Here is a 230,686-nt window from a genome sequence, read left to right as displayed (position 1 = left end):
CATCAAGGCACAAGAGTTATATAATAGGCATGTTTCAGAACATGCTGCCAGAGAACAAATGCGACAAAAAAAGTTGGCTGAGATGAGAAATGCCTTTGAACAACATTATAATGATGAGCTACAAAAAATAAAAAATCAACATACAGAAATAGATAATTTCCGACGCGATTTTGATGCACGTGTACCATCTGCAATAGTCAATTATTTTACAATGGTTTTGGCTACCAGTAATTATCCAGATAAATTTCCTCAACATGCAAAGGTAGCCTATGTCCCTGAGTCAACTCAATTAGTAGTTGAGTACGATTTCCCCAATTTTGAGATAATTCCTGAAGCTGGAATTTTTAAGTATGTAAAAACAAAGGACGAAATTACAAACACCATACGTCCTTTACCGCAAAGGAAAACTTTATACAATTCAATTATCGCTCAAACCACCCTTCGTACGCTCTATGAGTTATTTAAAGCCGATCGCGGGCATTGCGTTGATACTATTGTATTTAATGGTTACGTAGAGAGTATTAATAAAGGAACAGGGCTGCCTGTAAGAACATGCCTGACTACAGTCCGTACAAGCCATGATATATTTGACAGGTTAGATTTAAGCAAGGTAGATCCACAAGCATGTCTTCAAGTATTAAATGCGTCTATATCGAAGAGCCCTACAGAACTGGCTCCAGTGCGGCCAGTATTGGAATTCGATATGGTAGATCCCCGCTACATTGAAGAAATTGATGTACTATCAGGATTAGATCAAAGACCAAATCTCATGGAGTTGACTCCTAATGAGTTTGAATCATTGATCACAAATCTCTTCCAAAAAATGGGTTTGGAGACTCGCCAGACGCAGGCTTCGCGTGATGGAGGAGTAGATTGCGTTGCCTACGATCCTCGCCCAATTTTCGGCGGGAAAGTAGTTATTCAAGCGAAACGCTATAAAAACACAGTAGGTGTAAGTGCCGTTCGAGATCTTTACGGGACACTCCAGAATGAAGGAGCCTCGAAAGGAATTCTTGTAACAACCAGTGGTTATGGGAAAGCCTCTTTTGAGTTTGCAGAAGGAAAACCTATCGAATTATTAAGTGGTAGCAATTTGCTCTTCCTACTAGCAGAACATGCAAATGTCGAGGCAAAAATAGATATACCAGAGAACTGGAAAGATCCACAATACGATTAAGCAATATATCTTTCTCGGGGGTCAGGCTTTTCCATGCATTTGGGAAAGCCAATTTTATTGAGAAAGTTTCTATCCAGTATTAACATATTAATCCCTCTATTCTAAGTATCGTTTTACAGCTTTGCAACTTGTAGCCCGGGTTAGTTATAATATTGGGAAACGTCAGGCTTTATACATTATGCGATGGCGCATTTGCATTGCCTGACATATACCACCAATATATTTTTCTCCACCACCACCAAACGCTACGATGCGCACAGAACGAAGGGAGTTGTCTTATGCATGCGAAGGTAGAAGACCTGCTCGGTAAAATGACACTGGAAGAAAAAGTCTCATTGCTAGCTGGTGCCTCGATGTGGAATACCATCCCGATTGAGCGCCTGGGTATTCCCTCACTCAAAGTATCCGATGGGCCAAATGGGGCTCGCGGTGAGAGCAATCCCATCCAGAGAGACGATGCCGGCGTCACCTCAGCCTGTTTTCCAGCTGGCATCTCGCTGGCAGCCACCTGGAATCCTGCATTGATTGAACGCATTGGGCAGGCACTGGGCCAGGAGGCTAAATCCAAAGGGGCTCGCGTTTTACTGGCTCCTACGGTGAATATCCATCGTTCTCCGCTAAATGGCCGTAACTTTGAATGCTACTCAGAAGATCCCTATCTATCGGCCAGGATGGCGGTGGGCTATATTAAGGGCGTGCAGAGCGAGGATGTGGGCGCAACCGTCAAACATTTTGTGTGCAACGACTCCGAATTCCAGCGCAACAGTATTAGCTCAGAGGTTGGCGAGCGTGCCTTGCGTGAGATTTACCTGCCTCCATTTAAGGCCGCCATTCAAGAAGCTGGTAGCTGGCTGGCAATGGCCTCATACAACAAGATCAATGGAACTTATGCCAGTGAGAATCCCTATACCCTGACTGATATTTTGAAAAAGGAATGGGGCTTCGATGGTGTAGTGATGTCCGATTGGTTCGGCACCCAGAGTACAGTTCCATCGATCAACGCTGGCCTGGACCTGGAGATGCCCGGGCCCGCTATCTGGCGCGGTGAAAAGCTGCTCCAGGCGGTTAAAAACGGTGAGGTGGCCGAGAGCACCATCGATGATAGCGTTTCGCGTCTATTGCACCTGTTCATTAAAGTGGGTCTGTTTGAGGTTCATGAAGATGGTCCAGAGCAAGCTCTCGATCTACCAGAACATCGCGCCTTGATCCGTGAGGCCGGGGCCGAGGGTTGTGTGCTGCTCAAGAATGAGCGGGACATTTTACCTTTACAACCCGAAAAGCTACAGTCAATCGCGATCATTGGACCCAATGCCAGGACGGCACGAATGATGGGCGGCGGTAGCGCCCTCGTCAATGCTCATTATTCAATCTCACCATATGATGCTATCGTGGAGCGCGTGGGTGATCAACTCTCAATTAATGATGAGACGAACTTCGCCAGCCACAACTTACTCCCTCTAATCGACCAGCAACTGTTTAGCTCGCACGATGGAGATACTACGCCGGGTTTCGCTATCGAATATTTTCAGGGGCATAACTTCACCGCTAAAGCAAACGAGACGGATCACAGCGCAAGCTCCGAGAAGGTCTGGTTTGGCGTGGTTGCCGATAACATTGATCCACTCAACTTTTCAGCGCGCTTCACAGCTCATATCCGGCCTCAAAAATCAGGGACACATCAGTTTAGCCTGGCCAGTGCAGGCTTGAGCAAACTATATATCGACAGCAAAGAATTAATCAATAACTGGGATCACCAACTCCCGGGCCAAACCTACTTCGGTATGGGTAGCCAGGAAGTAATCGCCTCAATCGAGCTTACAGCCGGGCAAGACTATCAGTTGGCGATTGAATATACGAAAGGCGTTGCCGCAATCTCTCTTGCGGCTGTGCGTGTGGGTCTGATGGCTCCGGTGTCGACTAATGCGCTGGAACGCGCGGTGGCACTGGCAGCCAATTCAGATGTTGCGCTGGTCTTCGCTGGTCTAAATGGAGAGTGGGAGAGTGAAGGCTTTGATCGGCCCAATATGGATCTAATGGCCGAACAGGTAGAGTTGATCGAGAAGGTCGCCGAGGCCAATAAAAATACCATTGTCGTGCTAAATACCGGCTCGCCGATCACCATGCCCTGGCTCGACAAAGTCCCGGGCGTCCTGCAGTGCTGGTATCCTGGCCAGGAATGTGGCAATGCCATCGCGGATGTGCTCTTTGGCACGGTTAATCCGTCAGGGAAGCTCCCCCAGACCTTCCCGCAGCGGATTGAGGATAATCCTGCCTACATCAACTATCCAGGTGAGAATGGGCGCGTACATTATGGCGAAGGCCTGTTCGTTGGGTATCGCTATTATGATAAGAAGAAGGTTGCACCCCTCTTCCCCTTTGGCTTTGGACTCTCCTATACCACTTTTAGTTATAATCCCTCTATCCAGCTCAACACGCAGAGTTTAAAGCCCAATGATACCCTGCAAGCTGCCATTCGGATTACAAATACAGGCCAGCGCGCGGGCAAGGAGGTGGTGCAGCTCTATGTTCGGGATCTCAAATCAACCCTGCAGCGACCGGAAAAAGAACTTAAAGCTTTTGCCAAGCTACACCTGGAACCTGGTGAGAGCCAGACCGTCACTTTTGAACTGGAACGCGCAGCTCTGGCCTATTATGATGACCTGGCCCACCAATGGGTCGCCGAAGCCGGTGAGTTTGAAGTTCTGATCGGCTCATCAGCACAGGACATTCATGCGCGCGCCACTTTTACCCTGACGGAGACCAGCCATTTTGGAGAACGCATAGAAACCAGGCAGAACAGCACAACAGGAGCTTGATGCCAGGCTGATCACGCCAATAGATCTTATAGAGTGATGGGCTACTGTTGACAAGAAGCAGTAGCCCATCACTCTATAAAGCGGCTTATATATAGTTGCCATGGTAAGTAACAGCGCTACTTTACGATCACAAAATTGGTGATAACCGTCAATTGGTCAGCATGCAATATTTTTGCCGCATCCACATGTCCATTGGCCTGCACCACCGCACCTTGTTGTATATCTTGATTGCGCCCCAGAGTTACTTTTTGGTTGGCAGCCCAAACAATATGCACAATATTGCTGGTGCGCTGATAGGAACCATCATTGGCTTGCTCGAGCACATAGCCTTCCAATGAGGTATTGCCTGAAGTCGAAATAACCTCGCAGATTACGCTGGTCTGGCTGCCAGCCGCAGCCGACGCGAACTGTGGTCCGGTCGATATCTGTATCGACCCTGGAATAGTTATCAGATGATTGGCATATAAATAGAGCAATACAATCGCAATCACCCCAATAATCAATGCTATCGGTCCCTCACGACGAGGGGACTTACGCGGCCCTCCCTGTCTGGAATCTCTCATAGACCCTGACTCCTCTCCAAGAGAAATAAAATATATCTATTGCATATGCATCTAACAAAGTAGAAAACGCATTGGAGTATGCTCTTCCAACCACCCCTCTCTGGATCAAATATATACTTGCCATAGCGCAGAAACCATATCGGAAATATAGCATATGCCTATAATAGAAGCAATGCAAACATCATGATTGCCCGTATTTACCTATGATTGAAGTCCCAATGTGGCAAAAAAGATTCACATACGAGAGAAGAAATATATAATATTATAAATACTTAACAATACGACCAGAAACTCAAAGGACAGAAAATGGCTCAAAAGATCTTTGAACAAGATATCTACATTGCTGCTCCACCAGAAAAGGTAAAGACATTTCTAACTTCATTGCATAACCATCGGCAAATACATCCACTGATTGTTGATATCCAACTTGTGGAGACCCCCATCACGCACGCCGATGGGAGTTTAGTTAGCCACTACCGCGTGCGCGATCGTATTCCATTGGGACCATTCACCATTTCGGTTACCTATAGCGTTACTATGCAGATAACGGCGAATGGAGATCTTAATTCTACCGCGGCGCAATTTCCAGCCGTCTATCTCTTTAATACCACCAAATGCTCAGTTGAGGGGGATGGTACGCGGGTCAGTGAGTATATCAAAATACAGGCGCCAGCATTGCTCATGGGCACAACATATAAGCAAGCCAGTCAATCACATGTGCAGATGTTTCAGCGGCTCAAACAATTACTTGAGAACGCATCAAATGATGATTGAACAGGCAAACAAACAACAAGTTTCGTTTATTTTCATTATTGTATTATTCCGCAATAGAAAGAGGTCGCTACGATGCTAGATCTTAATAGTGAAGCTTTTCGTAATAAGGTGTATGGTTGTTGGCTGGGCAAAAATTGTGGTGGCACGCTGGGGGCGCCCTCGAAAAGGCTTATGGAGAACCGGAGCCATTCGATGTCTGGTGGTATCCCGAGCTGAAAGAGGGTGGCATTCCTAATGATGATCTGGAGATGCAGCTTATCTGGCTCAAAGCGTTAGAGGAGATCGGGCCTCAATTGCGGGCCGCTGACCTGGCACAATACTGGCTGGATCACATCGGGTACAACTGGGATGAATATGGCTTGAACAAGACTAATTTGCGCCTGGGCCTTTTGCCACCGGTTTCCGGCTATTATAATAACTGGTTTAAAGACTGCATGGGTAGCCCGATCCGCTCCGAAATCTGGGCCTGCATCGCTCCAGGTATGCCTAAAATCGCGGCTAAATATGCTTATGAAGATTCGATTGTGGATCATGCAGGGGGTGAGAGCGTTTTCGGTGAGCTATTTAATGCCGCCATTGAGTCGGCGGCCTTTGTGGTCTCTAATCCGATACAATTATTGGATATCGGCGCCTCGTATGTTCCACCCTGGAGCCAGACGGCGAAAGCTATCACTGCGGCTCGCCAGGCCTATACAGATGATGTGGATTGGAAGTCGGCGCGCAGACGTGTGCTTGAGGCTACCCCACATTATAATGCCCAGTATTCACCTATCAATATAGGTTTCCAGGTCATTGGTTGGCTATATGGTACTGATTTTGGCGATGCCATATGTAAAGCGGTCAATTGTGGGTATGATACCGACTGTACCGGAGCTACCCTTGGCAGTTATCTGGGTATTGTCGCCGGTGGGGCAGCGTTACCTCAAAAATGGACCGAGCCGCTGGGCGAAAATATTTCAACCAATGAATCCTGGGGAGGACTCAACTACACATTGGTCGGCCGCAATCCGATTCCCGCCAATCTGGCTGAACTGACCGAGCGTGTCTGTATTCAAGCTAAACGTGTATTGACTGCCCATGGAGTGCTCAACGGTGACTCTATATTAAATGTGGAGATAGAAGATCTCTATGCTGATGAGAGTATCCATGCTTTATGGAATGCCAGTGCAACCCACATCGAATATCCTAATAGCGCCCTGGGCGTCATAGTAGACTATATCAATACACCGGCGGTGATCCCTGGAGAAAACAAAGAACTGCTGGTTCAGCTTACAAATCCACATCCAAAAGAACAGGTTGTCCGCTATGAACTCTATGGCCACCACGGCTGGGAAACCGCGACACAGTCTGGTGATGTAGCAATCCCGGCCAGCTCAAAAGCGGACGTTAAGCTAACCATTCCAGTTCCAACCACCGCAGCAGTCGAGAACACCAATCCACTGTTCCTGGTTATCATCCCTCAGGAGCGCCCGATCCAACCAGCCATTCCAGTCGTCTTACTTGGGTCCTATCGTTACCTGCATTCAGAACTCTATCCTGCCAATGGGCTATCGGATCGTGAGCTATTTGACCAGGTGCTTGAGCCAGAAAAGATCAGCAACACAGATCTGATTCTGACCCGTGAGGGCCGTCCCGGTCAATGGCGCGATTTATACGCGCGGGACAATGAATTGCCATTGCAGGATATCTTTTCCAATGCGGGTGTGCTCTACACACGTACCTATATCTGGAATCCTGGAAATACGATTGAAGCCTGGATTGGAGCGGCTACCAATTGTCCATCTAAACTGTGGGTTAATAGCCAGTGGGCCCTGGAGTCATTCCGCTATCCACTGGTAAGGCCTAACTATGGAGGCAACAACGAAACCTATGCCAAAATGCCATTGCGCTCGGGCTGGAATGAGATCGTACTCAAGTCAGTACGTGGAGAAAATACACCGACCTTTGTAGGATACTTAATGCTGAGTGACGCCAATAACTTGCATGCGGGCCTGTCCTCAATCGGTCGCACTCACACACCCTGGGATAAATAATCATTCCTCATTGAGAATGCTTTAAAAACATGTCGCTCGTGCCTGCGACGCTCAAAAAATTGTATATAGTGGTGCAGAAAAAGTCTGCAAGTCATGCTCATAGCAGCTCTCCCTGATGATGGGAGAGCTACTTTATATACCTTAAACTGCAAGTGAGCAATGACTATCTAAATACCAAAACAGGATTGTATACTTTCATTGAGAAAGATAGCTGCATAGTTATAACGATTTCACTTTTTATAGTAAAGCAGGAGAATTGTATGGGTACAATGTTGACCAAATTATCAGAGCCAGATAAGCATCCTTCGCGTGTAGCCTGGACAATGCTGGAGCCCTATCATGCTATGATCTATTTTGCGCCTGAAGCGCGTGCGGCCTATAGTGCTGCAGGCTTGAAGGGCTATTGGATGGGCTATTTCGCGTCGCGGGCGGCGGCAATGGGACCTGTGCCAGCCTCGGTTGTCACGGCTACATTTTATAATTTCCATCCTGCCATGGTTGCGCGAGCGATACCTGACGCATGGCGCCTCTCAACACCAGAACAGATCCTGTCTGCGCGCCTGGGTGCTGCGGATGCTGCCCTGCGCCGCTTATTGGGTGAGACTATTACCTCATTTGAGCTGACAGAGGCGGCGGAAATTGCCAGGACTGCGGCAGAAGCCTGTACAGTTGCTGGCCGTCCTCTCTTTGCGGGCCACGCCGCGTTGCCGTGGCCCGACCAGCCGCACCTGGTCCTCTGGCATGCTACTACCCTGCTACGCGAATTTCGGGCGATGGCCATGTGGCCGCCTTGCTTACAGAAAAGATCGATGGCTGCGAGGCTCATCTAACACTTACAGCAACCGGACGCGTGGCCAGAGAGACCATCCAGCCCAATCGTGGTTGGAGCGATGACGAGTGGAGCGCTGCACAAGAGCGACTGACACAGCGTGGCTGGTTAGACGACTCTGGAGCTCTGACAAATGAAGGCCAGCATGGTCGTAGCCGCATTGAGCAGCTCACAGATGATCTGGCGCTAACACCCTGGCAATCTTTGGGAGAAAACAACTTTGCGCGCTTACTTTCATTGATGCGCACAATCAGCACAAAAATTGTCGAGCAAAAAGGAGTCCCGTCACCAAATCCTATCGGGTCCCCGACCCGGGTCGCTAATCCTGGGCTAACTACCGATTAGACAAAGATCCCGGCGTAGTAGTGTTTAAGCTTTGTATCTATGCTGTCGTGCAATTTATGCTATTGCTACGCCGGATCGCTATTTTGTACACTTAGATCCTGATTAATTGTTGAGGCAGGTTTAAGAAAGAACGAATTTCGGGATGGCTGATCTGCCCACCCAGGTAACCTACATATATAAATACAATTACACTCACGACCAGGATAGCCATAACTGTAATCTGGAGATAACGAGGTAAGGTTGGCTTATGACTGTAGAAAACTACTCCAAATAATGAAATAGCACCAGCAAAAAACATCAAGATCAGACCGATACGCGCCATCGATTCGTGATCGTGCACCATAGAATCCGGTACATGGGTAACACTTTCTAAAACATTTCTCGCACCATCTCCGGATAGATAAGCCACGGCAGTGAAAAGAGCCACGACTACCAGAAACCAGAGAGAAACCTTTTGCAGGAAGACATTTTTGAACACCAGGGCGATGAGAAACATAATACTGATAAAGATTGAACCAATGATGGGGAAATGATTCACCAGGAGATGTATATGGGCCATGTTCATACAGAAAAACTCTTTCTATGCATTGTAAGCTAAATTGGATGGATAATGTCCATTACACTGTCCGCTTCTAGTATGAAAGAATATGATTAAGTGTAGATGAAAATTTGTGAGTCATAAGCCAAAGGTCCTGGCCACCAGAATAAAAAACGAGCATAGATATTTTCGTAATATCTATGCTCGAAAGCTTGTATTTCCACAAACAAATTAAGAAACAGCCAGATTTAAGATTGTATTTACCTGCTCCTGTAGACGTTGAGTATTAGCGAAGCCGTAGTTGACAGCATGTGCATTGCCCTGGGCGTCAAGTACGACAGTGGTGGGCACGGTCAGAACTTTGTAGCGCTCGGTTAAATCATGCTGAGTAGTGGCGTCAACATTGATTACAGCAACATGTTCACCGTGTTGTTTGAGCAAGCGATCTAGAGCCGGTTGCTGCAATGTATGGCATTGGCGACAATCTTCACTACTAAACGCTAAAATACGCACCTGATGCTGGTCTTCAGACTGTGAGGAGGGTACAGTTAATGGTGCTGCCGCCAGTGCTTGCTGGCGGCGTCGTGCAACCAGCATGCGACCAGCCCAAACAGCGATGCTTACAAGAAGGCAGACCAACAATAATATAACCAGCCGGAGTGAGAAATCAGACATAACTTAGATGCCCCTCCAGCGGAAACCACCCTCATAGCGCACGCGTGGCATTAGTCCCCAGCGTCCAAGATAATAATAGACAAAACAGCCAGCGCAGAAGCCAACAAAGACATTTATCGCGGCCAGTATAAATACAATAATAGTTAAAACCCAGCCCAGCGTCGTAGCAGAGGTTAAAAACAAGACAATACTGGCAGCCAGCAAGAAAGTAGCGCCCACTCCCTGAGCGAAGCGGTGAGGTGCAGGATCATCTTCTACCATGCGTGGCTTAAGCCAACCAGCACGAACCACTAGCTGACGATAAATAAATCTGAAAGGGCTGGCAGCAGGTGCGATAGCACTAAGCGCCAGAGCCAGACCGGTAATAAGGACCAGGATTGGTAGATTTAAAAGAAAGCTGAGTGCAGACAATATAAGTACACACGACTGCGAAAATTTAAGCATGTGTGCATCCACGCGGGAATAGATAGCATAATAAAAATAACCTCCCTATGACGCATTCCTTAGATTGGGGACCGCCTTGTATAAAAGAAAACCACGTCACGGCTTAAAATATTCCGAGCCGACATAATAAAAAATAGAGCTGAATGTAGCCTGTAAAACTACACTCAGCTCTATTCGGGTGGTGGAGACAAGGAGATTCGAACTCCTGACCTTCGCCGTGCAAAGGCGACGCTCTACCAACTAAGCTATGTCCCCATAAAACAACTAGAAAATAGTATTCCCTCAATTTTGCCGAGCGCCAGATCAGCCTGTGCGGAAGCAGCGGACTCGCATCCTCAGAATGCCACGATGAAGATACCAACGAGTAGGTGAAACAAGCCGTACGATCATTAGGGCGACTTCGCTGCACCTGTTACCAGGCGTCCACGTGTCGTCTATCTACCAGGTCGTCTTCCTGGGATCTTGATCCTACGAATAGGATGGGAGAACTTGTCTTGGGTGCGGCTTCGCGCTTAGATGCCTTCAGCGCTTATCCCTTCTCAACATAGCTATCCAGCTCTGGCCCGGGCAGGCCAACTGGCACACCAGCGGTTGAGCCATCTCGGTCCTCTCGTACTGGAGATGACGCCCCTCAATTCTCCTACGCCCACGACGGATAGAGACCGAACTGTCTCGCGACGTTCTGAACCCAGCTCGCGTGCCGCTTTCATGGGCGAACAGCCCAACCCTTGGGACCTACTCCAGCCCCAGGATGCGACGAGCCGACATCGAGGTGCCAAACCTTGCCGTCGATGTGAACTCTTGGGCAAGATAAGCCTGTTATCCCCGGGGTAGCTTTTATCCGTTGAGCCACACTCCTTCCACTCGGGAATGTGGGATCACTAAGCCCGACTTTCGTCCCTGCTCGACCTGTCCGTCTTGCAGTCAAGCTCCCTTCTGCCTTTGCACTCTTACGGGTGATGTCCATCCACCCTGAGGGAACCTTTGGGCGCCTCCGTTACTCTTTGGGAGGCGACCGCCCCAGTCAAACTACCCGCCTGATCCTGTCCACGTCCCGGCTCACGGTGACGTGTGAGAAACAAAACACAACGAGAGTGGTATTTCACTGCTGTCTCCCCTACCCCCACAAGGATAGGTTCTCCAACTCCCACCTATGCTACGCACGCTCTGCCTCGTTTCGAGGTCAAGGTGTAGTAAAGCTCCACGGGGTCTTTTTGTCCTGTCGTGGGTAACCCGTATCTTCACGGGTACTTCAATTTCGCCGAGTCCTCTGTCGAGACAGTGCTCAACTCGTTACTCCTTTCGTGCGGGTCGGAACTTACCCGACAAGGAATTTCGCTACCTTAGGACCGTTATAGTTACGGCCGCCGTTCACCGGGCTTAGATTCGCAGCTACGATCACCGCTCCTCGTAACCTTCCGGCACTGGGCAGGAGTCAGCCCCTATACTTCCGCTTTCGCGTTCGCAGAGACCTGTGTTTTTGGTAAACAGTCGGTTGAGCCAATTTCTTGCAACCCCCTCACGCCATCCCGAAGGACATCGCTACTAGGGTACCCCTTCTTCCGAAGGTACGGGGTCAATTTGCCGAGTTCCTTAACAGAGGGTCGCTCGATCACCTGGGGAGAGTTCCCCCTGCCTACCTGTGTCGGTTTGCGGTACGGGCGGAGTATACTCTGGCGAGAGGCTTTTCTTGGCGGCTTAGGGCCGATGACTTCCGCGGACTGACGTCCGCTCGCTGCACGTGTCATGCACAGGAAACCGGGATTTGCCTCGGCTTCGCACTTCACCGCACAGACCCATCCTGTCCATTCGATGGGCTCACCTTCCTTACCGCGTCCCCCCATTGCTCATAACGAGCTACTCCGGTGCAGGAATCTCTGACCTGCTTGCCATCGCCTACGACTATGACGTCCTCGGCTTAGGACCCGACTTACCCTGGGACGATTGACGGTGCCCAGGAACCCTCAGGCATTCGGTGTGTCTGGTTATCACAGACATGACGCTACTCATTCCGGCATTCTCACTTCTGCGCGCTCCACCAGTCCTTACGGTCTGGCTTCTCTGCCCGCAGAACGCTCCCCTACCAATCCATCTTGCGACGGATTCCATGGCTTCGGTACCTCGCTTGAGCCTCGATACGTTGTCGGTGCCACTACACTCGACCAGTGAGCTATTACGCACTCTTTAAATGGTGGCTGCTTCTAAGCCAACATCCTGGCTGTTTGGGCGTACTGACTCCCTTTGACACTAAGCGCGGATTTAGAGACCTTAGCCGATGGTCTGGGCTGTTTCCCTTTTGACGACGAAGCTTAGCCCCCGCCGTCTCACTTGCATGCATGCTGTCCTGGCATTCGAAGTTTGGTTGGGTTTGGTAACCTGCACGAGGCCCCTAGCCCATTCAGTGCTCTACCTCCAGGATAGTGTTTCATACAGCTGTACCTCAATACATTTCGGGGAGAACCAGCTATCTCCGTGTTCGATTGGAATTTCTCCCCTATCCACAAGTCATCCCCCAGTTTTGCAACACTGGTGGGTTCGAGCCTCGACGGACTGTCACATCCGCTTCACTCTGCTCATGGATAGCTCACACGGTTTCGGGTCGCATCGCCGCAACGTTCGCCCTCTTCAGACTCGGTTGCCCTGGGGCTCCCCAACTTTAGCGTTGGTTAACCAGGCTACGACGATGCACTCGCCGGATCATTCTACAAAAGGCACGCCATCAGCCCTTGGTTCCTCCTGGAACAGTGGCCTCTGACTGCTGGTGAGTACGTGGTTTCAGGGTCTCTTTCATCCCCCTCTCGGGTGCTTTTCACCTTTCCCTCACGGTACTTGTTCGCTATCGGTCGCTGAAGATGTGTAGCCTTGGAGGGTGGTCCCCCCAGCTTCCCACAAGGTTTCACGTGCCTCGTGGTACTCAGGATACCGATCCACTCCTCTCGCTCGTCCTTTACGGGACTCTCACCCGCTCTGGTCACGCTTTCCAACGTGTTCAAGTAAGCAAAAGTTGTTTGTTATCGGTCCTACAACCCCAACCGTCCCAAGGGATGGTTGGTTTGGGCTGGTCCCGGTTCGCTCGCCACTACTACGGGAATCTCGGTTGATTTCTTTTCGTCGGGTTACTGAGATGTTTCAGTTCACCCACTGCCCCCCGTCACTGCCTATGTGTTCAGCAGGCGGTCTCCAGACATCACTCTGGAGGAGTTGCCTCATTCGGAATCTCGGGGTTCATCGCTTGTATGCAGCTCCCCCCGAACGTTTCGCCGGTCTCCGCGTCCTTCTTCGGTCTTCAGCGCCAAGGCATCCACCTCGTACTCTGTGTAGCTTGTTCTCTTCGTTCAGATCTACATCATGTCTCTGGAATGCTTTGACTTTTTCTTAATCGAAAAAATCGATCCTCTGCTTCAACTCTGGCTGACCTATAAATCGCTCAGCAAAATTGAAGGAATACTATCTTCAGTTGTTCAGGTGCACTGTTGGTCGTCATCCTTCCGTAGAAGGGGACGCTGTACCCCAACAGCTCAAGAGTGGAAACCAGTCCAACCATCTGGCGTGAACACGTACCGATTCCTGGTCGACCTGGAAGTGGGATGAGTATAAAACGTCTTTCGTTGAAAGACCTCATCCAAGCTCCCTAGAAAGGAGGTGATCCAGCCGCACCTTCCGGTACGGCTACCTTGTTACGACTTCACCCCAATCACTGACCCCACCCTCGACGCTTGCCCCTCTTGCGAGTTAGCCCAGCGGCTTCAAGTGTTGCCAACTTTCGTGGTGTGACGGGCGGTGTGTACAAGACCCGGGAACGTATTCACCGTAGTGTGCTGACCTACGGTTACTAGCAACTCCAACTTCATGGAGGCGGGTTGCAGCCTCCAATCTGAACTGAGGCCAGGTTTGACGAGATTGGCTCCCCCTCGCGGGTTCGCAACTCTTTGTCCTGACCATTGTAGCGTGTGTGTCGCCCAAAGCGTAAGGGCCGTGCTGACTTGACGTCATCCCCGCCTTCCTCCGTTTTAAAACGGCAGTTTCGCTAGAAAAATTCAACTAACGACAGGGGTTGCGCTCGTTGCGGGACTTAACCCAACATCTCACGACACGAGCTGACGACAGCCATGCAGCACCTGTGGATCCGCCCCGAAGGGACAGCCCGTTACGGCTGGTGCAAATCCATGTCAAGCCTTGGTAAGGTTCTTCGCGTTGCATCGAATTAAACCACACGCTCCGCTGCTTGTGCGGGTCCCCGTCAATTCCTTTGAGTTTTAATCTTGCGTCCGACTTATGTCTAGCTGTGTACACGTAATCGGTACTCCAGCGGACATACTGTGTAACTACGACACTGAAGGGGTCGATACCCCAACGTCTAGTGGTCATCGTTTACGGCTAGGACTACCAGGGTATCTAATCCTGTTCGCTCCCCTAGCTTTCGCACCTGAGCGTCAGGTACTTCCCAGGACACTGCCTTCGCCATCGGTGTTCCTCCGGATATCTACGCATTTCACCACTCCACCCGGAATTCCGTGTCCCTCTGAAGCCCTCAAGTCAGACAGTTTCCGCAGTACTTCGTCGGTTGAGCCGACGACTGTCACCACAAACTTACCTGACCGCCTGCGTGCGCTTTACGCCCAATAAATCCGGACAACGCTTGCCCCCTACGTATTACCGCGGCTGCTGGCACGTAGTTAGCCGGGGCTGATTCCTCTGGTACCGTCCGTTCTCGTCCCAGAGAAAAGCAGTTTACGATCCGAAAACCTTCTTCCTGCACGCGGCGTTGCTCGTTCAGGGTTGCCCCCATTGACGAAAATTCCTCACTGCTGCCCCCCGTAGGAGTCTGGGCCGTTCTCAATCCCAGTGTGGCTGATCGTCCTCTCAGACCAGCTATCGATCGCAGTCTTGGTAGGCCATTACCCCACCAACCAACTAATCGAGCGCAGGCTCGTCCTCAGGCGCCCTTGCGGGCTTTGCTCGTTGCCGAGCCTATGCGGTATTGTCGGCGATTTCTCGCCGGTATTCCTCACCTGGGGGTAGATAACCCACGTGTTCCTCACCCGTCCGCCACTCCCTTATTGCTAAGGGCGTTCGACTTGCATGTGTTAGGCACGCCGCCAGCGTTTATCCTGAGCCAGGATCAAACTCGCCATCCAATTTTTATATCATAGTCACTCAGCGAGCAACTATTTATTGCATGTGAAGTGCGATCATGGCCAAGTCATGATAACATTGGCTTTATTTCGCAGATTATTGTGGTCACCATGGACACGTCCATGGGACCGAATTGACAGGAACTGGTTTGTGTATTCACTGAGTTCCAGTTGCTGTTCTGCTTTCCACTCTTCAGTTGTCAAGGTACCGTGCGAAACGATTGTTTCGTGTTTCGACAAGCATCAATTGTTTTTACGCTTGCTTGTCTCGTGTGCTGTAGTATCGCATATCCATTGTGACTTGTCAAGCCTTTTCCAGAGGAATTTTGCTTGCTTCCGAAATCTCGTTATCCAGTTGATCAGGATATCATTATTGCAGCCAGCCTAAAGAGCCCTGTGGTTTTTTAAAGAATAAAAAATCAAACTACTCAATTTAGGAGGTGCTCTGATTTCAGAGGAACCACTTTAACGTGGCACAATGGTTACGAAGGGACAGGAGCACTTGTTCTTTAAGTATAGACCAGGTGATTGTCTCATTTCGACAGCTCAATGATTATGCCACAGGGTATAGGATTTTGTCAAGCATTATTTAGCGCTGATTTGCTAAACGAAAATTTCGCTAATCGGTTCCTCCAAATTTAAAATTCATAGACGTACATCCTACACATGAATATTAAAGAGGAGAAGCAAAGAGATTAAAAATAGCGCCTTTAAGGGGTTGACAAAGACTTTGAGCTGTAGTATTATTCCTCAAGTCGAGAACACCTGTATGTGCAGGCGAGCTGGTGACTGTAGAGAAGAGGGCACACCCGTTCCCATCCCGAACACGGAAGTTAAGCTCTTCATCCCCGATGATACTGCGTGGGCAACTGCGTGGGAAAATAGGAAGTCGCCGTCTCACCCGCCCACACGGGTGTTTTTTGTTGCCCACTTTTTATATTGCCTGTAGATTTGGGCATCTCTATACGATGGACATTCTTTCCTGTGTGGAGTGTGTGCTGAGCGGCCGCGGCCGCTCAGCACACACTCCACACTCCACACTCCCACCCCGGCGCCGCAGGCGCCAAAGAGGAATACTGGACAGCCCTGAATTTGTACATTTAGATCTTGAACAACGAAGCGAGACGTGTTATTCTATACAGACAATGAAACGATGGGGATACAACCTTGAGTCGCCCCCATACGTACTACCAATATGTTGGGTACAATAAACCAACGTCGAACAATCAACGAAGAATAAAAGACATTCACTCACAAAGTGCCAGGCAGCAAAGTAGTTTTTGGCCACACCACTTCGGCATAGGTGCCTCTTCTATCGAGAAGCAAGATGTGATAAAGCAGCCCACAGACGGGAAGCTTTCGCGATTTTTCTTTCAGCCTTTTTGTACATAGAATGAGGTTTATAGCAACAATACCTTGCCGAGGGGAATACAGATCTGGTTATGGCCACTATTTGTACGCATAAGCGCCTGGACTCAGTTACTAGCAAGACCATCATCTGCTTATCTCTCCTCCTTAATTATCTATTCGCCCACGTTATCACGATGGCGCTGAATAGGACCTTGCTGGTTGCTATCTGCAACATCCCTGAGTAGTAAATTCCACCCAACGGTGAGCAGACTACTCCACTCTATCTACAGACATCACACAGCTTGTAATCTACCCGGCCACTACGCTGGAGGAGAGCTTAAAACCATGACACACTATCAGATGCAGTTGATTGTACCTATTGACGACTCTAACTGCAAAATCCACAAGGAAATCGAATATTTAGAGCAGTGCTTCAAGGATATTATTGGTAGTTTTACTTCTTACACAGACCAGCTTTATCGTGTTTATAGCTTGATCTGCACCGAAGAGCAGTCAGACAAACTGTCAACCAAGATGCGGGGACGTTGCGCGCTCTTAGAAGTTGTGCCTGTAACATCCGTGGCTCCGGTGGCATAAATATCTTTCGGAATCACCATCCCCTGTGGCTAACTTATCTTTATACAGGCGCTCTATCTATGTCATGCATACTATAGAGCGTCTGTATAGATATCTACTTACAGTCAATCAATCAACAAACCTCTAGCATTCAATCCTCTTCCTCTTCCCCTATCAATAACCATCTTTATCTCTGCGGGTGCAAATCTGTGCTATAGTACGTCTATATATATGTTGGCCATAATTCTTTATTTTCCTCTTGTAAATGGCTGTTTAGCTGGTATTTATCATTAACAAGGACGTTGGTATGGATTCCTCATTGCTCTACTGCCTGCACTGCGGAGCCGCAAATGATGTCGCGGCCACTCATTGCTTCGCGTGCGATCATCAATTAGATCAGCAGGAGCTTGATGCTGAGCCGGAGGCGTTACTCCATGATCGCTACCAGCTGCTCTACAAAGCTGGCATTGGTGGTTTCGGTGCGGTCTATAAAGCCCTGGATACGCACAAAAAAAATCAGAGCGTCGCGCTCAAACAGATTATGCTTCGTGGCTTGACTGCGCAGGAAGTCATTGAGGCTACCGATGGTTTCAATCGCGAGGTGCAAATCCTGTCGCGCCTCTCTCATCCCCATCTACCAGCTATCCTGGACCACTTTACAGACGCGGAAAATTGGTACCTGGTAATGAGTTTTATCGCGGGCGAAACGCTGGAGACCTATATACTCCATCCAACTGTTCCAGAGCAAACCCGCACCCTGCCATTCCATGAGGTACTTGATATTGCTATGCAGCTCTGCTCGATATTAGATTACCTCCATACACATCAGCCACCAGTTATTTTTCGGGATCTCAAACCTGGTAATATTATGCGTACGCCAGAAGGTAAACTCTATGTGATTGACTTTGGTATTGCCCGCCATTTTAAACCTGGCCAGGCCAAACATGATCTTTGGTTCTCCCGGCTATGCCGCACCTGAGCAATATGGTAAAGCGCAAACAACGCCGGCCGCCGATATTTATAGTCTGGGCGCCTTGCTGCATCAACTACTCACAGGTATCGATCCCGCTGAAAATCCTTTTCGTTTTGCACCGTTACGCCTCTATGGCACAGATGGATTGGGCCAGCTGGATGCGCTAATTCAAAGTATGGTCTCACTACATGTAGCGCAACGCCCCACCAGCATAAAAGAGGTTCGTGCTGAACTACAAGATATTCTGAGCCAACAACAACCCACCAGGCGGTACAGCAAACCTATTACACCACCTGTCAGCAATACCGGGACCGGCAGCAGGCAGCAACAAATTCAACGCCCCGCACCACCTGTTGCAAAAACAACGGGCCGGCGCAAAGTTTTACAAGGCATGCTGGCGCTAGGTGTATTAAGCCTCTCACTTCGTGGCATAGGAGGCTACCTGTTCAATCACTATCCCAGCGCAGTCGTCTATAATGATCAACATGCAGGTCCAGGACCTCAACAACTTGAGGAACGGTTTATTGCGGCAGGTCATTACCAGGACCCGGGAGAAATAAATGTTGTTCGCTATGCTCCCAATCACAATGCTGGTCTCGTTGCTGCAGGTAATATCCATGGGGTGGTTCGACTTCTAGATTCTGTCACCACTTCCGTCCTGGCCAGTATATCTATCGCAACTGATTCGATTATGGATCTTTCATGGTCCTATGATGGAAAATACCTTGCCTGCAGTACTAGAAAAGCAGTTTATATTGTGGAAATCACAGACAGCAGGACCTCAACTAATCATAGTGTGCAGTTTTCCAGTCCGAAGTTGGTTTTTAGTGGTGAACCACAATGGATTGACACAGATACAACTATTTATACTATAGCCTGGTCGCCTCAAGAGTATCGCCTTGCAGTGAGCGATTACACCTTCACAACGCGTTTGCTTCAGTTTGATCCCAATAAGATGAGTGTTATGGACATAGGCCATTATCCGGATAAACAACCAACCAATCCATCTGGCATAAATTATGCCACCAATCAATTGGCCTGGTCCCCCGATGGAGCACAGCTTGTTTCACCTATTGCATCAGCCCGGTACAACATCTGGCAGACAAAAGATCAAACAGTACTTCCAGGTTGGTCAGCAGACAACAGTATTTCAGGGAATATGGTTGGTTGGCAAACAAATAGCCCTTACCCAATCACGCTAATTTCAAACAATAGTGTGTATCTGGAGGATACACATAGGGCTATAAGCTATACCCATATATTCCCTGAAAATATTGCTGATTTCGCCTATAGATCATCAGTATCCGCTATCTTTATCGCCCTGGCGAATGGGGATATTTATTATTGGAAACCGCAGGAGGCAGGTCCTCGATTGATCAAAAATGGAGATGATACCCTGGCAGCTTTAAATTCTATTACGGCCTCACCTGAGCATTCATTGGCTGTAGCCTTTTCAGATGGCAACATAATATTCTACGATTACTACGACGGAACCGGGCCTCAAAATTATTGATCATAACCTTTTATGTTAACGCAAGAATAGCCTATAAAGATGGCTCAGCATAGAGTGTTTTTTGCTTGAGGCGGCCGCGAGCATAACTGATGCCTATAATTAAAAATGGAATTCCCCATACCCATAGGCTGGTTAAGTAAGTTGGTTGCAGATTTGGCAGCAGATTGTAAAAAATCCATAGCGCATATAAACCAACCATACTGACGGAGAGGCATCTGCTGAACAGGGTTACATCCCATGCTCCAAAGACTAAGCGAACCGGTGTGCGACCAGATGGCGCTTCTTCTTGCGTCACTTCAAGCAGCGCGAAGAGGCCAAAGAGGATGATGGCATACCATGGCCAGTACCAGGGGGAACCGATCACACAATAGAGTAACCACGTAAAGGCTAACCATGCTACCAGCGCTGGCCAGGTGTTGATATATTGTGGTCGCAAAAATGAGCGCACGCAGGTTGCGACATAGACAAATACAAAGAGCCCTGTACTCAATATATGGGATAAAATTTCAAGCTGAGAACCACGATCAATACCATGTGCTAGTGGAATTCCCCTTATCTGGGCATAGGCATGCACAAGCAACTCATAAACACTATTAATGTTGCGGGAAGCCGAGGGCGTCATCGCGAAAACCTTAAGTAAGGCACCGTGATCCCAGAAAGGCGCATGAATCGCGACAATTAGTCCGATGTATAGTAACAACGCCACTCCAACATCGAATAGACGTCTACCCAGACTTCTTACCTCTGGAGCTTGCAGCAAGAGGAACAATAAAATACCCGGCATCAGTACGATATAGGATATCTTGAGGCAGGCGATCAAGGCCAATAGCGTGATGGCAACTAGAAATGGTACTCTGCTACTTTCTGTCCGAGGAAAGAGAAACCAGAGTGCGAATAAGAGTAAAAAGAGAATCGTTGCATCGTTATGCGCATTAACACAAGCCTCTAATAGTAGAAAGGGATTCCAGGCAAAGGCTAGCGTACTACACACCCTCCGTTTCTGCCAGGTGGAGTTATCCACACCGGACTTCAGCTTCTGCAGACGTCCGGTCAAAAGCCAGACGAGTTGGGTAGAGCCCAGGTGCATCAACAACCCAAATATGCGTAACAGTAACTCCATCGAGAGCACATATTTAAAACCGATGGCGGTTGCCAGTAACTGCAAACCTGCGGTTATAGCTAACCAGGTTGGCCCATAGACTGAGGGCTGATGTATCCAGTAGAGAAAGCCATAGACAAAATCGGGCTTTATAGCAGTTGGCGGCACAACCATGGGATTGAGATGATAGAATACTGCCATTCGTGCGTAGGCGATATAAGAAAAAACATCCTGTGAGGTCACTATAGGTAGCAAGATATAGCCAATACCCAGCACAATGGTTGAGCCGATGATAAAGCGGTGCCCGACTTTCGCTGGCAACAGGCGTAGAGAAAAAAAATAAAGTATAAAAATGATGGTAAAGAGTCCTGTAAATGCCTGGGCGAGCGGTAAGGACTTGATCAGGTTGAGCGGCATGGCTTCGCCAACAGCGCCCGGAATAATTGAGTGCTTGACAGGATGTAGATGGTTATAAATAACTGTATATAACCAGAAGTGACGACTGCTAAAAGTTAGATCAGCAATTACAATTACGACCAGAGTGGCTAATAATAGCAGAAAAGGGAAAGTATCTGGTCGCCGTACTATAGATCGCTGTTGCATGTACTTATATTCGGGAGTATCAAGTTTGTTTTGAGCCATACGCAGCAGCTCCTCTATTGATTGTCTTAGCCTTACGCTCTACATTGCAATTACTGTTAAGCTCATAAACTGGTTGAGCCTGTCGTCGGCACGCACATAACATTGCTATCACGTCAAGAATTTATAATCAGTAACAAGAACTTTTGTCGCGAAACTGCTAACAATTAAGCTTCCCATTATAAATGGGATACGGTGAATAACAAACAGGGAGACCGCAAGCTACACATATACGAGCTTGCGGTCTCCCTGTTTGTTATTATGCTCGCTATTATTTAGTCTGACTGGATGCGACGTCAACCCATTGTCGGCTCTCGGTGGCAGCTAATACTGCATCTATAACTGCCTGGCAACGCATACCATCATAAAAAGTAGGGATATCTGCGGTATTGTTTTGCAGGATCGCTTGGACAAAGGCAAAATCTTGATCATAGCGAAAGGTCGTGGTAGGATCTCCGGCGAAAGGTTGGCGGGGCGAACCCGGATAGGTCAAAAATTCACCCGGGACCTGTACGGTCTCTAACTTGCCGCCAGGACGACCATATAAGATCTCATGGGGATGATGGAGATGATAAACAAGGGTGCCTTCGGTGCCATAAACCTCGAATTCATCGAGTCCCTGGCCACCAATACCGCGTCCTTTAGCTACTTTACTTAGATCAAATGAAGCAATAGTTCCTTGCTCACCGCTAAACTCTGCCAGAAAAACTGCACAGTCCTCTACATCTGCTGAAATGAGTTGTCCATCTGCACCGACGCGCTGAGGCACAAAAGTACGTTTTAAACCCGTCACACGCTCGATTGGACCAATCAGGTCCAGGCAGAAATCGATGCGATGAGCTCCCATGTCTCCTATTTCTCCTGATCCGGCCAGTGCGCGTTGCTGGCGCCAGCCAAGACTGGTGTCTCGGAACTCCTGTAAGCGTGCCACGCGTACATGACGTGGAGTACCGATTTCACCATTGAGCAAAAGGTGCTTTAGATAACGCATGCCTGGTACAAAGCGATAGGTAAAGGCGGTCATGGTATGTACACCAGCCTCCTTTGCTGCCTGGTACATCTGTACAGCTTCGGTATAGTTCATGGCTAGCTGCTTTTCAACCAGCACATGCTTGCCAGCTGCGATGGCGGCCAATGCAATAGGCGCATGCATAACAGTCGGCGTGGCGATCACCACTGCATCAATATCAGCTCTAGCGAGCAAATTCTGGTATTGAGTATAGAGATGTTCAACCCCATATTCAGTTGCCCGCTGTTTGAGCAATAATTCATTCGTATCACATAATGCCACTATGCGGGCCTGGGGACACGCTTTTAGTCCCGGTAGATGAACATAACCACTGATGCCCCCCACTCCAATTACCCCAATACCAACTGTTGACTTCTGCATAGCCAGCTGCCTTTCTCGAGAAACAAACGCCTGGGCGACGTTGTTATCATTCTCTAGCTAAGCCATCTAACCCACGGATATGTGTCATACATACCCCAAAATTGGATAGATAAGCATTTATCGCACCATTCTTTTGTATCATACCCTATATTCAGACCTTGCTTGCATAGTCAAAAGAACCACAGATTTGCGCATAACTATTATTTTTCTTCTGCTGGAGCGCGAAATGTCCCTCATTAAGCTTCTATTAAATCTTATGTGACTTGAAAATACGTCCAATTGTATTTAAGCATAATTTATTGACATCTCCTATATCACATATTAAACTTTATAAATTATGAGCTTAAAAACTCATGATCCGGTGTGAAGAACATATGCTTTTACTGCATATGTTTGTAGAGACAGGAAGGCTGAGAAGGCAGAAAGGCTTCATTGTTATGTGGTCCGCAGATACTACTCAGAATACGTATCTCATCGATATTGAAGAAGGGGCTGAGACGGCACGTCTCATAGAACAAGATATTTTATTTAATCGCGCCCAGGGCGGCCTCTTTCCCGAAGGTTTGGATTTATCACAGATGGAAAACGTCCTGGATCTAGGTTGTGGTCCGGGAGGATGGGCCCTTGAAGTAGCCTACACCTATAAACATCTCGGCGTAATAGGTGTCGACGTTAATCCCAATATGATGCGTTACGCATTCGCAGAAGCGAGAACCAGGGGCCTTGAAAATATTTCTTTTGAAGTCATGGATGTACGCCAGCCTTTGGAGTTTCAGGAGGCATCGTTCGATCTAATTAATGCACGCTTCATCGCAGGCTTTATGGATCGCGCCAGCTGGCCTCTGCTCTTACTTGAATGCCTGCGCTTACTTAAACCGGGAGGAATCATTCGCCTGACAGAAATGGAAACCAGCTCTTCTAGTAGTGCTTCTCTGGATCGTTTGAATGGCTATCTCTATCAGGCGTTACAGCAGCAAAAACGCTCCTTCTCGGTCAATGGACGCAGCATTGGGGTTGCGTACATGCTCGGCAAACTTTTACAGGATGCTGGCTTTCAAAAGATTCGCAGGTTCCCATTCATTAATGATTCATCCCATGGAGCCGAATTGCATTACAGCACGACTAAAGATATTGAGGTCTTGTATCCCTTGATCAAACCTTATTTAATCAATTCAGGTATTGTGGATGAGCCCACCTTCGATGCCGAGTATAAGACCATGCTGATAGATATGCTTGGTACCGATTATGTGTCCCTGGGATTTGGACTTATAGTTGTAGCTCAAAAAGGCGCTTAATCGCTTCGCTAACACCTCTATCAAAGATCAAGTCATAGCAACCAGCGCAATGATATGGTGGAATCTTTTGCGAAAAGATTCCACCATATCATTGCGCTCATTTGAGCCGCACTTTCTTCAATCGTTGCCGTTCTTAAGCGGCTACGACCTGGGCTGAATCGGGCTTGCTATTAATCCCATAGATGACCATTCCTACGGCGGCTACGATAGCCAGGGCTGTCAGCTCTTCAGGCACTTCAATATCCAGCTCATTGTCCATTGACCAATTTCCAGGTCCAGCTATTGCCAGGGCCAGAGCAATCACAAGATCCGTGGCGGGTAACTCTGCACCACCTGCTGTGGCCCAGATAGGTTTGCCCCAATGTCCTTTGGCGATGGCCATACACATGGATGAAATGATCGCGATGGGACCCAGAGGATTGGCCAATCCAAGCATGGTGAGGGCTCCGCCGCCCAACTCGCCAATACCAGCGCTAAAAGCCCATAGCTTGCCTGGCTTTAAACCAAGAGACTCTAGCCAGCCAGCGGTTCCTTCCAGTCCGTAGCCTCCAAAGGATCCAAACAGTTTCTGCGCGCCATGGCCAACAAATAATCCGCCCACAAACAGGCGCAAAATAAGGGCCGCCAGATCATAGCTATGCTCTTCAACTTCATCGAAACTGTCAAGAAAGTCAGATTTAATATCGTGTACCTTGCGCTCAACCGGTTTTTCTAGAAATCCCATCGTGTACCTTGCCTCCTCAAGAAGTGCTATAAAAACAGCAAGCGATCTACGATAAGCACGCTCTACTAACCGGCGAAGAGACATCTATTTTCATCTACGCTGAAATCAGTTGCTCGCTTCACTGCCCAGGGCCAGGATCATACCACCTCCCAGGATGATGATGCCACCAATTATTTGCAACCAGCTAATGGAGTCATGTAATAAAATCATGGCAGCGGCAGTTGAAAAAATTGGTATTGTCTGCATCATTGCTGCGGCTTCCCAGGCTTTCAAAAACCGTAATCCTTCTTGCAGTGTTATATAGCCAATACAGAAGTTGGTGATGATGTAGACAGGCAGAACCCACAGTAATGTAGGGGTAATCGCAAAAGTGAAGGTATGTGGCTGTATAAATAGAAAAGGTAACAACACAATTGCACCTAGCAGGAGTCGCCAGAAATTCAATGGTAGGCTATGTGTTTTAACTGAAAGTTTTTTGGCAGGAATCATACCATAGCCAAGCCCTGCGGCACCCAGTACAATCAGCAGATCTCCCCAATTAAAGGCTTCCCATTGTGCGGCATCCAAATGTTTTAGAATTACGAATAAACTTCCAATTAGCAGCAACAATATGCCGCCAAAATGTTTCCAGACCAGTCGCTCATGTAGAAAGATAATGGCGCAGATGACGGTGACCAGTCCCTGCATCTGCAGCAAGAAACCACCTTTGATCGCGCTCGTCTGGGCTAACCCTGTCACAATGCATACCAGGGGTAGTGCGGTACCGATGGCTGAGAAAAGCAGTAGCTGGAGCCAGTCCGCCTTTCCTAACTGTAACCGGAGCGGTATTCTGGCCGCCATCAGAATCATACCTAACAATAGACCGCCGACAGCTAGATCCAAAAAAGAAACGAGTAACGGATGCATAGCGGTGGCTGCCATCTTCCCCAATACGGCACCTAAGCCAAACATACAAGAGGTCAATAACGTTAAAATAAAACCGCGCGCCTTCACATTGTCACCTTTCGATATCCTGAATATGAACACGTTTATGGCCACTAAATTTATAACAGATCAGATTATAACATGCGCCTTGTAAGCTGGATTGAACTATCAGATAGGATAAAAGGCACTTATCCACTGCCCAAATGACCAGTCGACATGCTTCTCTATAATAGGCATAGGAATAAATTAGTTTGCATAGCCGTAAATAAAGGAACGTGTTTGTACATGTAATGCCGCTTAGATAAGACTTATGTCGCTTAAAGCCTGGAACAATTGAAAGGATGAGTGCATATAATGAATATGTATCTGGTAATGGAAAAAGAATTGCTGGTGCTGCGGGAAAAACATGGAGAGTGGCAGGCTGAAACAACGCTGGTTGGCATGCAGCCAACATGTCTGGCCTTTGATCCGTTTCAACCAGAGCGGCTTTATTGCGGTACCTTTGGTCGTGGTCTTTGGAGAAGCCTGGATGCTGGCACTTCCTGGCAACCTATTGGTGATGTCGGTGGAGCGCTGGATGTATTCCATGATAATGGTATTCCTCATGCACAAATTACGTCTGTGGCGGTCAGTTCAACCGAACAGGCGGGACCTTACGGAGTGGTCTATGCGGGCACTGAACCGGCTTCCCTTTATCGCTCTGAGGATGGTGGGAAGAGTTGGCAGGATTTAAAAAAGCTGCGTGATTTGCCTTCCGCGCCGGATTGGAGCTTTCCACCTCGTCCATACACTAACCATGTGCGATGGATTACTCCTGATCCATTGGTTGCCGGTCGCCTCTTCGTTGCGGTTGAGGCTGGCGCGCTGATCCGTAGTTTTGATGGCGGTCAGACATGGGAGGATCGTCAGCCAGGGGGTCCATTGGACACACATACGCTGGTGATGCATCGCCAGGCACCCGATCGCCTTTATTCGGCCGCCGGCGATGGCTTTGGCAGGATGCATGGCCGCGCGACCCATGGCTATAACGAGAGCCTGGATGCTGGCACCACCTGGAGATATCCCGATGCAGGATTAGAGCACCTTATCTCTGGAGTGTGGCAGTAGATGCTGCTGATCCTGATACGATTCTCATCTCCGCCGCACCAGGACCTGGCGAAGCCCATCATGGACGCTCACAGGCGCTCTCGTTCATTTATCGCAAACAGGGTGATGCTCCCTGGCAGCCTGTCGGTACAGGATTACCTGAGCCACGCGGTACGGTGATCCCGGTTCTGGTCAGCCATCCTGACCACGCTGGCCATTTCTATACTTTAACCAATCAGGGACTTTACGCCTCAACGGATACAGGACTACACTGGCAAAAGCTCGCTATCCCGTGGCAACCAATATACCAGCAACAACATCAGCAAGCCCTGGTCATTAGCGAGCTTTAATTTATTCAATCACTAAGTAGAGCACCAAAGGCGCTCAAGAAGTTTTCTTATGTAGTGTAAAAAAGCTCGGGCGCTCCCGCACCCTACACTTGTTTGTGATATGATGTGAAAAATGTGATATTTATATTTTTCACATCATATCACAAACAAATTATAATTTTTCATGCTTAAGAAGCTCGTGCAGAATTTCTCATGTTGGTGTAAAAAGCGCGCAATGCGCGCTTTTTACACCAACATGAGAAAACAAGTGCGGACGCGTAGCGCACGCCCACACAGGAGCGATATACTCCCCATAAACATGAGAAGCTGACACTCTGTCACAAATACAGGCGTGGCCGAATATTAACCACTATATCGCCAGATCCAAAGCCTTTGCTGATGGCAGTATCCAACGAAGCATACATGCCCCGTACTATATCAGCCGCATCCACTTCGACCCTGGCCATATACTTGGTGCGGCCAAATAAAATTGGGGACCCGGCATTGCTATATGTCACAACTTTAATGTCTTCTCCCACCTGGATACCTAACTCTTCCAGAGCAACCAGGGCTCCAGAAGTCATCATATCATCAGAAATATATAGTCCATCAGGCCTGTGCTCATTAAAAGTTGCGAACATTTCTCGCGCCAGCAAATAGCCTTGCTCCTGATAAATCATAGTTCGAATAGTGGTAGGCGGTAAATTAGCGGTACGGAAAAACTCGGGATAGAGCGGTAATTGTTGCTCGGTAACTACCTCCTTGAACTGAGTCAGGAGCGATTGCGCGAAGTCTGAGGGTGGACCATTGGGAACAGCAGCCCAACAGGCGATCTTCCTACAGCCTTGCTGGGCCAACGCCTGAATAGCCAGGCGTGCCCCCTCTTTGTAGTCAACCTGCACCATCACATCCCCACCACCAGCAAAAACAACATGTGGAATCGATATCAGCGGCTGATAATCTTCAGTGCGCGTATTTAGTCCTACGAGCAGACAGCCATCGGCCTGCGATGAGTTTAACAGGGCAATATATTCATCTGGTAAAGATTGGCCAGGCTGGAGGCACAAAAAATGAAATTGATACTGCTCACTCTTGAAGGCCGCGTTTTGCTCCGCCTCTTGTAGAAGTTGGACCCACAATAATGACCAGAAAGGCGATTGACCAACATTTGTCATCATTGAGACATTAAAGATGATATGGATGGTACGTCGATCAATACTGTCAGTGACAAAGATACCCTGGCGTTCCTTACGGCTTAACATCCTTTCGCTCTCTAATAAATCTAGTGCGGCAGTCAAGGTTGCACTAGATGTTTGAAACAATATGCAGAGCTCACGAATGGTCGGTAACTGGCTTCCAGCCCCTATCTCTAAAGCCAGAGCATGCAATTTCTGGCGCACCAGTTCAACTTTGGCATTCGCCCTTTTCGTTGTAGCCTGGCGCAGCTGCTTCGGTGTGACCACCTGGATCGAATCAGCATTTTTAATAATTTTTTCTAGCTCCATACTGTTTTCTCTTTTTCTCGCTCAAATCCTTCTCTGTTCTAAAACAATAATAATTATAATACTCAGGCATGTCAAGCTTCGCGCCCATATTATACGCACCATGAACAGTCATCGAGCTTACCTATAATAAAACTATTTGCCGAAAACACTGCTTTTATGCTGCATTTATGAAAAAAGCTTGACAAAATCAGGGTTTCACATTACGCTCTGTTTTAGAACAGAAAAACATGAGTCTATTGATGCCCTGCCATTATAAACTATTTTTTTCTTGATATGAATAGGAGATTTTAATGCTGGATCGCAAAGGAATACATCTGATCACACGAGGTGACGATATGGGAGCTTTTCAGGCAGGCAATCAGGCTATTATAAATGCCTATAAACATGGAATTTTACGCAATGCTTCTATTATGATGCCCGCACCTTATTTACATGAGGCTATAGAGCTGGCTAAGGGAGAGCCGGGCCTCTGCCTGGGCTTACATATCACGTTAACCTCTGAGTGGGATGTGCCGCGCTGGGGCCCTCTCTCTCCCCAGAAAAGGTTCCATCTCTGCTGGATCGGCATGGCTGTTTCTTACGTACAACCCATGAAATTTTTGAGCGCGGGGTGGTGATGGATGAATTGATGTATGAAGCGCGGACCCAGTTGCGTTATGCTCGTAAGTTGGGCCTGGATATCCGCTATATCGACGAACATATGGGCATAGGCTGGCTATTTAACGAGACTGAGCAGCGAAATTTTTCCGAGGCCTTGCGCGTATGGGCGATGCAAGAAGGCCTGGTCTGGCATGAAAGCATACCACTCAAACCCCTTTTCTGCAGCTCAGCCACTGAATTGCAGATCCGTTTACAAACCCTGACCACAGGCAATTATTTATTAATCACACATCCAGCTTACGATAATGAAGAGATGCGCCAGGTTGGCAGTAGAGATAATCCGCTGGGTGTGGTCGCCCGGGCAAGAGAGATGGATCTCCGTATGCTCTGTGATCCTGGAGTGCGGCAAATTATTCGTGAGCGTAATATCTTGCTCTCCCGCTATGACGATTAAACATCAAACAGACAGCATACAGGCTTTGCCGGCAGCATGCTGTCTGTTTGATGTTTAATGTCATGCCATTCAATCGTATGAGCGTAGCTGCCTGACAGGCGCTCTTGTTTGCTCGCTGCTGCTCAAGTTGAATGGCTGAGCCAGTGGCAGCGGAGCTAGCCGCGTCCAAGCGGCGTTTACGATTGCTATTGAAATAGTATGCCATTAGTCCTCTGGCTGACCACCGAGGTAAGTATTAAACCATTCGATTGTTTTTTCCCAGGCTAGAGGATACTGGCTGGGCTTTTCAGATCCACCATGCCAGCTGGCTGGCATGCGTATAAATTCGACTGGCGCTTTACCAATCGTCTTCAGGGCCACGTAAAATTGTTCGGATTGCTCGATGGGACAACGCAAATCGTCCTCACCGTGGATAATCAAGGTTGGGGTTGTGACATTGGTGACGGAAGAGATCGGTGAGCGCTCTCGATAGTAATCCTGTCTCTCAATGTCCCATGGATAACCCTTAGATTGCCAGCTTAGCCAGAAACCTAGATCTGATGTACCCACAAAGCTCTGTAAGTTGGAGACGCTGGCCGTTGGCACGGCTGCCTTGAAACGATCGCTATGACCAACAATAAACATGGTCATGTAGCCGCCATAACTGCTTCCCATTACCCCCAGCCGCTCGGGATCAACACTACCACGCCGGATACATTCATCAACCCCCAGCATGATATCCTGAAAATCCATTCCGCCCCAATCTCCTAATCCTGACTGCAAGAATTTCTCTCCATAACTAGTGCTTCCATGCGGATTACAGAAGAAGATAGCGTATCCCTGTGCTGCCAGAGATTGACTCAAAGGATCCAGAATATTGCCAATGCCATAAGCGCTGTTCGGTCCACCATGGATGCGTACGATTAATGGATAGCGCACACCTGGACGTGCCCCTACGGGTTGTATCAACCACCCTTCAATCTCGTCGCCCTGCGCTCCCGTATAAGTCACGCGTTCAGCCTGTCCCCAGTGTCTCTCAGCGACCCATTGATCGTAGAGATGGGTTAAACGTTTGGCTTCCCCACTGCCTTGTTCAGCTGGGAGTGACACGCAATAAAGTTCCCATGGGTGCTCTGCCGTCTCTTGCGCGTACAAGAGCCTCTGTCCATCGGGGAGGAGCGCCAGGTAGCGGATAATTTCTGTCCCACTGCTGATTTGTGCAATTGAGCGCCAGACCACATCTAGCCGGTAGATATGTGCACATCCAGACTGTGAGGCCAGGAAATAAATGCTTTGTCCATCATTACTCCATTGAGGACGGTAAGGACCAGGAACGCCATAGGTGCTGGATACTGTAATATTGGCATCGTAGGCAAAATCTGGACTGATACATAGGGTGCGATCGCCTACATTGCCCTGGCGTGTCACCAGATAGAGGCGGGCCAGCTTCAGGTCGCTGAATGGCCGTGTTTCCGCTGCTACCACAACAGCAGCCCGGCTGTCGGGAGCCCAGGCATAGGTTGAGATTTCCAGGTTGCCTTCGGTCAAACGGCGCGCTTCAGTACTCTCTACATTGATTATCCAGAGGTCTGGAGTAAAGGCTTCCTCTTGCTCCCCTAACTGGCGTAAAATACTAATTTCCTGGCTATCGGGGGTCCACTGCGGCTGGAAATATGTATGATCACCTGAAGTCAGGCGGCGAATATGGGCCGCATCCACGTTGGAAACGCTCGTTTCAGGGGCGGGCATCACAAATAAGTGGCTGACACGATCAAATAGTCCAACCCCATCCAACCGATACCAGAGCTTATTGATGGTACGTAGACGTAAACGTTGTTGCTCGGCCTGCTTTTTTTTACTTTCCTCGTCCAGCGACTTACGGCCCAATAATATATCATCCTCAACATCAGAAACAGTGGGAGCCGTAAACGCAATCTGCTTCCCATCTGGCGACCAGGCGGCTTCCCCTACACCATACAGCAGGTTGGTCAGCTTGCGAGCCTCTCCACCGTCAGTATCAATCAACCACAGTTGACTTCCATCCTCACGATTAGATTTGAAGAGAAGCTTTCTGCTATCCGGAGACCAGATGGGATGGCTGTCGCTTTTGAGTCCGCTGGTCAATTGCCGTGGTTCGGCTAACGCTTCGCCGTTTTCGTCCAACAGCAGCAGAAAAATGGTATTGAAGGTGTCGTTTTTCTCTTTATCCTGCCTGCTTATTACAAAGGCCACGCGTCTACCATCAGGTGAGAGCGTAACCTCACCCAGACTTTTCGTGGACCACCAATCCTCCAGCCTCCATTTATGTGGCGTCGTCATTAGCATTGCCTTTCATCAATAGAGCAACATATACATAACTACATAAAAGAAATCAGACTTTTCTCTCGCTTATAACTTTGCATACACTCTATTAAGTGCATGCGCAGCAAAATATTGTCAAGCAATAGTAAATGGTCGAAAAATCTGGACGCTCGCGGGTAAGTGTCCAGATTTTTCGACCATTTACACGTTTAAAGCGTTAACCTACGCGGCTCCTGTCATCAGCGCCGGTCGCTACATTGACTTTTTCTACCAGGTTCTCAGGTTCGGGAATCTGTTCGATCCGTCCCAGCAAAAACAGGAAGGAGATGATACCAAGGATAAGGATGGCACCAGCCACCAGGAAATTGGCGGCAAAGGATTTGGTGGCTTGAAGGATATAGCCGGCAACGATGGGTGCGGCGATACCGGCTAGATTTCCCAGCAGATTCATAATACTACCCACAGAGCCAACCGTTCCTTTGGGCGCGATCAGGGATGGGATACTCCAGGCGACAGGGGCCGCAAAGGCCAGGCCACCCAGCGCGATGCTGATCCAGATCGTGGCAACAGTAGCATCAGTGGTGAATGCAGCCCCGATAACGGCCAGGCCTAGCAACATGCCGATAGTAACAACGGTACGCCTCACCCTGGTATTATCGTGCCCCTGCGCAATCAGTCTATCTACCAGGACACCACCAATAAAGATATCGGTCAAAGTGGCGATAAACCAGGGAATTACCGTATACCATCCACTGGTCAGGACCGACATATGAAGCGTTTTCTGGAGATAGCCGGGCAGCCAGGTCAGGAATAGATAGAAGGAATAATTATAGGCCGCAAAACCCAGGGCTAATCCCCAGACCTTCTTCTGTTTAAAGAGATACCAGAAAGTGGCCCAACCACCTGCTGCTGGTACGATCTTCTCTTCTTGCGCTCCACCCTCTTTGATATAGCCGGCTTCTTCGGCCGATAATTGCCTGGAATCGCTGGGGTCTCGATAGAGCAGCCAGAAGATAATACCATAGACTAAACTGATCAAGGCTGTTACATAAAAAGCTGCTCGCCAGCCATAAGCGGTGACGACAAAGGCAATCAAAGGAGCGCCAATTACGGATGAGAATTTGGCCGCGGCATCAAATGCCGAGGTGGCCAGGCCGCGTTCTTTGACCGGGAACCAGTATCCAGTGGCTTTAGATGATCCGGGGAAGGCCGGGGCTTCACCAATACCGAGCAATAGACGACAAAGTAGAATCAGTCCAAATCCACTCACCACGGCAGTTAAAAATGTAGCAATCGTCCAGATAATTGAGCCAATACGGATCAGCCATTTGACGCCAAAACGATCCAGCCAGGCGCCAACAGGTAGCTGTAACACAGCATAGGAGATCAAAAAGGATGATAGAACATAACCAATCTGTGCGTCACTGAGGTGAAACTCTTTTTGCAAACTTACGGTGGTTACTGAGAGGTTAACGCGATCTAAATAGTTAATCACTACTCCAACACCGAGTAGGATCGCCATCCACCAGCGCACATTGCCAACGCGCTTCTGCATGCTAGACCTCCATTGGGCTATCTTATCTATATCAGGTATACAAAATCAGGTATACAAATTACACGTTTTTGGCAGCATAATTCGATGTGGAGATGAAGGCATTTTCTAGTGTAATAAACAATTTCGCTCTTTTGCTGTAATTATCATACTGGCGGGCTCGAAAGCTTCATTTGCACCTGTCAGGTTAATCATGTGCTATACTATACTTACATAGCCTCATTACTTTGCTTTTTGTCAATAAAAACCACAGATCCTTGTATATTCCTCTTGTAGCTTTCACACCTGCAACAGTCATTTTTTGACTAAGATAGCATCTCCGCATATTGAACTGCTAGCATAGATAGAGAAGGAGCAAATTTAATGCAAGACTTGCCAATTCTGGTGAATATTACGGTTGCTTTGATCGCTGCGTTCGCTGGTGGGATGATTGCTCGCTACTTAAAAATGCCAACCATGGTTGGTTATTTGTTGGGTGGTGTGGTGATCGGCCCTTTTACCCCGGGTTATACCGGGGACACAAAAACAATTCACCAATTGGCAGAACTGGGGATCGTCTTTCTCATGTTTGGCGTTGGCTTGCATTTCTCGCTCCGTGATTTATGGGCGGTGCGCCGTATCGCGTTTCCCGGTGCCTTGCTCCAACTGGTTATCCTGGCACCACTGGTGACGCTGGTAATCTCACGCTGGGGCTGGTCGTTCCCGAGTGCCCTCTTGATTGGCCTGGCGGTCCCGATCGCTACCAGTACGGTGGTGATGTTGCGCAATTTAATGGACCAGGGACTACTCAATACCTCGGAGGGCAAGGCCGTTATCGGTTGGCTGGTACTGGAAGATTTGATTACGGTGCTGATTCTGGTGCTCATTCCTACCCTATCATCCCATGCCTCGGGACCTGTCTGGCAGACAATTGGACTCGCCCTTTTGAAGGCGGCAGCTTTTGCTACCATTATGCTGATCGCTGGTACGCGCTTGATTCCTGCCGTTCTACGCCGACTCTCTTTTACTGGTTCACGCGAACTATTTATTGTCGCCACTATGCTGGTCACCCTGGGAACGGCACTGGGGCCTCGGCCTTCTTTGGCGTCTCTCTTGCGCTGGGCGCGTTCCTGGCTGGTGCGGTGATCAATGAATCCACTTTAAGTCAGCAGGTAGAGAATGAGATTCTGCCTTTCCGCGAGACCTTTACGGTGCTTTTCTTTGTCTCAATTGGGATGCTGGTCAATCCGCTCCACTTGCTCGGACATTTATGGGAGATCGCAGTCCTGGCGCTGATTATTATTGTGGGTAAATCTGTGCTGACCTTGCTGCTGGGTATTGGTTTAAAGTGGCCGGCACGTACTACGCTGGTAATGGCGGCGGGACGCGGTCAGATCGGTGAATTCGCCTTTATTCTGGGCGAGACAGGGATGGCTTTAGAGTTGCTAACCAGCGAGCAGTATTCGGTCCTTCTGGCCAGCGCGATTGTCTCGATCATCGTCAATCCTTTCGTGTTTCAGACCTTACCTCTGACGGAGAAACTACTGCGTAAGGCTCCCACACTCTGGTCACGCATGGAGCAGCAACCAGAGCTTATCTCTAGCGATGCTACCTATGGCGATCATGTAGTGATTGTCGGATTTGGACGGGTCGGCGAACACATTATCCGTGTGCTTGGTCTGCTCCATATCCCGCGCCTGGTGGTTGAGCTCAATGTGCAACGCATCAATGCACTGGACAAGAAGCATATCCCCACTCTCTATGGCGATGTGGCCAATTCTAATATCCTGGCCCATGCTCAGGTTGATAAAGCACGCGCGGTCGTGGTGACGATCCCGGATGAGACGGCGGCCGAGATCGCCGTTACCCATATTCGCCGCCTATCGCCTGGGGTACCAATTATTGTGAGGGCGACCACCCAGCAAGGCCTACATCGCCTTGTGGCCCGGGGAGCCACCTTCGTGATTCAACCAGAATTGGAGGGCGGCCTGGAAATTGTGCAGCAAACGCTGTCGGTATTGGATTTTCCGAAGGCGGAGATCCGTGAATATACTGATAGTGTGCGCAGCGATCATTACGATACACTTAATCTCACAGAGGCAGAACAGCACGCCCTGGAACAGATACAGGCGAGTCGGAAAAGCGGTACATAATCATTCCGGCATTTAGTCCGCCAGCCACCCTTACATAATTGTCAGACAGGCTACCCATTTTCCGATCATAGCACCTCTTATCAATTAAAGATGCTATGATCGGTTGAATATGCTATGCCTTGACAATAACTGAACCACAATCATAATATAAAGTATTGCACCTTCTTTCATATCATCAATTACCCACATAGTAGCCCATTTTTCAATGTAAAGGACGACAAGATAGATGGTTATGAAAATTTATAACACCCTGACCAGACAAATTGAAGAGATCGTTCCTCTTGAACCCGGTATTATAAAGATGTACTCCTGCGGTCCAACTGTCTATCGCAATATCCATATTGGCAATCTTCGTACCTTTACTATGGCCGACTGGCTGCGCCGCGCATTTGAGTATCGTGGCTACCAGGTGCTGCATGTGAAAAATATTACCGATGTCGGGCATATGCGCCAGGAAATGTTGGATCGAGGCGAGGATAAGATCATTGCCCAGGCTCGTAAAGAGGGGAAGACATCGGCCCAGATCGCGCACTTCTATACCGAGTCCTTTTTAGATGATGAGGCCAGCCTGCATATTTTGCCCGCCCATATCTTTCCACGGGCCACGCAGCATGTTTCTGAAATGATTATGATCATTCAGCGTCTGCTGGAAAAAGGAATGGCTTACGCGGCCGGGGGCAATGTTTACTACGATACGCAGAAGTTTGCGGATTATGGGAAGCTCTCGGGCAATGAGGTGGAGAATATGGTGGCGGTCAATAATGAGGCCATCGATCCTAATCGTCGCCATCAGGAGGATTTCGCGCTCTGGAAGTTGGCTGAAGAGGGGCGCGAAATGGCCTGGGATAGCCCCTGGGGACGTGGTTTTCCGGGCTGGCATATCGAGTGTAGCGCGATGTCGATGAAATATCTGGGTGAACATTTTGATATCCATACCGGCGGTGTGGATAACATTTTCCCGCACCATGAGGATGAGATTGCGCAGAGTGAGGGCTACTCGGGCGGTCCTTTCGTCAATTATTGGATTCATGCTCAACATCTGCTGGCCGATGGCCAGAAAATGGCGAAGTCGACCGGCAATGCCTATATTCGTACAGAGATTGAGCAGCGGGGATTTGATCCACTGGCACTGCGTATGTTCTATACTACGGCGCTCTATCGGAGCCGTTTGAACTTTACTTTCCGTGCGCTACAGTCCTCTCAGGTCGCCTTGCTACGCTTGCGCAATCTGGCCTATCAATTATTTTTGCGGGCCGATCAGGGCCAGCTGCGCGATCATGTGCGTCCTACGCATACCCATTGGGATGATGAGTTTTTGCAGGCAGTTGAGGATGATTTGAATATGCCGCGGGCAATGGCGATTATCTGGCAGCTGCTACGTTCAACGCAGGATGATCCTACAGCGAAAATTGGCCTGTTGCTGGATTTTGATCGCATCCTGGGTTTTGATCTCTATAACTATTTATTTAGTGCTGCTCCTCGCCAGGCCTGCGATCCACAATTCTCCCTCTCAACCGTGCCTGACAAGGTGAAAGCTACGGTCTTGCAGCGCGAGCAGTTGCGCCAGCACAATGATTATACCCGGGCTGATCAACTACGCCAGCAAATCAATCAGTCCGGCTATGCTACACGCGATAGCCGCGCTGGTACCCTGGTCGTGCCGCGCCGCCTGGAAGATGAGTTTCATGTTCTCTCCAGTGCCCGCGATGTAGCTGATGACAGCCTCAAAGCTGATCTCTACGATTTTTCGATCAACCTGCTGGCCCATAATAATCGCGCGGATCTGGAGCGCTGTATTCAGAGTATCTGTTGCCATGCAGGCGATCAGAAACTGGAGATTCTGGTAGTTGAGAATGGCTCAACCGATGATACCCTGACCTATCTGCAGCAACTGGCACGCCAGCAGCACTCGCCAGGGGATCAGGATAACGCTGTGTCGATCAAGGTGCTTTTTGTGGATCATAATATGGGCTTTGGCGCGGGCAGAAATGCTACGTTACGGGCCAGTCGTGGCAAGTATATCGTCTTGTTGGACACCTCTATCGAGCTCAAAGACCAGGAGATCTGGTCGCTCCTGCGTAATACACTGGATGATCCCAATGTAGGTCTGGCCGGCCCTTATGGGTTAGTAACCACGGACCTCAAAGAATTTGCCGAGGCCGCCGGTCCCGATGTGGATGCTATTGAAGGCTACTGCATGGCTTTCCGCCGCGCGTTGCTGCATGAGGTAGGCTGGCTTAACGAGAAATTCCGCTTCTATCGCCTGGCCGATGTCTATTATAGCTTTATGTTTAAAACATCAGGCTACCGCGTAGTAACTATCCCACAATTGCAGGATCTTGTCATTAAACATCCCCATCGCGAATGGTACAGCCTGAGCGAGGAAGAGCAACGCACAAAAAGTAAAAAGAATTACGATATCTTCCGTACGCGCTGGCATCATGGCCAGAGCTTGCTGACCGCTAATTATCAACCAGCGCAACGTTGGCTCGGCCACGATCACCCCCACCATCTAGAGGGCTCCCACACCCATCCAGTTGAGGAGCTACCCGCCCCGGGAGTGATGCACAGCCATAAACACCAGCACTGGCCCGATCATGATCATGAGCACCCTCACTACCATACCAAAAGCTAGCAATTTATATCGCACCGATAACGGCAGGGCTACTAATCAGCGCGCTGGTTAGTAGCCCTGCTGCTCGTCAGTAGCTGTACTTTACTCTGCCTGTTTGCCTTGCTAGTAACCGCGCGCCCTCATGGTCGTTAACTTATAAGCGCAAGGCGAAGCCAGCTTCATCTCTGGCCTGGCTAAAAAGCGCATCATCTAGAGTCAGGCCAAAACCTGGCGTGTGGGGGACATGTACCAGGCCTTCCTGGAGACTATACCCGGGTGCGTCCAGACCAGGGGTGGTGGCTTCATCCCATTCGAGATAGAGAAAGTTCTGCAAGGCTCCAGCCAGGTGGGCCCCTACATAGTTTCCATAATGCGTTCCATAGTGATGGGGTGCTACGCGCGCTCCCCAGCGATCTAGCTGGCTGGCAGTGGCCAACCAGGAGGTGAAACCATGGCTGAACAGGTCATACTGGATTACGTCGATCAAGCCGATACGCGCCCATTCCAGCAAATGTGGATCGGCGCTTCCCTCTCCATCACTGATCAAGGTTGGCAGTTGGCGAGCTTCAAACCATTCCCGCAAGTCCTCATATAAAATGGCGTCTTCGTGGAAGGGTTCTTCGATCCAGAAGATATTATCCTGCGCCGTCTCCTGTAAAATGTGCTTGATAATATTTAAATTGTAGCCGTTGTTGGCATCCAACATAATTGGTAGATCAGGTCCAATCTCTTTACGCACCGCGTGCACAATAGCGATATCGCGCTGGATACCTTGTTCCAGCGGCATATGCCGTGCGCCACGTCCAATCTTGATTTTAAACGCACGGTGGCCGCGCTCGTAACCTTCACGCGCCTCGCGGGCAATCAATTGGGCTCCTTCGACATTATCAGCAGCGTGCAGGTCGTCCATATAGAGCGAGGTATCATAGCAGGGAACGCGTAAGGGCTCGGTAACCTTTACACCTGTCAGTCCTGCTGCCATTATATACACTGGCTGCTTTCGGCGCTGTCCGGCCAGATCCCACAGTGCATAATCAAAGCTTTGCCAGGGAATGGCTGTTCCATGCTTTGCGTCAAATACATCATTAAAGCGGCGGCCAAGTAAGCCTGCCGCCTTCTCTTCATCGGTATGGGCGAGCCCAAAACCACTTGTGCCATCTTCAGTGGTCAGGCGTACCAATGGTACACGTACATTGCTCCCATGAGCATCCAGGCGTGCATTACTCCCCACCATTCTGGGACGCTTTCCCTCCAATGGACCCCATTCAATCGCGACAATGCGTGGATTTTCCATGATTGTGTCCCTCTCAAACTTTAACATAGCTCTGTACAGCATCAGTCATAGTATAAATGTAGCTATAACCACAGCTTACCATATCCGACTGTGCACTCTCATTACTATCATACAAGCAACAATTTTTATTGAGCATGCTTGCATTTTTATGCCTTTCTCGATCCCTGTACCTACGTTTTCGCACCTTCGGTGCTCGAATATTTTTTATAAGGAGATGTCACCAGTGCGCGGGCGCACTGGTGACATCTCCTTATAAAAACAGCTCGGGCGCGCATGCGCACGTCCGCAAAGGCGTGTGCCACAATAAGGTTGCACCATTCAATTATAATAGAATAGCTCTGAACAACGTTCTTGTTTTTCACTGCCTGTGTCGATAATAGGTAGGTAAGATTTTAGTTTTGGCAAAGCACACATAGTTCATTTTCAACTTGCATCTCCCATATATCATATGTCGTCAGGCTATTTCCTTGGAGTTCAGATGCTATGCAAAAGATGGTACACTACCTGGTCCTCTCTACATTGTGGGTATGCGCCTTTTCCGTTGATCTTACAGCTTGCGGAACACCTTCCACCCACCATGTCTCAAATAAAGCGCAAACGACCTTGACGCGGTCCATTTCGATTACGGATGGCTTTATGCCACATACCGGGGATGGCTATACGATTATTTACCCGGATAGCTGGAAATTCAGTGCCAATACCACCAATACAGGTGGCTATGTAGGAGATTCTTTTATTGAGCCCACTAATGGCTACATCTTTCATGTTTATCCCAGCCAGGATCAAACATCGGCCGCGACCATCCTGAATCATCTATTAACCAGCGATATGCATAGCCATCTGCTGCCGGTCGCCGCGACGATTACGATCAATGGCGTCGTCTGGCAGCAGGGGAAGGCATTGACCACAAATCTGGTGACAGGCAAGCCGATGGAAATAATGGGGTGGGTGGCAAAAAATGCGGTCGCACCCCAGCGTATTCCTTACTTTGTGCTGCATGCCGATGGGGACCCGGGCTTATTCGAGCAGTATAGTAGTAAGTATTTCATGCCTATGCTGCGCTCTTTTCAGTTCACCGGATAGCCAGGCAGCTCTTTCTCTCAGCCAGGAAATCCACCCTCATATTCCATCCTTTGGGGGAAGTTAAGTGACGCCTTCGTTCATGATACTGTCTAAGGCACTTCTCTGGTTAGTAACCCATGCATAATACGGAGAAAGAGAATTATGACAACCACAACGAAGACGAACATCGATCAATTGTGCATCAATACGATCCGTACCCTTTCAATGGATGCGGTGCAGGCCGCCAAATCTGGACATCCAGGTACACCAATGGCCTTAGCTCCTGTCGCTTATTGCCTGTGGCAAAAATATTTACGCTACTCACCAGAGGACCCGATCTGGCCCAATCGAGATCGTTTTGTGCTGTCAAATGGTCATGCTTCGATGCTGCTCTATAGTTTGCTGCACCTGGTGGGCGTGAAGGCGGTGAATCCACGCTATGAGCGGCTCGGTGTGCCCGCGGTGACACTCGATGATATCAAACATTTCCGTGAATTGAATAGTAAGTGTCCGGGCCATCCTGAATACCGTTGGACCTCAGGTGTCGAGACTACCACGGGTCCTCTGGGACAAGGCGTCTCAAATAGTGTAGGGATGGCGATTGCCAGTAAGTGGCAGGCCCAATACTTTAATCGCCCCAACTTTGAACTGTTTAATTTTGATGTCTATGCCATTTGTGGAGATGGCTGCTTGATGGAGGGTATTAGTAGTGAGGCGGCCTCCCTGGCCGGGCATTTGAAACTTTCAAACCTGTGCTGGATTTATGATAATAACCATATTACGATTGAAGGTAACACCTCACTGACTTTTAGCGATGATGTGGCCACGCGCTTCCTCTCATATGGCTGGAATGTGACGCGTGTGGGGGATGCCAATGATCTGGAGATGCTTTCACGGGCCTTCGATGTCTTTAAAGCAACCGATGATCGTCCAACGATGATTATTGTGGATAGCCACATTGGCTATGGGGCTCCCCATAAACAGGATACCAGCGCTGCCCATGGCGAACCGCTTGGCGAGGAAGAGATCAGGTTGACCAAGATGCGCTATGGTTGGCCACCAGATGCTAAGTTTCTGGTGCCCGAGGGTGTCTATGAGCATTTTAAGGAAGAGATAGGGAAACGTGGCAATCAGTTGGAGCAGGATTGGTATCATCTCTTTGATGAATATAAGAAGAGCTATCCTGAACTGGCAGATAATCTAGATAAGATGCAGCATCGCCAGTTACCGGCTGGCTGGGATAAGGATCTACCTACGTTTCCACCTGATCCGGTGGGTATTGCGTCTCGTAAGTCTTCAGGACAGGTGTTGAATGCGATCGCGAAAAATGTTCCCTGGTTGCTTGGCGGGGCCGCTGACCTGGCGCCTTCCACCAATACGCGCTTAACTTTTGAAGGTGCGGGCGATTTCGAGGCGGATAATTATGGGGGCCGCAACTTCCATTTTGGGGTGCGCGAACATGCGATGTGCGCCATCGTTAATGGTATGTCACTCTCTAAGTTACGTCCCTATGCCGCTGGCTTCTTCATCTTTACCGATTATTGTCGTGCCGCCATTCGCTTGAGCGCGATCATGGAGATTCCAGTCATCTACATCTTTACCCATGACTCGATCAGCGTGGGTCAGGATGGGCCCACGCACCAGCCAATCGAACAACTGGCTTCGCTACGGGCCATGCCTGGCATGATTACTATCCGTCCCGCCGATGCCAACGAAGTGGTTGAGGCCTGGAAGGTTATTATGCCTCTGCACCACGAGCCGGTCGTGCTGGTGCTCTCACGACAGGAATTGCCCACCTTTGATCGCACCAAATATGGATCTGCGGCTGGCGTAGCAAAGGGAGCCTATGTGCTGGCTGATGCGCCTGGGGGTAAACCAGATGTACTCTTACTGGCAACTGGTAGCGAGGTCCAACTCTGCGTCAAAGCCTACGAGCAATTGATCGCTGAAGGCATCAAAGCTCGTGTTGTCAGCATGCCATCCTGGGAACTCTACGAAGCCCAGAGCCAGGAATATAAAGACAGTGTTTTGCCTCCTAACGTAACCGCGCGCGTCTCAGTAGAAGCAGGCTCCACAATTGGCTGGGCCCACTATGTAGGCATGAATGGAACCGTCATGGGCATGAAATCCTTTGGCACCTCAGCACCTCTGGATATGGTACTACAACACTTTGAATTTACCCCAGAAAATATCATCAAGTCCGCCAAAGCGCAGCTTGCCCGTGTCCAAAATCCAACCCCAGGAGCACAAAAAGAATAGCACAAACACCCTTCCCCTAACATAAAGGGCTGCCGAGGCCGGGTCACCTCGACAGCCCTTTTTATCATCCTCTTTTTACGCACCTACGATCCTTTTTATCACACTTATTTCCTTTTGTATCGTGTTGTGCAGAAATTGTGCATTGCACAATTTCTGCACAACACGATACAAAGATGTGGGCGCGTCAGCGCCCGCACACAAAAAATCACTTAAGGTATTATCAGCAAACACCCCAACTAGATTAGAAAACTTAAAGCAAATTTAGGAAATGATTAATATCCCCTTATACGCCAAAAATGTGTATCCCTTTCCATTTCTGTAACCGTATAATACTCAGAACGGAGAAACGAAATAAAGTTCTCCAAACCTGAATAATCTTTAAATAACGCTAAATTAGTTTCCGGAATTAAAGAAGGAGATACGAAACATGTTTGCTGCTACAACACTTGCAATTGCTGCTATTGACCTTGGTGGACTCGTCTGGTGGCTGCTGGTCGGTCTAATCGCTGGTGCACTGGCTGGTCTGGTCATGCGTGGCGGTGGCTACGGTATCGTTGGCGACATCATCGTTGGTCTCGTAGGCGCTCTGGTTGGTGGTTTCCTGGCTAGCCTGGTTGGTCTGGGTTCATACGGTTTCATTGGCACAACCATCATCGCTTTCATCGGCGCTTGTGTCTTCATCGCTATCCTGCGCGCTGTTACTGGTAGCACACGCCGCCGCGTATAACTTCTATACGCAGACAGCTCAACGGACATAAGATTAATGTCTAGTCACCCTTAATGGGTTTACATAAATGGAGGGCCCTCTTAATGAGGATGGCCCTCTATTTATGTTTTTGTGTCCCCCATATTATGGCTATCCATCCCTCTGCTCCCCCATCCAAACGTCGGTTGCATTACGAAAATATTTGTTATTTTAACCGGATTATTTCGCTATAAAAACAGATCTAAGCATATTTCCGCTGTACCTATCTACAACTACCCTCTCACGATAAAAATTTGCCCCTTATATGCTATAAAAATCATATACAAACAAAAAAACCTTGACAATTGAAATATTTGACTTTAATCTTTAAAGCAGTAGCCATAATAACCGGATATTCACTAATTATTTTTCATAAAAATACTGGTGTTTACCGGATATTCACTATCCGCAGCACTGCTGCTCGCAACCCTATTTGTAATGGATTAAGTATCGTCATTGAGGATGAATTGAACGATGAGAAAAACTCTTTTTCGCGGGACCTTTCTCTTATTGTGCACACTGCTGTTCAGTGCACTGCCAGGGTTAAGTAATGTTGCTCAGGCAAAGTCAATTACCCCCACCAGTACTGTACGCGATATTTTTAATTTGCATGTACAGGGCAATCAACTCGTCAATGCTCAGGGACAATCCTTGCGGCTGCTGGGTGTTAACCGTTCGGGAACCGAGTATAAGTGCATCAATAATGCTGGGATCTTCGATGGGCCGTCCGATGCTGCTTCGGTTGATGCCATCGCCAGCTGGCATGTTAATGCGGTCCGCGTTCCGCTGAATGAAGATTGTTGGCTGGGTATTAATGGTGTACAGCCTGCTTATGGTGGTATCAATTACCAGATAGCTATTGTTAAGTACGTGCTCTTGCTCAATTCGCGCGGCATCATCCCTATTCTGGATCTGCATTGGACGGCTCCAGGCACCACGATCGCGATTGGACAGAAAGCGATGACCGACGCGGATCATTCTGTGGCTTTCTGGAAGTCGGTTGCCAGTATCTTTAAGTACGACAGATCTGTCATCTTCGATCTTTTTAATGAGCCTTATGTGAGTAATTGGGACTGTTGGACACATGGGAGTACCGCTCCTTCAACCGCTCCATGTAGCGATGTCGATTTTGTGGTAGCTGGTATGCAGAGCCTGGTCGATGCGGTCCGCTCTACGGGTGCGCAAAATGTCATTATGCTATCAGGCATTGGCTATGCCAACTGGGTCGGTGGCTGGCTGGATGCTATGCCTGCTGATCCACAGCATAATCTGATGGCTTCAGCCCACATCTATAACTTCTCTGGCTGTAAAGATCCCACCTGCTACGATCAGATTATTGGCCCGGTAGCCGCTAAGGTTCCGGTGGTCTTCGGTGAACTTGGTGAAAATGATTGTCAGCATGGTTTTGTCGATACTGCTATGAACTGGGCTGATCAAAATGGTGTCGGCTACCTGGGTTGGGCCTGGGATACTTACGATTGTAGCTCATTCCCATCCTTGATTAGCGATTACAATGGAACCCCAACTGCCTTTGGAGTAGGCTTTAAAGATCATCTTCAAGCTGAAAATCAATAGCATAGCATAACCAAAAACAGGAGCTGGTGATTGAATTGCAATCACCAGCTCCTGTTTTTGGTTACTTATTTTTCCCAGCGCAGGGAGCGCTCAACCGCGCGTTTCCAATTCGTATAGTTGTGGTCGCGCTGATCTTCGCTCATCTGGGGCTCAAAGGTGCGATCAATAGCCCAGTATTCAGCTACTTCCTGCATGCTGGCCCAGAAGCCAACGGCCAGACCTGCTAGATAGGCGGCGCCGAGCGCAGTGGTTTCAGCCACCTGTGGTCTCTGGACCGGTACGCCCAGGATATCTGCCTGGAACTGCATGAGCAGATTGTTGGCGACTGCGCCACCGTCTACACGCAGGGCTTTAAGATGGGTGCCGCTGTCGGCGACCATAGCTTCCAGTACATCGCGTGTCTGATAGCACATGGATTCCAGGGTTGCGCGTGCGATATGACCAATCGATGAACCACGTGTCAGGCCAACAATTGTGCCACGGGCATACGGGTCCCAATGAGGTGCGCCCAGACCAACAAAAGCTGGTACGAGATAGACTCCGCCATTATCTTTTTCGGTTGCAGCCAGAGCTTCAACTTCAACACTGCTTTGTATGGCTCTTAAACCGTCGCGTAGCCATTGTACAGCCGCCCCGGTGATAAAGATGCTACCTTCCAGAGCATAGGTGATTTCTGCATGCGCTGGATCTCCCAGTCCCCAGGCGATGGTGGTTAGCAGACCATTTTTCGAAGGCACAGCTTTGGAACCGGTATTCATTAGCATAAAGCTACCAGTGCCATAGGTGTTCTTGGCCATACCAACTTCGTAACAGGCCTGACCAAAGGTCGCGGCCTGCTGATCTCCAGCAATGCCGGCCATTTTGATCGGACCACCAAAGAACTCGGGATCGGTCTCCCCATAGACAGCGCTGGATGGCATGACGGTTGGTAACATGGAGCGTGGCACGCCTAACTCATTGAGCAGCACATCATCCCATTCGCCAGTGTGAATATTAAAGAGCAGTGTGCGCGATGCGTTGGTATAGTCGGTCACATGGATGCGACCCTTGGAGAGACGCCACAGTAAGAAGGTATCGACTGTACCAAATAGCAGTTCGCCGCGCTCGGCCTTCTCGCGGGCTCCTGCGACATTGTCGAGAATCCATTTAACTTTAGTGCCTGAGAAATAAGCATCGGTTACCAGGCCTGTCCGTTCGCGGATCTCTTTGTCGAAGCCTTTAGCCGTAAGTTCGTCACAGATCTGAGCGGTTAAGCGGCTCTGCCATACAATAGCATTAAATACTGGCTTTCCAGTGGCTTTCTCCCACACCAGAGCGGTTTCGCGCTGATTAGTGATACCTAAAGCTGCGATATCAGCAGCCGAGGCGTTGGCTTTTTGCATGACTTCTTGTGCCACGGCCAACTGGCTGGACCAGATCGCTTCGGGATCGTGTTCTACCAATCCAGGAGCCGGGTAGATCTGGGGAAATTCTTGCTGCGCCACACTGACAATTGATCCACCATGATCAAAAAGAATTGCGCGTGAACTGGTTGTGCCCTGGTCCAATGCTAAAATGTATCTGGCCATTATAACCCTCTTTCTAAAGAGCGTATCTTTCTACGCCCTTCTCAACAACAGTGTACTGGTAAATGCAGGCAACAACGTCTTCACCTACCTACTAAAAAGACTGTTCTTATGCTCGTTTGATAAAAAATAACCAGGCCATCCATTCAGGCTTTAGTTATTATCAAACTCAGCACCTACTATAGTATATCAACATTGCTCGTTATATACCAAATAAAAATGTTACCAATCAGGGCTTTTTTAGGTTTCTCTTTGGCGCCGGGTTGGGTGTGTGGGGTGGTGGGCGGCTGCGGCCGCCCACCACCCCACTCCACAATATGTGTACCATTAGCTTGAAATGCTTGAAATTATATTTCCGTTTTTTTGTTATAAGGCGAGAATATAGAAAGCGGATAGCATGTTATCTCAATAACATGCTCACACTGCCTTACATATAGCGTGACGTGGGTAAGTTATTACAACAACTATTTTAGGAGAAGAGAAACATGATTGAACATGTCAGTGTCATTACCCTGATCGTACATGACCAGTATGAGGCGCTCCGCTTCTATACGGAGAAACTGGGCCTGGAAAAACGCATGGATATTCCCTACGGAGAGCATGGGCGCTGGATCACGATTGCACCTCGCGGCGATCAGTCTCTACAAATTGTTTTGCAAGGAATTGATTGGTTCGAAGGCGAAGAACGCGCTCGCAAAGAGGCCCAGGTAGGCCAGAATCCAACGCTAGTCTTTGCCGTAGATAATTGTCAGCAAACCTATGAGGAACTATTGGGTCGTGGCCTGGAGTTCACCCAACCACCGACCAATAGTGGCTGGGGCATTCAAGCCACTACCAAAGATTTATATGGCAATACACTGGTACTGGCCGAATATCCTAAACACCAACAATAGGCGTTAATAATAAAAAAAGAGCTATCTTATATTTCTAAAAAATGAAAATTCATTTTTTAGAAATATAAGATAGCCAAAAGCCCTACTTCAAACATTGCCTCATCCAAAGAACAACAGAATATGATAAAGTTTATATAAAGCAGAGAACATCCCAAAGCAAATCATAAACCGGTTTACAGATCATAGAACAGCTAAGTCCGTAATCAGGACGCACATTCTTTTGTAGAGATGAGTATATATGTTTGAGTTATTTCAGATGTGGGCACTGGTAGAAGTTCTTGGCATTATCTTTCTACCACTCACGGTAACGGTTTTTCGCAATATCCCCGATCGGGGTTGGGCCTGGAGCAAAGCCCTGGCGGTCTTCGTGACCTCCTTTTGCGTCTGGTGGCCCTTGATGGTGATACAGGTTCTACCTTTCGATAGAATCTTTATTCTAGCGGTGGTTTTATTACTACTGGCATTGAATATTATTGGCTTCCTGCGTACACGCCAGACCATCTTACGTATGATGCGCTCCAATCTCACATATATTATTGCAACCGAGGTGGTTTTCCTGGTTATGGTTGCAGTGTTAGGCTGGCTGCGTTCCTATGGGCCTGATATCCACTCTTATGAGATGTTTATGGATGAAGGTTTTCTGGCTTCAATTATGCGCAGTCAGCATTTTCCACCCTCCGATATGTGGTATGCCGGTTATTCGATCAACTACTATTACTATGCTCACTACAATATTGCCATGCTTGCTAAACTACTGGGCCAGATTCCCTCGGTGGCCTTTAACACAGGCATCAGCATGTTGTATGGTCTGACCGCCGTTAGCCTGTTTGGCGTGACGAGCAATCTAATCTCCTGGTCGCATCAACTGCGGCGGCAAAAACATATGGAGAGTGAGCCTTCGCTTGAGCAGCCAGAGAAGCCCATTTATGCCACCTCGAATGCTTTACGCGTTGGTATCCCCTTTGGCTTGATCACGGTTTTCATGGCTTTGATGATGGGCAATCTTGCCTCGGCCTTTCAGTGGCTTCACGATCGCACCGGCCCAAATGGCTATGACTGGTTTAATCCCTCACGTATCATTCCACGTACGATTAATGAGTTTCCTGCCTTTAGCTTCTTGCTCTCCGATTTTCATGCCCATGTGCTTTCACTGGCCTTTACCATTATGGCGATTGGCCTGGCCTTAAATCTGCTGCTGGAACAGAAGGGCGAGGGCATCTTCATCTATGGCCGGGGCTGGCGTCTACCGTTAACCCTGGGGGTCAGTGCCCTATCCCTGGGCGGGCTCTTCGTGATGAATGGTTGGGATCTGCCAACATATATGGGCCTGGCTATTGTGTGTATTGGCATTCAGCAATGGCTCCAACATGGACGGCGTTGGAGTTGGAAGCTGGCCCTCGATATTATTGTGGCCTCGTTAGCATTGGCGGCTCTGGCCATTCTACTATTCTTGCCCTTTCACCTCAGCTTCATTTCCCCATCCCAGGGCATCGGTATTGCCTCTTTACAAGAACGCTCATCTCTGCGTGATGAATTGCTGATCTATGCGCTGTTTGCCTTTGTCTTCCTCTCTTTGCTCTTTAGTGATATCGTCACTCGTAATTTTAAATTCACGCCTCCCGCTTCGGAAGCAGAAACAAACGCGGCAGGTGATGAAGAGGGCCAGGCAGGTAGCTATCTTTCCTGGACCTTTATTGGTACGATGACGGGCCTGGGGTTTATCGCCATTGGCCTGGCCTGCCAGTTTATTAGTCCTCCCAATGTGACGCTATTCATTACGTTGGGTATTACCATTACGGCCTGTGTCATAATCCTACAAAAGATAGATGATCGCGCGCATGCCTTTGCGCTTTTACTGGGTGCTGTGGCCTTCGCCTTGATCGCGGGTTGTGAAGTCGTTTTCTTGCGCGATGTCTTTGTGGATAGCAATCCACGTATGAATAGTGTCTTCAAATTCTACTTCCAGGCCTGGATCTTACTCTCCATCGCCTGTGGGGCTGGCTTCTACTATCTACAGGAGAATTTCCATATTAACGAGCGCATCAAAAGTTCAGTGCGCTACGTTTTGACAGGCGGTAAGATCGTCTGGAGCGCGGTCTTGCTGGTACTGGTGCTGGCGGGTTCCATCTATCCCATTGTCGCTCCCTACTATCGCTTTGTGCGCTTCGATCCCACCACGCGCCAGACTGGTATGTTCCGTACTAATAGTCTGGATGGCTTGAACTATCTGCAAAACGATCCCGCCTTCTCCGGCGACTATGATGCGATTCGCTGGCTAAACTCGCATATCTCAGGCACGCCGGTTATCGTGGAGGCCGTGGGCGATGATTATACTGGCTATGCTCGTGTCTCAGCTTTAACTGGACTTCCCACTATTATGGGCTGGGTTGGACACGAATATCAGTGGCGGGTACAATGGTTTAATCGTAGTGATGCTAATGCAGCCGACTTTAATAGTCGCAAGGATGAGGTAAGCCAGATCTATTCTGATCCTAATCAGCAAAATGTGCTGAGCACGATGGCTCGCTATCATGTTCAGTACATCTATGTTGGAGCATTGGAGCGTAGTACCTACCCCAAAGCGAATCTGACACGCTTTGCCTCGTTTATGCAGATTGTTTATCAGACCAACGATGTAACAATCTATAAAGTCAAATCCTAGCTAGCGCTATGGGCTGTGACCTTCGCTTGCCCATTTCTCATATATGGAGTGGAGAGACAGTCTCAACTGCCTCTCCACTCCATATACATTAGACACGTTTGTGCTTGTTTTTAAAATGCCGTTAGTGGTAGAAGTCTGTTTGGACTGATATGGCCTGCTCGCTGTTTTCCTCTGTAGAGTCTATGACGAGGTATATAATAGTATATACACAGAGGAGCATTTTTTGTGTGGAGGTTCAGCCAATGGAATCTGACCATCGTTCGTCAAAAACCCAGGATCTCACGCCATCGGAACAATCAGTGTATACACCCAATAATAATACCGATCTCTTTCTAGCCCTGGCTCACGATAGCGCTGATATTTACTGGCTATTAACTCCAGCTGGCGATTTTCACGCGACAGATTGCTCTAACTGGAAGACGTTTGTCGGCGATAAGTTTTCAGCACAGTATCAGGGTTGGTTGGATTGCGTCCATCCAGCGGACCGTGCGGGCGCGCAATCTGCATTTGAGCAAGCGATCCAGTCCCATCAGGCCACGGAAATTGAAGCCCGGATGCGCAGGTACGATGGGATGTATCGATTGATTCGGCTCCATTTTGTGCCGGTGCGGGATGCTCAAGGGAATAAGCTGGATCAGATTATTTCTTATGGTAAAGATATTACTGAGCAAAAGCATTATCAACATATGAGTGAGGAGCAGATGCGCCTGGCGGTAGGCGCCGCTAACATCGGTTTATGGGATTGGGATATCCGCACTAACCATCTGACCCTCAATGATCAGTGCAAAATCCTGTTTGGCTTTCCTTCTCAGAATACGGTTAGTTATGAGCAGTTGATGGGGCTATTCTTCCAGAGGATTTAAGCCAGCGTGATCATGCTATTCAGGAGGCGTTGGCGGCGAAAACTGAGTATAGCGTGGAGTATCGCCATCTCTATCCAGACCATTCAATTCATTGGCTGACACTCCGAGGCCGCTGGCTCTATGATGATCAGGGCTTCCCGCTGCGTATGATTGCGGCGGTGATGGATATTACGGCCTTGAAACAGGCGGAAGCCCAGCAGTTGGCCGCGGCCAGTAAGATGACCTCTATCCTGGAAAGTATCAGTGACGCCTTTTTCACCATTGATAACGATTGGCGCTACACTTATGTTAATCCTCATGCCGAAAAACTTCTTGGTAAAAAGCTAGATGAGTTGCTCGGTCAACCTATCTCCGCTGTCACTCCGGCCTTCGCTGATCCTTTCTTTACTCGTAAGTTCCGTGAGGCTCTCACAACTCAGCAGGCTAACCACTTTGAGGCCTTTTCACTGCCACAGAAAAAATGGTTTGAAGTCCATGCCTATCCTACACCTGAGGGCCTTTCAGTCTACTACCAGGATATCACTGAGCGTAAACGCATTGATCGTGCCCTGCGTGAGAGTGAGCTCAAGTTCCGCCGCTTTGTGGAATCAAATATTATTGGCGTGCTGGTCGCCGATATCTATGGCAATATTTATGAGGCCAATCAAGCTTACCTGGCGATCACAGGCTATACGGCGGAAGAGATTGAGCGTCAACATCTGCAATGGACTGCCATCACAACCCAGGAATATCTTCCTCGCCAGGCTCAGGCTATTGAGGAGTTTCTTTCTACTGGCATCAGTAAACCTTTTGAGATCGCGATTCGCAATAAGAAGGGGAAGCAGATCCCGGTTATGATGGCGATTGCGCAGCTAAAAAGTTCCTCTACGCTCGGTGTGGCGATTGTGCTGGACATCAGTGCCCGTAAGGAAGTGGAGAAGCAGAAGGATGTCTTCTTGAGTATTGCTAGCCATGAGTTGCGTACCCCACTTACTATCGTTAAGGGCTCTTTACAACTTATTCAACGGCGTATGAAGCGTGTTGAGGCCTTGCCCGAGGCGCATAATCCTGAGATAGCAGAAATACAACGTAAAAATGGCGAGGACCTGGCCCACGCTTTACGTCAGATTGATATACAGACCCGCCTGGTGAGCGATCTGCTTGATATTTCGCGTATCGCTGTCGATAAACTAGAATTAAACTTGCAGCGTTGCGATCTGGTCAAGATTATTCAGGAAACTATCGCGGATCTACAGGCGACTACCCCCGGCGTTCTCTCCAATTGTTGATCCCACCTGAAGAAAGTGTCTATGTGCAGGCGGACCCCGATCGTATCAGTCAGGTTATAAGTAATTATGTCACTAATGCTCTTAAATATTCTGATGCTGGCCGCCCGATCCGTATTGGCCTGGAACATACCAATCAGTATGTAAAAGTCTGGGTCCAGGATGAAGGGCCGGGACTAAGCAAAGAAGCACAGAAACAGATCTGGCGCCGCTTCTATCAATTAAAGGCATCCGCTACAACTGTGGATAGTAAACAAGGACTTGGCCTGGGACTCTATATTTGTCAGACTATAATTCAGCGCCATCAGGGGAGGTTGGGGTAGAGAGTACGCTGGGAAAAGGTTCAACCTTCTGGTTTACTCTGCCATTGAATCCAATCAATTCAGCGCAAGAGTCATAAAATCTCTTAGCTAGCGGCCAGGTACAGGCTGCTTATTCAGTTCGCCTGCACATGGCATAGCCAGAAAATCCATATTCATCTATACAACACTTTACTCATCTCTCTCATTCTCCTCCTCCTCTGCAACACTGATACCCTCGCGGCGCAATTCTATCAGGATATCTATCACTCCTTTAGCACTCTCAATCGCCTCGGGCGCGGAGGGCGAATATTCATAGGCAGGATCGGTTTTGATGATGCGCCCATTCCATCTGAAGACGCCATCGTATTCTACTTCAGATATTTTTTCTACCCAGATGGTAATTCCTTTGTAGCGTGCTGTAATCTCTTCTCTGTACACCATCACAAACTCTCGCTAACTCGGCACCTCGTGCACAATACATTCCCATTTTTCGTATTACAATACATCCAGTATACACCTGCATCGCTTGTAACCAAAACCATAGCCATCTGTTCAGCAGGGCTATTTCATGTTCGTCTGTGGCGCCGGGTTGGGGGTATGGAGTGGGGCGGCCGCAGCCGCCCACTCCACACACTCCATACCTGAAAGATGTACATTCTCCGGACGAACATTAAATACCCTGTCTATTCAGAGTCTCGCCGCAATAAAGTGCCCTCCTATTATAGTAAAACAAACTAGCAGGCCCAGGAATTGCTTGTTCTCCCCCCAATCAGCAGGGCTTTGTATTGTTCGTCCCAGGGATTGCAGGGAGATCACGAGCAAGCGATACGATGGACCTTCTTTCCTGTGTGGAGTGTGTGATGGGTGGCCGCGACCGCCCACCACACACTCCACACCCCCAACCCGGCGCCGCAGGCGCCACAGACGAACATGAAATAGCCCTGACCAATCAGCGAAACTCTTGCATAAATACCCATACTTTGATACAGTTCTATATGTAAGAGTACCAGACGACCTCAAGCAGAAAACCAATCCTTCCAAGCAATTTTACATACATATACAATGGAAAACCTTATTATGCCGTACACACTTTGCATTGATGCCGATGATACGTTATGGGAAAATAACATATACTTCGAACAAGCAACCAGCGATTTTATTCACTTCTTGAACCATTCATCTCTCCAACCTGCGGAAATAGAGGCTGTCCTGAATGAAGTGCAACTCAACATAGGCTATGGCTTCGCCAATTTCACCCGTAGCTTGATCGCTGTCTATCAACAATTGGCCGAACGGGAGGTGAATATAGAAGATATTGCGCAAATTCGTCGTTTTGGCCAGCAGCTCGCCAGCCACCCGATGGAGATTATGCCCGGCGTGGAAAAGACATTGATTGATCTGACTCATCGCCATCAGCTTATTCTACTGACGAAGGGTCATGCAGAGGAGCAGCAACTGAAAATTGAGCGTTCAGGGCTGGCCGGTTACTTTGAACATACGATTGTTGTGCCAGAGAAACATCCATTAGCCTATAGGAAACTGGTGCAGGAGCTACAATTGCAGCCTGCCAGTACCTGGATGATTGGGAATTCGCCACGTTCAGATATTAATTCGGCCCGCGCAGCCAATCTGAATACGGTCTACATTCCTCATCCTCATACCTGGACAATTGAACTGCAAGAGATCGAGACTGTCGGACCAGGTAAACATCTTACCTTACAGACATTCTCAGAGTTATCGCACTATTTCTAATGGAGGCGGGCCTCGTTGACCGCTTCCCTGCTATAGGCTGGTGACAATCTCGCCCGGCTGAAAGACCTGTTCGCTACCATCACGATTGAAGAGGGTAACGGTACGAATACCCATGACTTTCCAGCTGGCGGCACTTCCGCTCTGCTCAAGCGGCATTCTTACAAGCGCGGTATCTTCGTCAATACCCAGACCTCGGTGGCCTTCTGGCAGCGTTGCCAGCATGCGTTTAAAACCCTGGGCCCAGATCTCGTTGCCATGCATACGATCAAAATGTGGAAAAACAGCCACGCCCGGTACGATTCCAAGCGCGGGCAACCAGTTGGGGGCCTGGCCTGCATAGACGTCACGTGGCGAGATTAATACCGAGCCAAGCGCCATGGCTCCGGCGCTGCAACCCGCCAGAATAGCACCGCGCTGGTAGGCAGCAAAAATCACTTCCCAGGCGGCTGTATCATGAATACTTTCCAAAATATGACGTGGATTGCCACCCGAAAAATAATAAAAATTTGCGCCTTCCAATAAAGCTACTTGCTCAGGATCATCACTGCCCGCATGATCAATAATTGAAGATAGCCGGATATCGTTGACACCCAGTTGCTTAAAATGCTCAAGACCCAGCGCATTCCAGTACTCGGGTCGACCAACTTCAAGTCCACTGGCAGTGGGCAGGAGTGCGATATGTGTCTGCTGCGCACCGCCTAGAGTGCTAAGTAAGTAGGTATCAGTATCGTTCATCACGGGTAGATATTCACCAGATCCCAGCAGAGCAATTGCGCCAGGCGCAGAAGATAGAGTATGCTTTTGTGCCATAGTTATCCTTGTCGTTCAGAGTAGAATTTGATTTGCAATATCCATACTATATCATGCACATAGCATGCATGCTATGAAAAGCAAAACGGAAACGCCGCTCGAACGCGCAAATACTCCCTTGAAAAACAATCCTACTACGAAGGCTGAGATATGGCACCGTGACATACGTTATGATGGACTTCGACCAATCCATCTTTTGGAGGAGTACAAACAATCTTCTACACGCTATAGTTGGTGTCGTGGATTTGTCGTTAATCTTGTGCTTCCCATCCAGTCATGATGGAGGAGGATTCTTAAATGTCACATCCCGATCAGAAACCAGATCCTTCGGAATCATCTAATAAACCGCAACACACACCTGATCCATCTTCGGAGCAGCTTGCCGAGCGTACTGAAACGCAGAAAGCCCGGAAGTCTTATACGCCACCCTTCCTGGCTGGCTCGGCTGCTGGTCGTACACCTGGCGATACATCAGCTCCACAGCCGCCTTCTTATCAAGGGTCAACGGAACAACCGGCTGGCTATGTACCGCTCGACGAAAAATCCGATATCTATCATTCGAATACGACTCCTGAGCGCACACCGACCTTTTACTCATCCACCGATAGGCCAACACCTTATTCAACTGATGGTGTGCCACCTGAGGTGAATCCAACTGGCACGTCATCAGCATATTCAGCCGACAAGCCGAGAGCATCTTATCCATCCACAGATGCCTCAAACGGGGAGAAACCATCCCCCTACAATGAACCACCAAATCGCACATACTATCCGCCAGATATACCTCCGGATAACCAGCCACGAACAGGCTATGCAACCGGCAATGCGTCTTCCAATATGTCACCCGACTATACGCCAGGCAATGCACCTTCCACCAGGCCGCCCGGCTATACTCCTAACTATCCTGGTGCTTCGGTACCTCACGCGACAAATATGCCGCCTGGTACCCCTCCACCACCTGATCAATATGCATATCAGGCACAAACGCAAGGACAGTTCCCGGGTGGTCCGCGTTATCCGCAGCGTACACAGCCAAACAACAGACTGCTGTATATTGGTCTTCCGTTGCTAGCATTGTTGATGGGCGCGATTGGTGGCTGGCTGGCAACCAGTGCCATCACCCATCCAGCCGGGGCGATTTTCAATCCAGCCGCCGGCCAATCAATTACCCAGGTGGCATCTGGTTTCCGTAGCTCGGTAGTGCAGATTAATGTTGAAACTGAGCGCGGAGGTAGCCTGGGATCGGGCGTCATCATTGATCCACGTGGCTATATTGTAACCAATAATCATGTTGTATCGGGTGGCCAGAACTATCAGGTTGTGCTCTATGATAATACCAGGTTACCTGCAACCGTGGCTGGCACTGATCCAAATGATGATCTGGCCGTCATAAAGATTGATCCGCCCAAACATATGTCTGTGGCGAAAATCGGGGATTCGTCCCGCTTGCAGGTAGGACAACCTGTGCTGGCCATCGGTAATCCTTTGGGCATTACCCAGACCGTGACCAGCGGTATTGTGAGCGCGACAGGTCGCAATGTGTCCGAAGGTCCGAACAATCTGATTATCAATGCTATTCAGACTGATGCGGCCATTAATCCTGGTAATAGTGGCGGCGCTCTGGTAAATATGCAGAAAGAGTTGGTGGGTATTCCAACTCTGGCGCCAATTGATCCAGAGTTTAAAACACCCGCCAGTGGCGTAGGTTTTGCGATTCCATCCAATCGCGTTAAATTTATTGCTCCACAATTAATCAACTCAGGTCACGTCGTTCAATCTGGCCGCGCGGATATGGGTGTAAATGTGATCACGGTCGATTCCGATATTGCGGATCAGGCCCAATTGCCGGTTAATCATGGTGCACTCATTGTTAATGTGAGACCCGATAGTGCCGCCGCTCAGGCTGGACTAAGAAGGGGCGATATCATCGTGGAGGCCGATAATCAGCCTATCCAGGATACAGCGATGCTGCAGGATATCCTGATCAATAAACAACCTGGCCAGACTTTGTCGTTGCGCATTTACCGGGGAGATCAGCAAATGGCGGTTAAGGTGCAACTGGGTGAACAGCAATTTAGCTAATCTTCTATCAGGTGAGCTTTGGAGTTTTAGTGTATGGGCTTAAATGATACACACCGATATACGCTGAAACTCCTGCTCTCAACAAAACGTGTGTTTGATAGGATTTGTTCACATCATTGTCTTCTGGCTACTCGTGTATACATGTTTGTATAGAAAGGCGAGCACAATATGGGCAAGTTTCTTCAGGGTATGTTGATCGGAGCAGCGGCCGGGCTGCTGATTGCCCCTATGCGTGGCGAAGAGTTACGCAATAAAGTTAAGGTGCGCATTAAACAATTGCAAGATAAAGCATCGAGTTCTAATCTGCCTTTGAATGCGACTGGAACATATAGTAGTAGCTATAGCCGCATGGCTGGAAAATCCGGCGTGGCAGATAATGAACCTATCACGCTGCCAACTGGTGCTTTTGAAAAGCCCAGGGATACGAGTGCTCCATCTTTTGCAGTGGGAACAACACCACCGCCGCCACGTACGACTTCACCGTCACCTGATATCACTCAGCCTCGTACTCCATCATCACCACCTAGTTCCACCTCTATACCAGGTACACAGTCTTCTAACAGCGGGAGCAGCGCCATGCCGGAGCGCCCAAGACCCTTTAGTACGTCTTCTTCATCAACAACGAACAGTGCGAGCTCTAATATAGCGTCTGGCAACAAAGCTAATCTTGGTGCTCAAGGCCCATCATCCTCATCTATGCAGAAACCCTCTACCAGTATGCCTCCAACCGAAAAAAATCTTTCGGCCAGTGGTACTACTCGGACCAGGAGGTATAAGTATGAGAGCACGCTAGAGGAGATGGACTATGAGCCTCTAATCTTACCAGTCGAAACTTTTGAGGAGCCACGATCAACCAGGTCTGCCGGTGCCAAGCATTCATCTTCAAGTGCAACCAATTCAAATTTAAACAGGTATCCAGGCGATAAACCACGTCATTAGTAATCCAGGAGAACTAAAACATGCGCCCTTTCCCTGAATACAGGTGATAGGGTGCATGTTTTCCTGGCTTGGATTGCGTTTAGGGCTTCTCGGATGCGCATTATGATCCCTGGATGCTTATAGGTGCCTTTTTTATACTCTTTATATGCCTCAAGTTTGTTCGTTCTAATGGGAAACTGCTCCAGGATACAGCCTGGCAGAGAGCTTCTAACCGACCAAGATGGCAGGCGCTCTTCTCTACGGCTGTCAGGAGGCAGGTATGAACTGTTGGGCGACGCTTACCATGGACCTTCTCTTGTAAGGATTGTGCTTCCACCAGCAGGTCCAGAAAAGAGTTGGGAATAGTATCTAAAATAGTATGCACACTCTTGATCCACTGACTGTAACATGTCGCAAGTGCGATAAATGACTCAATTGGCCTGGCCTCAAGTGATTGATCCAGTAAAGGCAATCTCCCACCAACAGGGATAAGCACCCAGTTCTCAATATCTCTAGCCAGATCAATGGCGATTAGCAGGGGTGAGTTGTCATTGGAAAAAGGAGGAGACCAAAGCAAAACATCGTCAGGCAAAGCTTCGCAACTATGCAGCGCACGACGTCCAATTCTTTCTAATGTCAGGGCAAATTGTGCCGCTTTATTGTCATTACTCATACTTCAACCTCTCTTTCGTTCTGTACCAGCCATCTACATAGATGTAGCTAATGGGAACATCCTGCAAGGTTGTTTATCTCACATCGTTCACCGGGCAAGTAAATTTTCATATAATTTTCTAACCACATCTCAACACGCCCTCAGAACGACAAATGTAACACTTTTTCTAAAATAAAAGGCCTCTTTATGGAACGCTGAGAGACGCAGCACGCTATGCACATATATTTCCGCTAAACATTGATTTCAACGCCCAGAAAAACAAAAAAACGCCGCTATCATGCGCTATCATGTATAATGAAGCATGCCGCGATGCATACCAAAGCAATCATAGCACTATAAATATGTGCAAGGTCGAATATAATAGATTAGACAACGAATACAGAATCCATATAGTGGACACCATCAAAACAATCACACAGCTATTTTTAGAAAGAAGGATGACAGTATGAAACTGGTAATCTTTGGAGCCTCAGGACGAACTGGTAGGGCTCTGGTAGAGCAGGCGCTCGAAGCGGGACATGATGTCACTGCCGCGGTGCGCAACCCGGCTAATTTCCCCATCCAACATGAACGTTTACAGGTTGTCAAAGCTGATATTCTCGATCCGGCTTCGGTAGAGGCAGCGGTACAGGGCAAAAACGCCGTGCTCTCTACAGTAGGGCCACGCAAGCGCACCCTGTTCGGTGCTTATAAGCCCGAGGGATTATATTCACAGGGCATTAAAAATATTTTACAGGCAATGCAAAAAAATGGCATTCGGCGCCTGGTATGCGTTACCGCTGCTGCCGCTGACGATAACTATACTCCTCCAGGGCTTTATGGCTCGGTTATTATTCCGCTCTTCATGAGAAAACTGCTGGCCGATATGAAATTAATGCAGCGCGAAATCAGTAAGACCAACCTGGATTGGATCGTGGTGCGACCAGCCCGACTATCAGATTATCCTCGTACCGATGAGTATCGTATCTCTCTGCGCCCCACCCCTAAAGATCTAGCCACTCGCCGCACCGATCTGGCAGCATTCATGCTCAAAGAATTGACCGATACCCAATATCTACGTAAGTTGCCGGTTATCGCTGACTAGTACTTCTATTTTCCAGATCCCACAATTGGCGACATCTCAATTGATTAAGGTGTCGCCTGCTTCTGGCCTTCTCATCCTCCCCTGATCACTCGTATTCCTTGTGTAAATATCAATAAAAGTATTTCTTCTTTTTATTTTTATTGTATTATCTATGAATTTCTAGTATATTAAACATCACTAATTTATCATCCATAAGGGGCCTGTTGCGAAAGCATGACAGCGTGCTTTTTTATAGCTAGGTATAGCAAAAGAAAGTATCAAAATTATGAATGAGGACAGCAATTCGACTATAAAATCACCCCTTAATCAGCCCAGGACCTTGTTGCCGCCGGAACACTTATCACCCATGGTTGGACCAATGTCTGAAGATGATTTTACATCTATTGTGCATGAGAGTTTGTCAATGCTGCAAAGCTCTCATCAACAGATATACCAGTTCTGTGAGTACATATATTTTGCAGGTCAATATGAGCTCGCTATCCCTGAGTCACTGCTGGCACAGTTGAGTCCAAACAACACAATCGATGCTGCTCTCAATAATCCGGTCAATCGCAACCTGGTCTTTCGCGACATCAATTTCCCTACCCTCATTCGCACTATCAGCCCCCTGGTGGCCCGGACCGCCATCCGCTTTTATCATTCAGATCTTTATCAACTAATCAGAACTTATATCGATGCCACTAGCATTGACAGACGTGAACAGCGTACATTTCTTCAGCGCTTACTGGAATATGTGGCCCGCGAAACGTCTCTTCCTTTTATTCACCAGATGCTGTTCGAACATGAACAAAAACTGCAGGCGCTAATCACTACATGCGGCAATGCAGAGTTAATGAATTGGGCCCAACTTTATACTATGGTGGGCGATATTAATAAGGCAGAGCAGATAATGCAGCAAGGACTCTATCGATTTCCCGAGACCGAGTTAGATTGGGTAGCCGCCATCAAGCAGACTGAGCAAAAAGGTAGCGCTGAGCAGAAATCAGCCCTGCCGGGTAAGGTGACGGCCTGGCTGGCCGCCAATCCACAAGATACAAATGTGCGCCATGCTTATATCGGCTTTATTGAACGCCAGGGCACCTTGACCGATATCTCGCATCTTATTCAAGAGACGGCCCAATGGTTAAATGCTAATCCGCAAAATGTCAATGTACGGCAGATTTATCTTAAGTTTATTGAACACTGGGGTACGGCGGAACAGTTGGCGGATCTATTGCAAGCAACCGGACAATGGTTGCTGGATAATCCTGACGATACCCAGGTGCGCCAGACATATCTGGGATTGGTAGAGCGTGCAGGTACGGCTGCCGATATTGCGCATTTAATTGAGCAGACCTTTGATTGGCTCTCATCCCATCCCGAAGATGTACATGTGCGCCAGGCGTATCTGTCCTTGGTCGAACGTTGTGGTACAGCGGAACAGATTAGCCGCTTGATTGAGGCAACAGCTGACTGGCTGCTAGAACATCCCTTAAATCCGAATATTCGCCAGGCGTATTTTAAATTTGTAGAGCATTGTGGCACCCATGAACAAACGACTGCCCTGCTTACAGATACAGCGCATTGGCTAACGCTCAACCCCAGGATTGCTATGTGCGCCAGGTATATTTGAAATCGCTAGAGCGGCGTGGTAACAAAGAGTTGATCAGTGCTGCCTTCAATGTTACCGAGTTTCAAGCTATTATGAATATCCCTGACTCCAATGTTCTACGCACATATCTGGATCTTATGCGCCGGTATGCAACGGAAGAACAAATTATGGCCGCTATCGAGCTGACACAAGACAGTCTGGCAGCTAATCCTCAAAACCACTCGGTCCGTACTATCTATCTAGAACTGATCAGTCATTATGCCCATTCAGCACAGGTCGCGCAGGCCATCGATGAAACCGCTGTCTGGCTCACTGCCAATCCTCAGACCAGTTCTATCCGCGCTACTTATCTGAAAATAGTTGAGCAATATGGGACCGCAGAACAGGTACAAACAGCTATGTGCTCAACCAGAGCCTGGCTGCAAATGAATCCACAAAGTATTAATACACGCGCGCTCTATTTAAACCTGATTGGACAATGGGGTCACCAGAAGATATCGTTGAAACACTTGAACAGACTAAAAACTGGCTGGTCGCCCATCCACAGGATCCCTATGTGCGCAATGCCTATCTCAAATTGCTCTATCGCTATGGGCAGCGCCATACTATTCTGGAGGAGATCAATACGACTATTGGTTGGCTGGCCATTCATCCCGATGAGTCTCGGCTCAGGGCTACCTATTTGAAATTAGTTGAGCGCTATGGCAGCGTACAACAGGTGGATACGGCGCTTGTGGCGACTACCACTCTACCGGCTGTCCATCTGCAGGATTCAGGAGTGCGCATGGCTTATATGGGATTGGTACAACGTCGAGGTACTACACAGCATACGACGCTGGCAATCGAGCAGGCCATTAACTGGCTGACCCCTAAACGCCAAAGTGTAGAAGTCAAAACATATCTTGAGCTGGCTGAACAATATGCGTCCCTACCACAACTCAGGTCGCTGATCAATGTGCTGGCAGAGTGGCTGGCTGGCCATAAAAAAAATGCCCATATTCTTACTACCTATATCAAACTACTGGATCGTGCCGGTACCCCAGAACAAATCATCACCTTTTTACACACTTTGTCTGACTGGCTCCCTTTATTGCAGCAAAGTCATGGCGCCCTCACGTACTTAATTGATATGATCGGACATACAGGCACGAAGGAACAGATTGATGAGATTGCAGTGCTGCTAAGAGGTTGGCTACAAGATAATAAACCTGATGATAATCTACTGGTTCATTATCTGAATTTTGTAGGCAAGCAGGGAGATCCAGAGCTTATTCAGTGGGCCCTCAACTATACTTCTCAGATGATTAAAGGTGCTGATATCAGTGCTTATCTGCTCTCGGCTTACCTGAATTTGCTCGGCCGCCATGGCTCTTCAGCACAACTTCAGCAGGCGCTCGATTTCGTCAATGGCTGGCTTATGCATCATAGCGCCAATCCTTATCTCCTCACCATTTATTTACAACAGATCAAATATCATGGCCATCCTGAACAGATCCAGCAGGCGTTGCGCTTTACTACTGACTGGCTGGCAAATGAGACACCGGATGCCTATCTGCTCACCATGTATCTGAGTCTGACTAAACGCTATGGCGCTCGTGAGCAGATGCTGACCGCACTCGATCTAACGACCTCCTGGCTGGACAATAAACGTCTGGATGCCTTTGTGCTGGAAACCTATCTGGATCTGGTGGAGTATTGCGGCTCTACGCCGCAGATCTTGCGTGCCTTGAGCATTATTACCAATTATCTGCTGTCAGAATCTACTAACGAGCCTTCCAATATTCCGGCCGTCTATTTAAAACTCCTTAAATATTAAGGCAATGAACACCAGATCTCGCTGGCCCTCGATTTTACGGCACGCTGGCTGGAAACCCATAAAGATGATATCTTTGTGCGCGCAGCCTATCTGCGCCTGGTTGAACATTATGGCACAACTGAAACCATTGAGTCTCAGATCATCCAGACCGCCCATTGGTTGACATTGCACCTGGATTGTATTCATGTCTGGACCGCTTATCTTAAGTTGCTTGAACAACATGGCACTGAAGAGCAGCGTAATAACGCTTTAAACTCTTTATCTGATTGGCTTGAACAGCATCCAGAGCAAAATACCGTCTGGATTACTTACCTGACTATTGTGAAGCAATATGGTAATCGTGAGCAGATCGCGCACGCTCTACAGACTACTTCGGCCTGGTTGAGGCAGCAGCCAGATATAGATAGTCTACGTTTCAGCTATCTTGCCTTATTAGAGGAACATGGAGAGGTGCTGCACGAACTTAAACAGTATGAGGCGGCCCTTACCATCTATGCACAGGCTATCCAATGGGATCAGGAAAACGTGCTTTTTTATTATCATCAGGGTATTACGTTGCGTAAACTCTATCGTTACGATGAGGCGCTGGCTGTCTTTGAGCAGGTGATTCGAATGGCTCCAGGCGATGCCACAGCTTATATCAATAAAGGCAAAATTCTCTATAGTCTGAAGAGATATGCCGAGGCCCTGGAAACCTATGAGCAGGCGATCCAGTACAATCCCTCTCTGGCTCAGGCCCATGGAGATCGAGGCACCATTCTGCGTCGCCTTGGTCGTCATGAAGAAGCGCTTGAGGCTTATCAACAGGCGCTAGACCTCGATCCCCAGAACCCGGTAATACGCAGTAAATACGATGAGCAATTAAAGCGCTCGGCCAAACAAAAACATCGTTAACGCTCCCTTCTCTCTCTCCACTGGCGAGCGATACGATGGACATTCTTTCCTGTGTGGAGTGTATGGTGGGCGGCCGCAGCCGCCCATCACACACTCCACACTTCCAACCCGGCGCCGCAGGCGCCAAAGAGGAACATGAAAAAGCCTTGGAGCTCAAACATGTCACATAGCAAAGCTATACCACAGGTGATATGATGAGATCAGTTGTGATAGCCAGAATATGTTAGACCAACCTGCCTGGAAAAGGATGTAAGAGACGGACGATGCAGCCAACGCGAAAGATTATCCATGTCGATATGGATGCTTTCTATGCTTCCATTGAACAGCGGGATCGTCCCGAGCTACGTGGCAAACCGATTGTGGTCGGAGGTGATCCCCAGCGCCGTGGGGTGGTGGCCACTTGCTCTTATGAGGCCCGCAAATATGGTATCCACTCTGCTATGTCAGCCCAAAAAGCTTATCAGCGCTGCCCGCACGCTATCTTTATTCCGCCGCGCTTCGATGTCTATCGCGCGGTCTCTGCCCAGATTATGCATATCTTCCGCAGCTATACAGAGCTGGTCGAGCCACTCTCTCTGGATGAGGCATTCCTGGATGTCACCACTAATCGTCAGGCTATTGCCTCAGCAACGCTGATTGCACGCTCCATTAAACAACAGATCTATGCTGAAACCCGGCTCACTGCCTCGGCTGGTGTCTCTTTCAATAAATTTATTGCGAAGCTGGCCTCTGATTATCGTAAACCCGATGGTCTGACGGTGGTTCCTCCTGAACGGGCTGCTGATTTTTTGGAACACATTCCAATCGATAAATTCTTTGGAGTAGGCAAAGTTACGGCCGCTCGCCTGCATGAATTAGACATTGAAACCGGGGCCGATCTGAAGCGTCTCACGGAAGAAGAGCTGCAACGACTTCTGCACAAGCAAGGCAGTATCTTATACCATTATGTGCGCGGAGAAGATGATCGTCCGGTTCAGCCGTCGCGTATCCGTAAATCAGTAGGAAAAGAGACCACGCTGGTCGAGGATATCAGTGATCCTGAGCGCGTGATCCAGATTATGCGCCAGATGGCGGAACAGGTTGAGCGCCGCCTGAAAGAGCTGGATCTATGCGGCAAGACGGTCGTTCTCAAACTACGCTGGAATAATTTTCAGCTGCTCACCCGCCGCGTTACCGTCCCTCAGGCTGTCCAGGATGCCAATACGATGGTCTCGCTCCTCACCCCTATTGTGCACGAACAACTAAAAGGAGAGCCCAAACGTGTGCGCCTGGTCGGCGTCACCATTTCGCATCTACTCAGCAGCCATGCCGCCAATCAGCCTGGACAAATCATTCCGCTTCCACTCTGGGATGAAAGCGCCTGGCTGGCCTGATCTCATCCACCAGTTGAATACACAGCGACCGGAAACGCTTTATCCCATCGCGCTGAGATTTTTACATTCTTATATATAGTAGAGCTTTTCCAGCTCACAGATGATTGCTCACATGCTCAGAATTGCTACTTCTTTGAACTATTCTTAGTAACCCTCGAACACTATAAGCATAACTTATTACTATTACCTTAAAGTGCTCAAAAATGCTCTCAACCATATTGACATTATGTTATTTTTAGTATATATTTTTCTTAGGGAAAAGCGACTATTAATACTTTGTATTGTATCAAACCTCTACTACAAGCATCTATTTTGCGATAGAGCGGTAAGCATTGATGGTAGATACGATTGGGTATGAGGTCAATTTTACCGTTATCTTCAAGGATGAAAGATATCTATCTATTTTACGAGGTCAGGACATATGGTTGAGCTGTCATAAGCATGCTATATGGGACTTTTGGGAGAAGTACCTGTAGCATGGACATTCACCACGTTTTGCCTCGTCACTCTGTATCTGGCCAGGTGAGGAAAAAGGCTTAAGCGCTCTCTGAGTTTTCTACATGGATGTAGTGACTGCACGATAGTGTGAGGGTCCCTTACATGGTTATAAGTGCAGAACAATAAGATTGTGCATTTCTATGGATGGATTTTGCAATCTTGAGGATTGTGCATTTCTATGGATGGATGGCGCAGTCCTTTTTTGTGTCTTCCAATCAGTAGTACTAACTCCGCTAGCTAGCGGCATCAATAGTGTGAAGATTGCATTGCACCCTGAATGTAATATCAATAACTTCCTCTGGTATATAAATATTAAGTAACTTTAGTAGCCGCCTGGCGACAACCTTCCCCAGTGCCAATCCATCAAAGGCAAGACTGCTCAAGCCAGCCATTTGTGCAATCGGAGTCGCTCCAAGCCCCTGGACGGGCCAATCTAATTGCCGTTCTTTTAAAAAGCTTTGTACCGAAAGCGCGGTCTCATCATCGGTACAGAAGAAAGCGGTAGCGGAATAATCAGTCGCCTGCAACAATTCAAGCCAACCAGTCTTATCGTTGCCGGGGTCGGGGAGATCAATATTTCTGGCCGCCAGCTGACGCCACATGCGCGCGCTTAGGGTTGGCTCTAATAAAGAGTTGGTACCCGTCACTAATATCAGGCGTTGATACCCTTGTTGTCGCAACCAGTTATAAGCAAAACGTAGACCAGACCCTAATAAATCCTGTTCTAGCAATGCATAAGGGCGCCGACTACGTACTAGCAGGTCCATCGCCTCTGGATCAAGGGCGCTCCATTGGGTCAACAACATACCTTCAAAACGACTATTTGATAACATCTCAAAATATGCATGCTGCCTTACCGCTCCCGTGGCTTTCTCTTTTCCGACCGGGCAAATCAGTAGCTGCATCTGTGCCTGCGCCAGCGTGGCCTGGATACCTGCAATAATGTCATCGAGGGCTGGATAGTTTAAAGAGGGCAAGATGAGGCCGATTAGATCTCCGTTTGGTTTATGTAGACTGCGAGCGTTGGCATTGGGACGATAACCTAATTCTTCTACCAGCTGCAAGATGCGGGCGGTAGTGGCTGGAGCAATGCGGTCTCGACCATTGATCGCCCGTGAAACGGTAGCATAACTGACGCCTGCCAGTTCGGCTATCCTTTTCAGGGTATGCTCACGCTGTACGGCGGCCACAAAACGCTGCTCCTCCATTTTAATCAGTTTACTCCCTCGGCAACATCGCTATGATGCAGATTTTCCAGGGCATTGAGGAGATTACGTTCCAGGTGTGGTGGTAGACCAGGGCGCATGGCCAGTGGTCCACGGGATAACAGAGGTGAGGTGGCCAGCAGTCGGATAGGAGGCAGGCCATGCTCTTTTTTGTAATGAAGAAACTCTTCTTCTGCGATTGCTCCTGCTATGACTTCACCTTTGCCGACCGATTCTGCGACCGCTTGGTGGCTGAATAAAAACGTTGCGTTGAGATCAGCTTTGACATCCAATCCGGCCTGCTGCAGGAGGAATGTAGCAACCAGGTAGCCCGAGGCTGAGCGTGGATCAACAAAGCCGAATGCCTGACCTTTCAGCTGCATCAGGTGGGTGATCCCGCTATCCGCACGCGTAAAAATCAGGCTGCGGTAGGGAATCGATGGCATATTCTCCGCGGAGGCAATATCAATCGAATTGACCAGTGCGCGTGCGCCAAAACGGGCCTGCGCCAGGGCAAAGGCATAAGGTCCCAGCCGGGCAACATCGATTGTTCCCGCTTCCATACCTGCTAATATATCTTCATAATTTTCGCTCAACATCACGCTGACAGGGATACCCACAGACTCACTGAAATAGTGCTCCAATTGGGCCACTGCCTGCTCTGGCTGCTTCACATTCAGTGCTGCACCTGGTTCGGTCGCCAATACCAGATGTTGTTGCTTCTCTTTCTCATTCCTCGAAGTCATGGGAGGGATTATAACACATCTTTAATTGTTGAGTGTAGTACCCATTGAGCCTATTTCCTTATGTTAAAAAATTATAACCTTGCTTAACATTTCTTTTGCTAAGATTTAACATAAATGCCGTTGACTCGCCCACTATAAATACGGTACAAATAGTGCGTAAAGCTTTACGCAAATTAAAAGATAATGGAGATACTGATGGGACCAATTCAACTGGTGGTTTTTGATATGGCTGGGACTACGGTGGACGATAGCGGTAATCGGGTGCTCACCTGCCTGGTAGAGGCGGCGCGTATCCATGATCTACCAGGTACACCAGAAGAACTCAATGAGCTGATGGGCATGAATAAACTTGAGGTTTTTGAGTTGCTGGCGGCTCGTCGCCTGTCTGGCCCTTCTGAGGCTTCACATACTTTGGCCCGGGCGGCGTTGGATACCTTCGTTACCCACATGAAAGAAGCTTATTCTCAACATGTGGCGCCTATTCCTGGTGCCGAAGCAACGTTTGCTTTCCTGAGGGAGCGTGGTATCAAAGTTGCGCTGGATACTGGCTTTGACTCGGTGATTGGTGGCATCATTCTGGATCGCCTCAACTGGCTGGGACGCTATGTGGATTATGCGGTCTTCTCCAGCGATGTGTCGCGTGGTCGACCAGCTCCTTTCATGATTTTCCGCGCTATGGAACAGCTGGATGTACAGGATGTGCGCCAGGTTATGAAGCTGGGCGATTCACCTGCTGACCTGGATGAGGGTTCAAATGCTGGCTGTGGCGAGGTTATCGGGGTGCTGAGTGGAGCTCATACCGCCGCCACCCTGGGACGCTATCGTCATACACGACTCATTGCCAGTGTTGCCGATCTGCCTTCATTGTTTTAAGTAGGAAGAGATTAAAGTAGACATGGGTTTATCAACACATATACGGCAGGCGGATATCATTGTTATTGGTGCTGGTGTTCTGGGTACCTTTCACGCTTATTTCGCGGCCCAGAAAGGCTATAAGGTATTGCTGCTCGAACGCAATCCAGTTCCCAGCGATGCATCTACGCGCAATTTTGGTATGCAGATGCAGACAATCGTTGAGACTGATAGCCAATGGGCACAATTCACGCTGGATAGCCGCGCTATCTATCAGACTATTCAACAGGAACACGATATCAGCGTTGAGCAAAAAGGTAGCTTATACCTGGCTTCAACGGAGACTGAGCGCATTGTGCTCAAAGAGTTCGCGGAAAAGTTCGCCGAAACATATCATTGTATATTTATCGAACCTGAAGAAGTGCAGCGCCGCTATCCGTTTGTGCAGCATAGTTATTGCACGGGTGCCCTCTACTCCTGGGAAGATTGTACGCTTGAGCCGCTGGTCCTGGTTCAAAGGGTCATTGATTATGCGACGCGAGCTACCAATATTGAATATCTACCCCAGACACAGGTAGTTGAGGTCACCTCTTCTCCACAAGGCTGCCTGGTTAAAGACGCACAGGGCAACCGCTTTAGTGCCGATCAGGTCTTTGTGTGTAGCGGTACGCAGTACCAGACGCTCTTCCCTGAGGTCTTTAGTGCCAGTGGGCTGAAGCTCTGTAAGTTACAGATGATGAGTACTGTCCCTCAGCCACAGGTGGTCTTGCCACATTCGATTCTCTCAGGACACTCTATTAAGCGCTATCCAGCTTTTGCTTCTTGCCCCTCTTATCGTTTGCTGGAGCAGCAGGAAGTTGATGCCGAGCTACAAAAATATGGTATTCATATGCTGGCCAAGCAGGCACAGGATGGCTCTGTAATTCTGGGCGATTCTCATGAGTATCTGGCCATTGAGGACGTGGGCCGGGATACCTATGAATATACCAGCTGGCATATTAATGAGCTGCTCCTGCAATATGCCCAGAATATGCTTTCCTTACCTGACTGGCGTATCCAGCGCATGTGGAATGGCTACTATATGATCCATCCAGAGCTGCCGGTATATACCCATACTATTGATAACACCATCCATATCGTCACTGGCATTGGCGGCAAAGGTATGTCAACCGGTCCGGGTTTTTCGCGCCACAACATTGAGCGCATATTACAGTGATTTAACAGAATTTTATTCTTGTGTTTATTGACTTGAGTCCTTTTCTGCGCTATAAATGAAGTGCGTAAAGCTTTACGCAGCGAAACACAAAAAAGGATACTTAGAGATCAACACATTGATAAGTATGGTAGATATTCCTTTATAGTATTTTGACTAGTAAGACAGGTGGATACTTTGAGTGAGCAGGCTTTATTGGCAGTACAGGACCTCTCTAAAGTGTACCCGAATGGTTACGAGGCGCTCTCCAATGTGAGCTTTTCAGTGCAGGCAGGAGAGTTTATCTGTATTATCGGGCGCAGTGGTGCTGGCAAATCTACCCTCTTACGCTGTATCAATGGCCTCGTTCCCATTTCGCAGGGCAGTATCAGGGTGCAGGGTACAAATGTTGCCAGTCTGAGCGATAACCAGAAAATGCTCCTGCGGCGTAAAATTGGTTTTATTTTTCAGGAATTCAACCTGGTAGGTCGGCTGAGTGTCTTTCAGAATGTGTTAACCGGTCGCCTCGGCTATGTCAATGATCTACAGGCACTCTTTGGTTACTTTGGACGTGAACACCGCGAAAAAGCCCTTTCGTGTTTACAACGTGTCAATATGTCGCATCGAGCTAATTATCGCGCCGATAATCTTTCGGGCGGCGAAAAGCAACGGGTGGCCATTGCTCGTGCCCTGGCGCAGGAACCATTAATCTTGCTGGCCGATGAGCCAGTTGCCAGTCTGGACCCGGAACTTTCCTGGAGCGTAATGGGAGATCTGCGTAAAGTCGCTAAAGAGGAGGGTGTGCCCACCCTGGTTAATATCCATGATATGGAGACAGCCAGGCATTTCGCAGATCGCATCATTGGTATCGCCGGAGGCCAGATTCTCTTCGACGGTACACCTGATCAACTTGACTCCGCAACGCTGCGCGAGATCTACCGCAATGAGCTTGTGGAAACCACATCTCGCTATGCTTGAGCCCTCATAGTCGATGACTAGCTATCTCAATACATACCATCTAAGGCTAATTCGTGCTGTCATACTTACATAAGTATGTCCACATGTCCGTATAAAAAGGAGAGAGTAGTGTCTATTAGAGAAGCAGAGACAACCGCTCCGGTTGGTACGCCTCCTCACAAAGGCACGCGTAAACATATCTTTCAGCCGTCCGAACCTGATTTGCGTCGGCCATTGGGAGCCATACACTGGCCGCTTGCGCTTCCAGGCATTGTCCTGTTGCTGGCATCCGGACTGCTCTTTACGCGTGTGATAGATTTTGGAAGTTTGCCATTTCAATGGACACTCACTTTTGATGTCAATATTCTGCTTTCAGTTGTGATTATCCTTGCAGGTGCGGTGGCGATTGTGCCTGGAGCACTCAAGCATAAACAGGCCTGGCGCAATCGAACCACCTGGGTCTCGCTCGTGGTGCTGGTCCTGGTCGCGGCCTTCTTCGCCTTCAAAATCATCGATCTTGGCACCTTCAAGTACGCTTTTGATGGCCTGGATATCAATGGACTGCTGTTAATCGTATTGATTGCGCTGCTAGTATGCCTGGCATTCGTGGGTAGCAAGATTGCAGGCATTGGACTGTTGATCCTCTTCCTCTGGTGGGGATTGAGCATTGATGGCTTTGGCCTGGGCACCTTCCATGACATCTTTACCAGTGATAATGGAAGCCGCCTCTTTAAAGAGATGGTTCCTCCTAATTGGTCTTATTTCGCCAATGTGACGGAGCCACTCTTGCTGACGGTGCAGACAGCGGTGCTGGCAACCATTATCGGTGTGGTCGGCGCTTTGCCTTTAAGTATCCTGGCGGCGCGCAACACCACGCCCCATCCCGTTATTTACAATATCGTGCGCCTGGTGGTCAATACTATCCGCGCCGTGCCGGCCCTGGTGCTGGCCATGATCTTCGTGACGATCCTGGGCCTGGGACCTGTGGCAGGAGCTTTTGGTCTGGGCATCCATTCGATCTCGGTGCTTACCAAGCTCTATGCTGAGGCGATTGAGTCGGTAAAACAGCAGCCGATTGAAGCACTCAGTGCGGTCGGTGCTAATGGCCTGAAGCGTTTTCGCTGGGGCGTCTTTCCCCAGGCCTTCCCGCTGCTGGCCAGTAACTCAATCTACTACTGGGAATCCAATACCCGCGATTCGACTGTCGTCGCATTTGTGGTGGTGGAGGCCTGGGTTTCATTCTAAACTCGAACCTTTCCCTGTTTCAATACTCCAACGTTTCGGTGATATTGATCTCGCTGGTCCTGACAGTGATGCTACTGGACCGTATCAGTGATTTCGTCCGCGCGAAAATTATGTAGTGCTGTAAACAGCCATATATAACGTCCATTTCTTTTTATTGTATGGATTTAAAAGGAGTTTTTATGTCTCTTTCGAAGAATGGTAAGAAGGTTTTTCGTTTCTTGCCACTGATGTTGATGGTTATGTTTGTGATGGCAGCCTGCGGTGGTAATGCGAATTCGACCGCGAATACCTCTGCCAATACCAGGTGCGCCCACCCGATTAGCTTAGATCAGATCAACTTTGGTCTTATTCCTGCTGAGAATGCTACCCAGGTAATGGATCAGACCAAGCCTTTCGCTGATGCCCTCTCAAAAGAGGTCTGTAAGCCGGTCAAATTGTTTGTTGGCACAAGCTATAATGCCACCATCGAAGCTATGAGCAGCAAAAAAGTAGATGTCGCCCTGTATGGTCCATTGAGCTACATCCTGGCCGCTGACAAGTACAATGCTCAGGTTATCCTGCGCCAGTTGACCACCGGTGGGGCCGATCACTACTATAGCTATATTATCACCACCAAAAAGACGGGAATCAAAACCCTGAGCGACTTGAAGGGCAAGCGCTTCTCCTTTGTTGATCCCGGTTCGACCAGCGGTAACCTTGTACCACGTTATATTTTCGCACAGAACCATATCGATCCCGACAAAGACATGAAGAGCTTCTATGCCGGTTCCCATGATGTCTCGGTAATGAGTGTGATCAGCGGCAAAGCCGATGCCGGCGCCGTTGCCAGTGACACGTTCGACGACCTGGTCTCTAAAGGCAAATTCAAACGCGATGATGTCGTTATCATCAAACAGAGTGATCCTCTGCCTGAGGGCCCATTGCGGTACGTAAAGAATTGAGCCAGAGCGACAAAGATGCTATCCGCGCCGCACTGCTCGACATCAAAGATAAAAATGCCTTGAATGCCCTGATCGCTGGTGGCTTTATCAATGATACCGATAGCAGCTACAACGGACTGCGTGACATGGCCCGTACACTTGGCATCGACCTGAAAAAACTGGCCAGCTAACTCCTGGCCCAGCCTCTCTTAATAGCAACCCGATCTCTCTTGCAATTGTATTGCTGCAAGAGAGATCGGGTTGTTTTTGTTTTAGTAACTGTTGTAGAAAATGCGTGATGCACATTTTCTACAACAGTTACTAAAACAGATTCAGACGCGCCAACGCACGTCCGCATAGGAATGACAAGCTTCCTAATAGATAACACAAAATTTACGATTTAACTTTTTATAATGTTTAACGTATATTCATATATAAATAGCTATCAAAATTCCGAAAGGCATTTACATGAAGAAGGCCACTCCAATATTACTATTGGTTATAGGGTGCATCCTGCTTTGCGCAAGTGCTGGCGCTACCAGCAGAAGCCCGCTTCCACTTATAGCCTTGTTTCTGGCCCTGGGCTGTATAGCCAGTAGCATCGTTTTGATAGTCGCAAACAAAAAATATCCATAACTTTGTAGCCAGGCAGTGCTTGCCTCCTACATAAAATTCTCTCTATAGAAAGAAGTTACTTTTATGATCCAGAAATCAAAGTACTTTGCTCATAAACATGCGGAGTCATTTAAAGATCAGAGTATCGCCGAGACGTACCGCTTTCGACCTCCCTATCCCGCTGAAACCTTTGAAATCCTGGCTGGATTGAGCAAAGGAGAGCCTAAACGAGTCCTGGATGTGGGCTGCGGTATCGGCAACATTGCGCGCAACCTGGTAGCTTATGTGGACCAGGTGGATGCCGTTGATTTTTCACAGCCGATGTTGACTGAAGGGCGGAACCAACCAAATGGAGATCATCCACAACTACACTGGCTGCATGGACGCATTGAAGATGTCGCCCTGGAACCACCTTATAGCCTGATTACGGCAGGCGAGAGCCTGCATTGGATGGAATGGGAGACTGTGCTGCCGCGCTTTCAGCAATTATTGGTTGCAGGTGGCTACCTCGCCGTCGTTGAACATGTCACACAGCCCGACCACTGGTCGCTGTTAAGCAAGATTATTCCGCGTTATACTACCAATAACGATTATGAGCCTTATGATATGATGGCCGTCCTGGAAAAACATGGGCTCTTCAAAACAGTCGGTACCCGGCAAACGCAGTTTGTGCCTTTCCCTCAATCCATCGACGACTATATCGCCTCATATCATTCCCGTAGCGGCTTCTCAAAAGAGCGCATGGGCTTAGAGCAAGCAACCGCCTTTGATCAAGAGGCCAGAGAAATTTTATTCGCCACCTACAATGATGGCATTGTGCCACTACAGATTGCCAGCAACATCATCTGGGGGCTTCCTCAGGGAGCTTAAACAACAATGGCAGGCGCTTCCGGACAGCATTCAGGTTATGATAAACTGGGTGCAACCCATTTTGTCCAGTAACCGGTGTTTTCAGGGAGGAAAACCGTGCAGAAAAAAAACCAGAAGCGCTCTATTTTCTTAGGGCTGATATTTGTCTTGCTGATCGCGATCATTGCGATCCCACTCTATCTCTGGAAGAATGCTAATCCTAAACCTCCTACTACTACATCCTCCGCACCAATCCCATTAGCCCAAACGCAATCAGAATTTGTGACCCGTTCTGGTTCGCAATTGCTATTGCATGGTCAACCTTTCCGCTTTGCGGGACCCAATATTTATTGGCTGGGCTTAGATACCGATGAGCATGGAGTTATCTATCCAAGCCATTTTCGCGTAGATGATGCACTCACAACAGCCCGGACAATGGGAGCTACAGTTGTGCGTGCCCATAGTCTGGGTATCTCGGTGGGCTGTGCGCTTTGTGTGGAACCAACACCGGGCACATTTAATGACACAGCCTTACAACACATCGATTATGCAATCCAGGCCGCGCACACCCATCATCTGCGCTTGATCATTCCGTTAGTGGATAACTGGCGCTACTATCATGGTGGTAAACATACCTTCACCGAATGGCGCAATGTCGGCGCGGAAACGCTGTTCTTCAGCGATAAAACTGTCATTGCCGATTTTGAGCAATATGTGGCCCACCTGCTCAACCACGTCAACAGCTACACAGGGATTGCTTATAAGGATGATCCAACCATCCTGGCCTGGGAGACCGGTAATGAAATCTCTCCTCCCGCCAGTTGGACCAAAACTATTGCCGATTTTATTAAAAGTACTGATAAACATCACCTGGTCATGGATGGTTCGCAGACCGTTAATGCGGCAGCGATGAAGTTGAGCAGCGTAGATATGTTCACCCAACACTTCTATCCTCTCTCAACCAGCCTGCTTGAAGCGGATGCCCAGGTCGCGGCCTATCAGAAGAAAGTATTTGTTGTTGGGGAGTATGATTGGACCGGGACCAGGGGTGGCGATGAGCTGAGTAGCTTTCTACCAATTATTGAGCAGAATCCTAATATCTCTGGTGATCTCTACTGGTCGCTCTTCTCGCATACCGATACCTACGGCTATACGCAACACAGTGATGGCTATACCCTCCACTATCCAGGTGATACTGCTGATCAACGTACGCGGGTCCAGGCCTTACAGGCTCATGCTTATAAACTGAGCAAGCAGACAACTCAACCGCTGCCTGCACCTGGTGCACCCCAGATTACCGCGCTTACTGACCATAAAATTAGCTGGCGTGGCGCTGCTATTAGCTATAAATATACAGTGGAGCGTTCAACCACTGGTACCAATGGTCCATGGAAAGTGATCTGTGATCAGTGTGCGACCGATAATGATACTCCGTGGACAGACACGACAACGCCCAAAGGAACTGTCTGGTACCGCATTAAAGGTTATAATCTGGCAGGAGTTGCTGGTCCATACTCAGCAGTAGCCTCCAGCCAACCAACCAGACCATAATCACATTTTTGCCTGAACGTGATAGTTCGTTCGCTTAATTTTAAGTCTTGCTTATGCCTGACTACCTGCTTAAACGTTGGCTGGACTTGATCCAGATGACCTCTTCGGATGGTTCTTGTCCGATCAGTAACGTATCAAGCAGGTAGTACATCGCGTGGACAATATCGTTAGCGTCGTAATCGAAGATCGTCATATTCCTGGCCCGTCCATACAGGACTGGTGAGCCTACGTTACCATGGGTTACGATATGCACATCGCTTCCAACCTTTACGCCAAGCTCTTCAAAAGCAATCAGGGCACCATCAGTCATCATATCGTCCGCGATAAATATGCCATCGGGTTTCATGCGATTAAGTGGACCGTATGCGTTCAGTGCCAGTAAGTAACCCTGTTCTTGCAAGCTCGGCACAGCCGGTGAGATGAGATGGGGCTGCTGCACCAGCTCTGGATAGAAAGTTGCGTTATGCTCGGCCAGCGCCTGGCGAAAGCCGTTGAACTCGTTCGAGGATTCTAATGGCGTATTATAAGTCCAGAAACCAATCTGTTTACAACCCTGTTTTACCAATACGTGCGCGGCTTTCTGGCCTACATCTGATCCATCCAGTTGCACAATCCAACGCCCCGGCCCGGCAAAGGTTACATATGGTACCGGCAGTTGTTCGATCCATGGGCGAGCCAGGGTGTTAAGGCCAATCGCCAGAATGCCGTGCGCCTCGCCACGTTGAATGAGCTTGAGAATAGAATCCTCTACTGAACTTTGCGCATTCTGTAGCGAGGAGACAACATGGATAGCATACGTTTCATCCCTTAGTGCGGCACGATGCTGGGCCTCTTGTTCAAGTCGCACCCACAATAAAGACCAGAAAGGGGAGATGGTAGGGCCATTGAGGTTGGAGGAGTCGAACAAAATACATAGGTGTTTGGAATGAATTTTAGGAGAGACGAAAATTCCCTGGCGATCTTTGCGATAGAGGATGTTTTCAGCTTCCAGTAAATCTAGCACTTCTCCTACAGTAACCCGGGTTGTCCCCAACATATCACATAAGCTGCGTACAGTAGGCAGTTTCGCGCCGGGACCTTTTTCATACGCGAGCTGACGCAATTTTTTGCTTAGTTCTTCTGTCTTAGTATCCTCACGCAATGCTCGTTTGAGTTCCACTTTCACTGGCCTTTCACATTCTCTACGCGTTCTTTAACGAATATATATTTTTCAAGCTTCACTGTGCTAGCACAATTATAGAAAACATATATCTTATTGTCAAGCTTAACACCCTTTTCCAACCGCTCTTATTTTCCCCTGACCACCACCGCGCCAACTTCAATAAAGGCTTATATCACAATTCTCTCCCATCATTATACAATTTGTCATCTATAGACACACAATAGATTACAAAAGTCCGCTGCCTTGACAATTTCTTAAATTGCCCTTTATACTTGTACTAGCACAGAGAGAGGTGCACGAAAATCATCCTTTAGTTCAGACATGAGTACGAGGCAACTCCGACATATCTTTCGACAGGCATAAATCCTTGAAAGATGTCATCATGTTGACCTATCGTCCTTATGCAACACAATACACAAGGAGGTAAATACCAGACACTAAAACTCAGGATCACGTAAAACTTAATAATCAATATCTGTCTCGGATCAGATATTGATTAACATTCAGCCTTTTCACAGCGGAAAAGAGCATTCTTCTTTTACTAAGGAGCAAGCTATGTTTTTCAAGCAGGCTTTGAAGGACTCACAGAATACGGCTAAGGCTAGCCGTTTTGTGCGCATCGGTTCACTGCTAGCCATCGTTGGCTTACTGATGACGCTTCTTGGTGTATTGCGCATCGCAGGAGTCGCGCACGCAGATGCCCATCTATTACAGTCAACAAAAACATCCAATTTCAACAGATCGAGGGCTTCGGCACCTTCGGTAATAAGTATCCTGATTACTTTGGCACACCTGAACAAGATCGTTGGGACGACAATTTCTTGACCTATTATCTGCGCGATCTCGGCGCTACGATGAATCGTGAGGCTATCAACAACACCTACGAGCCCACTAAGGGACAATATGACTCTAGTGTGATGAAGACCGAAACAGATTATGTCAAAGCGCTGGAATCCAAGGCCAACGCCTTAGGCTTGCCACCAGTCAAGATTATTCTGTCTTTGTGGAGTCCGCCAGCCTGGATGAAGCAGAATAATAGCACTTCTGGCACTGACTCCTCGACTAACCGTTTGATCGATAGCGATCAGAACCGGCAAGATTTTACGGATTTCATTGTACATTATGTGAATGATTTCCAAACATTGTCTGGTGTCTATCCTTACGCGATTAGTTTACAGAATGAACCTGAGCTGGCACTGAGCTATGACTCCTGTTACTATACGGGTCCAGACCTGGCTAAATTGATGGCCGTGGTTGGACCCGGCTTAAAGCAGGCTGGCATCCCTTCAAAGATTTTCTATCCTGAGGATGTCTCTAATCCTGGTATGCTCTCCTCTTATCTTTCGAGTGCCGAACAAAATACTGCCGCTCGCCCATACTTCAATACTTTTGCGGTGCACGGCTACTCATCCAATGGTGTCGATCCCAATGCCGATACCGACACTTTCTGGAAAAACCTTTATAACACATCCGCGCCTTACAACCTGTCAAACTGGATGACTGAGACTTCTGGCTACGATACGACTACCTGGAGTGCCGCCTTGCAATTGGGTCGCGATATGTATAGCGCCCTGAAGTATGGACACCTCAGTGCCTGGGTCTGGTGGTTGAATAGTGACTCGGACGATGAAAAAGAGGGTCTGCTAAACAAAGATAATCAGTCGCCGACCATGCGTTCAGCGGTTTCCGAGCAGTACTATCACTTTATACGCCCCGGTGCCGTGATGGTAGATTCTTCGTCCAATGATCCAAATGTTCTTTCTGTAGCCTTTAATGACTCTGCCAACCATACTATGACCACGGTATTGCTCAATACCAGTACATCGGATAAGACCCTTAATTTAAATTTCCAGGGGACGAATATCCCGACCCAGTTTACAGCTTACCGCACTTCTGCTACTGAGCAGGTAGTTAGTGCTGGTACGGTGACCAATAGTGTGACCTTGCCTGCTAATAGCATTACTACCCTTTCGGGTACTTTCAGTGGTGATGATGCGCAGGCCGCGCCTACTATTGCTACCCAGCCTCAGAGTCAGACGGTGAGTGCGGGCCAGCAGGTTAATTTAAGCGTTCAGGCCGCTGGCAGTGCTCCGTTTACCTATCAGTGGCAGCGCAATGGCACCAACATCGATAATGCGGTGGGGCCAATTTATAACTTTGTATCGTCCAGTGGAGATGATGGGGCTACCTATACGGTGACAGTCAAAAATGCCTATGGACAGGTTACCAGTCAGGCAGCAAAGATTACGCTGGGTAGCTTTACCGGCGCGCTAGCGACCCAGACCACGTCGCCGGTTACTATCGATGGGCAGGGTAGCGATGCGGTTTGGGGTAGTGCGCCCAGCTATACGTTGACCAAAACTGAGGGATCACCTCAGAACGGTTTCGCGGGCAGTTTCCAGACTGCCTGGGATACAAATAATCTCTATGTGCTGGTGAAGGTCAACGATAGCAACTATACGAATAACAGCGACGGCGTGGAGATCTATGTCGATGGCAAGAACGATAAGGCGACCACTTATGATGCCAATGATTGGCAGATCGCGCTCGATCAAGGCTCATATAAGATGAGCATTTATCAGAATGGTAAACAGGTTAATCCAGCCACGTTCCCATCCTATGCACAAGGGGATGGTACAGGTAACTATACCCAGGAAGTGGCGATTCCCTGGTCGATCCTCGGTCAATCTGCGGCAAAAGGTAATCTGGTAGGTCTGGACGTTGCGATTGTCCAGGGTTCCACAAATAGCAAGATCTTCTGGAATGCCGATAGCAATAACGATTGGGACAATCCAAGTCTGTTTGGTACTGCCCAGCTCAGCGATAGTGGTAGTGGTAGTGGCGGCACACCTACACCGACTCCTACTCCGGCGACAACGCCAACACCCACACCTACGCCGGGCAATACGCCAACTCTAGCTACGGGAAACCTACCTCTGCGCTCTTTACTTCACCTGGCAATGCAGGAATATCGGCCTCGACAAGCGGCAGGTAGTGCGTCCTATGCGAACAATGTGTTCTCAGTAAGCGGCTCCGGGAGCGATATTGGTGGGAATGCTGACGACTTCCAGTTTGTATACCAGAGTTTGAATGGGGATGGTACGATTGTGGCGCGGGTGCCAGTGAAGATTCGCCTAATGGTTATGCCAGGCGGCGTCATGATCCGTGAAAAACTACAGACTGACTCCGCTTTTGACCTGGTTGCCTTAACTGCTTGCTGTGGTTCAGTTACTGAAGCGCGTAGCAGCACTGGTGGTTCAAGTAGCTGGAATCCTATTAATTCCGGTAATGTCCCTTCATGGGTTAAACTTGTACGTTCAGGTAATACATTCACAACCTACACATCCAGCGATGGATCAAACTGGTCCCAGGTAGATACGCAAACCATTACGATGGCCAACAATGTGTATATCGGCCTGGCCGTTACCTCACACAGTGATGGCCTGTTAGAGAACAGCACCTTCGATAATGTCAGTGTAACCCACTGATCCTGTTTTATGGCCAGCTATCTGTAAGTACAACTTTAGTGCAAGACGCCCGTATTCACTGCTTGAGTACGGGCGCCTTGTTTATAAGCTTTGCTACTCTATTCTGCTTGCTTGACAGCTGCTGGCTGGGCTAGATCCAGCTTCATACCTATATGGGAGCTCACAAAACCAAGCCGTTCATAGAACCGGTGCGCATCGGCACGGCTGGCATTAGTAGTCAATTGTACCAGGCGGCAACCCTGCTGGCGCGCACGCTCAATTGCCCATTCAAATAAATAGCGACCAATGCCATGACTTCGATAACGCTGATCAACACGGACAGCTTCAATCTGGGCACGTGTGCTTCCCTGAAAGCTGAGCGAAGGAATAATGGTAAATTGAAGTGTGCCAATGACCTCTCCAGCGATCTCCACAACAATCAATTCATTGTTTGAATCGCTGTCAATCTGCTCAAATGCAGCATAATACGCCTGGGTAATGGATCTTGATCAAGTTCTCGTTGCTGTCCCAACATATCATCGGCTAGCATATGCACAATCGCTGCTACATCCTCACGCCTGGCCAGGCGAATAGTCAGCTGTTCAATTCCTATCGTTTTCTGCATAGATGATTTTCTCCATTTATCGTTCTTCGAGTAGCGGTAAACCCAACAGCTCAGCCCCAGCACGGGCTCGCTCTTTATCGCTGTCTGGTAGCAGTGCCTGTCCATCTCTTACTATATGAAATATCTTGTCAGCAATTTGAAAGCCAGCCCGAGCGATTGCCCATTTCTAGACACCTTATTGAGATAACGCCGTCTCATCGCACATAAGCAGAAGTGGGCTGATTACCATTCATCCCCCGTAGACGTGTAGTATCACTTGCTCTCAAACGCCCAGCAGGTCACAGGCTACATTCTCACGCAAGACCAACTATATTGTTAAAAGTCAGTTCTAAATAATGTGGGTGTTCTCTCTACTGAGTATGAGATATAGTGCATGGATTAGGTCTCTGCCAATTTCGAACCAGCTCCACCTCGTCCTTCGTAGAGAGAGTGCACCTGCCTACAGGATATGTGCGTTACTCACAGGAACGCGATTATATCATACCAAATTAGTTATGAATTAGAGTGAAAAGCCCGATATCGGTATCTTCATTGCCTACGAAGTCGTAGTTCTCGTGCAAATTTACTTGTGTCGTTCAATCAATTTATTCTGTGAGATCTTTGCGGTGTATGCGAGTGCCACATTCCGACAAGCAGGAATCTTCTGACCTTCCGATGTCCAGCGCCCAGCTAACTCACTGAATAGTCTAGCGTACTATCTTGTCACACCTTCTGGTCCACCCATTACATCATAGTACCACAGGAACATGTTCCTAAGTAGTGAAGATTCCTCGTGGTATCGACAATACTTATATGCTCATATCACGTATTCGCCTGTACCTCACTATATACCGAACCTCGAGCATCTGAACTATGCTGTGTCTGCTCTTATAACCATCATCTTCAAGTACTTCGTCAGAAGGTGAGAAGATATTGCTCATATCGTACTCTCTAGATAAATTTATTGTATCGCGAATCGCAACAAGATGTACCCAATCGTCTCGCTATTGTTCCTATATGAGCCATATCAGTCACTCCACTACGACCATAACATCCAGAAATCTCTGCCGACATTCTCCAGAACGCTTTATTACACAGGAACTGGAAATAACTACTTCAAAAAAATGGATCGAGAATTTCGAGCCTGCACTACAACGAAGCTTACAACCACTCGCACACCACAACTCTCGCCCTAACAAATTCTTTAGCGTGACAGCCCGAGTTTTGCTCAGAGTCAGAGGATGAAAGACAAGATTGTGTCCAGCGTGTCCCCAGTTGAGACTTGATTCTATAAGACGAGAGGCGTAACACATGCCGATATTCTACGCGCTGTTCTAAAGTTCCCGTCCACCCTAAAACTATCATGCCGCTACATAACGATCTATCAACACAAGTATTTTACTACTCGCCTCTTGTAGCGTAGTTGTCTTATCGACTGCAAGTTAGCCTGGTTCTCTATATCGATCATGCGCAGAAGCCTTCCAGGCCAATATTTGTGACGACGCACCAGGAACGACGAACACACCCCGGCCACGACTAAACTTTGCTGGAAAAAGACTGAAAACTGAAACCCAGCGATGATGTCATATCCGAGCAGCCAACTACCTGTAGCCGTAAGCGTTCATTGCACCCGTGACCGGGTGGCCCAGAGTGCACGATGCGCCACTCGGAGAAACGTAGGACTAATTCTCGCAATACGTCATACACCTCTCACCTCTAGCCCGTTAATCTATTCCAACCACTTAATGTCCCGCCGATACATTGGGAAAGCACTCTCAGGGTTGCGCTTAATGGAGAGTCTCTGTCGCAGGCGCCCGAACCTTTTGGGCCGCAAACTCGCACTGTAACTGAGAATGCAGACTGCGCTTTGATTACTAAGCCTGTAGAAGCACAGGAGACTAGTGAGTGCGTCTCTTCTGATTCAAAATCAGATTGTATAGATATCTAAAGGCCAGTCGAATCGCTCTATAGCATAAATGAACATCCACGCACCATTAGTACCCCCGTCGGAGACCCAATAGATCAGCGTGTCGCCGCTCAAAAAGCCTTCGAGTTAATAACGAGCAGCTACAGTCTATCCGACCGCATAATGTTATCGTTGTCACTCGCGGCTTGCTCAATCACCCGTGGTTACCATTGCCCCGCAGGGTCAACCAAGTCGCATCTTGACATGATCGACCTGGCATACATTGACCCAGCACATGCCTCGAGCCGGGGCCAGTGATGTCAGAAGCTCACACGCATAGACGACTCCCTTCTATTACCATCCACACCATCTCTGTGCTCATTTCTGTCCACCGTATCCGAAGCACTTCCGAGTTCCCAGGGGCCGCCTTCTCATCGATCCATCGGCAGTCAGGGAATGCTCCAGGACCCCGCGATACTCTCACGGCAGAGTTGAAGAAATAATAGCAAGCCATATTTCCGTTTCTCCCAGGGAAGTTTTTCCATATGGCGCTGCACCGCTTTTCCACGTTCTGCGACACCAGCCTTCTGCCAGCTACCACTACAACGCGTGACCTAACCATGCGTGCCACAGCCAGTCACAAGTTGTTATGGCGAGCAATATGTAGCCAGCCCATTCAAAGCATGGCCAAATATATCAGGCAGATAGCCGCCAGACTGCCAGTCTTCGATGGGCGCGAAAAGATGAGAATCATTGGTCATATCGAATTCACGTGCGTACTGCAACCGCCAGCTCTGCTCTGTTTGCTCCCCTAACAGTACTCCGTGCGCGTATACCTTCTCCAAGATCGCCAGATCCTGGTGGCTTTGCAGCTCAATAATGGTCTGTGAAGCTGGACTAAATGTGGCGATTTGCTGGCGTGGTAGCGACAATAGTGGTTGGCCATCTTCTAAGGCTGATAGTTTTTCTTGATTAAAGGCTAGCTCTAGTTGTTCTGTGCGGCTTCCTTTTTCCAATACTAGTACGGCGAATTTAAAGGAGCGATGAATAGCAAAGATGTGGCGTCGGTTTATAAATCCAAACAAGAGTCGCCAGTCACACTGCTCTAAAAAAAGCCTTCTCAGTGCGACGGTCCCTTGATCGGTATAAATGGCGGCGGGGACCAGCACGCCCAGCTGGCCGTGGCGTTTCAGTAGAAAATGGGCCAGTTCTAAAAACAGCTTGTAATTATTTAAATCCGCCGTACCTTGATAACTAAATAGCGGTTGTGTGTTATCTTCTGCCCCCTGGTTTTGTGTTGGTTCGCTGTACTTGTTCGTCTGTAATGGCTCCTCTAAGAGGCCGGAACTCAGTACAAAAGTATCCGGCTGGACCGCCGTTGGATCGCCAGTTGGGGATGCTATGTGCTTGATCCAGTTGGCGATGTTTTTGAAATATGCCTGGTAGGCAAGCCAGCCGTATTCTATCGTTTTGTCTTGCTCAAATAGCCGCCTCTGTACAGCCAGTGCTTCTTGCTTGCCATAGTTTATGTAGTTAGGCTCATAGTGCTGAAAAAACTCGCGCGAACAGGGCTTCAACATCTCCCAGGGAGGATTGGTCAGGATGGCGTCAAAACCCCATTGCTGGGACCCAAATACTTCTGGAAACGCCAGTTCCCAATGGAAAAAGCCTATTTCTTCAGCCAGTCTGGCGCTGAGTTGCTCTGTAGCTGGGGTCACTTGAGAAAATGTAGCGGGAGTAGGAATAGACTGTAATTGATCATATGGCCAGAACCAGATTGCACACCAGCGATCGAATAGACGTTTTCGTTCCTCATTCGTTGTATGCCCTGAAATTGAAGAATCAGTATGCTCAAGTGGATGGGCTAAAAGTTGCTTGAACTGAGGTTTGATGACAGCGGTGCGCATCTTTAGCAGGTCCGCAGACCATTTACGCGCAGGATGATAGACGCCGTTAGTGTGGTTATCATCTGCACTCTCACGCGACCAGGCCATCAAAGGATATTCTTTATAGAGATGGGACCAGGTACCTACCAGGGCATTGCCGGCTTTGATATGCTGATCCAGCAAAGTTAATGGCACCTGCACGCCAGTTTCAATCCATAGGCTGATGCGAGCCAGTTCCACGGTTAGTGGGCAGAGATCTACCCCATAAAGACAATGTTCGGCCACCAGTTTGCGGATGTTTTCCTTCTGTTCTGCTGTAACCAGAGGTGTACAGCGATGGACAAGATAGGCGTGACACATTGCAGTTGTCAGATAGCGTAATGTCGCCAGTAAGAAAAAGCCTGAACCACAGGCTGGATCACAAATTTTTAAGGCCAGAATCTCTTCTGGTGCTCGGGGTATCTTTATTCCTTCTCTGTTGCGGATATATGCGAGTGGTTCCAGGGTACGCTGTGTCATTATCCTGACCAGTTCAGAAGGTGTATAAAAGGTGCCAGAGCCTTTGCGCGCCCTTTCTCGTTGCACCAGGGAGAGGCCCTGTTCATCCCAGCAAAGTTGGAAATCCAACAGACTTTGATACAGCAAACCGATGGCCTCGGTCTCTAAACTCTCAAAATCGATGTAGACTTGAGCTGAGCCAACCTGGTGGGTTTTTAATGCTGTAAGTATATGCTTGAGGCAGTGATCGGAAAGGGTCAGCTTCTCATATACATCAAAAATAGCCATAGCGCGTGACAGTGCGTGGGAGCTTTGTTTGTCACCCGGCTTGAAGAGCTGTCCACTATATGCTGGTGTTAAAGCGCATGTGCTCTTATAAAGGAGAGTGCAGAGATTTTTTATACGTGTCCAGGCTCCATAACATCCTGGTGGTGCGCAGTTGTGTAATTCTTGATAGAGTATTTCGAGGCTATCGTATTGGGGATTATCTAACATAGTATGAGGCTGCAGGTGGCGTGCCTCCATATATAAAAGTATGATCAGCCGGATGATAAGTGTCATCATCGCCTGGTAGAGTACATCCAGGATCTGGCGCGCAGACATGCAGATCTCGTTGGAGCCATACCCTATTATTTCAAATATATCCCTCCTGTCTACGGCTGCCCCATTTATTTCATGCAGGAGAATTTCTAGTGCTCGCTGTGCCTGCGTTGCTAATTCACAGCACGGCCCGTCCGAACCCGCCTCTACCCTCGCCATCCCATCAACCCCACGACCCGCTAATAACATCCCAACGTCAATTATATCTGCGCCATCAGTATAACGGGCCGCAGCAAATCAGGCAAGTATAATTAGATTAGCATGCTACAAGCGCAAAAAGAGGAACGTAGCCACTACGTTCCTCTTTTTGCGCTTGTACAATAGATATGTAACAGAGTTATCAGACTTCCAGTGCTATGAGGACCTGGTCGCACCCACACGGACGGGTGCATGCCCACCCGCGCTGGTTTTTATGTGTTGGTGCATCGGATGCGCGGTGCGCACCCGATGCACCAACACATAAAAACACCTTTGAGCTCCCGTACTTCGAGAACTCATACCGTAAGAAGGCGTGTATGATGGGAGTCTGACGCTTTCTAAGCATCTACAGCCATATCGATGCTCTGCTTCTTCCAATTAGTAAGATCACCGGTATGCTTGGGAATACGTCCATGACAGTGAAGCTGCAAAACGCGTTTACCCTGTGTGTATTCGCCTAAATAGATGTTACTCTCGTGCGCATCAATGACCATATATGCCATTGCTTGTAACAAATGAGGATCGTGGTTCTGCAAAATTTCAATCACTTCTTCAGCGGTCCAGTATTGCTCACAAAAATCTTGCTGCTCAAATATGCTGGCATCAAACTCCACAATGTGTCCTGGATAGCGGTTATGCAGGGACAAAAGACATATCTGAAGCCTATCGTAAAGATACATAACAACATCCCTCCTCATCGCAGTTCATGGATGCAGCTTTGCATGCATGATATTACGCCACCAAACCTTGTGGCCAGGTTGCTCAGGAGAACAGTACACATACTTAATAGCTAATACAAATTCTTCTTTCCCGAAGCAGGATATCAAGCCCTTGTACATTTTAAATTATATCATATTGTACCAATATGATATCAATCTGGATATCACAATTCTGGTACATTTCCTTATATCCTCATGTTTATTGCCTTTTCAGTATCTTTGATGAGAAGTTCATCAGTTCCATATCGTATATAGTGGGAGCCTTCTGCAATATTTTTGTGCTGTGCAATGTATCTGGTTTTTCGAACAATTCAGTCTGTCTCTGAGCAGACAATCACAGGAAAGTAGGTCTTCATGCGCTATATTGCAAAATACCTCACGCTGCTAATTAGCATATCTCTGCTTACCTTACTGCCTTTACTATTTACTGCGTGTGAGTCTACGGGAAGTACAAGTGTCATCAAACCAGATCAGCTGTCTCTCACACCCGCTACTACGCCTGAACCTTCAAATACACTGCTTTATGCGTCTAACTGGTCGCTTGGCCTGGACCATTGGCAAGCATCTCCTGGTTGGAAATTATTGGGTAAAAATCTACAGACCGAGCCGCTAAATAATTTGTCTCTAACGATCCCCTATCAACCAGCTATCTCCAATTATGCCATTGAGGTGCCGCTACAAATTGTACATGTGGCGGCCGATGGTGGAAATGTAATCATTGGTGCCGACAGACAACCCGGCAAAGATGGCTATCGGGCTGGTATCCTTGAGCTATTGTCAACAAGTATGCGCCCCCACGGTAGCCATCCACACGTTCAGGCCTATATTGACCCATTTGGCTCCATGGAACGGGGTAGTTTTGATCCCTCGGATTATGAGCCAGGTACCCAGTGGCATACCTTTCGCATTGAGATAATGGGGGCTGAGGTGAGCCTTTTTATTGATGGCCAATCTATTAGTAACGCTATCAGCACAAAAACTAATACACTTTCAAACGGTCCCATCCATCTAACCTGCAGTGAGGTCATTTTACGCCTCGGAACCATTCGCATCACCACTCTTTAAGCTCAGGAGGGCTGCTTGCCCTCCTGCTTTCCTTTTCTTTTGCCTCCTCATTACTTGACAATAAGTTTTTCTCGTGGTAAGTTTTGGACAAGTCATCTTACCAATTTTAGCCGTTCTGATGGATAGGATACGCGATGTCATCATTTCAAGTTATTCCAAAGTCTGCTGTAGCAGAAGATATTGTTAGTCATCTTTTAGCGATGATTCAAGAAAAGAAGCTGCGACCAGGCGATAAACTGCCGCCCGAGAGGGAATTGGCTATGATGATGCAGGTAAGCCGCCCTTCACTCCGCGAGGCATTACGTACACTATCAATTATGCATGTTATTGAGTTACGTCATGGATCGGGCGCTTACGTTACTTCTCTGGAGCCTGCTACTCTGGTTGAGCATCTCGATTTCGTCTTTTCTTTAGATGACTCTACCTATTTACAGCTCTTTGAGACCAGAAAAATTCTGGAGCCTGGTATCTGCGCTCTGGCGGCACAAAATATTACTGAGGATGAAATTACGCAGCTTGAGGCCTGCATTGAGCGCTCAAAGGTCGGCCCTGGCGATCCAGAAACATATCTTCAGGCCGACCTGGATCTGCATGAGATTATCGTGCAGGCAGCGCGCAATCCTCTGCTAAAGCGCTTTATGGTCAGTATCCGTAGCCTTGGGCGGGCCAGCCGTCAGCGTACTTCGACCTTGCCGGGTGTCTTTGCTCAGACTATTCAGGATCACCAGGCGATCATTTCCGCCTTAAAAGCTCATGATCCTCTGGCGGCCCAGAGCGCGATGCTTACTCACCTCGAACATATTGAGCAGCGCCTCATTGAGGAACAACATTGAGCTGACATGTTCGGCCAATGTTGTTACCCTGGCTCACTGTGTAACTCTTAGTCGTTAAAAAGGAGATGTTATTCATGCGTCTGTTAACCTTTCATTCACCTGCAGGTTTAAAGCTGGGTATCAGGACCGACCGGGGCATTATCGATGTGGAGGCGGCCCGGGCGGCATTGGGTACTTCCCTGGATAATCAGCAAATTCCCGTTACTTTTGAGGAACTTTGTAGCGGGGAAGCAGTCGATTTACAGGGTTTACGCCAGTTGGAAGCAGCGGCTCAGGGAAAAAATGGTGATTGGCTGCTGGCTGAAGAGCATATTCAATATGGTCCTAGCGCTTCGCGTTATGGCAAGATCATCTGTGTGGGCTTAAACTATCGGCGCCATGCTGCTGAGTCAAATATGCCTGTGCCTGAGTCTCCTGTGTTATTTCCTAAATATGCCAATACATTGGCTGGTTCTGGGGAGGAGATTCCACTCCCTTCTAACGCTACTCAATATGATTATGAGGCTGAACTGGCGCTGGTGATTGGACGGCGCGCCCACGCCGTTTCAGAGCAGCAAGCCCTGGATTATGTGCTTGGCTATTGCAATGGACACGATTTGAGTGCGCGTGATCTACAGTTTCGTACCTCTCAGTGGATGCTGGGGAAAACTGTCGATAAGTTTTTGCCTATTGGCCCTTACCTGGTAACCGCGGATGAAGTGGGTGATCCGCAAAAACTCAGTATCCAGCTCTGGCTGAATGGGGAGAAACGCCAGGATTCTAGTACTGCGGATATGATTTTCTCGGTTCCTTATATCATTAGCTATCTTAGCCAATACATTACTTTAGAACCTGGAGATACGATTGTCACTGGTACGCCAGAAGGTGTGATTTCGGGCCATCCTGAATATTCGTGGCTGAAAGCTGGTGATGAGGTAACTATTGAGGTGGGTAATCTGGGTAGATTGACTAATGTTTTGCGTTAACATCTGCATGTTTTAGACACATATATAGCAGTATCGACTGAAAGGATGAGCTTGATGAGCAATACGCAATATATGGAAACGTTGACCTGGCTTGGACCACGGATGATGGAGATGCGCTCAGCCCAGATACCTGAACCCCAGGCTGGTGAGGTGTTGATCAAGGTGGCTGCGGCTGGTATCTGTGGTTCAGAGTTAAGCGGTTATCTGGGTGAAAATAGTCTGCGTAAACCACCTCTGGTTATGGGACATGAGGCCGCCGGGCAGGTGGTACAGGTGAATGAAGGTGCCTTCCACAATGGTGCTTCGGCACAGGTAGGGACACGCGTTACCTTTAATCCTTTGATTACCTGTGGCCATTGTGATCGTTGCCGGGCCAATCGGCCCAATCTCTGTCGCAGCAGGCAGATTATTGGTATTCATCGACCTGGTGCTTTCGCTGGTTATGTAGCTGTCCCTGCTCATCTCTGTTATCCTTTGCCAGATACTATGTCCACCTCAATGGCCGCCCTGACCGAGCCATTGGCCTGTTCTGTCCGCGCGGTTTCCCTGGCCCATGTTCAACCTGAGCAGAGTTTATTAATTCTGGGCGCTGGCCCTATTGGTCTTTTCTGTTTGGCTGCCGCTAAAGCGCAAGGTATTCAACAGGTTGTGATCAGTGATATGTCTCCTTCACGTCTGGAAATTGCCAGGCGTTGGGGTGCTCAGGCAACCATCAATGTCGGTGAGCAAGATGTGGTCGCTACTATCCAGCAACTCTTCCCTGGCGGTGTGGATACCGTAATTGACGCCGTGGGCTTGAATATTACCCGTTCCCAGGCGGTCCAGGCGGTGGTCCCTGGTGGCCAGGTGGTCTTTATTGGGCTCCATCATGAGTCTTCTCCTTTGGAAGCCAATTACCTTGTCCGGCAAGAGATAACGATCAGTGGCAGCTTTAGCTATACACCTGTTGATTTTGATCGTGCTTTTGATTATCTGCGGCAGGGACTGCTCCAGGCGGAAGAGGAGTGGTTGGAGGAACGCCCTTTGTCAGAGGGTGCCAATGCATTTGCCGAATTGGTCGCGGGTAGTGTGGCGGCTACCAAGATTATCCTCAAGGTAGGATAAACATACACTAGAAAGGAAGCTGTGATGAAGATTAGTGCAGTGCGCCCGCTTGTCCTTGGTACACCATGGCGTAATCTGACCTATGTGGTTGTTGAGACGGATGAGGGACTGAGCGGTGTCGGTGAGGTCCGGATGGTTAATCATACAGAGTCGCTGCTGGGCTACCTTAAAGAGGCGACCCAACACCATATTTTAGGCTCGGACCCATTCAAGATCGAGGATCTCACCCAACGTATGTTTCGGCGCGATTTTGCGCGGGCCAGCGAAATTATGATGTCAGCGATCGCTACGATTGAGATTGCGTGTTGGGATATTATGGGCCAGGCGCTCAATGTTCCAATCTATCAATTGCTGGGCGGAGAAGTACGCGAACGTATTCCGGCCTATGCCAACGGATGGTATACGGTGGAGCGCTCTCCTGAGGAATTTCATGCTGCGGCAAAAAGGGTGGTGGCACGCGGCTATCGTGCACTTAAGGTAGATCCGTTTGGGGCTGGTTTTTATGAATTAAGTCGTGCTGAAAAACAGCAGGCCATCTCGCTGATTGAAGCGGTGCGTGCGGCGGTTGGAGATGAGGTGGATATTTTTGTAGAGATGCATGGGCGCTTTAGTGCTTCAACGGCAACGGCGCTGATCCGTGAATTAGCTCCTTTTAATCCAGGCTGGTTTGAAGAACCTGTCCCTCCTGAGAATCTGGCGGTTCTAAAGAAGGTTAGCGATGCGGTGAGTCCGCTTGGTATCCCTATTGCTACTGGTGAGCGCTTGCATACGCCTTATGAGTTCCGTGAATTGTTTGAATTGCAGGCGGCAGACATTATTCAGGCCGATATTACCCATTCGGGCGGACTTCTCGCTACGAAGAAAATTGCGGCCTGGGCCGATGCTTATTATATGCTTATCGCTCCCCATAATGTGTGCGGACCTGTCGGGACGGCTGCCGCTTTACATTTAGCTGCCAGCACTCCCAATTTTAAAATTCAGGAGCACTTTAATGATTTTGCTGATGCCTGGGTCAAAGATGTTGTGACAGGAATGCCTGAGGTTGATCCTGTTGATGGTTGTTTCCCTCTTCCTCAGGGTCCGGGACTGGGCATCAAGCTGAATGAGGATTTCATTGTTGAACATCCGCGTAAGGATGTCTTCTTTGATCTTTTCAAACATGATTGGCAGTATCGTCAGGCTGAGCAAAACATAACACAGAAAAATGGCTGATTGTAGACCATTCACATCGCTTCCAGGGTGGATGCTCACTCTAGAAAGCGATGTGAATGGTCTTTTCAGACTATAGGCAATACAGCTTTTACCTCGCTTGTCCTGCGCTCAATACATCTTATCTTGTTATTCACCTACCAATCAAAGCTTACTGCAAGGAGGGCATCGATGCAGGAAGATACCAATGTGGCTCTGGATATTGAACAGCCAGCTATGCTCAAAAACTATTTGCAGCAGCATAATCGCATTGGACCCGATGAGGATCCTATAATCCAGGTGCTGGCTGGCGGTATTTCTAATCGGACGGTGCTTGTACAACGTTCTGCTGGAGAGAGCTGGGTCGTCAAGCAGGCTCTCTCGAAATTGCGTGTGGCTACTGATTGGTTTAGTAGTCCTGAGCGTATTCATCGTGAAGCCCTCGGCATTCGCTGGCTTTCACGGCTGGCTCCCGCTGGTACGATCACGCCTTTTATTTTTGAGGATCATACCCAACATTTACTGGCTATGCAGGCTGTTCCCCAACCTCATATTAATTGGAAAACTCTTTTATTAGCTGGCCAGGTACAAGACCGGCATGTTGCCCAGTTTGGTCATTTGCTGGGCAGTATCCATCGTAATGCCTATGAGCAGCGCGAGGAAGTGGCACGTGTGTTCGCTGATACTTCCTTTTTCGAATCTTTGCGCATTGAACCTTATTATCTTTATACCGCCTCACAGGTACCAGAGGCTGCCACCTTCATTGATACGTTGGTCCAGGCAACTCGTGCCAATCAACTGACCCTGGTCCATGGTGATTACAGTCCCAAAAATGTTTTGATTTATGCCGATCAACTTATTTTATTGGATCATGAAGTCATTCATTATGGTGATCCTGCCTTCGATATTGGCTTTTCACTCACCCACCTGTTGAGCAAAGCTCATCATCTTACAGAACAGCGTCAGGAGTTTGCGCAGGCCGCCTCTATTTATTGGCAAAACTATAAGAACTCCTTAGGAGATGTTCCCTGGTTTGCGCGTATGGAAGAGCGAGCAGTGCGCCATACATTGGCCTGTATGCTGGCTCGTGTGGCGGGGCGTTCTTTGTTGGAATATTTTTCTTCAGCGGAGCGGCAACATCAATGTCAGGTTATTTTGAGTTTTATTGATACTTACCCGGCTACTATTCCCGAACTTATTTCTCAATTTATAGAGAGGATTAATCACAATGACGATAATTAAACAGCTTAGTGCCTGGGAAATTCTCGATAGCCGAGGGCGTCCAACGGTGAAGGCGCGCTGTACTTTAAATAGTGGCGCGGTTGGCGTTGTTTCGGTTCCATCAGGTGCTTCAACCGGGGCTGCTGAGGCTCATGAATTACGCGATAATGATCCTGCGCGCTATCGAGGATTTGGTTGCCGTAAGGCTGTGGCTAATATCAATAGTGAAATCAATGCCGCGCTGGTAGATCGCTCGATCGATGATCAGCATGAACTTGATGCGCTTTTGCTTGCTCTGGATGCGACTACGAATAAATCTCGGCTGGGAGCAAATGCAATTCTGGCTGTTTCGCTGGCTTTTTCGCGCGCGGTGGCTTTGGAACAGGGTCGACCACTTTATCAACATTTCGCCACTATGCAGGGATTAGAGCTGAGTACGCTACCCAGGCCGACGATCAATCTTTTCAGTGGTGGTAAACATGCTGGCGGACAGGTGGATATTCAAGATGTTCTGCTTGTGCCAGCTTCTGCTCAAACTATGGATGAGGCGCTGGCTGTAACTTTTGCTGTTTATCAGTCTGCGGCTGAACTTACCTTGAAAAAGTACGGTACTCGTAGCCTGACGGCTGATGAGGGTGGGCTGGCTCCGCCATTTCCGAATACAGAGACGATGCTGGCGGATGCAGTGGAAGCGATAGAGTTGGCGGGTTATCGAGCGGGACATGATGTGGCGCTAGCGATTGATGTGGCGTCGAGTCATTTTTATCAGGATGGTGTGTATAATTTGGATCATGAGCAGCTTACAAGTTCTGCGCTGATAGAGCGTCTGGCCAGCTGGTTAAGGCGGTATCCGTTGGTGAGTATAGAGGATGGGCTGGCGGAAGATGATTGGGATAATTGGCCGGCTTTATATACACGTATTTCGCCGCAGGCTCTTGTGCTCGGGGATGATTTTTTATGTACAAATCCGGCTCGTATCCAGCGCGCTATTGCTAATCAGGCGGCGAATGCTCTATTGCTAAAAGTTAATCAGATCGGCACCCTTAGTGAGGCTGCCCGGGCTTGCCAGTTGGCTCGCTTAGCTCAATGGAGGGTTACAATTAGTGCCAGAAGTGGCGAGACTGAAGATGATTGGCTGGCGGATCTGGCGGTAGGTTGGGCTGGCGATCAGATAAAAATTGGTTCGATTACTCATGGCGAGCGTCTGGCCAAGTATAATCGGTTATTGGAGATCGAAAATGAGACCCATCTGCCATTAGCTGCGTGGCCCGGAACATCATTGCGTGGAATATAAATAACTCACATGCTGCATCTTTACGCGAGCTGACTATGATGTATTATCGTCTATTCAGTTTGCGTAAGGATCTTATCTCCTAACAAAGCTACCTGCTTATACAAATCTTCTGTGCTGGCGATTGAGTCCTGTAGTTGCTGACTGGTGACACCAGTTGAACCTAATAGAGTATTGATGCGCTCTAAAAAGTTGGCTGGCTTAATAGAAAAGGCTTTGACACTCCCCGGCATAAATGCGCGGGGATTCTTCTTTCACCCATCCGACGCGCTCAGAGGTATTGCTACCAGAGAGTGGAGGTCCGATGTCCAGAAGCGTTTCATGCACTCTGTGGTGCATCAGTTCCCGTCTGCCCGACGGTACTGAGAGCCTTGTTCAAAATGTTGCGGGCGGCATTATGGTCGCGGTCCATCACCAACCCGCAGGTAGGACAGATGTGTGTGCGCACGCTCAGGCTTTTCTTGACGAGCGTGCCACATCCACTACAGTTCTGACTCGTGAAGTGGGGCGCAACCTTGATGACGGGGATCGCGTGCAAAGCTCCGTAGTAGTTGACCCAGGAAAGGAATTGCCCCCATCCGGCATCACTGATACTCTTGGCAAGGTGGCGATTGCGCACCATATTGGCAATCTTCAAGTCTTCGTAGGCAATGAGATCGTGAGATGTCACAAGCGTGTTCGCCTCTTTGCGGGCGAAATCTTCACGCTGCCTCTGGACTTTCAAATGCGCTCTGGCGACCTGTTGGCGTGCCTTCAGGCGGTTCTTTGACCCCTTCTTCTTGCGCGATAAGCGGCGTTGCAAACGTTTCAAGCGAGCTTCTGCCTTACGATAATGCCGTGGGTTCTCCACCGTATTGCTATCGGAGTCGGTATAGTAGGCTTTCAACCCCACATCAATGCCCACGATAGCCCCGGTCATCTCATGTTCAATCACGCGGTCCGTCTGCACCCCAAACTGGACATAGTAGCCATCGGCACAACGAATGAGACGCACGCGCTTGATCTGCTTGACCGGAAAGGTTTCAATATCGCGCGTCCCCACTAAGCGGAGACGACCGATCCCACAGCCATCGGTGAAGGTGATGTGCCTGCCATCCGGTTCCAACTTCCATCCCGTTTGTTTGTACTCAACAGAGCGGTTATCGTGCTGAAACCTGGGGTAGCCCTTCTTCCCTGGTTTCTTGGCTTTGCAGTTGTCATAGAAACGTTGAATGGCATTCCAGGCCCGATCAGCACTGGCCTGTCTGGCTTGTGAGTTGAGGGTGTTGGCAAAGGGGAATTCTTTGGCAAGGACGGCGCAATATTTCTGCAAGTCATTCTTGCTCGCATGGTCATCCATCCACAGACGGAGGCATTTGTTACGAATGAATTGCACGACACGAATAGCTTCATCAATGGCAACATATTGGGTTTTGTTGCCATCGAGCTTGTATTCGTAGATCAGCATGGCGCCCTTGTCCTTTCCTTATTTCTGTGCTATATTATACACCCTAATAGGGTAGTATGTCAAACAAGAAGAGGAAGCATAATGAGGAAAGAACGAACAAATATCTACATCACAGAACGGCAGAAGAAACAACTGGAGAAGAGAAGCATAGAGGAAGATTTACCCATGGCGGAAATCATCAGACGAGCGTTAGACACCTATCTGGCATGGGATGATCCAACGTACCAACCCATGCCGCCCAAGCCCCAAATAAGGAACAGCGATTCATCCCCGCCATGAATGGACGGGGGCTTTCTCGCTCGTTTCCTGTAAATCTGGCCTGCCAGAGAAAATTTCTAATAATTGCTTTCTTGAGTTGTGGCGGATATTGAGTCAGGCGAGCCTTTAAAGATGCAATCAATTGGTCTGGATCATAGAGGGGTAATAACTAATTTCTTATTTTATGGGGAGATATAGACACTTCATGGTAAAATACAGCCATGAAATTGAGCCAGAGGAAGCACGTGCTGGCGAACGAAGGCCCACAAGGTTAAACACTGGGCGGCACAGATGAAAGCCTGTAGTGAGAAGCAGATGGAGGAAGAGGACGTATGGCGCTCATCGTCCGTGGCTATAAAACTGAACTCAAGCTGAATAATGCGCAACGTACCGCCTGCCTGAAGCATGCGGGTGCTGCCCGCTATGCATACAATTGGGGCCTGCGCCGCTATCAAGAAGAGCGGGAGGCCGGTCGGAAAGCGCCCAACGCGATGAGCCTGCATAAAGAACTCAATGCCCTCAAACAAACAGAACTCCACTGGATGTATGAGGTCAGCAAAGCCGCGCCTCAAGAAAGTTTGCGTGATCTGGAGAAAGCGTTTCGCAACTTCTGGAAGCGCTGCCAAAAGAAGAAGCAGGGGACGTTTCGTGGCAAGCTCGGCTTTCCGCGCTTCAAGTCGAAAAAACGCGGCATTGGCAGTTTCCGCTTGACTGGCACCATTCATATCGGCAAAGACTGGGTGCAATTGCCACGCTTAGGCAAGCTCCGTCTCAAAGAACAGGGCTATCTTCCCACCAAAGGGGTGCACATTCTCTCGGCCACCGTGTCGGAACGGGCCGGACGCTGGTATGTGTCGGTGCAGGTGGAGGAGGAACATGCCGAGCCTGGGATTGCGCTCGGAGAGACGATCGGGATCGACGTAGGGATCAAAGCGATGGCGACGCTCTCGGATGGTCGGGTGTTTCGGAATCCGAAAGCGCTCGGCTCGCATCTCAAACACCTCAAACGGCTCTGCCGTCAACATGCGCGTAAACAGCCGGGCAGCAAACATCGACAGAAAGCGGCGCGCAAACTCGCCCGGTTGCATGCCCATATTGCCAACCTGCGCAAAGACACGTTGCATCAGGTGACCTCGCTGATTGTCGCGAAAACCAAGCCAGATCAGGAGCGCCCGACGTGTATCGTACTGGAGGATTTGCAGGTGAGCGGCATGGTAAAAAATCGGAAACTGAGCAGAGCTATAGTGGATGTGGGATTTGCCGAGTTTCGCCAGCAACTGGACTATAAAGCGAAGCAGGCGGGCTCACTGATCTACACGGTGTCTCGATGGGAGCCGTCGAGCAAAACCTGTTCGTGGTGTGGGTGGATCGATGAAGACCTGACGCTGTCCGACCGCCTCTTCCAATGTAAGGAGTGCGGCTACGTGATCGATCGCGACTTGAATGCTGCAATAAATCTCGCCCTCAAGGCGGCAGGATAACGAAGAAGAGTACGGCAAGTTCTGCCGGAAGTGAAGCCTGTGGACAGGGCAGCGCTGGCTTGCTCGTGAGAGCAAGTGAAACTGCCCTGGATGAAGCAGGAAGTGAACGCTAAATATGGCTTGTCCATATTTGGGTAAGTTTCATAGAACGGTTGGCAGATAAATGTTTCTGCGCAATACATAAAACTATGAAAACCATAGGCAGGTTGTTGCCAATAATCGGATAAGATCTTGCCATTCAGGCAATCTTCAATGGTCTTAGTTACAAAGTCCAGGTTGCGATATAGAAAATCAACGCGTTGTCCTTGTACAGTTAGCCAGGCTCCCCATTGACCCAGGTGCCCCATCCTCCTGGTTTGGTTACGGTAGGATCAGCAAAATCATTAAGAGTCTGTGCCACTAAACGTATAGTTCTTATGTCGAGAGGATTCGCTTCAGAATAGTATATGCCGATATCAATGTCAGAGTCAGGTCGCTGTGAATTACTCGCGTATGATCCTCCCAGTACAATGGCATTTATACCTTTAATGTCCTTGATTTGATCAATAATATATCGAAGCAAAACTTCGTCCTGCATTTTATTATCGCTCCTCTTTGAGATACCTTTATTCTAGCACATCTCCTTCTAATTATAAACGACTGGGCCTTTGTTCATTCTTGCGAGAAGCGTCAATACCTTAATACCTTTACCATGAATATAAGAATAAAATTGAGTTTAGTATAACGTATACGTATACGTATACGTTATGCTAAACTCAAGGGAATCGATTATTTTTTGCTGCTTTAAGTACCATCAAACTACTCAAATACTCACATGTTTTTGAATATTGCAAGCAGTGCTAATCCCCTTTTATCACAATAATTGTGCCCAATTATTTCCATCGCAATGCCACTTTCAAGTCTGATGTCGATACTAATCAGCATATTGTAAAAAGCAATCATAAATTCGAAATTCAATGCTTCAGCTAAAAACGCATAAGACAGATGAGAAAGCCCCCTTTGCGATAAAAAGGTATCAATAACTATCTTCAGGAACCCATAGCCCTTCTACGCCCTTAAAAACGCAAATAAAGGCATCTCTACTCTTCGTACACTCTGCATTTTCGTACTTCCATCAAAAAATCGTTTTTCTTTTCACGTATACGTATACGTATACGTGAAAAGAAAAACCAGATTGTTCACCAGATAGTAAAATATCATCCCGTGTACGTCTACGTGTACGTGTACGTCTACGTGTACGTGTACGTGTACGTGTACGTGTACGTGTACGTGTACGTGTACGTGTACGTGTACGTGTACGTGTACGTGTACGTGTACGTGTACGTGTACGTGTACGTGTACGTGTACGTGTACGTGTACGTGTACGTGTACGTGTACGTGTACGTGTACGTGTACGTGTACGTGTACGTGTACGTGTACGTGTACGTCTACGTCTACGTCTACGTCTACGTGTACGTGTACGTGTACGTGTACGTGTACGTGTACGTGTACGTGTACGTGTACGTGTACGTGTACGTGTACGTCTACGTGTACGTGTACGTCTACGTGTACGTCTACGTGTACGTCTACGTGTACGTCTACGTGTACGTCTACGTCTACGTCTACGTGTACGTCTACGTGTACGTCTACGTCTACGTGTACGTGTACGTGTACGTGTACGTGTACGTGTACGTCTACGTGTACGTGTACGTGTACGTGTACGTGTACGTGTACGTGTACGTGTACGTCTACGTCTACGTGTACGTGTACGTGTACGTGTACGTGTACGTGTACGTCTACGTGTACGTGTACGTGTACGTGTACGTGTACGTCTACGTCTACGTCTACGTGTACGTCTACGTGTACGTCTACGTCTACGTGTACGTCTACGTGTACGTCTACGTGTACGTGTACGTGTACGTGTACGTCTACGTGTACGTCTACGTGTACGTCTACGTGTACGTGTACGTGTACGTGTACGTGTACGTCTACGTCTACGTCTACGTCTACGTGTACGTGTACGTCTACGTGTACGTCTACGTCTACGTGTACGTGTACGTCTACGTGTACGTCTACGTCTACGTGTACGTCTACGTCTACGTGTACGTGTACGTCTACGTGTACGTCTACGTCTACGTGTACGTGTACGTCTACGTGTACGTCTACGTGTACGTGTACGTCTACGTGTACGTGTACGTGTACGTGTACGTGTACGTGTACGTCTACGTGTAAAGGGAATCGAGAATATAAAATCTATTATATCGATAAATCTCTAGGCAATTTGAAGGTTTGCATTACTCAATATAATTAACTCCAACAAGAAGTATATTTAATAAGCCTGAACAACCTTCTTCAATATACTTCTTATAGTTTTTATCAGCAAAATTTTTATAAATGAGATCGATCACCATTAGACGATTGCTCAAGAATTGCCATAACTGAATATGCTTGCGCAACTTAAAGAGCATCCTGGCCATCTCTCGCCAGGATGCTCTTTAAGTAAGATCCATATATGGATAATTTGTGCTCTTATTTTGATAGGATTAGCGTGCACCATATTTATCAAGTAATGCGGCTACTGCTTCGTTAATCAGGGCTGTTTTGGGGAGCTCACGTTGTAGCGCGAGCTCTTCAAATTGCTGCTTAAGTTGTTTATCCATCCACAGGGTAATTCGTTCGTGGGTACTTTCAAAGGGCTGCAAGCTACGGCGGCGTTTAGCTGCCCCACGCCCATCCTCTGAAGATGTGGAGGGATCATAAGTAGCATAGTCTTCATCAAGAAGAAAATTATTCTCTGGAAAATCTGTCAGCTTTAGACCAGAGCTATCATGATTCTTCACATATGGTGCTGCCTCACTACGTGTCGCTGATTGACGAGAGCGAGGTGGCGTCACATCTCGGGCTTTCGGATCACTTCTGGCTGGCAGAGAAGTTGTAGAAGCTTCACGGCGTGCATTGATCCTGGTCTCTTCCGCAGCGAAAGCTTTTTCACTATCATTTTCAGCCGTTGGGCGCGCCTTTTTAGTTGGAGTCTCTTTGGCTATTGGAGCTGATTGGATTGATTCAGCCTGGGCTGGAACCTCAGTGGCGGCTTCAAGCGGAGCCGGCTCGACCTGGGCTACCGGCTTCTCTTCCTTTACTTCTTGCGCGACTTCCTCTACTGGCTCGTCTACCACCTCAGCTGGCGGTGACACAGTTCTACTTTCTGCGGCCTGGCTGGGCCGCAGTAGAGGATTGATAAATTTCTTAGTTTCCTTCGGCACGCTCGAGTACCTCCTTTACCAGTTTTGAGTAGGCTATAGCGCCTGTGCTGGTTGGTGCGTAATCGAAAAGGCAGGCGATCTGATTATGCGCCTCTTCTACTTTGATGTTGCGGGGGATTACAGCATCAAATACTAAGTCACCAAAATGTTCGCGTACAGCGCTTAAAACATCTGTGCTCAGACGGGTGTGATCGTCCAGATTTGCTACAACACCAAAGATTGGTAGGGAGACGTCTAAATTCTCTCGCAATTCTTGCATGGTTGTTTCAAGAATGCTAATACCAATCAATGCATAGGTTGTTAAAGCAATTGGAATTATAACATCGGTGCAGGCAATAAATGAGTTTACGGTTAGGACTCCCAGATTGGGGGGGTATCAATTAAAATATAGTCAAAATTCTCTTTGACTTGACTGAGCGAACGCGCAAGTTTATGTTCACGACCGGGCGCGGATGCCATTAATAGATCAGCGGCGCTCAGGTTAATTGAGCTTGGAGCAACAAATAATCCTTTTTGCCCCACAGACTCAACAAGGATATCGGTCATTTTAGCACCCTGGGTTAATACATCAAATAATGTTTGCTCCTGGTCCAGGGTTCCTAACAAACTGTATGTACTATTGCTCTGAGCATCAGTATCCACCAGGAGTACTCGTTTACCAGCACGGGCCAGGCCATAGCCAAGATTAACGGCGGTGGTCGTCTTGGTGACCCCGCCTTTGTTATTGCAGAGTGCAAAAATTCTTGTCATAACTTCTTGTTTATTCCTTTCAGATAACGTGATCCCTCATCTCTGATCACTTTAAAAGCCTTCAAACTCTGCGTTTCCTACAGACTTTTGCTGGCTTAATATGTCCAGGCTTAGCATTTGTCTGCAGAAACCGTTCCTTATATAAGGAATAGTTTTGTGTCTTTGCAAGATTGCTCTCAGAATGTGCCCGCGTAGTATCTCTTTCCTGCCTTAATTCAGAGTCAAAGCGTTCCTTATATATAAGGAACGCTTTGACTCTGAATTAAGCAATAATTATCTCTCTTTTGCATATCTACGTACACGTATACGTATACGTGTACATCTACGTATACGTAATTCCTCTACAATAAAAGACGCATAGCCTCTTGCATTGTAACACATCTCCATAGGTCTAAAAAAGGCTTTTTGGTGTATTAGAAACGTATTTTTGTATAAATTTGAGCTCAATTTACGTGTACGTGTACGTGTACGTGTACGTACACATCTACGTACACGTACACGTACACGTAAATTGAATAATAGTAACAAAATAAAATGAATGCGCTAATTACGCGCTACACCTTTGGGCCAGCCACGTTTTCGGCGTCCGACAGCCGCAGCTACGGCAAGCTGGGGAATAAGTCGAATACCCGATCCAGGTACTCCCTTAATCCGTTGGCTCGATAGAAGTTGCGCGGTTTCTTCTACCGTAGCTAAGCGGGAAGGTAAGGTTCCATCTTCAATCATTGCGTGAATGCGGTTTGTTTTTACGCCTAGTAAAGTGGCGGCCTCCTGAACAACACATACATCACTTAGCGATTCTGGTTGTTCAAATTCTGAAAATTTGGTCATTTGTTCTACTCTCCTATTTTCATTCATTTCTCACAATAAAATGGATCTTGACCCATTTTATTGTGGTCAAAAAAGTAGCAAAAACAAGGACGATCTATCTCAGTGGGCAATTCTTGCTTATCTGGCAATAAATTTTTGCGTTAACAAAATGCTTTAGGGATGGGACGATCCGTTCTTAGGTTATATTTGGCTCTGAGAGGCTCAATAAACGGCTTGTGATATCTTTCAGCACTCACTACTAGTTTTTTATTTTTACAGCCTCTTGTTGGGCCTCTTATGAGATCTTGTATTACGGCTTCAATTTCGGTAGGAGTGGATTGTTATGACAGGCCTCGCTGGCAAAACGAAGAGAAAACAGTAGAAGAGATAAAGCCTCAAAAAGAAGCCTGGATTACGTTTGTGAACGACCCCGATAGGGCTTTGTTCGTAATTTCTTTTCACAGTTAAGCACTATTTTCATTTCAGCGACTAGCTCATCATAGTTCATGCTGGAATATATTTTTACCAGGCTTTCAGTCTCGTCATCAGCTGCGTTGTTTTGATAATGTTTGCAACGCGAGGTGAAGTAGGCTCCCGGATTTTGCAGTGAGTCATTGCCAGGTTCATGCATAGACAATACAGTATCAATAAAAGCTGTTGTAATAACTTCTGGTTTATATTTCTTCAAGAGATTTTCATTCTGTTTTTGAACTTTTGCATTGTCATTATTGTCAAATAGGCGTGTTAAGAATTTTGCAGCGTCACTACGTAACGTAACGTTATTATTTATTTTATTAAATAATATATTTATATTACGTTTACGTATTACGTTATAGAAGTCTTCTCCATAGCTTTCTGAGTCTAACTGGGTAGGTATACGCAGGTGTTTTGCGTCGTCGCTATTTAGCTGCGCTGGCGAAAAGTCTACCTTGCCAGTAGACTTTTCGCTTAAATAGTCTTCCGCTTTTTGTGCTTGGGGAGACTTAGTCTCACGATTGTCTGAAAAAGTCTTCCGTGCAGAAGACTTTTTCTTAAACGAGTCTTCTTCAATGTTTTCAAAGTCTACCTTTTGATCACAACGATCGGTTGGCGGCTGATACCAATCCTCGGGTAGTTGATCACGGGATAGCTTTTTCTTGGTCTCTGGCATGGGGGCAGGGTAGACTTTTGTTGGTTGTACTACTGGTGGCTGATACTCACGCCCGGTGCATAGGAAAACATATGTACAGGCATTTGTCTGGTCTACCCCGTAGTTCATAGCCAGCTTCTTGATAATACTTATCTCCACAGATTTCCAAATATGTCCCTTTGTATGTGCGAGTAGCCCTCTGTTATGTAAGCGTGTGTAATAAGCATGAATCTGGGCATAAAGCTCTTCAAAAAAATCTTTTGGTAGACCCATTTTTTCCCAGTCTACCTGGGGATCTTCTAAAAGATCATTGTAAACATAGAGTAACTCTGTAATGGAGTCTACCGTTAACGGCTGCAAGGTAGACTCCATTTGTTGCGCAGGGTAGACTTTTTGCTCTGGCAGGGTAGACTTTTCTGTTTCGGTAGACTTTTCGCTGAATTTCTCAGCTACTTTTTCTACTTCGGGAAAAAGTCTACCCTCAGGGTAGACTTTTTTCGGCTCAAGTCTACCTTTTGTTTGGCTATTGGTAGACTCGGGTAGACTGGAGATCTGGTTTCTGATATTTTGTGTGATTTGATAGTAATCCGAGTCTACTTTGGACTTGACGATTTCTACCCTGGGTCTACTTGCTTCTGCTGGTGATGTAAATAACTTGGGAAAAAGGATTTTGCTTAGAACTTCGCTTACCATACGAAATACAATACGCTGTCCCTTTTCAGCATCTATTCCCTCCGACTTGATGATTTCTAACATCGGATTGAAGAATACTTGCTGTAACCGTGGATCGCATTCTGAGAGCTCTAGCGCCTCGTTGATGTCTACCTGAGGGGCAAATAACAGATTGAATTGTAGAATGCGTTCTTTGACCTTCCTGGTGAATTGTTGGACCTTTGGACGGCTATGTATAATCAGGCTATCGAGTGCGTGTAAATTTTGTGGTGGTTGATATTTGCCGAGTGGGAAAATAATTTGTAGCTCTTTGTTGTGTTTGCTTTTGCGTAGCAGGTTCAAGGCACAGAAAACAACGACATATTTGTGCGTAGTATCATATCCCCATTTAATGGTGTTGGCCAGTGTGCGCAGGGTGCGGGTGCTGATGACTGCGACATTTTCTCCGAGCTTTCCCAGTCCGGGCAATACCTCTTGTTTGATGGTAGCATGGCGTAATACCAGCGCGAGGAACTCAAGGCCACCGCTTGGAAATAATTTAGCGATAATATCCAGTGTGTATGGATCTACTTGCTCATAACCTTTTAGCTGAGCAGTATCTACAGACAGCTCGCCCTGAGGATGGTTTCTCCTCTGACCTGGCTGCCCTTGATTTTCCATTATACTTTGCTGCATATACATTTCCGCATCCTCGCTAACAAATTTTGGTGCCATGAAACTGATATATTGGTTTGTGATACTACCCATATTTCCCACTTCCTCCACATGTTTTCGTTCATAAATGTCTTTATTGTTTGCCTGCTGGGTATCTTCGAATTAGAAAAAAAACTGCTAAAAAATATTGTTGTTCTCTCAGTCAGTACAGTGGATGAATTTTTAGCTAAACCTATTGTGTATTCTCCACTGTGCACGTGCTTCAAGTTGTGATGTACATAGTACCTCGCAAAATCGCATTTTACTAGTGGGAGTGTCATCTGATAATTACTTATTACTCTGATGGTTTTACGCTCAGAAATGCACCTAACAATGGTGGGGTTTTCTCCTAACCCTGGTGGGGTTTTCTCCTAACCCTGGTGGGGATTGCATTCTTGAGCACAGTACTTCTGGTATAAGCGTCGATCCCTAGTGTATTTGCTCCCTTGTTTTTAACTGGGGTGCTCAGATTTGACCTCGGTATTCCCTCTTTTTAGGTTTCTATGTATGCATATGGGCATTTTTTATTCTCTTTAAATATCGATTATCTTAAATATTTTTGGCGCTGATGTTATACAAATCATTAATAAATTTTTAGATTGCACATCATAATCAGTAGAATTTGCACCGAACCCTGGTGGGGTTTTGATAGAAAGTTGTGAGGTTTTGTGTATAAGAATGGGTAACGTATTGGCTCGCTATTATTGCAAAAATGCACCGAACCCTGGTGGGGTTTTTTATGCGAACCTTTGATGGAAATGCACCGAACCCTGGTGGGGTTTGATAAGCTAGATTTGCGCGTAAATGCACCGAACCCTGGTGGGGTTTTTGTAAGAGCTGTCAATAAAAACGCACCGAACCCTGGTGGGGTTCTAGATTCTTATCTTTGCTAAAAATGCACCGAACCCTGGTGGGTTTTTGTAGGGGCTAGCAATAAAAATGCACCGGACCCTGGTGGGGTTATGCCAGTGGCCTGGTGACTGACCTGATATTATTTTCTTCTGTCTTGGCTTAAAAATGCACCGAACCCTGGTGGGGCTATTCGCGGGGAGATGTTTAGTCATTTTTCTACCTATATATAGGTAGAAATAAAACTGCTGCATTTATTGACCTGACTCTGGTAGAGGATGAAGCTGGGAATGAGCGGATTCTAGGAGCCTGCTGCTTTTTAAAATGCGCCGGACTCCGGTGGGTATTATTGATATGTCACAATGTGATTGTGTTCCTATATATATGTAGCTGCTGGTCTGTTTATTGGGCACATATGAAAACTTTGTATGTATATGTTCCGATTTATATTTTGCTGGAAATACACCGAACCCTGGTGGGGTTTTTATAGGGACTAGCAATAAAAATGCACCGGACCCTGGTGGGGTTATCTGGCTGGATAGCTATTAGAAATGCACCGAACCCTGGTGGGGTTTTTGTCTCACGGTGATTAAAAAATGCACCGAACCCTGGTGGGGTTATCTGGACCAGATTTCTGAAAAATGCGCCGCACCATGGTGGGGTTATCTGGCTGGATAGCTATTAGAAATGCACCGAACCCTGGTGGGGATAAATGTAGTTAAGAAACCAAAAAATGCACCGGACTCTGGTGGGGATCAAACCTACTATAATAGATAGGAATTCTCCCAACCCTGGTGGGGTATTTATTTTAAGTCTGATTTTGTTTTGCGCCTAACTATGGTGGGGTTGTTTCTTGCACTATTCAGGGTGTGGCACCGGCCAGAGATGAGGTATCTAACTGCCTCAACATAAAAAATGCGCCACACCCTGGTGGGGTATAGCGCTGATGTTATTTATTGGCGGGAGATAGGGCCACATCTGAGCTCATTATGAGGTACCATGCAGTCAGATAATGCTCCATACCCCGGTGGGGAACTACTGTGTCTGCTCACGTTCGCGAGTGCGTGTCTTGTTGCGCACGCGTTTGCGCAATGGGTTATTCATCGCTTGGTATTCTTGAATAAGCTTGAGTGGGGGCAAAATTTCCCAACGGGATGCGAGCCAGTCTTTACTCCAGCGTGTCTGGTTCCTGTCTACATCAGTCATGCAGAGTTGCTTTCCAATAATTCCCATGGCTTCTAGTTTTTCCAGTGAGGCCTCTATGCGCGGTACGAAGCGTGAGGTCATGTGCCGCTCATCTACTTCAATCATACTGGCAGCCAACAACTCTGACATCATGATAGGCGTGCTAAAATCACCCTGTTTGGCTTGCTCACGCCAGCGTTCGGTCAGATAGAGTGCTACACGCAGCGCGTAGCGATCATTTTGTGGATTGAGTTTGAAGATCTGGCTATCTACTTCGGCCAGATAGTAGTTCTGATGCTGCTCATAGGTGCTGATCCAGTCACCAGGTGATACCAGAAAGCCAACTATGATTCTTTCGTTGAGTAAGGTTTTGCGGCTAACAACTGAATAGCGCATATATGGACCATCTACTTGAATCGAGACTGATTTGCCTTTGACGGTGATGGTACAATTCCCTCGCACATTGCAGGAGGCTAATAATGCTAGATCTTGTAGCACCCGCTGTTTTTGCTCGGTACGATAGCCGTCTGTGTAACGCTTGTTGGTGCCTGGATGTGCTACCCTGCTATGCTTTTGGACTCCTTGCCATTGAAGGATCTCTTCTAATAAGATAGCGACGCTTCCATTCTTAGAGACGCGGTCATTATGGCGACGAATATTCCAGAGTCCTAACACGATACGTGCAGTCAGAACCGTGCTTTCACTGAGTTGACGAATCTGTTTGAGCGCCTGCGGGATTTCTAGTGGCCTTTCAGGTGTACCTAAGTATACTTCGAGGGTGTTAGAGGCTAAATATGATATTTCTCCATCCCCGGCTTCCACATGTTTTTCTGTGCTAGCGATGCTTCTCGTACAGCCTGATCTGGTCGGTAATTTGTAACCTTAATATTTTCTGGAATATATGGAGTGACGTTTTCAAAGAGTGTGTTTTCACTCTCGATTTCAACCCCATCCAGGATACGCGCAATGTACTCTGTGGCCTCTTCCTCGGTCATGTAATCAGTAATACCTGCAAGGGTCTGATCAAGGAGAGTTGAGAGTTCGTTATCACTTTCAAAATCTTCTGTAAGGAACGCTTCGGTTTCTTCAGTCGGAACGAGATTAAGCTCCTGCTGTTGATGTTTTTCCATCAAAAATCCCCTTCAGGATACTTGGTGTAATGCTACACAAATTTTTACATGATTGCGCAAGGGCTTGCCCTTATTCTTATTGTACCGGTTAATTTCGCTTTCTTTGCGTGCTCTTTTGATATAGTAGCGCACAGGCGATAATAAATATTTCTATTACCTTTTTGTATCTATTTGTGCTTTGTGGGTAGGGTAGCATATTGTATGGCTCTTGTGAAGAGGCTGATCACTGCGTGACAAACTTTTTTTCAAGCGAGAGTCTGTTTTAGAAAGGTGAGTAACGCTTGCCAGGCATGCTCTGTTGCATAAGCATTTCCTTCAGGTGTTCCTCCATAGGCATTTCCTCTTGCATGGGCAATAGTTGTTGGTAGATATGGGTAGCCAATTTTGTGTCCTGCGTCAGCATAGCTTATATGCTGGTGCGGGTAGGGATGATAGTGATTGTTCAGGCGTTCTTCAATCATATCTCCAAACAGGGTGGATGGCCACATTAAGTCTTCTTGCCCTGAAATTATTAGGATTGGCCCACGGATTTTTTCTACCGGTATGCGCGCCTGCTCAAGATATATTTGATTCTGGAGGCTCTCCATATACGCTCGTCGAAAGGCAACAGGCGCCTGTGCCTGGCGCTGGTGTTGAATATATTCTACGAAGGCTGCTGAGGGGTGATAGGGGAGGAACGGTAGTTGTTGACCCCGATAGGTCCAGGATGAGCGTTCTCGGGGATCTTCGTTCGTTGCTCCCAATCCCTGATGTATCAGTGCACTGGGCGCATATGCGATGACGGCATTGATTTCCGGGTATGTGGCTGCTACTAGCAGGGCAGCTTCAGCACCTTTAGATAAACCAATGATAGCAATTTTTTTTGGCTGTACCTCTGGCTGTGTTCGTAACCAGTTGATCGCTTTCTTGAAATATTCTAATGGAATTTCTTGTAGGCGTGCCGGCAATGGTGCCGTACCAAAATAGGTCAGGGCGAGCGTACAGTATCCATGGTCCGCCAGGAGTGCGCTTCTTGATCTCTGCTGACTGACCGCTGGAACCACTTAAGAGTATGAGGCCTGGATGTGGTCCTCTTGTTTTGGGGGTATAGAAGGTTCCCAGTAATCCTTGTGCATTGACGGGCTCTACCCTGGTATCAGGTGCTAAAAAGCTGCGTCTATGTATAATTTCAATATTAGAATATCCTTCGATCTCTGCGTTAATGTAAATGTCCAGCGGTTGTAATGTCGTTTTGGCAAAATAGGTTTTTTTCGGCTCTTCAATTTTTGGATACATGGACATATGAGCCCATCGGATCACATTGGTTGGTAGGTGCCTTTTAATGGACGCTGAGAGCCTACCTGGATGGTCCCTCTTTCATTTGCTTGGAAGGTTGCTGTGGCTTGCCAGGTGATGCCATTGTCGTCTTGTGTTTTTGCGCTGAGTGTTATTTCTTGCCAGGGTGGTAAATGGCTTAGTTGTATGTCTATTTTGCGGTCGATCTGTGCCTGCGGCGGTTCAATGCTTATTTGAATATTGTGATGTTCCGTTGCTTTATCCATTTTAAAATTTGCCTTTTCTGTGCTGCAGATGATAGGTGCCGTCTTACTATAAATCTCTGTCTGCTCTCTCTGTATCTGACCTCTACTTCAATGGAAGCATCTAATTTTTCTGGCTGCTATTGAATTGTGCTACTTTAGTTATACATCTTATGGTCATGTATATGGAAACTAAACGCTAAAAATGTCCGTTATCTCTTTGAATGGTCATCTCTAGATTTTTCTTATAGTTCAAAAAGCCTTTTGATGGTCCTTTTTGAAGTACATATATTGGTCAATTACAGTTGTGGTTAACAGGGTATGCTTATCGTTATAACAGATGTTGATTTGTGGAGACAATTTTGCGACAAATTTATGATCATATTATGACTTGCGCATTCTATCATTGTTTGCAGAATCATCATGATGATTATAATACGTGGGCTGTTATTGATGAGCAAATTGGATGGATGAATCTATGAAGCAAGATGTGATCAATAATAACAATACAATCGAGCAAAAAGCATCTTCTCTCTCCCAATCTCAGACTCTAGTGGGTAAGTTAGCTGTTGCTGAGTCACATGCTCGTATCCCTTACCTGTCTATTAGTTCAAATATTTTATCGACTCTGCTGTTGCGCGTGGCTAGTCGCATCAGCTTTGTGTTGCTTGGTTTCTATCTGGGTGAGCATTTCGCTTCGGCGACGATGGTTGCTTTGGTATTGGAGTCATTCTATATTAGCGAGCTGGCATTGGCTCCAATCGCTGGTAGCCTGTCTGATCGTTTAGGTCGCAAACCATTTCTGTTTCTGGCTCCTGTGCTGGGCGCTTTAGCGGCTCTTTGCCTCATGATGGCCGCCTGGTTCTATCCTCGTCCCGATGCTTCACATCTAGATGGGCATCTGCTGTTGCTGCTTTTGTTGATCCTTTGTGGTCGCTTATTAGAAGGGGCTACAACCGCTCTGAATGCTCCTGCCTGTCTGGGATACATCACGGACACAACTGTAGGGGCTGCTCGTTTGCGTGCTCGCGTTATGACGGCTTTTGAAGTTGCTACTGTTGGGGGACTGGCTCTGGCAATCCCGTTCGGGGGCCAGGTGAGTAAATGGTTGGGCAATGCGGGCTTTTTAATTGTCATTGGTTTACATGTGCTGAATGTTCTGCTTGTTGTTTTCTTTGTAAAGGAGAGCCACCAGCGGGTGCCCCAGTCTGTTCGGCATGGTTCGTTGATGGAAAGTTTGAAGTTGTTGCGTGATAAGTATATTTTCACGTTTTTACCTGCCTGGCTGTCTATAAATACTCTGGTGGGTGCCTGGATTACGTTGATTGTGATTATGCTGACCTATCCTAATCCTGCTGCGGACTTGCGCCATCCTCATCAGTTGTTGTATGGGGGGTTTAGTAAAGATATTGCGACTTTGATTTTCGGAGGCTTTGGCCTGTTTTTTCTGGCTGGTATGGGCGTCTGGATGTTGGTCTTGCCGCGTTTGCGGCGTACAACTATTATGATGATTGGCTTGATCGGTCTGGGCCTGTGTGTGATTTCCCTTACGGCTATTAATGGATTAGGCGAAAACCTTTCAATGCTATCTGATAGTGCTCGGACTACTCTTTGGGTTTTGTTGTCGGTGGTGGTTTTTGGCATTGTCTTGCTGAGTGGGTTTACTCCTGCCTCTTTGACTCAGATGGCTTCAATTTCGGAACGTATGAGAGGGAAGCGCGGCGCTGTAATGGGACTCTACTCGGTCGTCCTGGGGTTGGGCCAATTAATTGGTGCCTCGATTGGTGGCCTGGCTGTAGATCTGGCTGGTTTCTATGGGTTGATGGGGTTCTCAGCTATCCTGGGCGTGCTCTCGTTGATCAGTGTCATCTATATGCGTGTGCATCGCCATGATCTAGTTTGAGGTGCAATCACGCTGCTTCCGTAGTACTGTATGGCTGTTTATTCTGTTTTGAAGAGCTTGCTTGTTGAAAATCCGTTGTGTAGGTGTATAATCAGGTCTAGTGCACCATTTACCTTTTGGTTTGCTGTTGCCCGAATGGTTGAGGAGCGGTTCACAGTTTGTTACTTCTTAATGCTTTCTCACGTGGCTCTTATGGCAGTTGTTTTATCCATTTGGGATAGCAAGATTTAATATGTGAGTCTTGTTGCGGTTGTGAACCGTTACAACAAGAGAAGCGCATGTGGCCTCTTTACATCAGGCTCATGCAGACCTAGAACCTTGAAATTATTAGTGAGGAGATATAGCTAATGGCAGATATCGCATATTGCGTTAAGTGTAAAGAAAAACGCGACATGAAAGAGGCCCACCAGATTACGATGAAGAACGGCAAGCCTGCACTGCAGGGAACATGCGCAGTCTGCGGCACTAAGCTTACTCGTATTCTTTCTAGCCAGAAGGCGTAAAGCTTATCAGACTCAGAAGTCCCATTACTCTTTTAGAGTGTGGGACTTATTTTTTTGCTTAAAATTGAGCTCTAGTGTTGATTGTGAGGGATATGGGATATATTTTTCGTGGCTTCTTTTTGCGTGTGGGTGATGAAGCGACTGCCCTGTCTCTAATGCCATCTATTACACAACAATGGGAAGAGGTGGTTATACGGCTGGTCGATGAGCCTTTTGTGGGCTTGGGGTATGCTTGCCAGAGCAGGCTCGCAGTATTTTTTCCGGGTCGGCAACTGGCAATGTGATGCATATCGAGTCAGGATCTGATCTGCTTGCCTGGAGTAAGTCTGTGCCGGACTTTGTGCTGGTTTATATAGAGGCTGAATGTTATGGAGGCCGATGTGATTATGGTGGCTATGTATGTTGTGATGGTCAATTGCTTGACTCTGTAATGCTCTCAGAGGACAAGGAGGGCCTTTAGAGTATCTACAGCAGTATCTGGCCGTTTCTGATCCGACGCTCTATTTTAAGCCCTTTGTGCGTGGTTTTTTTGCTTGATAAACCTTTGCTTAATAAAAAAGATTCCTTTGCCTTTTCAATGCATCTCCAAGACAAAGGAATCTTTGATGGCTGGCTGACTAGTTCATTTTTGTGATTTGTTTGTGACTACTTGTTGTGGTACCAGTGCTCTGAGTTAAAGAGGTATCTGTGGTATCTTGTTGGGTTTGACCTTGTGAGCTCTGGCCTGGTTGTGTTGGTTGGGTTTGTTGCCCCTGGTACGACTGCGGGGGCTGAGTCGGCTGAGGGCTGGCTGCCCCTGGTTTGACTGTGCCGGCTGGGTTGGCTGTGCCGGCTGGGTTGGCTGTCCTGGTTGACCCTGGGTAGGTGGATTCTGAGCTCCGTTGCAGTTGAAATTAATCTGGTTATTGGCTTTATCAAAAGTTACCTGGCAGGTCTGGTTATTGATTGTTGTTGTGCCTGTGCAACCATTGATGACGGTACCGTTAACTGAGCAGTTAGGTGCTGCTGTGTTTCCTGTTCCTCCTCCATTTCCTCCGCCGTTATTTCCGTTTCCTGCATTTATGGTGGCGTTAATGGCTACTCCGTTTCCATCTGTCGTAACCTGGATCGGATTTTGTACATTGAGTAGGCCTGTGCAATTCAATCCATTTTGTCCGAATGCGGTGTTGAAGCGCTGTGCCAGGAATGTGAATAGTGAATTGGCGGCGGCTGGATCAGGTGATGGTCGGTTCTTGGTAAATTGTGCGTCCAGCTGAATGCGGGCTGGTGCTATGTTGAGATAGTTTTTACAATAGGTTGTTGTATTGCCGTTGTTGGTGTTGTTGATGACTGGTTGGTCGACTCCTCGGCGATACAGGTTGGTTTTATTGTTATCGGCATTGTTGTTGTTCAGGGTCATTGGATCTCCCAGTGGCACGAGAGCCATGGGGGCTCCCTGGTGGGCAGCCGCTTGTATTTCGTTGAGGGGTAAGGCTGGCACCATTTTGCCGTTGTCAGCGAGGTCTGGTGCCGTCCAGGGCTGGCAGTTGAGGGCTCCATCTAATGCAACGTCTAGCAGGCGGTTGTCGCTAGCGTTAACCTGGGTCTGGGCGTTTTGTAGGGCTGCTACGTTGGCGGCTGTGTTTTGGGCTATTGTGCCATTGCCGGTGATCAGATACGTGGTGGTGACGTTGTCGCTCTGGTCCATGTCGATGACACTGAAATCACGTACCGTGGGACATGCCATGCCGTCAGCGGCTGTTCCTAGCGCCGGTGGGGTGAGTTGTCCGCGGCGAATAGCGTTGTTGGCGGCTGCGAAGAATGCTCGGGCGTTACAGTAGGCAAATTGACCAAAGATCGAGTTGTTGGCTCCGTTGGTACAACGTCCCATCGCCAGGCTGTTGTTTTGGCCTTGTAGTGTCAGGTTGTTGCCGTTAAAGCCAAACCAGAGTCCAACAATGGCATTAACTGGTAGGTTTGGTACGACCGGTTGGGCTGCGGGCTGTGTACCTTGATCGATGATCAATGGGTTGTAGACAGATATTTGTCCTGTAGCGGGGTCAATGACGGCTCCTTGCACAAAGGCTGCTTGTCCTGCGTTGGCTTCATTACAGGGGCCCATATTAGGATCGGTAGCAACCAGTTGATAAGGTGTGGCCAGTCCTTTGGCGCTCAGTGGATTGGGTGGAACTATAAGGGAGCAGTTCATATTGGCGTTGGCCGCATGCGAATTTATACGTGGCACGATGACCACAATGCCTGCAATCAAAATGATGATCAGTGGCACGCTGATGCCGATTAACATCAGTGGTGAAAAACGTTTTGGACGTCGAGGTTTGAGTGACTCTGGTCCCACGTTGCGCTTTGGTCTGATCTGTGTTTGCACGGTTTTAAAAACCCCTTTCAACTTCTGTGCGAGCATTTTTCTTCTACTGTAGCTTCTCAATCTTTCAGTCAGCTGCTAATAGACAACCGCTTGTCCGCTTTTGTAGTTGTACTATTGCATGATCACTTGCCTTAAAATATTGTTGGCCCATTGGCAAGCTGTTGCTGGTCTCTCTTTGCCCTTTGCTGATTTTCCTCATCCGGACTTTTTGCCATTCTCCAATGCTAGAGAATAGAAGAATGTATATGATTGCGTTTCCTCTTCTCTCAATTTTTGTATGCCTTTTTTTGAGCTTTCCCTTCCGTCCATCTGCATCTGCTAGAAATATATATCTGCATACTTTTATGTTTTGAGATGGCTTGAATTATTCTGGTGCCTTTTGATGAGGAACTGTTTAGGATAGTATCATGTTTTATGGGATATTTGTGCTTAGTGGTGGAGAAAGTGATATAAAAGTACCAATTTGGGTGGAGATATCTTAACCTGGATCGGCTCGCTATAGGGAATTAGTACTGATAAGTTGAGCTTTTTCTTTCTGTGTGAGCTATTCAGGATTTACATAATCCTGGCACTTTATAGGTTGTGCAATTGCTCTGCGGGACCTTCTTCACTTTTTCTTTAAAGCCAGTAGTTAGCTAAAAACTGACTACTGGCTTTGAATAGTATCTTTGGAGCTAGGTGGTTGTTTTTGTTTGACTCTGCCAGAAAGATGGAATGGATATATTTAATTATTGAAGGTGAAAGGCGATTTGAATTGTTTTTTTGTCGGGATTGAGGATTGGGCGGTATCTGGTGCCTCCGTGGCTATGGGTGCGCAGCTCAAGCCTTTGGCCTGGGCAATTTTTTGCGCCCAGATTAGCTCTTCGGAAAAGCGCTTTATACTGGGGAAGCGTTTGCCTGGATCTTTTTCGAGTGTGCGTCGGATAACTTGCTCGATGTTGGCGGGACAGTCCATGCCTCGTTCTTTGAGGGCTGGTGGTACGACAAATAAGTGTTGATGGGTGATCTCATAGAAGGTGCCGTTGAAGGGCCAATCTCCGCTGAGCCATTCGTATACCATGATCCCCAATGCATATTGATCGCTGTTTCGACAAGGTTTACCTTGTAGCTGTTCGGGGGCGGCGTATGGTGCAGTGCCTTCAAATTCACGTAAAGATGCATGAATGGGGCTCAGACTGTGGGAGATAATAGTGGTGCCAAAATCACTGAGCATTATCTCGTTGTTCTTGCCTAGCAAGAGGTTGTGCGGTTTGATGTCCCGGTGTACCAGTCCAAGGCTGTGTATATATTGAATGGCGAGCGTGATTTGTTGCACATATTCAATAATTGTTTCTAGCTCCACCCGTGTGCCACGAGGATGCCGCTGACGCAAGTTCCCATTCGGGGCATATTTCATGACTAGAAATGCTACCTCGTCTTCTATGCCAAAGTCCAGGATCGGGACTATATTGGGGTGATCGAGGTGTGTCAGGGCTGCGGTCTGGGTGAGAAATTTTTCCGCGTTTTCGCCGGTCCAGCGCCCATAGAGAAGCTTGATTGCCACGTGAGTCTGATCTTGAATGTTTTCGGCAAGATAAACTTCTGATAGGTCGCTTTTACCTAACAGTTGCTTGATGTGATAGTGACTAATATATTGATATGTATACTGGCATTCATTCATGAAATACCAAATTTCATTGTAGCTGGTTCAAAAATAAAGTCTGGTGTCTGTCTATTGCTGTTTTTCGTTTGCTTCATTTCTCTCAGCCATACAATTTTGCTGTTGTTGTTTGAGATAAGTGATGTAAATTTTCTTCAGTTTTGCTGGTTATGCTTTATCGTTTACATGCAACAGAAACATTACTGCGATTGTACTTGCTGTTTGGAAAGCTTGTCAACTAACAAAGGACGACTATCCTATCAGGATGAGTTTACCCTCTGGTTGCTTTTTAAAATTGCTTTTTTGTAGCATCCTCTCTTTGCTCTGGCGGATGCGGATGCGGCTATCGAGAAAAATATTTTTGTGGCCTTTCACTTTCTTTTTGCGGCAAGCTAAATCTGCTATTCTTATCGCAGCCTTGCTGGCTGGCGTTGAGGTGGTTGGTGCTGCGCTTTGCTAGTACCCGCTATGCCGCAAAGGCTGAACTTACTCTTGATTCTTGACATTTTTTGACTGAATAGTTAAAATGTTGACCGGAGAGTCATAAATTAAAAGTAATAGTCACAGCAATTACCAGGTTCAGCCGATTAAGCAAGGAGGCAGTCATATGAAGACGCCGGAGCATCGTTCTCTTAAGGAAAAGCAGCGCCAGGAGCGTGAAGATCTTATTTTGCAGGTTGCGCAAGATGTTGTTTTGGAAAAGGGTTATCGTGATACTTCCATGGATGAGATTGCTGCTCGTGTTGGCATTGCCAAGGGCACGCTCTATCTCCATTTTGCAAAAAAAGAGGATTTGATGTTCGCTTTTTTTGAACGTGAGATGCAGAAATTTCTTCAAGCAGTCGAGCAGCCTGTCTCTACTGAGTTGAGTGCTCAGGCAAAATTAGAATCTATTGTCAGTATCATGCATAAGGATCATACGGGGAAACGGGGAAATCTTTTATATATTCTTTTTAATAGCGAAGATTTTAAAATTACTTTGCAGCAGAAATCGTTGGATACGCTGCAGCGTATTTCGGCTAAGGTCAGGTCCTATTTAGAGGAGGGGAAGGCGCGCGGCGAGTTTGATCCTGCTATTCCTACCAGTATTATGCTCAGTAGTTTCTTTAGTGTGCTCTCTCCACGTGCTCATCGCCAGTTGTTCCAGCTTGAAGAGTTTTCGCATGATGAAGTTATGTTCTTTGTGCAAAAAATATATTTTCGTGGTATTGCTAAACCTGCAATTGTTTCTTAAGTCAGCCTCGATGTTCAGCAATACACTTGTCTGGTCGGGAATTGTGTGACTCGTTATATCCATAATTATGCATATTATTTGTCTGAGATAGAGTCTCTATTGATGTATATATGCATCAATAGAGACTCTATTGTTTTATTTGTGGTTACCGTATTGTTTGAGCCAGCTTGAGATTAAAATATAAGCCAGGCTGGAGGGTGGTGGTAACTCTGGTAGTGCATCGGGACTAAACCAGTGTACATCGTCGAGCTCGTTGTCCTGGGGCTCTACGGCGCCACTTTTGTAGCGTGCCATGAAGCCTACCATTAATTGACTGGGAAATGGCCAGGGCTGGCTGTTCATATATTGCAGTTCTTCAATTTCGATGCCCGCTTCTTCTTTGACTTCGCGGTGTACACATTCTTCGAGCGTCTCTCCTGGTTCTACGAAGCCTGCAATGAGTCCATAACGTTTGCCCCAGCCGGGTTTATGGGCCATTAGCATGCGTTTTCCATCATGAATCAGTACGATAATCGCTGGGATAACAGGTGGGTAGCCGGTGTAATCTCCTCGGGTGCAAGTTCTGCCCCAACCGCCTTCAACTGATACCATTGGGGAACCGCAGACTGGGCAGTAACGGCTGGTTTGATGCCAATTTATTAGTTGAGACGCATACGTTGCAATATTATATTCGATACCAGATAGCTGACTATAGAGTTCTCGCAATCCAATGGCTTTCCAGCCTGCAGGCAATGTTTCATCGGGGTCTATAGCGCAGGCTATGCATGGCTGCCCTTTGAAGCGCCCAAAATAGAGCAGTTCTTCGTGTTTTATATTGGCTAAAAGGTTTTTTTCTCCTTGCAATAAAGTAATATTTTGACCCTGGGCTTTTACCAGGAATCTTTGTTTTTGAAAAGGAAACCATAAGGCTGGACCAGGTGGAATAGGTTGTGGTGGATAGACGCGCTCAAAATCATTATTTATATGCGTATTGTCTGCTATGTTTTCTGTGTTCGCCATTGTATACCCCTATACATTCTCTTGTAGGTAGTCTGGTAACCGGGAGACGAGATAGTGCTGGTGGTTAGCCTGGCTTGCTCTACTTTTTATATATGCCATCTCTATAGCTGCCAATGCGGCTTCATTAACTGAGTTCATAGTATCACAAGTCTGCTCTAGCATACAGTACGTTCCAGTTGTCGCAGGGCTTTTTCATGTTCCTCTTTGGCGCCTGCGGCTGCCCACCACACATACTCCACCGATGAAAGAAGGTCCATCGTATCGCTTGTTCGTGATCTCTCTACGAGCTCTGGACGAAGCTAAAAAAGCCCTGCAATTGTGGAACACCGCCCCCACTCCCAGCGCCACCGCAGACGGCAGAGCGGTAGAGCCAGTTGTGAAGCAGGGGGAATAACAAAAGACAGAGAAACCGCTTGACATATTAATCAAACTTGAATTATCATACCCCATATAAATCATTTAGAGTACAAATTTTATGTTGTACTTTGAAGATTATTGATTCATATAAAACATATATATTAATATAAAGACATGCAATTTCCAGGTTTATGTGATTGAGGGGTTGGAGGTGTCTTTTGGAGCAATATGCATTGTATACACACCCATTATCTAACAGGGATGATACTCTCGCTCTACGTATAGTTTCTTTATCATCCCAGAATCCTGCTTTTTATCCTTCTATATCTGCAGCCTTACAGGCTTCTATCAGTGGCGATACCATTCTGGTTGAGCCTGGTACCTATCGCGAGTCTCTGGTTATTGATAAAGCTGTATCTCTGGTGGGTAATGGTGGCTCTACTAAGGTCGTTATCGAAAGTATTGATCTCCCCTGTCTTTCTCTCCAGGCAAATGCTATTCGTGTTGAAGGTTTCACTTTACGTAATCACCTGGCTGTACAGCCCAATCAATATGGGGTTGTGGATGTCTCTTCTGGACAGGTAGAAATTGTGGATTGTGATCTCTCTTCAGCTTCTTATGCCTGTCTGGTTGTCTCTGGATCATCTGCGGCTGCCAATCTTCGACATTGCCATATTCATGATAGTGATGGCTATGGGGTGCTTGTATGCATGGTGGGAAGCTGTAAGCTTGAGCAGTGTACTATTCAGGGAAATGCCCAGGCTGAGGTGGCGGCGCTTCAGAATAGTGATCTGTCACTGCAGGATTGTACTTTGTGTCATGGTAGGGGTTATGGCGTTCTGATTGATGGCTGTAGCCAGGGGCGGCTCTTGCGTTGTGATATCTATGATAATGCCCAGCCCGGAGTTGCGGTATATCAAGAGAGTGTCGCGGATCTCCTGGCCTGTAAGTTGCATCATGGGCGGGCGAGCGGGGTGACGTTCTGTCAGCAGGCTCGTGGCTTGGTACAGGATTGTGAGGCGTATGCGAATATTGGTTCCGCTATTGAGGTGAAGCAGCAGAGTACTCCTACCATTCGCTCGTGCAAGATTTATAAGGGGAAGTGGTCCGGTATTTTTGTGGGCGATGCCAGCCAGGGGATCATCGAGGATTGTGAGATCTTTGATAATGTGATGGCGGGTATTGAGGTGGCGTGGGAGAGTAATCCTATCATTCGCCATTGCCAGATTCATCGTCATTCTTATCAGGGCATCGCTGTTTTTCAGGGTGGCCGAGGCATTGTTGCTGATTGTGATCTTAGTCAGAATGTGCTTGGCTCTATCTCGGTTGAACCTGGCTCTCTGGTTTATCAAGAACGTAATAGTGGGTAAACTGGAGGCCCATTTGATTTCCCCGCTAAGCATTGATTGCTCCTTTTCCACATTAATCTGGTGTTTATCCCCTTGTATTTTCCTTTTTTGCTTCCTATAATATATATGACATAGATATCTATGTCATATATTGGATTGATGAATAGGTCTGTCCTGCGGAATAGGAGGTTTGCTGGATGCAGAAAGGGATTTTCAGATGTCCGCTACTTTTAATCAACCAGAGATAAATAGGAAAGAGGCTCTAAGGGATCTGGTGATTAGTTTGTTGATAAATGTTGCTGTTCCTCTTCTTCTGGTCTATCTTATGACGACCTACCTGCGGTTTAGTGAACTGGTGGCGTTGAGTGTTGGTTCGATCGTTCCCATTATCCATAGTGTCCTTGAACTGGCCCGTAAGCGTCGCCTGGACCTGGTTGCGGTTTTCTTTTTATTAGGGGTGCTGACGAATGTTGTGGCTATCTTCCTCGGCGGTAATCCTCAGCTGTTGGTAATTCGGGAATCCTTTTTTACAGGAGCCCTTGGCCTGTTTTGTTTGCTTTCTCTGTTGGTGATGCCTCGACCGTTGATGTTTTATGTCGGTCGACAGATGATGGTGGGCAATGATCCTGTGCGCATTCAACGCTTCAATGCTAGCTGGCAGGATCGTTATGTGCGTTCTGTTCATCGCATTATTACGATTGTCTGGGGCGTGGCGATGGTGGGTGAGTTCCTTTCACGTGTGCTTATCGCCTATACCTTACCTGTGACGCTAGCTTATGCTATTGGTGTTACGATCCTTACGTGTACCCTGGCCGGGACCTTTGCCTGGACGCTGGCTTATATTCGTTATGCCACTCGTGAGGGGCAGGAACGTAGGGAGCTGGCTCTTCAGGGAGAAGGAGACACTACTAGCTCTTGATAAAGTACGCAAAGGTGTGTAAAATACGTGTCTGTATACACCAAGCGAATTTGGCGAGAGAATTCATGTTTCTGTGAAGACGCTGCAACGATGGGATCGGCAAGGGGTGCTCAAAGCCCACCGCACCGCGACGAACCGGTGATACTACACGCAAGAAGACCTCCTCTTGATCCTCCCCCAGGAAGCGGGGCGAGACAGCGCATCATTGCCTATTGCCGCGTCTCAGTGTGGCGCAAAAGCCGGACCTGGAAAACCAGCGAAGGATACTGGCCGAGTTTTGTGAAGCGAACAGCACAAGTTTACCACCGAATTGGCACGGACCGCTGGAGGGATTGGCATCGAAGATCTCCACATCTTGGGGATGATGGCGAACCGCAAGCTTTCCCGTGCCGTTGCTGATGCGGCGATGGGACAACTCTTGCAGTTTTTGAAAACCAAAGTGACGGCCTCTGGTGGAAATCTCTTCATCGCCTCGCGCTGGTTTCCTTCCACCAAACGCTGTTCGTGTTGTGGACACGTCAAAAAGCGTATGCCGCTCAAACATCGTACCTATCAATGCCTGGTTTGTAAACTCGTCTTGGACCGCGATCTGAGTGCCGCGTTAAATCTTGCGTGGTTCGCTACCGACATGCTTCGCCAACTTTCTGCCTAAAGTTGGCCGTCCTGGGCAGTGGCTACGACCGGACGTAAAATGCCTGTGGAGCCAATGTGAGACCGAAACGGGAGGGCTGATCCAAAGGTTCCCGTGCTCTGGCAACTGGCTGTGAAGCAGGAAAAACTGACCGTTCAGACATGTCTTGCACATGTTTGAGTATGAGAAAGGTAGCAGAGTAGGGTTTATGGTAGAGAGTTGATCATTATGGGGAAAGAAAATAAAAGCAGGTATGCATTGCTGGGGATTTTAAGTCTGGCTCCTATGTCTGGTTATGACTTAAAAAAAATGACTTCTTATAGTATCGGCCATTTTTGGAATGAGAGTTATCCGCAGATTTATCCAATGCTGAAGCAGTTGGAGTCCGAGGGCTTGACTACCAGTATTGTGGAGCGGCAGGAGGGTAAGCCTGACCGGCGTGTGTATACCTTGACTGATACGGGCTGGGAGGCTTTGCGGCTCTGGCTGGGTGAGCCTTTTGAATATCAGGTTGAGCGTAATGAACTGTTGCTTAAACTGTTCTTTGGTGGTCTGGTGCCTTCGACTATTAGTGTTGAACATGTGGAACGCCATCGTAGATTACAATTGGAGGCTCTGCACCACTATGAACAGGTTGAGTTTGAATTGCAGCGCGACTGGCCTACACATCCACAACTTCCTTACTGGCTTATGACATTGAGTGCGGGAAAATATATATCCCAGGCTATTGTCTCCTGGTGTGAGGAGACCCTGCTTAAATTGGAAAAGCTTTAATTCTCTCTCTTTGATTTTTTTGCTGCGATGCGTCTATCTTAGATAGAAGCACATCATATACTATTCACTAAACTGATTTATTATGTGAATATATTGTAATATGCTGGCAGGAGGCTTTTTATGCCTAGAAAACTTCTGATTGTTAGCGGTATTGCTCTTCTCTTTTGTGTTGGTGGTATCGCTCTTCGCTCTATTCCTGCTCTGGCGTATTCACAGCATTATATCCATGTCCTTTCTTCTCCACCTCCAACTATTCAATCCGTGGATGATAAGGCTCAGGCTGCCCTGGACCGAGCTCAGGATGGGTTAAATACTTTGAATCTTTTGTCCACTGTCTTTAGTCTGGTTTTTACTGTGTTGGGTATTGTGGCTGGTATCTTTACCTTCCTGGGTTTTCGTTCTTATCGTGAGGTGGCCTCACATGCGGCTGAGATCAAGCAGAGTGTGGGTGAGATACGGGCTGAGGCTGATCGGGCCCGCAAAACTCTGGTCTATATGGGAGTGGGCGATCGCTTGATGGATCAGAAGAATAAGCGTGAGGCGCTGGAGAATTATCGTAAGGCTGGTAGTTTGATGCCCGATGATGCTCAGATTCAATATGTGCTGGGTCGCATCTATAGTGGGCTGGGAGAATTTGAGATGGCTATCGCGGCCTTTGAGACTTCTCTTGCTTCTCAACCAGATAATCGGGCTCGCGTGATGAAGGAATTAGGTCTGGCCTATCGTCGCCGTGGTGATGTCTTGCTGCAAGATGATGATTATACGCGCGCCTTGAGTTACCTTAAGCGCTCTTTTATTTTGGATCCAAATGATGCTGATACATTGGGGATTATGGGGGGCTTGTACCGACGTCAGAAGAAGCATACTCTGGCTATCGATGCCTATAAAAGGGCTGCTGATTTGGACCCCAATTCGTCGTATGCGTTGGGTAATGTGGCTAGCCTGGCCTGGTATGAGGGCAATGTTACTGAGGCAAAGTCTTTCTTTCAGGATACTGAGCGTGCAGCTTTGCGGCGCATTCGTAAAGGCCAATCCGAAGTATTCTGGGATTTTTATGATCTGGCCCTGGCTCAATTGGCGCTGGGTCAATTGAATAGTGCTCTCACATCCTATAAAGAAGCTATCAAGCTGACACCTGGAGTGGTGCAGTTCAATGCTGTCTTGAACAATCTTGCTTTTATCAAGGATGCTCCTCAGCCCATGCCAGACCTGGATGAGGTAATCCGTCTGCTGGAGAATGCCAGGGATATGGCTTAAATCTTTCTGCATTGAAGTCTATCCCTGGCTTTGTTCAATTGGCGAGATTGGTGTGCCTGGTGTTTTTCGTATATTCATAGCGTGCCGGTGTTATGTATGGCTTCGTAGCTTTGTTGGAAGATGTCATTTTCGACGACCCAGATGGCTCGTCCGGTGTTGATCAGGTAGTCGCCTGCCTGGCCGATAAAGGTCTTTCCGTCTTTTAATTCGACTGTGAAAGGCTGGTGTATCTGACAGGCATGGCGCACATTTTTTGGGCTATACCAGGCAAAGCCTTCGCTACATTGGTCTGCATCGCGTGTATAATTGGCCTCGAAATAGCTTTGGGAAATTGGCCATTCTTCGTTCTGTATGCCTCGTGCCAGATAGTCACCGATGACAAAGTCCATTATACCTTCAAGGGTTTGGATTTTTCCTTGCTTTTGCTGGTAATCTTTGTATGTTAAAGGCCGGGCATGCAATCTTGCTTTCTTGCGATATGGCTGAAATGGGAAGCTATGGATTGTCTCTTCAGTGATTTTCATTGAGCTCGCTCTTTTCTGTGCATTGCTACGTGCTATCTCTATAAACATAGTATATAACTCCGTATTTTTCTATGGGTTTTTACTGTATAGTTTTATATTATTGTGCTTCTCATCAGATAGAACGTAAGAGAAGAGAGATTATAAAAATGGTTTATTTTTGTTAATCCCATAATTGAAGCTGTCTTAGCACGTCTTTGGCTGGTGGCCAGCTGCTGGTTGTGCCGGTGGTCAGGGTACTTAACATGGGGTCGGCGATGTGGCGCATCTTGAGTAGCCGTCGATTTAGTTGAATTTTTTCCCAGCCCTCCAGCACTTTTTTTTCTAGTGCCTGACTTAATCTGCCGCTGGCGGCTAACTCTTCTAACTGTAATCCGTTGGCTAATAAACGAGCCGCTGTACGTGGTCCGATTCCGGCGATCCCTTCGATGTTGTCTGAGGCATCTCCTGTGAGTGCCCTGAAATCACACCATTGTGCCGGCACTACCCCAAATTGGGTCAGGATATCTTCGTGTTGAACAATCCATTGCTCTCTTTTGCGGGCGGTATTGAGAATTCTGGTTGTCTGGCTGACCAATTGATAGAAATCTTTATCGGTAGACATGATATAGATCTCTCTCTCATTTTTTGCTTCGTGGGTTATCAGGGTTGAAATCAGGTCATCGGCCTCGCATGTCTCCAGTTCTAGCCAGCGAATCTGTAGTGCATCCAGGCCTGCTTTGATGTCTGGCATCGCTGTGAAGATGGTTGGATCTTTCAGTATGCGCTGGGCTTTATATTGCTCGTTTTCTGCTAAGCGACTGGCGGTACCCTGTATGCCGTCAAAAAATACTACCCATTCGGCATCCCCGATCTCTAAGGCTGCTTTACGCGCAATCGCGAAAAAGCCAAAGACGGCCGTCCGATCTACCCCGGAACGGCTCTTGATCGGGGCTGGAAAGCCGAAGGCGGCCCGAAATAATAAATTATGACCATCTACAACCACAAGTGGTACCATAATGCTCTTTACCCTCCCAATTTTGTTTATTCCTCTTAGTGTAACTCATCTTGTCCATGCTCAAGTTGCTGGCTTCCATGTTGCCCCTTCCTCATACCGCTTTCATGGGCGCGGTCGACAGCCTGGAGCTTGCTGAAGATATTGGAGACGTAGTTGCGGACCATGTTGTGTCCCAGGATGAGTTGGTTAGCGATCTCCTGGTTGTTTTTGCCCCGGGCTATCAGTTCAAGGATTTCGCGTTCGCGTTCGGTCAGGTCGGGAAAGAGTTCTTTTTGGGCTGATATTGTGGGTGTGGATTAGGTTCTTATTGTTTGGTGCAGAATGTGTACGTAGCACACATTCTGCACCAAACAATAAGCAAATTCGGGCGCGTCAGCGCACGTAAGCAAGAGAGTAACAGAATTGCGATGAAAGAAAGAAGTAAGATCAACACATTGTATATCGCTATACTGCAAGCATTGACCTATCCAAGTAAGAGGATGCATACTATAAAGTATCAGCATTTAAAAATGGATCTAATTACATTTCGATCTAATATCTATTTTGTCCCTGAGTTAAGAAGAGGATTTCATGGCAAGATCAACGCGATCCCAACGAGGCAATCGTAGGCTTTCCCCTTTTTCATCGGTAGTGACACTCGCATTGTGGCGTTGGAGACAAACAGGATTTTTAATGGGCGTGATTGCCCTTGGTATGATTGCTGCGGTATTGATTGCCGGTTCAATTCCGTTATTTTCTGATGTGATGTCTACGGCTGGTCTGCGCAATACGTTGCGTTCGACTCCAGATGATTCTACTTTATCGGCTACTGCCAATGTGGCTGCCCTGTCTGCTAGCTCGATTGCAGCGGTCCATGATCAGTTTGAATCGTTGATTAAGCCGAGTCTGGGGTCGTTTGTGCAGACCCCTGAGTTCTTTTTTGTGAGTGGCGATCTTTCGTTCGCGGCGCCGTCGAAGGAAAATCGTTCACTGGTGGTGAGTGCTGTGAATGCGGCTCATGCGCAGTCTCACCTGGCTCATTTAAAAGGGCAAGTTGCTGCTACAACTAATGCGCAGGCTAATACCATCGATGTGATGATGACTCCTTTGACGGCCCAGCGCCTGGGTGTGAAGATTGGTTCGACGATTCCACTTTATTTGAATTACTATGCTAAACCTCTACCAGGCCCCTATTCTGGTACTCCTTCACCTCCTCAGAAGGAGTTGTTGTTGACTGGTCGCGTTGCGGCCCTCTTTGATATTGATCCCGCCAATAGCGCGTATTGGAATGGCAATAATTTCCAGCCTACCAGTGTCTCTGTGCAGGGTCATTCTCTTTATACCTATAATTTAATGGTTTCAGAGGATCGCCTGGTTTCTGTGATTGAGCAGTTGCGGGCCCAGAATAAGGCTGATGCTATCTTTTCGACCGTTGGCGCTTATACTTTTTCGTGGTCCTATCATTTGAATCCTACCCTGGCCACGGTTGGTAATCTGGATAATTTGATTAATCAATTAGCTTCTCTACAGGATCAATATCAGGCTAATTATGGGGATAGTACCTTTGTTCAGGATGCTGCTAATAATTTTCCCTATGTGTCTAAGTTGGATTTGTCGAGTACGCTTTTTAGCTATTCGGATACCCCCAGTAATCTTGAGCGTTTTCGTAGCCGTATCTCTGTGGCGCAGATTCCGGCGGCTGTTCTGACGATTATGATTATGGTGCTTATCCTCTTTTTTGTGAGCTTGATGACGAATCTGCTGGTGGATCGCCAGTCTGAGGCTATTGCGATTTTACGCTCGCGCGGTGCCAGTAGTGGCCAGGTCTTTTGGGCTTTGATGACGCAGTGTATTGGGTTGGGGGTCGTGGCGCTGGTGATCGGGTTACCTTTGTCTGTGTACTTGATTTTTACTATCGCGGCGCGCATCTTGCCTGTGAGTTCACGCGATGCCTTGAATGTGATTACCAATAGTCCGCTCGCTGCCCTTGAGCGGGGTGTCTGGTATGGTCTGGCTGTAATTCTGGTAGTCTGGTTGACGATGAGCCTTTCTATCCTGGGTGCTTCGCGCTCGGATGTGCTGGCGATTCGTCGGCAGTCGGCGCGTAGCAATAAGCGTCCCCTCTGGCAGCGTTTGAATCTGGATATTATCGCGGCCGTTATCGCGTTGGCTGGCTATGGAGTCTCTTACTATCTGACCAGTCTGAGTAATGTTATTCAGGGTGATGCGAAAACCTTGATCGTTACACCTTTGTCGATTATTGCTCCTTTCTTTTTGATCATTGGTTTGATGTTCTTGTTTCTGCGTATCTTTCCATTGGTGCTGCGTCTAATGGCTTCGCTGGTTAGCCGTGGTCGAGGGGCTGTCTCTATGCTGGCATTGGCGCAGATTGGGCGTACACCGCGCCAGTCGATCAGGATGACTTTGTTGCTGGCATTGGCTACGGCTTTTGCTCTCTTTACCCTGGTTTATACTGCGACCCAGGCGCAACATATTCAGGATATCTCTATCTATCAGGTTGGCGCGGATATGAGTGGCGAAAATTATGCCACGACTAATCAGCATACTGTGACGAAACTGACTAGCCTTTATAAGGGTGTTCCTGGTGTTATCTCGGCCAGTGCGGGCTATCAGACGCAGGCGGTTGGTGGTCGCGGTGGTGGTATTACCCTTGAGGTGCGCGCTGTTGATGCTGCAAGCTTTAGTTCGGCGGTAATCTGGCCTTCTCAGCAGGAGTCACAAAAAGGGAGCGCTCTCTTGTCTCAGATGGCTTCTAAAAGCAAGGTGGCTGTGAAGTTGGGTGTGCTGCCAGTCATTATCGATTCTAATACTGCCAATAGCCTTTTACTGCATGTCAATTCTCCTTTGACTGTGCGTATCAGTGGTTTGAATATCACTGATATGTCGTGTGTGGTGATTGGCATTGTGCCTCATATTCCGACCGTTAATGATCGTATTGCTGTGGGCGGTAAAGGAAGTATTATTCCCGGTGGTTTGTTGATGGACTATACAACCTATGAAACAGTCTATACCAACAAGTTGAATCAGTTGAAGAAAAACTTCATTGTGTCTGATGTGCCGGCCATCAATCATGTCTGGCTGCATACTAAGTCTGATGATGCTTCTTTAAGTAGTATTCGTACCGCTTTAAAGAAGCCCCAGTATGGACTGCAAAATCTGCAAGATCGCTGGCAGATCCTGGCTTCTCTTAATACTGATCCACTTTACCTGATTCTCTCGGGCCTGATGATTGTGGGTACAATTACTGCTCTCTTGCTGGCCCTGATTGGGGATCTCCTGGCTTCCTGGTTGAGTGCTCGTATGCGCCTGACGAACTTTGCTATCTTGCGGGCCATTGGTACGACTCCGCGCGAGGTTGCGAGCATGCTCACCTGGGAGCAGGCGATCGTTTACACCATTGGGCTGTTATTAGGGATTGGTTTTGGCCTTGTTCTGGCTAATACTATGATACCTGCCCTCTCTTTTACTGATCTGAATAGTACATTGGCCAATAATGATCAGCTTTACTCGCTACAAACGGCTTTCCCGACACGAGTGATCTTTCCGTCTACCCTGATCTGGGGTTTGATTGCCATCATTGGCCTTTATGCTATTGCTTTGATTACTATGGTAAGCGTGGTCTCTCGCCCAACACTCGGGCAGGCGCTACGCCTTAATGAAGATTAATTCGCGGCTCTACAACCATCATTAAGGGTTACAATCTGTGGGTCTCGGTGGCGCAAGGTTGTAACCCTTGTAATTGAGGCCGGAGGGCCTCTTTTCTTCTCCTTTGACTATTGGAGGCAAGCGGGAGTTTTCCGGCATTTTTATGGTGGAAGAAAGATATGAGTGATGTTACTGAGCCTGTACATCCGTTGCAGGAGGGTCCATTATATCCGGCTGGCCATGATCGCGATGCGTGGTTAGCTTATTGGAAGGCCCGGGGCCAACATTGGCGTAGCGAACCTGAAATTGATGCTGGCCGTCAGCATTATCTGTCTCAGTGTATGGCTGTTGTGCCTGATATTGCTCAGGGCATCTATCCTTTTAAGGGGATATCCTTGAGTCGGGCTGACCTTGAGTGGTTGCTGGCTGGACATGAGGATGGCCGTGGCCCGGTCGATTGGGACGATGAGCAGCAACGTGGACGCGAAGGATTGGATATGCGGGGTGTTAATCTGAGCCGCTTGAATCTGCGTGCTTTGCCGCTGGCTCGCTTGCGAGCTGCACTTACCTGGGATGAATGGACAGGGGCGACAACTGCGCAGCGGATCGAGGCTCAGGCTCATCTGGAGTATTGTGATCTCTCGCATGCTCACCTGGAGGGTGCGGTCCTTAATCGGGTACAGTTGCAGCATGCCAGGCTGACTAATGCTAGTCTGGTGAAGGCTGATTTGAGTGAGGCGCAGTTGCAGAATGCTCAGCTTAGTCGTGCGCAGCTCCAGGGGGCTGATCTGCGTAAGGCGCGCTTGACTGGCGCGGTTTTGCGTGAGGTGCAGGCTCGCCAGGCCGATCTGAGCGAAGCTGTTCTGCAGGGCTGTGATCTGAGTAAGGCTGATTTACAACAGGCGAATCTGCGCAAAATTTTGGCTCAGCAGGCTGATTTTAGCCTGGCCCACCTTGAACAGGCGTATCTGCACGATGCTCATTTGCAGGAAGCTAATCTGCGCGGTACCCATCTTGAAGATGTTGATATGACCCTTGCCTTTCTTACCGGATCAAGTTTGCGTCAGGCCTACTTGCAACGTGCTTATATTCGTGGTGCCCATTTAGAGCGGGCTGATCTTTATCGCGTTCACCTGGAAGCAGCTGATTTAAGTCGCGCTCATCTGGAAGGCGCGTTTTTGCAAGGGGCTTTTTTTGATCGTTTTACCTGCCTGGATGATGTTCAGTTGGGTAGTGCACAGATTGGTTGTGCTTCGCTGGCTGATATTCATTGGGACTATGTCAATCTGGCTGGCATTCATTGGGATGCGATTAGCCGGATTGGTGAGGAGCGCCATGGCGGTGAGGTGATCTCTTCTCGGCGTGCCGCTAAATCTCTGTCTCGTCCTGGCCAGTCGCGGGTGCGTAAGGCGGTTCGTACGTATCGTCAGCTGGCAGCTGTTCTGCGCTCCCAGGGACTTTATGAAGAAGCGGGACGTTTTAGTTATCGTGCTTTGGTTTTGCAGCGTGTGGTTTTTCGTCTGCAGGCGCGCCAGCGTCAGGTCCGTTTTGATGTGCGGCTGCAATGCTGGGGAGCGTGGTTCGGTTCCTGGTTCCTCGATCTACTGGCTGGTTATGGTTATCGCCTCGGTCGAAGTATTCTTTTCTATCTTGTTTGTATCATCTTTTTTGCTTTGCTCTATCTTCTTCCTGCTTTGCCGCTAGCTGCCATCCATCCTGCCACCTGGTTGGATGCCCTGCTTACTAGCCTCAGTTCATTCCATGGTCGTACGCTCTTTAGCGTCCATCTGCCAGCGGGCCATCTCTTTGCCTTTATCAGCGCCCTCGAAACCATCCTCGGTTTCTTTTACACCATTATCCTGGTTGCTCTCCTCACGCGCCGCTTGCTGCATCGTTAGCCATTACATTGCACTCATTGAGCTTTGTTTGGTGTGATTCTTATGGCCGCGATAGAGCGGAAAGGCTGCTGGTTGCTGTTGCCGTTTCCGCCCTGTCAGGGGTTGCCTGTTTTGCTTTGACTTATTCTCCGTGGAACATGGGTATGTACATAGGTAATTTGCGCGTGGCGATGGCGAAGTGGAGTGGATAATTGATGACCAGGGAGTGAAAGGCGCCATCGCGTTCTTCTGTGAAGTGATAGGCGACATCGTGATCGGTCTCGGCGATGAAGATATTTTCACTGACCGGGAAGAGCGGTACCTCCTTGGTGCCTTTGCGTAATAGGATGCGTTGTTCGTGTTCGATGACTTCTATGCGTGATCCTGGCATGTCGTAGTGGCCGACGACTTTTTTTAAGGCGACCAGCTCTTGCGAGAGGGTCTGGTGGGTCGTGCGTGGGAAGTCGATATATTGAGCGGCGATCTCCAATGCGACACGTTCTGTGGAAAATTCTCTGTGATTGGTTAGGATCAGGATGGTCAGGTTGTCCTCAATGAATCTGGCTATGAGGGAGCGGAAGCCGTTGGCCCAGCCGCCATGGCAGGCTAGCGTTTTGCCCCGGTATTTTGAGAAGGACCAACCGAAGCCGTATTCTACACAGCGTCCATCAGCCAGGCGCACTGGTGTGAACATCAGTTGTTGTGTGGTAGCGTCTACCAGGATGTGCTTGTGCAGGGCCTGCTCCCAGATTAACAGGTCTTCCAGCGTGGATTCCATGGCGCCCGATGAATGGGTGCTGATGCTGCTGGTGAGCGGGGCCGGGATAATGCTTTCTCCTTGCGTAATATAGCCACTGGCGCGATTAGGGATGATCGGTGTGGTGCATTGGAAGTAAGAATGTTTCATACCCAGTGGCTCAAAGATGGCTTGCTGGATGAACTTTTCATAGTCGGTCTTGGTAATGCGTTCTATGATCAGTCCTAGCAGGTGGTAGCTTGAGTTGCCATAGTAGAAGTTGGTGCCAGGCTCAAATAGTAGTGGATGTGAGCGGAACATGGCGATCACTTCTTCAATGCTGAGATGCCTGGCCGCCTGCTCCTGGAAGGTGGGCAGCTCGGCGACATTGACCAGTCCTGAGGTATGGTTCAGTAAGTGTTTTAAGGTAATATTGTGCCAGGCCTGAGGGCAGTCAGGCAAATGATCGGACAAGCGGTCTTCAATGTGAAGCTTGCCCTGTGTTTGTAGTATCAGGATCGCCATTGCTGTGAATTGTTTGGTCAATGAGGCAATGCGGAAGACGGTATCTGGTCGAACGGGGGTGTTCCATTCGAGCGAAGCGAGCCCGTAGCCCTGGCAATGGAGCAGGTTCCCCGCCTGCAAAATTCCAATTGCTGCTCCAGGACCGTTGCTTGCCAAACGTGCCTGTACTAAAGAGTCGATAGTCTGTCTCATCGGTTACCCCTTATAAGAAAGAGAATAAAGGCAGGCTATATGTGTCCTTGGGTTCGTTTCGTCGTGTGAGTTGTTCTGTTAGATGGCGACATGGTATGGCCGTGAACGAACTGGACGAAACATGGGCGCTTCGATATCTATGCTCGTTCATCAACACCGCCATGGTGGAGCATGGGAAAATCAAAGGGGGAAAGTACGCAACTGCGCGTCTGACTTTTTTCGGACACTGATCTATATCCTATGGTATAAGCATACAGAATTCCTGGCTGAAAAACAATCGTTCGTGCTCATAATTGCTTTTTGCCCTACGATTCTATCCCCCTTTTCGGCTATCTTTTCCTATGCGAATAGTTTGCGTAGGCCATCCCCCCAAAATGGCAGGCAAAATTACTTGGGTTCTTATTCAGAGGGGTTATACCGGGGTTGCAGGTTGCTTTAAGCCAATTATAAGACAGGTGGTATAAGACGTATAAGACATGAGATGTTTTTTGTGAAAAGATGTTGTTGCTCTTATTCCATACATGTTACAGGTTTGTACTGATCTATGTCTCTTTGTGTTTTCCTTAGCCCTTAGAAACTGTGTAAATCCGGGCCTACTCTAAAAGTATTTGTACCTTAACAAATCTCTTTACAGTCTTTTTTATCTTTGTCATATTTTCTTACTAACTACGTTTTTATTATTGATTAATGTACTATTTGCTGTCAATGGCTATAGTACCAATATCTTTTGGACGCCCTGGTATGGCGTAACCCTTTGCTGTTTTTTTTCCTCGTTGCGTGGTTTTCTACTTGAGAAGTGGTCTAGGAGATGTTGGAAATGCGCGCCACTTATACTCTGAACATGTGCATTGCATTGTTAGCTAAATTTTGCTGTAGTATGTGATTTATTTATCTGTAAATGTTCATTGTTTGTTTTGTTTGCCTGTACTTTGTGTTGAAACAGTTTGTGAGAGGATGTCTTTGCGATGAGTGAGATTGCTCAACTTCGTCAGCAAATTGAGTTAGAGCTGGTTGCGATGCGCCGTGGTCTGTCCGGGTTGTCCTGTGGGTCTGCCCGTCATGCTTTTATCCATGCACGCATGGATCGCATTGGGGAGTGGCAGGATAGCCTGGCCCATCATCTGGGTGAGAATGATGCGACGATGGTGGTGTGTGAGTTGTATATCCAGGCGATGGAAGAGCGTGATTGTCTGGTCGGGGCTATCTAGTGGAAATGTTACTCTGTAGTGCTTACTTGTATGCTGCTGTTTTTACGTCTCTTTGAAGTGTCTGTGGATTTTGACGTTTTGAGCATACCAGAGGAATGAGGCATGTTTGCAGAGTTTTTAACAATGTATGATATCCATCGTTGGTTGCGTTATGTGACATGGTTTGGACTTGCTTGTCTGGTCGGATTTTTTCTGGTTGCTGAAGGCGGCCTGCCTCCACAGTCCTGGTTATTTTTGATCCAGAGCTTGCTGGCTTTGCCCGTTCTCTGGCGCTTTCATGGCTTTTCGGCCTTTGTGCATATCTTGAGTCCACTTGTCTGGTCGGTAATCTGGGGCTGCCTGTGGTATGTGCTGCTACGGATATGTATGACGCTTTATCAGCATCATAAGCAGCTGGCGCTGTGCATGACTCAGTCGCTGGGTAGGTCCTGGTTGCCATCTCAGCAGCTCTCATTGGCTGTCTCTTCTTCTCCAGTGCGTGGTGTGGATACTCTGAGTGTGATGGTGCCGCGTTTGCGCCTTCCTCAACGTGCACCTCTCTCCGGCCAATCAGGATCTCTGGTGTTACCTCAACGACATGAGGATGTGGCGGATGTGCCGACTCGGCCGGCTGAGCCTGCTCGCCCCACTGTTCCTCTGGATTCGTTGTCTGCCGAGCATCCTGGGGGGTTGCCTTTTCGGATTGGGGTTGGCTGGCATACGGGGCTGGCGCGCCGCCATGCTCCTAATGAGGATAGTGTGGTGACGTTTCAAGGATCTTATACGTATCAGGGGCGTCTGTTGCCTTTTAGCCTGTTTGTGATCGCCGATGGGATGGGTGGCCATGAGGATGGTCTGGTGGCCAGTCAGATTGCTATGCAGAGTATGTCGCATACTGTTTTGCAGAATATTATTATGGGCCGCGAGTTGAGCGATGAGTTTTTCACCGATATGCTGGTGGGGGCGCTGAATGGGCCAATATGGCGATTTATCAGCGCGCGCAGGCCGATGGTACTGAGATGGGGACAACGCTGACGGCTGCTTTGGTGATTAATATGCGGGCCTATATTGTGAATGTGGGAGATAGCCGGACCTATCTGTTCCGCGATAGCGCTGGTTTGATTCAGATTACGCGTGATCATTCTCTGGTGGCTTCTCTGGTGGCTTTTGGGCAGATTACGCCCGATGAGATTTATACCCATCCTGATCGTAGTAAGATTTATCGTAGCCTTGGGCAGGGAGATGAGTTGCATGTGGATTCATTTGCGATTGATCTTCAGCCTCATGATCGTTTGTTGCTGTGCTCGGATGGTCTGTGGGAGATGGTCCGTGATCCGGCTATTGAGCGTGTGGTGCGGGCTAATGATAATCCATCTGTGCTGTGCGATCGTCTCGTTCAAATGGCTTTGCGTGGCGGCGGTTGCGATAATATTAGTGTGGTGGTCGCTGAGGTTTGAGCTACATTGTGAGTGGAATCGAGAGGACGTGCTGAGTAGTAAATCTGCTCGGCACGTCCATTTTTTATGATATTAGCCTTTGACCAGGTATTTTCTGAGCCAGGCCAGTGTGTGTTGCCAGGCGTCATCTGCATCCTCGGCCCGATAGCTGTCCTGGGTTGTGTTGAAAAAAGAGCGCGTGGCCTGGGGATAAACGATGATCTGGTGCTCTTTTCCATATGCGGTGAGCTTGTCTTCGAGCCAGCGAATGTACTCTGGGGAGATCGTTTCGTCTTCTCCTCCGTAAATACCCAGTAATGGGGCATTGGTTGTTTGAATGGCCTCCTGGTGGCTGGGATTATTAGGATCCCCGCTGCCACCATAAAAGATCACCAGGGCTCCTGGTTGGTGCCCGGTTGAGGCGAGCATGGCTGCCAGGCTTCCTCCCATGCCGAAGCCGAGTAGTCCCACTTTGTTGGGTGTGACGAGGGTGGAGTTCTCTAAATAAGCTATGGCTTGCTGTATTTCTTGCAGCGCGCTCTGGCGGTCAAGCTGTTGGGCAAGCCGTTGGGCCTCTTCCACTGTTGTGGCAACCTGACCACGATAGAGATCAGGAGCCAGGGCGGCGAAGCCTTCCTGGGCCAGGCGTTCTGTCACCTGTTGAATATGTGTGTCAATTCCCCACCACTCTTGCAGTACGACAACACCTGGGAAGGTTCCTTCGCCTTTAGGATGAGCCAGGTAACCAAATGTTGACGCTTCCTCCGCTTTGAATTCAACAATCTGTGAATGAATAAGCATTTGCTATACCTTTATCTTCATTTTTTTTGATTGTATTGTCTGCACCATAGGGCATACATAGCTGACCTTTGCGTTGTACACCTTATTCTCTTATACGAACAATTGTACTGTCTCGTTTGCTTGAAGAATCTATTTATCTCCAAATGGGCTATTCCTTCTCTCTATCTGAGGTGAATGGGCTCCTTTTGCCAGTCATGGTGGGTTGGGGTTATTTGGAATCAGGCACTCTTTTGTTGTACAACATCTTACAACTGTTAATATAAGTGCCCTTTAGCGTGTCCTGTTTATTCATCAGTTTTCTATCCGGCTGTTAGGGATGTCGATCCTGCCTTATTTGTGTAAAGGAAGAATGATGGAACAAGTACGCTCTGCTGATTATCAGCCTATCGAGGATTATGCGATCATTGGTGATCTACATACGGTGGCGCTTGTCGGTAAAAATGGCTCTATCGATTGGTGCTGCATTCCTCGTTTTGATTCTCCCAGTGTGTTTGGAGCTCTCCTGGATGCGCAAAAAGGGGGCTTTTTTCGCATCTCTCCCGATTTGTCTGCAAATAGTGATATTCGCTCACGACAACTATACTTTCCAGAGACCAATATTCTGGTGACACGCTTTTTGACCAATGATGGTATTGGTGAGATCACCGATTTTATGCCTATTCGACAGTCATGGGATGTCGGTCATTCTCACCATATTATTCGCTCTGTGTCCGTGGTGAAAGGATCGCTGCCTTTTGAAATGGTGTGTCGTCCTGGTTTTAATTATGCCAGGGATGAGCATACCGTGCATCTCTCTGAGCATGGAGCCACTTTTTATACTAAGGATTTGTGCCTTGGCCTGGCTACTACTGTCCCTTGAAAGAAGATGGTCTGGGGGGCGTGAGTGCCCATTTTACTCTGCATGCCCGTCACAAGCTCTACTTTTTGTTAGAGTGTACGTGTGATGGCGATGCGGGTATTCGTCCGATGACGGAGCGCCATTATCAAAAGGATTTTGAAGAGACGATGGATTTCTGGCAGGGGTGGATGTCCAGGTGTACCTACCAGGGGCGCTGGCGTGAGATGGTGCAGCGTTCGGCGCTGGTGCTTAAACTGTTGACGTATGCTCCAACGGGCGCGATTGTGGCGGCCCCTACTACCAGTTTGCCTGAGAGTATTGGAGGGCCGCGTAACTGGGATTATCGTTTTACGTGGCTGCGGGATGCGGCTTTTACTCTCTATGGCTTGTTGACCCTGGGCTTCTATGATGAGGCTGAATCTTTTATGGGTTGGCTGGATGATCGTTGTCATGAACTGGAACCGAATGGCTCGTTACAGCCCATGTATGGGATCGATGGACGTCGCGATCTGGAAGAATTTACCCTGGATCATCTGGAGGGCTATCGCAAGAGTCGTCCGGTGCGTATTGGCAATGGTGCCTATAAACAGAAGCAGTTGGATATCTATGGTGAATTGATCGATTCCATTTATATCTTTAATCGCCATCAAGATATCTCGTATGATTTGTGGAAGCATTTGCGCCATTTGTTGGTGTGGTTGGAGGATCATTGGCGTGAGCCAGATGAAGGTATCTGGGAGGTGCGTGGAGGCCAAAAACCGTTTCTACATTCGCGCGTTATGAGTTGGGTTGCTTTTGATCGTGCCCTGCGTATTGCTCGCCATCGGGGCCTGCCCGCGCCTATCTCTGATTGGACTGCTGTGAGCGCTGAAATTTATGATGATATCATGGAAAATGGGTGGCATGAGCAGAAGAAGAGCTTTGTGCAGTATTATGGTAGTGACGAGGTCGATGCAAGTGCGCTACTGATGGTTTTGACCAAGTTTTGTGGACCAACCGATCCGCAGATGCTCAGTACCCTTAGCCGTATCCAGCGTGAATTGACGACTGATTCCCATGTCTATCGCTACGTTCCATCACGGGCCGCCAGTGATGGGTTGAAGGGGACAGAGGGTACTTTTAGCCCTTGTAGTTTCTGGCTGGTCGAGACACTGGCTCGTGCTGGTCGCCTGCTTGAGGCGCGCATGGTACTGGAGAAGATGTTAAGCTATGCCAATCATGTTGGCCTCTATGCTGAAGAGGTTAGCCCGACGGGCGAGGCTCTGGGCAATTTTCCTCAGGCTTTTACCCACCTGGCCTTGATCAGTTCTTGCTACAATCTTGATCGTGCACTCAATGGTAAGTTGCTCGGATAACTATTATAGGATAACTATTATATAAGAGGCCTTCCCACTCAAAAACCTTTGCAGTGGGAAGGCCTCTTGCTGTCAGTTCTTTTGGCGTTACTCGATCTCGATCAATCACCAACTGCTTTGACATCTGGCATGACGGTTGGCGTTACCGTTGGTGTTGCTGTGTTGTTCGCTCCGTCGTTGTAGTGGTCCAGCAATTGCTGCATGGGGACAATCGTATAGCCGCGCTGTTCTAGTGCTTGAATAATCAAGGGTAGAGCTGCTACTGTCTGGGTGCGATTGCCTCCACCATCGTGCATCAAAATAATGGAGCCATTTCTGGTTTCCCTCAAGGTTGTCTGGACGATGCTACTAACACCCTGGAGTTTCCAATCTTCGCTATCGACATTCCACATGATTGGTAGGAGGCCGGCGTTTTCAATCTGTATATGCGCCATGTGATTGATGGCGCCATATGGAGGTCTCATCAGCGTTGGTCTAATACCAATGGTTTGCTGGATAATCTGGTTGGTATATTCCATCTGCCACAATACTTGCGCTGGTCCGAGGGCTGTTAGCTGGGGATGGTTCCAGCTATGGTTGCCAATCGTGTGGCCGGCTGCGTATACCGCTTTCGTAATTTGGGGATAGGCCAGGACGTGTTGGCCGATATTGAAAAAAGTGGCGCGCAGATTGTATTGACTCAGGATAGCTAGAATCTCTGGTGTGTAGGTAATGTCTGGTCCATCATCAAAGGTCAGTGCAACCTCTTTGTGGCTCTCGGAGCCATGATAAAAGAGCGCGTCTATCAGTCCAGCTGGTACCCGGGTGCTGGGGGCTGGCGTTGCCTGCGTTTTTGGTGGCGGCAACGCTGTTGGTGTCGCTTTAAGTGCGTCGGGGGCAAAGGACATGGGCTGGCTTGCCAGTAGGTGCGCCGAAGGGATGTCTGCGCATGCTACCGTGATCAACAGTAACCCGACGAGCATAAGCATCAGTGAAAACTGATGTCGCATGTGTTTTCCCTCTTTCGAGAAAAAGTAAAGAGTACAGACAGACTCAAAATATGTTTAGCCAGGGCTGGTAGTCGATCTGAAATAGATCTTTCTGTATGAATAAACGCAACAATACATCCGAATATTGCGATTCAATTCTTTACTAGTACTGATGTGTATAAATTACCGCTCTAGCAGCATTTATAATATGCGCATTGTGCTGTTTGTAAATGATTGAATGATGTGGCAAGGGGATGAAAAGAATGGTACTACGAGTTGCTAGCATTGCTGGCTGGAAAGAAAACATGGCAGATGTACAAAAAAAGGAGCCACTTTTGTGGCCCCTTCAAACTTACCTTCTAAGGATACCTGATTTATGCCGAAAAAGCAAGCTTTTTTGAAGTTCGCCCAGAGATCTCAGGGTACATTATTTCAGGTATGAAGTGTGTGTGGTGAGCGGCCGCAGCCACTCACCACACACACTCGCAAACTGGCGCCGCTGGCGCCAAAGAGGAACAGTAAAAAGTCCTGGCTTGTAAAAGCGATTAGTGCAGCATGACTGGACTAACACTTTCAACTTCGTGCGAGATCCCTTCGAGATTCTGCGCTTTATCCTTAACGGCGACGCTACCGCGCAACGGGAGCTCTTTCAAGAAGAAGGCGGCTACCAGGGCAACTACCATCAGTACGAGGCTGAGGATAAAGACGTTGTGAATGCCCTGCGTCAAGCCAATTTTTACTGCCTCAATCAGTTGGTTGTAGATGCTCGCGCCCTGAGGCCCAAAGTGCCTGAACTGCTGCTGAATCTGTTTCTGCATATCAGCTGAAAGCAGAATGTTTGGGTTGTCAAAGACATTGAGCAATTTCGCTGGTAACACTTGTTTCAGGCTGGCTGGGAGCGCGCTATGGAAGCCTGGTACATAGGCCGATGACATCAGTGAACCCATTGCCGCCAGTGCGACTGTGCCGCCGATTGAGCGGAAGAAGGTTAGAGCCGAGGTCGCTTCACCAATCTTGTCTGGCAAGGCATTTTGTACTGCGATTGTATAGGTAGACATCCCAAAGCCGAGTCCGAGTCCGACGATGACCATGGCAATCGAGAGGTCAATATTGGCCGAGTTGACGTTTAAGCGATACAAGAAGTACATGCCGACGATGGTGATGAGCAGGCCCACTATTGCGACCCATTTGTATTTGCCGAAGCGGGAGATCAGTTGACCTGAGATGATGCTGCTGATCATCAAGGCGATCATCATCGGTGAGAGGAGCAGTCCACTATTGGTGGCCGATACTCCGAGCACACCCTGGGCGAAGAGGGGCAGGAAGAAGATGCTGCCGAACATACCCATGTTAATGATCATGGTTACCAGGATGGAGATGCTGAAAATGCTGTTTTTGAAGAGCCGTGGATCGATGATCGGTTGCTCCCCGCGATGGGCCAGCCTGATTTCATAGCCAAAGAAAGCGATGAAGGCCACGATTGATAGCGTAAAAAGCCCGATGATGGGTGCTGATGTCCAGGCCAGGTCTCCTCCTGCCCATGTGAAGCCGAGCAATAGAGGTACCGTTCCCAGTACGAGCAGGAAGGCGCCAATATAGTCGATCTTCGCTTGCTGGACTTTTTGATGTAGCGTTGGCATCAGGAAGATGAGCACAAACAGTGCTACCATGCCTATCGGTAGATTGACGTAGAAGACCCAGCGCCATGTTGTGTTCTCTGTAATCCAACCGCCGACCGCCGGCCCTAAAATCGATGAGAGGCCGAAGATGGCGGTGGTGACCCCCTGCCACTTGCCGCGTTCGCGAGGGGTGAAGAGATCTCCGACCACCGCGATGGCAATGGGTAGTAGTGCCGCCGCACCAAGACCCTGAAGGGCGCGAAAGGCGATCAACTGGTTCATGGATTGCGCAGCACCTGAGAGGGCTGAGCCAAACAAGAAAATGCTGACACCAATTAAGAAGATCGACTTTCGTCCGTAGAGGTCGGAAAGTTTTCCATAAATTGGTACCATCACGGTTGAAGTGAGCATATAAGCCGTTGTGACCCAGGTATAGCGGTCAAAACCCTGGAGATCAGAAATGATATGGGGCATGGCCGTCGACACGATGGTCTGGTCCAGCGATGCCAGGAGCATGACCAGCAGAACACCGAGCATTGTTAAGAGTGTCTCTTTTTTGGTGTAGCGTGGCTGCTCATCATTGTGTTGTATTACATCTGCCAATGGAGGCGTCGCATCTCGCTCGATGATTATCCCATCCATGGTCTCTTCTTGTGTCAAACTCTTCATAAACAGTATTTCCGATCCTCTTAATACTTATTTTTTATTTGTAATACCTTCGAAGAAAATTTTTCCTATTTGTTGGATTGTTTCATCAGAATTCATTGATGTATGGTATTTTTGTTGCAGCAGTGCATCGTAACTTCTGGGAGTGATCAACGCCAAAAACGTGCGCGCTATGACCGGCGTCGCGATCGTGGTCGTAATCTCTCCCGCTTTTTTGCCCTCTTCTACAATCCTGGTGATATGTACAAAAAGAAATTCAATCACTTCCCTGACGAAGCTCGACTGCTCTTTTAACTTACGTTGAATATCCACACCATTGTAGATTGAAGATAATAATTGTGAATTTTTGCAGAGAAGACCATTATTGAGAAATGTAAGTAATGCTTCGAATTTAGTTCTTGCAGTTGTATATTGAGCAATGACTGTATCTAGATTATCGAGGATGAGCCGCAAATCACGTTGCAGGATAGCGGCAATTAATTCGTCTTTTCCTCGAAAGTGTAGATAGATTGTGCCTTTGCTGATACCGACACGAACGGCAATCTCCTCCATCGAAGTTTCATAATACCCTTTCTCAAGCAGGACCTCCTCCGCTACCTGCAGAATAAGCTGTTCACGCTGCTCACGCTGCCGTTCTTTGAGTGAAGTATGTATATGAACCGATGGCATTTAATTAATGGTTTCCTTTACTGCCTGACTGCATGTTGCTTTCATGACTTCCTTGTCTCTTTTTTGACCAACATGCCTATATTTGGATGATTGTCTTTATTTTGACTTTGCAGTCATTATTTTATCTCACTGGTCACAAAATGTCAATACCGTCTAACCATATTCGGCAAGGGCTCCTTCCTCGCTTTTCTCATCTTAAATACCAGCTAACTGCAGGCAGCCAATATTAATACTTTTTTCATTCACCTGGATAGGGAAGCTATGGTAGACTAGAATCACTCATCATCGAGTGATGCTTGGTGAGAGAGTAGGTATTCCCTGGCAAGGAATATGGGTGGTGGTTAGCAAGGTGGAAGCTCTGACCAGGCATCTTATCGCTAGCATTGTAGCTGGCCACAATAAAAAAAGGTTAAGCCTGGTGCGCTTGGCGGGCGCAGAAGCGGCTCAACCTTGTCTCATCCAGGAAACTTAATCTCGTTCCTGTTCCTCATCATCGAAATGACTCAATCGTTTCACCCCAAAAAGTCCTGAAGCATCCTGCTGCGGCTGGGTGGATCTAACTTACGTAACGCGCGAAACTCCACCTGTCTCACCGCCTCGTGGCTCAGGCCTAACTTTTTTCCCGTTTCCGATAAACTATGTTCACCCTGGCCATCCAGGCCGTATCTGAGCTGTAATACTCTCCTTTCGCGCTGTGATAACGCATCAAGCAGATCGTGGATGTGTTCTCTTAATGTTTCAGTGATAACGATACGCTCAGGCGAATAAATAGGATCATCTTCCAGAATATCGCTCAAGGAAATCTCGTCGTCGCCCCCTTGCGAGGCATATCCAGGCTGATCGTCTCCTGATTGGTCGAGAGCAGTGAAATAACCTGTTGGACACTGACCTCCATCTGGTGTGCCAGTTGTTCCAGTGTCGGCTCACCCTCTAACCCATGTTCCTGCTGAATACGGCGGCGTATACGGCCCAGGCGCTTAATCTCCTCTACTTTATAGAGAGGGACACGAATCATATGGGCCTGCTCAACCAGAGCACGCGTAATATACTGGCGAATCCACCAGGTTGCATAAGTACTGAAACGATAGCCTTTCCTATAATCAAACTTCTCCACGGCATGCATCAGTCCAATATTGCCCTCCTGGACGAGGTCCATCAGGTCAACACCGAAGCCCTTATATTTGCGGGCGATATGCATGACCAGGCGTAGGTTCGCCTCGATCAACTGCCGCTTAGCATCAGATGCTTCACGAGCTGCCTCGACCTCCTTTGGCTCCTTTGGGATACGCTGTAGACCGCGCTGCCGCTTACTTGTTAGCGCGCGAGCTTTTTCGATGCGCTGGGCCAGATTTTTCACTTCATCCGAAGAAAGTAGATCGACCTGGCCAATCTCATAGCGATAGAAACGTGACGAATCATTCAGGCTAAGTGCTTCCGGATCTGCCTCAATGCGAATTGTTTCTGTCGTTGTTGTCTGTGCTGCGTCGGTTACCATCGTGTTTTTCATCTGGACATCCTCCACTGTATTTGGGTGTACTGGCCTCTGATGAAATTGAGTATACGTGGAGGAGCTTTCTACTATCTCCTAGATAACTTCCAGAATGTCGTGCCCATTTTTCCGCTTTTTTAATGGCGCTAGAATCGCCTATCCAACCAACATAAAGATGTGATCATTTTTTAGCAGCACAGAATGAGGTTGTCACACTCTTTTTTGCCTGGAAATTAAAAAATATGTACCTGTCTTATACCAGTCTTACCAATTCCGCTTTATCGTGAGGAGCGCAGAGGATGTCTTTTCTGAAGATTTGAGCTCAAAAGTGCATTCGTACCGAACCGTTATCAACCGGCGTAAACCGCCTCGTTTTTGTAAATTGGCTGTCAAATTGGCTGTCAAAATTTGGTGTCCAGCCGCATTGAACAAACCCTGTTTCTACCTGCCCTTATGGCTAAACCGATCCAGCCATAATCTCTCCTTTTTTTGCAATTTGATAGTGGTGATCGAGTGCTCTCATGGCATCCCGCTGCATGGCAGGAGTGACATGCGAGTAAATGTTGAGCGTAATGCTGACATTGGCATGGACCAGCAGTTCCTGGATCACCTTGACGTTGACGCCCATGGACAACAGGATGGTGGCCGCTGAGTGGCGCAGATCGTGGAAGCGGATATCTGGCAGGTTCGCCTTCTGCAAGGCCTCCTTAAATTGTGCCCGCAAGGACGATGGTTTGACGTGTTTTCCCAGCGTACTACAGAAAACCAGGTTATGTTGTTCCCATCCCTTTCCCGCCTTCAATCGCTCCTGGAGTTGTTGGGCGCGATGCGCTTTCAACGCTTCCTGAATAAAGGTCGGCAGTATAATGGTGCGCTTACTTGTCGCCGTCTTGGGATCCGTTTCCAGGTACATGTGCAGTGCTCCATCGTGCGGTGGAATGTAGGAAACGGTTCTTCTGACGGTCAGGATTCCCTGATTAAAATCAATGTCGTCCCAACGCAAACCGAGGATCTCTCCTTTGCGCAGCCCAAGGGAGACGGCCAGCAGGATGATCTGTTCAATGCGATATCCCTTCGCTGCTTCTACCAACTGTATCGCCTGCTCATGCGTCAGGTACTTCATCTCCGTTCGTTGTGCCCGAGGTGCCGTCAGATGCTTACAAGGATTCAGAGCTATTCGGTGCCACCTTACGGCATCATTGAGGGCGGCGCTTAAAATGGTATGAATGAGATGAATAGTATTTGGCGAAATGCCATCATTGCGCAGCGCCGTGTAGAGCCTTTGGATCTGCGTACCAGTCAATTGCTGCAATGGAATGTTCCCAAGCACCGGAATGACATTGCGATGCATGTAACTGCTGTACGAAACATAGGTCGTTGTTTTGATCGCCAGGGAGTCGCGGCGCATCTTCAGCCAGTCGTTGAGATACTCGCCTACCTTCTGATTGCGCTCCGTGACCAGCGAACCCTGCTCATTTTCGCGAATAAGCTGCTTTAGTTTCTCCTTTGCATCTTTTCTCGTTTTGGCGTAACGCTCGATACGTTTGCCAGTAACTAATCTCAGACTTGCGACGAAGCGTCCGTCTTGACGTTCATAGATGGTGCCATCCCCATAATCATTTTTCCGTTTTGAATTTCGTACTGGTGCGCTAGAATTGGATGCCATTTTGACCATTGAATGCACTTTTCTTTCTTATTATGGGCAAGACTGGATATATCTATTTTACAGTATTTGCCGACGATTTTGAAGCCATTGCCATACTTCGTTCCGATCAAACCTATAGGTGTTGCCAAATTTATGGACGGGCAGCCCTTCCTGATTGATAAGCTCAGAAATCTTTGTTTTGCCAAGCTTCAGGAACTGAAGTAATTCTTGCGTATCAATTAAGGCCTCAGGTGGAGGTGAAAGAGGTTCTGGAAGCTCTTTTTTGTTTGTCCCTCGTGTCGCAAAACGTTTCTGAGAGCTTACAACTCGTGATGTTGTATATGGCATGGTGCGATCTCCTCTGAGGCTTATTGATTCACGCCAGTTGCTATGAACACCTGTTGATTAATAAGCACATACCCTTGCTCAAATGACTTGATATGTAAATGATGAGGAGCAAGCTTAGAGTTCGCATTGCTGATATGCTTGCGTAACAACTGCTTATTTGGAATCCCAGCCCACTTTTGTAGATCCGATCGCAGGATGTAAGGGAAAACAAACGTATCTGTCTGAAAAGATATCTGATGCTCTCGTTTTTTGAGAAAGAGACTACAGAGCCGATACTCAGTCGGAGTGAGCGGAACAATATGTTCGTTGCAGAGTAATTTGCCATACGTATCACGACATACAATCGAAAGATCATTCCGCAAAATATATTTTGTCATCGTGGCCATTGTCATTACCATTTCTATGTAATAAATGTCTGCTTGCTTCTATGCAGCAAGAATAGCACCCCTGATACCATAAATGATGAGAAGGTTTTCTTTTGTCTTCCCCAAAATCTTCTCTCTACACGAAGAGAGTTGTACGTACAAATGTATGAAGAGTGCTCTCTGTGAGGTTATTGCCCATGAATTCGGTAATCTTGTGCGTGATCCATTTTGATCAGGTGGACAAGGTGTTTGTCATTAAAACGTGAATGAAGACGAGCTTCCACCTGTTCCCAACTAGCGGCGTTCATCGTAATCACCGTTGGAGCCTGGGCATTGTAGCGATGATTGAGCAACTGGAATAATTTGTCCGCTGCCCATGGCGTATTATTCTGGGTGCCAAAGTCATCTAGAATAAGTAGATCGGTATTACACAGTTGTTGAAAACGCTCATCATAGTCTTGTTCAGCGTTTGGAGAAAATGCTGCACGTAAATAATCGAGCAAGCGAGGAACGACTTGAAATAATACCAGGTTTCCTGCTTCGATTTGTTTCTTGGCAATGGAAACTGCCAGATGCGTTTTCCCACATCCATATTCACCAACCAGTATCAACCATCCCTTTGGCTGACAGGCAAACTCAAATGCTTGCATATACGCTTGGCGAACACCCTGAATAAAAGGATTGTAGGTCTCAAATGAGGCGGCACGAAAACACTCTAAGGTATCTATGCCCGATAGCTTGATGAGCTTTTGTTGCTTATGCTGTTGTATCTGCTCAATACTGCATTGACAGGGAAATGGTTTGCCAAATTGGGGATGCCCAACAGGAACCTCTACACGGAGATAGCCAGCACCTTTGCAAACGGGACATGGTTGTGAGTTACTGCATTCTTTTGTCATCGTTGGCTGTTTGGCGTGAGCCTTTCTCTGATGCTCCATCTCTCTCTGCGTTATCTGTATCCAGTTTGTGATGCGATCCATTAAATCGTATCCTTTCCGATGGGATTTAACTTTTTCTTCAGTTGCAGAATCTCATGTACCTCTGCAAGTTTTTTAGACCATTCCGCCTGGCTGTGGATTGTAAAAATATGTTGGTCAAGTTGCGCTTCTACGAGCCACCTGTCATGTGTCCAGGAGCTACGAGCCTGCAGTTTGTATTCATGTTTCTGGCCATCTTGTTTTATTTGTGCCGCGAGCTGGATCGCCTCTTGCTCAGTCATTATTGATTTAGGATTTGCTTGCTCTGACATGGATGTAGATTTGCTATGTTGTCCATCAACCTCTAGCCTCGAAGGTAGGGTTGGACGCGATACTTGCTTTTGTATGAGTTCCTGATGCCGTTTATGCTCCAGGGTGGCAATGATACGGCGTTTCCCATGGCTGTTATGGTGAGCCAGATCAGTAACCTTCATTCCTAATGGATCATGATTTTTCTTCCAATACTCATCTGAACCATGGAGCCAGGCTTTTTCAATATCCTTGAGGCTTAATGCTGGCCGCAATTTCATAATGATCGCCGCCGCACGTGCTTGTTGGTGACGTTCCAATTCCTGAAAACATCGACCTCGCAGGTGTTCAACCATTTGAATGATTGTTGTGATGGTTTCAGATGCATCCATATCAGGAGTGTTTATAGTGCGCTGAGGTGATTTGTTCTGGCTATCATTGAGTGAAGCTTCCGGAGATACTATGGGGATGGTGGGTGTAATGGCCATCTCAATTTGATTTTTATCAGTGTCTGTAGCAGCTACTGTTACTCTCTTTTTAGTATCTTTAAAACTCTTTCTATTCTTGTCTGTTGAACTATAAGGTTTTCGATTGGCTCTAGAGGCTCTACGGTTGTTGTTTTTATCATCGGCACTATTTCCGTCATTTGTCAGAAGCATTTCCGACAAACGCCGGAAGTATTTCCTATATTTATCAGAAATATTTCCCCTTTCAATCAAGTGCTGTAGTATCGGAAGAATTTCCTGTTTTGTTGGAGGATTATTAATGCCCGCTTGAATTTTTGCAGGATACAGTGTATAGCGATTCGTTTTTTCGGACTCATCGACATCGATATAACCCAATGCCACAAGTAGAGGAATAGCTGTATCGCGTAACGTACGATCACTGATTTCATTATCCATTTGAGCCACTATTTCGCTCTGTGTTTTGTAAAGGGTAAAATCTTCTTCCTGACCCTTTGGCCCTTCATAGGTCGTAAATGGACGAAGGCTCTCTTCCATATGCTTTTTAAACTCCTGATTGATGCTTACCTGATAAAGCAAAAAACTCAGTAATGTCGAGGCTGCTTTGTTACCAACGCATGCTTTCCGTAAACAAGGCCGTTTAATCAAAATATCTTCTACTGGAAATTGCACACACCACTTCATGATTGTTGCCCTCCTAAATCCATAAGAAGATGGCAGGTTTCATTTTTATCTGAAGCAACTGTTGTGCGGACATATGGATGAGCATATAAATAGATTGGATGCGTCTGTTTTACCATTGGCTTCTTTCCTTAGTCTGTAAATAACGGCAGTGATTATTTCAGCGAGCTAAGCAACTGCTTGTATGTACTATGCCGATTTTGAGCTTGTTTGTACAGATACAGAACCTATACAGTACCTACACAATACCTATACAGTTCACTGTAATTGCGTTTTTGGGGAGGCAAAGTGGGAACTTTGGGAAACCATAAGAAGAAGATTATGGGAGTTACTTATGTTAATGTATTATCAGGTGTAATGTTTACTGTGTGTCTCTATCTGGCGTAAGCAGAAGTAGAAAACAAGAAAAACGCCCTTGTCAAACTGAAGGTGATACATTCCAAGGGAGAGTGAGGAAGCGGCCTTTCACAGCCACACCTATCGCTCCCGGTAGATAAACTTGCTCAAATATTTCGGGAATAGGCTGAAAACGACTCACCAACTCCACCGAGAGAAGTGCAGCATCGAACAGAGGATAAATGGAATTGGGATCAGCGGAGCACCAAAAACTCTCCTTGTTTTCCATTACCATCTCTGCTCCTAGACCGTCTTGAAGCTCATCAGTAAAATATATACCGTTTTCAAGAAAAGCTAGTGAAAATGCTTTGAGAATATTCCATATGAACTGTCCTGCATGCACTTTATACGGTTCAGCAGGTATCGTAACTTCTTGTAAGGATTCGGCTTCAAAAAGAATTGCTAATTCCACCCAACCGGCCCACTTCTCTTCTTCATCGGATTGAGGGAAGTATACATAGGGGCGTGCGAGAAACACGCCTGCTTGTGATTGGAGCATGATAGTTGGAGCATTGTTTGCGTAACCCTGTTCCCAGGATGGCCAGTTCAGGTGTGAGAGCCAGTCAAGAATTCCTGGAGAAATACAATGTACGTGTTCTAAGACTTGCCGGAACTGATGGACAACTTCTGGAAACGTATTCTTGTCACATCTAACATATGTTTGAACTTGCGCATATTCTGGCACGTGTGTGACTCCTTCTGTCTCTCATGTATGGATGCATGATTTAATAAGCGCGCGTGATAATCTCTCCTAAGCCTCTCCTGGCTCAGCCATATAATCATTTGATTATACATCCCCTCCAAGAAAGAACATTATTGGTTTCAATAGATCTGAGAACTTCGTCTGACATTATCTTTACTTTATTGAGATAATCCATCGATTATTTTTGAGCTCACCTATACAGCCATATACGGAAATGTCATGGTTCTGTATGGGCGTTGTATAGGCGCTGTATCTGTTCAAGAGAACCTCAAACTGGCATAGTTCATACATATGAAGAACGTCTTAGCTGGAGAAAAACAGCGTAGTACGAAAAGTGGGTGAAGAAAAAATGTCCATGGTTCATAACAGCGTCTGTACATTTCATAATCTGACAGTACATCTTCTACATGAAGTCCGAGTGATCATTTTTAATGGGAGGCAAATCCGTTTTACCCCCATTGAATATCACCTGATGAGGTATCTATTAACCGAGCGTCCAGTCTCTGATAAAGAATTAGTCGAAGATATTTTTCATAGTGAGCTTGATATGTGGAACAGAGAAGCGTTGAATAAACATATAGGAAACGTGCGCAGAAAATTAAAAAAATCGGGCTCCCATCTTTCAATTCTCCGCGTCGCACAAAACAAAGAAAAAAAAAAAAAAAAATATAAAAAAAAAAAAAAAAAAAAAAAAAAATAAAAAAAAAAAAAATTCTCAAAAAAAAAAAAAGATAAAAAAAAGAATAAAAAAAAAAACAAAAAAAAAAAAAAACAAAAAAAAAACCTTGGTTATATTTAATGCTCAAAGGAGAAGTTACCTGAACTTACGGGCTTAACGCCAGTCCACCCTCCCCGCGCGGAAATGGTTATTTAATTTTCTTCGCTTAAGGGGTTGTAGATATGTAATTACCGTCGGTAAGGGTAAAAGTGTAGTACTTTTTTCTGAGTTCATTTTATTGTTTGTCAGTGTCTGGGGTAATCTTCCTGGATAGAAACGTTCGCGTACGGTTGAGGTATTGTTGGACCTTCATAAGGAGGCGACTTTTTGGAAATATTTTTACGTGTAACGCTTCGATGCGTTTGTTTCTGCATAGGATTCGACGAATTCAGGACGTTGGGCACGAGATAGGTAATCGCTGCAAGTGATAATTACTGATCCAGGTTTTCTTGATGTCTAATTGGTCAGCTAGCACGTTTCCATGCAGATGGCGTGTGATTGCGCTTACCAGATTGAAAATGGTTGCTGGAGGAAGCTTAAGGCTGGGTTGAAGGATGCCAGTAATGGCTTCAAGCATAGCTTGTACCAGGACCTTTGAATCCTGGCTTGCCCCTTCTGTTGTGCTATCAATAAGCTCTAGTATTTCCTGGGCGCTCTTTTGGTCTATTACTTCGCGATAGAGACGCTCATCAATACCGAGCAGGTAGGCGATATATTGCCAGAAGTGATAGAGATCTGAGAGCTCATGATCGGTGAATGTAATCCAAATTTGTGCAGTGCGCTGAAGGGAACATAGGTGAAGTCGAGCCAGGTGCGGGTCATTTCAACTTGATTGATTGGCGTTCCCATAGCGTTTTGATCCCAGTGGCGTTGGAGGAGTGTCTTGCGCACGCGGGCATGGAGTAAGCGGACCTGGACATTGTGAATGTATCCATCCGCACCTCTTAGCAAGCCACCTGGTAGTATGGATGCGATATTCCAGGTTCCAGTTTCGAGGAGGCGACGTTGTGCCATTTTCGTCAGGTTTCCAGTCTTTACCAGGACACTGGCAATAGAAGGAGAACTGTAGGTGTGGGTTAGGGATCCTGGACCAAGTGATAGGGTGAGCCAGGTACTTCCAATAGATAAAAATGCTTCCGAGCCGCGCTGCAAACGTTCCATCTCGACCCAGTTGGGATAACGCTCTATGTCTTCAAGAAATGCCTGGATAGCAGGTGAGGGATGATCTACCGTCTTAAGGCCATGACTGATCCCACGATTGAGTTTCTCTCGTGCTTCAGTACCGAGTTCTTCCATTTCCTTGATCACAGCATCAGCACGAGCGTCACCAGTATACATTAACTCAACGAGGAGTTGTATTTTTGATTCCCAAACCGTTGTTGGGCCTGTTGTAAATTGATGAGACTGGAGGGAGGAATAAAATCCTGGTTTGAAAATAATGGTTGCTGCGTATCCATGTAACTATCCTTGAGATATGGCCATATGACTGCTCATATTTTGCCCATATCAATCGTATGTTTTCTGTTTTTTATGATATGGATAATTGAGATAAATATATCGTATGCAATTAGAATGATGGATTTCTTTGATCCATCTCAATAAATTATAGCATGGAATTGCTCGGCTTGATTATTCATTGTGACTGGGCTTTGGCTGATACATGAAGGAGGTGGGACAAGCCGGATGGGCTTGCGTAGAAATAGCTGTGAGAGTGAGCACTCCCTCTGTCATCTCGATAGTTGTTAGCCCTCATTCCTTTGAGTGAGCATTATATGCTTTACTTCCAACTTCACAAGATCCTTCTACGAAATAGGTTTATTCGTGTAGAACGATCTACCGCCGGGCAAAAAACAAGCGGGCAGATTTGGCCCTCCCACGTAAGCGCTTACCCTCCAATGTGAGCACTGGTATTAACTTACGTGAGCAAACCGCTTCACATCTGGGGCATCAGCAAAGAAGAGTGTCAATAACAATGAGATCTACATGTTTTGGCAGAAGAGATTCGGCATGTCTTAGCGCGATTTCAATTGCTCATCATAGAATTGGAAATAGAGACCCCCTTGCTGGAGGAGTTCAGCGTGCGTTCCGCGCTCGACGATACGTCCAGCGTTCATGACCAAGATCTGGTCGGCGGAGAGAATCGTCGAGAGGCGGTGAGCAATCGCCAGCGTTGTGCGCCCCATCTGGAGTTCCGCGAGCGCTGCTTGAATCAGGCGCTCGGAGCGCGTATCGAGGGAGCTCGTCGCCTCATCCAGAATCAAGATGCGCGGATTTTTCAGCAAGACACGGGCAATTGCTACGCGCTGCTTCTCGCCGCCAGAGAGAACGTAACCGCGTGGCCTACCACTGTCTCGTAGCCGTTGGGCAGTTGCAGAATGCGTTCGTGGATCTGAGCGGCCTGCGCGGCGGCAAACACCTCCTCGTCAGTAGCGTCGGGTTGTCCGTAGGCGATATTCTCGCGGATTGTCGTGTTCAACAGGTAAGTTTCCTGTGTCACTAGACCGATATGCTGGAGCAGGCTCTCCTGCGTCACGGAGCGTACATCATGACCATCGATCTCTACAGCGCCTTGCTCCACATCGTAGAACCTGGGCAACAAGGAGGCCGCAGTGGTCTTGCCTGCGCCGCTCGGACCAACCAGGGCGACGAGTTGTCCTGGTTGAATTGCGAAATCGACGTCAATCAACGTTGGTCGCTCGGGGTGATACTGGAAACTCACATGATGGAAGCGAACATGCCCGGTGACATGCTCAAGCGCTCTGGCATCGGAACGGTCTGCGATCTCGATTGGGAGATCAAGGTACGCAAAAAGGCGCTCGAAGAGGCGAGTGCTGATTGGATGTCGAGAGGAATGCCGAGCAATTGGCGCAATGTAGGAAAGAACTGGCTTTGCAGAGCGATAAAGGCGACCAGTGAACCAAGGCTGAGGCGGCCACCAATAACCTGAAGTCCTCCAGCATAGTAGACCAGGGCTGGAGCAATATTGAAAAAGATGTGGAAGCTCAAGAGGAACCAGCGCCCGATCATCGTCTGGCGGACCTGTACGGTTACAAGTCTTTCACTTGTCGCTCTCAAACGTGTTGTCTCGGCTCGTTGCCTGCCGAAACTCTTCACAAGAAGTGTGCCGCTGACATTGAGTGTCTCCTCAAACACAGACAAGACATCGGCCAACGTCTGCTGCGTCTCTTTGCTTGCGCCTCGCACGACCGAACCCACATGCAAAGCCAGATAGACAAAGAGCGGTGTCAGGCCGAGAGAAAGGAGCGTCAGTGGCACATTGAAACTCAACATCACAACCAGCGTCGTCAGCATCGCGATGGAGTTGGAGAGCGTCTCGCTCAGAGCATTGCTGAGCACATCACTCACTCCGTTGACATCGTTGGTCAGGCGCGAGATGATCTCACCGGTGCGCTCGGTCGTGTAGAAGCGCAGGGCAACGGCTTGAAGATGAGCATACAGACCAATGCGCAAGTTGTGCATGACATACTGAGCCAGGGTGACTTTCAAGTAATCCAGAGCAATGCTGACGAGGCCAGTACATATTGGCAGGGCGATCAGCGCAAGCACTAGCCAAGCCAGCAATGTAAGATCTTTGCGCGGCAAAGCCTGGTCAATGATCATTTTCGTGACTTCGGGGACAACAGCGGTGCCAAGAGTGGAATTCATCAGGATTATGACAGTGATCAGAAGCACACGCCACCAGTACGGACGAAAGGCCTGGAGAATACGAATGAAGTTCCCAGTTGCAGGAAGTTCGTTTGATGAGATGATACGCGGCACGAGTTTCCTCCTTCAAGCATACAAACAGAGAGTGCCACACCGCCCAAACCCGTAATAGTAGACAAGCCTTGTAAAACATCTATTGGGAGAGTAAAGAGCACACGATGATGCTACATTGAGCGTATGAGCGGAAAATATCGTTTGGGGGTTGGAGTTTGGGTAGCGAGGCATCTATTATACACCCAAAACCGGGATTTCCTGGCTTTGGGAGAGGAGATTTTTCAAAGATATTCACAAAATCCTTTTAGAAGGAGCATTTTGTTTCGAGCTATGTGTAAATCTCATTGTTATTGACACTCTTCTTTGCTGATGCCCCAGATGTGAAGCAGATTGCTCACGTAATAATTATGAATAGGGAGTTGGCCATTGAGCGTTTATATGCTACTGGTTTAATTGGAGAAATGTTAGTATGACCATCGACTTGAGTAAACTATCTAGCTGTAAAAGCTACATCGAAGAGTGATCTCACCTGTTTGCTGAGGCACCGTAAGTAAGTGTGCTTGAGCAATTGTGAACAGGAAGATGTTTAGAGCTGGTCCTTAGAGGAATGACCAGGAGCATCTTCTACTAAATCTTTTACAGACACTTCTAACGCTTCAGCTAATCGTCCAAGTGTAACTGTCGTAATCTCAGCAAACGGATCGTGTACGATGCGATACACAGTCCGATTATCTAAATCGGCCTTTCTTGCCAGCTTAGCTATGTTTATCCCCTTTTCTTCCGCCACCTCTTTTACTCTGAGACGCAACATTATAACGCTCCTATGTGTTCATTCAAAGTCAGTGTATCAGAGCGAACGGATTAGCAGAATATGGTAATAACGATAAGGTTTAAGGGATAGCATTGTAATGTTATGCATTGTAATGCTATCATTGTAATGTTGAAAATGCTTATTCATTGTATCGACTAGAAAGGAGCTTCTCTTGAGTGAAGTCGCATTTTTGAGGAAGCGGATAGAAATGGAATGTGAGGCCATGAAGCATGCAATGAACAGTTTTAGAGCCACTGCCTCACACGACATTATCAATAATCAGTACAACTCGATTGGAAACATACAGGAGCAATTAGCAGTTATTGTAGGCGAGCAAGAGGCAGCAAAAATCGCTGTTGAGGTATATATTCAAGCGATCGGATAGTGATCATGGAAGAGAGAAAAACGAAACCTACTTTAGAGCAGGTTAGGGCATATCATTTTTTTGATATCTCTACTCTTGCGATACTTGCAGGACTAGAGACCAAAACCGTGTATCATGCACTCTTACGCCGGCCTATTTACCGTAGTGAAGCAGTGACGATTGTCGCTACTTTGGCGCAGTATATCGGTTTAGAACTATCGTTAGAATATATAGATATTGTGGTGTGGGAAGAATATCAAATCCTCTGGATTATACGTGCCAGTTTGGATATACATGAATCTCTAAGCGACTCATACCACTTTGTCTATGCACGTGACCAGCAACATGCCAAAGATTTGGCCAGGAAGTGGCTTGAACAGCTTCCACATCTACCACATCACTTCTACACTGCCTGCCCAGACGGTTTTATGATAGGAGATATCTCTATTCCTGGACATATCCAAAAAGAAGAAAGTCTGGTACCTGTAGAATAGATGATATACAACTGAAAATAAGGGTGCTGAAAAGACCGCAATTTATAACCTCTACAGTCTTTCTTTAGCACCCCACTTCCTCCTTGCGCTTTAGCAACACTCCCTCAAAGCAATCTTCATCAGTTTCCTGGCTATGTTTCACATCATCTTACTAATTACCTCACTAATATTCTATGGATAACATAGCTTGTGTTTTGGTCTTTTATTAATGGTCAGATGCTGTGCAGATATGTCGATATGAATAACTATGCTATGCTTAGACCATTTTTTAATGATCCCTTCATGGAATTTTTCAAGAAAGAGTTCCTCCAAATACACTACATCCATGACTGATGAAATTCCTGATCTCCCCGGCTATGTCTCCACAAGGGAGGCTGCTAAGATGCTAGGCATCTCTGAGCGCCGTGTTCGCCTATATATTGAAATGAAACGACTCCCAGCAGTTCGGGCAGCCGATGTTCTCATGATCCCTTTGGAGAAGGTGAAAACTTTTGAGAGGAAGATCGTTGGACGCCCCCGTAAAAACGTGCTCTCCTGGCGAATATCCTCCCTTGAGAATACCCAGTTTATGACATTTATTTCCGTTCAGATACACCTTCATCGGGAGAAGCAGTTAGCGCAACGACTAGAAGAGATAAGGCATAGCGGTCAACATGTCTTTCCTGGTACGGTTGTGCGCTATATTGTGAGAAGTAAAACCATTCCAGGGCAGGTAGAGATTATGCTAATATGGAGAAACACAGTCATGCCGAATGAGGTGGAGCGTGAACAGGCACTGGATGTATTTCGACAATCGCTGGCTGATGTGTTGGATTGGGATACTGCTCAGTATAACCATGGCGAAGTAATGATGCATACATAAGGCATCAGGTTATTGGATAGAAAAGCGCTCATATTATGTATTGGTCAGAAGTTTATTTCCAGTATCTTTTTGATACAAATTATTTTTTGTATTTTGTCCTTGTGCAAAAGTGAAATTTGTGCTCTCTATGCCATCTAAGACACACATGCCTATCCCAAGTCTCCCTGGATTACCTCTCTTAGGGAACGTTTTCGCTCTACGTAAAGAGCGCGTCGAACTTTTAATGCGTATTAGCCAGGAGTTTGGGGATATTGGGGCATTCCACTTTGGGCCACGTATGGTTCCTGTCTTAAACTCACCCGAACTTATTCACCAGGCTCTGGTGGATCAGGCGGCAGCCTTCGCGAGAACAAAAACGGTTCGCGCTCTGGGAACTCCTGTTCTGGGCAATGGTGTATTCTTGAGTGATGGAGAAGAGCACCTTCGTCAACGGAGAATCCTTGCTCCTCATTTCCAGCATAGCCGAGTTTTGCACTATGCTGAGATTATGACTGACTGTACTTCACGCTTGCAAGAAACATGGAAAGCAGGAGAAACGATCAACCTTGCCGATGAGATGATGCGTCTCACCTTATGGATTATTAGCAAAGTTCTTTTTGATGCAGATGTGCTTGGCGAAGAGCGTGAATTAGGCGAGGTTTTGACGTACACATTTCGTCATTTTGCGGATGCAGTGACTAATCCTCTACGTTTACCCCAATCCTGGCCGACTCCTCAGAATCGACGTGCTCATCAAGCCATTAATCGAGTGAATGCAACTATCTACCGCATGATCGAAGAACGACGACAAAGCGGAGTGAATCGTGGCGATTTTCTCTCTAATCTGCTTCATGCACAGGATGAAGCAGATTCTACCATGCTAAGTAATCAGCAGGCACGTAATGAGATACTCTCTTTATTCGTTGCCGGTCACGAGACAACGGCGACCGCGCTGACCTGGTGTTGGTATCTTCTTTCTCAACATCCTGAGATCTATGCACGGATGAGAGAAGAGGGTGATCGTGTCCTTGCTGGTCGCTTGCCAACGATGGCAGACTTACCCAATCTGCCATATTCGTTACAGGTCTTTAAAGAAACCTTGCGTCTTTATCCACCAGTATATGCATTTACCAGAGGGGCTGTTGTTCCTGTCCGGCTTGGAAATTATTACATTCCCAAAGGGACATCAGTCGTTATCAGTCCCTATACCTTACACAGACGCTCAAAATACTTTCTTGATCCCGAGCGTTTTGACCCCGAGCGCTTTGATCCCCTGCAAGAAAAGAAGCTTGTGCGATACTCCTATATCCCTTTCGGTACAGGTTCTCATATATGCCTTGGCATGCACTTTGCCCTGCTCGAAGGCCACTTACTACTTGCAACAATGGCACAGCGCCTGACCTTTGAGTTCGTTGGCTCTGGACCAATTGAGCCAGAGCCATTATTAACTCTTAGACCAAAAGGACAAATTCTTATGCGCGTACGGCAACGATAAATAGGTTTTTTGCATCAATAGTTCTGTGTTTTGTACTTATCAAATCCCCTAGTAAAACAGACAGAGTATCTACTCTATCAAATTATTAGGAATGAGGCACTCAAGTTACAAGGAAGAAAAGTATAGCATGCACACTATAGCATGAATCTAAGTAATAGATATGCTAGTATAAGAAGCGACGGAGGCGTAATTAATGTAAGAAATAAGCATCCCAACCCAGGCGCTTTTCCATATTGTGCTTTAGTGCCTAGTGCTGCAACCAATACAACGAGATTAATAATCAGCCCAGGAAAGTAACCCAACATATAGAGAAATAAAATCAAAAAAGCTTTCCACGTGTAATCCGGGGGAGGATTCAAATAATACTGATTTATTACATTTGGTTGATTTTGCCAATATTGCTGTTGTGGAGGCTGAGCATAGGGTTGGGGATTTTGCCAATATTGCTGTTGTTGAGGAAACGGAATATAAGGTTGAGAATTTTGCTCATTCCAATTTGGCGGCTGCATACAATATAACCTCCTAATAGAGCCTGTTCTAAAAGAATTACTATTGTTATTTTTAGTATAAATGATGATATGAATATTAAGCGCTTAATAAAGTGCAAAGTATTACTTTTGGATATCAATATTAATTAAAGCTCTATTTTGTAATAATATGGCAGTAATGCAATATGATAGTAAGAAGGTGAATTTGAATTTGGTGTAGTGATTGTCTATCATGGCGATTAAAATGAATTGGATGTGTAATGAACAATTTATGCGATCACATTTCATTTTTCTGAGTAGCTAGGACGTCACGTAATAGGCGATGGACGAAGATATAACTTCCTCCTACTTTGCGTAAAAGGAGGCGCGCTGTTGCCTCATCGAGAAAAGCAATAAGATTCCATGGAAGTAGATTGAGCCGCCACAGAAAGAAGCGTAAAACGAAGTGCTGTATAAAGGCAGCGAATCCTGTTCGACCACCGATCAGGCCAAAAGCGAGTCCGAAAATTAGGCCTCCAACTGATCCAAGGACAAGTCCTAAGATCAATCCATATGTCAGGGTTACAATAGAGGCACCAAATAGACCGAAAATAACACCGCCAGCTAGCCCAAAGAGCAGGATTGCGAGCAGGACAAAGAGGAACCCACGTTTCCCAGAACGCCAGATGCCTTCGTTAGGAGAGAGTGAGAATTTTTCTGGGAGTTGCATAGGTGGTAATCCTCCGATTAAACCACCAACCAAACTCACTACTATAACTGCGGCCAATCCTACTGCAATGCCTCCAGTTGGCCCAACCAGGAATCCTCCAGCTATTCCTGCAGCGATACCGACAGCAAGCCCTCCTAGAGCCCATATGCGAACACCTTCCCTGGCAGATACCCATGACCAGACTGTGATCTCTGCGGGTTGAATCGTCTGATGGTATTTGAATGTCACTCCGAAGACGAGCCCACCAATTAGGCCTCCAATAATACCGACAATGAGTCCAAAGATAACTCCAAATAATAATTTAGTGGTGCTTCCTGAGATGAGTCCATAGACTAATCCGAATGAGAGGCCAAAAACCGGGCCGAGGATGAGGCCAAAAGTTAGCGCATACACAAAAGGCATGCTCCAACGATACCAGAAGCGAGAGCGCTGTGGGAGCCAGAAAGGTTGAAGTTCTTCGACGGCAAACATAGTTTGTTGTTGATGATACAGTTGGGTCGCAAAGTAGGTCAGCCAGCGATACATCTGTTCCTCTGTTGCTTGTTGTACTCGCGCTCTCCGTGTAAGCATATGTTTTACATAATGTTTAAAGAGGGCATATGGATAATCTTGTTTGGGTACTGGCAGGTCAATCGAGGTATCGTCATAATATGCCTGGGTGAAGATAGAGAGCATGAGGGGGCGGCGTGCCAACTCTAATAGCTCTTGATCTTCGCGTAGTGCTTGCCGAAGAGCATCGATAGGACCAGAAACACTGGAAAGATAGGCTTCCATTTGCTCGTCGGTAAATGGAAGCAACATAATAGCATAGTAAATAGGAGGAGGAATGGAGAGCGCCTGATACTCATCAGTACGACAACACAGGATCAAGGGAGTGTGATCGAGATCTCGTTGTGTATAGTCTGTAATTGCTTGAACACAAGCTATGCGAGCAGACTCTGCAACTTCATCAAGACCATCGAGCAGGGGAAAAATCTGGTTCCTTTCGACCCATGCTTGCCCGATGTGTTGTGGTACCTGATAGCGGATCTTTAATTCCTCAACCAGCCACTTATCCAGTGGAAGCTGTTGCTGTGACCAGGATGAAAGGTTAAAAATGACAGGCATTCTGCGATTTTCATCAGCGTCAGCGTGATCCAGTAGCGTGCGTGCAAGATACAAGAGCAGCGTGGTCTTTCCTGAGCCTGGTTCGCCAAGGATGAGTAGTTCTTCATCGGCTTCATCAAATACTTGTATGATACTGGTTCCTGGAGGTAGAGGGCGAGGACCACGATCAAGTTCTTGTACCATCAAGCCCCAGGAACGCTCTAAAGCGTCTGGTTGCTTCTGCAAATGTAAATCAATCCAGACTGCATGATGCAACGACTGCTCCAGTAAACCTTCAATCCAGATCGTGCGTACGCGTTTGAGAAGGCGTTGGCGATTGGTTCTCTGAACAGGGGTAAGAGGGATGCTAGAAGATTGCCGAGTAGTAATAAAGTGGCGAAGTTCTTGGACAATAGAGAGGAGCGCTTCATCGCGATTATCCCATAGGGTTACAGGTTTCTCATTGCGCGGCAAACATTGTAGATGAGCCACATCAGTTGATTGCCAATCACAAGGACGGATGAGGATGGGAATGATGAGTGTTTGACCCAATCTATGTCGTTCTAACGCCTGCTGTATTTCCAGATCTTCATAGTTTGTGGAAAGAAAATAATCAGCACTGAGCAAGAGGAGAATAATATCGGCCGAATGCCAGGCCTTATGGCGTTCCTGATCTATTAATGCACCCGGAGGAATGAGTTGTTCATACCACTCAGCTAGTACTCCTTGTTGAACAAGCGGATGGAGCTGCGCCGAAAGCTGTTCACGAAAAGTATCATCAATAGATGCTGAAGAATAGACCAGCTTAATAGCCTCAACCATTTTTTCCTCCTATTGAGAAAGTGACGAAATTATTTATTTCCATAGGCTTGGGGCAGGGAGCATATCTTTAAGATCTCGTTCATTTATTTCTTATTAAATTGACAAGAGCTTGAAATTTTTAATAAAAGCCAATCCATCATGTGGCATAGCTAGTCCCCATATTTTTAAGCTTTACTTGCCTTAGCAGAAGTTAATGTATTGTGCTCCTGGGATAGTTAATTATAAATATAAAGTTCGCATCTATTGGGCGCTAGATATATGGCATAAGGACAAAGATTATAATTCAGTTTAAAGAACACTCTTATATAAATCAAATTATGAAAGCTAATTATATGTGTATATAGTGTATTTGAAGTTTTTGGTTCTTGAAAAATACCTTGTTAGGACTGTTAATTAATGATCCTGGCAATACTTATGCTTAAGTAGCCCTAAAAAGGTATAATTTAGCTATATGGAGATAATGATCGCCAATTTATTAGCACATCTCTTGGTGGATTTAGCCTTTTTGCAAAAGTATTTTGGCGATGATTCTTGGGTGTGCCAATGCAAGTGGTGTTTTTACCATGTGCAGTACCTTTAAAAAAGCACGTAAAGCATAGGGATCACGTGGTAAAAGCATGATTAAGCGGTCCAAATACCATTGTGATAATTTTGCTATAACTCCCTGTTTTTCGGAAGCGGGTACATCGGCAACGGTTGCAAGGAGCCAGGGTGAGACTAATAAACGGGCTATTTTTCGTTGAAATTGATGGGCAAATCCTTTGCGTTTGCGTTGCCATGAAGGCAGGCTAGTATCAAGCGCTTGTGCTTCCAGGGCCGCTACGGTCATGCCTTGACCATAGATGGGGTTAAAGCTGCACACTCCATCTCCGATTACGATGAAGTTTTCCGGCTGGCGCTTCAGACGTTCGAAGTGCCGCATACGATTGGCTGTACGGCGGTATCCATAGATAGGAGAGATAGGGCGAGCATTTTTGATGCTTTCGTATAGTACCTGGTCGGGTAAGCTGTGTGCAAATTCCAGGTATTCTGTATCTTGTGTCGGTGGATAATCTTTTTGGGAACCAGCCAGGATGACTAACCATTTTCCGCCTTCAACATCCATTAAAACACCACCACGTTTACTTTGGGTGCTTTGAATGGCGATGAATTTCCACCAGTCTTCCTGGTGTGTCCCAGGTGGTTCATATAAGCGCGTTGCATAGCCGAGATGCGTATTGATTTCGGTCTCTTGCGGGGTTTCATATCCTAAGTCTTTCAGCCACTCTGGAGCATGTGATGTAGAGCCGCTGGCATCGACAACTAAATCTGCTTTGAGTTCCTGGAGTATATTGTCTTCGGGCTTATTATGGTTCCGTTCTCGGAACTGCACACCGCAGACCGTTTCTTTGCTTTGATCGAAGAGCAGATGAACGACTTCAAACCCTTCCATGATGTGCAAGTGATCATATATCATCAATTCCTGATGGATCTGCCATTCCAGGAGTAGGCGGGTGCTATTCCAGCCCTGTCCCCATATTGTAGGCGCAAGCCGTGGACATCGTTCGCCATAGTAATATAAGGTGCCGCTGCCATAATTATGGTCGATTGCCCCGTGCGCAATCAATTTCTCCTGGATCCCAGGAAATAATGCTTCAATAATGTGTTGTCCTTGCAGGAGCAATGTATGTCCCTGTCGTCCCTGCGGTACACCAGGCCGAAAAACAGGTTCTTGAGGATAATGGTCTCTCTCAATAAGTGTTACCTGATCAAAGTGCTTTAGTAGAACGCGGGTTGTTAGTAATCCAGCAATACCGCCTCCGATAACGATAGCATGTGTTTCTTGTCTGTTATGCATATTTTCTTCTCTATTTTTCACCTGTAGTACTTTGATGAGTGTGATCAGATAGCCGTGCAAAATATTCTAATAGCAAGCGATGTGAAAACATATAGCCTCCTCCAACTTTACGTAATAGCGCTCGCTCTGCCGCATAGTTCAAGAAGAGAGTATATTTCTTTGGTATCACACCAGTTCTGCGAAGGTACCAACGTAAGATGATGTGCTCAATAAAGGCTCGTCCTCCATAAGCGATCCAGAAGCGGAAGCCAAAGAGCACACTATAGACCAATATGAATCCGAGCAGTAATGTGCGCCAGCCAGGAACTCCCGCCAGCCAGAAAAAGAGACCACAACACACACCACCTAGAATCCCACCCACTGGACCCATAGAGCCTGCGGCGAGAAGTCCATGTTTGATCGAATTGCGAATGCCAATATTGGGTTGCGTAATTGATTGGCGTTGGTCATCTGAGAGCCGTTCTGACGACCAGCCACTATTTAAAATGCCTACCAATATACTCGCAAGGCCATTGACGGCACCAACAATAGCGCCATATATTATTCCGTACCTCCATCCGTAAGAGACCCCATTAAAAAATGAGCTGACTGCTCCCAGGGTTATGATGATTGGCAATGCAATGGCAAGAGCTAGTAAAATACCTTTTTTGAGAATGGCGCCGCTATTTTTGATCATCGTAGACCAACTCCATACCACACTCTCGGTAGGCTCAATTATCCTGCCCAGTCCTGGGAGCAAATCAGTGCCGGTACCCAATCCAAAAATGAGACCTGAACCAACGCCAACGACGAATGCATCTGTGAGAATATGTTGAGTGATGGCTCCTGCCTGGAGAGAGTAAATGGTTGCCATGCCAATCGTTTCACAGACGGTAAAGAGTGCAAAATTGATGATGCGATCCATAGGAGACCGCTTCTCTTTCAGGATACGCTGTTTCCAGCGTGTCCATCGTGATTGATCTTTTTGGTGTTGCTCATATATATCCTCTTGCTCTGATCTTAGTGCAGCCAGAAGTCCAACGACCGATCCAACCAGGATGCCCTCAAACAAGCCAATAGCCAATCCATGATAGATGCCAAAATACCAGCCATTTGCGAGGCCAAAGACCAAGGCAGCAAATACCGCAACCACGCTCCCGAAAATGAGTGCACTGCGCAGTCCACTCATCAATCCCTGGCGTAGGGAAGTGAGTGAAAGAGAGGAGACCGCTTTTTTCCCTGCAATTAACACCACAATTGCCTCGACAACATATAAAATTAGCCCCATACTGGTGCCCCCATGTAATCCTCCACCGATACCTTGAGCCATCCAGCCCAGAATAGTGTTGCCGAGGCCTTTGCCACCTAGCCAGTAAAATAATCCCAGTTGACCTGGCTCAGAGTCTCCACGGAAACAGGCAAAGAGACCTCCATCGAGAGCTAAATTTACTCCAAAGATGACGCGTATTACAGCGTTGCGATACTTGATAGAGGTTGGTTCCTTTAACCAGTCAGGTTGTATGTGTTCGAGATAAAATTCAGTTTGATTGCGTGTGGCCATCTGTTGCGCGAGCCAGGATAGCCAGCGTTGTATCTGTTCCTGTGTATACAGTGGTGAGGCCTGGCGTTGAAGTAAGCGTTTCACATATGTCTCGAATATTTTGTTGCGACGTTCCTCCATATTTGCCATCGTTTGCACTTCTTCATCTGTCAGATCCTGATGGACTGTTGCTAGCACATTGAGCATGAAAGGAGTTGAAGCCATTTCCTGCAATGCTGGATCCGTTTGAAGTGCCTGGCGCATCGCTGCCAGGGAGGGACCTCCTCTTGCAACATAATCATCAATCTTCTGGATTGTTAGTGGCTGAACTTCTACCGCAGTATTTAATACAAGTTGAGAAGGCAGGCTGGCATAGACTGTAGAGCGGCAGCAGACTACCATTGAGACAAACCCATGATCCTCCCGATAAGCATTGATGGCTGCAATACAGTTTGCGCGCACTTCTTCATTGACCTCATCCAATCCGTCGAGCAACGTAACTACTTTATCTCCCGAAATCCATTTCTTTGCCAATCGGATGGGTACTAGATATTTCGTATTTAATTCTTCCTCCAACCATTGGTCTAATGGAAGTTGCTTATTTGCCCAGGATGACAAATGAAAAATGACTGGAATTGGTTGCTTTTCGTCAACTTGAGCACATTTGATGAGATCGCTTGTTAGTTCTAGCAGTAGCGTTGTTTTTCCGGAGCCCGGTTCACCCAGGATAAGTAATTCTCTATCCGCTTCATCATAGACTTCAGCGATGCATTTACTTGTCACTTCAGGTGGCGCTGGGTGATCCTCCAGGATATCTGTGTTCCATAGCTTTGCGACTGCATCTGATCGTATTTGTAGGTCAAGTGAGATTAATGAATGACTTGCAATATGATCCAGTACACCTGTAATCCAGCGTGTTTGCACACGCTTCAGCATGCGGTAACGATTTTCATCTGTGTCGCTATGCTGAAACACCATGAATGGGGCTCTATGTATGAATGGATGATGTTCTGCTTCTGTTACAATCTCAATGTCTGAGAATGATGATGTGTCATCATCGTTTGGCGATGTATCTATCTCTGCGGTTGTTTGTGGGAAAGGATATAATCCTAGCTCCTCCGGAGATTTTTTTAACACACGGCTCAAACGAACAAGCAAATCAGGCCCGGGTGAGCGTTTTCGATGTTCCCAACTTCGTACCGTTGCCTCTGCAACTCCAAGTGCATCCGCCAGATCTTTTTGTGTCCAGCCATGTTCCACCCGCGAGCGTCGTAATGCCTCATTTATGTTCTTTCCATCATTCATTTTATAATTCCACAACCACCTACAAAAGCATTTCTGCACAATTTATTCAATAAAAATTTATATTTACCAATACCATAAATATAAATTTCATCAATAATTCTATCTATTTTTGTTGATTGTGGCAATTGTGTAGGTAGTGTGTCTAGTACTCACAGTTCAAAAGTAGGCATAATATGGCTTGTTTATCGGGCCTTCACTCATAGGCACTGTCTTTCTGTGTTTATCAAATTCGATAAATACTTTATCTACTTCATCAGATGGCCATACTCTTGATCTCATTTATTCCTGTGTCTTACAAAACTGAGGCTTATTCATCATCAGCCAAAGATGTTTTTCACAAAATCTTTGCCAATACTATTTGATGGTTCAATGTTGCTCACTTTCTGGATTTGAATGGTCTTTCTCATTGTTTCGATGATAAACGAAGGTAGCGCACAATATCTCCCAGATCAAAGAGGTGGCGTTGAGCAGGAGCGGGCAAGAGCGTGAGGTTTTGCTGAAAAATATTGATCGGTCTGGGATACAAACAAATAATTTCTACCTGACTATTTTGAGCATCTTGTAAAAAGTGGAGGACCTGGCCAATATGCGAGCAGTGAACTTGTAACAGCGAAGGTATACACAGGATCTGAAATGCTCTGTTTTTCATTGCCTGTTTCATCTCGCGAAAAATAGGTTTGCTCATGCCTGTATCTTTATAAATAGATTGAAAAGTGTATTGGTTTTCTTTACAGTAGTTATATGTTCTTCGGATAACAACCGGTTCATCTTCTCTGAGCCCAAGCGTATGAAAATACAGGGCGACTTGCGGTGTGATACTTTGCATGGTTTCTGCCTTTGCCTGTTCTTGTATGGAAGGAAAGAGGCATCACTGTCGAAAAGTTGATGCCTCCTGGTTAATTACTATCTGTATCGTAAACAGCGAACAACGTCATCTAAATTGGTTGTTTGCTCCATCGATTGCGGAACGATGGCTAATCCCTGTGTATAGAGATTGGTAGGCGTTGGTGCCAGACAAACAATGTCCACATGGGCTTCTTGAGCATCTATCAAGAAATTGAGCAATTGTCCCAATTGATTTTCATAGATATGCTCAACCGATGGGATCAGAAGCAGATGGAAAGCCCGCTCTTCCATCATTTCTCTTACTGACTGAAGGACTGGCTGTGAACTTCCGGTATCCTGGTAAATGTATTCAAGTGAATAATCATGACCCTGACAATAGTCGAGCGCAACTTGCCGAATTTCTGTAAAATCCCCCTGATATCCAACATAGAGGGCTGCTTTAGCCGTCACAAAGTTCATTGTCTACTTCCTTTTCTTTATTCATAATAGAGAAACTGTTTATTTTGTAGTGGTTCTATGTTACAGGCTATGAAGGCAGTAAAGAATAGACAATTTTTGGCAATTTTGCTTGAATTACAGGAGAATAATACGGAGACATTTTTGGTTGAAAGAGCACTAGTTGTTCGTACAAGTATATTGAAGATCATTTTTGGCCAGGTCAATGTGAAGAGAAGGTGGTTAACTTCTTCTCTTCATAACACAATACGCAAAGATTACTGTGCAGCATGAAACCGCAAACGTTCCGGTCGTCATTGCTATGATCTGGATGGATGGGGTGTTGGTGAACAGGTCTTTCTTGAGCCCAAAGGCAAAAAAACCAACGACCAAAAGGAAGAGGTAAAGTATGACGATGTACCCCAGTGGATAGACAATATGAGATATGATCCAATCAGTCAAGCTTCCTTCTGTGGTTATGGTTTGTGTTGCAGCGATCCTGACATATGGTGGGTTATAACTTGCAGTTGTTGCTGTCGGTGTGGAGATAGTTTTTTGTGCGTGCTCAGTCTGGGTGATAGGTGAGGCCCATACCTGTTTAGTTGAATTGTGCATAGCATCCCTGAACGCATCAACAAAGCCTTGAATAGTGGGGAAGCGTTCTTTTGGTTCTTTCGCGAGCGCTTTGAAGATTACCTGTTCAACTTCTGCTGATAGTGTCGGAATTTGTCCTTTCAAAGATGAAGGTGGTGTAAACATATGCTGTGTGCAAACTTCTGTGGGTGAACCTTGAAACGGTGTTGTACCGCTGATCCATTCATAAATCATAATACCTAGAGCATATTGATCGCTGGCAAAGCACGGTTTTCCTTGTAACTGCTCTGGTGCCATATAAGCAACAGTCCCAATAGCCTCTTTTGTGCTTTGCTGGGTAGTCGCTTGAATAAGCGCGATACCAAAATCGCTCAAGAGTAGATCGTTGTTTGCAGTAAGTAAGATATTATCAGGTTTGATATCACGATGAACCAGTTTGTGATCGTGCGCATACTGAATTGCCGCGCCAAGTTGCGTAACGTAAGCGAGAATAGTTTCTAGTGTTAATTGTGATCCTCTAGGATGAAGTTGCCGAAGCGTACCATTTGAAGCGTATTCCATCGCTAAATAGGGGATATTTTCAGCTACTCCAAATTCTAGCACGCGCACAATATGTGGATGATTGAGCTGAGAAATAAGTTGCGCTTCATGATGGAAATTTTGTATTGCAAGTGTATCTGCCAACTGTGCATGTAATAATTTAATGGCCGCCTGTTTCCGAAGGAAAAGATGCTCTCCTAGATGAACCTCCGCATAACCACCACGCCCAATCATCTGATGGATTTTGTAGTTGCCTATCTGTTGACCAATACTATTTTGCATTCTCTCAAATCCTCTCCTTGTTTTTCTTATAGTAATCATATTTGGAGTGAATATGCAAGACCTAGCGATCTTTTCATACATTTTTATTTGAGAAAAGAATGAACTTTCTATGAGAGAGTACGCTGTTTGTTGAGGATCGCTGATTGAACATGCTAGAGGACATGGCTGATCGCGTTGATAGTTGATGCCTATATCCCTAATTATGGGTTTCTTGGATTAAAAGCCAGGCACGTAGTGAGATGACATTAACACGAACACAACGCCCGAGGTGAATGGTCGGGAGACCTTGTTTGATTAGCGTATAGACATGTGCACGAGAAATATGTAGTTGTTGTGCTACATCGGGAATAGTGAGGAGCATAGCCGCTTCTGGACGTTTCTCAGAACTTTTTTTCGTCGATGCCTGATAAGAATAAAAATGTGACATAAAGGCAGTGTCCGCTTTCATCTGGCGCAACCATTTATTCTGGTGCTTAATCAATGCTATAAGACTAACATGATTCTGTTGAGGAAACGTTCACCATGATGAAGTTAACAGTGTTTTATTTTTCAATCATCAATTTGCCAATCGAATAGAGTTGATGTGAAGTGTTTGTGTTGTGGGCATTATTTTGAAAGAATGTGAGCCTGATTTTGCCGCATACTGCAGCAAAATTTGGCGCAGCCTCTGATCGACAGGGTAATGACCAGAAAATCAACAGCTTAGAGAGATACAGGAAGGATTTATTATACTTTTATGGTATGGTAGTTATGTTTGATATCTACATTGACTAAGAATGGATTCTGCTTATGACATTTGGTATGCCATCCTATGAGGGATTCATCCCTTTCCGGGGATACCGTATCTGGTATTGCATTGTTGGAGATTTGTCATTAACCTCAGTAGATAGTTTTCCGGTGCTTGCTTTGCATGGCGGACCAGGTATTCCACATGAAAGCCTTCAACCCCTTGAACAATTAGCGCTCTCTGGCCGCGCGGTCATTTTTTATGATCAACTTGGCTGTGGAAACTCTGATCGCCCTGATGATCTCTCATTATGGGACGTACCCTGCTTCCTGGAAGAAATCGCTATGCTACGAAAAACGTTATACCTTGAACGTGTCCATTTGTTTGGACACTCGTGGGGAGGAATGTTAGCTCTGGAACACGCTTTGAAGGAGCAAAAAAGCCTGGCAAGCCTGATGCTGGCCAGCGTACCTGCTCATGTTCCTGCTATGTTTGCTGAGCAGCAACGCATCTGGGAGCAGTTACCCTCTGATATTCTGGCGCTCTTGAGCGTAGAGGGAGAGAAAAAAGCCGCTACACATCAACAAGCGTTAGCTTATTTTGAGACACATTTCTATTGTCGTTGTGATCCATGGCCAGACTATCTGCTGCAAGCCCGCACTCCTGAGAAAAGGAATACACAATTAAATCAACATATGTGGAATAATGTGCTATACGATTGGGATATCATTCCCCGTTTACATATGATTACGTTGCCCACATTGATTACAGCGGGATATCATGATGGGATTGCTGGTGGACAAGATGCACTTCTGAGTGAGCATATCAAATCATCTCAACATATTATTTTTTCTGAATGCTCACACTATGCTCATGCCGAGCAAACAGAACTCTATCTTGAAGCGCTTCAAAAATTCATGCGACAGAGCGAGATGAATTGATATCCATGAGCCTGCGCCCAGATGTTGATCCCTTGCCAGGGACGCTCACATGCTGCTTGCAACTGTTGCGTATCATGTCAGTCTCCTGTGAGAATCACCGGGCCCAGTTCGCGAAACCCATCGATCATTAACGCGTGCGGTATGTTCAAGGATGGTCTATTTACCATAGAAATCCACTTCTGCCGTACGCCATTCATCGTGATGCTTATTGCTGTTTTTGATGGATTGCTGGAATAATGAAATTCGCAATAATATCACGTTGCTTTTTTTCATTGAGATGTGCTTCATTCGTTGATGCAATTACAACGACTATATCGAGATCGGGAATAACTGCAATTATTTGCCCACCTATGCCACTGGCAAAAAAGAGATCGTGTTCGTCATGCTGGGTAGTCCACCAGAGATATCCATACGGCTCGTTCACGGGTGGCCCACCCATCGTATGTTGTTGAGTTGAGCGCTTGATAAATTTTGTTGGAAGTAGTTGGTTTTGCTCCCATAATCCGTTTTTGAGGTAGAGATAGCCAAACTTTGCCATATCACGAGGACGTAAGCGCATGCCGCCGCCGCCTCGGTAGTATCCTTCCGGGTCTTGCATCCAGAAAAAACCAGATTTTTCATCTGTTGAGATGCCTAACGGCTGAAAGAGCATCTGGCGTGCAAACTCCAAAGTACTTCTTCCCGTTACCTTTGTAAGAATGATTGATATGAGATGGATACCGAGAGCGTTATATTGGAAGTGTTGCCCGGGTTCAAAGGCCATCGGCAATGAGAAGGCAAAGGCTGCCCAGTCTCCTTCCCCTTGTTCCCATCTCACCACATTATGTTGCCATTCCTCATAGGAAAAACCACTGGTCATGGTCATTAGGTGGTGTAATGTTACCTGTTTCATACGAGCATCCATCTCTGGTGTAACGAATTCCGGAAAAAAATCGATAAGAGGTTGCTCTAGACTGTGAAGGTAACCCTCTTGTAGCGCCACTCCGACAAGAGCCGAAATGATACTTTTTGTTGCTGACGCAATACGGTGATAGTCTGATAATTGCTGACCGCGATAATATTTCTCAAAAGCGAGGTGTCCATGACGGACAATAAGGATTGCCCGAAATCGTGTTTCCTCCCGTTCTGCGTAGCGATCCAAGGCTGCTAAGATATGTTGATTCATTCCAAGTTCTTGTGGTGGTAATGCAGGAAAGCCGTGTGTTGGCCAAATCGTCTTCCAATGATTTATGCTCATGAATGTTCCTTTTCATAGATATTATTCTCAGATAGTTATGACGAATGGCATTTTTTTGGATGAAGATTCCTCTGATTCCTTTCTCGATATAGTATAGTGCCTGACAAATCATTATTTTGGGGCTGTACCTTTTAAAGTCAATTGATACTTTTCTTAGGGGAGGGTCAGCTTGATCATATGATTGATGATAGGTAAAGCTTTGTAAAAGAAATTTCATACATGTGGTGGATCTTCTTCTACAAGATGTGCTTCAAAGCTTTTACTATAAAATGAGAGGCCTCCTCTTCACGGTCGATGACACGGTATCGAAGCGTTTCCCATTGGTCATTGTGAAGTGAGCGAATAGCAAGTGGAAGCGTAAGATAACCTCCTGCCTCAAGTCGGAGTTGCTGAACACCATCGAATACCAGACGGAGGCGGCGATGATCATCACTGACTCCAGTGCTAAGCCAGAGTTCTAATGACAACACATATTCACTGCTGTAGGTATCAGTCCATCTTTCCTGTTGTCGGAGATTAAATCGATCCAACACGTCAAAAAATGTAGGATGAAGAGACAGGTAGTGATCAAGTGCTTTATCGCCGTGTTCCATTGTCGATTGTCCTTTATGGTGCTTTTCTTTTGCCTGCTAGCGTATCAATTATAGCCAATGAATAGCTCATTCTCTATAACATAAGCCATGGTATGGGGAGCGATAATGCTCATAAGTCCTTGTGGAATAGCAGGAAGTTTTACTTCAAAGGTTATATGCCCCTGAGGAGCGTAACACTGGTATCCTTCTTGATTCCGGACAAAAATGAAACCATCACGATCGACGATTGGTTGCTCTACAAATGTGAGATTACCACTCCGGTGGATGTCACATCCCCATATTTCCCTTCCGTCTTTCGTTAATCGCGCAAGGCGTTGCTTTGAGAGTGCTATCCAGCCACCATCAATGTACTCTGCAAATGTGGCCCATTGTTTGTATTCGCCGATCTGTTCTCCATCTGACCTAAAAAATGCTGAAAATCCATCAGCTGATCCTATGGCAGCGATGTGTTCATTGTTAATTGTGGGCAGTTTATCGGCCCTTTTGATCTGAGTCGTCCATTGTGTTTTGCCATCCAGGCTCACACGACAGAATCCAGTGCCAGCGTACCCTGCAATAGCTAGCGAATTGTCAGGATAGACTGCCGGTGTGACGACATCTAAGCCGTAGACGCCAATCTCATGCCATAGGTTCTGTTTAAACACATAAACATCACCCGCGACAGCAGAGAGTACTGGCAGGCCGTTATACGTCAGATTCGGCGAAAACCCCGAATCATCAGGAGCAGCGATTGTGGCTAGAACATCTCCCGTTTTATCAGAGGCAAGCCAATTTTCTTTCCTATGAATGTCTCCAAATTTGTCAACGATGAGCAGAGCATCAGGAAGAACCATCAGCGTTTCTCCTGTTTGCAATGCGGTCGGGAGCGAATAATGGAATCTATAATCTTCTGGAACAAGGCCAGCAAGATCCAATTGCCACAAGATTGTGCCGTCCAGACTGACTGCTGAAAGCATGCCCATATGGCATACGCGAAGTGTCTCATCTGGCATCACAATAACGCCGCTGATAGATTCTTTATCACGGGAATGATGTGAGTGATGTGAAGACAATAAGATTTTCTGCCATGTTGGAGTTGTATGTGGGCCGAGAATAGGTAGTAACGAACTATTCGCTTGATCGCCTCCGAAACGAGGCCAAATCGTTTGTGCTAAATTAAACACAGTCTTTTTTGCTTTCTCAGAGGGGAGAAAGTACCATTTTATTCATGAACGAAGGTAGATAAAGAAGGTAGGTCCGCGGGAGAATATACCATACACTATTATAATAGTCAAATAGAGAGTTGTATCATGAGTATGTAATTTTCAGATAATTTTTAACCATAAAAGGTATCTTGATCTGATGGGAATCGTGATTGCAGATTGCTCTCAGACGTCATATAGCTTCCAATAACATATTATTATTGAGAAAACTTAATAATACGATTTTTTTATAACTTCAACGAGATTGCAGGCATATTGTCTTCCGATTGCTAGCGTTATCTATAGTCGCTATATGCTCTCGACAAGGACGGGAGCGGCATTTATACTCATAGTGTTGTTGTGTGGTTTGGGTTCTTGTTGCAAGAACCGCCATGGTAATTCTGTCCTGTTTATCAGGAGTGGGTGAGACCATGTTTCGCATTCTTTGGTGTGTAAAGGATGGTAGGTTGGTCTCTATGGCTGTGAGTTGCTCCAGCAATCGACCAAAACAGTAATGGCCCTGTAGCGCGTCTGGGTTATGTGATTCTTTTCCCTTTGAAGTGAAAGATGGCGCTGTTTTTTCGCAGAACGTGGGGATATAAACAGCAATGGCAAGAAAATGAGCGTCTCGGAGTGCCTCATCACTTGTAGCACAAGCAAAAGCTTCGCAACGTAAGTCTTAACATGGATATTCTCTTCCTATAGTTTGTTTGAATTAAAGGACAGTTTACTTATGGGCAATCGCCGTGGCATTATCTTTGAGGCGATCACGCGTCTGGATGGGATGATGATGGCTGGCGAGAGTCGTTTTCTAGCCAAATCGGCGGCTCGCCAGGCTGGAGAGACGTTTTGGACGTTCTCGACCCAGACTATTCACTCGCATCGTACCCGGCAGGCGTATCAGCAACATGTGCTCCATTTTATTAACTGGGCACGTGATAGCCATGCGATCAATCGCTTGCCGTACCTGGATGAGCAGGCTGAAGCACTGGTTGCTCAGTATTTGATGGAACGAATCGCGGCCCAGAAGAGTCCATATACAATCCAGGCGGAACGAGCGGCTTTACGTCTCTTTTTCCAGCAGCGTGATCTGGCTGAAACGGTACACATCCCTCCAAGGCGGCGGGAGGATATCCAGCGATCTCGTGTGGAAACCAGACAAGATCGGCATTTTCAACCTGCACATTGGCAGGACACGATCGCTTTTCTCCGCGCCTGTGGACTTCGCCGCGAGGAAGCCACGGCACTCTTTGTGCGCGAAGTGTATTGGCGAAACCAGGAGCGCCTGGTTGTCTATGTGCGTAACGGAAAAGGAGGCCAATCCCGTGAAGTATGGGTGCTTCCAGGCCATGAGCAGGCCGTCTGGTCATTGGTTGCTGGACGCCGACAAGACGACCATGTTTTTTCGCATCTCCCCAAGAATATGGATATCCACAGCTATCGACGTGAATATGCCCAGTCCCTCTACCTCTATCTTGCTCCCGGCTATCAACTGCCACCATCAACAGGTCGGCTGAAGCGCGACGCATATGATCGCCATGCCGCCATGACCGTCTCTGAACAATTGGGCCATCACCGTATCGATGTCGTGCTACGTCATTACTTACGGTAAGGTTTATCCATGATTTATTTGATTATTTGCCCAATTGGAAGACGAGTTTGGCCTCACAAGTACAGGCCCATTCAATCTGAGTTTGGATCTGTCCAACATAGGTTAGTCATATTAGTAGTCAGGTGTCGCAATGAGCGTTACGCTTCTATTTTTTTCTGCCCACATATTGACGTTTCTTCAACCTCTTCAAAAATGGTTGCATGCAGAAAATGATGAGGATGAAAATTTCTAGCATAGTGAATTATATACTCTTCATTCGCATACCGATTTTTCGTTCCATATGCGTTGGCCTGAAGATATTGATGTTCTTTGTCAGTTACTATTGGCAGAAGGATTAAATGTTCCTCATACCTGTTCAAGTTTACTTACTAAGGAGGTATGGTCGGATGAGGAATCAGTTTGGGTGGATCTTATCTCCCCGATGTTTCCGTTAGCCATAGCAACTCTCAGTGATGATGTGATGCATCATATTATTGAGCATTGGACCCAACATTTGACTTCGGAGGATTCTACGAACCATCTCTATTACCAGGATGTGCACAAAAATGTTTCAAGAGCTCTTTGGGATCTTAGGACAGTATCTCAAGACATACTTCGATATGGTAAGAATATGCTTTTACTGAGAATATGGTAATTTCTTGAAGAGATTTTTTCACTTTTGTGATTGACAATATGAAAAAATCTCTCTCGCCTTTTACTGGCTCTATGTGCTTCCTACCTGGCTGAAGCCAGTTTATATATATGTGTAAATGATGCTATTTGCCTATGACGTTTTGCATTGTGCTTCTGGTTTTTGCATGCAACAAGCAGACAGTATCTTGTTTTCTTCAGTTGATGATGATATATCAGTAGTAATAGCTTTTTCTTTTATTCCTTATCCAGCTTCTACCATAGGTTTGGTGTTTGGGGAATAGTAGGATGGTCTCTACGCCAGTGAGTTCCTCCTGGGATCGACCGAGCCGGATCTGCTCTCTTGCTATCGCTTCTAGAAGGTGATGCAAGGCATGATTAAAGGATGACCCACTTTGCCTGTGAGTTGCTCCAGGGACGGGTGTTGTGTGTATTGTCTGTATATGATTTCCAGATGACAATGCTGGATGATGAGTAATGATAGAAAGGAGGATTTCGTCCGCAGGAAGAGCCTATTGGGTTTCTTCTGCCTTTCTATTGTTGTGTTTACAAGAAGGAAGGTGAACCCAATGACTCTGCAACGATTTCCTACTCTTCATGATTATGCTGAACGCGCGGCGTCCTTTGAGCGCCAATTGCAGTCTTTGGAGCGGCGGCGCGATACTATTCTGGCTCAGATTGAGCAGTGTAAAAGTCCTGCTCATCAGCTCGTATCTCTGTTGGCTCCGTTGTATCGTCGGAGCATGATCTTTGAGGTGCGGCAGTTGCGGAAGGAATGTGAGCGTGTCGAGTTCCAGATGCAGGATCTCAAAGCTGAATATGAAGCCTGGAAGGCGGAACAAAAGCAGCGTGCTTCGGAACTTGAAGAAAATACACGGCTCTATGAGCTGGAGACGCTGATTCAGCGTGAATATCGCTGGTTGGCAGTGCATGATGATCAGGCTGAGTTACGAAAGAAGCAGGCTGTGCTCGAAAAGGTGCGTGAACAGAAGCGCCTGCAAGAAGAAGCGCAAACGCTTCAACGTGAACAGAAAGCACTGCAACAACAGCTCAGCGAGGTACGTGAAAAGCTCGGCACAAATCGTCAGCAGCGGGATGCTCTTGATGATAGCCACCATACCACGCGTTTCCACGCGACTGATACACAGACGGCAGACATAGACGAAGCCATCTTAAAGGTGTCGATGTTCTCCAAATAAATAGTATTTTTCAAACAGCAGGTTCCCAACAGGATCTGCTGTTTCTCTTTACCCTCCTCTATCCCACAAACATCGTCTTTTCTTACTTCCCCTGGAGGTTGTATGCGACCTTTATGCCTGATCCGGGGACCACCTTGCTGGCCTCTGGACATTCAGATATGCCCTTGATTTTCCCCAAAAAAAAGAAAGCCACTTCTAGTTTGGAATCTGGTGTGGCTTCCGTAGCAAGGAGTTATCTCCTTATGGCTTGTAGCGTAACATATCCTGCTCGCTTTGTCGAGCTTTTATTCTGTCATGCCATGGCCTCAGGAGATCATTCTTGTCCCTTTTCTCATGTGTGTTTGTGAGGAGATATCACGCTGATGGATATCTCTCCTGAATAGAAATGGTAATCTCATGACTACATTGACTCTTGCCTCTATCGAAGGCGGTTTACAGCAACCTTTTGCTCCTCACGATGTGAAGTATCTGCCCAAATCGCCGAAGAAAAAAGAATCTGGCGAATGGGTGTGCCTGGCGTTGCCTTATGCGGATAAACGCGCCTATGAGGATCGTTTGAATGATCTGGCCTTTGGTTTCTGGAGCACGCCGTATAATCCGCCTTACGCTATCGGCAATAAGCTCGTGATACCCGTCACGGTCACGGTTTGCGATATCGAGCATACCGACTATGGCGAATCGTTTTTGAGTAGTTTGTCGCGCAAAGGCGAACTACATGATTCTGAAAATAGTGCGACGGTCGCTTATTCACAAGGATTCCGCCGCGCATGCGCACAGTTCCGCCTGGGGCGCTACTTGTATACCTTGCCAAAGGTCTGGGTTCCTTACGATCCAACAAGCCGCACGATTGCTTTGACGGCGGAGCAGACATATCAATTGACCATGCGGTTGTATCGAAAGGCTGGCATCTCTCTGCCGGATCCTCAACAAGATCAGCCAGGCCAGGGACATCGTCCATCACGGCAACTGGTTTTGCCGGAACGTGCCACGTCACAAGTGGCTCCCGCATCCATGAACGCTACAATCCTGGAATCGGCTCCGAATTCTGTGGCTCCCACACCATCATCACCGCAAACATCCGGGTCCACCTCTCTGGATCCTCAAGAAGCGGTGGCTCCGGTTCCCATGACATCAGAGCCCGTGGCTCCCAGTGGGGGTGTGAGTCTCACGGAGCACAAAGTCCACTGGCTAGAGCAGCAATTGAAGCACAATGGAGAGCGTATTCAACGCATTTGTGAGCAATACAGCGTGTCCACGTTCGCCGAACTCTCTGACGCTCAATTTGAGCATCTGGCCAACCGGATTTTCGCTGCCCAGAAGCGGGCGGAACAGAAAAAGAGCGAGCTGGCTCCCAGTAGACATGTCGCGACTGCATCTATATCTGATGCCGTTCAACAATCTTAGCCGAGAAAGGATTCCTTCCCATGTTTGCACCAGCTATTTCCCAACGCTCTAAACCTTCATTCACGCCCTTACTGATTGGTACTGTTCCGGTGCGTCCTTTTAGTCCTGATGGTTTCGTTGGCACGATCGAACAAGATGGTCAGGTGGTGAATGTAACGGCGATCGCGTTTGATGCAGGACAGGTTGTGCTTATGAGTCTGGTCGGACGTGATACCAGTGTGAGTGCGGTTCTGGCACAGATTTGGAAAAAGAAAGAGGCGGTGTTCCGCCATGCCGAGACGGTTCCCTGGCCACAGGAGGAGCAGTCATTTACGCGACTGGAGACGGAACGCTACAAAGAAATCGCGACCCGGCTTCCTGGTCTGAAACTGGCTCATGCGCTAACCATCCCGTTGAGCGCCCATATCGCTCAGGGTATTCTCCAGGCTCCTCCAATGGACAAGCATCCTCAGCGTCAGAAGCAGTCGATCCCGGTGGTGACGCCGCGCTATGTGCTAGGGAATTTACAGGAAGAGACGCCTCATGCCTTGAGTTTTCTCGGACATTTACGGGCGATGCGGGTGGTGTTGCTCTATCGAGATGATACCCATCCCGAACGGATCCAGTTGTGGGCTAGTGCCTTATGGCACCATGGGCTTAAACATCAACTGATAGAAGTAATGCCAGCATTGGGGGTACGCGTCTGGAAGATCCATCCGGATGTTCACCAATGGAATACGCTGATTGCCCAGGGGTCCTCGAAGGCTGGCTCCCCTGGTCCCGTGACTGATCCCTGGCTGATGTATTGTAACGTTCCTTTATCCACCCCGCTTGCTTTTCTAGCAAGCGGGGTTTTCTTTTGGCGCGCGAGCGTCTAGGAGATCTCTACTATGGCTCACGGAACCCTGGAAAACCTTTCGCATTCTTCATTTGTACGCACACCTGCGAGTATCAGTGAACGTATCTATCGTCATCTTTTATCCTTCCCTGCTGCTCCATCGGGAGCCACCCCTGCTGGTTCCCTGGTGACCGTGCTGGATCCAGCAGCAGGTGAAGGTGATCTTTTATTACCGTTGTTGGATCTGGATCTGAACTGCCGTATTGGCTGTACTGGCATCGAGATTAGTGCTGAACGTGCCGCGACGGCTCGCGCACGCTTGGCTCCTCTCCTCCCAACACTGCTTCCCAGCGCGATTGAAGGAGTAAAGCTTCCAGCCAGGAGTATCAGTCTGGCGGTCCTGAATCCTCCGTACTTTTTCGTGAACGGACGCCGTGCTGAGTATCGCTTTGTGACTCGAACGACCGAGGCTCTTGTGGATAATGGTATTCTGGTCGCTATTTTACCCGCGCGCTCTGCCTGGGATCACAAGATGGTGACGTATTGGAACCGCTGGTTTGATGCGGTACGCGTCTGGAAGGTACCGTCGCTGGAGGAAGGCGAAACAGAGAGTCCTTTTGAGAAATATACCCAGCTTGTGGTGGTTGGTCGGAAACGGGCAGCCGAGTGTGACCTGGATGATGCACGCATTCAGGATTTGCTCGCTTACCGCTGGCGCAAAGATCCCAAACACAACGATGAAGAATATTGGGCGGGTCAGGTAGCTCCGCCAACCCTTCCTGCGATCCCGATCGATGATCCCTATATGGTTCCCACCGTTTCGTCGGCTCCCTATTTTGAGATCCAGAATGCTGATGAGGCGTTGATCCTGGAAACATTGATGGGAACCACCGAGCAGCCCGGATCCGGAGCCTATCTCTCGGCAGAATGGGCCCAGGCTACCACCTGGCAAGAGGAGACGTTGTTGGAGCGTCCCGCGATGCCCTATACTGGTGTCGCCCATGTCGCTGCCGAGATTATGACCGGGATGCTTGGAGGCGAGGTGATTGATCTGGATGGCACTCCGTATCTCTTAACGGCATTTGTCGGATCTGAATGGTCAAAGATGACGCTGGATGCGGATACCAGGGAGAATTTACGCAATAAAGGTGTCATCAAAGCGTCGGCCCGGCAGTTGCAGGATTATCCAGTGCTGGGTGTGCTGGATCTCTCAAAAGGGCAGACGCGCTATTATGAGGGCAACGCCGTCTTTGATTTCCTCTCACCCTGGATTTCCACGCTGGCATCTTACGCCCAGCAGAAGCGGCCACCTCTATATCAATTGGATCCCGAAGATTGGGAACTGCGCGTGCTGACCCAGTTCGGAATCGATAAACAACTTCCCCAGGCTCCCTTTCCTGGACTGGCTCCCGCGCAGATGCATCGTGTCTGTGCCATGGGCGCACCCTTGATGAGCGCGGACTGGTGGCCATTCAAGGTGAACCTGGAACCGGCAAGACCAGACTTTCGGTCGCAACAGCAGCCAGACAGGCGTATGCGTGGCAGCAGCATCGGACCATGAATGGTTATACACAGCCGCAATGGATGCGCCAGCTTCGCCGCACCTGGCTCAAGAATCCCCGGACCCGCGCCATGTTACATCTGGAGCCAGTCTATGGGGAACGCTTGCCACAGAATGCTCACGGGGAAGCGCAGATTCGTGAGGATAAGAGCACCAGGCAGATTGTGGCGTATCGCCGGATTGATTCAGGCGAGTTGGTGCTTCCAGAACAGGCGGGTCCACTCTCGCTGCCCGTGCTGGTGACGACGCCCAAAAAAGTGACGAAGGAATTTGCCCGGGAGATCAATGCAGCCTGGCCACAAGCGGAGACCATTATGGTGCAGCGGTATGATGATATCACGTACTGGCTCCAGCGTTGCGCGGTCAGTGAGGCTCCCGCCGTCATTGCCATCTGTTCCCACTCGCAATCGCAGCCACGTGGATCCGGCCGGAGTTGGGAGCCAGCGATGCTAGAAAAGCACAGCACGGAACATCATCTGGTGACGGAGCCAGCGGCCGAACTTCTACCTGAACTAGAGGGAATCCTGGATCCACATGACCAGTTGATTGGGTACCGCTCACGTGCCACCGGGGAGCCATTGATGGAAGCGCGCACAAAAACGCACTATCGGTGTCCGGACTGTTTTGGCCTGATCCTTGGCATTCCCGATCGTCTGCAACCAGCAAAAACGGATCAGCGTGATGATGGTTCTGAGCTGTTACAGCAGGAAGATGAGGAGGAGAATGAGAGTCTGAAGAGCGTGGTGACGAGTCGAGGCTGGTTTGAGAAAAAGCCTCGGTGGTGTACCTGCGTTCATACACGGAATGCAGAACGAACGCGCCAGCATCAAAAAAGTCTGCGCACACCCCTCTGGACCCAAGCGCGTGTGCAGACAACGCAGCAGAAATATCCATCGATCTCTTATCGAGAATGGACACAGGTCATCGATACCGTGATCCAGCCACCACTGCGCAAACGCGTGTCTGTGGATCATGTGGAAACTGCGCAAAAAGATCCTTGTCAGGTGCTGTCCGCTCGGCAAGCCACTCGTATCACCCGCACCTCGGAAGGGATGGCAACCATCCAGGTGCATCATGCTGCCGATCCATTATCTGTTGATTACTATGATCAGATTGCGCCACCGCCAGACAGCTTTGGGGTCTATGAATATCTGATCCGTTTCTTCGAGGGATGTGTGGCCCTGTCTATTGTCGATGAGAGCCATAATGGGCGTGCGCAAAACTCGGATATCGCTCGGGCCTTACATCGGGTGATGCGTGCGGCACAATCGCACATGCTTACCAGTGGAACTCATTATGGAGGCGATGTAGCCAGCTTCTACTTCTACTGGTATCGCTTCAATCCCCGCTTCTGGAAACGTCTGGGCCTGACCTGGTGTCAAGGCCGGTGTAATCACGAGCCGATTGAGAATTGGCCGCCCTAGTGAAACGAACTCCAAAGAACAACATTCCATGAGCGCCGGCGAACAAATGCCGACCAAACTGCGCCAGAATCAAGTGATCCCAACGCCGGCGCACAAACGCCGCTTACCGAACGCCGGTAGATTTGCCGCCGGTGGCGCTGAGAGCCACTTCCGGTGAGGCTGAGAGGCTCGTACGCTCGGTCTGACGCTCCTTCATGCGATAACTGCGCCCATTAATGGGGATAACCTCAGCATGGTGAAGCAGCCTGTCGAGCAGTGCTGTGGCAAGCACTTCATCCCCCAGGAGAGCGCCCCATTGAGCAAAGCTCGTGTTGGAGGTCAGGATGATCGAGCCATGCTCATAGCGTGCCGTCACCAACTCAAAGAAGTGGTGCGCCTGCTCCTGTGACAGCTTGGTGTAGCCGACTTCGTCGATGACCAGCAGACTGGGCGCGATATAGCGCCGCAGACGCTGCCGCATGAGGCCAGGATGCGATGCACTTTCCAGGGCCTGTGCGAGCTCAGCCAGGGTCGTAAACAACACGGAATGCCCTGCTGCGAGCGCTCGATCCGCCAACGCCAAGCTCAAGTGTGTTTTGCCTGTCCCCGGAGGGCCGAGGAAGACTACATTGGTACAGGTTCGCACAAACGAGAGATCCGCCAGTTCCCGCAGTCGCCGTTCGGAAAGGGTCGGCTGAAAGGAGAAATCGAACCCATCCAAGGTCTTTTTTCCAGGAATGCGCGCCGCTTTGAGCCGCCGAGCGATGGCCTTCTGCTCACGTCCATCTAACTCCGCAGCCAGAGCTCGTTCCAGCAACATCTCATAGGTCCACTGCTCGTGCCGGGCCGCATTTAGGACGTGTGGCAGTGCTGCTTCCAAGTGCGTTAAGTTCAGTTGTTTGTATACTCCTTTCTTCATGCGACCACCTCCTGCATGGTCACGACTCCACAATACTGATCATACTCCTGGAGGGGACGGCTTTCGACGTCCGGGGCAGGCTGCAAATGGCCTAAGGGCGTGGGCGCACGGCGGGTAGCTGAGACGGAGGCGACGGTCTTCCACTGGTCCGCGTGCGGCACGCTCTCTTGCGAGCGCGGTCGCTTCTCGATAGCAAACACCTGAGTGCCAGCCGACCAGACGGTGAGCAAGCCCTTGCGCTCACGTACCTGGACCTGTTTGCCTGCCAGTTGCAGCGTCCCTGGCAGCCCATACAGCACGCCATCGTAGGAGACGTAGCCATCCCAGGTGACTTTGCGCTCTTCGGTGGCGAAGCGTTCCCAAGCAAAGTCTTGGGGCAAGGGCAGCAGCTTCTCTTCGGCAAGGCGATCCACGGGCCGTGCATGGGTCGTGCGATGCACACGGGAGTTGATACGCTCGCACCACGCATGCGCCTGGCGATTGAGATCATCCAGATCGGTAAAGGTGACCCCACCCCATAAACTCTTCTTGACATGGCTGACTGTACGCTCGACTTTGCCCTTCGTTTGTGGTGTGTACGGCTTGCAGACGCGTGCGCCAACTCCAATGGAAACCATGAAATCGGCAAAGCGGGGATTCCACCGCGGCTTGTTCTCCTCCATTTCTAAGAGGACGCTCTTCATGCGATCCGTCAGCGCAACCTTCGTTAAGCCACCAAAGTACTCAAATGCCTCCATTAAGCAGCGGATGAGCGTGGGTGTGTCGCAACGCTTCACAAAGGTCACAAAGCGCATGCGTGAATAGCCAAGGATAGCCGTAAATCCATAAAATTTACGCATCTGACCCTCATGCTCGTATACAAACTCGCCCCAATCGAATTGAACCTGCTCTCCTGGATTGGTTTCGTATCGTTGTACGGGCGCGTGGCCAGCCACTGCAGCCCGCAGCGGCTGCACGTATTCCTTGAGGATACTGATCCTGCCGGTGTAGCCCATCTTCTGTAACCGCTCGAAGATCACCTCGCAATTGGTGCAATGGTCTTCCATGACCCACTTCTTGATCTGTTCTTTAAATGGATCAAGCTTGGAGGGACGCACCGGACGCGGTTTCGGGATCACCGCCTCGGGATGTTTCAAGTATTTGCGTACCGTTGTGCGTGAGATCTCCAACTCCTGAGCAATTTCCTGTACATTCTTCCCCTGTGTGTAAAGATCGTGTATTGTTAGCACTGTCTGACTCCTAAGCATGGTCGGTCTCCTGAGAATATTGTTGTGTTTATATCCTCAGTCTACCGCCTTCTTGGGGGTCGGTCAATTCTTCACCGGCTCGAGTATACACCGTCCTTAATACTGGAAGCAGGTGTCGGAGGCACTCCACCGTTACGGGGTGATACAGATGTGGGTTAAGGAATATGAAGCGGACGCCAGGCGTGGCAGCGGTAAATCCAATGTCCAGGTCTCTACCGTACCTGCTCCAGGCCTTTCCGCCAAATTACTCCCCTCTTTGCTGGAAGATCTCTGTTTTCTGACTGTGCTGGATGTCGGAGCATTTATGCCTGCGAAAGTAGAGATCCCAGAGATTGTCTCGATGCAAGATCCGCAGGTGGATGAAAAGGCGCGGCAAGCAGAAGAGATCCTGGTTGCACCGCGCAAGGCTCTGGCCGCTCTACAGCAAGAAAAACAGCGACTTTTCGATGCCGTACGTGATGGCGTGACCGATCGTGAGGCTTTGCAGGAGTGGAGTCGACAAGAGGAGCAGGCCCAACTGGCCCTGGTCCAAGCACAAGAAGAGAGCGCGCAACTGAAAGCCTGGGTACACGAGCATGATTTGCTTGGAGCCTATCTGGGCGTGGTGAAGTCGCTGGCCGATCGAGCCCAAAAAGGCAATCCAGCAGCCCGTATGGCTCAGGGCACAATTCCGCGCTGGTTTGCAGTTTTACCCTGCGAGAAACCATATGAACTCTGGCAAACCAAACGGTCCATCTGGGGGATGCCCAGGAAAAACAATACCTGCTCAAAACGCCCCAATTAGCCTGGGAGTATGTCTATCCTCTGGAAAAGCGCCTGCTTGAAGTCGTCCAGAAAGAACGTGCGGAGGGCCGCCGTCTGATGTTATACATCGACCAGAATCAGGAACGCTCCACCGCTCGTCGCCTGGAATGGGTATTACAACAAGCTGGCGTCAAAAGTTGGACCTTACCCAACACCGTCAAACCGGAAGATCGGCAACAGCGTATCATCGAGGCCATGAGTATGGCTTCTGAAGGTGGCGCACCTGTGAGTGTAGCCATTGTTCCATATTCTCGGGTCAACGAAGGCATCAACCTCCAGAGTGTGGTCGACACCATCATCTGGGTGGAAATGGCCTTGAACCTGTTCATGCTTGAGCAGGCATCCAGGAGAGCCTGGCGATTAGGCAAACGCGAAGAAGTGCGTATCTACTATCTGGCCTATGCCGGGACCGTCGGACATCAAAAGATGCGCAAACTTGGAGCTCAAAGTGGGGCCGCTGCTGCATTCGCCGGAGAACCAGCCCGAGGAGCCCTCATTGAAGAAGCCGGCGCTGACGAGACCACGCTTGCCCGCTTCTCCGCAACTGTTGAGGCAGAACTCCTCATTGACGAGGATGCATCCTCCTCATCGCTCTTCTCCCTACTCAGCAACGATGATGCCAGCGAACTGACCCAGGCCTTTGCGCGTCGCGCTAACGAAGAATCCCAGGCACTCAAGCACGGCCGCACCTGGTTTGGAGCCAGCGATATGCTCCCTGACCGCTTGCCTGTTTTCTATAGTTCAACGCATCCAGATGTCTGGGCCAAGTCACCAACTAAAACACCTGTCCAGCGTCTCGAGCGTCACTCCATCTTGCCACCACGCAGAGATACCAGACTTAGTACCTCGGAGCCATCGCAAGAACGGCCACCTCTAGCAGAGGGGATCTTACCTTCTAGCGAGTTGCCCGCTCACGATGATCACATCCACCAGCCTGAAACATCACAGGAAGAGATCGTTTCGCCCATGGCATTAATACCTGTAGCTTCATCTAATAAAGCGCCCGTGGTGAATTCGATAGCGCCTACCTTGCTCTTTGGCAATATTGACCACATCGCGCTGGCGCGTCAATGTTCTACTAGCAAAAAGAAAAAAGCTACCACCCGGAATCCGAAAAGCAAAATCCAGGTTCACGTTCGCGACATTCCCGTCATCACACCATCAGAGGAGGTCCAGCCAACCATGAAGCCACCCCATAGTCATGCATCTCAGAAAAAGAGCAAGCAGGTTTCAACCGCGCCGTCACTCTGGGATTATGTCGATACGCAGGTCCCAGAACACATATCAGACCACCAAAACCCAGAGCATACAAACCCTGCAGTATCTTCAAAACCCACCATACGCTATGCCATCTGGCAAATAGATCTACTAGGAACCCTGGCCATACGCTACTTTGTCGACGACCACACTCCCATCGAGAAACGCCACACAGGCTTCCATCGACAAGAAGAAGCCCTTGCTTTCCTACAGCAAGCCAGACCCGATCGAAACTATCAGGCCATCACCTTCCAACTGTTCAGCCATGAACTGGCCGAACGAGCAAAGAACGAGTGCCTGGTTTAAGATTGTACAATGAATCACGCAGGGACTCTTCAAAAGAAGGGTCTCTGTGCAAGAAACCAGGGTTATTAAGAATCTTTAATGAGTAATATATCTAATCATCACTTCTCTATAAGACTCTATGTTACTTAACTTCTAGTACATAGAGAGGTGAGCAAATTTGAATATCTCGAGCATTTGCCATTAATTTTATTATAGATATTTTGTCGCTTTCCTTGACTGTATGGTTGATAAAAAGCTGTTGTATTTGTTCGTTCGTGGGTGGGATGAGCTTTTTATGGCTTCGGGCAACAAATCTCATTCGTTGTTTTTGAAAATCTGTCGATAGATTGTGGATACGTAGATTGTCAAGTTGTTTATCTTGCATAAAGCTAAGCGCAAATAAGTAGTCATAAGCATTTCCACTGATCGCATTAGCCCAAGTTTGGTTTTGTGAAATGGCAAATTTAATTGCTTGAAACATAGATGGAATGCTGCTGGGTGACATGCTATAGTTGTATGCTCTCTGGGGATTTTTGTCGTAAAGATGATACATAGATCCAGCCATTAATAGCATGGGATCGGTGTCGATAGAAAAGAAGAAACAGGCTGAAGGAACATTGTCATTTATTTGCCATTCTACTACACCCCATCGTAATTCACATTCCCCTTCAATAAAGCCCTTATCACTTTGAATAGTTCCAATGCGTTTGTTTTTTTGTAAATGGGCCAGAACTGTATCTAGATCGCGAATACGATGTGGAATTGTTGGTATATGTTCTTCTTGCCATATTAATTGCTGTTGTTTGGCAATTTTAGCATCTGAAACATAAATGAAATCCAGGGCATCAATCTGGTCAAAGTACCTATTTTTATGTTGGATGGGTTTAAGTTCAATGTGATATTCATCACTTGGTTTTAGTAAAATGTTTAATTTTTTTTCCTCAAACCCGTTTGCACGTATTGTTAACCATTTTTTTTTATCCATATCTTGTGGGTTGAATTTAATTAATGTACGGCCATTTCGATCTGTTTTCTCCTGCCTTCTATCTGTTGTGCTCAAAATAACCTCGGCATCAGGTATGACGTCAGCTGGGGATTTTTCTTTTGCGACAACAATCTCAATGGTATGCCCCGTATATTTAGCTTCTCTGTCTTTGCGCCTTTCTTCTATTTTTGTGTTGTTTTTGTCTTTATGATACATTTTTGCGATAACGTATATAGAAGTACCAATGAAAAGAAGAAGAATTAATATGACGACTGTTATCGTTAAAGGGTTTGAGGATTTCCAGAAAAATAGCAGGGCTATAATAACGAGGAGGCATATAAGTAACACGAGTATTGAACCATGATCTGCTCCTGTAAGCTTTTGGGCAGAACTGGCAATAGTATTGATGGCACTGAAAATTGAAGAATCTTTTGACTCTTCCTCTGTTTTCTTATTCATGATACAAATAAGCTCCTCTTAAGTATGCTGATCGTAGTGATTTTGTATAGCTAATAGCTCGATCAATAGTAACTTTGTTGATCTCTATAATTAGGTGGAATCCAATTGAATCGATTTCCACATGTGCTAGCCATTGTGTAACGTTCACGACGACTATGAGGACAAAAAATGCAAGCTTGCCAATTGCGTGCAGGAGGAGGGAAAAGCACACCTATATTACAAATAGTTTTGCGCGCTTGGATCAAACTATCATGAAATGCTTTTTTAGATGATGGATTATAAGGAACTGTCACACAGCTATATGTTCCTTTTTCTAATACAAGCCCAAATGGGCTTTTACCATGCTCGCACTTCTCTAATAAATGACAATATGCCGCCATACGAACAAAATGTTGTTTGAATAATCGATTGCCTTTATCATTGCGGTTTGGTCGACGGCGGAAAACTGGAATACGTACATCCCCTCGAACCAAAATGCGCCAGGGTCTCCCGGCGAGATGCCATTTTGGATCGCGATATTGTTCAATTGGCCTTACAAGTTGGAAGCCAGCATTCATCAAATTCCACCAGGATAATTGAATGGGTTGCGAATGATCAAAAAGAGGAATATAAGCATGTACGCTTATGGCATAATTGTATTGTTTTTTTAGTTCATGTCTATAAAAATACTTTGATGTTAGTGAGCTTATAGATATGATAATAGCAATAAAAATAGCAAGATATAAAAATCCTAGTAAATTCATAACTATAGTCCCAATAGAACTAGCATTAAGTGCATTTGCTATAATAGCTACTACGTTAGCAGCCAAAAGAGAGATGAATATGCTAGCAACTAACCAAAGAAAAATCTTCCAGCTATGACGTATAGTTTTATTCAGTTGGTCAATCGTTTGTTTTAATCTGGCAAGTTCATAAAACAACTCCGTTTGTTTCTGTCCGCTGCCGATAAACATATCTTCTTCACCGACATCTTCTAAATTCTCTTCAAATTGAATGATTCCAGCACGAGGACAATAAGTGTTCTCGGCAAGTAAGCTAACAGAAATCCAGGGATCATTATGGTCAGCCACCATGCGGCTTCGATTTTTTTGTAATGGTTGCACATTTATGATCTGTGGTGGAGGATCCTCACTCGGGATAACTGGCTGTGAGAATAGTGTCTGGGCAAGTCTGTAAAAAAAATTTCGTTTCATGCGTTGCACCTTACAGAGCAAGTAATGTTAACAATCAATTGTAAATCGAGTCGATATTTAAGTGATTACTTAAAATATCGACATGAATTTTTGCCATGGTGTTAATACTGGTGTTAATGGTGATTGGTGATTTTGAGCTTTAAATTTTTCTTCAATAGAAAGATAAGCTTGGAGCCAGGCCTGACTAGTATCATAACGTTGATTTTTGTCTAGACTTAGTCCTTTCATGACTATGTGGCTAAGTTCTGTACCAACATTTTTGTTTATGCGTTCTGGAGGTATCACAGGAACACGAGGATTTACATTCGGATATTGGCTATACGGGAATTCTCCTGTGAGCATTTGGTAAAGAATGACAGAGACTGCAAACTGATCCGTGCGGCAGTCAACAAATTTTTCACGGCGATATTGCTCTGGTGAAGCATAAGGAATAGTCATTTCTTGATTGCGGTAATCAGTTCTTGCTCCTGTCCAAGCTGCTCCAAAATCAATGAGAACAAGACGAATTTTTGGTGTGACAATAATATTGTCAGGTTTAATGTCGCCATGTATGACCCCTAATTGGTGAAAGCGGTTTAACCCGGTAATCAACCCCTTCATTAAATAATATGTTCTATCAACCTGAAAATAGGGGTGCTTTTTTGTGTTTCGATCTAAATACAGTCTTAAAGTGAGCCCTTCAAACCAGTCGTGTACTAGATATTCATTATGTTCATCTTTAAAAAAATCGTAAATGTGAGGGAGACTGTAGTTATGTATCATGGAGAGTTGAATTAACTTCATCTCGTATTTCACGCCTGATGTACGAACACGAATAGATCGTATAGATTGCATGTGAGGATCAAATGCTTTATATCTTTCTTGCCATTTTTGTAGTATAAGATATTTTTTATTGCCATGGCGCAAAATATCTATCGGATGATACAACTTGCCATCGTGTCTGAATGTTGCTGGCATTTGCCCCTGGCCTTCTTTCGCCATAACTGATGCCAATCCCTCCACTCTATGTAAGATGACACATGCATTTAAGATACTAGAAACATGAAAAATTATCTAATTTATCACTCGCTGCCCTAATAGATAATAACTATCATGTCACATAAATAATATTACATGATTTGCTGGTATATTTTCAAGAAACTAAGGAATTAGTAGTATTTTTGTGCCCCTTTTTCCGTTTGAGCATTTTTCTCTTAACTTATGATTGACAACTATTATCTATCCTATCTTTAATAGTGCGTCCATATCTTGCGTACGGGGCATTCCAAAATAGGCTCAAAAAGAGATATCTGCTGTTCCGTTAGATCTCTTCCTGGTGAGCGGGCCTCCAAGCAAAAACGAGCGAATCCTGCTGGCCACTGGTAACGCAAATCGTTGAGAGAGGAACGCATCTTGCAGCAAGGCATGATAACAGTCAAATTTCGAAATTGATTGTCACTATACGCCCAATCCATCGCCAGACTCCACCACTCTATTGAAACAATGGTGTCGCAAAGAGAGCAATGGATGTGTTCTAAATTACTTCCTGGATCGATAAAAGAGACATTCTCAGTCACTATAGACTGAATCTCACTTCCTTGCAGAAGCGAGGTAAGTAGGTTGAGTGCTTGATGTTGTGCGGTGAGAGTAGGTACATAGAGCGGATCAACTGGAATCAATCGCAGGAAATTTTCTGATATCTTAGAGGTTCCTCACAGCCGTGTTTTTTTAGTGTATCATTTCAGATAAGCAGAGGAAGCACTATTCATGCATAAATAGTGCTTCCTCGACGCATGTAAAGATGTAGTTGACCTACACCGATAATTCCAGGGTTTGTATGGTCAGTCTGGCTGCATTATCTGTGACTACTAGCTTATACTCGGACGCGTGTGGTTTGCCTAAACGTTCGAAGATGTCATATGTGTTCATGAGTTCGTTCCAGAGATTATCAATGCCATAGGTGGTTATTTGCCACTCGGTTCCGCCTGAAAATTGTACCATCGATTGCCTTTGTTCATCTGGATTGATGATGGTGATGATGTCCATTGTAGTCGTTGCGTCATGGGGCTGCACTTTTTTTCTGAGTATCTGGCAGCCAGGAATATACCATTGTAGGAACCAGCGAAATGGATGGTCATTCAGGGCGCCAGGGAAGTGGTGATTGGGTGGGAGGGGAAATGCAGCTTTTCGCCAGGCCCGATAGTCTCCATATACCTCAAGCTTAACATCTGAGAGAGGGTGATTACCATCGTCGAAGTTGTGCTATCATCATCTTCGATGAATCTCCGTCCTCTTACATAATACTCGGGGTGATATTATTACATACACTTGCAGCAAACTGGATAGCTCTACTAGAATTATCTTTCTGGATAAACTGTTTGCTTGTGTTTTTTGCTCGTCTCATTGCTTAATTGCGCTATACTGACATTGCCCCTGATTAGAAGGGGTTGTTTTTATAGGTTTATACATCTCATTATATGGAGAAGAAATTGGTTCTCGAATATAAATCGTCTATATAGGAGGCGCAAGTAATTCATTTCTCGAAGGTGAGTATGAACCTATTTATGTTTGCGAAGCTTCACCCTTTCGTGTTAATGAATGACAGAATAAGCCTGCTGCTAAAAGGAGGTTTTTATGGATAAAGAGGCTTTTCTCAATCAGGAGAACTGGTTAGGTTCTTACTACGAATTAGCAATAGAATATGCTCCTCCACATAATGATGAGCGACTCTTGAAAGCTATTTACACCCTTTGGAATCACCACACGATGGAAGGTCCTGTGAAAAGATCCTACCAAGAAGAGGATGTAGATCATTTTAGTCTGATGCCTTTGCCTCTCTCTTTAGAGCCCGATGAAAACCATCGACTTCACGGGAAGATCAAACTAACCAATGGTAAGGATGTAGGTTGTCTTAGCCTGATTATACGAGAAGAAAATGGTTCTGATTGGCTAGACTTATCTATTCCCACAGGAATGCTAGAACTTGCTTATCATGTGGAGTATCCCTTACTCTTACCTACAAACCCTTGGCTCAGTGATATCGAGCACATCTTTATAACAATTGCAGAGAAAATTTATGAGGTAGCCCCTTTCGATCTGGCAATTATCGGAGAGGAAGTATCTGGGATTACATACTCACATACAATTACTGTCGATGATTTAGTATGTGGAGGCTATCTTGTTCCTTCCGAACTTTTTCAACAATTCAGGCTGCATATACCTTCTGTGAATTTGTCAACGGGCTTGTGCTGGTTTCCTTATTATGAATAGGAAAAAAAGCCTTTGCTCTTCTCTTTTTGTTTCTCTTTAAGGCAATTGTTGGGACAATGTGGTGATTCGGAACGCTCAAGCGGGAATGCACCTCACGGGCACGTTTCTGTCCCATGAGGAGGCCCGCACAGCCCTCTTTGAGTACATTTCGGTGTACTATAACCGGGTGCGTAAGCACTCTACTCTGGGCTATCTCAGCCCAGTTCAATTTGAAGTCGTGAAGAATCGACTTTTCACTTCGTAGAGTCGTTCAAAGTGGGACAACAACATTTATGGGCTCCCTCTTCTAGTTGCTCCTCTAGTGCTTCATCGTTTGGCATCGGAGAAATCTCCTGGAGTTCAGCCAGTAAACTAGATAACTGCTGCATATCTCTTGAATCCTTCCAAAGAGTAGATGTGTCGTCTTTTTTTGTAAAAGAGCCTGACGCTACTCATTAAACTGGCTCTCTAGGTGGAAGCCTAACATGTGCGTCAAGCAATCTTTGGAATACAAGTAAACAGAGTTCAATAAAGCTGTGTATGAATCCACACGTCGTGCATAAGTGATGACGGTTTCGATAGATTATCTTTTCTACATAAACCTTCGATACTCTTCTTTCTCCTAAATTAGCATAGTTTACTAGCTCTATGAGTTCTTCATGCCTTGAAAACTTCACAATGGTTCCCATCCTCATGAGCCTTTCCAGCTTATGCTTATGCATAGACAGAGTGACTTGTGACTATGTGGAAAGGACCCTGTAATGTGATCAAACTTCAACCTCCCTATCGACACGTTCAGCATATGTGTTTCTCTGTGTCCCGAATGCTCGCTGATCCTGTCTTTTTGCTGTCAGTGTTTTCTGGAAATCGTTTCAGGCCATCATCTAGCCGATGGCCTCTCGCCATCACGAGCCTGTTCTTTGTGAGTAGTTTGCTCTTTGGCATCTGGTTGCTTCCCATTTCTGCTGTATCTTCTCTCTCCCAGCCTGTTCGTGGCTATGGTGGAGGACGGAGTGTTCAGAGCAATACGCCAATTGTGAATCAAAAAGTGTGTGGCTCACCGGCAACGGTGTTCCAGACGTTTGGCTTTTCGATCAAGGATGTGCCAGGGGTTACAGCATTAAAGAAACTGCTGACGCCACAGCAGCAGCCAGTACAGAAGGCGGGTGATGTCAGTTATGATCCGGTGAAAGGTGAGTTATGCACGATTGGTTGGATGGGCATCTACACCCGCTATGTGCAGTCTCATTCAATGGATACCAATGTTTTGCCTTCAACGGTACCGTCTGGTGATGTGGGGGCCAATTGGGTCCAGGATATCCTGAATGGACTCTTTTCCTCGTTTGCTCATGGTTTGAATGATTTCTTTCAGGGTGTTCTGACCTGGGCCAAAACGTTTGGCTTTCTCTTTTTTACGCCTGATGGATTGACCTACCATCAACCTGTGGTGGCTCATCTTCATGCCTGGATGGTCGGGGTGATGGATAGCATTTTGGTGCTGGTGCTTGTCATCAGTGGCTATCATACCGTGCTGGGTCAATCGCATCTGCTGCGCGAACTGGCTCCCCGCCTTTTGTTTGCGGGCATTGCGGGCACTGGCAGTCTCTTTTTTATCACGCAGTTCATTGAGGTTCAGAATGCCTTATGCACTGGCTTTCTTGGAGCGCTGGCAACGGCTGGTGTAGGGAATCTCTCTCTGCCTCTGGGAATTATCAATTGGGCCACTGCGCCTGAGTATGAGGTCTTCACCTATTTGATCGATGTCGTGATGTCTGTGCTGTTGTGCATTCAGATGTTGGTGCGCATTGGCCTGCTGGATTTCCTGATTGTGGTGGCTCCGTTTGGTCTGTTGTGTTTTGCTTTACCACACACGCTGGCCTGGGGGCGCCTCTGGGTGCAGGCGTTTGTTTCGACGTTACTCCTGCAATTTTTCCAGACAGTCTGTATTGGTTTAGGTACGGTGCTGATCACCAGTTTTGGTCATGCCACCTACAGCGTGATCTCCATTCTGGTTGGCATTGCGACGTTGTATATCGCCTTTAAGTTGCCAGGAATGTTGTTGTCCAATGTGCTCCGAGCCAGTGTCGGTGATGTGCATCGCGATATTGGGCGGGCCGCGCAAGCAGTGGCGGAACAAGCCATCTTGCACAAAGCCTAGAAAGCGAGAATGAATATGCTTCGCTTCTTGGGCCTGGCTGTCTCTGCCGTGATTGGCGGTGTCTGCGTGGTTGTGCTCTTTGTTGTGGTCCTGCTGGCGTCTTTTGGCGCTGTTTTGACGGGCTCGGGAGGGCCTGCTGGAGGCGGCAGTGTCATCACCGGGGCATCCGCGAGTGATACGCAGATTGCGACGTCTGCGCAGGTATTGGAAGAGCGAGTCTATGGATTGATGTCCAATGAATACAGTATCTCTCATGATCCGATTATGCAATCGGTGTATCAATTTTGGGTGGACTCGTGTGGTTTCAATGGTGTGATTTGTGATGTGGCGGTCAGCGGGAATCTGCAATGTGTCGAATTTGTCACCGGCGCTTTTTATTTGAGTGGCATGCGCCTCCCGTATGTAGGCGACGCGATCACGTTCTGGCCTAACTATGCGCATCAACCTGGATGGGTGCGTATCGCGACGACGAATGGTTATCCCCAGCCTGGCGATATGGTGATCTGGCAGGGGGGACACTTTGGTCATATTGCCATTGTTATGGAGGTTGAGAAACCTACATCGGGGCATGCTGGTTTTGTCACCGTCGCGCAAGGGAATGGCCAGGGAAACCGCTGGGATGCCGCCCACCTGCAAAATCCCGGCAACTGGTACACCATGCCTCTGCACCAGGATGGGACGCTTGAGACCTGGCCTGGCTATCAGGTGTTGGGCTATATCCGCCATCAAGGCGCGTAATCTTATGTTGTTTTTCTTATAGCTATCGAAAGGATGTCTTCTATGTGGTCTTCATATATTCTGGCTTCTTTGCTCTCTCTCACTTTACTGCATGGCTTCGTGGTGGCTGATATTGGATCGGCGATCAGCGGTGTGGCGAATCTCCTGGCTGGCTATCTAGGTGATGTGCTTATTTTTGTGCTGGTGATTGCTGGCTATTTATATATGACCTCCATTGGTGACGCGCAAAATGGGGTCCATGCGAAACGCGCGATTGGTGCTGCCGTTGCCGGTGGCATTCTTGTCGCAGTCGCGGTCAATTTTGGACCAACCCTGGCACGGTTGTTTCAAAAATAAGGAGAAGGAGATCTTTATGTCAACACCGTCAGCGGGGACGTCGACCCGCTATCAGATCCCGACGCATTTGAACGTGCCGGATAAGATTGCGCTTCCATTATTTGGGATTACCTTTCATATCACAATCCGCCAGGGGCTGATCTTTTTATTGGGTTGGAGTACGGCTTTTAATCTCTGGAACCATCTGGAGGGATTGGACGTTTTTGGTCCGCTGGGATTGGTTCTGCGCGTCTCTTTTCCCGTGCTCCTCGCCGTGGCGACATTAGTGACTGCGACCATGCAGTTTGGCGGTTGCTATGTGGAAGAATGGGCGGCCCTGTTCTTACGCTATCGCCTAAAACCGCCCGTTTCGTTATGGCGGCCAATTTCTATAGCTGAGCGTACATCAGGACCAGTTGATCTGTCGACATCCGTTCAGGAGGAAGAAGAGGAGATGACTGCATGGCTCTAACGAAATTGCCACCGCCGACACAGGTCGAGCGGCGTGAGGCTGCGTTGATGCGCAAGCCGAAGAAAGGAAGCGTCCAGGAGCGGTTTGTGGATGTCCGGATCATTCATGATGATGTGCTTGCGCTGTCCACGTCTACGCCGGGCTGCTATGAGTATGCCACTGTTTTGCAGATTGAGGGGATCAGCTATGATTTGAAGAGCGAGGAGGAACAACGCCTCATCAATGATCTGTATCAAGCATTTCTGAGTGCGTTATCCTATCCAGTGCAAATCTTGTGGCGTGTCTTGCCCTTGAATCTCTCGGCCTACCTGGCTCAGTTTTCGAGGGAGGACGCTGCGCTTGAACACGGCATCTGGGAACCGCTCATGGATTCGCATCGGCGTTTTTTGGAACAACTGGCCTCTCAGCGCACGTTGCTGGACCGTAAAATCTATCTCGTGGTGCGTGTCCAGCAAACGTCACCTCATATCTCATCAACATGGCAGAGGGTATTGCCACATGGCAAGCGTCAGCACCAGCAGCATGTGGCTATGTCATTAGCGCGCGCACGGCAGGAACTAGATGTCCGCGTCAGTGATATTCTGCGTGTACTTGCCAATATGCATGTCAGCGTCCGTCGTCTTGCCGGTGAGCAGGAGTTAGCTCCATTGTATTACTCATGCCTGCTGCCGAAGCGCGCGGACAGCTATCCGCTTGCGCCAGAATTGGTGGATGGCCTTGAACGTCCGGTGGTCGTGCAACCACGCTTGAACATGGTTCAATTATCTGGTCGTACCCGGAAGAAGAATGATATTCCTCCAGAGCGTGTTCCTGACGCTTCACAGGTTGCCCATTTCTCCCAACTGGCTGATTTGATCGCTCCTGCGGCGGTCATCGTGTCGCCCGATATGCTCAAGATTGAGGAGGAGTATGGGCGCACGCTGGTTGTGTCTCATTTGCCACGTATGGTCGCACCGGGTTGGCTCCGGCCGTTGGCCGAACTCGATGAGCCGATGGAGGTGAGCTTTCATGTCCAGCCGCTGAACTCCTCGTTGATGGTCCAGCAGTTCCGTCGACGGCAAATGGAGTATCAGTCCTCGCGCATGATCGCGCACCGCAAGGGCAATGAGGTGGATCCTGATCTGAAGATTGCCGAGTCGGATGTAAATGATTTGATTGATCGACTGGCGAGTGGTGAAGAGCGTATGTTGGATGTCTCTATGCTGGTCCTGCTGCGCGGAGCGAGCCGTCGAGAGGTACAGGAACGGACTGAACGCGTGCAATCGGTGTTGCAGAATATGCTGCTCAAGGTCCGCAGTGCGCTCTTTGAGCAAGAACAAGCTTTCCGTTCGTGCCTGCCCTATGCCCGCAATCAATTGGGGCGAGGTATCCTGCTGGATAGCCGCAGTGCGTCGACCATGTTTCCGTTTTTATCCAACTCGTTATTTCATTTCGAGGGCATCCTCGAAGGGATTACGCCTCAGGGCGATCCGGTCATTGTGGATGCCTGGAGTGCGGAGATGGCCAATGCCAACCGCATCATTCTTGGGCCTCCTGGATGGGGCAAGTCACATCAGGTCAAAGCGTCAATTATGCGTATGGCTCTGAAGTATGCCTCCAATCCATCGCAACCAAAAGGAGGAAAGACCCCTTCCCAGGCCTTTCAAGTCATTATTATTGATCCGGAACGTGAATATGGTCGTTTGACCGCTGCGCTCGGCGGCCAGGTCATTCGCCTGGCACCAGGATCGATCCACCATATTAATCCCTTTGATCTTCCTCGTCGAGCGACGGATCGACCTGCCAGACATGAGGCTGACCACGGCGATCGGTTGGCGGATCATGTGCAGAGGTTGCATTCGTTGCTGGAAATTATGCTGGCTGATCGGGCTCCTGACCACGTCGGGAAACTGACTGCCAATGAGAAAGGCTTACTGGATCGTGCCCTGTATGAATGTTATCGGAAGGTCGGCATTACCACGGAGAGCAAGACCCATGATCGTCCGGCGCCCTTGATGCGCGATCTGTATGATGTGCTCGAGAGTGGCATCTGTGGCCCTGATCCCACCAGCCTGACCCAGCGTCTGCGTCGCTATGTCCATGGTTCGCTGGCTGGCCTCTTTTCCGGCCCATCTAATATCGCCCTTGATAGCGCGGTGATTGTCTTTGATATCCATGATATGGAGAGTGAACTTCGTCCGATCGGGTTGTTCCTGGTCTCCAATTTTGTCTGGACGCAGTCGTTTCAGTCCTCGATTCCCAGACAATTGATCGTCGATGAGGCGGCGACCCTCTATCAGTTTGAAAGTGGCGCGCTCTTTCTCGAGGATCTGGTGCGTCGGGCTCGCAAACACTATCTGGGTGTGACGATTATCTCGCAGCATCCCGTGATCTTTCGTGATAGTGCGATCCCGGCCAACTGTGCGACCCATGTCCTGATGCGGCAAGATGCTACTTCATTAGATCTGGTAGGTTCGATGTTCAAACTCTCGGATCGTGAAATCCAATTGCTGCGTCGGCTCAGTATCGGAGAAGCCTTGCTGACCACCAGTGAGAAGCGCCTGCACGTTCGCTTTGAAACCAGCGAGCTTGAGCACATTCTGGCGACCACCGATCCGCGCGAGATCGCTCGTTGGAAGCAGGATCCCAAGTATGCTCACGTTGAGCATATTGTGCAGAAACTTCTGGCCTTCGATCGCGTCCTTGGGAGGCAGCAGAAGGACGAGGGCTATGCTGTTTCAGCCGAATTGGGCCCGTTGCCTCGAGAAGAGGTTCGGTGATGATGGATCCCAAACAAAGGCGTGATGAAAATTCAGGGTTCGCCGGATCTTCGTTTCAGGATAACCGCTATGTTGTGTGCGTGATTCCTTCCGCTCGAGAGCATGAGATGGAAGGAATCAGCCTCACGTCGGCTATGCATAGTCTGGTCCTGGATCGACATGCTCCGATCACCCTTGAACTGACCGGCACAGCTACGCAGCGTCGTTTATTGATCCGCTCCAAGACCCAGGAAGGCCTGGATCATGCGGTAACCCAGTTGCGAGCGCGGTATCCACAAGCCGATTTTCGCAGGATGGCAGTCACTGACGATCCTTTTGTGCTGCGTCCGGGCGAGACGGTTTCGGCCGTTGAGTTGAAGGCCGGGGCGGCTTCATACCTGCCATTGCGTTCCTGGCAGGAGAACGATGTTGCTTCTACCAGCGCTCAGGATCCCCTTGTGGGGGTTCTGGGCGCGCTCGATCAACTTCCGAATGGGGTGCGTGTGATTTCTCAATTGGCACTCATTCCTGCTCCAGTGAACTGGTCCCGACGTGATCAACGTAAAGCCCTGGAACATGCTCTGGAGCCTGAGCGCCAGCAAGAACGACAGACGCAGATTGCCCGGCAACGTCAGGCTGGTGAACAGGCGCCAGGTTTTCCTCTGCTCTTGTTGGGCGTGGTTCTTCTTCTCTTGATCATCAGTTATCGACAAGGGCAAACCTTTCTGCCAGCCTTGTTTCTCACGCAAGCGACCGCATTTATACAGGGATTGATATCCCCTCACCATGGTCAAGCATCTCTGCCTGGAGCATTGCCACTCCCTCTGTTTCTGCTGCTGGGTGTTCTCTGTCTTCTCTTTATAGGAATAGATCAACTTCGCAGGCGTGCTCGGAAGTTACCGTTATATGATCAGGCACTTGTTGGTCACAAAACCTCGCAAATGGCCTATCGGGTGCGCTTTCGCCTCTATATTATCTGTGATGCGCACTGTGTGGAGACAAAGCGTAATCTTTCTCGATCAGGGCTGTTTACTCCCTTGTTTTCGTTCTTGTATCAGCGTCGAAAAGATCAGTACATGCTGGCGCGATTGATTGCGGCCTATCGCCAATATCATCTGGCCTCTGGGAACTATTTTGTGCCGAAGCGACTTTCTTTGCGCCGGGCTGTGCGCTCTGTCCAGGGCTATCACGGTTATTTAGGAACAGCAGAAGGCTGGTGGAGTGGCCTTACCTCTTCGCGCCATATCATGAGTGTTGATACGCTGGCGTCCCTCTGGCATCTACCTACATCGTCGTTGCTCTCTACCCTTGCCTTTTTCGAGCACACATCGGTGCGCACCCTTCCACTTCCGTTGCCATTGGCTCAGCGATCCATACAAGGAGAGCCTATTGGCATTTCTCAGCACGCTGGACATCACGTACCGGTGATGATCCCCCATGAAGCCTTAGCAACCCATCTGTTTATCGGCGGTAAGTCAGGCGAAGGGAAGAGCACCTGTCTAGAGTATCTGGCCTGCGAAGCCATGCAGCAAGGAGGCTTAGTGGTGATTGATCCGCATGGCGATCTGGTCGAGCATATTCTTGCCCTGGTGCCAGAACAGCGGATCGATGACGTGGTCTTGCTCGATCTTTCCGATGGAGAGCATGTGATTGGCTTTAATCCCCTGGATGCCAGCCTTGGTCGTGGACGTGATAAAGCCATTTCTGATCTCTTGAAAACGCTGGCGCATATCTGGGCCTCATCCTGGGGATCGCGTATGGAAAATGCCTTTGAATATGCACTTCGGACCTTATTTGAAGCCAATCGAGCCCTAGTCGCACAAGGAGAACCACAGCGCCAATATACCTTATTGGACGTGATGATGGTGCTGACCAACGAGCACTTTTGCCAGGCGCTTCTTTGTCAGATCGAGGATCCCTTTATCCTGCGCTGGTGGAATCTCTACTACAATCCCTTGAATCCACTCATGCAGCGTGAGCGGAGTGACCCAGTCCTGTCCAAAGTCGCAAAATTCGAGAGCCAACTGGCTCGCCGCATCGTGGGACAATCGCTCTCCACCGTCAATTTCACTGACTGTATCCAGCAGGAAAAGATTGTCCTGGTCAAGCTTGCGAAGGGCGTCGTTGGTGAAGATGTTGCACGTCTGCTTGGCGCGACCCTCCTGGGTCTCTTACAGATTACGCTGGAAGAACAAGGCAACCTGGTCGAGCAGCAGCGCAAACGCCTTGGCATCCTCATTGATGAATTTCAGGTTCTCAAAGGCGTCGACTGGGGAGCGCTGGCCGAACTACGCAAATATGGTGCCGCCTTCTACTTGGCGACACAATCCTTGGAATATTTGGCTGACATGGATGCCTCGCTTCTGCACGTTGTTCTGGCCAACGTCAAACAATACATCGTCTTTCACATGTCTGCCAGTGATGCAGAAGGGATCCATGCCGAGCTTGGTGTTGAATCCGATGATATTGTGAATCTTGATACCTACATGTGTTATGTCAAGCTCCTCTATCAGCAACATCGGCAACCAACCTTCTCTATGAAGTTGTCTCCTCCGCTCCATGGTGATCAACAGCGTGCCGAGCAAATACGTCAGGCCAGCCAGAATCACTATACCGTTTCAGCGCCACTCGTTGATGAACAATTACGCAATGCAATGGCCGCTTCTCTGATGCTCATGCCACCCTGGGATGACGATGCGGGCCAACCTACTTCGCCACAACTCAAGGATGAAAAGCCATCAGCCTCTCTCGCCCGGCAACACCATGGCTACCGTGGACGCAAGAGTGAGGAGAAGCGCGAGAAAGCACACTCGGCCAAGCAGCAAGAAGGAAGAGTATAATCCATGTCTACAGCAACCAGGCTTTATGCTACAGAGGTGCAGCACTATAACAAAATAGTCTATGCCGAAGAAATCGATAGCGATGCCAGTCCTCAACGACGGCTATTATACTGGTTACTCCAGCATCCTTTTCAAGATTGCGAAGACATAGCACTCGCCCTGCAATGGCATCCTTCCTCAGCATATCGCCGCATACAACAAGCGATAGAGCAAGGTCTGGTCGAAGTTATTGCCTACCAATGCCATCGTACCAAAGCGACATCCTTCTACCATCTTTCCCCTACAGGGATGCATACTATAGCTCGCCAATCAGGCGTATCACCACATGAAGTCGCAATACGCTGGAAGCAACGCGATAGCGACCTCTTAACATGGCTACCACGTCTGCAATCCGAGCGCGCCTTGCAACAAATAATAAACCGCACTATTAAATACTGGGAAACATCCACCCCACCACAAACACAGGCATCATGGGAATGGCTGCATGAATACCACAATCCCTTTACTCATACTCCTCATAAAAGGGCGCCAGTAGCTGATGCTGTGCTCACATTTACCAGATCAGACACATATTTTCATCTATTCTATTTGCTTGATTCTGGCTATGCTGCCAGGCACAGCAAACCTATCATCCAACAAAGAATCCAAGCACTACTCCACTTCCAAAAAGCGTTTACACACCATTATCCAGGACAACCATTTTCCCCAATGATCATCGTGACACCATCAAAGCAGGATCGAACACCCTGGATTGAAACCATCAATGAAACTCTCTCCGCCTGTCCAGATACGCAACTTGATATATTTGTGACCACCTACGCTTATGACGAACCTTTATCAACATTTCCAGAACTAACGGTTGTATCTTCTCACCAATCTTCAGGTTCACTCTACGAAAAAACACCCGGGACGAAAATAGGGCTCCCCTATTGCCCGGTAGAGGATGATGGCAGCCAGCCAAAAGCTGTCATCAAAGGCCATTTCATGCAACGAGCCGCCCAACTTACCCCTGACAAAGAGAGAAAAATCCCGGAGAAAGAAATAATCGCACTACTAGGATTGCGTCTATATCGTCGCCATCTGGACGTTCTTACTATTCTCTACCACCACTCCCAACTTTCACGCAAAGATATTGCCGCTCTACTATACATAGATGAGCCAACAGTAAGGCGTTCCCTCTCCGAGCTTATCCAATGGAAATGCGTGACTGCCCGCAACACACAGCGAGGCACCTTTTTCTGTTTAACCAACCGCGGCCAACGGTTTATAGCGGCTCAAAAAGAGCGCAAACCTCATTGAGGAAGTTCCAAATTCTATGAAAGTCCACTTTTCAGCACAGTGCTGAAAAGTGGACTTTGTTTTGCATTTTAAATGTATGAGTTATTAAGCACATAAATTTACGTTTTATATATACGTGTACATTAAGTATTGTAAAAATTTTATAGAGTGCTTACCATCATCTATTGTGTTAGAAATTATTTCACGGATGCTTGTTGTAAATAAGGAGAAAGCAAAAAATGGCAAAACTGGGTGATCTCATTTCGGATATCCGTAATCAGCATCTAGTACTACCTGAGTTTCAGCGCGAATATGTGTGGACACAAGAGCAAGCAAAGCAGCTTATAATATCTTTGTTTCGTGGATATCCAACGGGCAGTTTGCTGTTTTGGAAAACTCCTAATCCCCCTGAGTTAAAGAATATATCATTTCCAGTTGATAAGTTGGGAGCCACGCAGGTTATGTTGGATGGGCAGCAACGGCTTACTACTCTCTATTTGTTACTGACAAATCGTATTCCCCCATATTATCGTGCTGAAGATATTAAGAATGATCCACGAGATTTGTATTTTGATCTCGAATCTGGCGATTTTCAATATTATCAAGCAACACGTATGAGGACGAACCCGACCTGGGTTCCTGTGACAGCTTGCTTTGATTCCACGTATGGTGTGAAGGTCTTTGATATCGTTCATAAAAAATTCTCTTCTGAAAATACCGTTGAGGAGCAATTCAAATTAGCACAGCATTATCAAGAGAATCTTACCAAGCTTTGTAATATTGTAAGCAAAGAATATCCTGTTCAGATTGTACCTGATTCAGCAGATATCGACGCTGCTATTGATGTATTCGATCGTGTGAATAGCCTTGGCACAAAGCTCACTGATGCGGAACTTGCACTTACTCATATCACTGGTAAATGGCCTGTAGCTCGTCGAGCCATGAAGAAAAAGCTAGAAGATTTAGGTAGTAAGCGTTTTTCATTTGATCTTACTTTTATGGTGCGTAGCCTGATAGGTATTATCCATGGACGTGCTTTGTATGAGGTTATTCATAGAACCGAGCGTGAGCCATTACTTGAAGGATGGGAAAAACTACAAAAGATTCTTGACTATCTGGTGACTGTTCTCCCAGGCGCAGCCTTTATTCATTCTACTGCTGATCTGAGCTCTACCAATGTGTTGGTTCCTTTAATTGTGTATCTTGCCCGGCATGAGGGAAAATTTTCTGACGACAAAGAATTGCGACATTGTATTCATTGGCTGTATGCTGCAATTATGTGGAGCCGTTATAGCAGCCAGACTGATCAAAAATTAGATCATGATATATCTATTGTGCAGCGTAGTGATAGTCCTTGGAAAGAGCTGGTTGATGCGATTATTGAGCAACGCGGTCGTATTGAAGTGAAGCCAAGTGATCTGGAAGGACGTGGTATCCAGCATCCTCTCTATCGTATGATGTACATCATAGCTAAATCCCATAATGCAGTTGATTGGTTTAATGGTATTCCTCTTAGTGCTCCTGCTGAAAAGGCCTATGCTATCAATAATTGCTATGTTTTTCCTTATAACTTGTTGTACAAGTATGGCAAGTATAATCCAGAAAATCGTTTACATAAAGAATTAGTTAACGAGATTGCTAATCGTGCATTTCTCACTGCTGATTCTGAGGTTACCTTGAGTGACACTGATCCTTCCCATTACCTTGGCTCTATAGAGCAAAAATATGCTGGTGCTTTGTCAAAACAGTTTGTACCACTAGACAAAGCTACATGGAGCATTGAAAATTTTGAAGGTTTCTTAGTTGCACGCCGCAAGTTAATCGCCGATGCTATTAATAGCACTATGGCAGGATTGATAACTGAGCCAGAGATAGATGTAAAGCCAACGCTAGTTGATTATTTGGCAATAGGAGAGAGTGCCGTTCTAGAGTATAAGTCTAGCCTGAGATGGGATCTCAAGCAGCAAAAATACAATTCTGATCTGCAAAAAGTGATTTGCAAAACGATTGCGGGTTTTATGAATGTAGAAGGTGGAACACTGCTTATTGGTGTTGCTGATAATGGAACCGTTTTAGGCATCGAGTATGATCTTAATCATAAGCCCATGGATATGAGCCTCAATGATCGTGATAAGTATGATCTTCTGTTTCGTGATACGTTTATGAATTACTTGGATGTCGGATTTGGTCCTCTGGTTCATCTTACCTTTGAGCGTTATGAAGGGCATACGGTTGCCATTGTGGAAGTGGAGCGTGGTCCAAAGCCTATTTATTTGAAAGGTAAAGAAAATGGCAAAGACATCACAGAGTTTTATATTCGTAATGGTAATACTACTAAATTGCTGAATGTAGAGGAATCACACAACTATATTGGCATGCATTGGGAGCCATAATCTTTGATCATTGGCATTTTGGCCTTGCTTTTGCAGAATCAAGAGCAAGGTCAAGTGATTTCACTGTATAAAGTTTAAATTCAATCTGAATGTACTATCGTTATTCTCCTCTCTATTGGATATATGATTAGTTTGATATAAGGCAGGTTCAAGTATGCAGTAGACGGAGGATCAGGCAAGGAAAATTGGTAAGTCAGTACGGGAGGAATTAGCCCCAATGAGCAACTTTATGATAAATGGGAGAGATATCAGGATGATGGATTTGGTGTATTTGCTGGCACATGGCATCTAAAGTCTAATCTAGCAGTAACTCTGATTATTGATATAAAAGAATGAGTAGCACTCTCTGTCAAATCGTCTCAAGCGCGCGAAAAAATTGGTAACGCCTGGACTGCTTTTATCCTCTTCAAGAATTGATATGTCCTGTCTTGGATGGATACCCTCTTGCAACGACACGCATATGCTGTTTTGGTAGCACTATTAGATTGGCGGTAACTCGTACTGGTACGTCCACGACCTGGGCACAGTCATGCGCAATCTTTAAAAGCATACCTTCCATATCGCGTACTAACAGTTGCCCCTCGTCATTTCTGAGTCCCCCGACAAAGGTACGAATATATGCATATAGGGGCGTAATATCTAGCACGAGTTCTTTTGCTCGATAAGATATCGTAATAGTAGAACCAGGTCGAGGATTTTTGCTAACTGGGCAGCACGGAGGAATATCTATAATATGCTGTTCGAGCATCCTTTGTCCTGTAGGATTATTCGGCAAAGCTACTAATTCAATCACGGAAAAATCTCCTCTAGCAATTCTACGCCTAAGAGGTTCAATATGCCTGGTCTTTATAGATTAGCTCATGATCCCTATGGTGTATAGGTTAATAGCCCTTTCTGCTTTATTCTTTGAGCTCCATAATGCTCTCACTCAATGCCGATGGGATGTGGAGTATCTTGTTGATGATGAACGGATTGATATAGATTGCTTTCGATTTTTTTGACCTCGTTCTCTTCTGTCCATCCTGCAATCATCTTCTTTACATGGTAGTAGTTATGGATTGCTCGTAAAAGCAAGTACTTCCTCACTTTAAGCTTCAGTATATTGTTATTAATGTTATTGTTGCATACGGGGCAGGGGCATGGTCGAGATAGCTGTTCTAACAACTTGTGATCACTGAATTTTTTTTCGCCATTGCGAAAGATACTCCCCGCGATACCAAAACGCTGAAATGGCTCGCTATACAAAATGGCGTTATAGATCGCTGATTTGATCGGGCGCGCTGAGTCAACAGAGGCGACCTGGAGCTCTTCTAAAATTTTCATCGTCTCGATAGCGCTGACGCCGAAGATATGAATGGGCTTACCTACCACTGATTGAACTGCTTCGACGCGCCGTACAATCTCCTTCATATTGTAGAGATGTGCCATAGAGCCCAGCCCAAAGCGAGTATGTCCCATCGCCTGTAGTTGGCGTGCACAGTATTTTAGCGAAGCTGTATCGTAGCCCTGAACTATTGCCAAAGGTTCTATCAGCGGGAGATTTTGCTTGTCAATTCCAACGCTCCTATAGTATTCTGCTACCAGTGTCTTTAATTCCCAGGAATTGGCGATAGTCTTATCAATTGCGCGATTTTTATCAGTTAGTGAAAGACTTTTGCCAAATATGGGATGGTCGACAGAGCAGACTATTGCAGGAGTTGTTGTGCCCATCAGTATGGCCAGTTGCCGCTGGAAGACCGCCTTTGGCGTTGGTAGTGATAAGCCATTTGAGATATAGCTGTAACTCCCGCTATCAAGCATAACGTGATAAGGTAACTTCGGAAAGCGAGATAGCCGCCAGATATGGCTCACCGCAGTGATACTGATAAGCATGCTGCAACGCTCATCGTAAAGTTGATAGAGCGGATCGCTGTGCGACCAGCTTACGTAAAATTCCATTGTATATTCCTCGGTGTTGAAAATAACATAACACTATGTTACACTAAAAGAAACGGTGACGCAAGTGGACAGAGATGACTTAGGGAAGTATTTGCGAGAGAAGCGAGAAAGCAAAGGAATAAGCTTGCGACAATTGGCAAACTTATCGAAAAAGCAGCTTATAAAAGGCGAAAAGCCGCTGACGTATACTCATATCGGTACCATTGAAAAGGGTCAGGCTAGTCCCACTTTAATGACGTTGCAAAAGATTGCCAGAGCATTGAAATTGCCTCTTGTATTTGTGTTTAATGGGGAGCACGCTGATCCAAACTCAGTAATACTGGTATCGACTCCTGAGTTTTCTCAAGAGCTTTTATCCGCTCTTCACCGTGAAGATATGATTCAATTGGTTCAGCTAGGTCAGCAATTGAGTCCTGCGCAAATGAAAATTGTTCTGAACGTGGCTGCATCGCTAGCTGAGAGTTCCTCTCATCATGAAGAAAAACCTCCATCTTGAGAGAACCATTACTTGTTGTAAAGGTTACGTGTATTTATGTTATTTGTCACTGTATATGGGCCGGAGTTGGAGTCCCTCTATTCGTTCATACGAAAACATACGCATAGCCATGGCGGCGTTGATCGCGCATTTGTGTATGCTTCTTTTGTACCCCATGCCAATATCAGTTCAAAAGGCCAGACCAAAAATATCGATGACGGCTTAACTTATTTACGATCCGCAGAGTTAATAGAGGGGGACGATTGCTATGCCACCACCCCCTTTGAAGATGATATAGAGGAAAAGCTCGCCTTCTCTGCGTTGCTCCTTCGTCGTTTCCGCAAAATGGAACAGCTTTTTCCCAGGGGCATTATGACCGATCATCTCTACATAACGTTGTTAGAGCAACTCTATGTATTACCCAATAGAGTTTGGGTTGGCGATGTACACGGGGCGGCTAACCAACTAGAGTTAGCCCAGCAGATAGGTGGCATCAGCATTGAAAAGGTAAATGCGTGGAAACGGGTTATGGAATTTTTGGGCGTAGGATATCGTATGGGAAGCGGTTTTCTCTGCCAGTATAATCCCAATTTAGTGCATCATATTATGCAATACTGGCCTCAAAGAGAAGGGACGCTGCAAGAATTCCTGGAAGATTATTTACAATGCTATTTACCCTGCCTTACTTCCCGCGATGAAGTATCCCTCCCTATTCTCGCCACATTAGAGCATTTAGAACAGCAAGATTGTATCAAACTTTCAACGAAGCAGGACTCTCCCTCGCGCCCATACTTTGGAACACGTCGTTTAAGAGGAATAAAAATGTTATGAAAAAAATATCAGGTATACAAGTTCACCAACCCAATGGTTTGCCCGTATCAAAATTACCCTGCCTTTCCTCTCGAGGTATCAATGTGTTTGCCTTAACTGCAGACCAGCGCTATCTGTCAAACGGGGCCAGCGACTTTCTACGCACGCATTTTCCAATGACTCTTCAGTCACATCATTTCGGCAGGACTACGGCCCTTTCTGAAAACGAACTGCTGACCGAATTATTGCAGCCGAACAAGACCGTGGGAAACCGTGTCATGATCCTCTACGGGGCGGCAGGATCTGGCAAGTCGGAGCTACTTCGTTGGTTGCAAACTCAGGTAGAGCAATGCGATCAGGTGAGAGCAGGAGTCATGATACGCATTTCGCGAACTGACCTCGATATCTTCCATATCTTTCAGCGGTTTCAACATTTATTGCCTGAGCCCATTTTTCAGGAAGCTACTCAACGCCGTTGGGAGGAGTGCCGGCAGAAGCCCCGTACATTTGCGAAAATCCTGGTTTTAACAGCGCTTGAGCAATTGCTTACTTCAGATGATCATATTAATGCCTTATATTATCATCTCATTGATGTTGTTCAATCCAACTTGGAACGCTACTTTTCGGCTATGAATGTGGTTGATAGCAATATTGAGCAGTTCATCGAGTTGTTCAGTCGTGAGGACCTCAATCAAATGCTCCGCGATAGCGCCATTCCCATTCCACTTGAATATGAAGCTTTGCGTCATGCAATATTGAAAGTCTTTCGAGAACAATTATTCGAAGGCCTTAACTTCGCAGTGCTCCTTAAGCGCGTCGCTTTTTATATTCAAGAGACCTATCATCAGCGGCCAATTTTGTTGATTGATGACTTGGTGCAATCCATTAATCTGTTCGCTACAGATTTATTGGACTACTTTATGACCTTAGAAGAGGGTTGCTGGGATGTGCTCGTCGGGGTAACCCCCAACTCACTGGATTCCACTTTGCGGGGTAAAGAGCTACTCGATCGTATCCAATATTTAGATACGATCGATGATCGAGTGCGAAAGCTCTGGCTTTCAGATGAGTATGGGTTATCATCTTCCTTTTTAAATGAGAAGAACTGCACTGATTATGCTCGTCTCTATCTCGGGGAATATAAACGGTTCAATGGCGTTCCATGCAATAAATCCTGCCCTTCATTCAAGCATTGTGTTCTCCTTGACCTTGGGTATGACGAAGATATCCTGGCACCGTTTAACGAAAACATTTTGCGACGCCTATTCAGGGCGTTGCCGGAGGGAAAGGGGAAAGTTCGCTATTTTACCCTTTATTTGCGTGAAATTGTCGAACGTCTTTCTCGAGATGAGGAACTTCTGGCAGTGCTTCAAGATTACATTAAACCTGAGCAGGCAGTTTTCCATAGCGACGCACGTTTGGCCCATATTTATGAGTACTATAGCCCCCTGTCCGAAGGGCAAATTGGTCAGACATGCGGGGAAGACTTGTCCGCAATCTATACTTTTTTTGGAGTACCAGAAGATGTACAGCAAGAACCTCCTATCATTATGACGCTCGTTAAGCATGCCGTGGGCAAGGATGAGACTCAATCTTCGAACAAGAAACAAGAGGTTGAGGTCGATCCGGGGAAAGAGGCTGTGAAAGCATGGCTACAAAACGAAGAGTTGAACAAACAACTGCTGAGGAATATGCGCCGTGGTACTGCGAAAGTCATTAAGGACGGTTATGCCGTAGATTGCATGACGCGATTGAATACCGCGAAGTCAAGTCATAGTTTGCGTTGGATGCAAGCGCGTTTCGATACTTTGCCTCCCATTCAGTTGGAGGGCGTTGACGATTACTCTGGGCTTGCACTGGAACGGGAAATAGGGCCGCTCGCGTATTTGTTATACGATTATGCGGATACCGCCGGCAGAATGGAGCAGGATGTGCGAGGAATGATCGCGACCAGTGGGAAACTTTCTCGCATTATGTTCCGATCGATCATATATAGGGATGACAATAAAAATAGACTCGAGGCACAGTTGGGAATGTCCATCCCTCAATTTGCCTTTTCCCTTTTCCTCTGGGCGCGCAACCTGGGGTTTCTCGTAGTTGAGCTTCCACCCGCTATCGAAGCGAGTATACAAGTGGAATTGTTTTTGCCTCAGCATTATCCCCCTCGCTGGAGCGCGCTAGGCCGCGTTTATCTGTTAGCGCTATTAGCCTGATTCGGCGCCTATTCGATGACTGTTTTAAATTGCGTGAGAACATTTACGATGGGGTGATGCTTGGAGATATAGCGGCTGATATTCCGTTAGATCACGCGCTGTATTTGCTTTCTTCTATTCGTTCTCAGGATATTGAGTTCGATTTCCGTTTAAATGAACGCCCGCTCGCAGAGTTCATTGATGAGGTACAGGTATCTCTAAATGTGTTGACACAGTTGAAGGATCACGAGGATGTCAGCTCTATGTTCATCAAGCTTTGTGAGTTGGGACTGCTGCAAGATGATGCGTCGCGAAAGCTGTCTACGTTGCTTAGATTATCGGAAGATCTACAAAATTCTGTTCGCATGTTTATTCAAACATGTACATTGTCGCAATTGCATACGGCATTGGTGTTAGCTTCAATGGTTGATCAGATGCAGTATGAGAGAAGTCAGGAGCAGTTACGGGTTGCGCTCAATGATGCCTCAATTTCTACTGAGGATCAGGTGCAGTCTATTCGAACTACTCCCATTTTAAAGCAAAATTTTACGCGAAAAGAGGTTGCCGTTCTGGTTGATTTTAGTCGCCGTGGCTTCCGCCTTTCGGTAGATCAATTCAATGCGCCATTTCTGGCTAAAATTGCAGAACACTTGCCTGACCTCTATAAACAGCTCGAAGTGCGCCTCCAAAGAGGCTAGGTGTCTATTATTTCTAGGCTAGAAGAGTTATAATTTGTCTCTAATCAATTGAGCAATTTTGTTGATATAGAAGAGGACGTAGGGTAAAACATTGAGGCTGTTATCAGATGCATCAACAGATGAACAAGCTATTAGAAAAGAACCGCTGCCGGGAAAGATATTGGTCGTTACTTCCTGTACAAAAGATAAGGATTTTACAGGTGTTTCCCAAAAGCAGCAACTAAAGCCCGAGCACCTCTGGGATGAGGGCAGTGACGATCGTGTTGCCCGCGATTTCGGAGAATTGGAGGCATATCGTAAGCCAGCCGGTGATCTTTATCGCGGACTACAGCATAAATTGCTCATGCAGGGGGTCATGGAACTGCGCAAGGCTTTTGGTCCGGAAGTGGTGGATGTGAAAATTGTCTCGGCTGGGTTCGGTTTAGTTGATGAAAAACAACCTCTCCCTCCATATAACGCTACCTTTGCCGACTTACCGGCATCAAAAATTCTACCAATTGCCAAGAGGTTGAATATTCCCCAGGCTGCTAATCGCTTAATGACCGGCGATTATGCCTGTGCCTTCTTCTTACTGGGGGAGAATTATCTATTCTCCCTGGGTTTACCTTTTGAGCCCAAGCCAAAGTTCCCGTGCTTTTTCTTATCTGGCCCATCTAGTCGTAAGTGCGTTCCGCGTGGATACCCATATAAATTTGTACGGGTGGGACAGGATGATTCTATTTCATTCAGTTGTAACCTGATTGGACTTAAAGGGCACCTTTTCAAACTCTTTGCTGATCAAATTGTTCAACCCGTACCCGGCACAGCTGATACAGTCCTGGATATGCAGCCAACAAGCACTGAGCGTCTAAAGAGCTTCTTCGATGTCCCTACGCCACAGCATTTTCTCGATATTGTCAGTCCCTTTCGCCAGGCTGGGCGCGTTTCTACTGCGCAAGCTAAAGCCCAGATACTGGCAACTCAACCATCTTTATTCCAGATCATGGAAGCATCGGACGAGCCAGTAGCCAAGAATTATGGCCGTCCTATGCGCTATTTTATTCCAGACTGGGATGATCTGGTTGATCCGGGATACGATTTTGAAAATGATAGGGGCACTCCTGGAAGGCGTAAATACATTGATGAGGTTCACGCGCATCAGATTTACCCTAAGCCTAACTATGATGGCCTCCTGTTCTCGAAGAGTACCGTTGAGGACGGGCCGAATAAAACGGCTTTAGTTCGCGAGATGGGTATTCATGCCTTTGGCCGCTTTGAAGGGCCGATCCTGGGCGACTGTGGCGCTTTTAGCTATGTTGCTGAAAAGAATCCTCCCTATGAGACACGGGAGATCCTAGACTACTATCAAAATCTCGGTTTTGATTATGGCGTTTCAATTGATCACTTAATTATTCCTGCTTTTTACCCTGTGAAAGAACATCGCTACGAACTCACCCGCAAGAATGCGCGGGAATTTATAGAGCTGCACCGTACTGGCAATTATACGTTTACCCCGGTTGGCGTCGCCCAGGGATGGTCACCCGAAACCTATCGCGATGCGGTTGTAGAATTGCTGGAGTGTGGCTACAAGTTTGTGGCGCTGGGTGGTCTGGCTCGCGCCAAGACAGAAGAGGTGTACAAAATCATGAAGGAGGTATCTCCCTTCTTAAAGGAAGATACCGATCTGCACCTCTTTGGCGTAGCTCGCGATCGTGAGGGCGATGAGATGCGCATGTTCCGCAAGCTTGGTGTGACTAGTTTCGATTCGGCGACCTATTTAAGGCGCGCGTGGATGAGCGCCACAACGAACTACTTCACTGAGGATGGCGGGCGTTATGCCGCTCTAAGAATTTCGCCTGTTTATGAGTCAAGCCCCCGTGTGAGAACGCTAATTAGCGAGGGCCTGGCTACCGTGGAGGAGTTGAAGAAGTTAGAGCAAGAGGCCTTAAAGGCTGTGCGCGCCTATGATAAGGGAGAGCTTGATTTAGAAACAACCCTGGAGACTGTGCTCGAGATCGATAAGCTCGAGGAATACAACTATGATCAGCACAAGGTTCTGTACCGCCGTGTGCTGGAAGACCAGCCATGGAAGAAATGCAATTGCGAAATATGCAAAGCGATCGGAGTAGAAGTAATTATTTTTAGGAGCAACGACCGCAATCGCCGCCGCGGCTTCCACAACACATATGTGTTTTACAAGCGCTTCCGCGAACTGATTGAACGGAGCTAGCCTGTTAGGTAGGATCTTACTGATCGGTGCATGCACATTTGAGTTTGCGTAGAAGCACATAGTTGATGGAGACAGTGTTTAGCTCATATCCATGTTGGTTCAAAAAATTGATACCGATGTATTGTGCAGATTCGTTGTGCAGTCTGAGTTTTACTGTAGAAAAAGTCGCAATACCCATTTCCTACAACCAAACTGGGATGATTCTTGCATTCTTCCTATATCAACCCTTATGCGTACTGACACGGTGCGATATGTCTTTTACATAATTTCTAAGCTATCTCATTGGGGATAGCTTGGCCTATACCTGCGAGAATCTGGCTTATAAATATCATGATAGGTGTTGTCTCTCATACCGGCGGCCAATGACCAGAGGATGAACCATATCTTAGACGTCTATCCTTTTGACCGTTGCTCAATAGCGGCCAAAATACTACTGGAACCACTTGAAATTGGATAAACTAGATCCCCTTTTAAGTATGGAGCGATGCCGTAGGTAATAGCGTGTTTGAGACAAGTTGTCACAACAACCACCATATCTGATTTTTGTGCAATGGCCTTGACTTGCTCGCTAAAATCCTTCTCGATGCAAATGCGAATATCGAGGCCTTTATTGCGTTCTAACAGCATCTCTTTGACGCGTTGAGCGGAAGACTCACGTAGAGTTAAAATACCAATGCGATATCCTGCTGGTAGCTCTGCAATGGTGTCGCGCGTGTCTTCCTCAACGACTTTTATAATAGCCTGGTCCAGGCGTGAAATGAGGTCCTGACCAGGTTGAATCCAGCGACCAAATTGTTGCCACGTTTGTAATTTGTTTCTCTCTTGGTTGCGGGGTGTGTTGAGTATTGTTGAAAGCCAATCCCGATACCAGTTGATGAGTAGCCCCGGGGGAAGACCGTACTCAGCAAAGAGATCAAAAGTTTCAAGCACCCAATCTTCTAATGCGGGAATGGGTTGTTCACACCACTCGTATAATTCATGAAATACCTCTTCGCATTTTTGGGGATCTTGCATAAGTATAGCTTCCGCAAGGCGAAGAATTGCGAGGCCATATGTTTGATTGATATGTAGGTTCTCGATGATGCCAATATAAAGAATCAAATAAATATCAGTGTAGTATCCTTCTATACGTGGAAAGTCATTATCTGCCAGGAAGGCTTCAACGAAATATAGTAGAACGTCTCTGAGGTGTTGAGATGCGTTGCTGGTGCTACTGTCCAGATATGTAAAGAGTTTTTCTCCGACTTGTGTGATGGTTTCTTTTGTCCAGGAACTCGTGTCTTTATTGGCTAAGAGGCGGTTAAGAGAGGTTGAAATTGTTATTTGATCAGAGGAGAAACTTTCAACATAGTCAAACCATTCCACCCACGAATTGATATGGTCAGGCTGCAGATGTGTGGCGTTCGTCTCTTCAGGTGTCGTTTCGTATTGCGTTAAGACTTTTAGGTGTTGAATATAAGAGTGTAAGAAAAGATAGCGGCTTTCTAACTGTTGCTGTACGCTTGATGGTAGGTCCCAGTAGGTAATCAGGGCTTCATTTGCCAGGGATATATCGCTACTATAAAACGCGATCTGCATTAGGATGAGGGACTTTTCCGGCCCTTCATCCAGCTGCCTCACCAATTGTTCAGCCTCGTCATAATTTTGTTGAAATAGTGCCTTTTGTATTTTGTATTGCAAGCTAAAAGCACTATCCTCTTGTTCCTGTGATTGCTGGCTTGTTTGCGTTTCCACCTGAATAGCTGGGGCTACAATTTGTTGGAGTCGTTGAATAAAGTCATGTACGATAGTGGAATCGGTTACAGTAGCGAGTTGTCTTAGGTTATCAAGGTCTTTATCCAGGGCTGCTTGATAGGCAAAAACATGGATGATTGGTGGTTGGGTTAAACCGAATCGGCCGGTGAGCAGCAAACCAAGTTTCGCGCGGTTTTGTTGGAACGTTGCGAGCGCTTGATCCCACCCCCCTTCTCGTTCTAATGGTAGGAGTGTACTTGTGTAAAAAGCGGTCAGCAAGGCTGCGCGAACCGCTTTGGGCATACGGATGCGGGCCAGTGAGGCGAAATCTGGTCGCTGCCAGATTTCGGGCCAGCGTTGTTGTTGGGCAAGGAGCTGGATTTGTAAGAATGCGACGTTATCCGCTGTAATCATATGCATGCGTTGCAGTTCATGAATTATCTTTTCTGCTTCTTGCCAGTCCGTGGCTGCAATGGCTGTTTGAAAGCGTTCTTGTAGGGAGTAGTAGGTAGGAGTGGAGTTCGTGACGAGTGTTGGTTGTTCCTTTTCCAGATCCATCCATAAATCGAGTTGACTGAGAATAATATCCAAATGGCGCGATGGCGCTTGCATACTATAATAGCCTGCCGGGTAGAGAAGCGCACCTAAGCGCTGCAATTCATTTTTTGTGGCATCAAAGTATTTGAATTGTGGCTGGTTATTTTCGCTATTAAAAGTAGCATAGCTTGGCACCAGAAAGCGGCCGAGACGCGTGATTGTGAGTTCCAATTCATGTTGCGTGGGACCTGCGATCAACCATAAATGCTGGTTTTTTGTCGCGTATGGAAAAATGACCGCGCGATTATCACATATGCGCTGCAATAGACGCCCTATAACCTGATTTTGTACCTCAATTTCTAATGTATGGGGGTAGGCCTTCAGCCCCAATTGGGGATACTTCAGATATGATACGAATTGCATCGCGAAATCGTAGTGGTTGCTTTCACGAAAAGAAATACGAGTCATTGCGCAAGTCCTTCCCAGCGTTGTTGCGCTTCTATCAAAGCATAGGAGACATCTGTGAGGTTGGTTGTAAGTTCAATTTCCTCATCATTCAGATTTACTCCCGAATAGGTAAAGTTCATGGAGCCGCGTAAATAGCAATGCTTCGTTATTAATCCCTTCGCGTGTAACGTCATGCTTTTGCGGTATTCGATTGTGGAGGGGAGGACGCTTAGAAACTCTTCCGTTTGTGGGTGGGGGCGATAAATAATCCGCACTTTACTGCCTCTATCAGCAAGGATAGAAAGTACCGTAGCCAGGCGCAATTCACCTTCTTCAGTATCGCCTACGAGGATGCGGAATTGCCCAAAACGATTGTTCATCAAGGGTACGTTGCTAATCCACGGCGATATCAGATATATCTCGGGGCTTGGCGATAACAACTCAAGTGCAAAGAGCGAGTGCAGGCAGTTGGTAAGTTGCACTGATCCACCGCGTGCGTGGGACGTAATTCTGCGATTAGACATAGAGAAGCTCCCGAATATGTAAGTCGATAATCCATCGGTTGTCTGTGAGCGCAAGCCGTTCAACTGTGGGAAAGTGGAACTGGTAGCCAATTTCAATCGGCTCAGTTAGCAATGTCAAGAGTTCTTGTTTGCACTCCTCAAGGAGTGCCTGCTCACAGGTAATGCGTACTTGATACTGCGATGTAAGTTGTTGCAGCAGATTTTCTCTCCACAGTGGAGAGCTGTATGTGATCGTTTCACTCTGAGGCTGTAGAAGCATCAAGAGGAGCGAGCGTGATGGTTGAACCAGCGTTTGATATGGCTGTGATGTTTGGATACAATCTGGACAACTATCGTGGCAATTAAGCCAAAGAAGGGATTGTAACAAGTTGAAGATCTGCGGCTCGTTAATCTTTGAGTTTGGCCCACCAATGCGCTTTAAGATAGCGACAACCGACTCTCGAATTTCCGTAATTCGCAGTGCTGCAACTGCCATAACTCGCAGATCAATAGCGCAGCCGATGCGCTGCTCTTCTTGTTGCCAGCGGCGCGCTAACATTGCGATAAGTTGATCTGTATCTGATAATGAGTTCGGCCGTAAAAATTTCGAGTTAAGGGCGACAATGAGATTACGTGTGGGTGCAATGCCATGATGTTCCAGAATATGTGTTAATGCCTGCCTGGTTTCTATTTGCCGAGGAAGGTCAGAATTTTCGCGTAACCTGGCGAACGTTGTGAGAAGTTGCGGCTCTTCCTGACCAACCAGATTTGCAATGAGTTGCAATTGACCTGCGAGTTGCCCTCGTTCACAATGCTCAAGGATGTCTTGCATTTGCAGGTCAAACTCACCGGGGCGTAATGAGATACTTTCTGCAATGCGAGAGACGAGTCCTATACCCCCACCGGTCTCTTCTGAGATCCATATGCTATTATCCTCAATATCCATGAAAAGACTTTCCGCATTGATATCAGGTAGTAGCTGAACGAGTGCTGCAAAAAGTGTTGCTCCCAATGATGATGCATAGCACTGACTTAGCCAGCCGCTGATTCCTGGATCTTGTTTATTCCAGAGCACTGTTTCTTGTTCAGTTAGGGCGCTTTGAATGATGGTGTTATTCATATGCGCGAGGAGGTTTTGATGTAGACGGCCCATGCGGTCTCCCTCATCCTCCTCTTCGCTTTGGATGCTCTGGAAAATGACGTCCATCGCTCTTTTAGCGAGACGCTCTCGATCATTTTGAACTGCTAGAGCAGCCTGTTGTAGGGAGCAATCCTGGGCGACCGCAAAAGCGACTAGCATTGACATTTCAAGTTGCCAGAGCCAGCTAATTTCGAATGATGTAAGTTTTTGCTTCTGGAGACGCTGATCTCGTTGGAGTTGGTACAGAAAATACTCAGGCCCTAAATGTTGATAGAGCGCGGGCCAAGCTGGATGCTTGAAAATTTGTGTGGTATCAATTGGTAAAAACTCAAAGCGAAGTGCATCGGCATAAATAGTGAAACCCAGAGCCGCTGGTTGATTGTTCTCTATAAACCTTACGCTGCGGCGGCTGGTTGGAGTGTTGCCTGTGTAAAACGTTTCTGTGTTTACCCCAATGGCTAACCTGGTGATCTCTACCCAGCGACCGTTTACGTGTGTATAGCTCTCAATAGTATTGAAGAATCGTTTCCAGGGTGAATTAGGAGCTAAGGAGAGGCGTGGTAGGATCTCCTCCTCCTGTTTGGCTGTTGAATTATCCTGCTTTATTTCTGTCTGGTTAACAATATGCTTGGGCGCAAAGTGTGAACGCCAGATCAAATGGCCATTACTACTATTTTTGACGCTTGGTGGTACCAAGCCCAATGTGTAGGTTTGCGGTTGAAAGACCATATAATGAATACTGTCAATCGTGATTGGTTTCGCTAATGGAGCGTATGTGATTGATAGGGATTGAAGAGATACAGTATCATTGATTAAATCTTTCGCTGCTGGTAGTGTAAGCCAATGTGCTTCTCGAATGTATTGCTTACGTGCATAACGCTTATTAACGTGTCCCGGAGCAAATTCTTGTAATGCTTGTGTCAGGGGGAGATATTCGTCTTCTCGTGCTGTGACCTGCGTGGCCTTTGGTGAATTCGTACCGACCTTGGGCTGTTCTGGAATGTGAAGTAATAGTTCTGGCAAGTTTAGATCTGCGAAAAGCGTCGGAGGCATATAGTCGGGCATGGGATTATTGCTGATAGTGTCCGTCCATGTTTTTGTCTCGTTCCCCTCTACTGATTGCCAGTTGCTGGCGATTTGCCTCATAACTGTTGGAATTACTTCATAGAATAGCGAGCGTGGTTGCCCCCAGAGTAGCGAATATAAAATGGTGGTATTGGGGATCTCCAGCGCCTGCGTCAGGTAATTTTCGAAATTTTGCCTTCGTTTCCCTCGAAGAAGTTCATCGAGCAGTTGATAAATTAATTTGCGTTGATATTGAAGTGTTTTAGATGCTCCTTGATCTTTACTGCTAAGCGCTCGCCAGATATCAATGTCTGTATGTTTCCATTCATGGGCGAGCACGAAGGCCAGCCAATCCATGAGTGTATATGTCGCTTGTATTTTCCGCACATAGTAGTTGTCGATGGGAAGATTGAGAGCCTCCAGTAACGGATAAAAGAGTTGCTCTGTGTGCTGAAAAGCCCAGCGATCACGTCCATAGGCTGAGGTAACAACGACCATCCAGGGGCGCATGTGGCGCTGGCGTCCTGCTCGTCCCTTGCGCTGTAGGAAGGATGCCATACTCCGAGGTGCTTTATGCTGAATTACCATACCCACATCTGGATCGTTGAATCCTACTTCTAATGTACTGGTTGCAATGATAAAGTTGGCTTGTGCATTGACTCCACGATATTGTGATGATGTTAAATCGAGACGCAATGGTGAATATAAGTTGTGACCAATGATTTGGCTCGCCTTCCAATCCTGGCCGAGCAGATACATCTTACGGCGTGTTTCTCTGTCTACCGTGTTGCAATCGCGGTACTTACTCAAGTTGCGTAAAACTTCTGCTTCTTGTTCAATATGGTACCAACGATTCAATACATCCAACTTATCCGCAAAAGCGAAGATTTTTTTTCCATACGTTGCCTTCGTAGTGGGAATGTTATCTGGATCAAGCATGCGTCCAAGAAGCATGACCGTTTGAACAGAAGTTGAAAGCAAGCTAGTGCCGGAGACCGGGTCACCTTTAAGCACAACATTGTACTCAAGCCCTTCTTCGATTAAATCTTGTTCTCGAGGGCTAATAGCACTGACGCGATAGATTGGAACTCCTGTTAACTTGGAGAAGAATACTTCTGCATTTGTCAGCGTCGCTGAAAGACCAACAAAGCATAGGTTCGTTTGATGATGTAATTGCCGTGCATACTTCCAACGGCGTAGAAGGTACGCTGTTTGTGCACCATGTGTACCCTCATAGGTATGTATCTCATCAAGCAAGACCAGTCGTGGTGGGGTGTGGGTTGGCGAAAGGCCAAAAAGATGATGTTCACTGGTGCGACTTAGACGCCTGTTGAGCATTTCGGTTGTGGTAAAGAGAATATCTGGCGGCCGATTGATGAGTTGTTGACGAGTTAAAAGTAATTGCTTACTTGTAATCTCAGTTCGACAACTAGGATTGGGGCAGATCAGCCGTGCGTATTTGCCTTCATAGTTCCCTTTTGACGCTTCCTTTTGTTCACGCTCGATATCTTTACGATACCAGGTTAATTCTTGTGAATGACAATGGGGACAGGAGAAGAATGGACAGATCCAGCCGTCGTTGGTGGTGTTTTGTTGCCAGGTCTCTGGAGGATGGGTTAGAAACATGTCTGCTGATAGTGGGGTATCACCATAATATGCCGCAATGGTGATGATACGCTTTGCATGACGATGGAGGAGTGCATCGAGCTTGCGTGCTTCAAAGAATGCTTCTTGTAACTGATCCTTCAGGAGCTCTGTACGTGGATAGATTGCCAGTGCCTGTACATGAAATTTGTCTGGCGAGAGTTTAGCTGCTATCTCTGCCATAGCTGGAATATAAAAGGCTTTTGTTTTTCCTGAGCCTGTTCCTGCACCAATCGTAATGGCACGTTCACCCCGGTTAAGCATACTTCGGGCTTGTTGTGTGATGGCGTCTTTTTGGAAACGAGCTAGCTTGAGAAACACTCCCGGCGTGGATTGGAGGAGGCTGGAGGTAGCTTCTAAGTACATTGCGGGGACACGAAGCTCGCGCAACTCTTGTAGGAGATCCGTTGCTTCTATATCACGTTTGGGGTATTGGCGCCGTCGTAGCTGAATCTTGAGATCGCTGACAAGCGGGCTAGCAGTATACCAATCGTTTGGGGTAAAACGCTGCCTGAGCAAATAGAGAAGGCGGACCGCTTCGGCGAAACGTGTTCGATAGAAGGTGTGGCCGGCTACCGAAAATTTCAGGATAAGGCGGCGTTCGCTGAGATTTGCTAAGAGCTTTTCGGCTGTAATGCCTTGTTGTTGAGCCTGGATCCAGACAGCTTTCCATTCCGAGGGAAGTCTGGTGAGATAGCTTGCTATATCAAGAGAGGAGAGATTGCTACGGACATCGTAGAAGCCCCAATTGAGCATTTTTGCTTCCTCAATCTCAATGAGCGAAAGCAGCTCATTGCAAAGCTCATCGAAAGGTATCGCTGGCCTGGATTCCATGGTGTTATAGCCTCTTTCTTTGCGTCATTAGTAACTAAACTGGATGCGAAATGCCTTTGCATGCTCTCCTTGGCGGCACCAGCGCAGCACTTCATCGGTGATATCTGCAACCGTAGCAGTACCGTTGTTGGCCTTTTGTAAGAATGTGCGTACCTCCGGGTGTAAATGCTCAAGTGTCGATAAACGTTGTTTGTACTGCTCAAAGCACCGATCAAACGTGTTTAATTCATTTTGAGTTAGTGGCAAAACAGAAATGTCGTGTCGTAACTGGTTCCTCAAGCCATTAAGGGTAGACGCCTGATCTCGTACTTCTGGCAACGACTTTACCATCTCATGGAGGTCGAAATAGGGCGAGAGGCGAACCTCAACATAGTTTTTCCACTCTGCCTCTATTTTTACCTTTATTTTGTTGAGTTTAGAAGCAATGGTGCGTAACTCTTGGACCTGTCTGCGCTGTTGTTCAGTTACAAATAGAGCTTGTGATAGCTGAAGTTCTTTTAATACTCTGGGGAGTTCTGTTTGTTTGATATTCTGAATGGGCAAACGATTACGATACAACTCACAGAGATCGCGTATATGTTGGGCGATCTCTTTAACGGTTTTTAGCTCAGCATATGTGTCCTCAATGTTGACGGCATTGAGCTTATTTTGCTCCATATTCTCTATACTCTTAAGAAGAGTACAGGCCGACTCGGCAAGTGCTGCAACTGTCATGATAGAACCTCCTGGTTCTCTTGAAGAGTGTGTTGTATAATATTTTCTACCTCTTGATAGGTCCTCTCGACCAGCGCCGGAGGCGTACTTCTGGCAGTTTCATCCCGAAGCTTATCGAACCGCTGTTGCAATTGTGTCAACTGCTTGCCGACTTCATTTTTAAAGCTTTGCAAGAACTGTAGATGCTCTGTGGCTTCTTTCTGTGTTGATATGATGCCTGAAAGGCGGAGTGCCAGAGCTTTGGGGCGATTTTCCTTGGCAACTTGTTCGAGAGAGTTGAGAATTCTTGTTAGTCGCTGGGCATTGATCGTGGACTTTACTTCCAGCTGATATGGTTTTTGCAGTTGTTTCATCGTGTCAATCCATTTTTGAATCTGAGCAAACACCTCTTTGGGATCGCTATTGCCAATAAGTTCTTGTAATGCGTTGAGCTTGTCGGTGACTAGCGCGCGTTCATCTTTCAATGTTGCACCGAAGTGCGCAATGAAAGCTTGATTGATCTCGTAATTAGCAGCCCATTCCTTAGATGCACTGTTGCCTACTGGTTCCATGGGAGATAGGTTCCAGTTGTTTTGTTCGAACGTTTCTAGAATATCCAGCGCGAGGTCGGCATCGATAAATCGGACACTTGATACTCCACCTTGAGGACGATTCAGAAGTTGTAAAAGGCTTTTTCTACTTGTGTTGATATAGTTGTCTTTCCTGACTACGCCTGTCATTAAGCTCGCCCATTTTTTGCTGCGGTATTGTTCCGATTGGGCTATTGCGTTTTGCCATTGCTTGTCCGTACCGCGCACGCAATCAGTAAGTACAAGAGAAAGAAGTTCCCTGGCTGAATAAGATCTGTGCTCAAATGTTCCCTGGAGACAGGAGAGTAAAACACAATTCGCAAGCGCAATGGAGATCAGGGGTCGCTTTTCACTTGATTGTGCCGTAGGCCTTTGGGCAAATGCAACGATGTCTGCTTCATTTTCTGTTAACCAACTGCTTAAAAGTATTAGATACCCACCTATTTGCTCGGGAGCCGGATTTTTACTATTGACGTTCAGGTAATCGAGAGCTTGTAGCACCGTGACCATGGACAGTGAGCGCTTAAAAACAAGGCTGTCGTTGGTGTTGATCGTTTTCCCTACTTGATCTTCGAAAGCCATACGCAATGGTTTGATACGATCTTTTACTTGAGCTGTGCTGATAGCATACATTTCCCAGTCTATTGAGGTCTCAATGAAGCTTACTAAAAGCTCTCTGAGTTTCTCATAATTTTGTAGTTTAGCACCATTTGACCAGTTATTAATATCTTCTGTATACCTTCCTAGGATTATCGGAGACGTTTTTTGTGCCTCAATAGGAATTTGTACTTCTTTCTCTTTTGTTGCTTCTTGAGCGGAAGGTGCCGATGTATCTGATCCTGGGTTGGGGGAAACGAAATTAGATCTGCGAGACAGTGGATATGCCAACGTACTGGGAGGGGGCGTTGATGAAGCTGTGGTTACTTCGCCGTCGATAAAAGGGAGATTGAATGCCTGGAAAATTTCTTGTGATAATCCCCCGACTAGACGACGTTGACGAATAACTGATGAGTTTATAGAGCGTGTACCCCAGAAGAGGATCAATGATTCCAAACGTATAGCAGTCGTATCGCTTCCACCCTGGGCGAGTACTTGTTGGCGCAATAATTGCCTTTGAGAAAGATTATACAAGGAAGGGGCTCTAAAGTCACTACCCATATGATTTGCTTGCGGTGGGAACTCACCTGCCGGTATTTTAGGACCATGGCTTTCTAAAACGTACCCAACAACACTTGATAGCAGAGAGCGTGGTGTATGTGCGGTACTGGATCTATCCAGTTGCTGATACATGGTCCAGATTGCTTCTTCATTGAATGGATAGAGGCCGACACGTTGGGTCCCTTCACTTGCCGGATTTAGATCGACATAGCCAAAGGCATCATGGCAGGTTGCCTTAAATGGGCATTGGTTGCAGGCATTAGGAAGATTTTCTGGATGTGCACCGTGTTCAATCCACCCATCCAAATCATCCTGGGACAAGCGGATGGCATTGAGGTAGCGAGCTGAGAGATCGGCCGTGGCCTTAGACGAGTTTAGCAACTCGGATTCGTAAGTGCCAGATGTTGTTTCTGCGTTAAGGGTAAAACGGTGGCTGACCCGTTCCTTCATATTATCAGGGAAGTGCTGGTTGAAATAGTTATCTGTAATACCGATGACAGACTGAAGGCGGCAAAACTCTCGGTTCCCTTCGCCTGTATGCTGTGTTGCCCAGTACGTCAATGAGCCCTTCGTCTATGCCAGTGAATGCGGTAATGTCTTCAATAAATAAGGCTAAATTGCGGTTTTGTTTCCGTAGTTGGCGGCGTAATTCATTGAAAATTTGCTTTAAGTCATCGGCGCTCAGCGCAGTCGTACGACCAACGGCATAATTGAGAAAGCGGTTGAAATAGGTCGCAAGTTCCTGACGCCATTCTGGTTCCTCATCATTATGGAGGTATTCGGCTAATTTTCGTGCTTCTTTATAACCTCCATCGCGAATAGCTCTTAAAGTATCAATATCAAACTCAAAATCCCTTGGTTCAAATCCCGGAATTTCATGATTTTCCAGATTATTCTTGTCGCCATCTGATAGATACTTCCGGATGCGATCGATTGGTCCGCCAGGTTTTTTAAGCTCTTTACGTACATTAGCATCCAATAAGAAGTTGTATACACATTTTCGAATGACTCTACGGGGCCGTTGCTCATCTGGCAATTCAACTTCACCAGTTGCGTTGCGTATCTGGTCAATAATCGTATCCGCTAGCGTATTACTAGACAGCTTAGTCGCTGCATCTTGCAAGCGTTGTAAATGATTCTTTAGCGTTGTCTGATCAAAAACGCCTGACTCAATGATCTGGAGAAGGGTACCACGCAGATTACAGTATGCCCTCTCAATGAGAAGAATGACATCGTTGCCATTTGATTCTCTATTTTCGGCATCGTATCTTTCTTTCAGCCAGCGAATAAGATGAGATTTACCTGTCCCAGGAATACCCTGTATTACCATAAATGTATGACGATTGTATTCGGCCCCGGACCTCAACTCGTTGAAAATGCCCATTTCCGTTTTATCGGAGATTTCTCGCCCTACCCCTGCATCATGGATACGGTTGAGAGGTGCATGAGTAGCTAAAAAGTTGCTTCTGTCAACCGACACCGCTTCTTTATTGATAACCTGAATAAGGCGCTCATCTTGCCAACATTGGAAACGGGTAAATGTTTTATTTTCCATGGACGTTTTGCTCCAAGAATTTAATATGGGTCACTTCTTTTAAATTGATATCCAGCCCTTCAGCTGGATAGAGGAGCCAGGTATCCTGTGCATCCGGTTGACGAATGAGTTGGATATGTTTTGTATTGTGTAGCTGACGTAATCCTGTCGAGAGTGCCAAGCTAAGGTAATCACCATATTGTTCCCCACCACGGCTAGCGCCTCGACAATGATCGAATAATATGCCACCGTCTAGTTCAGGACAGAGTTGTGCAAGTTCTTGCATGAAGCTATTAAATTGGATTTCTCTTGCACCATTTTTCGTCGAGAAAAGTGGCAGTATTTTGAGCAATCTTTGACTGACGTTGGGAGCCAGAATCTCACGGCTATTACCGATAATGCCGCGCTTAACCGACCATCCTATACCTAGAAATGAGGCCCACATTCTCCACCCAACAAATTTGGTCATATTAAAGGTTCGTTCATCTGCGTTTTCGAAAAGTTCTTCATTGAAGCGCGTTTCCAAGTCTTTGTCCTCAAATGTAAATATTCTTTCATTCTGAACGATATACCAGGCTGAGTAGAGATTTAATAAATAATTATTTTGCTCCGGCGTTGTTGCATTCCAGACACGTTGTTGCATCAGGGTTTGGAACTTATCGAGAGAAGTGAGATAGATCCCTACATCTCCTTTGACCTGAATCGTGTTATCGGGCAATTCTTCAATAAGGTTGCAATGCCTGGCTGCTAAGTAGACGTTTCTACTTGCCGAGTAGGAATTTGCCCCCGTCTCTTCATCTTCATTCTCCTGCTTACTTTGAAAAAGAACGTCCGGTTGGAGGAGGACCTGAATATCTTCACGTTGTGGTTTTTTTAAACGGACAACAAGTCGTAATAACGCGTATAAGCGAGCGGGTGTAACCTGCGCACTATTTAATAGTTCGTATGGCACGTATATTTCCTCTCCGAAACTCATGAAGATGTTAAAAGACTAATTCATCTGGGTCTGGCAACTTTTCTTGCAAGCGCTCTAAACTATAAGAGAGCCCATTAATGCGATTGATAAATGTGCCTTGTTCGCTACGTAAAAATAGTTTGCGGCGCGCAATTGTAAGCACCGGGATATGTTGGAAGCAACGCTTACCTTGACGACGAAAAGCTTGATGAAAGATATCCGCCTCATCATCTGCCAGGGGATACATTGCAATGGTGGGGACCGGATAAATTGGTCGTTCATCATTTGTGAGCCAGCTGGCTGGAAGAATAAGATGTGGCTTGTCGGTACAGTGAGCCAGATCTTGTATGAGTGCGTCACACCATCTGTTATCATCCAGGATAGTGTCAGGTAAGATGAGTTGCTGAAATCCCAACTGTACGAGTTGAACAAGCAAGGGTTCTATGCTTTGCGCACTAGGAATATTCCAGGGTTCATCCAGCAGCACATTGATCTGCTGGCGATTGCCCATGACATCTTTTAATGACATCGGAATGTTCTCGGTTAGTGGTGGATAGAGCTTGCCTTCACGTTCGGCTTCTAGCAAGCCGCTATATGGCGCACTTTTGATCTGTCGGCAAAAGGGGCAACCTCCACATGATGTCGTACTGCGTGTATAGATTTGAGCAAAAGAGAAAGCTAAACATCGTTTAGCCTGATTGCTAGCAAAATCAGTGACTATTGTTTGTAACGCATTAAGTGCGTTGTGAATAGCATCTACTTCCTGTTTGCGTACACGCTCGAACCATTCCGTGAAAGTGATATTGTCTGGATAAGAAGTGACATATGGATCAAGTAATTGTATTTGCAGCCAGGTTGATGCCTCGTCAGAGATTTCCTCCTGTTGTACACTATCATCTAGTTCTTCCTGAGAAAGATCTGTTCGCAAATCGGTGATCTTAATCATCCCAGCTCGTTGCATAATCAAGAGTGTATGTTCGTTCCATTCACGGTTAGATGGTCCCTTGAACATTTCTTGTTTCTCTGAAGGAGTTGCATTGGTGTCAACTAGAATGATGTCACTATGCTCGTGAACTAAGCGATGCGTGCGTAGCATGCCTTTCCATCGGGGAATTGCTTTTTCCTTGGAAATACGTGCAGAGCGATTCATGCGTTTAGCCTGGTCAAAGTCTCCCTTAGAAATGCTTATCAGGCTGATCGCACTATATCCATCACGCCCTGCGCGGCCGACCTCCTGGTAATAGCGGTCGATGTTTTCTGGCAGGCATGCGTGAATAACGGTGCGTACATCACTTTTGTCAACGCCAACTCCGAAAGCCGATGTAGCGACCATCACATCGTAGCGATTTTCATTCCAGGCTTTAATGAGACGAAGGCGTTCATCTGAACGCGTGTCACCGCTAAAGATCGCGACGCGAGAAAACCCTTGTCCTTTGAGTGCATAGAGCCAGTCTGCTGCATCATCCGGTGATGTAACATAGAGAATCATTGGTTTTGGAAGGTTGCGTATCGCATCGAGCACATGCCTTTCACGTTGCTGCAGGTTGTCAGCACGGTCAAACCAATATGCGATTTCTGGTCGCAGACGATCGGCCCGCAAGCTATAAAAAGCATCTTTATCGCCGAACAATTTTTTGAGTAATTTCTCACCAGAAGCCGGAACTGTTGCTGAAAGGAGAATGGTACGAAGCTGTCCCTGTGATGCTTCGAGTAATTGCTTGCGATAAGCTGATAGAAATTGAAACTCAGTGCGAAAGCCTGCTCCCCAAGTTTCAACGAGATGGGCTTCATCGATGACAAGGCGGTTGATAGTGCCACGATGGGCAGCATCCAGGCAGATCTGGTAGAGTGAAGTGGTCATTAATGATTCGGGTGAGGTAAAGAGAATTGGTAGTGTACCTTGCTCGATGCCTCTATAAACTGCCGTACGTGTAGCTTCCGGTGTTGCTCCGGTTAAGCTTGTAGGTGTAAATTCTTGTCCAAACGCTGTGGGAAAAAGACGTTTCGCACGTTCCTCCTGATCTAGGGCTAAGGATACAGTTGGAACAATGACAAGTGTCGTACCTCCTTTGATACGCCCTCCCTGTGATTCCTGCCATGCTGGTATTTGAATGCATAGGCTTTTCCCTGCGCCTGTAGGCAGTGTTATTAAATGGGTAGATCCTGGTGGCGCAAAGAGACTTTCTTGCACCGCAATTTTCTGGGCTTCGGATTGATATGTTGTGAAAGTGCCATCAGACAGAGCCGCTATCAACCCATCTCCGATTGCGGTTTGGTCATTGCGCCTCAGTTGTAACTCATCAATATGATCTGTGTTTGGTAACCAGGTAGGTTCCCATGCAGTAGCTCTGACTTCATATAGAGTTGGTGCGTGTTCTGCTATTGTTGTCTGAAGACCAAAGGCATCGGCTGCAGAGCTTAGATGCTGCCAGAGCGAGTGATGGATTTCTAGTCTGCGAGCATAGGCCCGAATAATTTGGCGGAGCAGAGCCAGGATGTCAGCAGGTCCTGCTTGTCCCTCGCCAAAATCCTCTAGCGCCATTGCCAGGCGTAAGATCATGGTGCAACGGATTTCTTCGAGTCCGGTCATGTTTGCTCGCTTATACAGCAATTGCGATCGCAAATAGGCGTAGTCCGCGTTAGGAGCGCGTAAGAGATCTTGTAGGGATTCAAAGACGTCGTTCATATTAGTGCTTGCCTTCTAGTCTCCAGAAACAAACAGATTCTAGTTGATGCAAAGGATGGCGAATGCCTTCTACAAGAGCCTCTGAGGTACGTTTATATTCTTCGATTGCTGGGTTACTACGTTGTTCTTCCCTTCCTGAGGCTCGTTGTAGCCAGAGATCTGCGGCACGCAAACCAGCAGCCCGCTGCGTAAAATCGGATTGAGCAATGTCTGCTTCATCCTGCATAAAGGCCAGTTCTTCGGCTAAATCATTTTCCGCTATTGAGAGAATTGTATTGAGTTGGGTACTCCATTCTTCAGGCGGATGTTGCTGTTTGAATTTCTGTATCTGTGGGGAGCCCCAGTGACTTTCATCACGCCGTCCCATGTGGATGTCTCCACTGCTATCACTATAGGGTGTTTTAGTAATTGTATTCCATATCGGGCTATTTCTATTTTGAACCTCGCCATCCAGGGAAATGACGATGCGGTATAATGGGCTACGCAAGTAGCCCAAAGCCCGGAAAAGGTGCGTGGGATCAAAGCCTGCGGCATACAGTGGCCTTGGGTCTATTGCCAGGCTATAGAGTAACTCGACTCCTTCCCAGGTTCCTTTGAGGTCTGGAAGCCGGCGCTGAATAGCACAGCATCTTCCGCGGTCTGATTCTAAGGCATTAGCTATGATAGCATCTGTCCACTTATCGCTACTTGGTGCAAAGAATACTAATTGTTCACGCTGTACCGCAACGGATCGATTAAACGATCCCCGTAGCACTAATTCACGGCGCCGGCCAGAGCGTTGCAGGGCCTCTTCCATATTTGGGAAGTCAAAGAGTTTCGCATTCAGCCGTTTGACTGTATTAAAGCGCTGTGGCGTGTAAGTGATGATATCGAATACAGGGTCGTAATCATGCTCGAGTCCACAAAGATCAGCCCATTTCAAAATAGGAATGCGAAGCTTTTTGCCATCACTATAGTCTCTGCTGATGTTTTCAAATTCGTCGCGCAGTTGGCGATTGACCGCGACTTCTTCATAGTAGCGTTCCTCGTCGACACTTTTGCGTAGTTTTGTTGATTGCTCAATCATATTTGGTATGATATTAGCCAACCCTGTTCGAGGGCGTTCTACGATTGCTTCAAGTAATGCGTCCTGGATACCTTCGAGTGTGATCTCCAGGCCACTCATAGATTGAGTAAAGAGCTGGAATGCCTCTTGCCAGATGCGGAAAAGATCATTTTCCGGCCATTCTTGCGCAAATGGGATAATGGAAAGCACTGATCCCTGGCGTCCAAGTCGATCGACGCGACCGATGCGCTGCTCCAGCTGGGCTGGTGTCCAGGGGAGGTCAATGTGAATGATTTGAGACGCGATTTGAAAGTTGCGTCCTTCTCCACCGAGCTCATCACAAAGTAAAATGCGACATCTATCAGATTCCTGGAATACGTTGACTTCCTCTTGAAGCTCTTCTGTTGGCATAGAGGCATTAAATTGTGCGAGGATAGCTTTGCCATGGCGTTGCCTGAGATGCGGAATGAGTACCGCTAGAGTTTGGGGCCATGCCGAGAATACGACCGCCTTTTTATTTGAGCTGGCAACACTTTCCAGTGCGAGTAATACCTGACCAAGGCGATGTGAAGAACTCGTCTTTAAAGAGCCGCGGGAAGTACTTAACCGGCTCAATTCTTGCTCTGTTTGCTCTTGCCAGGTGCGTGTTCGCCACAG

179 protein-coding genes, 1 tRNA gene, 3 rRNA genes and 6 pseudogenes (2 of these 189 only partly in view) are annotated in these 230,686 nt (G+C 47.4%); 100 read left to right on the top strand and 89 right to left on the bottom strand.

The genetic code is table 11. The features are described from left to right. On the top strand, positions 1 to 1,177 hold the 3' portion of the coding sequence (locus EL645_RS33765; protein WP_126556847.1) for a restriction endonuclease. 443 nt of this gene lie to the left of the window's left edge; the window shows 1,177 of its 1,620 coding nt (coding positions 444-1,620); its start codon lies off the left edge, out of view; its stop codon occupies positions 1,175 to 1,177. A 278-nt stretch (positions 1,178 to 1,455) separates the two neighbouring features. Beyond that, positions 1,456 to 3,993, top strand: coding sequence for a glycoside hydrolase family 3 C-terminal domain-containing protein (locus EL645_RS33760; RefSeq protein ID WP_126556846.1), 2,538 nt, complete (start codon positions 1,456 to 1,458; stop codon positions 3,991 to 3,993). Between the two features lie 116 nt (positions 3,994 to 4,109). On the opposite strand, the gene EL645_RS33755 is transcribed toward EL645_RS33760, so the two are convergent. Continuing rightward, on the bottom strand, positions 4,110 to 4,556 hold the full coding sequence (locus tag EL645_RS33755; protein ID WP_126556845.1) for a hypothetical protein: 447 nt from the start codon (positions 4,554 to 4,556) through the stop codon (positions 4,110 to 4,112). Between the two features lie 306 nt (positions 4,557 to 4,862). On the opposite strand from EL645_RS33755, the gene EL645_RS33750 reads away from it, so the two are divergent. The 3 genes and pseudogenes from EL645_RS33750 (at position 4,863) to EL645_RS46015 (ending at position 8,537) form a co-directional block, all read left to right on the top strand. After that, on the top strand, positions 4,863 to 5,330 hold the full coding sequence (locus EL645_RS33750) for an SRPBCC family protein (protein WP_126556844.1): 468 nt from the start codon (positions 4,863 to 4,865) through the stop codon (positions 5,328 to 5,330). A gap of 119 nt (positions 5,331 to 5,449) precedes the next feature. Further along, positions 5,450 to 7,363, top strand: a complete 1,914-nt coding sequence (locus tag EL645_RS33745) for an ADP-ribosylglycohydrolase family protein (protein WP_161977913.1) — start codon at positions 5,450 to 5,452, stop codon at positions 7,361 to 7,363. A 323-nt stretch (positions 7,364 to 7,686) separates the two neighbouring features. Beyond that, a pseudogene (locus tag EL645_RS46015) lies at positions 7,687 to 8,537 on the top strand (SCO6745 family protein). A 91-nt stretch (positions 8,538 to 8,628) separates the two neighbouring features. Here the strand turns inward: EL645_RS46015 and EL645_RS33735 are convergent. From EL645_RS33735 to EL645_RS33710, 6 genes are all read right to left on the bottom strand, one after another. Beyond that, on the bottom strand, positions 8,629 to 9,102 hold the full coding sequence (locus tag EL645_RS33735) for a DUF2231 domain-containing protein (protein ID WP_136625341.1): 474 nt from the start codon (positions 9,100 to 9,102) through the stop codon (positions 8,629 to 8,631). 204 nt (positions 9,103 to 9,306) lie between these two features. Next, complete coding sequence (locus EL645_RS33730; protein WP_126556841.1) at positions 9,307 to 9,750, bottom strand: thioredoxin family protein; 444 nt, start codon at positions 9,748 to 9,750, stop codon at positions 9,307 to 9,309. A gap of 3 nt (positions 9,751 to 9,753) precedes the next feature. Then, the gene (locus EL645_RS33725; protein WP_126556840.1) at positions 9,754 to 10,194 is read right to left on the bottom strand and encodes a DUF4395 domain-containing protein; all 441 of its coding nucleotides are present in this window, start codon (positions 10,192 to 10,194) and stop codon (positions 9,754 to 9,756) included. Positions 10,195 to 10,373: 179 nt separating this feature from the next. Next, positions 10,374 to 10,449: transfer RNA gene (locus tag EL645_RS33720), tRNA-Ala, on the bottom strand. Between the two features lie 114 nt (positions 10,450 to 10,563). Next, positions 10,564 to 13,522 (bottom strand): 23S ribosomal RNA (locus EL645_RS33715). A gap of 307 nt (positions 13,523 to 13,829) precedes the next feature. Beyond that, a 16S ribosomal RNA gene (locus EL645_RS33710) occupies positions 13,830 to 15,332 on the bottom strand. Between the two features lie 778 nt (positions 15,333 to 16,110). Here EL645_RS33710 and rrf point away from each other — a divergent pair. The 4 genes from rrf (at position 16,111) to EL645_RS33690 (ending at position 19,741) form a co-directional block, all read left to right on the top strand. Then, positions 16,111 to 16,227: ribosomal RNA gene (gene rrf, locus EL645_RS33705) — 5S ribosomal RNA — on the top strand. Positions 16,228 to 17,024: 797 nt separating this feature from the next. Beyond that, positions 17,025 to 17,276 carry a hypothetical protein gene (locus EL645_RS33700; RefSeq protein ID WP_126556839.1) on the top strand — a complete coding sequence of 84 codons (252 nt, stop codon included), beginning with the start codon at positions 17,025 to 17,027 and terminating at the stop codon, positions 17,274 to 17,276. A 286-nt stretch (positions 17,277 to 17,562) separates the two neighbouring features. Continuing rightward, positions 17,563 to 18,234: a serine/threonine protein kinase gene (locus EL645_RS33695; RefSeq protein ID WP_126556838.1), complete on the top strand. Its 672-nt coding sequence runs from the start codon at positions 17,563 to 17,565 to the stop codon at positions 18,232 to 18,234. Then, the gene (locus EL645_RS33690; protein ID WP_161977912.1) at positions 18,155 to 19,741 is read left to right on the top strand and encodes a protein kinase family protein; all 1,587 of its coding nucleotides are present in this window, start codon (positions 18,155 to 18,157) and stop codon (positions 19,739 to 19,741) included. The genes EL645_RS33695 and EL645_RS33690 overlap by 80 nt, the downstream gene beginning before the upstream one ends. A 31-nt stretch (positions 19,742 to 19,772) precedes the next feature. On the opposite strand, the gene EL645_RS33685 is transcribed toward EL645_RS33690, so the two are convergent. After that, on the bottom strand, positions 19,773 to 21,482 hold the full coding sequence (locus EL645_RS33685; protein WP_126556836.1) for an MptA/MptB family glycosyltransferase: 1,710 nt from the start codon (positions 21,480 to 21,482) through the stop codon (positions 19,773 to 19,775). Between the two features lie 268 nt (positions 21,483 to 21,750). After that, positions 21,751 to 22,869 carry a Gfo/Idh/MocA family protein gene (locus tag EL645_RS33680; protein WP_126556835.1) on the bottom strand — a complete coding sequence of 373 codons (1,119 nt, stop codon included), beginning with the start codon at positions 22,867 to 22,869 and terminating at the stop codon, positions 21,751 to 21,753. A gap of 437 nt (positions 22,870 to 23,306) precedes the next feature. Here EL645_RS33680 and EL645_RS33675 point away from each other — a divergent pair, with 437 nt between their 5' ends. Next, entirely contained in the window at positions 23,307 to 24,164 is an 858-nt protein-coding gene (locus EL645_RS33675; protein WP_161977911.1) for a class I SAM-dependent methyltransferase, read from the top strand. A gap of 133 nt (positions 24,165 to 24,297) precedes the next feature. Here EL645_RS33675 and EL645_RS33670 read toward each other — a convergent pair whose 3' ends face one another. After that, entirely contained in the window at positions 24,298 to 24,888 is a 591-nt protein-coding gene (locus EL645_RS33670) for a DoxX family protein (RefSeq protein ID WP_126556833.1), read from the bottom strand. A gap of 105 nt (positions 24,889 to 24,993) precedes the next feature. Further along, positions 24,994 to 25,881 (bottom strand): DMT family transporter, encoded by an 888-nt coding sequence (locus EL645_RS33665; protein WP_126556832.1) that lies wholly within the window; start codon positions 25,879 to 25,881, stop codon positions 24,994 to 24,996. 303 nt (positions 25,882 to 26,184) lie between these two features. Here EL645_RS33665 and EL645_RS33660 point away from each other — a divergent pair. Beyond that, positions 26,185 to 27,248 (top strand): annotated as a pseudogene (locus EL645_RS33660) (glycosyl hydrolase). 317 nt (positions 27,249 to 27,565) lie between these two features. On the opposite strand, the gene EL645_RS33655 reads toward EL645_RS33660, so the two are convergent. Further along, positions 27,566 to 28,732 carry a substrate-binding domain-containing protein gene (locus tag EL645_RS33655; RefSeq protein WP_126556831.1) on the bottom strand — a complete coding sequence of 389 codons (1,167 nt, stop codon included), beginning with the start codon at positions 28,730 to 28,732 and terminating at the stop codon, positions 27,566 to 27,568. A 290-nt stretch (positions 28,733 to 29,022) separates the two neighbouring features. On the opposite strand from EL645_RS33655, the gene EL645_RS33650 reads away from it, so the two are divergent. Together EL645_RS33650 and EL645_RS33645 are read left to right on the top strand one after the other, a co-directional pair. Further along, complete coding sequence (locus EL645_RS33650; RefSeq protein ID WP_126556830.1) at positions 29,023 to 29,349, top strand: ChbG/HpnK family deacetylase; 327 nt, start codon at positions 29,023 to 29,025, stop codon at positions 29,347 to 29,349. Continuing rightward, positions 29,235 to 29,786, top strand: coding sequence for a ChbG/HpnK family deacetylase (locus tag EL645_RS33645; protein WP_126556829.1), 552 nt, complete (start codon positions 29,235 to 29,237; stop codon positions 29,784 to 29,786). The genes EL645_RS33650 and EL645_RS33645 overlap by 115 nt, the downstream gene beginning before the upstream one ends. Before the next feature lie 204 nt (positions 29,787 to 29,990). Here EL645_RS33645 and EL645_RS33640 read toward each other — a convergent pair whose 3' ends face one another. Together EL645_RS33640 and EL645_RS33635 are read right to left on the bottom strand one after the other, a co-directional pair. Continuing rightward, a complete protein-coding gene (locus EL645_RS33640) occupies positions 29,991 to 32,084 on the bottom strand; it encodes a S9 family peptidase (RefSeq protein ID WP_246035662.1) in 2,094 nt (697 codons plus the stop codon). Positions 32,085 to 32,283: 199 nt separating this feature from the next. Beyond that, entirely contained in the window at positions 32,284 to 33,621 is a 1,338-nt protein-coding gene (locus EL645_RS33635; protein WP_126556827.1) for an MFS transporter, read from the bottom strand. Between the two features lie 360 nt (positions 33,622 to 33,981). Between EL645_RS33635 and EL645_RS43390 the strand changes: the two genes are divergently transcribed. The 3 genes from EL645_RS43390 (at position 33,982) to cysS (ending at position 38,385) form a co-directional block, all read left to right on the top strand. Further along, on the top strand, positions 33,982 to 34,743 hold the full coding sequence (locus EL645_RS43390) for a cation:proton antiporter domain-containing protein (protein WP_126556826.1): 762 nt from the start codon (positions 33,982 to 33,984) through the stop codon (positions 34,741 to 34,743). Then, entirely contained in the window at positions 34,740 to 35,750 is a 1,011-nt protein-coding gene (locus EL645_RS44730) for an NAD-binding protein (RefSeq protein ID WP_281276446.1), read from the top strand. Before EL645_RS43390 ends, EL645_RS44730 begins: the two co-directional genes overlap by 4 nt. Positions 35,751 to 35,976: 226 nt before the next feature. After that, on the top strand, positions 35,977 to 38,385 hold the full coding sequence (cysS, locus tag EL645_RS33620) for a cysteine--tRNA ligase (protein ID WP_126556824.1): 2,409 nt from the start codon (positions 35,977 to 35,979) through the stop codon (positions 38,383 to 38,385). A gap of 133 nt (positions 38,386 to 38,518) precedes the next feature. Here the strand turns inward: cysS and EL645_RS33615 are convergent, their stop codons facing one another. Beyond that, positions 38,519 to 39,658, bottom strand: coding sequence for an enolase C-terminal domain-like protein (locus EL645_RS33615; protein ID WP_161977910.1), 1,140 nt, complete (start codon positions 39,656 to 39,658; stop codon positions 38,519 to 38,521). A gap of 483 nt (positions 39,659 to 40,141) precedes the next feature. Here EL645_RS33615 and EL645_RS33610 point away from each other — a divergent pair, with 483 nt between their 5' ends. The 4 genes from EL645_RS33610 to EL645_RS33595 all read left to right on the top strand — a co-directional run bounded on the left by EL645_RS33610 (position 40,142) and on the right by EL645_RS33595 (position 45,299). Then, on the top strand, positions 40,142 to 40,741 hold the full coding sequence (locus tag EL645_RS33610) for a hypothetical protein (RefSeq protein WP_126556822.1): 600 nt from the start codon (positions 40,142 to 40,144) through the stop codon (positions 40,739 to 40,741). A 141-nt stretch (positions 40,742 to 40,882) separates the two neighbouring features. Next, positions 40,883 to 42,979 (top strand): transketolase, encoded by a 2,097-nt coding sequence (tkt, locus tag EL645_RS33605; RefSeq protein ID WP_126556821.1) that lies wholly within the window; start codon positions 40,883 to 40,885, stop codon positions 42,977 to 42,979. Between the two features lie 427 nt (positions 42,980 to 43,406). Further along, positions 43,407 to 43,706: a GlsB/YeaQ/YmgE family stress response membrane protein gene (locus EL645_RS33600; protein WP_126556820.1), complete on the top strand. Its 300-nt coding sequence runs from the start codon at positions 43,407 to 43,409 to the stop codon at positions 43,704 to 43,706. Between the two features lie 492 nt (positions 43,707 to 44,198). Next, a complete protein-coding gene (locus EL645_RS33595) occupies positions 44,199 to 45,299 on the top strand; it encodes a cellulase family glycosylhydrolase (protein WP_126556819.1) in 1,101 nt (366 codons plus the stop codon). 65 nt (positions 45,300 to 45,364) lie between these two features. On the opposite strand, the gene glpK is transcribed toward EL645_RS33595, so the two are convergent. Further along, entirely contained in the window at positions 45,365 to 46,867 is a 1,503-nt protein-coding gene (gene glpK / locus EL645_RS33590) for a glycerol kinase GlpK (RefSeq protein ID WP_126556818.1), read from the bottom strand. 482 nt (positions 46,868 to 47,349) lie between these two features. On the opposite strand from glpK, the gene EL645_RS33585 reads away from it, so the two are divergent. The 5 genes from EL645_RS33585 (at position 47,350) to EL645_RS33565 (ending at position 52,870) form a co-directional block, all read left to right on the top strand. Beyond that, positions 47,350 to 47,757, top strand: coding sequence for a VOC family protein (locus EL645_RS33585; RefSeq protein ID WP_126556817.1), 408 nt, complete (start codon positions 47,350 to 47,352; stop codon positions 47,755 to 47,757). Between the two features lie 238 nt (positions 47,758 to 47,995). Then, on the top strand, positions 47,996 to 50,419 hold the full coding sequence (locus tag EL645_RS33580) for a DUF2298 domain-containing protein (RefSeq protein ID WP_126556816.1): 2,424 nt from the start codon (positions 47,996 to 47,998) through the stop codon (positions 50,417 to 50,419). 227 nt (positions 50,420 to 50,646) lie between these two features. Continuing rightward, on the top strand, positions 50,647 to 51,282 hold the full coding sequence (locus tag EL645_RS33575; RefSeq protein WP_161977909.1) for a PAS domain-containing protein: 636 nt from the start codon (positions 50,647 to 50,649) through the stop codon (positions 51,280 to 51,282). A gap of 29 nt (positions 51,283 to 51,311) precedes the next feature. Then, entirely contained in the window at positions 51,312 to 52,550 is a 1,239-nt protein-coding gene (locus EL645_RS33570; RefSeq protein WP_126556814.1) for a PAS domain-containing sensor histidine kinase, read from the top strand. Further along, complete coding sequence (locus EL645_RS33565; protein WP_161977908.1) at positions 52,544 to 52,870, top strand: sensor histidine kinase; 327 nt, start codon at positions 52,544 to 52,546, stop codon at positions 52,868 to 52,870. Before EL645_RS33570 ends, EL645_RS33565 begins: the two co-directional genes overlap by 7 nt. 168 nt (positions 52,871 to 53,038) lie before the next feature. Here EL645_RS33565 and EL645_RS33560 read toward each other — a convergent pair whose 3' ends face one another. Beyond that, positions 53,039 to 53,290, bottom strand: a complete 252-nt coding sequence (locus tag EL645_RS33560; RefSeq protein WP_136625340.1) for a hypothetical protein — start codon at positions 53,288 to 53,290, stop codon at positions 53,039 to 53,041. A gap of 636 nt (positions 53,291 to 53,926) precedes the next feature. Between EL645_RS33560 and EL645_RS33555 the strand changes: the two genes are divergently transcribed. Then, positions 53,927 to 54,601: an HAD family hydrolase gene (locus EL645_RS33555; RefSeq protein ID WP_126556811.1), complete on the top strand. Its 675-nt coding sequence runs from the start codon at positions 53,927 to 53,929 to the stop codon at positions 54,599 to 54,601. A 30-nt stretch (positions 54,602 to 54,631) separates the two neighbouring features. Here the strand turns inward: EL645_RS33555 and EL645_RS33550 are convergent, their stop codons facing one another. Then, positions 54,632 to 55,411: a cyanophycinase gene (locus tag EL645_RS33550; protein ID WP_126556810.1), complete on the bottom strand. Its 780-nt coding sequence runs from the start codon at positions 55,409 to 55,411 to the stop codon at positions 54,632 to 54,634. Positions 55,412 to 55,708: 297 nt separating this feature from the next. Here EL645_RS33550 and EL645_RS33545 point away from each other — a divergent pair, with 297 nt between their 5' ends. Next, entirely contained in the window at positions 55,709 to 57,493 is a 1,785-nt protein-coding gene (locus tag EL645_RS33545) for a trypsin-like peptidase domain-containing protein (RefSeq protein ID WP_126556809.1), read from the top strand. A gap of 168 nt (positions 57,494 to 57,661) precedes the next feature. Next, complete coding sequence (locus EL645_RS33540) at positions 57,662 to 58,432, top strand: YtxH domain-containing protein (protein ID WP_126556808.1); 771 nt, start codon at positions 57,662 to 57,664, stop codon at positions 58,430 to 58,432. 100 nt (positions 58,433 to 58,532) lie between these two features. Here the strand turns inward: EL645_RS33540 and EL645_RS33535 are convergent, their stop codons facing one another. Then, positions 58,533 to 59,084: a hypothetical protein gene (locus EL645_RS33535; protein WP_126556807.1), complete on the bottom strand. Its 552-nt coding sequence runs from the start codon at positions 59,082 to 59,084 to the stop codon at positions 58,533 to 58,535. 445 nt (positions 59,085 to 59,529) lie between these two features. Between EL645_RS33535 and EL645_RS33530 the strand changes: the two genes are divergently transcribed. From EL645_RS33530 to dinB, 5 genes are all read left to right on the top strand, one after another. Further along, positions 59,530 to 60,168 (top strand): NAD(P)-dependent oxidoreductase, encoded by a 639-nt coding sequence (locus tag EL645_RS33530; protein ID WP_126556806.1) that lies wholly within the window; start codon positions 59,530 to 59,532, stop codon positions 60,166 to 60,168. Positions 60,169 to 60,433: 265 nt separating this feature from the next. Continuing rightward, complete coding sequence (locus EL645_RS33525) at positions 60,434 to 61,780, top strand: hypothetical protein (RefSeq protein ID WP_126556805.1); 1,347 nt, start codon at positions 60,434 to 60,436, stop codon at positions 61,778 to 61,780. 535 nt (positions 61,781 to 62,315) lie between these two features. Beyond that, positions 62,316 to 63,575 carry a hypothetical protein gene (locus EL645_RS33520; RefSeq protein WP_126556804.1) on the top strand — a complete coding sequence of 420 codons (1,260 nt, stop codon included), beginning with the start codon at positions 62,316 to 62,318 and terminating at the stop codon, positions 63,573 to 63,575. Positions 63,576 to 63,650: 75 nt separating this feature from the next. Further along, the gene (locus tag EL645_RS33515) at positions 63,651 to 64,469 is read left to right on the top strand and encodes a tetratricopeptide repeat protein (RefSeq protein ID WP_161977907.1); all 819 of its coding nucleotides are present in this window, start codon (positions 63,651 to 63,653) and stop codon (positions 64,467 to 64,469) included. Between the two features lie 263 nt (positions 64,470 to 64,732). Further along, the gene (dinB, locus tag EL645_RS33510) at positions 64,733 to 65,842 is read left to right on the top strand and encodes a DNA polymerase IV (protein ID WP_126556802.1); all 1,110 of its coding nucleotides are present in this window, start codon (positions 64,733 to 64,735) and stop codon (positions 65,840 to 65,842) included. A gap of 731 nt (positions 65,843 to 66,573) precedes the next feature. Here dinB and EL645_RS33505 read toward each other — a convergent pair. Then, entirely contained in the window at positions 66,574 to 67,548 is a 975-nt protein-coding gene (locus EL645_RS33505; RefSeq protein WP_126556801.1) for a LacI family DNA-binding transcriptional regulator, read from the bottom strand. Positions 67,549 to 67,553: 5 nt separating this feature from the next. Then, complete coding sequence (locus EL645_RS33500; RefSeq protein WP_126556800.1) at positions 67,554 to 68,291, bottom strand: phosphate/phosphite/phosphonate ABC transporter substrate-binding protein; 738 nt, start codon at positions 68,289 to 68,291, stop codon at positions 67,554 to 67,556. A 195-nt stretch (positions 68,292 to 68,486) separates the two neighbouring features. Here EL645_RS33500 and EL645_RS33495 point away from each other — a divergent pair, with 195 nt between their 5' ends. From EL645_RS33495 to EL645_RS33465, 8 genes are all read left to right on the top strand, one after another. Beyond that, positions 68,487 to 69,164: an HAD family hydrolase gene (locus EL645_RS33495; RefSeq protein ID WP_161977906.1), complete on the top strand. Its 678-nt coding sequence runs from the start codon at positions 68,487 to 68,489 to the stop codon at positions 69,162 to 69,164. A gap of 22 nt (positions 69,165 to 69,186) precedes the next feature. Further along, positions 69,187 to 70,359, top strand: a complete 1,173-nt coding sequence (locus EL645_RS33490) for a TIGR03364 family FAD-dependent oxidoreductase (protein ID WP_126556798.1) — start codon at positions 69,187 to 69,189, stop codon at positions 70,357 to 70,359. A gap of 165 nt (positions 70,360 to 70,524) precedes the next feature. Continuing rightward, complete coding sequence (gene phnC, locus EL645_RS33485) at positions 70,525 to 71,313, top strand: phosphonate ABC transporter ATP-binding protein (RefSeq protein WP_371865800.1); 789 nt, start codon at positions 70,525 to 70,527, stop codon at positions 71,311 to 71,313. A 108-nt stretch (positions 71,314 to 71,421) separates the two neighbouring features. Next, complete coding sequence (locus EL645_RS33480) at positions 71,422 to 72,537, top strand: PhnE/PtxC family ABC transporter permease (protein WP_246035661.1); 1,116 nt, start codon at positions 71,422 to 71,424, stop codon at positions 72,535 to 72,537. 179 nt (positions 72,538 to 72,716) lie between these two features. Continuing rightward, entirely contained in the window at positions 72,717 to 73,478 is a 762-nt protein-coding gene (locus EL645_RS33475; protein WP_161977905.1) for a phosphate/phosphite/phosphonate ABC transporter substrate-binding protein, read from the top strand. Next, positions 73,475 to 73,648, top strand: a complete 174-nt coding sequence (locus tag EL645_RS39740; protein WP_161977904.1) for a hypothetical protein — start codon at positions 73,475 to 73,477, stop codon at positions 73,646 to 73,648. Before EL645_RS33475 ends, EL645_RS39740 begins: the two co-directional genes overlap by 4 nt. A gap of 508 nt (positions 73,649 to 74,156) precedes the next feature. Next, the gene (locus tag EL645_RS33470; protein WP_126556795.1) at positions 74,157 to 74,942 is read left to right on the top strand and encodes a class I SAM-dependent methyltransferase; all 786 of its coding nucleotides are present in this window, start codon (positions 74,157 to 74,159) and stop codon (positions 74,940 to 74,942) included. A 96-nt stretch (positions 74,943 to 75,038) separates the two neighbouring features. Then, positions 75,039 to 76,472 (top strand): glycoside hydrolase family 2 TIM barrel-domain containing protein, encoded by a 1,434-nt coding sequence (locus EL645_RS33465; protein WP_126556794.1) that lies wholly within the window; start codon positions 75,039 to 75,041, stop codon positions 76,470 to 76,472. Positions 76,473 to 76,533: 61 nt separating this feature from the next. On the opposite strand, the gene EL645_RS33460 is transcribed toward EL645_RS33465, so the two are convergent. Then, on the bottom strand, positions 76,534 to 77,631 hold the full coding sequence (locus EL645_RS33460; protein ID WP_218032170.1) for a GntR family transcriptional regulator: 1,098 nt from the start codon (positions 77,629 to 77,631) through the stop codon (positions 76,534 to 76,536). 558 nt (positions 77,632 to 78,189) lie between these two features. Here EL645_RS33460 and EL645_RS33455 point away from each other — a divergent pair. Both EL645_RS33455 and EL645_RS33450 read left to right on the top strand, forming a co-directional pair. After that, positions 78,190 to 78,459 carry a hypothetical protein gene (locus EL645_RS33455; RefSeq protein ID WP_126556792.1) on the top strand — a complete coding sequence of 90 codons (270 nt, stop codon included), beginning with the start codon at positions 78,190 to 78,192 and terminating at the stop codon, positions 78,457 to 78,459. Continuing rightward, a complete protein-coding gene (locus EL645_RS33450) occupies positions 78,456 to 81,122 on the top strand; it encodes a sugar-binding protein (protein ID WP_126556791.1) in 2,667 nt (888 codons plus the stop codon). Before EL645_RS33455 ends, EL645_RS33450 begins: the two co-directional genes overlap by 4 nt. A gap of 98 nt (positions 81,123 to 81,220) precedes the next feature. On the opposite strand, the pseudogene EL645_RS46010 reads toward EL645_RS33450, so the two are convergent. The 3 genes and pseudogenes from EL645_RS46010 to EL645_RS33435 form a co-directional block, all read right to left on the bottom strand. Further along, positions 81,221 to 81,726, bottom strand: a pseudogene (locus EL645_RS46010) (GNAT family N-acetyltransferase). A 2,532-nt stretch (positions 81,727 to 84,258) separates the two neighbouring features. Then, on the bottom strand, positions 84,259 to 86,598 hold the full coding sequence (locus EL645_RS33440) for an Eco57I restriction-modification methylase domain-containing protein (RefSeq protein ID WP_161977903.1): 2,340 nt from the start codon (positions 86,596 to 86,598) through the stop codon (positions 84,259 to 84,261). A 533-nt stretch (positions 86,599 to 87,131) separates the two neighbouring features. Beyond that, positions 87,132 to 87,473: a hypothetical protein gene (locus EL645_RS33435; protein ID WP_126556789.1), complete on the bottom strand. Its 342-nt coding sequence runs from the start codon at positions 87,471 to 87,473 to the stop codon at positions 87,132 to 87,134. 393 nt (positions 87,474 to 87,866) lie between these two features. On the opposite strand from EL645_RS33435, the gene EL645_RS33430 reads away from it, so the two are divergent. The 7 genes from EL645_RS33430 (at position 87,867) to eno (ending at position 95,182) form a co-directional block, all read left to right on the top strand. Next, complete coding sequence (locus EL645_RS33430) at positions 87,867 to 88,577, top strand: hypothetical protein (protein ID WP_126556788.1); 711 nt, start codon at positions 87,867 to 87,869, stop codon at positions 88,575 to 88,577. A 134-nt stretch (positions 88,578 to 88,711) separates the two neighbouring features. Continuing rightward, complete coding sequence (locus tag EL645_RS33425; protein ID WP_126556787.1) at positions 88,712 to 89,410, top strand: FadR/GntR family transcriptional regulator; 699 nt, start codon at positions 88,712 to 88,714, stop codon at positions 89,408 to 89,410. Positions 89,411 to 89,484: 74 nt separating this feature from the next. Beyond that, positions 89,485 to 90,375 carry a fumarylacetoacetate hydrolase family protein gene (locus tag EL645_RS33420; protein ID WP_126556786.1) on the top strand — a complete coding sequence of 297 codons (891 nt, stop codon included), beginning with the start codon at positions 89,485 to 89,487 and terminating at the stop codon, positions 90,373 to 90,375. Between the two features lie 54 nt (positions 90,376 to 90,429). Next, positions 90,430 to 91,479 carry a galactitol-1-phosphate 5-dehydrogenase gene (locus EL645_RS33415; protein ID WP_218032168.1) on the top strand — a complete coding sequence of 350 codons (1,050 nt, stop codon included), beginning with the start codon at positions 90,430 to 90,432 and terminating at the stop codon, positions 91,477 to 91,479. A gap of 24 nt (positions 91,480 to 91,503) precedes the next feature. After that, complete coding sequence (locus EL645_RS33410) at positions 91,504 to 92,691, top strand: mandelate racemase/muconate lactonizing enzyme family protein (RefSeq protein ID WP_126556785.1); 1,188 nt, start codon at positions 91,504 to 91,506, stop codon at positions 92,689 to 92,691. Between the two features lie 168 nt (positions 92,692 to 92,859). Further along, positions 92,860 to 93,909, top strand: coding sequence for a phosphotransferase family protein (locus tag EL645_RS33405; RefSeq protein WP_126556784.1), 1,050 nt, complete (start codon positions 92,860 to 92,862; stop codon positions 93,907 to 93,909). Further along, on the top strand, positions 93,896 to 95,182 hold the full coding sequence (eno, locus tag EL645_RS33400; RefSeq protein WP_126556783.1) for a phosphopyruvate hydratase: 1,287 nt from the start codon (positions 93,896 to 93,898) through the stop codon (positions 95,180 to 95,182). The genes EL645_RS33405 and eno overlap by 14 nt, the downstream gene beginning before the upstream one ends. A 50-nt stretch (positions 95,183 to 95,232) precedes the next feature. Here the strand turns inward: eno and EL645_RS33395 are convergent, their stop codons facing one another. Both EL645_RS33395 and EL645_RS33390 read right to left on the bottom strand, forming a co-directional pair. Then, on the bottom strand, positions 95,233 to 95,412 hold the full coding sequence (locus tag EL645_RS33395; RefSeq protein WP_126556782.1) for a hypothetical protein: 180 nt from the start codon (positions 95,410 to 95,412) through the stop codon (positions 95,233 to 95,235). An 86-nt stretch (positions 95,413 to 95,498) separates the two neighbouring features. Further along, positions 95,499 to 96,626 carry an RNA-guided endonuclease InsQ/TnpB family protein gene (locus EL645_RS33390; RefSeq protein ID WP_126556781.1) on the bottom strand — a complete coding sequence of 376 codons (1,128 nt, stop codon included), beginning with the start codon at positions 96,624 to 96,626 and terminating at the stop codon, positions 95,499 to 95,501. Here EL645_RS33390 and EL645_RS45105 point away from each other — a divergent pair. Continuing rightward, positions 96,507 to 96,905 carry a ribbon-helix-helix domain-containing protein gene (locus EL645_RS45105; protein ID WP_307720596.1) on the top strand — a complete coding sequence of 133 codons (399 nt, stop codon included), beginning with the start codon at positions 96,507 to 96,509 and terminating at the stop codon, positions 96,903 to 96,905. The genes EL645_RS33390 and EL645_RS45105 overlap by 120 nt on opposite strands. A gap of 311 nt (positions 96,906 to 97,216) precedes the next feature. Continuing rightward, on the top strand, positions 97,217 to 98,365 hold the full coding sequence (locus EL645_RS33380; RefSeq protein WP_126556779.1) for an RNA-guided endonuclease InsQ/TnpB family protein: 1,149 nt from the start codon (positions 97,217 to 97,219) through the stop codon (positions 98,363 to 98,365). Positions 98,366 to 98,678: 313 nt separating this feature from the next. Here the strand turns inward: EL645_RS33380 and EL645_RS33375 are convergent, their stop codons facing one another. Beyond that, the gene (locus tag EL645_RS33375; protein WP_126556778.1) at positions 98,679 to 98,942 is read right to left on the bottom strand and encodes a nucleotidyltransferase domain-containing protein; all 264 of its coding nucleotides are present in this window, start codon (positions 98,940 to 98,942) and stop codon (positions 98,679 to 98,681) included. Between the two features lie 626 nt (positions 98,943 to 99,568). Between EL645_RS33375 and EL645_RS33370 the strand changes: the two genes are divergently transcribed. Continuing rightward, positions 99,569 to 100,576, top strand: coding sequence for a hypothetical protein (locus tag EL645_RS33370; protein WP_126556777.1), 1,008 nt, complete (start codon positions 99,569 to 99,571; stop codon positions 100,574 to 100,576). Positions 100,577 to 100,887: 311 nt separating this feature from the next. Here EL645_RS33370 and EL645_RS33365 read toward each other — a convergent pair whose 3' ends face one another. The 8 genes and pseudogenes from EL645_RS33365 to EL645_RS33325 all read right to left on the bottom strand — a co-directional run bounded on the left by EL645_RS33365 (position 100,888) and on the right by EL645_RS33325 (position 110,366). Beyond that, complete coding sequence (locus tag EL645_RS33365; RefSeq protein ID WP_126556776.1) at positions 100,888 to 101,607, bottom strand: hypothetical protein; 720 nt, start codon at positions 101,605 to 101,607, stop codon at positions 100,888 to 100,890. Beyond that, positions 101,591 to 102,357: pseudogene (locus tag EL645_RS43380) on the bottom strand (ParA family protein). Before EL645_RS43380 ends, EL645_RS33365 begins: the two are co-directional and overlap by 17 nt. Positions 102,358 to 102,900: 543 nt before the next feature. Beyond that, the gene (locus EL645_RS33350) at positions 102,901 to 103,188 is read right to left on the bottom strand and encodes a hypothetical protein (protein ID WP_126556773.1); all 288 of its coding nucleotides are present in this window, start codon (positions 103,186 to 103,188) and stop codon (positions 102,901 to 102,903) included. A gap of 391 nt (positions 103,189 to 103,579) precedes the next feature. Beyond that, complete coding sequence (locus tag EL645_RS33345) at positions 103,580 to 105,715, bottom strand: hypothetical protein (RefSeq protein ID WP_126556772.1); 2,136 nt, start codon at positions 105,713 to 105,715, stop codon at positions 103,580 to 103,582. A gap of 1,830 nt (positions 105,716 to 107,545) precedes the next feature. Next, entirely contained in the window at positions 107,546 to 108,517 is a 972-nt protein-coding gene (locus tag EL645_RS33340) for a hypothetical protein (protein WP_126556771.1), read from the bottom strand. Further along, on the bottom strand, positions 108,484 to 108,825 hold the full coding sequence (locus tag EL645_RS33335) for a hypothetical protein (protein ID WP_126556770.1): 342 nt from the start codon (positions 108,823 to 108,825) through the stop codon (positions 108,484 to 108,486). Before EL645_RS33335 ends, EL645_RS33340 begins: the two co-directional genes overlap by 34 nt. A gap of 245 nt (positions 108,826 to 109,070) precedes the next feature. Further along, positions 109,071 to 109,868 carry an acyl-CoA thioester hydrolase/BAAT C-terminal domain-containing protein gene (locus EL645_RS33330; protein WP_126556769.1) on the bottom strand — a complete coding sequence of 266 codons (798 nt, stop codon included), beginning with the start codon at positions 109,866 to 109,868 and terminating at the stop codon, positions 109,071 to 109,073. 252 nt (positions 109,869 to 110,120) lie between these two features. Next, on the bottom strand, positions 110,121 to 110,366 hold the full coding sequence (locus EL645_RS33325) for an acyl-CoA thioesterase/BAAT N-terminal domain-containing protein (RefSeq protein ID WP_126556768.1): 246 nt from the start codon (positions 110,364 to 110,366) through the stop codon (positions 110,121 to 110,123). Between the two features lie 454 nt (positions 110,367 to 110,820). Here EL645_RS33325 and EL645_RS33320 point away from each other — a divergent pair, with 454 nt between their 5' ends. The 3 genes from EL645_RS33320 (at position 110,821) to EL645_RS33315 (ending at position 113,032) form a co-directional block, all read left to right on the top strand. After that, a complete protein-coding gene (locus EL645_RS33320) occupies positions 110,821 to 112,245 on the top strand; it encodes an MFS transporter (protein ID WP_161977902.1) in 1,425 nt (474 codons plus the stop codon). Positions 112,246 to 112,592: 347 nt separating this feature from the next. Beyond that, positions 112,593 to 112,748, top strand: coding sequence for a DUF5679 domain-containing protein (locus EL645_RS40105; RefSeq protein WP_170207753.1), 156 nt, complete (start codon positions 112,593 to 112,595; stop codon positions 112,746 to 112,748). A gap of 92 nt (positions 112,749 to 112,840) precedes the next feature. Next, entirely contained in the window at positions 112,841 to 113,032 is a 192-nt protein-coding gene (locus tag EL645_RS33315) for a hypothetical protein (protein ID WP_126556766.1), read from the top strand. Positions 113,033 to 113,421: 389 nt separating this feature from the next. On the opposite strand, the gene EL645_RS33310 is transcribed toward EL645_RS33315, so the two are convergent. After that, positions 113,422 to 115,113: a hypothetical protein gene (locus EL645_RS33310; protein WP_174845329.1), complete on the bottom strand. Its 1,692-nt coding sequence runs from the start codon at positions 115,111 to 115,113 to the stop codon at positions 113,422 to 113,424. Between the two features lie 724 nt (positions 115,114 to 115,837). Further along, positions 115,838 to 116,773: a serine/threonine protein kinase gene (locus EL645_RS33305; RefSeq protein WP_126556765.1), complete on the bottom strand. Its 936-nt coding sequence runs from the start codon at positions 116,771 to 116,773 to the stop codon at positions 115,838 to 115,840. A gap of 586 nt (positions 116,774 to 117,359) precedes the next feature. On the opposite strand from EL645_RS33305, the gene EL645_RS33300 reads away from it, so the two are divergent. After that, entirely contained in the window at positions 117,360 to 117,986 is a 627-nt protein-coding gene (locus EL645_RS33300; protein ID WP_126556764.1) for a TetR/AcrR family transcriptional regulator, read from the top strand. Positions 117,987 to 118,121: 135 nt separating this feature from the next. Here EL645_RS33300 and nudC read toward each other — a convergent pair whose 3' ends face one another. Beyond that, positions 118,122 to 118,985: an NAD(+) diphosphatase gene (gene nudC / locus EL645_RS33295; RefSeq protein WP_126556763.1), complete on the bottom strand. Its 864-nt coding sequence runs from the start codon at positions 118,983 to 118,985 to the stop codon at positions 118,122 to 118,124. A 590-nt stretch (positions 118,986 to 119,575) separates the two neighbouring features. Between nudC and EL645_RS33290 the strand changes: the two genes are divergently transcribed. From EL645_RS33290 to EL645_RS33265, 7 genes and pseudogenes are all read left to right on the top strand, one after another. Then, positions 119,576 to 120,712 (top strand): right-handed parallel beta-helix repeat-containing protein, encoded by a 1,137-nt coding sequence (locus EL645_RS33290; protein WP_161977901.1) that lies wholly within the window; start codon positions 119,576 to 119,578, stop codon positions 120,710 to 120,712. 196 nt (positions 120,713 to 120,908) lie between these two features. Beyond that, positions 120,909 to 121,610: a VC0807 family protein gene (locus EL645_RS33285; RefSeq protein ID WP_126556761.1), complete on the top strand. Its 702-nt coding sequence runs from the start codon at positions 120,909 to 120,911 to the stop codon at positions 121,608 to 121,610. A gap of 31 nt (positions 121,611 to 121,641) precedes the next feature. Then, positions 121,642 to 121,752 (top strand): MerR family DNA-binding transcriptional regulator, encoded by a 111-nt coding sequence (locus EL645_RS33280; RefSeq protein ID WP_218032311.1) that lies wholly within the window; start codon positions 121,642 to 121,644, stop codon positions 121,750 to 121,752. Positions 121,753 to 121,805: 53 nt separating this feature from the next. Further along, a pseudogene (locus EL645_RS46280) lies at positions 121,806 to 121,897 on the top strand (IS607 family transposase); the annotation flags it as partial. Positions 121,898 to 121,899: 2 nt separating this feature from the next. Then, positions 121,900 to 122,262, top strand: a pseudogene (locus tag EL645_RS33275) (RNA-guided endonuclease InsQ/TnpB family protein); the annotation flags it as partial. Between the two features lie 207 nt (positions 122,263 to 122,469). Further along, positions 122,470 to 123,015, top strand: coding sequence for a PadR family transcriptional regulator (locus EL645_RS33270; RefSeq protein WP_126556760.1), 546 nt, complete (start codon positions 122,470 to 122,472; stop codon positions 123,013 to 123,015). Between the two features lie 120 nt (positions 123,016 to 123,135). Continuing rightward, positions 123,136 to 124,272 (top strand): tetratricopeptide repeat protein, encoded by a 1,137-nt coding sequence (locus EL645_RS33265; protein WP_126556759.1) that lies wholly within the window; start codon positions 123,136 to 123,138, stop codon positions 124,270 to 124,272. Positions 124,273 to 124,346: 74 nt separating this feature from the next. Here EL645_RS33265 and EL645_RS33260 read toward each other — a convergent pair whose 3' ends face one another. The 3 genes from EL645_RS33260 to EL645_RS43375 form a co-directional block, all read right to left on the bottom strand. After that, positions 124,347 to 124,796, bottom strand: a complete 450-nt coding sequence (locus tag EL645_RS33260) for a hypothetical protein (RefSeq protein ID WP_126556758.1) — start codon at positions 124,794 to 124,796, stop codon at positions 124,347 to 124,349. 160 nt (positions 124,797 to 124,956) lie between these two features. Further along, positions 124,957 to 125,790, bottom strand: coding sequence for a 5'-3' exonuclease (locus EL645_RS33255; protein WP_126556757.1), 834 nt, complete (start codon positions 125,788 to 125,790; stop codon positions 124,957 to 124,959). Between the two features lie 35 nt (positions 125,791 to 125,825). Then, a complete protein-coding gene (locus EL645_RS43375; protein WP_246035742.1) occupies positions 125,826 to 125,984 on the bottom strand; it encodes a helix-turn-helix domain-containing protein in 159 nt (52 codons plus the stop codon). A 376-nt stretch (positions 125,985 to 126,360) separates the two neighbouring features. On the opposite strand from EL645_RS43375, the gene EL645_RS33245 reads away from it, so the two are divergent. Further along, positions 126,361 to 129,456: an FtsX-like permease family protein gene (locus tag EL645_RS33245; RefSeq protein ID WP_126556756.1), complete on the top strand. Its 3,096-nt coding sequence runs from the start codon at positions 126,361 to 126,363 to the stop codon at positions 129,454 to 129,456. 158 nt (positions 129,457 to 129,614) lie between these two features. Beyond that, the gene (locus EL645_RS33240) at positions 129,615 to 131,333 is read left to right on the top strand and encodes a pentapeptide repeat-containing protein (protein ID WP_126556755.1); all 1,719 of its coding nucleotides are present in this window, start codon (positions 129,615 to 129,617) and stop codon (positions 131,331 to 131,333) included. Positions 131,334 to 131,454: 121 nt separating this feature from the next. Here the strand turns inward: EL645_RS33240 and EL645_RS33235 are convergent, their stop codons facing one another. After that, entirely contained in the window at positions 131,455 to 132,765 is a 1,311-nt protein-coding gene (locus EL645_RS33235; protein WP_126556754.1) for a serine hydrolase domain-containing protein, read from the bottom strand. Between the two features lie 965 nt (positions 132,766 to 133,730). Between EL645_RS33235 and EL645_RS33230 the strand changes: the two genes are divergently transcribed. The 3 genes from EL645_RS33230 (at position 133,731) to EL645_RS33220 (ending at position 135,409) form a co-directional block, all read left to right on the top strand. Further along, complete coding sequence (locus EL645_RS33230) at positions 133,731 to 133,973, top strand: hypothetical protein (RefSeq protein WP_126556753.1); 243 nt, start codon at positions 133,731 to 133,733, stop codon at positions 133,971 to 133,973. 102 nt (positions 133,974 to 134,075) lie between these two features. Then, the gene (locus EL645_RS33225) at positions 134,076 to 134,987 is read left to right on the top strand and encodes a hypothetical protein (protein ID WP_126556752.1); all 912 of its coding nucleotides are present in this window, start codon (positions 134,076 to 134,078) and stop codon (positions 134,985 to 134,987) included. Continuing rightward, positions 134,933 to 135,409 carry a PP2C family protein-serine/threonine phosphatase gene (locus EL645_RS33220; RefSeq protein ID WP_126556751.1) on the top strand — a complete coding sequence of 159 codons (477 nt, stop codon included), beginning with the start codon at positions 134,933 to 134,935 and terminating at the stop codon, positions 135,407 to 135,409. Before EL645_RS33225 ends, EL645_RS33220 begins: the two co-directional genes overlap by 55 nt. Positions 135,410 to 135,481: 72 nt before the next feature. Here EL645_RS33220 and EL645_RS33215 read toward each other — a convergent pair whose 3' ends face one another. Continuing rightward, entirely contained in the window at positions 135,482 to 136,189 is a 708-nt protein-coding gene (locus EL645_RS33215; protein ID WP_126556750.1) for a dienelactone hydrolase family protein, read from the bottom strand. Between the two features lie 349 nt (positions 136,190 to 136,538). Here EL645_RS33215 and EL645_RS43370 point away from each other — a divergent pair, with 349 nt between their 5' ends. Together EL645_RS43370 and EL645_RS33210 are read left to right on the top strand one after the other, a co-directional pair. Then, a complete protein-coding gene (locus tag EL645_RS43370) occupies positions 136,539 to 137,048 on the top strand; it encodes a trehalase-like domain-containing protein (RefSeq protein WP_246035658.1) in 510 nt (169 codons plus the stop codon). Next, on the top strand, positions 137,018 to 138,382 hold the full coding sequence (locus tag EL645_RS33210; RefSeq protein ID WP_246035657.1) for a glycoside hydrolase family 15 protein: 1,365 nt from the start codon (positions 137,018 to 137,020) through the stop codon (positions 138,380 to 138,382). Before EL645_RS43370 ends, EL645_RS33210 begins: the two co-directional genes overlap by 31 nt. Positions 138,383 to 138,483: 101 nt before the next feature. On the opposite strand, the gene EL645_RS33205 is transcribed toward EL645_RS33210, so the two are convergent. The 10 genes from EL645_RS33205 to EL645_RS33160 form a co-directional block, all read right to left on the bottom strand. Further along, a complete protein-coding gene (locus EL645_RS33205) occupies positions 138,484 to 139,371 on the bottom strand; it encodes a polysaccharide deacetylase family protein (protein ID WP_126556749.1) in 888 nt (295 codons plus the stop codon). 524 nt (positions 139,372 to 139,895) lie between these two features. Beyond that, complete coding sequence (locus EL645_RS33200; protein WP_126556748.1) at positions 139,896 to 141,638, bottom strand: MDR family MFS transporter; 1,743 nt, start codon at positions 141,636 to 141,638, stop codon at positions 139,896 to 139,898. A 27-nt stretch (positions 141,639 to 141,665) separates the two neighbouring features. After that, positions 141,666 to 142,304, bottom strand: a complete 639-nt coding sequence (locus EL645_RS33195; protein WP_126556747.1) for a TetR/AcrR family transcriptional regulator — start codon at positions 142,302 to 142,304, stop codon at positions 141,666 to 141,668. A gap of 512 nt (positions 142,305 to 142,816) precedes the next feature. Next, positions 142,817 to 143,101: a sigma-70 family RNA polymerase sigma factor gene (locus tag EL645_RS33190; protein ID WP_161977900.1), complete on the bottom strand. Its 285-nt coding sequence runs from the start codon at positions 143,099 to 143,101 to the stop codon at positions 142,817 to 142,819. After that, on the bottom strand, positions 143,098 to 143,811 hold the full coding sequence (locus tag EL645_RS33185) for a sigma-70 family RNA polymerase sigma factor (protein ID WP_126556745.1): 714 nt from the start codon (positions 143,809 to 143,811) through the stop codon (positions 143,098 to 143,100). The genes EL645_RS33190 and EL645_RS33185 overlap by 4 nt, the downstream gene beginning before the upstream one ends. A 439-nt stretch (positions 143,812 to 144,250) precedes the next feature. Then, positions 144,251 to 145,468 carry a tyrosine-type recombinase/integrase gene (locus tag EL645_RS33180; RefSeq protein ID WP_126556744.1) on the bottom strand — a complete coding sequence of 406 codons (1,218 nt, stop codon included), beginning with the start codon at positions 145,466 to 145,468 and terminating at the stop codon, positions 144,251 to 144,253. 48 nt (positions 145,469 to 145,516) lie between these two features. Beyond that, a complete protein-coding gene (locus EL645_RS33175) occupies positions 145,517 to 145,786 on the bottom strand; it encodes a helix-turn-helix domain-containing protein (RefSeq protein WP_126556743.1) in 270 nt (89 codons plus the stop codon). A gap of 553 nt (positions 145,787 to 146,339) precedes the next feature. After that, on the bottom strand, positions 146,340 to 147,131 hold the full coding sequence (locus EL645_RS33170) for an ATP-binding protein (RefSeq protein WP_126556742.1): 792 nt from the start codon (positions 147,129 to 147,131) through the stop codon (positions 146,340 to 146,342). Next, on the bottom strand, positions 147,131 to 148,513 hold the full coding sequence (locus EL645_RS33165; RefSeq protein WP_136625339.1) for a hypothetical protein: 1,383 nt from the start codon (positions 148,511 to 148,513) through the stop codon (positions 147,131 to 147,133). Before EL645_RS33165 ends, EL645_RS33170 begins: the two co-directional genes overlap by 1 nt. A 427-nt stretch (positions 148,514 to 148,940) precedes the next feature. Continuing rightward, positions 148,941 to 149,603 carry a hypothetical protein gene (locus EL645_RS33160; protein WP_126556740.1) on the bottom strand — a complete coding sequence of 221 codons (663 nt, stop codon included), beginning with the start codon at positions 149,601 to 149,603 and terminating at the stop codon, positions 148,941 to 148,943. A 352-nt stretch (positions 149,604 to 149,955) separates the two neighbouring features. Here EL645_RS33160 and EL645_RS40365 point away from each other — a divergent pair, with 352 nt between their 5' ends. Next, complete coding sequence (locus EL645_RS40365; RefSeq protein WP_176599847.1) at positions 149,956 to 150,321, top strand: helix-turn-helix domain-containing protein; 366 nt, start codon at positions 149,956 to 149,958, stop codon at positions 150,319 to 150,321. Between the two features lie 406 nt (positions 150,322 to 150,727). Here EL645_RS40365 and EL645_RS46005 read toward each other — a convergent pair whose 3' ends face one another. The 6 genes from EL645_RS46005 to EL645_RS33130 form a co-directional block, all read right to left on the bottom strand. After that, positions 150,728 to 151,102 (bottom strand): oxygenase MpaB family protein, encoded by a 375-nt coding sequence (locus tag EL645_RS46005; protein WP_371865840.1) that lies wholly within the window; start codon positions 151,100 to 151,102, stop codon positions 150,728 to 150,730. Further along, entirely contained in the window at positions 151,006 to 151,635 is a 630-nt protein-coding gene (locus EL645_RS33145) for an oxygenase MpaB family protein (RefSeq protein ID WP_161977899.1), read from the bottom strand. The genes EL645_RS46005 and EL645_RS33145 overlap by 97 nt, the downstream gene beginning before the upstream one ends. A gap of 716 nt (positions 151,636 to 152,351) precedes the next feature. Continuing rightward, the gene (locus tag EL645_RS41725; protein ID WP_246035656.1) at positions 152,352 to 152,621 is read right to left on the bottom strand and encodes a hypothetical protein; all 270 of its coding nucleotides are present in this window, start codon (positions 152,619 to 152,621) and stop codon (positions 152,352 to 152,354) included. Between the two features lie 14 nt (positions 152,622 to 152,635). After that, positions 152,636 to 153,058, bottom strand: a complete 423-nt coding sequence (locus tag EL645_RS41720) for an ATP-binding cassette domain-containing protein (RefSeq protein WP_218032167.1) — start codon at positions 153,056 to 153,058, stop codon at positions 152,636 to 152,638. After that, entirely contained in the window at positions 153,055 to 154,119 is a 1,065-nt protein-coding gene (locus EL645_RS41715; RefSeq protein ID WP_126556737.1) for an ABC transporter ATP-binding protein, read from the bottom strand. Before EL645_RS41715 ends, EL645_RS41720 begins: the two co-directional genes overlap by 4 nt. A gap of 526 nt (positions 154,120 to 154,645) precedes the next feature. After that, positions 154,646 to 154,870: a helix-turn-helix domain-containing protein gene (locus EL645_RS33130; protein WP_126556736.1), complete on the bottom strand. Its 225-nt coding sequence runs from the start codon at positions 154,868 to 154,870 to the stop codon at positions 154,646 to 154,648. 172 nt (positions 154,871 to 155,042) lie between these two features. Here EL645_RS33130 and EL645_RS33125 point away from each other — a divergent pair, with 172 nt between their 5' ends. From EL645_RS33125 to EL645_RS33110, 4 genes are all read left to right on the top strand, one after another. Beyond that, entirely contained in the window at positions 155,043 to 155,255 is a 213-nt protein-coding gene (locus EL645_RS33125) for a hypothetical protein (protein ID WP_126556735.1), read from the top strand. A 5-nt stretch (positions 155,256 to 155,260) separates the two neighbouring features. Further along, positions 155,261 to 155,728 (top strand): hypothetical protein, encoded by a 468-nt coding sequence (locus tag EL645_RS33120; RefSeq protein WP_126556734.1) that lies wholly within the window; start codon positions 155,261 to 155,263, stop codon positions 155,726 to 155,728. A gap of 382 nt (positions 155,729 to 156,110) precedes the next feature. Then, entirely contained in the window at positions 156,111 to 156,590 is a 480-nt protein-coding gene (locus EL645_RS40300; protein WP_174845328.1) for a hypothetical protein, read from the top strand. A 127-nt stretch (positions 156,591 to 156,717) separates the two neighbouring features. Then, positions 156,718 to 158,064, top strand: coding sequence for a cytochrome P450 (locus tag EL645_RS33110; protein WP_126556733.1), 1,347 nt, complete (start codon positions 156,718 to 156,720; stop codon positions 158,062 to 158,064). 134 nt (positions 158,065 to 158,198) lie between these two features. Here the strand turns inward: EL645_RS33110 and EL645_RS33105 are convergent, their stop codons facing one another. The 8 genes from EL645_RS33105 to EL645_RS33070 form a co-directional block, all read right to left on the bottom strand. Then, entirely contained in the window at positions 158,199 to 158,573 is a 375-nt protein-coding gene (locus tag EL645_RS33105; RefSeq protein WP_126556732.1) for a hypothetical protein, read from the bottom strand. A gap of 256 nt (positions 158,574 to 158,829) precedes the next feature. Next, positions 158,830 to 161,169 carry a TIR domain-containing protein gene (locus tag EL645_RS33100; RefSeq protein ID WP_126556731.1) on the bottom strand — a complete coding sequence of 780 codons (2,340 nt, stop codon included), beginning with the start codon at positions 161,167 to 161,169 and terminating at the stop codon, positions 158,830 to 158,832. A gap of 496 nt (positions 161,170 to 161,665) precedes the next feature. After that, positions 161,666 to 163,027 (bottom strand): NAD(P)/FAD-dependent oxidoreductase, encoded by a 1,362-nt coding sequence (locus EL645_RS33095; protein ID WP_246035655.1) that lies wholly within the window; start codon positions 163,025 to 163,027, stop codon positions 161,666 to 161,668. Continuing rightward, on the bottom strand, positions 163,017 to 165,830 hold the full coding sequence (locus EL645_RS33090) for a helix-turn-helix domain-containing protein (protein ID WP_126556730.1): 2,814 nt from the start codon (positions 165,828 to 165,830) through the stop codon (positions 163,017 to 163,019). Before EL645_RS33090 ends, EL645_RS33095 begins: the two co-directional genes overlap by 11 nt. A 403-nt stretch (positions 165,831 to 166,233) precedes the next feature. Continuing rightward, a complete protein-coding gene (locus tag EL645_RS33085; RefSeq protein ID WP_126556729.1) occupies positions 166,234 to 166,656 on the bottom strand; it encodes a hypothetical protein in 423 nt (140 codons plus the stop codon). A gap of 77 nt (positions 166,657 to 166,733) precedes the next feature. Beyond that, positions 166,734 to 167,135 carry a recombinase family protein gene (locus EL645_RS33080; protein ID WP_126556728.1) on the bottom strand — a complete coding sequence of 134 codons (402 nt, stop codon included), beginning with the start codon at positions 167,133 to 167,135 and terminating at the stop codon, positions 166,734 to 166,736. Between the two features lie 219 nt (positions 167,136 to 167,354). Then, on the bottom strand, positions 167,355 to 168,527 hold the full coding sequence (locus tag EL645_RS33075) for a serine/threonine protein kinase (protein ID WP_161977898.1): 1,173 nt from the start codon (positions 168,525 to 168,527) through the stop codon (positions 167,355 to 167,357). Positions 168,528 to 168,723: 196 nt separating this feature from the next. Next, positions 168,724 to 168,975 (bottom strand): helix-turn-helix domain-containing protein, encoded by a 252-nt coding sequence (locus tag EL645_RS33070; protein ID WP_218032166.1) that lies wholly within the window; start codon positions 168,973 to 168,975, stop codon positions 168,724 to 168,726. 341 nt (positions 168,976 to 169,316) lie between these two features. Between EL645_RS33070 and EL645_RS33065 the strand changes: the two genes are divergently transcribed. Further along, on the top strand, positions 169,317 to 170,195 hold the full coding sequence (locus EL645_RS33065; protein WP_126556726.1) for a proline iminopeptidase-family hydrolase: 879 nt from the start codon (positions 169,317 to 169,319) through the stop codon (positions 170,193 to 170,195). Between the two features lie 205 nt (positions 170,196 to 170,400). Here the strand turns inward: EL645_RS33065 and EL645_RS33060 are convergent, their stop codons facing one another. From EL645_RS33060 to EL645_RS33050, 3 genes are all read right to left on the bottom strand, one after another. Further along, entirely contained in the window at positions 170,401 to 171,432 is a 1,032-nt protein-coding gene (locus EL645_RS33060) for a serine hydrolase domain-containing protein (protein ID WP_126556725.1), read from the bottom strand. 236 nt (positions 171,433 to 171,668) lie between these two features. Next, positions 171,669 to 172,025, bottom strand: a complete 357-nt coding sequence (locus EL645_RS33055; protein ID WP_126556724.1) for a PIM8 family immunity protein — start codon at positions 172,023 to 172,025, stop codon at positions 171,669 to 171,671. Between the two features lie 44 nt (positions 172,026 to 172,069). After that, positions 172,070 to 173,188, bottom strand: a complete 1,119-nt coding sequence (locus EL645_RS33050) for a hypothetical protein (RefSeq protein ID WP_126556723.1) — start codon at positions 173,186 to 173,188, stop codon at positions 172,070 to 172,072. A 751-nt stretch (positions 173,189 to 173,939) separates the two neighbouring features. On the opposite strand from EL645_RS33050, the gene EL645_RS33045 reads away from it, so the two are divergent. The 6 genes from EL645_RS33045 (at position 173,940) to EL645_RS33020 (ending at position 181,853) form a co-directional block, all read left to right on the top strand. Beyond that, positions 173,940 to 174,818, top strand: coding sequence for a site-specific integrase (locus tag EL645_RS33045; protein WP_126556722.1), 879 nt, complete (start codon positions 173,940 to 173,942; stop codon positions 174,816 to 174,818). A gap of 1,199 nt (positions 174,819 to 176,017) precedes the next feature. Next, the gene (locus EL645_RS33040; RefSeq protein WP_126556721.1) at positions 176,018 to 176,647 is read left to right on the top strand and encodes a hypothetical protein; all 630 of its coding nucleotides are present in this window, start codon (positions 176,018 to 176,020) and stop codon (positions 176,645 to 176,647) included. A 396-nt stretch (positions 176,648 to 177,043) separates the two neighbouring features. Next, on the top strand, positions 177,044 to 178,051 hold the full coding sequence (locus EL645_RS33035) for a hypothetical protein (protein ID WP_126556720.1): 1,008 nt from the start codon (positions 177,044 to 177,046) through the stop codon (positions 178,049 to 178,051). 20 nt (positions 178,052 to 178,071) lie between these two features. Beyond that, a complete protein-coding gene (locus EL645_RS33030) occupies positions 178,072 to 178,908 on the top strand; it encodes a hypothetical protein (protein WP_126556719.1) in 837 nt (278 codons plus the stop codon). A 12-nt stretch (positions 178,909 to 178,920) separates the two neighbouring features. Next, positions 178,921 to 180,429: a DUF6094 domain-containing protein gene (locus tag EL645_RS33025; protein ID WP_126556718.1), complete on the top strand. Its 1,509-nt coding sequence runs from the start codon at positions 178,921 to 178,923 to the stop codon at positions 180,427 to 180,429. After that, positions 180,333 to 181,853, top strand: coding sequence for a hypothetical protein (locus EL645_RS33020; RefSeq protein ID WP_126556717.1), 1,521 nt, complete (start codon positions 180,333 to 180,335; stop codon positions 181,851 to 181,853). Before EL645_RS33025 ends, EL645_RS33020 begins: the two co-directional genes overlap by 97 nt. Positions 181,854 to 181,956: 103 nt before the next feature. On the opposite strand, the gene istB is transcribed toward EL645_RS33020, so the two are convergent. Both istB and istA read right to left on the bottom strand, forming a co-directional pair. Continuing rightward, entirely contained in the window at positions 181,957 to 182,751 is a 795-nt protein-coding gene (gene istB / locus EL645_RS33015) for an IS21-like element helper ATPase IstB (RefSeq protein WP_126548762.1), read from the bottom strand. Further along, positions 182,748 to 183,998, bottom strand: coding sequence for an IS21 family transposase (gene istA, locus EL645_RS33010; protein ID WP_126548761.1), 1,251 nt, complete (start codon positions 183,996 to 183,998; stop codon positions 182,748 to 182,750). The genes istB and istA overlap by 4 nt, the downstream gene beginning before the upstream one ends. 148 nt (positions 183,999 to 184,146) lie before the next feature. Here istA and EL645_RS33005 point away from each other — a divergent pair, with 148 nt between their 5' ends. Then, entirely contained in the window at positions 184,147 to 184,782 is a 636-nt protein-coding gene (locus EL645_RS33005; protein WP_126556716.1) for a hypothetical protein, read from the top strand. A gap of 77 nt (positions 184,783 to 184,859) precedes the next feature. Further along, entirely contained in the window at positions 184,860 to 186,365 is a 1,506-nt protein-coding gene (locus EL645_RS33000; RefSeq protein ID WP_126556715.1) for a P-loop NTPase family protein, read from the top strand. 121 nt (positions 186,366 to 186,486) lie between these two features. On the opposite strand, the gene EL645_RS32995 is transcribed toward EL645_RS33000, so the two are convergent. The 4 genes from EL645_RS32995 to EL645_RS32980 form a co-directional block, all read right to left on the bottom strand. Then, complete coding sequence (locus EL645_RS32995; protein WP_126556714.1) at positions 186,487 to 187,788, bottom strand: DUF7019 family protein; 1,302 nt, start codon at positions 187,786 to 187,788, stop codon at positions 186,487 to 186,489. Between the two features lie 62 nt (positions 187,789 to 187,850). Continuing rightward, entirely contained in the window at positions 187,851 to 188,981 is a 1,131-nt protein-coding gene (locus tag EL645_RS32990) for a hypothetical protein (protein WP_126556713.1), read from the bottom strand. Positions 188,982 to 189,050: 69 nt separating this feature from the next. Continuing rightward, the gene (locus EL645_RS32985; RefSeq protein ID WP_126556712.1) at positions 189,051 to 189,962 is read right to left on the bottom strand and encodes a serine/threonine protein kinase; all 912 of its coding nucleotides are present in this window, start codon (positions 189,960 to 189,962) and stop codon (positions 189,051 to 189,053) included. Between the two features lie 810 nt (positions 189,963 to 190,772). Further along, complete coding sequence (locus EL645_RS32980) at positions 190,773 to 191,033, bottom strand: hypothetical protein (RefSeq protein ID WP_126556711.1); 261 nt, start codon at positions 191,031 to 191,033, stop codon at positions 190,773 to 190,775. Positions 191,034 to 191,594: 561 nt separating this feature from the next. Between EL645_RS32980 and EL645_RS32975 the strand changes: the two genes are divergently transcribed. Beyond that, positions 191,595 to 192,230, top strand: a complete 636-nt coding sequence (locus tag EL645_RS32975; protein ID WP_126556710.1) for a hypothetical protein — start codon at positions 191,595 to 191,597, stop codon at positions 192,228 to 192,230. Between the two features lie 58 nt (positions 192,231 to 192,288). Further along, on the top strand, positions 192,289 to 192,474 hold the full coding sequence (locus tag EL645_RS32970) for an IS3 family transposase (RefSeq protein WP_126556709.1): 186 nt from the start codon (positions 192,289 to 192,291) through the stop codon (positions 192,472 to 192,474). Here the strand turns inward: EL645_RS32970 and EL645_RS44725 are convergent. Beyond that, entirely contained in the window at positions 192,464 to 192,598 is a 135-nt protein-coding gene (locus tag EL645_RS44725) for a hypothetical protein (protein ID WP_281276445.1), read from the bottom strand. The two genes, EL645_RS32970 and EL645_RS44725, sit on opposite strands and share 11 nt — an antisense overlap. 374 nt (positions 192,599 to 192,972) lie before the next feature. Here EL645_RS44725 and EL645_RS32965 point away from each other — a divergent pair, with 374 nt between their 5' ends. The 8 genes from EL645_RS32965 (at position 192,973) to EL645_RS32930 (ending at position 205,141) form a co-directional block, all read left to right on the top strand. Then, positions 192,973 to 194,367, top strand: coding sequence for a hypothetical protein (locus tag EL645_RS32965; protein WP_161977897.1), 1,395 nt, complete (start codon positions 192,973 to 192,975; stop codon positions 194,365 to 194,367). A gap of 15 nt (positions 194,368 to 194,382) precedes the next feature. Further along, entirely contained in the window at positions 194,383 to 195,105 is a 723-nt protein-coding gene (locus tag EL645_RS32960) for a CHAP domain-containing protein (protein ID WP_161977896.1), read from the top strand. A gap of 42 nt (positions 195,106 to 195,147) precedes the next feature. Then, positions 195,148 to 195,441 carry a hypothetical protein gene (locus EL645_RS32955; RefSeq protein WP_126556706.1) on the top strand — a complete coding sequence of 98 codons (294 nt, stop codon included), beginning with the start codon at positions 195,148 to 195,150 and terminating at the stop codon, positions 195,439 to 195,441. A 16-nt stretch (positions 195,442 to 195,457) separates the two neighbouring features. Further along, positions 195,458 to 195,892 (top strand): hypothetical protein, encoded by a 435-nt coding sequence (locus EL645_RS32950; RefSeq protein ID WP_126556705.1) that lies wholly within the window; start codon positions 195,458 to 195,460, stop codon positions 195,890 to 195,892. Continuing rightward, positions 195,883 to 198,651 carry a VirB4 family type IV secretion system protein gene (locus tag EL645_RS32945; protein ID WP_126556704.1) on the top strand — a complete coding sequence of 923 codons (2,769 nt, stop codon included), beginning with the start codon at positions 195,883 to 195,885 and terminating at the stop codon, positions 198,649 to 198,651. The genes EL645_RS32950 and EL645_RS32945 overlap by 10 nt, the downstream gene beginning before the upstream one ends. After that, on the top strand, positions 198,651 to 201,470 hold the full coding sequence (locus EL645_RS32940; RefSeq protein ID WP_126556703.1) for a type IV secretion system DNA-binding domain-containing protein: 2,820 nt from the start codon (positions 198,651 to 198,653) through the stop codon (positions 201,468 to 201,470). The genes EL645_RS32945 and EL645_RS32940 overlap by 1 nt, the downstream gene beginning before the upstream one ends. 3 nt (positions 201,471 to 201,473) lie before the next feature. After that, positions 201,474 to 202,769, top strand: coding sequence for a MarR family transcriptional regulator (locus EL645_RS32935; protein ID WP_126556702.1), 1,296 nt, complete (start codon positions 201,474 to 201,476; stop codon positions 202,767 to 202,769). A gap of 218 nt (positions 202,770 to 202,987) precedes the next feature. Continuing rightward, entirely contained in the window at positions 202,988 to 205,141 is a 2,154-nt protein-coding gene (locus EL645_RS32930) for a GmrSD restriction endonuclease domain-containing protein (protein ID WP_126556701.1), read from the top strand. A 406-nt stretch (positions 205,142 to 205,547) separates the two neighbouring features. On the opposite strand, the gene EL645_RS32925 is transcribed toward EL645_RS32930, so the two are convergent. Both EL645_RS32925 and EL645_RS32920 read right to left on the bottom strand, forming a co-directional pair. Continuing rightward, positions 205,548 to 205,934 (bottom strand): hypothetical protein, encoded by a 387-nt coding sequence (locus EL645_RS32925; protein ID WP_126556700.1) that lies wholly within the window; start codon positions 205,932 to 205,934, stop codon positions 205,548 to 205,550. 131 nt (positions 205,935 to 206,065) lie between these two features. Further along, a complete protein-coding gene (locus EL645_RS32920) occupies positions 206,066 to 207,079 on the bottom strand; it encodes a tRNA guanosine transglycosylase family protein (protein WP_126556699.1) in 1,014 nt (337 codons plus the stop codon). Between the two features lie 55 nt (positions 207,080 to 207,134). Between EL645_RS32920 and EL645_RS32915 the strand changes: the two genes are divergently transcribed. From EL645_RS32915 to dpdA, 5 genes are all read left to right on the top strand, one after another. Next, on the top strand, positions 207,135 to 207,575 hold the full coding sequence (locus EL645_RS32915) for a helix-turn-helix domain-containing protein (RefSeq protein ID WP_126556698.1): 441 nt from the start codon (positions 207,135 to 207,137) through the stop codon (positions 207,573 to 207,575). 36 nt (positions 207,576 to 207,611) lie between these two features. Further along, positions 207,612 to 208,385: a hypothetical protein gene (locus EL645_RS32910; protein ID WP_126556697.1), complete on the top strand. Its 774-nt coding sequence runs from the start codon at positions 207,612 to 207,614 to the stop codon at positions 208,383 to 208,385. Next, the gene (locus tag EL645_RS32905) at positions 208,382 to 210,577 is read left to right on the top strand and encodes a hypothetical protein (RefSeq protein ID WP_126556696.1); all 2,196 of its coding nucleotides are present in this window, start codon (positions 208,382 to 208,384) and stop codon (positions 210,575 to 210,577) included. Before EL645_RS32910 ends, EL645_RS32905 begins: the two co-directional genes overlap by 4 nt. A 29-nt stretch (positions 210,578 to 210,606) precedes the next feature. Beyond that, complete coding sequence (locus EL645_RS32900; protein ID WP_126556695.1) at positions 210,607 to 211,254, top strand: hypothetical protein; 648 nt, start codon at positions 210,607 to 210,609, stop codon at positions 211,252 to 211,254. Between the two features lie 91 nt (positions 211,255 to 211,345). Beyond that, a complete protein-coding gene (gene dpdA / locus EL645_RS32895; RefSeq protein WP_126556694.1) occupies positions 211,346 to 213,463 on the top strand; it encodes a tRNA-guanine transglycosylase DpdA in 2,118 nt (705 codons plus the stop codon). A gap of 393 nt (positions 213,464 to 213,856) precedes the next feature. Here dpdA and dpdD read toward each other — a convergent pair whose 3' ends face one another. From dpdD to EL645_RS32850, 9 genes are all read right to left on the bottom strand, one after another. After that, positions 213,857 to 216,124 carry a protein DpdD gene (gene dpdD / locus EL645_RS32890; protein ID WP_161977894.1) on the bottom strand — a complete coding sequence of 756 codons (2,268 nt, stop codon included), beginning with the start codon at positions 216,122 to 216,124 and terminating at the stop codon, positions 213,857 to 213,859. A gap of 74 nt (positions 216,125 to 216,198) precedes the next feature. Beyond that, the gene (gene dpdK, locus EL645_RS32885; RefSeq protein WP_126556692.1) at positions 216,199 to 216,705 is read right to left on the bottom strand and encodes a phospholipase D-like domain-containing protein DpdK; all 507 of its coding nucleotides are present in this window, start codon (positions 216,703 to 216,705) and stop codon (positions 216,199 to 216,201) included. After that, entirely contained in the window at positions 216,698 to 221,368 is a 4,671-nt protein-coding gene (dpdJ, locus tag EL645_RS32880; protein WP_126556691.1) for a protein DpdJ, read from the bottom strand. Before dpdJ ends, dpdK begins: the two co-directional genes overlap by 8 nt. Before the next feature lie 27 nt (positions 221,369 to 221,395). Beyond that, the gene (locus tag EL645_RS32875; RefSeq protein WP_126556690.1) at positions 221,396 to 222,082 is read right to left on the bottom strand and encodes a hypothetical protein; all 687 of its coding nucleotides are present in this window, start codon (positions 222,080 to 222,082) and stop codon (positions 221,396 to 221,398) included. After that, on the bottom strand, positions 222,079 to 224,370 hold the full coding sequence (locus EL645_RS32870; protein ID WP_136625335.1) for a hypothetical protein: 2,292 nt from the start codon (positions 224,368 to 224,370) through the stop codon (positions 222,079 to 222,081). The genes EL645_RS32875 and EL645_RS32870 overlap by 4 nt, the downstream gene beginning before the upstream one ends. Then, positions 224,288 to 225,364, bottom strand: coding sequence for an ATP-binding protein (locus tag EL645_RS32865; RefSeq protein WP_126556688.1), 1,077 nt, complete (start codon positions 225,362 to 225,364; stop codon positions 224,288 to 224,290). The genes EL645_RS32870 and EL645_RS32865 overlap by 83 nt, the downstream gene beginning before the upstream one ends. Further along, positions 225,354 to 226,295: a hypothetical protein gene (locus EL645_RS32860; protein WP_126556687.1), complete on the bottom strand. Its 942-nt coding sequence runs from the start codon at positions 226,293 to 226,295 to the stop codon at positions 225,354 to 225,356. The genes EL645_RS32865 and EL645_RS32860 overlap by 11 nt, the downstream gene beginning before the upstream one ends. A gap of 31 nt (positions 226,296 to 226,326) precedes the next feature. After that, positions 226,327 to 228,984 carry a protein DpdF gene (gene dpdF, locus EL645_RS32855; RefSeq protein WP_126556686.1) on the bottom strand — a complete coding sequence of 886 codons (2,658 nt, stop codon included), beginning with the start codon at positions 228,982 to 228,984 and terminating at the stop codon, positions 226,327 to 226,329. Position 228,985: 1 nt separating this feature from the next. Further along, positions 228,986 to 230,686: the 3' portion of a helicase-related protein gene (locus tag EL645_RS32850; RefSeq protein WP_126556685.1), read on the bottom strand. The gene runs 216 nt beyond the window's last position; the window shows 1,701 of its 1,917 coding nt (coding positions 217-1,917); its start codon lies off the right edge, out of view; it ends in the stop codon at positions 228,986 to 228,988.

This window comes from Dictyobacter kobayashii (assembly GCF_003967555.1).
In the GTDB taxonomy this organism is placed as follows: domain Bacteria; phylum Chloroflexota; class Ktedonobacteria; order Ktedonobacterales; family Ktedonobacteraceae; genus Dictyobacter; species Dictyobacter kobayashii.
The sequence above is the reverse complement of the archived record's forward strand: the minus strand, read 5'-3'. Positions and strand labels throughout refer to the sequence as shown.

Excerpts from the sequence above, each read along its gene's own strand:
- EL645_RS33760 (WP_126556846.1), top strand. The coding sequence starts at position 1,456 with ATGCATGCGAAGGTAGAAGACCTGCTCGGTAAAATGACACTGGAAGAA.
- EL645_RS33755 (WP_126556845.1), bottom strand. The coding sequence starts at position 4,556 with ATGAGAGATTCCAGACAGGGAGGGCCGCGTAAGTCCCCTCGTCGTGAG.
- EL645_RS33750 (WP_126556844.1), top strand. The coding sequence starts at position 4,863 with ATGGCTCAAAAGATCTTTGAACAAGATATCTACATTGCTGCTCCACCA.
- EL645_RS33735 (WP_136625341.1), bottom strand. The coding sequence starts at position 9,102 with ATGAACATGGCCCATATACATCTCCTGGTGAATCATTTCCCCATCATT.
- EL645_RS33730 (WP_126556841.1), bottom strand. The coding sequence starts at position 9,750 with ATGTCTGATTTCTCACTCCGGCTGGTTATATTATTGTTGGTCTGCCTT.
- EL645_RS33725 (WP_126556840.1), bottom strand. The coding sequence starts at position 10,194 with ATGCTTAAATTTTCGCAGTCGTGTGTACTTATATTGTCTGCACTCAGC.
- EL645_RS33700 (WP_126556839.1), top strand. The coding sequence starts at position 17,025 with ATGACACACTATCAGATGCAGTTGATTGTACCTATTGACGACTCTAAC.
- EL645_RS33695 (WP_126556838.1), top strand. The coding sequence starts at position 17,563 with ATGGATTCCTCATTGCTCTACTGCCTGCACTGCGGAGCCGCAAATGAT.
- EL645_RS33685 (WP_126556836.1), bottom strand. The coding sequence starts at position 21,482 with ATGGCTCAAAACAAACTTGATACTCCCGAATATAAGTACATGCAACAG.
- EL645_RS33680 (WP_126556835.1), bottom strand. The coding sequence starts at position 22,869 with ATGCAGAAGTCAACAGTTGGTATTGGGGTAATTGGAGTGGGGGGCATC.
- EL645_RS33675 (WP_161977911.1), top strand. The coding sequence starts at position 23,307 with ATGTGGTCCGCAGATACTACTCAGAATACGTATCTCATCGATATTGAA.
- EL645_RS33670 (WP_126556833.1), bottom strand. The coding sequence starts at position 24,888 with ATGGGATTTCTAGAAAAACCGGTTGAGCGCAAGGTACACGATATTAAA.
- EL645_RS33655 (WP_126556831.1), bottom strand. The coding sequence starts at position 28,732 with ATGGAGCTAGAAAAAATTATTAAAAATGCTGATTCGATCCAGGTGGTC.
- EL645_RS33650 (WP_126556830.1), top strand. The coding sequence starts at position 29,023 with ATGCTGGATCGCAAAGGAATACATCTGATCACACGAGGTGACGATATG.
- EL645_RS33640 (WP_246035662.1), bottom strand. The coding sequence starts at position 32,084 with ATGACGACGCCACATAAATGGAGGCTGGAGGATTGGTGGTCCACGAAA.
- EL645_RS33635 (WP_126556827.1), bottom strand. The coding sequence starts at position 33,621 with ATGCAGAAGCGCGTTGGCAATGTGCGCTGGTGGATGGCGATCCTACTC.
- EL645_RS43390 (WP_126556826.1), top strand. The coding sequence starts at position 33,982 with ATGCAAGACTTGCCAATTCTGGTGAATATTACGGTTGCTTTGATCGCT.
- cysS (WP_126556824.1), top strand. The coding sequence starts at position 35,977 with ATGGTTATGAAAATTTATAACACCCTGACCAGACAAATTGAAGAGATC.
- EL645_RS33615 (WP_161977910.1), bottom strand. The coding sequence starts at position 39,658 with ATGGAAAATCCACGCATTGTCGCGATTGAATGGGGTCCATTGGAGGGA.
- EL645_RS33610 (WP_126556822.1), top strand. The coding sequence starts at position 40,142 with ATGCAAAAGATGGTACACTACCTGGTCCTCTCTACATTGTGGGTATGC.
- tkt (WP_126556821.1), top strand. The coding sequence starts at position 40,883 with ATGACAACCACAACGAAGACGAACATCGATCAATTGTGCATCAATACG.
- EL645_RS33600 (WP_126556820.1), top strand. The coding sequence starts at position 43,407 with ATGTTTGCTGCTACAACACTTGCAATTGCTGCTATTGACCTTGGTGGA.
- EL645_RS33595 (WP_126556819.1), top strand. The coding sequence starts at position 44,199 with ATGAGAAAAACTCTTTTTCGCGGGACCTTTCTCTTATTGTGCACACTG.
- glpK (WP_126556818.1), bottom strand. The coding sequence starts at position 46,867 with ATGGCCAGATACATTTTAGCATTGGACCAGGGCACAACCAGTTCACGC.
- EL645_RS33585 (WP_126556817.1), top strand. The coding sequence starts at position 47,350 with ATGATTGAACATGTCAGTGTCATTACCCTGATCGTACATGACCAGTAT.
- EL645_RS33580 (WP_126556816.1), top strand. The coding sequence starts at position 47,996 with ATGTTTGAGTTATTTCAGATGTGGGCACTGGTAGAAGTTCTTGGCATT.
- EL645_RS33560 (WP_136625340.1), bottom strand. The coding sequence starts at position 53,290 with ATGGTGTACAGAGAAGAGATTACAGCACGCTACAAAGGAATTACCATC.
- EL645_RS33555 (WP_126556811.1), top strand. The coding sequence starts at position 53,927 with ATGCCGTACACACTTTGCATTGATGCCGATGATACGTTATGGGAAAAT.
- EL645_RS33550 (WP_126556810.1), bottom strand. The coding sequence starts at position 55,411 with ATGGCACAAAAGCATACTCTATCTTCTGCGCCTGGCGCAATTGCTCTG.
- EL645_RS33545 (WP_126556809.1), top strand. The coding sequence starts at position 55,709 with ATGTCACATCCCGATCAGAAACCAGATCCTTCGGAATCATCTAATAAA.
- EL645_RS33540 (WP_126556808.1), top strand. The coding sequence starts at position 57,662 with ATGGGCAAGTTTCTTCAGGGTATGTTGATCGGAGCAGCGGCCGGGCTG.
- EL645_RS33535 (WP_126556807.1), bottom strand. The coding sequence starts at position 59,084 with ATGAGTAATGACAATAAAGCGGCACAATTTGCCCTGACATTAGAAAGA.
- EL645_RS33530 (WP_126556806.1), top strand. The coding sequence starts at position 59,530 with ATGAAACTGGTAATCTTTGGAGCCTCAGGACGAACTGGTAGGGCTCTG.
- EL645_RS33525 (WP_126556805.1), top strand. The coding sequence starts at position 60,434 with ATGAATGAGGACAGCAATTCGACTATAAAATCACCCCTTAATCAGCCC.
- dinB (WP_126556802.1), top strand. The coding sequence starts at position 64,733 with ATGCAGCCAACGCGAAAGATTATCCATGTCGATATGGATGCTTTCTAT.
- EL645_RS33505 (WP_126556801.1), bottom strand. The coding sequence starts at position 67,548 with ATGGAGGAGCAGCGTTTTGTGGCCGCCGTACAGCGTGAGCATACCCTG.
- EL645_RS33500 (WP_126556800.1), bottom strand. The coding sequence starts at position 68,291 with ATGACTTCGAGGAATGAGAAAGAGAAGCAACAACATCTGGTATTGGCG.
- EL645_RS33495 (WP_161977906.1), top strand. The coding sequence starts at position 68,487 with ATGGGACCAATTCAACTGGTGGTTTTTGATATGGCTGGGACTACGGTG.
- EL645_RS33490 (WP_126556798.1), top strand. The coding sequence starts at position 69,187 with ATGGGTTTATCAACACATATACGGCAGGCGGATATCATTGTTATTGGT.
- EL645_RS33475 (WP_161977905.1), top strand. The coding sequence starts at position 72,717 with ATGTCTCTTTCGAAGAATGGTAAGAAGGTTTTTCGTTTCTTGCCACTG.
- EL645_RS33470 (WP_126556795.1), top strand. The coding sequence starts at position 74,157 with ATGATCCAGAAATCAAAGTACTTTGCTCATAAACATGCGGAGTCATTT.
- EL645_RS33455 (WP_126556792.1), top strand. The coding sequence starts at position 78,190 with ATGTTTTTCAAGCAGGCTTTGAAGGACTCACAGAATACGGCTAAGGCT.
- EL645_RS33440 (WP_161977903.1), bottom strand. The coding sequence starts at position 86,598 with ATGTCTGCGCGCCAGATCCTGGATGTACTCTACCAGGCGATGATGACA.
- EL645_RS33435 (WP_126556789.1), bottom strand. The coding sequence starts at position 87,473 with ATGTATCTTTACGATAGGCTTCAGATATGTCTTTTGTCCCTGCATAAC.
- EL645_RS33430 (WP_126556788.1), top strand. The coding sequence starts at position 87,867 with ATGCGCTATATTGCAAAATACCTCACGCTGCTAATTAGCATATCTCTG.
- EL645_RS33425 (WP_126556787.1), top strand. The coding sequence starts at position 88,712 with ATGTCATCATTTCAAGTTATTCCAAAGTCTGCTGTAGCAGAAGATATT.
- EL645_RS33420 (WP_126556786.1), top strand. The coding sequence starts at position 89,485 with ATGCGTCTGTTAACCTTTCATTCACCTGCAGGTTTAAAGCTGGGTATC.
- EL645_RS33415 (WP_218032168.1), top strand. The coding sequence starts at position 90,430 with ATGAGCAATACGCAATATATGGAAACGTTGACCTGGCTTGGACCACGG.
- EL645_RS33410 (WP_126556785.1), top strand. The coding sequence starts at position 91,504 with ATGAAGATTAGTGCAGTGCGCCCGCTTGTCCTTGGTACACCATGGCGT.
- EL645_RS33405 (WP_126556784.1), top strand. The coding sequence starts at position 92,860 with ATGCAGGAAGATACCAATGTGGCTCTGGATATTGAACAGCCAGCTATG.
- eno (WP_126556783.1), top strand. The coding sequence starts at position 93,896 with ATGACGATAATTAAACAGCTTAGTGCCTGGGAAATTCTCGATAGCCGA.
- EL645_RS33395 (WP_126556782.1), bottom strand. The coding sequence starts at position 95,412 with ATGCCGGGGAGTGTCAAAGCCTTTTCTATTAAGCCAGCCAACTTTTTA.
- EL645_RS45105 (WP_307720596.1), top strand. The coding sequence starts at position 96,507 with ATGGTCATCCATCCACAGACGGAGGCATTTGTTACGAATGAATTGCAC.
- EL645_RS33390 (WP_126556781.1), bottom strand. The coding sequence starts at position 96,626 with ATGCTGATCTACGAATACAAGCTCGATGGCAACAAAACCCAATATGTT.
- EL645_RS33380 (WP_126556779.1), top strand. The coding sequence starts at position 97,217 with ATGGCGCTCATCGTCCGTGGCTATAAAACTGAACTCAAGCTGAATAAT.
- EL645_RS33375 (WP_126556778.1), bottom strand. The coding sequence starts at position 98,942 with ATGCAGGACGAAGTTTTGCTTCGATATATTATTGATCAAATCAAGGAC.
- EL645_RS33350 (WP_126556773.1), bottom strand. The coding sequence starts at position 103,188 with ATGACCAAATTTTCAGAATTTGAACAACCAGAATCGCTAAGTGATGTA.
- EL645_RS33345 (WP_126556772.1), bottom strand. The coding sequence starts at position 105,715 with ATGGGTAGTATCACAAACCAATATATCAGTTTCATGGCACCAAAATTT.
- EL645_RS33335 (WP_126556770.1), bottom strand. The coding sequence starts at position 108,825 with ATGGAAAAACATCAACAGCAGGAGCTTAATCTCGTTCCGACTGAAGAA.
- EL645_RS33325 (WP_126556768.1), bottom strand. The coding sequence starts at position 110,366 with ATGGATAAAGCAACGGAACATCACAATATTCAAATAAGCATTGAACCG.
- EL645_RS33320 (WP_161977902.1), top strand. The coding sequence starts at position 110,821 with ATGAAGCAAGATGTGATCAATAATAACAATACAATCGAGCAAAAAGCA.
- EL645_RS40105 (WP_170207753.1), top strand. The coding sequence starts at position 112,593 with ATGGCAGATATCGCATATTGCGTTAAGTGTAAAGAAAAACGCGACATG.
- EL645_RS33315 (WP_126556766.1), top strand. The coding sequence starts at position 112,841 with ATGGGATATATTTTTCGTGGCTTCTTTTTGCGTGTGGGTGATGAAGCG.
- EL645_RS33305 (WP_126556765.1), bottom strand. The coding sequence starts at position 116,773 with ATGAATGAATGCCAGTATACATATCAATATATTAGTCACTATCACATC.
- EL645_RS33300 (WP_126556764.1), top strand. The coding sequence starts at position 117,360 with ATGAAGACGCCGGAGCATCGTTCTCTTAAGGAAAAGCAGCGCCAGGAG.
- nudC (WP_126556763.1), bottom strand. The coding sequence starts at position 118,985 with ATGGCGAACACAGAAAACATAGCAGACAATACGCATATAAATAATGAT.
- EL645_RS33285 (WP_126556761.1), top strand. The coding sequence starts at position 120,909 with ATGTCCGCTACTTTTAATCAACCAGAGATAAATAGGAAAGAGGCTCTA.
- EL645_RS33270 (WP_126556760.1), top strand. The coding sequence starts at position 122,470 with ATGGGGAAAGAAAATAAAAGCAGGTATGCATTGCTGGGGATTTTAAGT.
- EL645_RS33265 (WP_126556759.1), top strand. The coding sequence starts at position 123,136 with ATGCCTAGAAAACTTCTGATTGTTAGCGGTATTGCTCTTCTCTTTTGT.
- EL645_RS33260 (WP_126556758.1), bottom strand. The coding sequence starts at position 124,796 with ATGAAAATCACTGAAGAGACAATCCATAGCTTCCCATTTCAGCCATAT.
- EL645_RS33255 (WP_126556757.1), bottom strand. The coding sequence starts at position 125,790 with ATGGTACCACTTGTGGTTGTAGATGGTCATAATTTATTATTTCGGGCC.
- EL645_RS33245 (WP_126556756.1), top strand. The coding sequence starts at position 126,361 with ATGGCAAGATCAACGCGATCCCAACGAGGCAATCGTAGGCTTTCCCCT.
- EL645_RS33240 (WP_126556755.1), top strand. The coding sequence starts at position 129,615 with ATGAGTGATGTTACTGAGCCTGTACATCCGTTGCAGGAGGGTCCATTA.
- EL645_RS33235 (WP_126556754.1), bottom strand. The coding sequence starts at position 132,765 with ATGAGACAGACTATCGACTCTTTAGTACAGGCACGTTTGGCAAGCAAC.
- EL645_RS33230 (WP_126556753.1), top strand. The coding sequence starts at position 133,731 with ATGAGTGAGATTGCTCAACTTCGTCAGCAAATTGAGTTAGAGCTGGTT.
- EL645_RS33225 (WP_126556752.1), top strand. The coding sequence starts at position 134,076 with ATGTTTGCAGAGTTTTTAACAATGTATGATATCCATCGTTGGTTGCGT.
- EL645_RS33220 (WP_126556751.1), top strand. The coding sequence starts at position 134,933 with ATGGCGATTTATCAGCGCGCGCAGGCCGATGGTACTGAGATGGGGACA.
- EL645_RS33215 (WP_126556750.1), bottom strand. The coding sequence starts at position 136,189 with ATGCTTATTCATTCACAGATTGTTGAATTCAAAGCGGAGGAAGCGTCA.
- EL645_RS43370 (WP_246035658.1), top strand. The coding sequence starts at position 136,539 with ATGATGGAACAAGTACGCTCTGCTGATTATCAGCCTATCGAGGATTAT.
- EL645_RS33205 (WP_126556749.1), bottom strand. The coding sequence starts at position 139,371 with ATGCGACATCAGTTTTCACTGATGCTTATGCTCGTCGGGTTACTGTTG.
- EL645_RS33200 (WP_126556748.1), bottom strand. The coding sequence starts at position 141,638 with ATGAAGAGTTTGACACAAGAAGAGACCATGGATGGGATAATCATCGAG.
- EL645_RS33195 (WP_126556747.1), bottom strand. The coding sequence starts at position 142,304 with ATGCCATCGGTTCATATACATACTTCACTCAAAGAACGGCAGCGTGAG.
- EL645_RS33185 (WP_126556745.1), bottom strand. The coding sequence starts at position 143,811 with ATGAAAAACACGATGGTAACCGACGCAGCACAGACAACAACGACAGAA.
- EL645_RS33180 (WP_126556744.1), bottom strand. The coding sequence starts at position 145,468 with ATGGTCAAAATGGCATCCAATTCTAGCGCACCAGTACGAAATTCAAAA.
- EL645_RS33175 (WP_126556743.1), bottom strand. The coding sequence starts at position 145,786 with ATGCCATATACAACATCACGAGTTGTAAGCTCTCAGAAACGTTTTGCG.
- EL645_RS33170 (WP_126556742.1), bottom strand. The coding sequence starts at position 147,131 with ATGGATCGCATCACAAACTGGATACAGATAACGCAGAGAGAGATGGAG.
- EL645_RS33145 (WP_161977899.1), bottom strand. The coding sequence starts at position 151,635 with ATGGAAGAACTCGGTACTGAAGCACGAGAGAAACTCAATCGTGGGATC.
- EL645_RS33130 (WP_126556736.1), bottom strand. The coding sequence starts at position 154,870 with ATGTTGCGTCTCAGAGTAAAAGAGGTGGCGGAAGAAAAGGGGATAAAC.
- EL645_RS33120 (WP_126556734.1), top strand. The coding sequence starts at position 155,261 with ATGGAAGAGAGAAAAACGAAACCTACTTTAGAGCAGGTTAGGGCATAT.
- EL645_RS40300 (WP_174845328.1), top strand. The coding sequence starts at position 156,111 with ATGCTAGGCATCTCTGAGCGCCGTGTTCGCCTATATATTGAAATGAAA.
- EL645_RS33110 (WP_126556733.1), top strand. The coding sequence starts at position 156,718 with ATGCCATCTAAGACACACATGCCTATCCCAAGTCTCCCTGGATTACCT.
- EL645_RS33105 (WP_126556732.1), bottom strand. The coding sequence starts at position 158,573 with ATGCAGCCGCCAAATTGGAATGAGCAAAATTCTCAACCTTATATTCCG.
- EL645_RS33100 (WP_126556731.1), bottom strand. The coding sequence starts at position 161,169 with ATGGTTGAGGCTATTAAGCTGGTCTATTCTTCAGCATCTATTGATGAT.
- EL645_RS33090 (WP_126556730.1), bottom strand. The coding sequence starts at position 165,830 with ATGAATGATGGAAAGAACATAAATGAGGCATTACGACGCTCGCGGGTG.
- EL645_RS33085 (WP_126556729.1), bottom strand. The coding sequence starts at position 166,656 with ATGCAAAGTATCACACCGCAAGTCGCCCTGTATTTTCATACGCTTGGG.
- EL645_RS33080 (WP_126556728.1), bottom strand. The coding sequence starts at position 167,135 with ATGAACTTTGTGACGGCTAAAGCAGCCCTCTATGTTGGATATCAGGGG.
- EL645_RS33075 (WP_161977898.1), bottom strand. The coding sequence starts at position 168,527 with ATGCAAAATAGTATTGGTCAACAGATAGGCAACTACAAAATCCATCAG.
- EL645_RS33070 (WP_218032166.1), bottom strand. The coding sequence starts at position 168,975 with ATGAAAGCGGACACTGCCTTTATGTCACATTTTTATTCTTATCAGGCA.
- EL645_RS33065 (WP_126556726.1), top strand. The coding sequence starts at position 169,317 with ATGACATTTGGTATGCCATCCTATGAGGGATTCATCCCTTTCCGGGGA.
- EL645_RS33060 (WP_126556725.1), bottom strand. The coding sequence starts at position 171,432 with ATGAGCATAAATCATTGGAAGACGATTTGGCCAACACACGGCTTTCCT.
- EL645_RS33055 (WP_126556724.1), bottom strand. The coding sequence starts at position 172,025 with ATGGAACACGGCGATAAAGCACTTGATCACTACCTGTCTCTTCATCCT.
- EL645_RS33045 (WP_126556722.1), top strand. The coding sequence starts at position 173,940 with ATGGGCAATCGCCGTGGCATTATCTTTGAGGCGATCACGCGTCTGGAT.
- EL645_RS33040 (WP_126556721.1), top strand. The coding sequence starts at position 176,018 with ATGACTCTGCAACGATTTCCTACTCTTCATGATTATGCTGAACGCGCG.
- EL645_RS33035 (WP_126556720.1), top strand. The coding sequence starts at position 177,044 with ATGACTACATTGACTCTTGCCTCTATCGAAGGCGGTTTACAGCAACCT.
- EL645_RS33030 (WP_126556719.1), top strand. The coding sequence starts at position 178,072 with ATGTTTGCACCAGCTATTTCCCAACGCTCTAAACCTTCATTCACGCCC.
- EL645_RS33025 (WP_126556718.1), top strand. The coding sequence starts at position 178,921 with ATGGCTCACGGAACCCTGGAAAACCTTTCGCATTCTTCATTTGTACGC.
- istB (WP_126548762.1), bottom strand. The coding sequence starts at position 182,751 with ATGAAGAAAGGAGTATACAAACAACTGAACTTAACGCACTTGGAAGCA.
- istA (WP_126548761.1), bottom strand. The coding sequence starts at position 183,998 with ATGCTTAGGAGTCAGACAGTGCTAACAATACACGATCTTTACACACAG.
- EL645_RS33005 (WP_126556716.1), top strand. The coding sequence starts at position 184,147 with ATGTGGGTTAAGGAATATGAAGCGGACGCCAGGCGTGGCAGCGGTAAA.
- EL645_RS33000 (WP_126556715.1), top strand. The coding sequence starts at position 184,860 with ATGTTATACATCGACCAGAATCAGGAACGCTCCACCGCTCGTCGCCTG.
- EL645_RS32995 (WP_126556714.1), bottom strand. The coding sequence starts at position 187,788 with ATGAATAAGAAAACAGAGGAAGAGTCAAAAGATTCTTCAATTTTCAGT.
- EL645_RS32990 (WP_126556713.1), bottom strand. The coding sequence starts at position 188,981 with ATGAAACGAAATTTTTTTTACAGACTTGCCCAGACACTATTCTCACAG.
- EL645_RS32985 (WP_126556712.1), bottom strand. The coding sequence starts at position 189,962 with ATGGCGAAAGAAGGCCAGGGGCAAATGCCAGCAACATTCAGACACGAT.
- EL645_RS32975 (WP_126556710.1), top strand. The coding sequence starts at position 191,595 with ATGGATAAAGAGGCTTTTCTCAATCAGGAGAACTGGTTAGGTTCTTAC.
- EL645_RS44725 (WP_281276445.1), bottom strand. The coding sequence starts at position 192,598 with ATGCAGCAGTTATCTAGTTTACTGGCTGAACTCCAGGAGATTTCTCCG.
- EL645_RS32960 (WP_161977896.1), top strand. The coding sequence starts at position 194,383 with ATGCTTCGCTTCTTGGGCCTGGCTGTCTCTGCCGTGATTGGCGGTGTC.
- EL645_RS32955 (WP_126556706.1), top strand. The coding sequence starts at position 195,148 with ATGTGGTCTTCATATATTCTGGCTTCTTTGCTCTCTCTCACTTTACTG.
- EL645_RS32950 (WP_126556705.1), top strand. The coding sequence starts at position 195,458 with ATGTCAACACCGTCAGCGGGGACGTCGACCCGCTATCAGATCCCGACG.
- EL645_RS32945 (WP_126556704.1), top strand. The coding sequence starts at position 195,883 with ATGGCTCTAACGAAATTGCCACCGCCGACACAGGTCGAGCGGCGTGAG.
- EL645_RS32940 (WP_126556703.1), top strand. The coding sequence starts at position 198,651 with ATGATGGATCCCAAACAAAGGCGTGATGAAAATTCAGGGTTCGCCGGA.
- EL645_RS32935 (WP_126556702.1), top strand. The coding sequence starts at position 201,474 with ATGTCTACAGCAACCAGGCTTTATGCTACAGAGGTGCAGCACTATAAC.
- EL645_RS32930 (WP_126556701.1), top strand. The coding sequence starts at position 202,988 with ATGGCAAAACTGGGTGATCTCATTTCGGATATCCGTAATCAGCATCTA.
- EL645_RS32920 (WP_126556699.1), bottom strand. The coding sequence starts at position 207,079 with ATGGAATTTTACGTAAGCTGGTCGCACAGCGATCCGCTCTATCAACTT.
- EL645_RS32910 (WP_126556697.1), top strand. The coding sequence starts at position 207,612 with ATGTTATTTGTCACTGTATATGGGCCGGAGTTGGAGTCCCTCTATTCG.
- EL645_RS32905 (WP_126556696.1), top strand. The coding sequence starts at position 208,382 with ATGAAAAAAATATCAGGTATACAAGTTCACCAACCCAATGGTTTGCCC.
- dpdK (WP_126556692.1), bottom strand. The coding sequence starts at position 216,705 with ATGTCTAATCGCAGAATTACGTCCCACGCACGCGGTGGATCAGTGCAA.
- dpdJ (WP_126556691.1), bottom strand. The coding sequence starts at position 221,368 with ATGGAATCCAGGCCAGCGATACCTTTCGATGAGCTTTGCAATGAGCTG.
- EL645_RS32875 (WP_126556690.1), bottom strand. The coding sequence starts at position 222,082 with ATGACAGTTGCAGCACTTGCCGAGTCGGCCTGTACTCTTCTTAAGAGT.
- EL645_RS32865 (WP_126556688.1), bottom strand. The coding sequence starts at position 225,364 with ATGGAAAATAAAACATTTACCCGTTTCCAATGTTGGCAAGATGAGCGC.
- dpdF (WP_126556686.1), bottom strand. The coding sequence starts at position 228,984 with ATGAACGACGTCTTTGAATCCCTACAAGATCTCTTACGCGCTCCTAAC.